The sequence below is a fragment of the Arthrobacter sp. DMZ02-1R genome (genome assembly GCF_057747935.1).
Window position 1 is genome coordinate 1,130,163 of the sequence record NZ_CM173230.1, and the last position, 223,319, is coordinate 1,353,481.

General features: G+C 62.5%; 240 protein-coding genes, 1 tRNA gene and 4 pseudogenes (2 of these 245 cut by a window edge). 140 read left to right on the forward strand and 105 right to left on the reverse strand.

Features of this window, described 5'->3' with window-relative positions; all coding sequences use genetic code 11:
* The 22 genes from rplC to map form a co-directional block, all read left to right on the forward strand.
* A protein-coding gene (gene rplC / locus AC3ANQ_RS05375; RefSeq protein ID WP_028265107.1) for a 50S ribosomal protein L3 crosses the window boundary here: on the forward strand, window positions 1–34 show its 3' portion. The gene continues 617 nt to the left of window position 1, outside the view; the window shows 34 of its 651 coding nt (coding positions 618–651); its start codon lies off the left edge, out of view; it ends in the stop codon at window positions 32–34.
* Between the two features lie 4 nt (window positions 35–38).
* The gene (rplD, locus tag AC3ANQ_RS05380) at window positions 39–656 is read left to right on the forward strand and encodes a 50S ribosomal protein L4 (protein WP_265979315.1); all 618 of its coding nucleotides are present in this window, start codon (window positions 39–41) and stop codon (window positions 654–656) included.
* Window positions 653–958 (forward strand): 50S ribosomal protein L23, encoded by a 306-nt coding sequence (gene rplW, locus AC3ANQ_RS05385; protein WP_059387362.1) that lies wholly within the window; start codon window positions 653–655, stop codon window positions 956–958. Before rplD ends, rplW begins: the two co-directional genes overlap by 4 nt.
* Window positions 959–987: 29 nt before the next feature.
* Window positions 988–1,827 (forward strand): 50S ribosomal protein L2, encoded by an 840-nt coding sequence (rplB, locus tag AC3ANQ_RS05390; protein ID WP_028265104.1) that lies wholly within the window; start codon window positions 988–990, stop codon window positions 1,825–1,827.
* A 12-nt stretch (window positions 1,828–1,839) separates the two neighbouring features.
* Window positions 1,840–2,121 carry a 30S ribosomal protein S19 gene (rpsS, locus tag AC3ANQ_RS05395; protein WP_018773666.1) on the forward strand — a complete coding sequence of 94 codons (282 nt, stop codon included), beginning with the start codon at window positions 1,840–1,842 and terminating at the stop codon, window positions 2,119–2,121.
* A 38-nt stretch (window positions 2,122–2,159) separates the two neighbouring features.
* Window positions 2,160–2,525, forward strand: coding sequence for a 50S ribosomal protein L22 (gene rplV / locus AC3ANQ_RS05400; protein WP_028265103.1), 366 nt, complete (start codon window positions 2,160–2,162; stop codon window positions 2,523–2,525).
* Complete coding sequence (rpsC, locus tag AC3ANQ_RS05405; protein WP_488304158.1) at window positions 2,526–3,362, forward strand: 30S ribosomal protein S3; 837 nt, start codon at window positions 2,526–2,528, stop codon at window positions 3,360–3,362. It begins immediately after the preceding gene.
* Window positions 3,363–3,779, forward strand: a complete 417-nt coding sequence (gene rplP / locus AC3ANQ_RS05410) for a 50S ribosomal protein L16 (RefSeq protein ID WP_028265101.1) — start codon at window positions 3,363–3,365, stop codon at window positions 3,777–3,779.
* Between the two features lie 2 nt (window positions 3,780–3,781).
* On the forward strand, window positions 3,782–4,105 hold the full coding sequence (rpmC, locus tag AC3ANQ_RS05415; RefSeq protein WP_059387364.1) for a 50S ribosomal protein L29: 324 nt from the start codon (window positions 3,782–3,784) through the stop codon (window positions 4,103–4,105).
* Window positions 4,102–4,401, forward strand: a complete 300-nt coding sequence (gene rpsQ, locus AC3ANQ_RS05420; protein WP_059387365.1) for a 30S ribosomal protein S17 — start codon at window positions 4,102–4,104, stop codon at window positions 4,399–4,401. Before rpmC ends, rpsQ begins: the two co-directional genes overlap by 4 nt.
* A gap of 350 nt (window positions 4,402–4,751) precedes the next feature.
* Entirely contained in the window at window positions 4,752–5,120 is a 369-nt protein-coding gene (gene rplN, locus AC3ANQ_RS05425; RefSeq protein WP_003803789.1) for a 50S ribosomal protein L14, read from the forward strand.
* Between the two features lie 3 nt (window positions 5,121–5,123).
* Window positions 5,124–5,483: a 50S ribosomal protein L24 gene (gene rplX / locus AC3ANQ_RS05430; protein ID WP_268020748.1), complete on the forward strand. Its 360-nt coding sequence runs from the start codon at window positions 5,124–5,126 to the stop codon at window positions 5,481–5,483.
* On the forward strand, window positions 5,483–6,061 hold the full coding sequence (gene rplE / locus AC3ANQ_RS05435; protein WP_488304159.1) for a 50S ribosomal protein L5: 579 nt from the start codon (window positions 5,483–5,485) through the stop codon (window positions 6,059–6,061). Before rplX ends, rplE begins: the two co-directional genes overlap by 1 nt.
* 77 nt (window positions 6,062–6,138) lie before the next feature.
* Window positions 6,139–6,537 (forward strand): 30S ribosomal protein S8, encoded by a 399-nt coding sequence (gene rpsH, locus AC3ANQ_RS05440; RefSeq protein ID WP_028265096.1) that lies wholly within the window; start codon window positions 6,139–6,141, stop codon window positions 6,535–6,537.
* 18 nt (window positions 6,538–6,555) lie between these two features.
* Window positions 6,556–7,092 (forward strand): 50S ribosomal protein L6, encoded by a 537-nt coding sequence (gene rplF, locus AC3ANQ_RS05445; protein ID WP_236812277.1) that lies wholly within the window; start codon window positions 6,556–6,558, stop codon window positions 7,090–7,092.
* Between the two features lie 3 nt (window positions 7,093–7,095).
* Window positions 7,096–7,479: a 50S ribosomal protein L18 gene (gene rplR, locus AC3ANQ_RS05450; protein ID WP_265979331.1), complete on the forward strand. Its 384-nt coding sequence runs from the start codon at window positions 7,096–7,098 to the stop codon at window positions 7,477–7,479.
* A gap of 29 nt (window positions 7,480–7,508) precedes the next feature.
* Entirely contained in the window at window positions 7,509–8,180 is a 672-nt protein-coding gene (rpsE, locus tag AC3ANQ_RS05455; RefSeq protein WP_265979332.1) for a 30S ribosomal protein S5, read from the forward strand.
* A gap of 2 nt (window positions 8,181–8,182) precedes the next feature.
* Window positions 8,183–8,389 carry a 50S ribosomal protein L30 gene (gene rpmD / locus AC3ANQ_RS05460; protein WP_059387371.1) on the forward strand — a complete coding sequence of 69 codons (207 nt, stop codon included), beginning with the start codon at window positions 8,183–8,185 and terminating at the stop codon, window positions 8,387–8,389.
* Window positions 8,389–8,871 carry a 50S ribosomal protein L15 gene (rplO, locus tag AC3ANQ_RS05465; protein ID WP_488304160.1) on the forward strand — a complete coding sequence of 161 codons (483 nt, stop codon included), beginning with the start codon at window positions 8,389–8,391 and terminating at the stop codon, window positions 8,869–8,871. Before rpmD ends, rplO begins: the two co-directional genes overlap by 1 nt.
* Before the next feature lie 185 nt (window positions 8,872–9,056).
* Window positions 9,057–10,367 (forward strand): preprotein translocase subunit SecY, encoded by a 1,311-nt coding sequence (gene secY, locus AC3ANQ_RS05470; protein ID WP_488304161.1) that lies wholly within the window; start codon window positions 9,057–9,059, stop codon window positions 10,365–10,367.
* Window positions 10,368–10,372: 5 nt separating this feature from the next.
* Window positions 10,373–10,942 carry an adenylate kinase gene (locus AC3ANQ_RS05475; RefSeq protein WP_395803121.1) on the forward strand — a complete coding sequence of 190 codons (570 nt, stop codon included), beginning with the start codon at window positions 10,373–10,375 and terminating at the stop codon, window positions 10,940–10,942.
* Window positions 10,943–11,141: 199 nt separating this feature from the next.
* The gene (gene map, locus AC3ANQ_RS05480) at window positions 11,142–11,969 is read left to right on the forward strand and encodes a type I methionyl aminopeptidase (protein WP_488305262.1); all 828 of its coding nucleotides are present in this window, start codon (window positions 11,142–11,144) and stop codon (window positions 11,967–11,969) included.
* A gap of 77 nt (window positions 11,970–12,046) precedes the next feature.
* Here map and AC3ANQ_RS05485 read toward each other — a convergent pair whose 3' ends face one another.
* The 3 genes from AC3ANQ_RS05485 to AC3ANQ_RS05495 all read right to left on the reverse strand — a co-directional run bounded on the left by AC3ANQ_RS05485 (window position 12,047) and on the right by AC3ANQ_RS05495 (window position 15,388).
* A complete protein-coding gene (locus AC3ANQ_RS05485; RefSeq protein ID WP_488304162.1) occupies window positions 12,047–13,393 on the reverse strand; it encodes an ABC transporter substrate-binding protein in 1,347 nt (448 codons plus the stop codon).
* Between the two features lie 109 nt (window positions 13,394–13,502).
* Window positions 13,503–14,441, reverse strand: coding sequence for a carbohydrate ABC transporter permease (locus tag AC3ANQ_RS05490; protein WP_265979339.1), 939 nt, complete (start codon window positions 14,439–14,441; stop codon window positions 13,503–13,505).
* A complete protein-coding gene (locus AC3ANQ_RS05495; protein WP_488304163.1) occupies window positions 14,438–15,388 on the reverse strand; it encodes a carbohydrate ABC transporter permease in 951 nt (316 codons plus the stop codon). Before AC3ANQ_RS05495 ends, AC3ANQ_RS05490 begins: the two co-directional genes overlap by 4 nt.
* 236 nt (window positions 15,389–15,624) lie before the next feature.
* Here AC3ANQ_RS05495 and AC3ANQ_RS05500 point away from each other — a divergent pair, with 236 nt between their 5' ends.
* From AC3ANQ_RS05500 to AC3ANQ_RS05535, 8 genes are all read left to right on the forward strand, one after another.
* Window positions 15,625–16,575: a P1 family peptidase gene (locus tag AC3ANQ_RS05500; protein WP_488304164.1), complete on the forward strand. Its 951-nt coding sequence runs from the start codon at window positions 15,625–15,627 to the stop codon at window positions 16,573–16,575.
* A 255-nt stretch (window positions 16,576–16,830) separates the two neighbouring features.
* Entirely contained in the window at window positions 16,831–17,052 is a 222-nt protein-coding gene (gene infA / locus AC3ANQ_RS05505) for a translation initiation factor IF-1 (RefSeq protein WP_009358723.1), read from the forward strand.
* Between the two features lie 74 nt (window positions 17,053–17,126).
* Window positions 17,127–17,240 (forward strand): 50S ribosomal protein L36, encoded by a 114-nt coding sequence (gene rpmJ / locus AC3ANQ_RS05510; protein ID WP_011775570.1) that lies wholly within the window; start codon window positions 17,127–17,129, stop codon window positions 17,238–17,240.
* Between the two features lie 191 nt (window positions 17,241–17,431).
* Window positions 17,432–17,809, forward strand: a complete 378-nt coding sequence (rpsM, locus tag AC3ANQ_RS05515) for a 30S ribosomal protein S13 (RefSeq protein WP_011775569.1) — start codon at window positions 17,432–17,434, stop codon at window positions 17,807–17,809.
* 45 nt (window positions 17,810–17,854) lie between these two features.
* On the forward strand, window positions 17,855–18,256 hold the full coding sequence (rpsK, locus tag AC3ANQ_RS05520; protein WP_028265083.1) for a 30S ribosomal protein S11: 402 nt from the start codon (window positions 17,855–17,857) through the stop codon (window positions 18,254–18,256).
* A gap of 141 nt (window positions 18,257–18,397) precedes the next feature.
* Window positions 18,398–19,408 (forward strand): DNA-directed RNA polymerase subunit alpha, encoded by a 1,011-nt coding sequence (locus tag AC3ANQ_RS05525; RefSeq protein WP_136321891.1) that lies wholly within the window; start codon window positions 18,398–18,400, stop codon window positions 19,406–19,408.
* A 66-nt stretch (window positions 19,409–19,474) separates the two neighbouring features.
* Window positions 19,475–20,080, forward strand: a complete 606-nt coding sequence (rplQ, locus tag AC3ANQ_RS05530; protein WP_488304165.1) for a 50S ribosomal protein L17 — start codon at window positions 19,475–19,477, stop codon at window positions 20,078–20,080.
* Window positions 20,081–20,112: 32 nt separating this feature from the next.
* A complete protein-coding gene (locus AC3ANQ_RS05535; protein ID WP_488304166.1) occupies window positions 20,113–21,003 on the forward strand; it encodes a tRNA pseudouridine synthase A in 891 nt (296 codons plus the stop codon).
* 179 nt (window positions 21,004–21,182) lie between these two features.
* On the opposite strand, the gene AC3ANQ_RS05540 is transcribed toward AC3ANQ_RS05535, so the two are convergent.
* The 15 genes from AC3ANQ_RS05540 to AC3ANQ_RS05610 form a co-directional block, all read right to left on the reverse strand.
* The gene (locus AC3ANQ_RS05540) at window positions 21,183–22,058 is read right to left on the reverse strand and encodes a type II secretion system F family protein (protein WP_488304167.1); all 876 of its coding nucleotides are present in this window, start codon (window positions 22,056–22,058) and stop codon (window positions 21,183–21,185) included.
* A 12-nt stretch (window positions 22,059–22,070) separates the two neighbouring features.
* Window positions 22,071–23,024 (reverse strand): type II secretion system F family protein, encoded by a 954-nt coding sequence (locus AC3ANQ_RS05545; RefSeq protein WP_488304168.1) that lies wholly within the window; start codon window positions 23,022–23,024, stop codon window positions 22,071–22,073.
* Window positions 23,021–24,349 carry a TadA family conjugal transfer-associated ATPase gene (locus AC3ANQ_RS05550; RefSeq protein WP_488305263.1) on the reverse strand — a complete coding sequence of 443 codons (1,329 nt, stop codon included), beginning with the start codon at window positions 24,347–24,349 and terminating at the stop codon, window positions 23,021–23,023. Before AC3ANQ_RS05550 ends, AC3ANQ_RS05545 begins: the two co-directional genes overlap by 4 nt.
* A gap of 149 nt (window positions 24,350–24,498) precedes the next feature.
* Window positions 24,499–25,704, reverse strand: a complete 1,206-nt coding sequence (locus tag AC3ANQ_RS05555; protein WP_488304169.1) for a CpaE/TadZ family protein — start codon at window positions 25,702–25,704, stop codon at window positions 24,499–24,501.
* Window positions 25,701–26,468, reverse strand: coding sequence for a Flp pilus assembly protein CpaB (gene cpaB, locus AC3ANQ_RS05560; protein WP_488304170.1), 768 nt, complete (start codon window positions 26,466–26,468; stop codon window positions 25,701–25,703). Before cpaB (AC3ANQ_RS05560) ends, AC3ANQ_RS05555 begins: the two co-directional genes overlap by 4 nt.
* 21 nt (window positions 26,469–26,489) lie before the next feature.
* Entirely contained in the window at window positions 26,490–27,590 is a 1,101-nt protein-coding gene (locus tag AC3ANQ_RS05565; RefSeq protein WP_488304171.1) for a TadE/TadG family type IV pilus assembly protein, read from the reverse strand.
* Window positions 27,473–27,856 carry a TadE/TadG family type IV pilus assembly protein gene (locus tag AC3ANQ_RS05570; protein WP_488304172.1) on the reverse strand — a complete coding sequence of 128 codons (384 nt, stop codon included), beginning with the start codon at window positions 27,854–27,856 and terminating at the stop codon, window positions 27,473–27,475. The genes AC3ANQ_RS05565 and AC3ANQ_RS05570 overlap by 118 nt, the downstream gene beginning before the upstream one ends.
* A gap of 131 nt (window positions 27,857–27,987) precedes the next feature.
* A complete protein-coding gene (locus AC3ANQ_RS05575; protein ID WP_488304173.1) occupies window positions 27,988–28,194 on the reverse strand; it encodes a Flp family type IVb pilin in 207 nt (68 codons plus the stop codon).
* A 29-nt stretch (window positions 28,195–28,223) separates the two neighbouring features.
* Window positions 28,224–28,430: a Flp family type IVb pilin gene (locus AC3ANQ_RS05580; RefSeq protein WP_488304174.1), complete on the reverse strand. Its 207-nt coding sequence runs from the start codon at window positions 28,428–28,430 to the stop codon at window positions 28,224–28,226.
* Window positions 28,431–28,699: 269 nt separating this feature from the next.
* A complete protein-coding gene (locus tag AC3ANQ_RS05585; protein WP_488304175.1) occupies window positions 28,700–29,353 on the reverse strand; it encodes a prepilin peptidase in 654 nt (217 codons plus the stop codon).
* Between the two features lie 73 nt (window positions 29,354–29,426).
* Window positions 29,427–29,822 (reverse strand): hypothetical protein, encoded by a 396-nt coding sequence (locus tag AC3ANQ_RS05590; RefSeq protein ID WP_488304176.1) that lies wholly within the window; start codon window positions 29,820–29,822, stop codon window positions 29,427–29,429.
* A gap of 249 nt (window positions 29,823–30,071) precedes the next feature.
* Window positions 30,072–31,112, reverse strand: a complete 1,041-nt coding sequence (locus tag AC3ANQ_RS05595) for a tyrosine-type recombinase/integrase (RefSeq protein WP_488302185.1) — start codon at window positions 31,110–31,112, stop codon at window positions 30,072–30,074.
* Complete coding sequence (locus AC3ANQ_RS05600) at window positions 31,109–32,068, reverse strand: tyrosine-type recombinase/integrase (RefSeq protein ID WP_488302186.1); 960 nt, start codon at window positions 32,066–32,068, stop codon at window positions 31,109–31,111. Before AC3ANQ_RS05600 ends, AC3ANQ_RS05595 begins: the two co-directional genes overlap by 4 nt.
* The gene (locus tag AC3ANQ_RS05605; RefSeq protein ID WP_488302187.1) at window positions 32,065–33,282 is read right to left on the reverse strand and encodes a site-specific integrase; all 1,218 of its coding nucleotides are present in this window, start codon (window positions 33,280–33,282) and stop codon (window positions 32,065–32,067) included. The genes AC3ANQ_RS05600 and AC3ANQ_RS05605 overlap by 4 nt, the downstream gene beginning before the upstream one ends.
* A gap of 140 nt (window positions 33,283–33,422) precedes the next feature.
* Window positions 33,423–34,136, reverse strand: coding sequence for a hypothetical protein (locus tag AC3ANQ_RS05610; protein ID WP_488304177.1), 714 nt, complete (start codon window positions 34,134–34,136; stop codon window positions 33,423–33,425).
* 358 nt (window positions 34,137–34,494) lie between these two features.
* Between AC3ANQ_RS05610 and rplM the strand changes: the two genes are divergently transcribed.
* The 3 genes from rplM (at window position 34,495) to glmM (ending at window position 37,077) form a co-directional block, all read left to right on the forward strand.
* The gene (gene rplM / locus AC3ANQ_RS05615; protein ID WP_024817563.1) at window positions 34,495–34,938 is read left to right on the forward strand and encodes a 50S ribosomal protein L13; all 444 of its coding nucleotides are present in this window, start codon (window positions 34,495–34,497) and stop codon (window positions 34,936–34,938) included.
* A gap of 36 nt (window positions 34,939–34,974) precedes the next feature.
* Window positions 34,975–35,484: a 30S ribosomal protein S9 gene (gene rpsI / locus AC3ANQ_RS05620; protein ID WP_488304178.1), complete on the forward strand. Its 510-nt coding sequence runs from the start codon at window positions 34,975–34,977 to the stop codon at window positions 35,482–35,484.
* Between the two features lie 228 nt (window positions 35,485–35,712).
* Window positions 35,713–37,077 carry a phosphoglucosamine mutase gene (gene glmM, locus AC3ANQ_RS05625; RefSeq protein ID WP_488304179.1) on the forward strand — a complete coding sequence of 455 codons (1,365 nt, stop codon included), beginning with the start codon at window positions 35,713–35,715 and terminating at the stop codon, window positions 37,075–37,077.
* Window positions 37,078–37,188: 111 nt separating this feature from the next.
* On the opposite strand, the gene AC3ANQ_RS05630 is transcribed toward glmM, so the two are convergent.
* Window positions 37,189–38,052, reverse strand: coding sequence for a M15 family metallopeptidase (locus AC3ANQ_RS05630; protein WP_488304180.1), 864 nt, complete (start codon window positions 38,050–38,052; stop codon window positions 37,189–37,191).
* A 5-nt stretch (window positions 38,053–38,057) separates the two neighbouring features.
* Window positions 38,058–39,068 (reverse strand): type I pantothenate kinase, encoded by a 1,011-nt coding sequence (coaA, locus tag AC3ANQ_RS05635; RefSeq protein ID WP_268020774.1) that lies wholly within the window; start codon window positions 39,066–39,068, stop codon window positions 38,058–38,060.
* Window positions 39,069–39,201: 133 nt separating this feature from the next.
* On the opposite strand from coaA, the gene glmS reads away from it, so the two are divergent.
* The 8 genes from glmS (at window position 39,202) to AC3ANQ_RS05675 (ending at window position 51,908) form a co-directional block, all read left to right on the forward strand.
* Window positions 39,202–41,094: a glutamine--fructose-6-phosphate transaminase (isomerizing) gene (gene glmS, locus AC3ANQ_RS05640; RefSeq protein WP_488304181.1), complete on the forward strand. Its 1,893-nt coding sequence runs from the start codon at window positions 39,202–39,204 to the stop codon at window positions 41,092–41,094.
* A gap of 4 nt (window positions 41,095–41,098) precedes the next feature.
* On the forward strand, window positions 41,099–41,446 hold the full coding sequence (locus tag AC3ANQ_RS05645) for a holo-ACP synthase (RefSeq protein ID WP_265976849.1): 348 nt from the start codon (window positions 41,099–41,101) through the stop codon (window positions 41,444–41,446).
* A gap of 13 nt (window positions 41,447–41,459) precedes the next feature.
* A complete protein-coding gene (locus AC3ANQ_RS05650) occupies window positions 41,460–43,004 on the forward strand; it encodes an NAD(P)H-hydrate epimerase (RefSeq protein WP_488304182.1) in 1,545 nt (514 codons plus the stop codon).
* Window positions 43,005–43,079: 75 nt separating this feature from the next.
* Window positions 43,080–45,419 (forward strand): glycogen debranching protein GlgX, encoded by a 2,340-nt coding sequence (glgX, locus tag AC3ANQ_RS05655; RefSeq protein ID WP_488304183.1) that lies wholly within the window; start codon window positions 43,080–43,082, stop codon window positions 45,417–45,419.
* A complete protein-coding gene (treY, locus tag AC3ANQ_RS05660; protein ID WP_488304184.1) occupies window positions 45,416–47,746 on the forward strand; it encodes a malto-oligosyltrehalose synthase in 2,331 nt (776 codons plus the stop codon). Before glgX ends, treY begins: the two co-directional genes overlap by 4 nt.
* A gap of 56 nt (window positions 47,747–47,802) precedes the next feature.
* Entirely contained in the window at window positions 47,803–49,560 is a 1,758-nt protein-coding gene (gene treZ, locus AC3ANQ_RS05665) for a malto-oligosyltrehalose trehalohydrolase (protein WP_488304185.1), read from the forward strand.
* A 60-nt stretch (window positions 49,561–49,620) separates the two neighbouring features.
* Window positions 49,621–50,658: an L-glyceraldehyde 3-phosphate reductase gene (mgrA, locus tag AC3ANQ_RS05670; protein ID WP_488304186.1), complete on the forward strand. Its 1,038-nt coding sequence runs from the start codon at window positions 49,621–49,623 to the stop codon at window positions 50,656–50,658.
* A gap of 164 nt (window positions 50,659–50,822) precedes the next feature.
* The gene (locus AC3ANQ_RS05675; RefSeq protein ID WP_488304187.1) at window positions 50,823–51,908 is read left to right on the forward strand and encodes an inositol-3-phosphate synthase; all 1,086 of its coding nucleotides are present in this window, start codon (window positions 50,823–50,825) and stop codon (window positions 51,906–51,908) included.
* A 204-nt stretch (window positions 51,909–52,112) separates the two neighbouring features.
* On the opposite strand, the gene AC3ANQ_RS05680 is transcribed toward AC3ANQ_RS05675, so the two are convergent.
* The 3 genes from AC3ANQ_RS05680 to mshA form a co-directional block, all read right to left on the reverse strand.
* Window positions 52,113–53,072 carry a DUF559 domain-containing protein gene (locus AC3ANQ_RS05680; RefSeq protein ID WP_488304188.1) on the reverse strand — a complete coding sequence of 320 codons (960 nt, stop codon included), beginning with the start codon at window positions 53,070–53,072 and terminating at the stop codon, window positions 52,113–52,115.
* A gap of 167 nt (window positions 53,073–53,239) precedes the next feature.
* Window positions 53,240–54,934: a formate--tetrahydrofolate ligase gene (locus tag AC3ANQ_RS05685; protein ID WP_488304189.1), complete on the reverse strand. Its 1,695-nt coding sequence runs from the start codon at window positions 54,932–54,934 to the stop codon at window positions 53,240–53,242.
* Between the two features lie 138 nt (window positions 54,935–55,072).
* The gene (gene mshA / locus AC3ANQ_RS05690; protein ID WP_488304190.1) at window positions 55,073–56,317 is read right to left on the reverse strand and encodes a D-inositol-3-phosphate glycosyltransferase; all 1,245 of its coding nucleotides are present in this window, start codon (window positions 56,315–56,317) and stop codon (window positions 55,073–55,075) included.
* Between the two features lie 190 nt (window positions 56,318–56,507).
* Between mshA and AC3ANQ_RS05695 the strand changes: the two genes are divergently transcribed.
* The 7 genes from AC3ANQ_RS05695 (at window position 56,508) to tsaD (ending at window position 62,375) form a co-directional block, all read left to right on the forward strand.
* On the forward strand, window positions 56,508–57,038 hold the full coding sequence (locus AC3ANQ_RS05695; protein WP_488304191.1) for a GNAT family N-acetyltransferase: 531 nt from the start codon (window positions 56,508–56,510) through the stop codon (window positions 57,036–57,038).
* Window positions 57,039–57,115: 77 nt separating this feature from the next.
* Window positions 57,116–58,222, forward strand: a complete 1,107-nt coding sequence (locus tag AC3ANQ_RS05700; protein ID WP_488304192.1) for a PfkB family carbohydrate kinase — start codon at window positions 57,116–57,118, stop codon at window positions 58,220–58,222.
* A 53-nt stretch (window positions 58,223–58,275) separates the two neighbouring features.
* Window positions 58,276–59,481 carry an alanine racemase gene (gene alr / locus AC3ANQ_RS05705; protein WP_488304193.1) on the forward strand — a complete coding sequence of 402 codons (1,206 nt, stop codon included), beginning with the start codon at window positions 58,276–58,278 and terminating at the stop codon, window positions 59,479–59,481.
* A gap of 11 nt (window positions 59,482–59,492) precedes the next feature.
* Window positions 59,493–60,068, forward strand: a complete 576-nt coding sequence (tsaE, locus tag AC3ANQ_RS05710) for a tRNA (adenosine(37)-N6)-threonylcarbamoyltransferase complex ATPase subunit type 1 TsaE (RefSeq protein WP_488304194.1) — start codon at window positions 59,493–59,495, stop codon at window positions 60,066–60,068.
* Window positions 60,068–60,739: a tRNA (adenosine(37)-N6)-threonylcarbamoyltransferase complex dimerization subunit type 1 TsaB gene (gene tsaB, locus AC3ANQ_RS05715; RefSeq protein WP_488304195.1), complete on the forward strand. Its 672-nt coding sequence runs from the start codon at window positions 60,068–60,070 to the stop codon at window positions 60,737–60,739. Before tsaE ends, tsaB begins: the two co-directional genes overlap by 1 nt.
* 44 nt (window positions 60,740–60,783) lie before the next feature.
* Window positions 60,784–61,224, forward strand: a complete 441-nt coding sequence (gene rimI / locus AC3ANQ_RS05720) for a ribosomal protein S18-alanine N-acetyltransferase (RefSeq protein WP_488305264.1) — start codon at window positions 60,784–60,786, stop codon at window positions 61,222–61,224.
* Window positions 61,221–62,375, forward strand: coding sequence for a tRNA (adenosine(37)-N6)-threonylcarbamoyltransferase complex transferase subunit TsaD (gene tsaD, locus AC3ANQ_RS05725; RefSeq protein WP_488304196.1), 1,155 nt, complete (start codon window positions 61,221–61,223; stop codon window positions 62,373–62,375). Before rimI ends, tsaD begins: the two co-directional genes overlap by 4 nt.
* A 22-nt stretch (window positions 62,376–62,397) precedes the next feature.
* On the opposite strand, the gene AC3ANQ_RS05730 is transcribed toward tsaD, so the two are convergent.
* Entirely contained in the window at window positions 62,398–63,549 is a 1,152-nt protein-coding gene (locus AC3ANQ_RS05730; protein ID WP_488304197.1) for a glutamate--cysteine ligase, read from the reverse strand.
* Between the two features lie 229 nt (window positions 63,550–63,778).
* Here AC3ANQ_RS05730 and AC3ANQ_RS05735 point away from each other — a divergent pair, with 229 nt between their 5' ends.
* Window positions 63,779–64,597: a shikimate 5-dehydrogenase gene (locus AC3ANQ_RS05735; RefSeq protein ID WP_488304198.1), complete on the forward strand. Its 819-nt coding sequence runs from the start codon at window positions 63,779–63,781 to the stop codon at window positions 64,595–64,597.
* Window positions 64,598–64,603: 6 nt separating this feature from the next.
* Here the strand turns inward: AC3ANQ_RS05735 and AC3ANQ_RS05740 are convergent, their stop codons facing one another.
* Complete coding sequence (locus AC3ANQ_RS05740) at window positions 64,604–65,839, reverse strand: THUMP-like domain-containing protein (protein ID WP_488304199.1); 1,236 nt, start codon at window positions 65,837–65,839, stop codon at window positions 64,604–64,606.
* 77 nt (window positions 65,840–65,916) lie between these two features.
* Between AC3ANQ_RS05740 and AC3ANQ_RS05745 the strand changes: the two genes are divergently transcribed.
* The 13 genes from AC3ANQ_RS05745 to AC3ANQ_RS05805 all read left to right on the forward strand — a co-directional run bounded on the left by AC3ANQ_RS05745 (window position 65,917) and on the right by AC3ANQ_RS05805 (window position 83,714).
* The gene (locus tag AC3ANQ_RS05745) at window positions 65,917–66,327 is read left to right on the forward strand and encodes a hypothetical protein (protein WP_488304200.1); all 411 of its coding nucleotides are present in this window, start codon (window positions 65,917–65,919) and stop codon (window positions 66,325–66,327) included.
* A 223-nt stretch (window positions 66,328–66,550) separates the two neighbouring features.
* Window positions 66,551–66,847, forward strand: a complete 297-nt coding sequence (gene groES / locus AC3ANQ_RS05750; RefSeq protein ID WP_488304201.1) for a co-chaperone GroES — start codon at window positions 66,551–66,553, stop codon at window positions 66,845–66,847.
* An 85-nt stretch (window positions 66,848–66,932) separates the two neighbouring features.
* Complete coding sequence (gene groL / locus AC3ANQ_RS05755) at window positions 66,933–68,543, forward strand: chaperonin GroEL (RefSeq protein WP_395798067.1); 1,611 nt, start codon at window positions 66,933–66,935, stop codon at window positions 68,541–68,543.
* 260 nt (window positions 68,544–68,803) lie between these two features.
* Complete coding sequence (locus AC3ANQ_RS05760) at window positions 68,804–70,858, forward strand: acyltransferase family protein (RefSeq protein WP_488304202.1); 2,055 nt, start codon at window positions 68,804–68,806, stop codon at window positions 70,856–70,858.
* Between the two features lie 193 nt (window positions 70,859–71,051).
* Entirely contained in the window at window positions 71,052–72,563 is a 1,512-nt protein-coding gene (gene guaB, locus AC3ANQ_RS05765) for an IMP dehydrogenase (protein ID WP_395798065.1), read from the forward strand.
* 130 nt (window positions 72,564–72,693) lie between these two features.
* Entirely contained in the window at window positions 72,694–73,830 is a 1,137-nt protein-coding gene (locus AC3ANQ_RS05770; protein ID WP_488304203.1) for a GuaB3 family IMP dehydrogenase-related protein, read from the forward strand.
* 104 nt (window positions 73,831–73,934) lie between these two features.
* A complete protein-coding gene (locus tag AC3ANQ_RS05775; RefSeq protein WP_488304204.1) occupies window positions 73,935–75,695 on the forward strand; it encodes a glycerol-3-phosphate dehydrogenase/oxidase in 1,761 nt (586 codons plus the stop codon).
* A 38-nt stretch (window positions 75,696–75,733) separates the two neighbouring features.
* Window positions 75,734–76,222 carry a PTS sugar transporter subunit IIA gene (locus tag AC3ANQ_RS05780; protein WP_488304205.1) on the forward strand — a complete coding sequence of 163 codons (489 nt, stop codon included), beginning with the start codon at window positions 75,734–75,736 and terminating at the stop codon, window positions 76,220–76,222.
* A 125-nt stretch (window positions 76,223–76,347) separates the two neighbouring features.
* Window positions 76,348–77,181 (forward strand): SURF1 family protein, encoded by an 834-nt coding sequence (locus tag AC3ANQ_RS05785; protein WP_488304206.1) that lies wholly within the window; start codon window positions 76,348–76,350, stop codon window positions 77,179–77,181.
* Window positions 77,178–77,696 (forward strand): DUF3817 domain-containing protein, encoded by a 519-nt coding sequence (locus AC3ANQ_RS05790; RefSeq protein ID WP_488304207.1) that lies wholly within the window; start codon window positions 77,178–77,180, stop codon window positions 77,694–77,696. The genes AC3ANQ_RS05785 and AC3ANQ_RS05790 overlap by 4 nt, the downstream gene beginning before the upstream one ends.
* Before the next feature lie 110 nt (window positions 77,697–77,806).
* Window positions 77,807–79,411, forward strand: a complete 1,605-nt coding sequence (guaA, locus tag AC3ANQ_RS05795; RefSeq protein ID WP_488304208.1) for a glutamine-hydrolyzing GMP synthase — start codon at window positions 77,807–77,809, stop codon at window positions 79,409–79,411.
* Between the two features lie 178 nt (window positions 79,412–79,589).
* Window positions 79,590–83,465 carry an AAA family ATPase gene (locus tag AC3ANQ_RS05800; protein ID WP_488304209.1) on the forward strand — a complete coding sequence of 1,292 codons (3,876 nt, stop codon included), beginning with the start codon at window positions 79,590–79,592 and terminating at the stop codon, window positions 83,463–83,465.
* Window positions 83,466–83,474: 9 nt separating this feature from the next.
* Window positions 83,475–83,714: a hypothetical protein gene (locus AC3ANQ_RS05805; RefSeq protein WP_488305412.1), complete on the forward strand. Its 240-nt coding sequence runs from the start codon at window positions 83,475–83,477 to the stop codon at window positions 83,712–83,714.
* A gap of 20 nt (window positions 83,715–83,734) precedes the next feature.
* On the opposite strand, the gene cpaB (AC3ANQ_RS05810) is transcribed toward AC3ANQ_RS05805, so the two are convergent.
* The 3 genes from cpaB (AC3ANQ_RS05810) to AC3ANQ_RS05820 all read right to left on the reverse strand — a co-directional run bounded on the left by cpaB (AC3ANQ_RS05810) (window position 83,735) and on the right by AC3ANQ_RS05820 (window position 85,680).
* On the reverse strand, window positions 83,735–84,397 hold the full coding sequence (cpaB, locus tag AC3ANQ_RS05810) for a Flp pilus assembly protein CpaB (protein WP_488304210.1): 663 nt from the start codon (window positions 84,395–84,397) through the stop codon (window positions 83,735–83,737).
* Window positions 84,398–84,653: 256 nt separating this feature from the next.
* On the reverse strand, window positions 84,654–84,917 hold the full coding sequence (locus AC3ANQ_RS05815; RefSeq protein ID WP_488304211.1) for an FmdB family zinc ribbon protein: 264 nt from the start codon (window positions 84,915–84,917) through the stop codon (window positions 84,654–84,656).
* A 157-nt stretch (window positions 84,918–85,074) separates the two neighbouring features.
* Entirely contained in the window at window positions 85,075–85,680 is a 606-nt protein-coding gene (locus tag AC3ANQ_RS05820) for a 5-formyltetrahydrofolate cyclo-ligase (protein ID WP_488304212.1), read from the reverse strand.
* 116 nt (window positions 85,681–85,796) lie between these two features.
* On the opposite strand from AC3ANQ_RS05820, the gene galU reads away from it, so the two are divergent.
* Together galU and AC3ANQ_RS05830 are read left to right on the forward strand one after the other, a co-directional pair.
* Entirely contained in the window at window positions 85,797–86,708 is a 912-nt protein-coding gene (galU, locus tag AC3ANQ_RS05825) for a UTP--glucose-1-phosphate uridylyltransferase GalU (protein ID WP_488304213.1), read from the forward strand.
* Between the two features lie 6 nt (window positions 86,709–86,714).
* Complete coding sequence (locus AC3ANQ_RS05830; protein ID WP_488304214.1) at window positions 86,715–87,335, forward strand: GNAT family N-acetyltransferase; 621 nt, start codon at window positions 86,715–86,717, stop codon at window positions 87,333–87,335.
* A gap of 128 nt (window positions 87,336–87,463) precedes the next feature.
* Here the strand turns inward: AC3ANQ_RS05830 and AC3ANQ_RS05835 are convergent, their stop codons facing one another.
* Entirely contained in the window at window positions 87,464–87,592 is a 129-nt protein-coding gene (locus tag AC3ANQ_RS05835; protein WP_488304215.1) for a hypothetical protein, read from the reverse strand.
* Between the two features lie 51 nt (window positions 87,593–87,643).
* Between AC3ANQ_RS05835 and AC3ANQ_RS05840 the strand changes: the two genes are divergently transcribed.
* The 4 genes from AC3ANQ_RS05840 to AC3ANQ_RS05855 all read left to right on the forward strand — a co-directional run bounded on the left by AC3ANQ_RS05840 (window position 87,644) and on the right by AC3ANQ_RS05855 (window position 90,380).
* Window positions 87,644–88,363 (forward strand): hypothetical protein, encoded by a 720-nt coding sequence (locus AC3ANQ_RS05840; RefSeq protein WP_488304216.1) that lies wholly within the window; start codon window positions 87,644–87,646, stop codon window positions 88,361–88,363.
* Between the two features lie 6 nt (window positions 88,364–88,369).
* Window positions 88,370–89,170, forward strand: a complete 801-nt coding sequence (locus AC3ANQ_RS05845; protein WP_488304217.1) for an SDR family oxidoreductase — start codon at window positions 88,370–88,372, stop codon at window positions 89,168–89,170.
* Between the two features lie 31 nt (window positions 89,171–89,201).
* Window positions 89,202–89,274, forward strand: a tRNA-Ala gene (locus tag AC3ANQ_RS05850).
* A 464-nt stretch (window positions 89,275–89,738) separates the two neighbouring features.
* Window positions 89,739–90,380: a hypothetical protein gene (locus AC3ANQ_RS05855; protein ID WP_488304218.1), complete on the forward strand. Its 642-nt coding sequence runs from the start codon at window positions 89,739–89,741 to the stop codon at window positions 90,378–90,380.
* A gap of 150 nt (window positions 90,381–90,530) precedes the next feature.
* Here AC3ANQ_RS05855 and AC3ANQ_RS05860 read toward each other — a convergent pair whose 3' ends face one another.
* From AC3ANQ_RS05860 to AC3ANQ_RS05870, 3 genes are all read right to left on the reverse strand, one after another.
* A complete protein-coding gene (locus tag AC3ANQ_RS05860; RefSeq protein ID WP_488304219.1) occupies window positions 90,531–91,748 on the reverse strand; it encodes a hypothetical protein in 1,218 nt (405 codons plus the stop codon).
* 438 nt (window positions 91,749–92,186) lie between these two features.
* The gene (locus tag AC3ANQ_RS05865; protein ID WP_488304220.1) at window positions 92,187–92,876 is read right to left on the reverse strand and encodes a hypothetical protein; all 690 of its coding nucleotides are present in this window, start codon (window positions 92,874–92,876) and stop codon (window positions 92,187–92,189) included.
* Between the two features lie 120 nt (window positions 92,877–92,996).
* Window positions 92,997–93,479 (reverse strand): hypothetical protein, encoded by a 483-nt coding sequence (locus tag AC3ANQ_RS05870; RefSeq protein ID WP_488304221.1) that lies wholly within the window; start codon window positions 93,477–93,479, stop codon window positions 92,997–92,999.
* Between the two features lie 285 nt (window positions 93,480–93,764).
* Between AC3ANQ_RS05870 and AC3ANQ_RS05875 the strand changes: the two genes are divergently transcribed.
* Window positions 93,765–93,887: a hypothetical protein gene (locus AC3ANQ_RS05875; protein ID WP_488304222.1), complete on the forward strand. Its 123-nt coding sequence runs from the start codon at window positions 93,765–93,767 to the stop codon at window positions 93,885–93,887.
* 49 nt (window positions 93,888–93,936) lie between these two features.
* On the opposite strand, the gene AC3ANQ_RS05880 is transcribed toward AC3ANQ_RS05875, so the two are convergent.
* From AC3ANQ_RS05880 to AC3ANQ_RS05900, 5 genes are all read right to left on the reverse strand, one after another.
* On the reverse strand, window positions 93,937–94,962 hold the full coding sequence (locus AC3ANQ_RS05880) for a LacI family DNA-binding transcriptional regulator (RefSeq protein WP_488304223.1): 1,026 nt from the start codon (window positions 94,960–94,962) through the stop codon (window positions 93,937–93,939).
* Between the two features lie 32 nt (window positions 94,963–94,994).
* Window positions 94,995–95,888 carry a carbohydrate ABC transporter permease gene (locus tag AC3ANQ_RS05885; RefSeq protein WP_488304224.1) on the reverse strand — a complete coding sequence of 298 codons (894 nt, stop codon included), beginning with the start codon at window positions 95,886–95,888 and terminating at the stop codon, window positions 94,995–94,997.
* Complete coding sequence (locus AC3ANQ_RS05890) at window positions 95,885–96,826, reverse strand: carbohydrate ABC transporter permease (protein WP_488304225.1); 942 nt, start codon at window positions 96,824–96,826, stop codon at window positions 95,885–95,887. Before AC3ANQ_RS05890 ends, AC3ANQ_RS05885 begins: the two co-directional genes overlap by 4 nt.
* 89 nt (window positions 96,827–96,915) lie before the next feature.
* Window positions 96,916–98,232, reverse strand: coding sequence for an ABC transporter substrate-binding protein (locus tag AC3ANQ_RS05895; protein ID WP_488304226.1), 1,317 nt, complete (start codon window positions 98,230–98,232; stop codon window positions 96,916–96,918).
* A gap of 48 nt (window positions 98,233–98,280) precedes the next feature.
* On the reverse strand, window positions 98,281–100,452 hold the full coding sequence (locus tag AC3ANQ_RS05900) for a glycoside hydrolase family 36 protein (RefSeq protein ID WP_488304227.1): 2,172 nt from the start codon (window positions 100,450–100,452) through the stop codon (window positions 98,281–98,283).
* A 239-nt stretch (window positions 100,453–100,691) separates the two neighbouring features.
* Between AC3ANQ_RS05900 and AC3ANQ_RS05905 the strand changes: the two genes are divergently transcribed.
* Together AC3ANQ_RS05905 and AC3ANQ_RS05910 are read left to right on the forward strand one after the other, a co-directional pair.
* Window positions 100,692–100,946 (forward strand): hypothetical protein, encoded by a 255-nt coding sequence (locus AC3ANQ_RS05905; RefSeq protein ID WP_488304228.1) that lies wholly within the window; start codon window positions 100,692–100,694, stop codon window positions 100,944–100,946.
* A 660-nt stretch (window positions 100,947–101,606) separates the two neighbouring features.
* Window positions 101,607–101,936 carry a histone-like nucleoid-structuring protein Lsr2 gene (locus tag AC3ANQ_RS05910; RefSeq protein ID WP_488304229.1) on the forward strand — a complete coding sequence of 110 codons (330 nt, stop codon included), beginning with the start codon at window positions 101,607–101,609 and terminating at the stop codon, window positions 101,934–101,936.
* A gap of 160 nt (window positions 101,937–102,096) precedes the next feature.
* On the opposite strand, the gene AC3ANQ_RS05915 is transcribed toward AC3ANQ_RS05910, so the two are convergent.
* The 6 genes from AC3ANQ_RS05915 to AC3ANQ_RS05940 form a co-directional block, all read right to left on the reverse strand.
* Complete coding sequence (locus tag AC3ANQ_RS05915) at window positions 102,097–102,381, reverse strand: hypothetical protein (protein WP_488304230.1); 285 nt, start codon at window positions 102,379–102,381, stop codon at window positions 102,097–102,099.
* A gap of 117 nt (window positions 102,382–102,498) precedes the next feature.
* A complete protein-coding gene (locus AC3ANQ_RS05920; RefSeq protein ID WP_488304231.1) occupies window positions 102,499–102,813 on the reverse strand; it encodes a hypothetical protein in 315 nt (104 codons plus the stop codon).
* Window positions 102,814–103,560: 747 nt separating this feature from the next.
* Window positions 103,561–104,592, reverse strand: coding sequence for an RNA polymerase sigma factor (locus tag AC3ANQ_RS05925; protein ID WP_488304232.1), 1,032 nt, complete (start codon window positions 104,590–104,592; stop codon window positions 103,561–103,563).
* Between the two features lie 199 nt (window positions 104,593–104,791).
* Complete coding sequence (locus tag AC3ANQ_RS05930) at window positions 104,792–105,046, reverse strand: hypothetical protein (protein ID WP_488304233.1); 255 nt, start codon at window positions 105,044–105,046, stop codon at window positions 104,792–104,794.
* A 162-nt stretch (window positions 105,047–105,208) separates the two neighbouring features.
* Window positions 105,209–106,600, reverse strand: a complete 1,392-nt coding sequence (locus AC3ANQ_RS05935; protein WP_488304234.1) for an RNA polymerase sigma factor — start codon at window positions 106,598–106,600, stop codon at window positions 105,209–105,211.
* A 183-nt stretch (window positions 106,601–106,783) separates the two neighbouring features.
* A complete protein-coding gene (locus AC3ANQ_RS05940) occupies window positions 106,784–107,209 on the reverse strand; it encodes a hypothetical protein (protein WP_488304235.1) in 426 nt (141 codons plus the stop codon).
* 454 nt (window positions 107,210–107,663) lie between these two features.
* Between AC3ANQ_RS05940 and AC3ANQ_RS05945 the strand changes: the two genes are divergently transcribed.
* The gene (locus AC3ANQ_RS05945; RefSeq protein ID WP_488304236.1) at window positions 107,664–107,984 is read left to right on the forward strand and encodes a hypothetical protein; all 321 of its coding nucleotides are present in this window, start codon (window positions 107,664–107,666) and stop codon (window positions 107,982–107,984) included.
* Between the two features lie 374 nt (window positions 107,985–108,358).
* Here the strand turns inward: AC3ANQ_RS05945 and AC3ANQ_RS05950 are convergent, their stop codons facing one another.
* The 4 genes from AC3ANQ_RS05950 to AC3ANQ_RS05965 all read right to left on the reverse strand — a co-directional run bounded on the left by AC3ANQ_RS05950 (window position 108,359) and on the right by AC3ANQ_RS05965 (window position 110,679).
* A complete protein-coding gene (locus AC3ANQ_RS05950) occupies window positions 108,359–108,565 on the reverse strand; it encodes a YegP family protein (RefSeq protein WP_488304237.1) in 207 nt (68 codons plus the stop codon).
* A gap of 199 nt (window positions 108,566–108,764) precedes the next feature.
* The gene (locus tag AC3ANQ_RS05955; RefSeq protein ID WP_488304238.1) at window positions 108,765–109,103 is read right to left on the reverse strand and encodes a hypothetical protein; all 339 of its coding nucleotides are present in this window, start codon (window positions 109,101–109,103) and stop codon (window positions 108,765–108,767) included.
* A gap of 230 nt (window positions 109,104–109,333) precedes the next feature.
* On the reverse strand, window positions 109,334–109,627 hold the full coding sequence (locus AC3ANQ_RS05960) for a putative quinol monooxygenase (RefSeq protein ID WP_488304239.1): 294 nt from the start codon (window positions 109,625–109,627) through the stop codon (window positions 109,334–109,336).
* A 53-nt stretch (window positions 109,628–109,680) separates the two neighbouring features.
* A complete protein-coding gene (locus tag AC3ANQ_RS05965) occupies window positions 109,681–110,679 on the reverse strand; it encodes a LacI family DNA-binding transcriptional regulator (RefSeq protein WP_488305265.1) in 999 nt (332 codons plus the stop codon).
* Window positions 110,680–110,848: 169 nt separating this feature from the next.
* On the opposite strand from AC3ANQ_RS05965, the gene AC3ANQ_RS05970 reads away from it, so the two are divergent.
* From AC3ANQ_RS05970 to AC3ANQ_RS05985, 4 genes are all read left to right on the forward strand, one after another.
* A complete protein-coding gene (locus AC3ANQ_RS05970; protein ID WP_488304240.1) occupies window positions 110,849–111,967 on the forward strand; it encodes a substrate-binding domain-containing protein in 1,119 nt (372 codons plus the stop codon).
* Between the two features lie 81 nt (window positions 111,968–112,048).
* Window positions 112,049–113,092: an ABC transporter permease gene (locus AC3ANQ_RS05975; RefSeq protein WP_488302467.1), complete on the forward strand. Its 1,044-nt coding sequence runs from the start codon at window positions 112,049–112,051 to the stop codon at window positions 113,090–113,092.
* The gene (locus AC3ANQ_RS05980; protein WP_488304241.1) at window positions 113,089–113,895 is read left to right on the forward strand and encodes an ATP-binding cassette domain-containing protein; all 807 of its coding nucleotides are present in this window, start codon (window positions 113,089–113,091) and stop codon (window positions 113,893–113,895) included. Before AC3ANQ_RS05975 ends, AC3ANQ_RS05980 begins: the two co-directional genes overlap by 4 nt.
* Window positions 113,896–114,049: 154 nt before the next feature.
* Window positions 114,050–115,051 carry a carbohydrate kinase family protein gene (locus AC3ANQ_RS05985; RefSeq protein WP_488304242.1) on the forward strand — a complete coding sequence of 334 codons (1,002 nt, stop codon included), beginning with the start codon at window positions 114,050–114,052 and terminating at the stop codon, window positions 115,049–115,051.
* A 289-nt stretch (window positions 115,052–115,340) separates the two neighbouring features.
* Here the strand turns inward: AC3ANQ_RS05985 and AC3ANQ_RS05990 are convergent, their stop codons facing one another.
* Both AC3ANQ_RS05990 and AC3ANQ_RS05995 read right to left on the reverse strand, forming a co-directional pair.
* The gene (locus AC3ANQ_RS05990; protein ID WP_488304243.1) at window positions 115,341–115,988 is read right to left on the reverse strand and encodes an AfsA-related hotdog domain-containing protein; all 648 of its coding nucleotides are present in this window, start codon (window positions 115,986–115,988) and stop codon (window positions 115,341–115,343) included.
* 537 nt (window positions 115,989–116,525) lie between these two features.
* Entirely contained in the window at window positions 116,526–116,684 is a 159-nt protein-coding gene (locus AC3ANQ_RS05995) for a hypothetical protein (RefSeq protein ID WP_488304244.1), read from the reverse strand.
* Window positions 116,685–117,417: 733 nt separating this feature from the next.
* On the opposite strand from AC3ANQ_RS05995, the gene AC3ANQ_RS06000 reads away from it, so the two are divergent.
* Genes AC3ANQ_RS06000 through AC3ANQ_RS06010 form a run of 3 tightly spaced genes read left to right on the forward strand, consistent with a single transcriptional unit; the run spans window position 117,418 to window position 118,561 of the window.
* Window positions 117,418–117,978: an RNA polymerase sigma factor gene (locus AC3ANQ_RS06000; protein WP_488304245.1), complete on the forward strand. Its 561-nt coding sequence runs from the start codon at window positions 117,418–117,420 to the stop codon at window positions 117,976–117,978.
* Complete coding sequence (locus AC3ANQ_RS06005) at window positions 117,978–118,217, forward strand: hypothetical protein (protein ID WP_488304246.1); 240 nt, start codon at window positions 117,978–117,980, stop codon at window positions 118,215–118,217. Before AC3ANQ_RS06000 ends, AC3ANQ_RS06005 begins: the two co-directional genes overlap by 1 nt.
* Window positions 118,214–118,561, forward strand: a complete 348-nt coding sequence (locus AC3ANQ_RS06010; RefSeq protein ID WP_488304247.1) for a hypothetical protein — start codon at window positions 118,214–118,216, stop codon at window positions 118,559–118,561. The genes AC3ANQ_RS06005 and AC3ANQ_RS06010 overlap by 4 nt, the downstream gene beginning before the upstream one ends.
* Before the next feature lie 141 nt (window positions 118,562–118,702).
* Here the strand turns inward: AC3ANQ_RS06010 and AC3ANQ_RS06015 are convergent, their stop codons facing one another.
* The 4 genes from AC3ANQ_RS06015 to AC3ANQ_RS06030 form a co-directional block, all read right to left on the reverse strand.
* Window positions 118,703–119,128 carry a hypothetical protein gene (locus tag AC3ANQ_RS06015; protein ID WP_488304248.1) on the reverse strand — a complete coding sequence of 142 codons (426 nt, stop codon included), beginning with the start codon at window positions 119,126–119,128 and terminating at the stop codon, window positions 118,703–118,705.
* 55 nt (window positions 119,129–119,183) lie between these two features.
* Window positions 119,184–119,648 (reverse strand): hypothetical protein, encoded by a 465-nt coding sequence (locus AC3ANQ_RS06020; RefSeq protein ID WP_488304249.1) that lies wholly within the window; start codon window positions 119,646–119,648, stop codon window positions 119,184–119,186.
* A 723-nt stretch (window positions 119,649–120,371) separates the two neighbouring features.
* On the reverse strand, window positions 120,372–120,950 hold the full coding sequence (locus tag AC3ANQ_RS06025) for a GNAT family N-acetyltransferase (RefSeq protein WP_488304250.1): 579 nt from the start codon (window positions 120,948–120,950) through the stop codon (window positions 120,372–120,374).
* Between the two features lie 210 nt (window positions 120,951–121,160).
* Window positions 121,161–121,724 carry a dihydrofolate reductase family protein gene (locus AC3ANQ_RS06030; RefSeq protein ID WP_488304251.1) on the reverse strand — a complete coding sequence of 188 codons (564 nt, stop codon included), beginning with the start codon at window positions 121,722–121,724 and terminating at the stop codon, window positions 121,161–121,163.
* Between the two features lie 457 nt (window positions 121,725–122,181).
* Here AC3ANQ_RS06030 and AC3ANQ_RS06035 point away from each other — a divergent pair, with 457 nt between their 5' ends.
* On the forward strand, window positions 122,182–122,592 hold the full coding sequence (locus AC3ANQ_RS06035) for a class IV adenylate cyclase (protein WP_488304252.1): 411 nt from the start codon (window positions 122,182–122,184) through the stop codon (window positions 122,590–122,592).
* Here AC3ANQ_RS06035 and AC3ANQ_RS06040 read toward each other — a convergent pair.
* Together AC3ANQ_RS06040 and AC3ANQ_RS06045 are read right to left on the reverse strand one after the other, a co-directional pair.
* Complete coding sequence (locus tag AC3ANQ_RS06040; RefSeq protein ID WP_488304253.1) at window positions 122,579–123,121, reverse strand: putative immunity protein; 543 nt, start codon at window positions 123,119–123,121, stop codon at window positions 122,579–122,581. The genes AC3ANQ_RS06035 and AC3ANQ_RS06040 overlap by 14 nt on opposite strands.
* Window positions 123,122–123,982: 861 nt before the next feature.
* Window positions 123,983–124,834 (reverse strand): helix-turn-helix transcriptional regulator, encoded by an 852-nt coding sequence (locus AC3ANQ_RS06045; RefSeq protein WP_488304254.1) that lies wholly within the window; start codon window positions 124,832–124,834, stop codon window positions 123,983–123,985.
* Between the two features lie 73 nt (window positions 124,835–124,907).
* On the opposite strand from AC3ANQ_RS06045, the gene AC3ANQ_RS06050 reads away from it, so the two are divergent.
* Window positions 124,908–125,420, forward strand: coding sequence for a VOC family protein (locus tag AC3ANQ_RS06050; RefSeq protein WP_488304255.1), 513 nt, complete (start codon window positions 124,908–124,910; stop codon window positions 125,418–125,420).
* A gap of 120 nt (window positions 125,421–125,540) precedes the next feature.
* On the opposite strand, the pseudogene AC3ANQ_RS06055 reads toward AC3ANQ_RS06050, so the two are convergent.
* Window positions 125,541–125,911 (reverse strand): annotated as a pseudogene (locus AC3ANQ_RS06055) (transposase); the annotation flags it as partial.
* Window positions 125,912–126,201: 290 nt separating this feature from the next.
* Window positions 126,202–126,579 carry a DUF4190 domain-containing protein gene (locus tag AC3ANQ_RS06060; protein WP_488304256.1) on the reverse strand — a complete coding sequence of 126 codons (378 nt, stop codon included), beginning with the start codon at window positions 126,577–126,579 and terminating at the stop codon, window positions 126,202–126,204.
* Between the two features lie 544 nt (window positions 126,580–127,123).
* Between AC3ANQ_RS06060 and AC3ANQ_RS06065 the strand changes: the two genes are divergently transcribed.
* Window positions 127,124–127,660, forward strand: a complete 537-nt coding sequence (locus AC3ANQ_RS06065; protein WP_488304257.1) for a DUF1003 domain-containing protein — start codon at window positions 127,124–127,126, stop codon at window positions 127,658–127,660.
* A gap of 222 nt (window positions 127,661–127,882) precedes the next feature.
* Here the strand turns inward: AC3ANQ_RS06065 and AC3ANQ_RS06070 are convergent, their stop codons facing one another.
* The 5 genes from AC3ANQ_RS06070 to AC3ANQ_RS06090 form a co-directional block, all read right to left on the reverse strand.
* Window positions 127,883–128,914, reverse strand: a complete 1,032-nt coding sequence (locus AC3ANQ_RS06070; RefSeq protein WP_488304258.1) for a LacI family DNA-binding transcriptional regulator — start codon at window positions 128,912–128,914, stop codon at window positions 127,883–127,885.
* Window positions 128,915–129,032: 118 nt separating this feature from the next.
* A complete protein-coding gene (locus AC3ANQ_RS06075) occupies window positions 129,033–129,173 on the reverse strand; it encodes a hypothetical protein (RefSeq protein ID WP_488304259.1) in 141 nt (46 codons plus the stop codon).
* A 115-nt stretch (window positions 129,174–129,288) separates the two neighbouring features.
* Window positions 129,289–130,107: an ATP-binding cassette domain-containing protein gene (locus AC3ANQ_RS06080; RefSeq protein WP_488304260.1), complete on the reverse strand. Its 819-nt coding sequence runs from the start codon at window positions 130,105–130,107 to the stop codon at window positions 129,289–129,291.
* Entirely contained in the window at window positions 130,104–131,210 is a 1,107-nt protein-coding gene (locus AC3ANQ_RS06085) for an ABC transporter permease (protein ID WP_488304261.1), read from the reverse strand. The genes AC3ANQ_RS06080 and AC3ANQ_RS06085 overlap by 4 nt, the downstream gene beginning before the upstream one ends.
* 126 nt (window positions 131,211–131,336) lie before the next feature.
* Window positions 131,337–132,374, reverse strand: a complete 1,038-nt coding sequence (locus tag AC3ANQ_RS06090) for a substrate-binding domain-containing protein (protein ID WP_488305266.1) — start codon at window positions 132,372–132,374, stop codon at window positions 131,337–131,339.
* Window positions 132,375–132,848: 474 nt separating this feature from the next.
* Here AC3ANQ_RS06090 and AC3ANQ_RS06095 point away from each other — a divergent pair, with 474 nt between their 5' ends.
* A complete protein-coding gene (locus AC3ANQ_RS06095) occupies window positions 132,849–133,196 on the forward strand; it encodes a GntR family transcriptional regulator (RefSeq protein ID WP_488304262.1) in 348 nt (115 codons plus the stop codon).
* A gap of 97 nt (window positions 133,197–133,293) precedes the next feature.
* Here AC3ANQ_RS06095 and AC3ANQ_RS06100 read toward each other — a convergent pair whose 3' ends face one another.
* A complete protein-coding gene (locus tag AC3ANQ_RS06100; protein WP_488304263.1) occupies window positions 133,294–134,148 on the reverse strand; it encodes an ATP-binding protein in 855 nt (284 codons plus the stop codon).
* A gap of 695 nt (window positions 134,149–134,843) precedes the next feature.
* Here AC3ANQ_RS06100 and AC3ANQ_RS06105 point away from each other — a divergent pair.
* From AC3ANQ_RS06105 to AC3ANQ_RS06150, 10 genes are all read left to right on the forward strand, one after another.
* Window positions 134,844–135,227 carry a RidA family protein gene (locus AC3ANQ_RS06105; RefSeq protein WP_488304264.1) on the forward strand — a complete coding sequence of 128 codons (384 nt, stop codon included), beginning with the start codon at window positions 134,844–134,846 and terminating at the stop codon, window positions 135,225–135,227.
* A gap of 298 nt (window positions 135,228–135,525) precedes the next feature.
* Window positions 135,526–135,954, forward strand: a complete 429-nt coding sequence (locus AC3ANQ_RS06110) for a hypothetical protein (RefSeq protein ID WP_488304265.1) — start codon at window positions 135,526–135,528, stop codon at window positions 135,952–135,954.
* A gap of 328 nt (window positions 135,955–136,282) precedes the next feature.
* The gene (locus AC3ANQ_RS06115) at window positions 136,283–136,756 is read left to right on the forward strand and encodes a DUF805 domain-containing protein (protein ID WP_488304266.1); all 474 of its coding nucleotides are present in this window, start codon (window positions 136,283–136,285) and stop codon (window positions 136,754–136,756) included.
* A gap of 285 nt (window positions 136,757–137,041) precedes the next feature.
* A complete protein-coding gene (locus AC3ANQ_RS06120; RefSeq protein ID WP_488304267.1) occupies window positions 137,042–137,194 on the forward strand; it encodes a hypothetical protein in 153 nt (50 codons plus the stop codon).
* Window positions 137,195–137,237: 43 nt separating this feature from the next.
* Window positions 137,238–138,245, forward strand: a complete 1,008-nt coding sequence (locus tag AC3ANQ_RS06125) for a Gfo/Idh/MocA family protein (RefSeq protein WP_488304268.1) — start codon at window positions 137,238–137,240, stop codon at window positions 138,243–138,245.
* Window positions 138,246–138,483: 238 nt separating this feature from the next.
* A complete protein-coding gene (locus AC3ANQ_RS06130) occupies window positions 138,484–139,530 on the forward strand; it encodes a LacI family DNA-binding transcriptional regulator (RefSeq protein ID WP_488304269.1) in 1,047 nt (348 codons plus the stop codon).
* 89 nt (window positions 139,531–139,619) lie between these two features.
* Window positions 139,620–141,026, forward strand: coding sequence for a glucuronate isomerase (gene uxaC / locus AC3ANQ_RS06135; protein WP_488304270.1), 1,407 nt, complete (start codon window positions 139,620–139,622; stop codon window positions 141,024–141,026).
* 86 nt (window positions 141,027–141,112) lie between these two features.
* A complete protein-coding gene (locus AC3ANQ_RS06140) occupies window positions 141,113–142,459 on the forward strand; it encodes a mannitol dehydrogenase family protein (protein ID WP_488305267.1) in 1,347 nt (448 codons plus the stop codon).
* Window positions 142,456–143,685, forward strand: coding sequence for a D-mannonate dehydratase ManD (gene manD, locus AC3ANQ_RS06145; protein WP_059387443.1), 1,230 nt, complete (start codon window positions 142,456–142,458; stop codon window positions 143,683–143,685). Before AC3ANQ_RS06140 ends, manD begins: the two co-directional genes overlap by 4 nt.
* Complete coding sequence (locus AC3ANQ_RS06150) at window positions 143,675–146,020, forward strand: gluconokinase, GntK/IdnK-type (RefSeq protein ID WP_488304271.1); 2,346 nt, start codon at window positions 143,675–143,677, stop codon at window positions 146,018–146,020. Before manD ends, AC3ANQ_RS06150 begins: the two co-directional genes overlap by 11 nt.
* Window positions 146,021–146,399: 379 nt before the next feature.
* On the opposite strand, the gene AC3ANQ_RS06155 is transcribed toward AC3ANQ_RS06150, so the two are convergent.
* The 9 genes from AC3ANQ_RS06155 to AC3ANQ_RS06195 form a co-directional block, all read right to left on the reverse strand.
* Window positions 146,400–147,485, reverse strand: a complete 1,086-nt coding sequence (locus tag AC3ANQ_RS06155; RefSeq protein ID WP_488304272.1) for an inositol-3-phosphate synthase — start codon at window positions 147,483–147,485, stop codon at window positions 146,400–146,402.
* A gap of 138 nt (window positions 147,486–147,623) precedes the next feature.
* The gene (locus tag AC3ANQ_RS06160; RefSeq protein ID WP_488304273.1) at window positions 147,624–148,397 is read right to left on the reverse strand and encodes a hypothetical protein; all 774 of its coding nucleotides are present in this window, start codon (window positions 148,395–148,397) and stop codon (window positions 147,624–147,626) included.
* Window positions 148,369–149,655, reverse strand: coding sequence for an MFS transporter (locus AC3ANQ_RS06165; protein WP_488304274.1), 1,287 nt, complete (start codon window positions 149,653–149,655; stop codon window positions 148,369–148,371). Before AC3ANQ_RS06165 ends, AC3ANQ_RS06160 begins: the two co-directional genes overlap by 29 nt.
* Window positions 149,652–150,665 (reverse strand): glycosyltransferase family 2 protein, encoded by a 1,014-nt coding sequence (locus AC3ANQ_RS06170; RefSeq protein ID WP_488304275.1) that lies wholly within the window; start codon window positions 150,663–150,665, stop codon window positions 149,652–149,654. Before AC3ANQ_RS06170 ends, AC3ANQ_RS06165 begins: the two co-directional genes overlap by 4 nt.
* Entirely contained in the window at window positions 150,662–151,675 is a 1,014-nt protein-coding gene (locus AC3ANQ_RS06175) for a glycosyltransferase (RefSeq protein ID WP_488304276.1), read from the reverse strand. The genes AC3ANQ_RS06170 and AC3ANQ_RS06175 overlap by 4 nt, the downstream gene beginning before the upstream one ends.
* Window positions 151,676–151,728: 53 nt before the next feature.
* On the reverse strand, window positions 151,729–152,478 hold the full coding sequence (locus tag AC3ANQ_RS06180; RefSeq protein ID WP_488304277.1) for an inositol monophosphatase family protein: 750 nt from the start codon (window positions 152,476–152,478) through the stop codon (window positions 151,729–151,731).
* A complete protein-coding gene (locus AC3ANQ_RS06185; RefSeq protein WP_488305268.1) occupies window positions 152,475–153,644 on the reverse strand; it encodes an aminotransferase class III-fold pyridoxal phosphate-dependent enzyme in 1,170 nt (389 codons plus the stop codon). Before AC3ANQ_RS06185 ends, AC3ANQ_RS06180 begins: the two co-directional genes overlap by 4 nt.
* A 27-nt stretch (window positions 153,645–153,671) precedes the next feature.
* On the reverse strand, window positions 153,672–154,739 hold the full coding sequence (locus tag AC3ANQ_RS06190) for a Gfo/Idh/MocA family oxidoreductase (RefSeq protein WP_488304278.1): 1,068 nt from the start codon (window positions 154,737–154,739) through the stop codon (window positions 153,672–153,674).
* Complete coding sequence (locus AC3ANQ_RS06195) at window positions 154,706–155,368, reverse strand: 2OG-Fe(II) oxygenase (protein ID WP_488304279.1); 663 nt, start codon at window positions 155,366–155,368, stop codon at window positions 154,706–154,708. Before AC3ANQ_RS06195 ends, AC3ANQ_RS06190 begins: the two co-directional genes overlap by 34 nt.
* A gap of 290 nt (window positions 155,369–155,658) precedes the next feature.
* On the opposite strand from AC3ANQ_RS06195, the gene AC3ANQ_RS06200 reads away from it, so the two are divergent.
* Complete coding sequence (locus AC3ANQ_RS06200; RefSeq protein ID WP_488304280.1) at window positions 155,659–155,814, forward strand: hypothetical protein; 156 nt, start codon at window positions 155,659–155,661, stop codon at window positions 155,812–155,814.
* A gap of 9 nt (window positions 155,815–155,823) precedes the next feature.
* On the forward strand, window positions 155,824–156,093 hold the full coding sequence (locus AC3ANQ_RS06205) for a hypothetical protein (RefSeq protein WP_488304281.1): 270 nt from the start codon (window positions 155,824–155,826) through the stop codon (window positions 156,091–156,093).
* Between the two features lie 17 nt (window positions 156,094–156,110).
* Here AC3ANQ_RS06205 and AC3ANQ_RS06210 read toward each other — a convergent pair whose 3' ends face one another.
* Window positions 156,111–157,052, reverse strand: a complete 942-nt coding sequence (locus AC3ANQ_RS06210) for an SOS response-associated peptidase (RefSeq protein ID WP_488304282.1) — start codon at window positions 157,050–157,052, stop codon at window positions 156,111–156,113.
* On the opposite strand from AC3ANQ_RS06210, the gene AC3ANQ_RS06215 reads away from it, so the two are divergent.
* The 3 genes from AC3ANQ_RS06215 to crcB are packed head-to-tail and all read left to right on the forward strand — an operon-like array spanning window position 156,952 to window position 158,350.
* On the forward strand, window positions 156,952–157,488 hold the full coding sequence (locus AC3ANQ_RS06215) for a universal stress protein (RefSeq protein ID WP_488304283.1): 537 nt from the start codon (window positions 156,952–156,954) through the stop codon (window positions 157,486–157,488). The two genes, AC3ANQ_RS06210 and AC3ANQ_RS06215, sit on opposite strands and share 101 nt — an antisense overlap.
* Complete coding sequence (locus tag AC3ANQ_RS06220; RefSeq protein WP_488304284.1) at window positions 157,485–157,985, forward strand: fluoride efflux transporter FluC; 501 nt, start codon at window positions 157,485–157,487, stop codon at window positions 157,983–157,985. The genes AC3ANQ_RS06215 and AC3ANQ_RS06220 overlap by 4 nt, the downstream gene beginning before the upstream one ends.
* Window positions 157,982–158,350, forward strand: a complete 369-nt coding sequence (gene crcB / locus AC3ANQ_RS06225) for a fluoride efflux transporter CrcB (protein ID WP_488304285.1) — start codon at window positions 157,982–157,984, stop codon at window positions 158,348–158,350. Before AC3ANQ_RS06220 ends, crcB begins: the two co-directional genes overlap by 4 nt.
* An 8-nt stretch (window positions 158,351–158,358) precedes the next feature.
* Here the strand turns inward: crcB and AC3ANQ_RS06230 are convergent, their stop codons facing one another.
* Entirely contained in the window at window positions 158,359–159,231 is an 873-nt protein-coding gene (locus tag AC3ANQ_RS06230) for a LysR family transcriptional regulator (protein ID WP_488304286.1), read from the reverse strand.
* A 65-nt stretch (window positions 159,232–159,296) separates the two neighbouring features.
* Between AC3ANQ_RS06230 and AC3ANQ_RS06235 the strand changes: the two genes are divergently transcribed.
* The 5 genes from AC3ANQ_RS06235 to AC3ANQ_RS06255 all read left to right on the forward strand — a co-directional run bounded on the left by AC3ANQ_RS06235 (window position 159,297) and on the right by AC3ANQ_RS06255 (window position 162,697).
* Window positions 159,297–160,178, forward strand: a complete 882-nt coding sequence (locus AC3ANQ_RS06235) for an EamA family transporter (protein ID WP_488304287.1) — start codon at window positions 159,297–159,299, stop codon at window positions 160,176–160,178.
* 60 nt (window positions 160,179–160,238) lie between these two features.
* Window positions 160,239–160,769 carry a ferritin gene (locus tag AC3ANQ_RS06240; RefSeq protein ID WP_488304288.1) on the forward strand — a complete coding sequence of 177 codons (531 nt, stop codon included), beginning with the start codon at window positions 160,239–160,241 and terminating at the stop codon, window positions 160,767–160,769.
* Between the two features lie 471 nt (window positions 160,770–161,240).
* On the forward strand, window positions 161,241–161,618 hold the full coding sequence (locus AC3ANQ_RS06245; RefSeq protein ID WP_488304289.1) for a DUF6188 family protein: 378 nt from the start codon (window positions 161,241–161,243) through the stop codon (window positions 161,616–161,618).
* A gap of 130 nt (window positions 161,619–161,748) precedes the next feature.
* Window positions 161,749–162,045, forward strand: coding sequence for a hypothetical protein (locus AC3ANQ_RS06250; RefSeq protein WP_488304290.1), 297 nt, complete (start codon window positions 161,749–161,751; stop codon window positions 162,043–162,045).
* 127 nt (window positions 162,046–162,172) lie between these two features.
* Complete coding sequence (locus AC3ANQ_RS06255; RefSeq protein WP_488304291.1) at window positions 162,173–162,697, forward strand: AAA family ATPase; 525 nt, start codon at window positions 162,173–162,175, stop codon at window positions 162,695–162,697.
* Between the two features lie 238 nt (window positions 162,698–162,935).
* Here AC3ANQ_RS06255 and AC3ANQ_RS06260 read toward each other — a convergent pair.
* Window positions 162,936–163,993 (reverse strand): annotated as a pseudogene (locus AC3ANQ_RS06260) (IS701 family transposase); the annotation flags it as partial.
* Window positions 163,994–164,144: 151 nt separating this feature from the next.
* Between AC3ANQ_RS06260 and AC3ANQ_RS06265 the strand changes: the two are divergent.
* From AC3ANQ_RS06265 to AC3ANQ_RS06275, 3 genes are all read left to right on the forward strand, one after another.
* Window positions 164,145–164,312, forward strand: a complete 168-nt coding sequence (locus tag AC3ANQ_RS06265) for a hypothetical protein (RefSeq protein WP_488304292.1) — start codon at window positions 164,145–164,147, stop codon at window positions 164,310–164,312.
* Window positions 164,313–164,471: 159 nt separating this feature from the next.
* The gene (locus tag AC3ANQ_RS06270) at window positions 164,472–164,963 is read left to right on the forward strand and encodes a hypothetical protein (protein ID WP_488304293.1); all 492 of its coding nucleotides are present in this window, start codon (window positions 164,472–164,474) and stop codon (window positions 164,961–164,963) included.
* Window positions 164,964–165,157: 194 nt separating this feature from the next.
* On the forward strand, window positions 165,158–165,535 hold the full coding sequence (locus tag AC3ANQ_RS06275; RefSeq protein WP_488304294.1) for a DUF6984 family protein: 378 nt from the start codon (window positions 165,158–165,160) through the stop codon (window positions 165,533–165,535).
* Between the two features lie 82 nt (window positions 165,536–165,617).
* Here AC3ANQ_RS06275 and AC3ANQ_RS06280 read toward each other — a convergent pair whose 3' ends face one another.
* The 3 genes from AC3ANQ_RS06280 to AC3ANQ_RS06290 all read right to left on the reverse strand — a co-directional run bounded on the left by AC3ANQ_RS06280 (window position 165,618) and on the right by AC3ANQ_RS06290 (window position 168,168).
* Window positions 165,618–165,914 carry a hypothetical protein gene (locus tag AC3ANQ_RS06280; protein WP_488304295.1) on the reverse strand — a complete coding sequence of 99 codons (297 nt, stop codon included), beginning with the start codon at window positions 165,912–165,914 and terminating at the stop codon, window positions 165,618–165,620.
* Between the two features lie 320 nt (window positions 165,915–166,234).
* Complete coding sequence (locus AC3ANQ_RS06285) at window positions 166,235–167,428, reverse strand: IS30 family transposase (RefSeq protein WP_488304296.1); 1,194 nt, start codon at window positions 167,426–167,428, stop codon at window positions 166,235–166,237.
* Window positions 167,429–167,715: 287 nt separating this feature from the next.
* Window positions 167,716–168,168: a hypothetical protein gene (locus AC3ANQ_RS06290; RefSeq protein WP_488304297.1), complete on the reverse strand. Its 453-nt coding sequence runs from the start codon at window positions 168,166–168,168 to the stop codon at window positions 167,716–167,718.
* Between the two features lie 180 nt (window positions 168,169–168,348).
* Here AC3ANQ_RS06290 and AC3ANQ_RS06295 point away from each other — a divergent pair, with 180 nt between their 5' ends.
* Window positions 168,349–168,828, forward strand: a complete 480-nt coding sequence (locus AC3ANQ_RS06295) for a hypothetical protein (protein WP_488304298.1) — start codon at window positions 168,349–168,351, stop codon at window positions 168,826–168,828.
* Between the two features lie 302 nt (window positions 168,829–169,130).
* On the opposite strand, the gene AC3ANQ_RS06300 is transcribed toward AC3ANQ_RS06295, so the two are convergent.
* Window positions 169,131–169,487 (reverse strand): hypothetical protein, encoded by a 357-nt coding sequence (locus AC3ANQ_RS06300; protein ID WP_488304299.1) that lies wholly within the window; start codon window positions 169,485–169,487, stop codon window positions 169,131–169,133.
* A 177-nt stretch (window positions 169,488–169,664) separates the two neighbouring features.
* Between AC3ANQ_RS06300 and AC3ANQ_RS06305 the strand changes: the two genes are divergently transcribed.
* Window positions 169,665–170,090: a DUF2199 domain-containing protein gene (locus tag AC3ANQ_RS06305; RefSeq protein WP_488305269.1), complete on the forward strand. Its 426-nt coding sequence runs from the start codon at window positions 169,665–169,667 to the stop codon at window positions 170,088–170,090.
* Window positions 170,091–170,258: 168 nt separating this feature from the next.
* Here the strand turns inward: AC3ANQ_RS06305 and AC3ANQ_RS06310 are convergent, their stop codons facing one another.
* Complete coding sequence (locus tag AC3ANQ_RS06310; RefSeq protein ID WP_488304300.1) at window positions 170,259–170,750, reverse strand: hypothetical protein; 492 nt, start codon at window positions 170,748–170,750, stop codon at window positions 170,259–170,261.
* A gap of 374 nt (window positions 170,751–171,124) precedes the next feature.
* On the opposite strand from AC3ANQ_RS06310, the gene AC3ANQ_RS06315 reads away from it, so the two are divergent.
* Window positions 171,125–172,294 carry an IS30 family transposase gene (locus AC3ANQ_RS06315; RefSeq protein ID WP_488302931.1) on the forward strand — a complete coding sequence of 390 codons (1,170 nt, stop codon included), beginning with the start codon at window positions 171,125–171,127 and terminating at the stop codon, window positions 172,292–172,294.
* Window positions 172,295–172,632: 338 nt separating this feature from the next.
* On the opposite strand, the gene AC3ANQ_RS06320 is transcribed toward AC3ANQ_RS06315, so the two are convergent.
* Window positions 172,633–174,027, reverse strand: a complete 1,395-nt coding sequence (locus AC3ANQ_RS06320; RefSeq protein ID WP_488303123.1) for an IS1380 family transposase — start codon at window positions 174,025–174,027, stop codon at window positions 172,633–172,635.
* Between the two features lie 397 nt (window positions 174,028–174,424).
* Here AC3ANQ_RS06320 and AC3ANQ_RS06325 point away from each other — a divergent pair, with 397 nt between their 5' ends.
* Together AC3ANQ_RS06325 and AC3ANQ_RS06330 are read left to right on the forward strand one after the other, a co-directional pair.
* Window positions 174,425–174,646 (forward strand): hypothetical protein, encoded by a 222-nt coding sequence (locus AC3ANQ_RS06325; protein ID WP_488304301.1) that lies wholly within the window; start codon window positions 174,425–174,427, stop codon window positions 174,644–174,646.
* A 270-nt stretch (window positions 174,647–174,916) separates the two neighbouring features.
* The gene (locus AC3ANQ_RS06330) at window positions 174,917–175,063 is read left to right on the forward strand and encodes a lmo0937 family membrane protein (protein WP_268021018.1); all 147 of its coding nucleotides are present in this window, start codon (window positions 174,917–174,919) and stop codon (window positions 175,061–175,063) included.
* A gap of 121 nt (window positions 175,064–175,184) precedes the next feature.
* On the opposite strand, the gene zapE is transcribed toward AC3ANQ_RS06330, so the two are convergent.
* From zapE to AC3ANQ_RS06350, 4 genes are read right to left on the reverse strand one after another with little or no spacing between them, the layout of a single operon-like run.
* Complete coding sequence (gene zapE / locus AC3ANQ_RS06335) at window positions 175,185–175,703, reverse strand: AFG1/ZapE family ATPase (RefSeq protein WP_488304302.1); 519 nt, start codon at window positions 175,701–175,703, stop codon at window positions 175,185–175,187.
* Window positions 175,703–176,698 carry a magnesium/cobalt transporter CorA gene (gene corA / locus AC3ANQ_RS06340; RefSeq protein ID WP_488304303.1) on the reverse strand — a complete coding sequence of 332 codons (996 nt, stop codon included), beginning with the start codon at window positions 176,696–176,698 and terminating at the stop codon, window positions 175,703–175,705. Before corA ends, zapE begins: the two co-directional genes overlap by 1 nt.
* Window positions 176,699–176,716: 18 nt before the next feature.
* Window positions 176,717–177,142, reverse strand: a complete 426-nt coding sequence (locus AC3ANQ_RS06345; protein ID WP_488304304.1) for a DUF1761 domain-containing protein — start codon at window positions 177,140–177,142, stop codon at window positions 176,717–176,719.
* A gap of 9 nt (window positions 177,143–177,151) precedes the next feature.
* On the reverse strand, window positions 177,152–177,727 hold the full coding sequence (locus tag AC3ANQ_RS06350; RefSeq protein WP_488304305.1) for an Lrp/AsnC family transcriptional regulator: 576 nt from the start codon (window positions 177,725–177,727) through the stop codon (window positions 177,152–177,154).
* A 168-nt stretch (window positions 177,728–177,895) separates the two neighbouring features.
* On the opposite strand from AC3ANQ_RS06350, the gene AC3ANQ_RS06355 reads away from it, so the two are divergent.
* Window positions 177,896–179,134, forward strand: coding sequence for an MFS transporter (locus tag AC3ANQ_RS06355; protein ID WP_488304306.1), 1,239 nt, complete (start codon window positions 177,896–177,898; stop codon window positions 179,132–179,134).
* 43 nt (window positions 179,135–179,177) lie between these two features.
* Here AC3ANQ_RS06355 and AC3ANQ_RS06360 read toward each other — a convergent pair whose 3' ends face one another.
* Window positions 179,178–179,681 carry an Lrp/AsnC family transcriptional regulator gene (locus AC3ANQ_RS06360; protein ID WP_395797851.1) on the reverse strand — a complete coding sequence of 168 codons (504 nt, stop codon included), beginning with the start codon at window positions 179,679–179,681 and terminating at the stop codon, window positions 179,178–179,180.
* A 131-nt stretch (window positions 179,682–179,812) separates the two neighbouring features.
* On the opposite strand from AC3ANQ_RS06360, the gene AC3ANQ_RS06365 reads away from it, so the two are divergent.
* Both AC3ANQ_RS06365 and AC3ANQ_RS06370 read left to right on the forward strand, forming a co-directional pair.
* Entirely contained in the window at window positions 179,813–180,904 is a 1,092-nt protein-coding gene (locus AC3ANQ_RS06365) for a trans-sulfuration enzyme family protein (RefSeq protein WP_488304307.1), read from the forward strand.
* Between the two features lie 139 nt (window positions 180,905–181,043).
* Entirely contained in the window at window positions 181,044–181,166 is a 123-nt protein-coding gene (locus AC3ANQ_RS06370; RefSeq protein WP_488304308.1) for a hypothetical protein, read from the forward strand.
* Window positions 181,167–181,762: 596 nt separating this feature from the next.
* On the opposite strand, the gene AC3ANQ_RS06375 is transcribed toward AC3ANQ_RS06370, so the two are convergent.
* Window positions 181,763–183,157 carry an IS1380 family transposase gene (locus AC3ANQ_RS06375; RefSeq protein ID WP_488303123.1) on the reverse strand — a complete coding sequence of 465 codons (1,395 nt, stop codon included), beginning with the start codon at window positions 183,155–183,157 and terminating at the stop codon, window positions 181,763–181,765.
* Window positions 183,158–183,413: 256 nt separating this feature from the next.
* Between AC3ANQ_RS06375 and AC3ANQ_RS06380 the strand changes: the two genes are divergently transcribed.
* From AC3ANQ_RS06380 to AC3ANQ_RS06400, 5 genes and pseudogenes are all read left to right on the forward strand, one after another.
* On the forward strand, window positions 183,414–183,797 hold the full coding sequence (locus AC3ANQ_RS06380) for a LysE family translocator (RefSeq protein WP_488304309.1): 384 nt from the start codon (window positions 183,414–183,416) through the stop codon (window positions 183,795–183,797).
* Between the two features lie 55 nt (window positions 183,798–183,852).
* Window positions 183,853–184,431 (forward strand): serine O-acetyltransferase EpsC, encoded by a 579-nt coding sequence (epsC, locus tag AC3ANQ_RS06385; RefSeq protein WP_488304310.1) that lies wholly within the window; start codon window positions 183,853–183,855, stop codon window positions 184,429–184,431.
* A gap of 542 nt (window positions 184,432–184,973) precedes the next feature.
* A complete protein-coding gene (locus AC3ANQ_RS06390) occupies window positions 184,974–185,723 on the forward strand; it encodes a hypothetical protein (RefSeq protein ID WP_488304311.1) in 750 nt (249 codons plus the stop codon).
* A 16-nt stretch (window positions 185,724–185,739) separates the two neighbouring features.
* Window positions 185,740–186,867 carry a hypothetical protein gene (locus AC3ANQ_RS06395; protein WP_488304312.1) on the forward strand — a complete coding sequence of 376 codons (1,128 nt, stop codon included), beginning with the start codon at window positions 185,740–185,742 and terminating at the stop codon, window positions 186,865–186,867.
* Between the two features lie 161 nt (window positions 186,868–187,028).
* Window positions 187,029–187,503: pseudogene (locus tag AC3ANQ_RS06400) on the forward strand (DUF805 domain-containing protein).
* 384 nt (window positions 187,504–187,887) lie between these two features.
* Here the strand turns inward: AC3ANQ_RS06400 and AC3ANQ_RS06405 are convergent.
* The 6 genes from AC3ANQ_RS06405 to AC3ANQ_RS06430 form a co-directional block, all read right to left on the reverse strand.
* A complete protein-coding gene (locus tag AC3ANQ_RS06405; protein WP_488304313.1) occupies window positions 187,888–188,844 on the reverse strand; it encodes an NAD-dependent epimerase/dehydratase family protein in 957 nt (318 codons plus the stop codon).
* A complete protein-coding gene (locus tag AC3ANQ_RS06410) occupies window positions 188,841–190,505 on the reverse strand; it encodes a class I adenylate-forming enzyme family protein (protein ID WP_488304314.1) in 1,665 nt (554 codons plus the stop codon). The genes AC3ANQ_RS06405 and AC3ANQ_RS06410 overlap by 4 nt, the downstream gene beginning before the upstream one ends.
* Complete coding sequence (locus AC3ANQ_RS06415; protein ID WP_488304315.1) at window positions 190,495–191,697, reverse strand: cytochrome P450; 1,203 nt, start codon at window positions 191,695–191,697, stop codon at window positions 190,495–190,497. Before AC3ANQ_RS06415 ends, AC3ANQ_RS06410 begins: the two co-directional genes overlap by 11 nt.
* Window positions 191,694–192,425, reverse strand: a complete 732-nt coding sequence (locus AC3ANQ_RS06420; RefSeq protein ID WP_488304316.1) for a glycosyltransferase family A protein — start codon at window positions 192,423–192,425, stop codon at window positions 191,694–191,696. Before AC3ANQ_RS06420 ends, AC3ANQ_RS06415 begins: the two co-directional genes overlap by 4 nt.
* A 50-nt stretch (window positions 192,426–192,475) precedes the next feature.
* Window positions 192,476–193,507 carry a 3-oxoacyl-ACP synthase III family protein gene (locus tag AC3ANQ_RS06425; RefSeq protein WP_488304317.1) on the reverse strand — a complete coding sequence of 344 codons (1,032 nt, stop codon included), beginning with the start codon at window positions 193,505–193,507 and terminating at the stop codon, window positions 192,476–192,478.
* A gap of 713 nt (window positions 193,508–194,220) precedes the next feature.
* Entirely contained in the window at window positions 194,221–194,856 is a 636-nt protein-coding gene (locus AC3ANQ_RS06430) for a hypothetical protein (protein WP_488304318.1), read from the reverse strand.
* Window positions 194,857–195,711: 855 nt separating this feature from the next.
* Between AC3ANQ_RS06430 and AC3ANQ_RS06435 the strand changes: the two genes are divergently transcribed.
* From AC3ANQ_RS06435 to AC3ANQ_RS06445, 3 genes are all read left to right on the forward strand, one after another.
* Complete coding sequence (locus AC3ANQ_RS06435) at window positions 195,712–196,047, forward strand: hypothetical protein (RefSeq protein ID WP_488304319.1); 336 nt, start codon at window positions 195,712–195,714, stop codon at window positions 196,045–196,047.
* Window positions 196,044–197,060: a hypothetical protein gene (locus tag AC3ANQ_RS06440; RefSeq protein ID WP_488304320.1), complete on the forward strand. Its 1,017-nt coding sequence runs from the start codon at window positions 196,044–196,046 to the stop codon at window positions 197,058–197,060. The genes AC3ANQ_RS06435 and AC3ANQ_RS06440 overlap by 4 nt, the downstream gene beginning before the upstream one ends.
* A 79-nt stretch (window positions 197,061–197,139) precedes the next feature.
* Window positions 197,140–197,373 (forward strand): hypothetical protein, encoded by a 234-nt coding sequence (locus AC3ANQ_RS06445; protein WP_488304321.1) that lies wholly within the window; start codon window positions 197,140–197,142, stop codon window positions 197,371–197,373.
* 36 nt (window positions 197,374–197,409) lie between these two features.
* Here the strand turns inward: AC3ANQ_RS06445 and AC3ANQ_RS06450 are convergent, their stop codons facing one another.
* From AC3ANQ_RS06450 to AC3ANQ_RS06465, 4 genes are all read right to left on the reverse strand, one after another.
* Complete coding sequence (locus AC3ANQ_RS06450) at window positions 197,410–198,072, reverse strand: hypothetical protein (RefSeq protein ID WP_488304322.1); 663 nt, start codon at window positions 198,070–198,072, stop codon at window positions 197,410–197,412.
* Window positions 198,069–198,821, reverse strand: coding sequence for a dienelactone hydrolase family protein (locus AC3ANQ_RS06455; protein ID WP_488304323.1), 753 nt, complete (start codon window positions 198,819–198,821; stop codon window positions 198,069–198,071). Before AC3ANQ_RS06455 ends, AC3ANQ_RS06450 begins: the two co-directional genes overlap by 4 nt.
* Window positions 198,818–199,729, reverse strand: a complete 912-nt coding sequence (locus tag AC3ANQ_RS06460) for a DUF3592 domain-containing protein (RefSeq protein ID WP_488304324.1) — start codon at window positions 199,727–199,729, stop codon at window positions 198,818–198,820. The genes AC3ANQ_RS06455 and AC3ANQ_RS06460 overlap by 4 nt, the downstream gene beginning before the upstream one ends.
* 286 nt (window positions 199,730–200,015) lie before the next feature.
* Window positions 200,016–200,750: a hypothetical protein gene (locus AC3ANQ_RS06465; protein ID WP_488304325.1), complete on the reverse strand. Its 735-nt coding sequence runs from the start codon at window positions 200,748–200,750 to the stop codon at window positions 200,016–200,018.
* 282 nt (window positions 200,751–201,032) lie between these two features.
* Between AC3ANQ_RS06465 and AC3ANQ_RS06470 the strand changes: the two genes are divergently transcribed.
* The 5 genes and pseudogenes from AC3ANQ_RS06470 to AC3ANQ_RS06490 all read left to right on the forward strand — a co-directional run.
* A complete protein-coding gene (locus AC3ANQ_RS06470) occupies window positions 201,033–201,428 on the forward strand; it encodes a tautomerase family protein (protein WP_488304326.1) in 396 nt (131 codons plus the stop codon).
* Between the two features lie 295 nt (window positions 201,429–201,723).
* Window positions 201,724–201,945 (forward strand): ribbon-helix-helix domain-containing protein, encoded by a 222-nt coding sequence (locus AC3ANQ_RS06475; RefSeq protein ID WP_488304327.1) that lies wholly within the window; start codon window positions 201,724–201,726, stop codon window positions 201,943–201,945.
* A 57-nt stretch (window positions 201,946–202,002) separates the two neighbouring features.
* Entirely contained in the window at window positions 202,003–202,671 is a 669-nt protein-coding gene (locus AC3ANQ_RS06480) for a type IV toxin-antitoxin system AbiEi family antitoxin domain-containing protein (RefSeq protein WP_488304328.1), read from the forward strand.
* Window positions 202,664–203,737: a nucleotidyl transferase AbiEii/AbiGii toxin family protein gene (locus AC3ANQ_RS06485; protein WP_488304329.1), complete on the forward strand. Its 1,074-nt coding sequence runs from the start codon at window positions 202,664–202,666 to the stop codon at window positions 203,735–203,737. The genes AC3ANQ_RS06480 and AC3ANQ_RS06485 overlap by 8 nt, the downstream gene beginning before the upstream one ends.
* A gap of 204 nt (window positions 203,738–203,941) precedes the next feature.
* Window positions 203,942–204,133 (forward strand): annotated as a pseudogene (locus AC3ANQ_RS06490) (PLP-dependent transferase); the annotation flags it as partial.
* A 6-nt stretch (window positions 204,134–204,139) separates the two neighbouring features.
* Here the strand turns inward: AC3ANQ_RS06490 and AC3ANQ_RS06495 are convergent.
* On the reverse strand, window positions 204,140–205,459 hold the full coding sequence (locus AC3ANQ_RS06495; RefSeq protein ID WP_488304330.1) for an MFS transporter: 1,320 nt from the start codon (window positions 205,457–205,459) through the stop codon (window positions 204,140–204,142).
* Window positions 205,460–205,524: 65 nt separating this feature from the next.
* On the opposite strand from AC3ANQ_RS06495, the gene AC3ANQ_RS06500 reads away from it, so the two are divergent.
* Both AC3ANQ_RS06500 and AC3ANQ_RS06505 read left to right on the forward strand, forming a co-directional pair.
* The gene (locus AC3ANQ_RS06500) at window positions 205,525–206,499 is read left to right on the forward strand and encodes a LysR substrate-binding domain-containing protein (RefSeq protein ID WP_488304331.1); all 975 of its coding nucleotides are present in this window, start codon (window positions 205,525–205,527) and stop codon (window positions 206,497–206,499) included.
* Window positions 206,500–206,533: 34 nt separating this feature from the next.
* Window positions 206,534–207,463: an N-acetylglucosamine kinase gene (locus AC3ANQ_RS06505; RefSeq protein ID WP_488304332.1), complete on the forward strand. Its 930-nt coding sequence runs from the start codon at window positions 206,534–206,536 to the stop codon at window positions 207,461–207,463.
* 2 nt (window positions 207,464–207,465) lie between these two features.
* Here AC3ANQ_RS06505 and AC3ANQ_RS06510 read toward each other — a convergent pair whose 3' ends face one another.
* A complete protein-coding gene (locus AC3ANQ_RS06510) occupies window positions 207,466–208,509 on the reverse strand; it encodes a pirin family protein (RefSeq protein ID WP_488304333.1) in 1,044 nt (347 codons plus the stop codon).
* 50 nt (window positions 208,510–208,559) lie between these two features.
* Between AC3ANQ_RS06510 and AC3ANQ_RS06515 the strand changes: the two genes are divergently transcribed.
* The 8 genes from AC3ANQ_RS06515 to AC3ANQ_RS06550 all read left to right on the forward strand — a co-directional run bounded on the left by AC3ANQ_RS06515 (window position 208,560) and on the right by AC3ANQ_RS06550 (window position 215,309).
* Complete coding sequence (locus AC3ANQ_RS06515) at window positions 208,560–208,910, forward strand: beta-galactosidase (protein ID WP_488304334.1); 351 nt, start codon at window positions 208,560–208,562, stop codon at window positions 208,908–208,910.
* A gap of 83 nt (window positions 208,911–208,993) precedes the next feature.
* A complete protein-coding gene (locus AC3ANQ_RS06520; RefSeq protein WP_488304335.1) occupies window positions 208,994–209,452 on the forward strand; it encodes an NUDIX hydrolase in 459 nt (152 codons plus the stop codon).
* 136 nt (window positions 209,453–209,588) lie between these two features.
* Window positions 209,589–210,674 carry an ABC transporter ATP-binding protein gene (locus AC3ANQ_RS06525; RefSeq protein WP_488304336.1) on the forward strand — a complete coding sequence of 362 codons (1,086 nt, stop codon included), beginning with the start codon at window positions 209,589–209,591 and terminating at the stop codon, window positions 210,672–210,674.
* On the forward strand, window positions 210,674–211,384 hold the full coding sequence (locus AC3ANQ_RS06530; protein ID WP_488304337.1) for an ABC transporter permease: 711 nt from the start codon (window positions 210,674–210,676) through the stop codon (window positions 211,382–211,384). Before AC3ANQ_RS06525 ends, AC3ANQ_RS06530 begins: the two co-directional genes overlap by 1 nt.
* A complete protein-coding gene (locus tag AC3ANQ_RS06535) occupies window positions 211,381–212,127 on the forward strand; it encodes an ABC transporter permease (RefSeq protein WP_488304338.1) in 747 nt (248 codons plus the stop codon). Before AC3ANQ_RS06530 ends, AC3ANQ_RS06535 begins: the two co-directional genes overlap by 4 nt.
* Window positions 212,124–213,068, forward strand: coding sequence for an ABC transporter substrate-binding protein (locus AC3ANQ_RS06540; RefSeq protein WP_488304339.1), 945 nt, complete (start codon window positions 212,124–212,126; stop codon window positions 213,066–213,068). The genes AC3ANQ_RS06535 and AC3ANQ_RS06540 overlap by 4 nt, the downstream gene beginning before the upstream one ends.
* Window positions 213,069–213,183: 115 nt before the next feature.
* A complete protein-coding gene (locus AC3ANQ_RS06545; protein WP_488304340.1) occupies window positions 213,184–214,404 on the forward strand; it encodes a pyridoxal phosphate-dependent aminotransferase in 1,221 nt (406 codons plus the stop codon).
* A gap of 50 nt (window positions 214,405–214,454) precedes the next feature.
* Complete coding sequence (locus AC3ANQ_RS06550; protein WP_488304341.1) at window positions 214,455–215,309, forward strand: polyphosphate kinase 2 family protein; 855 nt, start codon at window positions 214,455–214,457, stop codon at window positions 215,307–215,309.
* A 76-nt stretch (window positions 215,310–215,385) separates the two neighbouring features.
* Here AC3ANQ_RS06550 and AC3ANQ_RS06555 read toward each other — a convergent pair whose 3' ends face one another.
* Complete coding sequence (locus tag AC3ANQ_RS06555) at window positions 215,386–215,628, reverse strand: exodeoxyribonuclease VII small subunit (RefSeq protein WP_488304342.1); 243 nt, start codon at window positions 215,626–215,628, stop codon at window positions 215,386–215,388.
* A gap of 3 nt (window positions 215,629–215,631) precedes the next feature.
* Entirely contained in the window at window positions 215,632–216,933 is a 1,302-nt protein-coding gene (xseA, locus tag AC3ANQ_RS06560; RefSeq protein ID WP_488305270.1) for an exodeoxyribonuclease VII large subunit, read from the reverse strand.
* A 276-nt stretch (window positions 216,934–217,209) separates the two neighbouring features.
* Here xseA and AC3ANQ_RS06565 point away from each other — a divergent pair, with 276 nt between their 5' ends.
* Together AC3ANQ_RS06565 and AC3ANQ_RS06570 are read left to right on the forward strand one after the other, a co-directional pair.
* Window positions 217,210–218,088 (forward strand): hypothetical protein, encoded by an 879-nt coding sequence (locus tag AC3ANQ_RS06565; RefSeq protein WP_488304343.1) that lies wholly within the window; start codon window positions 217,210–217,212, stop codon window positions 218,086–218,088.
* Window positions 218,085–219,170, forward strand: coding sequence for a 4-hydroxy-3-methylbut-2-enyl diphosphate reductase (locus AC3ANQ_RS06570; RefSeq protein ID WP_488304344.1), 1,086 nt, complete (start codon window positions 218,085–218,087; stop codon window positions 219,168–219,170). The genes AC3ANQ_RS06565 and AC3ANQ_RS06570 overlap by 4 nt, the downstream gene beginning before the upstream one ends.
* A gap of 55 nt (window positions 219,171–219,225) precedes the next feature.
* Here AC3ANQ_RS06570 and AC3ANQ_RS06575 read toward each other — a convergent pair whose 3' ends face one another.
* Window positions 219,226–220,464, reverse strand: coding sequence for a DNA recombination protein RmuC (locus tag AC3ANQ_RS06575; RefSeq protein ID WP_488304345.1), 1,239 nt, complete (start codon window positions 220,462–220,464; stop codon window positions 219,226–219,228).
* A 122-nt stretch (window positions 220,465–220,586) separates the two neighbouring features.
* Between AC3ANQ_RS06575 and ychF the strand changes: the two genes are divergently transcribed.
* Complete coding sequence (ychF, locus tag AC3ANQ_RS06580; protein WP_234748400.1) at window positions 220,587–221,672, forward strand: redox-regulated ATPase YchF; 1,086 nt, start codon at window positions 220,587–220,589, stop codon at window positions 221,670–221,672.
* Between the two features lie 214 nt (window positions 221,673–221,886).
* Here ychF and AC3ANQ_RS06585 read toward each other — a convergent pair whose 3' ends face one another.
* The 3 genes in view from AC3ANQ_RS06585 to AC3ANQ_RS06595 are tightly spaced (at most 24 nt apart) and all read right to left on the reverse strand, a layout consistent with a single transcriptional unit that may run on beyond the window.
* A complete protein-coding gene (locus tag AC3ANQ_RS06585; RefSeq protein ID WP_488304346.1) occupies window positions 221,887–222,654 on the reverse strand; it encodes an SCO1664 family protein in 768 nt (255 codons plus the stop codon).
* Window positions 222,654–223,208, reverse strand: coding sequence for a DUF3090 domain-containing protein (locus AC3ANQ_RS06590; protein WP_488304347.1), 555 nt, complete (start codon window positions 223,206–223,208; stop codon window positions 222,654–222,656). Before AC3ANQ_RS06590 ends, AC3ANQ_RS06585 begins: the two co-directional genes overlap by 1 nt.
* Before the next feature lie 24 nt (window positions 223,209–223,232).
* Window positions 223,233–223,319, reverse strand: the 3' portion of a protein-coding gene (locus AC3ANQ_RS06595) for a histidine phosphatase family protein (RefSeq protein WP_488304348.1). Its footprint extends 606 nt past the window's final position; 87 of the gene's 693 nt are visible here — the last part of the coding sequence; the start codon falls outside the window, past its right edge — the gene reads right to left on this strand; the stop codon is at window positions 223,233–223,235.

Genomic DNA, 223,319 nt, shown 5'->3' on the forward strand with positions numbered 1-223,319 from the left:
CGTCCTCGTACGCACCGCCGTGAAGGGAGCCTAGTTCAATGACTAGCACTGTCAAGGTAGACCTGCCCGCAGAGATCTTCGACGTCCAGACCAACGTGCCGCTGCTGCACCAGGTCGTCGTCGCACAGCTCGCTGCTGCTCGCCAGGGTACCCACAAGACCAAGACCCGCGCCGAAGTTTCCGGTGCTGGCCGCAAGCCGTTCAAGCAGAAGGGCACCGGCCGCGCCCGTCAGGGTTCCATCCGTGCTCCTCACATGACCGGTGGTGGCATTGTCCACGGCCCGACGCCGCGTGACTACAGCCAGCGCACCCCCAAGAAGATGAAGGCTGCCGCACTGCGTGGCGCCCTGTCTGACCGCGCCCGTAACGGTCGCATCCACGTTATTGCCGATCTGGTCGCGGGCACCAAGCCCTCCTCCAAGGAAGCACTGGCCGCGCTGAAGTCAGTCTCCGAGCGCAAGAACCTGCTCGTTGTTATCGAGCGCGCCAACGATGTTGCCGCACTGTCGGTGCGCAACCTCACAGATGTTCACGTTCTGTACGCAGACCAGCTGAACACCTACGACGTGCTGGTTGCCGACGACGTGGTCTTCACCAAGGCTGCTTTTGAGGCTTTCATCGCTGACAAGGCAAAGAACGAGGAGGACGCCAAGTGAGTGCAGCCACCATCAAAGACCCGCGCGACGTCGTCATTGCACCCGTCGTTTCGGAAAAGAGCTACGGCCTGATCGACGAGGGCAAGTACACCTTCCTGGTGGACCCCCGCTCGAACAAGACCGAGATCAAGCTGGCCGTGGAGAAGATTTTCTCCGTCAAGGTCGAATCGATCAACACCATCAACCGTGCCGGTAAGCGCAAGCGCACCAAATTCGGATGGGGTCAGCGCAAGAGCACCAAGCGTGCGATTGTCACCCTTAAAGAAGGCACTATCGACATCTTCGGCGGTCCGCTCGCGTAGCGGAGACCACTTTAACGAGGAAATGAATTATGGGAATCCGTAAATACAAGCCGACTACCCCGGGCCGTCGCGGCTCGAGCGTAGCCGACTTCTCCGAAATCACGCGATCGACTCCGGAAAAGTCGTTGCTGCGTCCGCTGCACAAGACTGGCGGCCGTAACAACACCGGTAAGATCACTACCCGTCACAAGGGTGGTGGCCACAAGCGCCAGTACCGTCTGATCGACTTCCGTCGCCACGACAAAGACGGCGTCAACGCCCGCGTTGCCGAAATCGAGTACGATCCGAACCGCACGGCTCGCATCGCCCTCCTGCACTACGTTGATGGCACCAAGCGTTACATCATCGCCCCGAACAAGCTGTCCCAGGGTGACTTCGTCGAGGCTGGCCCCGACGCTGACATCAAGCCGGGCAACAACCTGCCGCTGCGCAACATCCCGGTTGGTACCACCATCCACGCAGTTGAACTGCGTCCTGGTGGCGGCGCCAAGATGGCCCGTTCCGCAGGTGCTTCGGTTCAGCTCGTCGCCAAGGAAGGCCGTTTCGCCCAGCTGCGTCTGCCCTCCGGTGAAATCCGCAACGTTGACGTGCGCTGCCGCGCAACCGTCGGCGAGGTCGGCAACGCCGAGCAGTCGAACATCAACTGGGGTAAGGCCGGCCGTATGCGCTGGAAGGGCGTTCGCCCGACCGTCCGTGGTGTCGCCATGAACCCGGTCGATCACCCGCACGGTGGTGGTGAAGGTAAGACTTCCGGTGGACGTCACCCGGTCAACCCGAACGGTAAGCGTGAGGGCCGCACCCGCCGCCCCAACAAAGAGAGCGACAAGCTTATTGTTCGTCGCCGCCGTACTGGCAAGAACAAGCGATAGGAGCCTGGACACATGCCACGCAGCCTGAAAAAAGGTCCTTTCGTAGACCAGCACCTCTTTGTAAAGGTCGCCAGGGAAAACGAAAAGGGCACCAAGAACGTCATCAAGACCTGGTCCCGCCGTTCGATGATCGTCCCGGACATGCTGGGTCACACGATTGCCGTTCACGACGGACGCAAGCACATTCCGGTGTTTGTCACTGAGTCGATGGTCGGGCACAAGCTCGGCGAATTCGCTCCCACGCGGACATTCCGCGGCCATGTCAAGGACGACCGTAAGGGCAAGCGCCGCTAAGGCGCTGGCTCTACGGCTTAGACGAGAGAAGGAAAGCAATGGAAGCCAAGGCTATTGCGCGTCACATCCGCGTAACGCCTATGAAGGCCCGGCGCGTCGTCAACCTTGTTCGTGGTAAGCAAGCGAATGAGGCTCTGGCAATTCTGAAGTTCGCCGAACAGGCAGCTTCGGAGCCGGTATTCAAGGTAGTTCAGTCGGCAATGGCAAACGCACGGGTCCTCGCGGACCGCGACGGCGTTGCCTTTGACGAAGGAGACCTCTACATCAGCGAAGCGTTTGTTGATGAAGGCCCGACCATGAAGCGGTTCCAGCCGCGTGCTCAGGGTCGCGCATTTCAGATCAAGAAGCGCACGAGCCACATCACCGTGGTAGTCGCTACCCCGGAGAAAGAGGAGGCTCGCTAAGTGGGACAGAAAGTAAACCCGCACGGGTTCCGACTCGGCATCACCACCGATCACGTATCGCACTGGTTTGCTGACAGCACCAAGGCTGGCCAGCGGTACAAGGACTTCGTTCGCGAAGACATCCGCATCCGCCAGCTCATGTCCACGGGCATGGAGCGCGCTGGTATCGCCAAGGTCGAAATCGAGCGCACCCGTGACCGTGTCCGCGTGGACATCCACACGGCTCGCCCGGGCATCGTCATTGGCCGCCGCGGTGCAGAAGCGGACCGCATTCGCGGCGAGCTCGAAAAGCTCACCGGCAAGCAGGTCCAGCTGAACATCCTCGAGGTTAAGAACCCCGAGATGGAAGCCCAGCTTGTTGCCCAGGGCGTTGCTGAGCAGCTGACTTCCCGCGTGGCTTTCCGCCGTGCGATGAAGAAGGCCATGCAGTCCGCACAGCGCGCGGGTGCCAAGGGTATCCGTATCGCTTGCTCCGGTCGACTGGGTGGCGCAGAAATGTCCCGCTCGGAGTTCTACCGCGAAGGCCGTGTGCCCCTCCACACCCTGCGTGCGAACATCGACTACGGCTTCTACGAGGCCAAGACCACCTTCGGCCGCATCGGCGTGAAGGTCTGGATCTACAAGGGCGACGTCACCGCCAAGGAACTGGCTCAGCAGGCAGCTGCTGCTCCGTCCCGCGGCCGCGGTCCCAGCGACCGCCCGGGCCGCCCGGGTGGCGCAGACCGTGGTGACCGCCGTCGTCGTACCGACCGTCCGGCAGCCGACGCAGCACCTGTTGCTGCAGAGGCTCCGGCAGCTGAAGCTGCTGCTCCCGCAGCAGAAGGAGGACCGGCTTAAATGCTTATCCCACGTCGAGTCAAGCACCGTAAGCAGCACCACCCGGGTCGTTCCGGCGCTGCAACGGGCGGCACCAAGGTCACTTTCGGTGAGTACGGCATCCAGGCCCTGAGCCCGGCCTACGTCACGAACCGTCAGATCGAGTCTGCCCGTATCGCGATGACCCGCCACATCAAGCGTGGCGGCAAGGTCTGGATCAACATTTATCCGGACCGTCCGCTGACGAAGAAGCCGGCCGAAACCCGCATGGGTTCCGGTAAGGGTTCTCCGGAATGGTGGGTCGCAAACGTCAAGCCGGGCCGCGTTCTCTTCGAGCTCGCCGGTGTCAATGAAGAGGTAGCTCGCGAGGCACTGCGCCTGGCAATCCACAAGCTGCCGTTGAAGGCACGCATTGTGCGTCGCGAAGGTGGTGAATAGAAATGGCAGTAGGGTCGAAGGATCTCGCACCCGCACAGCTGGACGGTTTCGACAACGAGCGTCTCGTTGAAGAACTCCGCAAGTCCAAGGAAGAGCTGTTCAACCTGCGTTTCCAATCCGCCACCGGACAGCTGGAGAACCACGGTCGTCTGCGCGCGGTAAAGAAGGACATCGCACGTATCTACACCGTTCTCCGTGAGCGCGAGCTGGGCATTCGTGCCGAGGTTGCCGCACCGGTTGTGGAAGCCAAGGAAGAAAAGAAGTCCAAGAAGGCAGAAGCCAAGGCTGAAAAGGCCGAAGCTGAGGCTGGAGAGGACGCCAAGTGAGCGAACAGAAGGAAACTGTGACGGAAGCAGCAGCCAGCGCTGAACAGCGCGGTTACCGTAAGACGCGTCGCGGCTACGTTGTCTCTGACAAGATGGAAAAGACCATCGTTGTTCAGGTTGAAGACCGCGTGAAGCACGCTCTGTACGGCAAGGTCATTCGCCGCACCTCGAAGATCAAGGCTCACGACGAGCAGAACACTGCCGGCATCGGCGACCTCGTTCTGATCTCTGAGACCCGCCCGCTCTCCGCTACCAAGCGGTGGCGCCTGGTCGAGATCCTCGAAAAGGCTAAGTAATCCCGCGCCGGGCTGTGTGCCCGGCAGCGATATGGATTGGCAGGAAGGCCCGTGTTCCGGAAGGAATGCGGGCCTTTCCGCGTTTCGGTACCTAGCACAAAACGTGCTAGGATATTGAGTTTGTATGGCGCCAGTTGTGCGTCGACAACTACCTCGTAAACAATCGTGCCGCGGCATACTGCCCCGCGCAGCTATTTCCGCAAGGGAAGCTGATGTTGGCGGCACGGGAGTTTAGGCTTGCTCTGGCAAAATCCAGGCAGGTCAAGAGACACCCCGATCATCCGTTCCGCAAGGCTCATTCCGTATGCTCCATTTCGGTCTGAGAACCGGCGCGACGCAAGGAGTAAAAATTGATTCAGCAGGAGTCGCGACTGAAGGTCGCCGACAACACGGGTGCTAAGGAAATCCTTACCATTCGCGTTCTCGGCGGATCCGGCCGTCGCTACGCAGGCATTGGCGACGTCATCGTCGCAACCGTCAAGGACGCTATCCCTGGCGGCAACGTAAAGAAGGGTGACGTCGTTAAGGCTGTCATCGTTCGTACCAAGAAGGAACGCCGCCGTGCGGATGGTTCCTACATCAAGTTTGACGAGAACGCAGCTGTGATTCTGAAGAACGACGGCGACCCCCGCGGTACCCGTATCTTCGGCCCGGTTGGTCGTGAGCTCCGTGACAAGAAGTTCATGAAGATCGTCTCCCTGGCCCCGGAGGTGCTTTAGTCCATGGCTAAAATCAAGAAGGGTGACCTCGTTCAGGTCATCACCGGTGCCAAGCAGGAGCGTGGCGGCGACCGCGGCAAGCAGGGCAAGGTTTTGCGCGTTTACCCGGAGGCGAACCGCGTTCTGGTAGAAGGCATCAACCGCGTCACCAAGCACACCAAGGTCGGTCAGTCGCAGCGCGGCACCAAGACTGGTGGCATCGAGGTCGTTGAGGCCCCGATTCACGTCTCCAACGTTGCTCTTGTTGACCCCTCGACCAAGAAGCCGACCCGCGTTGGTTTCCGCCTCGAGACCGTTGAGAAGGACGGCAACTCCAAGACCGTTCGTATCCGCGTGTCCAAGGCATCCGGGAAGGACATCTAATGACTGAGACTCTCGAGACTCCAGTGAAGATCGTTCCGCGTCTGAAGACGAAGTACGCCGATTCCATCAAGCAGACCTTGGTTGAGGAATTCAAGTACAAGAACGTGAACCAGGTTCCCCGCCTGGTGAAGGTTGTTGTGAACATGGGTGTTGGAGATGCCGCCAAGGACTCCAAACTGATCGACGGCGCTGTCCGCGACCTCACCCTGATCACCGGCCAGAAGCCGCAGGTAACCAAGGCCCGCAAGTCCATCGCTCAGTTCAAGCTGCGCGAAGGCATGCCCATCGGTGCACACGCAACTCTGCGTGGAGACCGCATGTGGGAATTCGTGGACCGCCTCGTGACCCTCGCACTGCCCCGTATCCGCGACTTCCGCGGCCTCAGCGGCAAGCAGTTTGACGGCAACGGCAACTACACCTTCGGTCTGACCGAGCAGGTTATGTTCCACGAGATCAACCAAGACTCCATCGACCGCGTACGCGGCATGGACATCACGGTTGTCACCACGGCAAAGACCGATGACGAAGGCCGCGCGCTGCTCAAGGCGCTTGGCTTCCCGTTCAAATCCGAAGACTAACAACTACGTAGTAGGTCCGGCCGCGGCTGCTTGATCAGTCAACGCGGAAACCATTACGAGGAAGGGCAAGAGCCCAAATGACTATGACAGATCCTGTCGCAGACATGCTTACGCGTCTGCGCAACGCCAACTCGGCATACCACGACACCGTGAGCATGCCGTACAGCAAGCTCAAGGCACGCGTTGCCGACATCCTGAAGGCAGAAGGCTACATCGCTGCCTGGAAGGAAGAGGAAGCCGAAGTCGGCAAGAAGCTGACCATCGACCTCAAGTTCGGTCCGAACCGCGAGCGTTCGATTGCTGGTGTCCGCCGCATTTCCAAGCCTGGTCTCCGCGTTTACGCGAAGTCCACCAACCTGCCTCACGTGCTGGGTGGCCTGGGTATCGCAATCCTGTCCACCTCTTCCGGCCTCCTGACTGACAAGCAGGCCGGCAAGAAGGGCGTGGGCGGCGAAGTCCTCGCGTACGTCTGGTAACGGGAAAGGAAGAGAATAATGTCACGTATTGGACGTCTCCCCATCACCGTTCCTGCCGGCGTTGAAGTCAAGGTTGATGGCTCTGTCATCAACGTCAAGGGCACCAAAGGCGAGCTGAGCCACACTGTAGCCAGCCCGATCGAGGTCACCTTGGACGAGAGCACCTTGACTGTCACCCGCCCGAACGACGAGCGCACTTCGCGTTCCCTGCACGGCCTGACCCGCACCCTGATCGCCAACATGATCGAGGGCGTTACCAAGGGCTACGAGAAGAAGCTTGAAATCGTAGGCACTGGTTACCGCGTTCAGGCCAAGGGTTCTGACCTTGAGTTCGCTCTCGGCTTCAGCCACCCGGTCAATGTCTCCGCTCCGGAAGGCATCACCTTCACGGTGGAGGGGCCGACCAAGCTCTCCGTCGCTGGTATCTCCAAGCAGCAGGTCGGCGAGGTTGCTGCCAACATTCGCAAGCTGCGCAAGCCCGACCCCTACAAGGGCAAGGGTGTCCGTTACGCCGGCGAAGTTATCCGCCGCAAGGTCGGAAAGGCTGGTAAGTAAACCATGGCCATCGCAATTAACAAGAAGCGTACGAACAAGAGCAAGTCTGCTGCACGCAGCCGTCGCCAGCTTCGTATCCGCAAGCGCATCACCGGCACGGCTGTTCGTCCTCGTCTGGTCGTCAACCGCTCCGCACGCCACATCTTCGTCCAGGTTGTCGATGACAGCAAGGGTGTAACCGTGGCTTCAGCTTCCACGCTGGAAGCTGACCTTCGTGCACTCGATGGCGACAAGACTGCCAAGGCCAAGCGCGTCGGCGAGCTCGTTGCAGAGCGCGCCAAGGCTGCAGGCATTGAAGCTGTTGTCTTCGACCGCGGTGGTAACAAGTACCACGGCCGCATCGCCGCCGTCGCTGACGGCGCACGCGAAGGTGGGCTGGCACTGTGACCGTTGAGAATAACGAAAAGGACATTCAGGTGACTGAAGCTGCAGCTGCTGAGGCAACTGAGACCGCTGCTGCCACCGACGACCGCCGCGGCGGCCGTCGTGGCGAGCGTGGTGACCGTGGCCAGGGCCGCGGCGACCGTGGTGGCCGTGGTGGCCGCGACGGCGGTCGCGAGGCCGAGAAGAGCCAGTTCGTAGAGCGCGTTGTAACCATCAACCGTGTTGCCAAGGTCGTCAAGGGTGGTCGTCGCTTCAGCTTCACCGCCCTGGTGGTCGTCGGTGACGGTAACGGCATGGTTGGCGTTGGCTACGGCAAGGCCAAGGAAGTTCCGGCAGCTATCGCAAAGGGCGTTGAAGAGGCTAAGAAGTCCTTCTTCCGCGTTCCCCGCGTTGGCAGCAGCATCCCGCACCGCGTGCAGGGTGAGGCCGCAGCAGGCGTTGTCATGTTGCGTCCAGCTTCACCGGGTACCGGTGTAATTGCCGGTGGTCCGGTCCGCGCGGTACTGGAATGCGTCGGTATCCACGACGTTCTCTCCAAGTCGCTCGGTTCCTCGAACGCCATCAACATCGTTCACGCGACTGTTGACGCCCTGAAGCGACTGGAAGAGCCCGCTTCCGTGGCAGCCCGCCGTGGCCTGCCGCTGGACGAGGTTGCTCCTCCTGCTCTGGTGCGCGCACTCCAGAACCAGAAGGCAGGTGTTTAGTCATGGCTAAGAACCTGACTCCCTCCGACGCCCAGTTGGAGATCACCCAGATCAAGGGCGTCATCGGCGCCAAGCAGAACCAGCGTGAAACCCTGCGGTCCCTCGGCCTCAAGCGCATCGGACACACTGTTGTCCGTACCGCTGATGCCGTGACTGTGGGAATGCTCAACACGGTTCCGCACCTCGTGAATGTAGAGGAGGCGAAGTAATGGCTGAGAACAAAACCGCCGCAGAGGCTGCCGAAAAGCAGAACACTCTGAAGGTCCACCACCTGCGTCCCGCCCCGGGTGCCAAGACTGCCAAGACCCGTGTTGGTCGTGGTGAAGGCTCCAAGGGTAAGACCGCCGGTCGCGGTACCAAGGGTACGAAGGCGCGCTACCAGGTCAAGGCTGGCTTTGCCGGCGGCCAGTTGCCGCTGCACATGCGCCTGCCGAAGCTTCGCGGCTTCAAGAACCCGTTCCGGGTTGAGTTCCAGGTTGTAAACCTGGACAAGCTCAACGAGCTTTTCCCGGAAGGTGGCGTTGTCACCGTCGAGTCCTTGGTTGAGAAGGGTGCCGTTCGCAAGAACCAGCCCGTCAAGGTGCTGGGCACCGGCGACATCACCGTCAAGGTTGACGTCACCGCCCACGCCTTCTCTTCCAGCGCAGCTGAAAAGATTGCAGCAGCAGGCGGAACCACCACAGCCCTCTAAGGGCTCTGGGGCACAGCCCGTTGTGAATCGACTCCCGGTGTGGGGGGCTTTGGCCCCTCGCGCCGGGAGTTTTTCGTGTGGTGCGACCCCCTCGATTGTTCGCATGGCGTATGAAGCCGTTAGACTCGGGTGTTGGGTTTCAATGACCCCTTCGACACCCTTGGACTTTTAACTCAGGAGGACGCTTGCTAAGCGCATTCGGCCGGGCATTTCGGACGCCTGATCTGCGACGCAAGTTGTTGTTCACGCTGGGAATCATCACAATCTTCCGCTTGGGCGCTTTTATCCCCTCGCCTGGTGTGAGCTACCAAAATGTTCAACAATGTTTGTCAAGCAATCAGGACCAGGGCGGCCTCTACCAGCTCGTCAACCTTTTCAGCGGTGGTGCACTGCTGCAGGTTTCGATCTTTGCCCTGGGGATCATGCCGTACATCACGGCCAGCATCATCGTGCAGTTGCTCCGCGTGGTCATTCCGCGGTTCCAGCAACTGTACGAAGAAGGTGCCTCGGGCCAGTCGAAGCTGACGCAGTACACGCGCTATCTGACCATCGCGCTGGGTCTGTTGAACGCCACCACCCTGGTGTCCCTGGCGCGCTCCGGGCAGCTGCTGCCCAACTGCACGCTGCCGATCATCCCGGACACCAGCATCATCGCCACGATTCTTGTGGTCATCACGCTGACGGCCGGTACAGGCCTCATCATGTGGATGGGCGAACTGGTCACCGAGAAGGGCGTGGGCAACGGTATGTCCCTGCTCATCTTCACGTCCATCGCTGCCGGCTTCCCGACTTCCCTGGGTGCCATCTGGCGTTCCAAGGGCCCGGGTACCTTCTTCACGGTGTTGGCCATCGGCCTGGTGACCGTCGCCCTCGTAGTGTTCGTGGAGCAGTCCCAGCGGCGCATTCCGGTCCAGTACGCCAAGCGTATGATCGGCCGGCGCACCGTGGGCGGCACCAGCACCTACATCCCCATCAAGGTCAACATGGCCGGCGTCGTGCCCGTCATCTTTGCTTCCTCCATGCTCTATTTGCCCGGATTGATTGCACAGTTCAACCGGCCCAAGGCAGGAGAGTCACTGGCCCCATGGGTTGAGTGGGTCAACAACAACCTCACCCGTGGCGACCATCCCATTTACATGGCGCTGTATTTCGTCATGATTGTTTTCTTCACGTACTTCTATGTCGCGATCACCTTCAACCCTGAAGAGGTCTCGGACAACATGAAGAAGTATGGCGGGTTCATTCCGGGCATCCGGGCGGGTAAACCGACCGCGGACTACCTGCAGTACGTGCTTTCCAGAATCACGCTCCCTGGCGCCCTTTACCTGGGCTTCGTGGCGTTGATTCCGCTGGTTGCACTCGTCCTGATCAACGCCAACCAGAACTTCCCGTTCGGTGGCACGTCCATTCTGATCATGGTGGGTGTGGGCCTCGAAACCGTCAAGCAGATTGATGCGCAGCTACAACAACGTCACTACGAAGGGCTTTTGCGATGACGAGAATGCTGATCATTGGACCTCCGGGTTCGGGTAAGGGAACGCAGGCTGAGCGGATTTCCGAGCGCCTGGGCGTGGTCGCCATTTCCACGGGCGATATCTTCCGTGCAAACGTCAAGGGCGAAACCCCCCTGGGTATCGAAGCCAAGAAGTACATGGACGCCGGCGATTTCGTTCCGGACAGCGTGACCAACAAGATGGTCCGTGACCGCTTGAGCGAAGGCGACGTCGAAAACGGCTTCCTGCTTGACGGTTACCCACGCACCACCGCCCAGGTGGAATACCTGGACCAGATCCTTGCCGACACCGAAGAGAAGCTCGACGTCGTGCTTCAGCTGACGGCCGACGACGAGGAACTTGTTTCGCGCTTGCTGGGACGCGCCAAGGAGACCGGGCGCTCGGACGACAACGAAGCTGTCATCCGCCACCGCCTGGACCTCTACCACGAGCAGACGGAAGCCGTGGTGGCCAAGTACGCCGAACGTGGCATCCTGACCAAGGTTGATGGCATCGGAGGCATCGACGAGGTCACTGACCGCGTGTTGCTGGCCATCGAGGCGGCCAAGGCGGTTTAGTCCCGCTATATCTGATTAAAGGGTGTGTCCCGGCGCCGTTTGCGCGGGACACACCCTTTCTGTTCCCCCTGTGCAGGGACCAAAGCAGCGGTTCTTCCTGGATCGATCTCAGGGCCGGTTTCGAACTGAGTCGCTGATGCGGGAAAATAGGGAAGACTTGGGACCGATCGAATCCCGCAGCACACCACAAGAGGAGACCATGGCGTTCGGCCAGCCCCGCATCGAATACAAGACCAACGAGCAAATGCGCAAGATGCACGAGGCCGGATTGGTCCTCAGCCGCGCCCTCGACGCGGCCGTTGAGGCTGCGAAACCCGGTGTCACCACGCGGGAGATCGACGCCGCCTTTGCGGCGGTTCTGATCGACGCTGGAGCCAAGTCGAACTTCCTTGGGTACCACGGCTTTCCTGCCACCATCTGCACCTCCGTCAACGAGGAAGTCGTCCACGGCATCCCCGGTGACCGTGTCCTGCAAGACGGGGACATCATTTCGATTGATGGCGGCGCGATTGTTGATGGTTGGCACTCCGACTCCGCAAGGACGGTGATAGTTGGCACTGCCGACCCCGAGGACCAGCGGCTCTCGGACGTCACCCAGGCCGCCATGTGGCGTGGAATCGCCGCGTTGGCCAAGGGCAGGTTCGTCGGCGACATCGGAAACGCCGTGGACGACTACGTCTCTTCCGTGCCGGGGAAACCGCTGGGCATCTTGGAAGACTACGTGGGACACGGTATCGGTTCCGAGATGCACATGGCCCCTGACGTCTTGAACTTTCGCACCACGCATCGGGGCCCCAAGATCCGGCCGGGATTGTGCCTCGCCATCGAGCCCATGCTCGTCCGTGGTGGCATCGAAACCGCCACCCTCGACGACGAATGGACCGTGGTGACCACCGACGGCAAGCGTTCGTGCCAATGGGAGCACTCGGTCGCCGTTCACGAAAAGGGCATCTGGGTGCTTTCCGCCCCCGACGGCGGCGCAGAGCAGCTGGTGCCGCTCGGCGTCGTGCCCGTTCCGATTCCCTGACGTCCGATGCGCAAAATCCCTGGCGAGACCGGTATTCCGGTGTCGCCAGGGATTTTGTGTGTCGGAGGAGTTTTGCCTTAGCTCTTGAGCTTGGGCTTTACGTCCTTGGTGTAGATTCCGTCGAGGGTTGCCTTGAGGTCCGTCATGGTCGCCTTCACGTCGCCCTGCTGGGTGAGGATCTTCGCGGCGGCCTTGGCCATCTCCTGATCGGCACCCGGCAGGAACACGCGGGCGTTGTCCTGCACCTTGGTGACAGCGAGCTGATCCATGGCCGTCTTGATCTGGGGAGTCTTGGCGAGGACTGCGGTCATGTCCGCGGAGACACGGGTGGGCATGTAGCCCGTTGCGGCGGAGAAGGCCGCGGTGTTCTCCGGTTCGGTCATGAATTTCAGGAAGGTGGCAGCGGCGAGCTGGACCTCCTTGCTGACGCCGCTGGGAATGCCGAGGCCGGCGCCGCCCGTGGGGCAGACGTTGGTCTCAGCCTTGGGGCCGCCCGGCATGAAGCCGACGCCGACGTTGAACTTAGCGGACTTCAGCACGCCCAGCAGGTCACCGGTGGAGGAGATCGTGGTGGACGTAATGCCTGCGGCGAAGTCGTCCGCGGCGTTCTTTGAGGAGACTCCAGCCCACTTGTCCTTGTAGATCGAGTCCTGGGCCCACTGCAGGGCCGCGACGGACTCAGCGGAATCGCAGTTGAAGGTCCACCCATTGGACCAGCTACCGCCCCAGCCCCACAGGTTGTTCTGCAGTGTCCAGCCGGCGTATCCGGCGAGGGCCGGGTAGATGTAGGCGTACTTCGCGCCCGAGCTGGCCTGGAGCTTGGGGGCCCACTCGGCAAATTCCTGCCAGGTCTTCGGCGCCCGGTCCGGAAGGCCGGCGGCTTTGAAGTGGTCCTTGTTGTAGTAGAAGAGCGGGGTGGACCGGCCGTAGGGGAGCGCCCACTGCTTGTTGGCGTACTGGTAGTCCGCCACGAGGGACTTCTGGAAGTCATCAATTTTGAAGTCCAACTGCTTGATGAGCCCGTCCAACGGAATGATGTTGCCGTTGGTGTAGTACCGGAACCACCAGACGTCGGAGAGCACCACGAGGCCGGGGAGGGCTGACTTAGCAGCCTGCGACGTCTGGAACTTCTGGGCGATTTCCTCGTAGTTGGCGCCTGCCGTCACGAGGTTCACCTTGATGTCCGGGAACTTCGCCTGGAATTTGTCGATGATGGATTGCTCGACGGTCTGGGACTGTCCGGGGTGGCTGGTCCAAAAGTCGAACGAGCCGGCTGCCTTGACGCCGGTGAAGTCGATGTCTGAGGGTGCGCTGCTTGCAACGCTGCCGCCGGTCGACGGGCCGCCGCAGGCCGCCAGAGCTGCGGCGCCGACTCCAAGTCCGGCGAGCCCCAGGAAGTTTCTACGGTCAAGATTCATTGCCATGGATTGTCCTCTCAAGGATGCAAAGGTGGTGAGGGTTTGGTTTGGATGCTGCGCCCAGGCCGCAGCACGGCCAGGGTGGGGGAAGGCCGCGGGTGACGGTTCGGTGTTGCTAGCCGGTGACGCTGCCCTGGGTGAGCCCGGCAACGATGTAGCGTTGCAACGCTGCGAACACCAGGAGGATCGGGATGATCACCAGGACTGCGCCGGCCATCAAGATCCCCCAACCGGCGCCGTTTCCTTCTGAGTTCTGAAGCAGGGTCAGGCCAACCGGAAGGGTCATGGTTTCCGGCCGGTCCGTGATGATCAGCGGCCAGATGTAGTCGTTCCATTCGCTCACCACGGTGACGAGGGCCACGGTGGCGATGGAGGGGAGCGACACGGGGACGACGACTTGCCACAGCCTGCGCCAATGACCCGCGCCGTCGATTTCTGCGGCTTCGAGGATTGACCCCGGAAGCGTCTTGAAATGCTGCCGAAGGAGGAAGGTTCCGAAGGCCGTGCCGAGACCCGGGAGGATGATTCCCCACAAGGTGTTCTTGCCGCCCATTCCGGCAATCAGGATGTAGTTAGGGAGGATCGACACCTGCGGCGGCACCATCAGGGCCACGAGGATCACGACAAAGATGACGTTCTTGAACGGGAACCGGACAAACACCAGGGCGTAAGCCGTCAGGATCGCCAGGATCACCTTCACCGTGGAGCCCACGGCGGTGACGATCAGGCTGTTCAGGAAGAACCGCGCGAACGGCACCGTGGTCATGGCAGTGTGGTAGTTCTCCAGGTTCAAGCCCTGCGGCAGGATTTTGAGATCCGTGGTGACGATCTCGCCGGGCTGCTTGAAGGAACTCAGCAACATCCACAACAGCGGCAGGACCACCACCAGGGTGGCCACGATCAACGGGATGTAGCCGCCGGCCAGCGTCTGGACAAGGTTTGCGCGGGAGAACGGCCGGTCGCGCCGCACGGGGAGCTCCGGACCGCCGTCGGGAGCTTTCAGGGTCCCGACGCCGGTGGCGGGGTTGGGACTGACGGGAGAGAGCGTGCTCATGAGTAGTGCACCTTCCGTTCGACGAACCGCAGCTGGAGCACGGTGATGATGAGCAGGATGGCGAAGAGCACCACTGAGATGGCGGCGGAGTACCCGGCGCGGTTGTAGGCGCCGAAGGCCTGAAGATAGGCCTCGTAGATCAGCGTGCTGGTGCCGTTGCCCAGCGGTGTCATGATGCGTATCAGGTCGAAGGCCTGCAGCGAGCTGATCATCGTGGTGATCAGCAGGAAGAACGTGGTGGGCGAGAGCAGCGGAACGGAAATGCTCATGAATCTGCGGAAGCCGTTGGCGCCATCCAGGGATGCTGCCTCCATGACGTCCTTCGGGAGCGACTGGAGCCCTGCGAGGTACACGACGGCGCAGTAGCCCAGGTTCTTCCAGACGTAGACGATGATGACCATCACGAGGGAGAGCTGCGGATCGTTGATCCACTGGGGGCTTTGCTGGCCAATGCCCCGGAGCAACCAGGACAGCACGCCGTAACCAGGGTCGAAGATGAACAGCCACACGAGGCCAACACCCACGCCGCTGAGGACATAGGGGGCAAAGACGGCAGAGCGCGCAAAGGTGGTGCCGCGTACGTTCGCGTTCAAGGCCAAGGCCACCAAGAGACCCAGCACCATGGAACCGCCGACAGTGACCACGGTGAAGATGAGGGTGGTGCCGAGTACTTGCGGGGCGTCGGAGCTAGTGAAGAAGTTGACATAGTTGTCGAGGCCCACAACGGTGGCCGACGTTGAGCCCAAGGTCCAGTCAAGGGTTGAGTAATACATGTTGTTGATCAAGGGCAGATACGTGAACACCGCGATCAGCGCCAAGTTCGGCAACGCCAGTGCCAGGAACACAAAGAAGTCGCGGCGGGTTCGGCCGGACCAACGTCCCCGGCGCTGAGGGGCCGGGACAGTCTGCGTGGGGGCCGCGGGGCTGCCAGTCAGTTGTCTTGTCATTGGAAGTCTCTAACGGTTTGCAGATATTGGGGCACGCCAGACTCCGTGTGTTGGGTCAAGGGGGCGGCTAGTCTTACCTCACCACAGGGGAGGACCTGTCAAGTCAAAAAGAGAGCCAACTCCGGGATTGTTGGACAAGCCTTCCGCGGTCGTTTACTCGATGTTTCGTGGAAGGTGGGGCCCTGTTTACATTCGAGGCACGACTACCGTTTGTGCAGAAGGAGCAGAATAGGCACATGACTACCAAGATCACTGATGTGCCAGGAATCCGGGTGGGACATGTCCAGCGGATCGGTGATGGCTGGCTGAGCGGGGTGACCGTGGTCCTTCCGCCGCCGGGGACGGTTGGATCGGTGGATGTGCGCGGCGGCGGTCCGGGCACGCACGAGACGGATGCGCTTGACCCCACCACCCTGGTGTCCACAGTCGATGCAGTAGTGCTCACGGGTGGGAGCGCTTTCGGGTTGATCACGGCCCACGGTGTCCAGCGACGGTGCGAAGAACAGGGGCGCGGTTTCGCCGTGCCCGGGGGAGTGGTGCCGATCGTTCCCGCCGCGGCGATCTTCGACTTGGGTCGCGGCGGCGACTTCGGCGCCCGACCGGACGAAACCATGGGTTATGCAGCGGCCGCCGCGGCTGCGGCCTCAAGCGAGCACGCCGACGTCGGACGCGGAAACGTCGGCGCCGGCACGGGAGCAGTGATTGGCCGCGGCGCGTTCAAAGGAGGAGTGGGCACGTCCTCCATCACCCTTGACAACGGAGTGGTAGTGGGTGCGCTCGCAGTGGTGAACGCGCTGGGGATGCCTTTTGGCGCGTCGCCCCAGCGCGCGACGCCCGCTAACACAAATTCGGCGGCGCCCCCGGCGTTGAACACCACGCTTGTTGTCGTCGCTACCAATGCGGTCCTTGACCCCGCCGAATGCAAGCGCACCGCCAGTGCGGCCCATGCCGGACTCGCCCGGGCGCTTAGTCCTTCCCATACCCTCGCCGACGGCGACACTGTGTTCGCGTTGGCGACGGGCGCCGTCGCGCTTGACCGCAGTTCGGAGCAAGCGAGGCAGGTTTCGCTCATTACCCTGCAAAGCGCCGCGGCAGACGCCGTGCGCCTGGCTGTTCTTGACGGCGTCGCGTCCGCGGAAACCACGACGACGGCGGCTGGGACCTTCCCGTCCTACGGCGCGGCTTAGCGTTTCTAAGGGGATTCCGCGACCCGGGGAAGAGTGACACGGTGCCGGTGTCTGCGCTAGCATGGGCGGATTTAACATTCGCGCCGTATTGGCGTAGAGTTGTTTGTTGGTTGTCTGCGCAGCCACGCCCATTTAACAGGTCGCGAGTCCTGCTTCGTGGAGTGGCAGAAGCCGGACGGCCAAACAAACAAAAACGTCCGCAGATTTTCCGGTGCCTAACCGGAGGACTGCGGCAAACAACAGTTAGCGGAGGATATGGCCAAGAAGGACGGGGTCATTGAGATCGAGGGCGTTGTGACTGAGGCGCTGCCCAATGCGATGTTTCGCGTTGAGCTCACCAACAAGCACATCGTTCTTGCACACATCTCGGGGAAGATGCGACAGCACTACATCAGGATTCTTCCTGAGGACCGCGTAGTGGTGGAGCTGAGCCCTTACGACCTCACACGTGGTCGCATCGTCTACCGCTACAAGTAATTGCTGGGCGGCAGCCTTGGGAAACCCGGGTATTGCCGCAACAGCTGACCAACTGCAACACGCAAAGGAACGCCATGAAGGTCAAGCCGAGCGTTAAGCAGATCTGCGACAAGTGCAAAGTGATCCGCCGTAATGGCCGGGTCATGGTGATCTGCGAGAACCCGCGCCACAAGCAGCGCCAGGGCTAATTCCCCGCAAGGGAACTAGCGCCCGCGAGGGCAACCTGGGTTGCTAACCCACGCAAGTAAATAAAGGCAGCACAAGCTGAATTGGGACGTATAGAGCCCGGACAGCTAACCCCCGGTCGGAGGCTGGGGCCGCACTGAAAGTGCGGGTGTACTGCCTACGACCTCCGGTTTATTCAAGGAGTACTGCCACTATGGCTCGTCTCGCTGGCGTAGACATTCCCCGCGAAAAGCGGTTGGAAATTGCGCTTACTTACATCTACGGCGTGGGCAAGACCCGTGCACACGAAACCCTGGCTGCCACCGGCATCAGCGCTGACGTTCGCGTCAAGGACCTGACTGACGCCGAGCTGGTCCAGCTGCGTGACTACATTGAAGGCAACTACAAGGTTGAGGGTGACCTTCGCCGCGAAGTAGCAGCAGATATCCGCCGCAAGGTTGAGATCGGCAGCTACGAAGGCCTGCGTCACCGCAAGGGCCTGCCCGTACGCGGTCAGCGTACGAAGACCAACGCTCGTACCCGCAAGGGCCCGAAGCGTACCGTCGCCGGCAAGAAGAAAGCCGGCCGCTAGAAATAGCTGCTGACTTTCCCCCGATAACTTTCTGTAGGAGAAATAATGCCCCCGAAGACTCGTGGCGCGGTTCGCAAGCCGCGTAAGAAGGACAAGAAGAATATCGCGCTTGGCCAGGCGCACATCAAGAGCACCTTTAACAACACCATCGTGTCCATCACGGACCCGAACGGTGCTGTAATCTCCTGGGCTTCCGCCGGTGAGGTTGGATTCAAGGGCTCCCGTAAGTCCACCCCGTTCGCCGCCCAGATGGCTGCCGAGGCTGCTGCAAAGCGCGCCCAGGAGCACGGTCTGCGCAAGGTCGACGTTTTCGTCAAGGGACCGGGATCCGGACGCGAGACCGCAATCCGTTCGCTGCAGGCCGCTGGCCTCGAGGTTGGCTCCATCCAGGACGTCACCCCCAGCGCCCACAACGGTTGCCGCCCGCCGAAGCGCCGCCGCGTCTAATTGGCTTCTTGGCCTTTGCCGGCCGGGTGCTGCTGAACAGCCTGACTGTTCCGCAGCACCCGGCCGGCACAGCCGGAACCAAGCCGATTTCCACCACCTGTGTTGCGTCATATAGCGGATGCTCGCCGAAAGGAAACCTAAGTGCTCATTGCACAGCGCCCCACTCTGTCTGAAGAAGTAGTCTCCGAGAACCGTTCGCGTTTCATCATTGAACCGTTGGAACCGGGCTTCGGCTACACCCTCGGAAACTCCCTCCGCCGTACCCTGCTCTCTTCCATCCCCGGTGCCGCTGTAACCAGCATCCGGATCGATGGCGTGCTGCACGAGTTCACGACGGTTCCGGGTGTCAAGGAAGATGTCACTGAGATCATCCTGAACATCAAGAGCCTCTCCGTGTCCTCCGAGCACGATGAGCCGGTTGTTGCATACCTGCGCAAGCAGGGCCCCGGAGTCGTCACCGCCGCGGACATCGCTCCGCCGGCCGGCGTCGAATTCCACAACCCGGATCTGCACATTGCCACGCTGAACTCGAAGGGCAAGTTCGAACTCGAACTGACCATCGAACGCGGCCGCGGCTACGTTTCGGCAGCTCAGAACAAGTCCGGCGACTCCGAGATCGGCCGCATTCCGGTCGACTCGATCTACTCGCCGGTGCTGAAGGTGACTTTCCGCGTGGAAGCCACCCGTGTTGAGCAGCGCACTGACTTCGACAAGCTGATTGTCGACGTCGAGACCAAGCAGGCTATCGCCCCGCGCGACGCCGTTGCCTCGGCAGGCACCACCCTGGTGGAGCTGTTCGGTCTGGCTCGCGAGCTGAACACCGCAGCCGAAGGTATCGAGATTGGCCCGTCGCCGACGGATGCTGCTTTGGCAGCTGACATGGCACTGCCGATCGAGGATCTGGACCTCACCGTCCGTTCCTACAACTGCCTCAAGCGTGAGGGCATCCACACCGTGGGTGAACTCGTTGCCCGCTCCGAGGCTGACCTGATGGACATCCGTAACTTCGGTGCGAAGTCCATTGATGAGGTCAAGGCAAAGCTGGTTGAACTGGGCCTGTCCCTCAAGGACTCGCCTCCCGGTTTCGACCTGGCAGCCCGCGCCGCAGCCATCGAAGAGGACGACGCCGCGTTCAGCGACGACGAGCTCTAACAAGCAGATCTTGGCCACCGAGTCCACGTTCGGACCCGGACGGCCTTCATTACAGGAGAAATTACTATGCCTACCCCCACTAAGGGTCCGCGCCTCGGAGGCGGTCCGGCTCACGAGCGCCTGATGCTCGCGAACCTGGCAGCAGCGCTGTTCGAGCACAAGCGCATCACCACGACGGTCACCAAGGCCAAGCGCCTGAAGCCGTACGCAGAGCGCCTTGTGACCTTCGCCAAGCGCGGCGACCTGTCCTCCCGCCGTCGCGTGCTCGGCCTGATCAGCGACAAGGGCATCGTCCACGAGCTGTTCACCGACATCGCCGGCGCCGTTGCCAACCGCGATGGTGGCTACACCCGCATCACCAAGATCGGCAACCGCAAGGGCGACAACGCTCCCATGGCTGTCATCGAACTGGTTCTTGAGCCGGTTTCCCCGAAGCAGGCTGTAGTTGCCGAGGCAACTGCCGCTGCCAAGCGCGACGCTGAGAAGGCCGCTCCGGTTGCCGAAGAAGCTGCTCCGGTTGCCGAAGAAGCTGCTCCGGTTGCCGAGGAAGAGGTCGTCGAGACTGAAGCCGTCGAGACTGAAGCCGTCGAGACTGAAGCCGTCGAGACTGAGGCTCCTGAAGCTGAAGCTGCTGAAACCGAAGAGGCTCCGGCCGCTGAGGAAAAGAAGTAATTCACTGAATTCTTCACAGTAGACTTAAGTCTATGAACGATCGAAAACCCGCTGCCCCCGTCTTGGGGGGCGGCGGGTTTTTGCGCGTCCGGATGGATCTTTCGTACGACGGCGGCCCATTCAATGGTTGGGCCCTGCAGCCGGGTCTGCGGACCGTGCAGGGTTCACTCGAAGAGGGGCTGGCGTTGATCGTACGGCGTCCCGTGCGGGTCACCGTGGCGGGCCGCACCGACGCCGGTGTGCATGCGCGGGGACAAGTGGTGCACATCGATCTGTCCGAGGCCGAGTGGACCGGGCTACCCAGGGGCCACGAGATTGACCCCGCCGCTGCGCTGCTCCGGAGGCTCCGTGGAGCCTTGAGCCGCGTCCTGCGGGATGAAACCGGCGCCATTGAAGTGCACGACGTCGGACTCGCGCCTGAGGGCTTCGACGCCCGGTTCTCGGCATTGTGGCGGCGTTATAGCTACCGGATTGCCGATGGCCCGGAACTTTGGGACCCTGTCCTGCGCAGGTTGACCTTGTGGCACAAGTCCTCGTTGGACGAGGGCGCCATGAATGTGGGCGCCGCGGCGCTGTTGGGGCTCCAGGACTTCCGCGCATACTGCAAGCCCCGCGAGGGAGCCACCACTATCCGCGAATTGCAGCGGCTTGAGTTCGTGCGCAGCAGCGACGGCGTGCTTGTTGCCAACGTCCAGGCCGACGCTTTTTGCCACAACATGGTGCGTGCCTTGGTGGGATCGGCGTTGCGTGTGGGGGAGGGCCTGGAACAGCCGGAGTGGCTGCACGAACGCCTGCTTGCGGGGGTCAGGGACGCCAAGTCGGTCCTGGCCGCGCCACACCCCTTGGTGCTTGAGGAAGTGGCCTACCCGTCCGACGACGAACTGTTTGCGCGGGCTGAGCTGACCCGGGCCCGGCGGGAGTAGCGGGGGTCGGTTGTCCAGACGTTCTGTCCCAGATGAGGCCCCGCCGTTGGACGACCCCCTCCCGGCTCTGGGTACCGGAGAGGGGGCCTGCGAGACCACCCGCGGTTCTGGGTATCGCGGGTGGTCGGCTTGAGGCGCCCCAGATGCGCCTGGTTCGGAGGAACGGTGGGGTTTCGTGCTTAGGAAAATGCGGCGATGATCTTCACGACTGCTGGCCCCAAAAGGATGATGAACAGCGTGGGGAAGATGCAGAAGATCAGTGGAAAGAGGATCTTGACCGGGATCTTCATGGCGTGTTCTTCAGCTGCTTGCCGCCGTTTGGTTCTCATTTCCTGCGCCTGCGCCTTGAGCACTTTGGCAATCGCGATGCCGTAAGCATCGGCCTGAACGACCGCCCGGATGAAGCTCCGGACGTCTTGAACATCCACGCGCTGAGCCATGTCCAGATAGGCGTCCTTGCGGCTGCGCCCCACCTGGATGTCCTGGAGCGTTCGGATGAATTCATCAGCCAGGGGTCCCTTTCCGTTTTCCGCAGCACGGGCCATGGCTGCTTCAAAGCCAAGGCCGGCTTGGACGGCGATCAACATTTGGTCGAGGGTGTTGGGAAGTTCCAGCCGGATGGCATCCCGACGCTTTTTGGCTCTCGATCGAATGAGGAGATCCGGTACGAAGTACGCCAGTACAACAACGGCGAGGCCAAGGAGAACGCGACCTGCTGACCGGTCCCCAAGGAATAGCAACAGTCCCAAAACTGCGCCGCCAAGTGCCAACAGCGGCTTGATCATCAGGACCCTGCCAAGCGGCCAGTCCTTGGGCCGTCCGGCGCCGGCAAGCTGTTTGTCCAGCCAAGCCACGTAACCGCCCGGTGCCAGTTGGCGTGAAAACGCCGTCAAGCGCTCGTTGGCCGGGGCCTGCTGTGAGGTGGCTGGGGCCTGGACACCCATATTGGCACGGATGTTGCGCAACCCTGCCCTGTCCGCCGTGAAGGTCAGCCATACCATCCACGAGACGGGCGCCACGATGGCCAGCATTCCTGCGTACGCAATAATTTGCATGACAGACCCTTCCTAGTATTTCGGCTTGATGAGCCGGCTCAACCAAAATCCGCCAAGGCTGAGCATGATGACTGCCACGACGAGCATGATGTAGCCGGGAACAGTGGAGGTGAGTACTTGTCCGTAACTCGGGTTGACGATCTGCAGCAGGATAAACATCATCACCGGCAGCCCGAGCAACACGTACGCGGACATTTTCCCTTCCGCGCTCAGTGCACTTACCTGCCGACGAATCTGGTTTCGGTCACGGATGGTTTCACCCACATGGTCCAGTACCTCAGCCAGGTCGCCACCAACCTCCCTGTGGATTTCGATCGCCTGGGCTATCCAAGAGAAGTCCTCGCTCCTCGTCCTCCGAGCGACGTCATTGAGCGACTCGCCGAGGTCCCGGCCGATCCGGGTCTCATTGACAATCCGGCTCATTTCCTCAGCCATCGGTGCCTCGCTTTCCTGTGCGGTGGCGTCGACGGCCCGCAAGAGGCTGTGCCCGGCCCGCATGCCACCGCTCATCATTTGAAGAGCGTCGGGTATCTGTTCATTGAACTTGGCCGAACGGCGGGACACCAGCAGACTGAGAAGCCCGACAAGGGCGGCCACGGCGGCGAGTGCCATAAGGATTGCGAAGAAGAACCCTCCCAGCGTGAAGCCGACCACGGTGGCCAAGACTGTCACGACACCCCCGATCAACAGATAGTCGGCGGGTTGCTTTTTCAGTCCGGCGGCATCGAGCTTCGCTTGCGAAAGGAGTCCACCCGATCGCGGCTGAATGCGGGTTTGGACGGCTTCCTTGGCTCCGTCTGTGAGCCGGGTCAACATAGATGTATGGATAGGCGCATCGAGACGTCGCCTTTCGATGTCAAGGATCCTCCGTGACTTGAAGACCACGAGCACCACAAGGAGTAGAGCGAGGTAGACCAAGCCAAGTCCCAACGCAAACCAGATGGTTTGCGTTCCGCCGCCATTCATCGTGGGCCGCCTGCAAAGCTTGCCCCGAAGACTGCCGGCGAAACCGAAATTCCGAGTTCCGCGAAGCGGTCGGTAAAGCGGGGACGGACCCCGGTAGGGACGGGTTTACCAAGGAAGCGGCCGTTTGCATCGATTCCGGCCGAGTAATCGAACACGAAGGCGTCCTGAAGCGTGACGATATCGCCCTCCATGCCTTGGACCTCCGTGATGTGGGTGACCCTGCGCGTCCCGTCCCGGAGACGGCTAATGTGCACGATCAGGTTCACGGCGGAGGCAACCTGTTCCCGGATGGCGCGGAGGGGCAGATCCATGCCCGCCATGAGGACCAGGGTTTCCAGTCGGGCTATGGCGTCGCGGGGCGAGTTGGCGTGCACGGTGGAGATTGATCCGTCGTGACCGGTGTTCATTGCCTGGAGCATGTCGAGGGATTCGCCGCCGCGAACCTCGCCAACCACGATGCGGTCTGGCCGCATGCGGAGGGAGTTCCGGACGAGGTCGCGGATGGTCACTTCACCACGACCTTCAATGTTTGCCGGCCGGCTCTCAAGGCGTACCACGTGCTCCTGCTGGAGTTGCAGTTCGACGGCATCCTCGATGGTGACGATCCTGTCGGTTGTGGGGATGAAGGAAGACAAGACGTTCAACAGCGTGGTCTTGCCTGTGCCAGTGCCCCCTGACACGATGATGTTCATCCGTGCCAGGACGCAAGCGCTGAGTAGTTCGGCCATTTCCGGGGAGAGGCTCCCAAACTCAATCAGTTTGTTGACGGTGAGGGCCTCGCGGCCGAACTTTCGGATGGTCAGTGAAGGACCGTTGACGGCGAGCGGTGGAATGATGGCGTTAACGCGAGAACCGTCAGCCAAGCGCGCATCCACCAACGGGGATGATTCATCAATCCTGCGCCCGACCTTGGAGACAATGCGTTCAATGACGCGGCGAAGGGCCTCATCGGACGTGAATTTTGCTTCCGTTTTGTACAGCTGCCCGTAGCGCTCCACGTAGATGCTGTCGTAGCGGTTGACCATGACTTCCGTGATCTCCGGATCGTCCAAGAAGCGCTGGATTGCGCCATGGCCGAGAACGTCATCGATGATCTCCGAGGTGAGGCGTTGCCGTTCGGCGGAAGTCAGGGGAACCTGTTCCTCGTCGACCACAACTTTGAGCTCGTCCCTGACATACTGGTGCAATTCCGCCTCGTCCATGGAGGAATCAGAAAGCCTGGAACCGAGGCGTTCGAACAGGGCCTTGCTGGCCCGGTCTTTCAGTTCGCCTAGGGCTTCACTCGCGAGGATCGTCGACGGTGTGTTTTCATCTGCGTGAGCCATCGTGCTTGAGGACTCTGCGGCTTTGGCTTCTTGAATTCGGCCGAGCGTGATTGCTGTTGGCACGGTCACTTCATTTGGAGCTGCTACCGGTTCCGGTGCCGCGCCTGAGCCGGCATCGTGCCGTCGGCTTTCGAGTCTGCGTGAGAGGTTCACCGGACAACCGCCCTTCTGTGCATCTGCTTGTGTTCTCGCTCGTCCCAATTGGGCTTAAACCGGTTCACCAGCAGGCGTAGGCCCTTGGTGGCGGCATCTCGCGTCCCGTCCTGCAGCAGCGGGACGCCTTTGTTCGTGGAGAAAGGAAGGGTCCGTGATCGAGGAATGGCAACATCCACCGGAACCCCAATGCTCGCTTCCACGTCCTTGAGGACCAGTCCGCTTTTGGGATCGGCCATGTTCAGGACGACGTGCCGGTACTGAGGGAGCAATTGCAATTCGTCGAGGATGTTCAAGCCGGTTCGCAAACCACGGATGCTGGGGATATCCATGCCGCACACCCAAACGGCGTCCGTGGCAGTTTCCAGCGCGGCAAGGACGTGTTCACCCAGCCCCGGTGCGGTGTCAATCACGACGTACTGGAATTCGAGCCGCAACTGTTCCAACAGTCTGGTGACGTGTTGGGCCGTGATCCGGTCCATCTCAACAGGATTGCGCGGTGCACAGAGGGCATAGATGCTTGCCGGGTGGACGCTCAAGTACGTCTTGAGCACCATGGAGTCCTGGCTTGCCGGACCGAGTACAGCGTCGGTGATGGTGCGCTCGGGATTCAAGAGCAAACCGCTGGCTACGTCGCCGAACTGGAGGTCCAAATCGACGATCACCACTCCCATTGGCGCCAATGTTCCCAAGCCGACAGCGAGATTTGTTGCCACGGTGGTCTTGCCTACACCTCCCTTGGGTGACATGACGGCGATGATTCGTCCGCCGGAAACTTGCGACGGAGTCTCAATCGCGTTGGGGGCCAACCCCCTCCGACGACCGGCAGCCGCGAGGCTGGCCCATTCCACCATGACGCGGATGGAATCGGAGTCTGCAGCAGGGGAGAGGAGATCCCGGACCCCGGAGCGCATTGCCGCCAGGACCAGCGACTCGCTTTGCTCTGCGGCCAGAACCACACTGATTTCCGGGAACTGGAGGTCCAAAAGAGAAGCGTGCTTTAGCGAATCGTCGATTTCCAGCCCCGGTCCCAAGATTATGACTTCAGGCGGTTCGCCGAGGAGCTGGTCCAGGATTTCGCGGGGGCCTGCCGGAAGGTAGTCGGCCTGGAACCATTGCAGGCTTCCGCTCATCCCCGCTGTTGCCGCACGAACCCGTCGTTCGAAGTCAGAGTCCGGGGTGATGAGAACGAAGCGGCTCATTTGAATACACTTCCCCGGTCCATGACGCTGGTTGCGCCTGCCGCGGCATCTGAAGATTCCTTGCTCAGGTAGATGGTGCCGAATTCCACCGCATAGACAATCTTCTGAACGTCGACGGCGGAACGCGCCACGGTGACAAGGTAGCCGCCGTTCTGGCCAGACGCCTTATTGGAATTCAGGCCTCCGCTGCTTCCCTGGGAGCCCGAGCTGGAATTGTCCGTAATCGTTCCGCTGGCGTCCTGAACTGCTGTGACGAGGACTTTGTGGAAAGTGAAGCTTGTTTGGTCAGGGGCGCTGGCCTTCTCATCGGCTTTGAACGACAGCATCACGCCGACAGTGTCTCCGGCCTTCACCGTCCCGCCGACGACGCGCTCGATCGGTAGCTTGAGGGTGACTTCCTGAAGACCGGTGGGAACCTGTACCCGGCCTTGCCCAGCAAGGCTGCCTGGATCCACCATGCGGGAGGTGAGGAGTTGTTCACCAGGCATGAATTCGATCGAAGAAACTTTGGAGCCCAAATCTCCAAGGCTGCTGACACTCTCGGCGGCGATCGCCGATTTGGGGATGGCCTTCTTGATGACTGAATCCCCGAAACTGGCGGTGGGAGTCCCGGCAGGAATTTCCTTTTGGACGACGTAGACGTCCTCGGTCTCCGTATTTGCCAGAGCGCGCTTGTCGGCGCCTTGGACGTAGAACACAAGCATCACTGTTCCAATGATTGCTACGACAAGCGCAGCGATGCCTCCCAGTAGGCGTGTTTTCATGGTATTCCCCTTAGAAATGCACTATTTGATGAGCTTTACGACGGAAGTTTGGAAGTACGGCCCGCCCGCTAAGGCCGCCGCCGCCAACGGAATAGTCCTCAGGAACTTCCCGCAGATGCCTCGGTTGTTTGCGCCAAGGCCCGCGCAAGCGGGGTCGGCCTTCCCTGGGGGCAACCCGTCGGAGTTCTGCACGAAATCCCACCCGTGCAGTTCGAACATCGCGTAACCGATGACGTGAAATGTCCCATTTCCGTTTCCGGAACCATCGTCGAAAATCGGAAAATATGCGAAGGCGAACCTATTTTGGGAGTAGTCGATTGCCGCGCGCCATGAATCAGTCGTTGACGTGCAGTCGCTGGGAAATTTGGCATTACCTGGTGCGGAGCCGACCCAGCCGTTGGCGTCGGGAAGGGCCTGGCAGGTTCCGGTTTCGGTCAGCCAGCCGAAGCCTCCCGGTATGTGGTGCCCTGAAGGACTGCCGACGCATGGACTCTTGCCGTGTTCTTTGATGATGACTGTGGTTCCTGGAGGTGCATAGGCCGGCCCGACTTGGCATTGGTCAAAGACCAGGGGAAGTGCCCCTGGTGCGGGAACCGTTGTCCAACTCGCGGTGGCGATGGCTCCGACGGTGACCGGCGGAACGTTCAAGGCGTTCGAGAACATCTTGCTTAAGAACCCCGCCCCGGAGCTGCCATCCTTGGTGGATGTTGAGACGGTCACCTGGCCTTGGACGCTCAAATCTACAGAATTCACGGTGCTGGCACCGTCATTCGCGTTGGCATTGGCTAGGGGGCCGGCCAGCGAGGTGTTGCAGGCGCCCTTGACGCAACTATTCGCGACCGCGAGGGCCCCGGCATCTGCACCGTTTTGCAGCTGGGCGCGTTCTTCGTAAATTTGGCCCATATCCACAGCCATTGCGCCAACTCCGATCAGTACCAGGATCATGAGTGCCACAATGATGCCGGCTGCACCTCGCTCGCCCCCCTGTTTCAGGGGTCGAAGTGTTAGCCGCCGCATTGCATGGCCCCCTTTCCGGTGACCGTGATCGACGGAGTAAAGAAGCCGGTCAAGGAAGGTGCGTTGAAGGTCACCGTGGCCTGCACATTTGCCCCAGGCGTGCATGCTCCTGACAGGCCGACGTTTGCCGGAGACAGGCTGATGCTTGGTGCTCCGGCTACAGCTGCGGCCTGCGATTTGCTGACGTCGTTAGTGACGGCCATGGTCCGAGCGGCTTCGCGGGCCGCTTGCGTCACGGATATTTGGAGATTGTAAAAATAAGAGAATTCGATGATCGCAACAATCAACAGAAGGAGAATCGGCGCAACCAGCGCGAATTCCACTGCGACAGCACCGTGTTCATCTTTCTTTCTTGCTTTGCTGCGGATCATGTTATCCCCCAGAGGACTAAGCAGCTTTTGGAATTGAACGAAGGCCGGTTATTGATTTCCCGGAAACGGTTGGGCCGCGCCCGCGTTGAGCGGGCGCGGCACCGTTGGCATTGCCTTTGGACCTTACGGGGTTAGTGGTTCCATCCACCGACGGTCGCTGCAATGTTGTTGTACCAGGTGTTCAGTGCGCCACCGAAAGCGGTGACGCCTACGATGATGACGAGTGCGATGAAAGCGACCAGCAGCGAGTATTCCGTTGCCGTGGCCCCCTTTTCCGAAGTAAGCCGATCCTTGACGCTTGCGACGAATGCTATGACGGAAACTATGAGAGATGACATTGGAAAACCCTTCGATAGAACGAACGGGACTAGTGGTGCCATCCGCCGACGGTTGCCGCAATGTTGTTGTACCAAGTGTTGAGTGCGCCACCGAAAGCGGTGACGCCAACGATGATGACCAAAGCAATGAAGGCCACCAGCAGCGAATATTCAGTCGCTGTTGCTCCCTTTTCGGAGGTGAGGCGATCTTTGACGCCGGCGACGAAAGCAATGACGGAAACCACGAGAGTTGACATTGGAAAAACCTTCCCAGATAAGTGAATTTGTCTACGAATTCCAGTTGCCTGCATATCCCGTTTGGCGTTCGGATTTCGATAGGACAAGAATTGCCCTTGAGAGGGTTAACAAACAATGCGTAGTGGTACTCGTCTTTTCGGGGGACGGTGGCGTGGACTACTCGAAAGGACCGTCGCAGGTACTCGGTTTTTCTGGTTAGTGACTACCTAGGTAGCCGTAAAGATGGGACGCGCGGGCTTGGAGGGGAACCTGTGACATGGCCCGAGCCTCAAGGAACGAGCAGTACCACTCCAATTGCCGCGGCGAACATGGCCGGTCCGTGAGCGACTTCGGCGGGCTTGATTCCGCGCTTCAGGCGCAACACCAGCACCGTCATTACCCCGCCCACCACGAACCCCAGCAGCCCCCCGTAGAACACGTGGCTCCAGCCCAAGTAGCCCAAGTACATTCCGAGTGGCGCGGCGAGCTTCACATCGCCCATTCCGAGGCCGCCCGGAGAAATTAATCCAAGAATCAAGTACCCGAGGAACAAAATGAGCCCGCCGGCAGCCCCGCGCAGCAGTCCCGGCCAGTCTGGAAGCAGCGCAGCGGACGTAGTCAACAGGACAAAACCGGCTGCAAGTAGCAACAGCACCAACGGGTTCGGCAGCAAATGGTGCGCCACATCCAAGCGCGACAGCTGCACAGCCAGCACCATCAAGAGGAGATACGCAGGGAGCGTAGGAGACCAGCCGAACCGGAGCTCCAGGAGGGCAAACAACACTCCGGTGGCCACCGCCGTCGTCATTCGGATGGTCGGGTAGGGGAGTCCGCCGAGGCGGGGCAGGGATCTGGCTATCAGGAGTTCTGCCAGGGGGCTCGTGAGTAGCCCTAGGAGCCCGAGGGCAGCCACAAGCAAGGGCTGGGCGGCAGTTGCTGTCATGGCGTCTCCTAGGAGCTCAGGACGGAGTCTCAGTTGTTCACACTGGTTACCAGCCTATTCGTAATGCCTCAGGTCAAGATGCTCGCGAAATGAGTTCCCGTGCCTCATCTATTTGTGCTGGCGTGGATGATGTTTCAAGGGCCTGTGTTTTTGCTGCGGCGAGGGCGATGAGCTGGGTCTGGATGGTGGTGATGCCCCGGGTGAGGTCTGCCGGGTTCGTGGTCTCCATCAGTGCTGCGAGTTCGGCGGCTTTGGCTTCGGTGAGGATTCCGGAGTCGATGACGCGCTGGTACGGGGTCCGTGGCTCGTCGTAGACGCGGGTTTTCTTCCCGTGTTTGTTCGAGCGCCATCCGGTTGCTTTGGTGGTGGCGGTGAAGAGGTTCAGCCGGACCAGGGCGTAGAGGGCGTTGAGGAGGTGCAGCTCGGCGGCGGTGTCGTAGCGGTAGTGGAAGGCGTGCCGGCGGACCACGTCGCCGTTCTTCTGCTCGACGTGGGCGTTGTCGTTGGACTTGTAGGGCCGGGAGCGGGTGAAGTAGATGTCCCTCTCGCCGGCCCATCTGATCAGGGCGTGGTTGATGAATTCCCCGCCGTTGTCGGTACTAAACCGAATTCGGTTTAGTTCGGATTAAGCCGAGGAAAACGCTAAGCCGAGAGATGCCGGTTTTGTCCCGGGTTTCCGGGGATTCCGGACCATTTCTTCGGCTTAGCATTTTCGTGGTTATCGGAGGGTGTAGAGCTTCTGCAGGTTTTCTTCGCTGAGCCATTCCACGGTGGCCTGGCTGATGCCGGGAGCTGCCGTGTTCAGGGCTGCTTTCATCATGTCCAAGGTCGCGAAGGCGTAGAACGCCGAGGTGGTGCTCTCGCTAACGTGTCCAAGCAGTTGCATGATGATCGGCAGCGGGATTCCTTGCTTGTAGAGGTCCATCGCCTTTGTCTTACGGAACAGGTGGCAGTGCAGCTTGACGGGGATCGACGGACAAGTTGCCCGGGCGATGTCCCCGGCCTTCTTGAGTATCGTGGCGACGCTGTCTTCCGAAAGCCGGGTCGGTTCGCCATGGTGGAGGCTGTTGAACAGCGGACGTGTGGCCGGCAGGGCCGCACGCTGGGGATGGAACTCCTGGAGATAGACCTGCAGGTGCTCGACGGTTTTGTCGCCAAGGGGCACCACGCGGCTTTTGTTCCCTTTCCCGGTAAGTGTCAGGTGCGCCGGTTTCGCCAGCGTCAGGTCACCGAGGGCAAGTCCGGTGAGTTCGCTGATGCGTGCCGCGGACTCGTAGAGGAGTATCAGCAGCATGCGGTTGCGCCGCGACTTCGGGGTGGAGCCGGTGCAGGCTGCAAGGATCGCGGCGGTCTCGTTCTCCTGCAGGTATTCGATGGGCTTCATTGCCGCGGCGGGGGCCTTGAGCGCCTTGGCTGCTTCGTGCAAGGCCACCAGCCGGAGGTCCTCCTGGGAGGCGTAGCGCAGGAACGCCTTGATGGCGGTCAGGCGCAGGCCCACCGTCTTCGGCTGGTAGTGCTTGGTTTCGCGCATCCAGATCAGCCATGCCTTGAGGAACTTCCGTTCGAAATGCTCGAAGCCGATGTCCTTACGCTGGACGGATTGCTCGTCCACGAGGTAGCCCACGAAGCATTCCAGGGAAATCCGGTAGGCCCCGATGGTCTTCGGGGACAGGCCCCTGACTTGGGGCATGTATTCGTGCAGGTAGTTCCTTGCGTAGCCCCAAAAGTTGGGGGTGTCGTTCCTGGTGTCGCGTTTCATCCGAATCCCACCTCGGGAAGAATCCCCTGGCCTTCACGGACGATGTCGGCGTAGCCGTTCATGAAATCCGGGGATGTATGGATGTAGTAGTACGTGCTCTGAAGCGAGGCGTGGCCCATATACCTGGCCAGGTAGGGCAGCATCGCGTTGACGTCGGTGCCTTCGGCCATCCAGCGTTCGATGTTGGCGTAGGCAAAATGATGCCGAAAATCGTAGGGCCGCGGTTGCTTCCCTCCCGGGGGCTGCGGCAGCCCGGCCTGGTCCCAGATCTTGTGGAACATGGACGCAGCCATTGATCCCGTCACCGGGTCGCCGGTGGAGGAAACGAAGAAGGCTGCCCGTTCGTTGCCGAAGACGCCTCGCGAAGAACGATCGCAATCAGCCAGAACGTCAACGATCTGATCGGTGAGGAGAAGTTGCCGGCTGCGGTTACCCTTGGACCAGAGCACGTCGATGATGCCCGCGGCCAGGTTCACGTCCCCCGGCGCCAACCCTCGCGCCTCGCAGGTGCGCAACCCGCACGAATGCATGAGGGCGAAGAACGCGGACCCCTGCCACCTCCACGGGGACCTGGTCTCCAACCGTGTCGCGGCATCGAAGAACCTGGTGATCTCCTTGTTCGTCAGCAGGTATGGCTGCGGGCGGACGAGGTCGGACCTCCACTGGTCAGACAGAACGTAGGCGTCCTCATCGCCACTGAGTCGTTCCCAACGGCCGAAGTCCCTGATATATGACATCCACGACCGGCGGCCGTTCGGGAGGCATGCGATCAGGGAAGAAACCCAGCCTTCAACGGTGGCCCGGTCAAGGTTCTCCACGGCTCGTTGCGTGCAGTAGCGGTCGAAACTCCTCAAATACCAGACCCGGGTGTCGCAGTAGATGCCCATGCTTTTCTTGAAGGCAAGGTAACGCTCCAGCTCGGGGCCGAGCGCGCTGGTGAATCTGGGCCCGTTCACCGTCCCGCTCCTTGTTGCAAAGCCGGTGGCAGCGGGAGGACGCACGCTCGCATGTGCTCGGTGTCGGTGGAGAGATACGCGTTGGTGGAATCCGGGCCGGAGTGGCCAAGGACCGCCGAGATCGTCGGCAGCGGGGTCCCCGCGCGCAGGAGCCTGGTGGCGGCGTTGTGGCGCAGCAACCTCGTCCCGACCTTCGGGCGGTCCGTTCCTGCCGCGCTGAAGGTTCGTCTGGTCACATCATAGATGGACGAATGATCCGAGAACTCGGTGTGGGGCGCCACTGACCGCAAGAATACGTGGTCGTTACCGACATCGGGACGCTCGGTGAGGACATACTCCGCAAGCCTGTCTGCGATCGCCGGCAGCAAGGGAAGCGTCAGCGGGTTGCCCGTTTTTTGCTGCACGATCCCGATCGTCGATTCCCGCCAGTTGATGTCACCCAACCGCAGGGCGATCAGGTCGCACGCGCGCAGGCCCGTCACCAACGCCAGCAAGGTGATGGCAGCATCCCGGGCCGCGACCAAGCCCCCGGTGCAGGCCCGGAGAACCGTCTGTTCATCCTCGTCGCCCAGGGTTGGAAAGATCCCGTGATGACGTTTGGCGTTGGCCAAGTCCAGGGCGTCCTGCAGGTCGTCGCGGTCCAGGAATTTCAGGAAGGCCCGCAGATTGAGGACCGCCGACCACATCGATGATTCCGCCCAGGGTCCCCGCAACGATCCAAGGAACCCCAGCACGCTGGCACCCCCGGCCTCCCGAAGCGACGTCACCCCTTGGTCTTCAAGATAGAGAAGGTACCCGCGAGCCTCGCGGTCATAAGAGTTCCGGGTGTTCACCGCCAGGTGGCGTTGCCCCATCTCAACTGACCACCCGGCCAGCAGCCGGCAAAGCTCCTCGGACCGCGGAGCGGCCTTGCCACCACCTCGCGGCATCATGGAAAGATCCACCGAACCGGTCAGAAAGTACGAATCCAGCAACCTCACCAACCGGCCGTACGACTTTCGACGCTGGTCACTGAACTTGCCGGTCCGCGGGCTCGTGGTCATCGAGGCGAATTCCGCACCTAACCCTACGGTATAAAGGCCATCCTGTTTCCGGGCGAGCAACTCCAGGCGGCGAAGCCATTTCCTGTATTCAAGCATCGTCGACTGCTTGTAGCCCGCCGCTTCCAAGGCGGCCACCACCAGCTCACCAAGCCCGATAACTGTCGTCTCCATGATGCCTTCCCTTCGTTGGGTTTATGGACACGACGAAGGTAACGCCAAAATCGAGGCAAAGCGCTAAACCGAGGAATGGTCCGGAATCCCCGGAAACCCGGGACAAAACCGGCATCTCTCGGCTTAGCGTTTTCCTCGGCTTAATCGGTGTCCAGACCGACCATGGGGAACGGCAGGCGGACGAGGATCTCATCCATGGCTTCCAGCACCCATTTGTGCGCGCCGTTTCGGACCGCGACGTTCTCGGTCCAGCCGGTGAACACGTCTGTGGCGGTCAGGGTCCTGGCGAATTCACCGGCCAGGGTGGGCCCGCAGTGGACGACCATGTCCGCCTCGATAAACCCCGGGGCCTGTTCGTGTTCATCGCCGGCCTTGCGGACCGTGATCGAGTTCCGCAGCAACGGCCCGGCCTTCGTCGCGGACAGCCCCTTGGGCCTGTCCGCGTCCTTCGTGGGCTTAAGCAGCCGGTCGATCGTCGCTCCGGAGATCGTCAGCAACTGCGCCCTCACCGCCGGGGTGAGCCGCTTCGCATCGAGTTCCCCGAAGGTCTCGAGCCTGGGCAGCCACAGACCCATGGTCACGGCCAGGTATTTGCCCGACGGCATCCCGGCCAGCCGCCACACACTGATCAGGACCTTCAGCACGTCATAGCCGTAGGACCGCCCCCGCGGCTTCCGCGCCACCGTCTTCGCAGGGCCCTTCCGCTTGCGCGCCGTGGACAGCGCCCGGCGGGCGTTGGCCCGGGACCACCCCGTAACAGCCACGAGCTCGTCCAAAATCAGACCCTTGGCCGTCTTCGATGACTTCGCATAACCGGTGGCGTACTTCTTCGTGATATCCCTACGCGTTCCCAACGACAGGTCCATCCCTCATCGTCACCGCCGCGCCCGTGGCGGCCCGGTGATTTCGCGAGCGTTTCCCAAATGAGGCACGCACCCCATTTCGCGAGCACTATAGGTGAGTCTCGTCGCTATTTTGACCCTGAAGCTCCTTGCCGCTATTGTTGATAGTCGTTGTGCGTGTCCTTTCTCGATGACACATGCCCGCTTGGGGATCCCGTTGCAGGATCGTTAACCCGACAGGCATATCGGGACTTCGGGATAACTGGTACATAGAGCCCTCACCTCTGCTCCGGTAACGCATACCTAGTAGGCACACGCTCCAAGCGTGCCGCCTAAAACATGAACGCCAGAACAAGAACGAGGCAAAACCGTGCGTACGTACACCCCGAAGCCCGGCGATATCAACCGCCAGTGGCACGTCATTGACGCCACCGATGTTGTCCTTGGTCGTCTTGCCAGCCAGACCGCAACACTGCTGCGCGGAAAGCACAAGCCGACCTTTGCGTCCCACATGGACATGGGCGACTTCGTCATCATCATCAACGCTGAAAAGGTTGCCCTGACCGGCGCCAAGCTGGAGCAGAAGCGCGCATACCGCCACTCCGGCTACCCGGGCGGCCTGACCTCCGTCAACTACGCGGAGCTGCTGGAATCCAACCCGGTCCGCGCCGTGGAGAAGGCCATCAAGGGCATGCTCCCGAAGAACTCCCTTGCTGCACAGCAGCTGGGCAAGTTGAAGGTCTACCGCGGTGCAGAGCACCCGCACGCCGCCCAGCAGCCCAAGACTTTCGAAATCACCCAGGTCGCCCAGTAGTCCTGGCCACCAACCAACTTTTAATCAAGGAGAATCGTGGCTCAGAACGAAGAACTGACCACCGAGGCCGTTGTGGCTGAGGAAAACCTGACCAGCTACACCTCGGAGAGCGGTCCTGCGGAAGCAGAAGTGCCGAAGAAGGAGCGCCCGGCACTGACTGTTGCCGGCGCCGCAGTTGGCCGTCGTAAAGAAGCTGTTGCACGTGTTCGCATCGTGCCCGGCACCGGCAAGTGGATCATCAACGGCCGCGAGCTGGCCAACTACTTCCCGAACAAGCTGCACCAGCAGGACGTCAACGAGCCCTTCAAGATCCTTGATCTTGACGGCGCCTACGACGTCTTCGCACGCATCCACGGTGGCGGCATTTCCGGTCAGGCCGGCGCACTGCGTCTCGGTATCGCCCGTTCACTGAACGAGATCGACACCGAGAACAACCGCGCCACGCTGAAGAAGGCCGGTTTCCTGCGTCGTGACGCCCGCGTCATCGAGCGTAAGAAGGCTGGTCTCAAGAAGGCACGCAAGGCTCAGCAGTACTCCAAGCGCTAAAAATGCGCCTACCCGAGATGTTGCCGCTGACGCGACATCATCACGGGGCCCTCGGCGCTTTTTAGCGCTCGGATCCACAAGCGCTAAGTCCGCTTCTACGAAAGCCCGTTCCGCCGTGTGGCGGGGCGGGCTTTCGTCGTTAAACAACCGCGTTCGGTTGGTCTCTGAGACTGCCAAACCGGAGCGGCTCGGCGGAAGGGCGACTGCCGTCGTCTAGACTGGGACGCGATGGCTAGATTATTTGGAACAGATGGCGTGCGTGGTCTCGCCAATGGATTGCTCACCGCGGAGCTTGCTCTCCAGTTGGCACAAGCCGCTGCGGTGGTCTTGGGCCACGAGCGCTCGGCCAACGGAAAGCGGCCTCGCGCCGTCGTCGCCCGGGACCCGCGCGCCAGCGGGGAGTTTATCGCTGCAGCTGTGGAAGCCGGGCTTTCGAGCTCCGGGATCGACGTGTACGACGCCGGTGTGCTGCCCACCCCCGCAGCGGCCTACCTCGTCGCTGACCTCGATGCCGACTTCGGCGTCATGATCTCCGCGTCGCACAACCCGGCGCCGGACAACGGGATTAAGTTCTTTGCCCGCGGCGGCCAGAAGCTCCCGGACGAGGTAGAGGACGCAATTGAGGCTCAGCTCGGCAAGGAACCTTCACGTCCAGTAGGCGGCGACGTCGGCCGCATCCAACGCTTCTCGGACGCCGAGGACCGCTACATCGTCCACTTGCTCGGCACGCTCACGCGCCGCCTTGAGGGCCTTAAAGTCGTCTTGGACTGCGCCCACGGTGCGGCCAGCGGCTGTTCCCCGCAGGTCTTCGCTAGTGCCGGCGCCGAAGTTGTGGTGATTGGTGCGGAACCCGATGGCTTGAACATCAACGACGGCGTCGGATCCACGCACCTTGGCCAGCTCAAGGAAGCGGTCGTCAAGCACGGTGCGGACTTCGGCATAGCCCACGATGGCGACGCCGACCGCTGCCTGGCCGTGGACCACGAAGGCACGGAGGTAGACGGCGACCAGATCATGGCGATCTTGGCCGTCGCTCTGAAAGAGTCCGGAAAGCTGAAGGACGACGTCCTGGTGGCCACAGTGATGAGCAACCTCGGGCTTAAGATCGCATTGCGTGATGCTGGAATCACCATCCGCGAGACGGCGGTAGGGGACCGCTACGTCCTGGAGGAAATGCGCGACGGCGGCTTCAGCCTTGGTGGGGAGCAGTCGGGCCATGTGATCTTCTCCGACTACGCGACCACTGGCGACGGCGTCCTGACCGGTCTGCAGATTGCCGCCCGGGTTGCCGGCACCGGCCGTACCCTCCAAGACCTCGCCCGCGTTATGACCAAGCTGCCGCAGCTCATGATCAACGTGAAGGGCGTGGACAAGTCCCGGGCCGCCACGGACGAGGGTGTGGTGGCTGCGGTGGCTGCCGCCGAGCTCGAACTTGGCGATACCGGCCGGGTGCTCCTGCGCCCATCGGGCACCGAAGCGCTGGTCCGTGTGATGGTCGAGGCCGCAGACATGGAAACCGCCACTCGCATATGCACTGAACTCGCCGGCGTCGTCGAAGACCGCCTCACGATTCCGAGTGAACTGGCGCTCTAGTCCCGGGCGCAACAAAAAGACCGAAAACAACTGTGGCCCGTCTCCGCGAGGAGATGGGCCACAGTTGGTTCAAGTACTTGCCGATGGACTCTGTTGATGGTTGGTCAACCGCTACAGGTAGCCCGGTGCCGCTTCCAGGCCGAAATATTCCTCGAGGGTGCCGATCCCACGATTGGCCATATCCGTTGCGGCCTCAACCCCGACGAAGCGCAAGTGCCAGGGCTCGTAGTAATAGCCGGTGATTTCATGGAGCATCCACGGGTACCTGACAACAAATCCATATTTGAATGCGTTGGCCTTGGCCCAAACAGCGGCTGGCTGCACCGCGAAGCAAGGCTGGAAGCTGCACGCCCCGCCGCCGTCGCCGATATCGAACGCCCAACCGGTCTGGTGTTCCGAGAACCCTGGACGGGCGGAGGCCGTGTCCGCTGAAGCCTGGCCGCGCGAGTCCACATAGCCGTTGTACGTGGCGGTTTGGGTTTGGAAAGAGCGGTAGCCGGAGGCCAAAGTCATGGTCACCCCTGCCGAGGCCGCTCCGGCGAAGAGCTTTTCTGCCGCCGCGGCAGTTGTGGTGTTGAGCAACGCGGCTTCTCCGCTGACCGCGAGTTGGACATGAGGCTGTACCAGATCCGGGGGGACGAACTGCAAGGGAGTCAACGGACGGTGCTTGTTGACGATGACCCATTGGCTCGCAGGGTCGCTCAGGGAATACTTTTGGGACAGCGCTCCCGACGGCGGCGCTTGGGAGGGCGGCGCGCTCGACGACGGTGCTTCGCTCGTCGCAGGGGCCGGGACCGCCGTCGTGGTCGCCACCGCCGGCGTCGGCGTCGCTGTTTGGGAACCTGAGGGGGGCGGGGCCGCAGCGGGTGAAGCGGCCGGGCTACCCGGGGTACAGGCAGCCAAAGCCGTCATTCCCGCGCCTGCCGCCAAAAGGGTTGTGAAGGACCTTCGGCTAGGGCCGCAGTTGTGGCACATCCGTGCTAGACCTTCCGGAGCAGCATGCGGCGGATGGAATGATCGGCATCCTTGGTGAGGACAAGTTGCGCCCGGCCGCGGGTGGGGAGCACGTTTTCCTCAAGGTTGGGCTCGTTGATGCGTTTCCAAATGCCGCGGGCAGTGGCTTCCGCCTCGGCATCGGAGAGCGTCGCATAACGGTGGAAATAGGATTCGGGCTGGGCGAAGGCCGTGCTCCGAAGCTTCCGGAAACGGTCCACGTACCAGTCTTCGATGTACGATGTCTTGGCGTCAACGTAAATGGAGAAATCAAAGAAGTCGCTCAGCGCCAGTCCCTGCCGGCCGTCCTGACGGGGACGGGCAGGCGCCAACACGTTGAGGCCCTCGACGATGAGGACGTCAGGCCGCCGGACCACTACTTCCTTGTCCGGGACGATGTCGTAGGTGACGTGCGAATACCAGGGAGCCCGGACCTCTTCGGCGCCGCCCTTGATCGCACTCACGAAACGAAGCAGTGCCCGGCGGTCGTAGGACTCTGGAAAGCCCTTGCGCTCAAGCAAATGCCGTCGCTTCAATTCGGCCAGTGGGTACAGGAATCCGTCAGTGGTGATCAACTCGACGTTCGGAGTGCCCGGCCAACGGCGGAGCATTTCTCGCAGCACGCGGGCGATCGTGGACTTGCCGACCGCCACGGAACCCGCGACGCCGATCACGAAGGGTGTGCGCTGGGTTTGCTCACCAAGGAACGTCGTTGTGGCTGCATGGAGCTGCTGGGATGCTTGGACGTAAAGATGCAGCAAACGGGAGAGCGGAAGGTAGACCTCGCGGATTTCCTTCATGTCCAAGGGATCACCGAGGCCGCGAAGCCGGATGATGTCCTCTTCGTTAAGCGGCTGCTCCATCTGTGCACCCAGCCGGGACCACGTCTGCCTGTCCAGCTCCACGAACGGGGAGGAGCTGTCGCCGTTCGCTTCGTTGCGTTGCAAAGTCACTATAGAGATTCTGCCCCTCTGTTGGCTGATCCGGAAATACAGCATGAACGGCGGGAAGAATTTGTGTGAGCATGCTCTCTGGAAAAGGCGCTCGATCCGGCGAATTCCGGGACCTGGCTTGCTTGCGGGGCCGGATATCCTACGTCCATTTCACGGGGCACCCGCTACTCTTGTAGGCATGTGTGGAATCGTAGGATACGTTGGCAATTCATCCCGCCGGGCAGATGCCGGGCACTCGGCTCTCGACGTCGTACTCGAAGGACTTCGTCGTCTTGAGTACCGGGGCTATGACTCAGCCGGCGTCGCCGTGGTCGCCGATGGAACCATCGCATCCCGGAAGAAGTCCGGAAAACTCAGCAATCTGTTAAGCGAACTCGAGACCAATCCGCTCCCTGACTCGCTGACCGGCATCGGCCACACCCGCTGGGCCACTCACGGCGGACCCACTGACCAGAACGCCCACCCGCATCTGGCTGATAGTGGACGCTTGGCCCTGATCCACAACGGAATCATCGAAAACTTCGCCGAGCTCAAGCAGGAGCTCATTGCCAAGGGTGTCACCTTCGCCTCGGAAACTGACACCGAGGTCGCGGCCGCCCTGCTGGGCGATATCTTCCGCAACCAACTCAACGGCGACACCTCCAACGGCAAGCTCACGAAAGCGATGCAGCTTGCCTGCCAGCAGCTCGAAGGAGCGTTCACGCTCCTCGCCGTGCACGCTGAGCGGCCCGACGTCGTCGTGGCCGCTCGGCGCAACTCCCCCCTTGTCGTAGGACTCGGCGAAGGCGAGAACTTCCTCGGCTCGGACGTTTCCGGCTTCATCGACCACACGCGCCGCGCCGTCGAGCTTGGCCAGGACCAGATCGTCACCATCACGGCGGACACCGTCGAGATCACCGACTTTTTCGGCGCCCCCGCCCAGGGCAAGGAATACCACGTGGACTGGGATCCGGCCTCCGCAGAAAAGGGCGGGTTCAGCTCCTTCATGGAGAAGGAAATCCACGACCAACCGGACGCCGTCACCCAGACCCTCCTCGGCCGCTCGGACATCAACGGCAAGCTGACCTTGAGCGAAGTCCGGATCGACCCCGAGTTGCTGAAGCAGGTCAACAAGATCATCGTCCTGGCTTGTGGCACGGCCGCATATGCCGGGATGGTCGCCAAATACGCCATTGAGAACTGGTGCCGTATCCCCACCGAAGTAGAGCTCGCGCATGAGTTCCGCTACCGCGACCCGATCGTTGACGCGAACACCCTCGTGGTGTCCATCAGCCAGTCCGGTGAAACCATGGACACGCTGATGGCCGTCCGTTACGCCCGCGAGCAGGGCGCCAAGACGATCTCGATCTGCAACACCAACGGATCAACGATCCCGCGCGAATCGGATGCGGTGCTTTACACGCACGCCGGGCCGGAGATCGCCGTCGCTTCGACCAAGGCTTTCCTCGCCCAGATCACAGCCGCCTACCTGCTGGGCCTCTACCTGGCCCAGTTGCGCGGAAACATCTTCTCAGGCCAGATCAAGGACGTCTTGGCGGACCTTGGCAAGATCCCGGCGAAGATCCAGAAGATCCTCGACAATGCGGGCCCCATCCGCGAACTCGCCCGCAGCATGAAGGACGAGAAATCGGTGCTGTTCTTGGGCCGCCACGTGGGCTTCCCCGTGGCGCTTGAGGGCGCTTTGAAGCTCAAAGAAATCGCCTACATCCACGCCGAAGGGTTTGCTGCCGGCGAGCTCAAGCACGGGCCGATTGCCCTCATCGACGAAGGACAGCCCGTCTTCGTGGTGGTCCCGTCCCCGCGTGGCCGCGACTCCCTCCACGCAAAGGTAGTCAGCAACATCCAGGAAATCCGTGCCCGCGGCGCGCGCACCCTGGTGATAGCCGAAGAAGGCGACGAAGACGTGCGGGCCTACGCTGAGCACGTCTTCTATGTCCCGCAGACGCCACCTCTCCTGATGCCGCTGCTCACCACCGTTCCGCTGCAGATTTTCGCGGCAGAGCTGGCTAAGGCCAAGGGGTACGACGTGGACCAGCCTCGTAACCTTGCCAAGAGCGTGACCGTAGAATAACCCCATGATTGTTGGCATAGGCGTAGACGTCGTAGACATTGAGCGCTTTGGGCGCCAGCTCGAGCGAACTCCCGGGCTCCGGGACCGTTTGTTCGTTCCCGCGGAACGCGAGCTCAACACGCGCTCTTTGGCGGCGCGCTTCGCGGCCAAGGAGGCTGTGGCCAAGGTATTGGGGGCTCCGGCGGGCATGAACTGGCAAGACTGCTGGATCGGCCTTGACCAGAACGGCCCCACAATCAAGGTCAAGGGCACCGTGCTGGCAGTCGCGGACTCAAAAGGCGTGAAACGCTGGCACGTATCCATGAGCCACGATGGCGGCATTGCTACCGCCATGGTCATCGCCGAAGCTTAACAACCCAAGCAACATGATCAGCGCCTTCACCGGAACACAGATCAGGGCAGCGGAACAACCGCTTCTTGATATCGGTGAAGGCGCTGTTCTCATGCAGCGGGCGGCCCATGGCCTGGCAAACGCGGTCGTCCGTGAATTCCGTTCGGAGGGCCGCCGCGTCTACGGCTCCAGCGTTACGGTACTGGCGGGCAAGGGCAACAACGGCGGGGACGGTCTCTTCGCCGCAGCAATGCTTGCTCGCCGTGGCATGCGCACGACGGCGGTGCTCACCGCCGGTTCTGCCCATCCGGACGCTTTGGCGGCCTTTAGGGCGTCCGGTGGACGCGTGCACGTCCTGAACGAGGACAATGCCGAAGAGCTAGCAGTGCTAAGTGCCAGCGACGACGTGGTCATAGATGCCATCCTGGGCACGGGCGCCCGGGGAGGCCTCAGCGGTCCGGCCGCGGAATTGATTGCTGCCTTGCAGGAGCTAAGACCGGACTTGGTCGTGGCTTGCGATAGTCCCAGCGGCGTGGACGCGGACACAGGCGAAGTCCACTGGCCTGTGCTGACGGCGCGGATGACGGTTGTATTCGGGGGAGTCAAGGCTGGACTGATGGCCGACCCCGGCGAGGGCTGTGCCGGCCGAGTACTCCTGGTACCCATCGGCATTGAGGGTCATCTTCCGGCACCCCTCCTGCGCCGCTTGTCTGTCCGTGACTTGGCTGCTGTCCTGCCAGGCCCCGCGCGCCGGGCTCAGAAATACACCCGGGGAGTCCTGGGCGTCGTCGCCGGTTCAGAGCGCTACACGGGGGCTGCAGCCCTCTCTGTCCAGGCCGCTGCGGCGTCCGGCGCGGGAATGGTGCGGTACCTCGGACCGGAAGTTGTGGCGCGGCATGTCCTGGGTCGCACTCCCGAGGCTATCTGGGAGCCGGCCGAACCAGGTCGGGTCCAAGCATGGCTGCTCGGTCCCGGCCTGGACGGAGCCGAACAACTCAAGCGGGCCCGTGACGTACTGGCCGCAGCGTCCGGAGCCGGCCAGCCCGCCGTCGTCGACGCCGGAGCGCTGGGGCTCCTTCCGGAACGCTGCCCGCCCAACTGGATCCTGACTCCGCACGCGGGGGAGCTGGCCGACCTCCTTGGCCGCGGCGAAGTACGCTTCACGCGCGAGGATGTGGAGTCCCGGCCACTGCACTTCGTCCGCATGGCCGCGGAACACACGGGGGCGGTTGTACTCCTCAAAGGTGCCACAACACTGATTGCGTCCCCCTCCGGAGGGGTGTTCAGTCAATCCGAGGGATGCCCATGGATGTCGACGGCGGGAAGCGGGGACGTCCTCGGCGGGATCCTTGGTGCCCTGGCTGCCTCTTTTGCAGAGTCCGGGTTGGACGACGACGGCCCCTTTGCTGCCTTGGGAATCGCCGCGGACGAGAGATGGGCGGCGGTTGCGGCCGCAGGTGCAAGCATCCACGGAATGGCAGGCAGTGCCGCCTCCGCTGGAGGACCCCTGACTGCCTCGGACATCGTTCGGGCGGTCCCTGATGTCTTCCGAATCCTCCAGGAATGTCGCGCCGGATAATTCCGGATGTTCGTTGAATGTCACCCAACATAGCTAGGCTGGCAACAAAGTTATCCGGCACGTGAAGGAGAACACATGGACGTTTGGCCAGGATCCGCATACCCGTTGGGGGCCACCTTTGATGGCACGGGAACCAACTTCGCGCTGTTTAGCGAGAAGGCGGAAAAGGTGGAATTGTGTCTCTTTGACGAGGACTGGAACGAGGTTAGCTACACCGTCAACGAGGTGGACGGTTATGTATGGCATTGCTACCTTCCGCACGTTCAGCCAGGGCAAAAGTACGGATACCGGGTGCACGGCCTGTATGACCCTGCCGCCGGCCAGCGCTTCAACCCCAACAAGCTCCTCCTGGACCCTTACGCCAAGGCCATCCACCGGCAGATCGACTGGGACCCGGCGCTTTTCTCATACAACATGGGAGATCCGGACTCCCGAAACGACAAGGACTCCGCGGCCCACATGATGATGGGCGTCGTCATCAATCCCTTCTTCGACTGGGCCGGTGACCAGCAGCTTCGCATCCCGTACCACCGCTCGGTGATTTACGAGGCGCACGTCAAAGGACTGACCCAGCTCCACCCTGAGGTTCCGGAGGAACAACGCGGTACCTATGCCGGCGTCGCACACCCCGCAGTGATTTCCCACCTGCAAAAACTAGGCGTCACGGCCATTGAGCTCATGCCCGTCCACCAGTTCACCAACGACGGCATCCTGCAGGACAGAGGCCTGAACAACTACTGGGGCTACAACACCATTGGGTTCTTCGCGCCCCACAACAGCTACAGCTCCAAGGGTGATACCGGCCAGCAAGTCCAGGACTTCAAAGCGATGGTCAGGACGTTGCACACGGCGGGCATCGAGGTCATTCTCGACGTCGTGTACAACCACACCGCCGAGGGCAACCACCTCGGCCCCACCCTGTCCTTCAAGGGGATCGACAACTCCGCTTACTACCGCCTGATGGAGGGCGACCTTAAGCACTACATGGACTACACGGGCACCGGTAACTCGTTGAACGTACGCAGCCCCCATTCCCTTCAGCTGCTCATGGATTCCTTGCGCTACTGGGTCACCGAAATGCACGTTGACGGTTTCCGCTTCGACCTCGCCTCAACGCTGGCGCGCGAGTTCTACGATGTGGACAAGCTGTCGACATTCTTCGAACTCATCCAGCAGGACCCGGTCGTCTCCCAGGTCAAGCTGATCGCCGAACCGTGGGACGTGGGCCCGGGCGGTTACCAAGTAGGCAACTTCCCTCCGCAGTGGACGGAATGGAACGGTCAATACCGTGACACGGTCCGTGATTTTTGGCGGGGCGAGCCCTCCACACTGGGAGAGTTTGCCTCACGGCTGACCGGATCGGCGGACCTCTACGAGCACTCCGGCCGCCGCCCGGTGGCTTCCATCAACTTCGTCACGGCCCACGACGGTTTCACCCTGGCCGACCTGGTCTCCTATAACGAGAAGCACAACGAGGCCAACGGTGAGGGCAACAACGACGGCGAATCCCACAACCGTTCCTGGAATTGCGGTGTCGAAGGCCCCACGGAGGATCCCGTCGTCCTCGGTCTCCGCGCCCGCCAGCAGCGAAACTTCATCGCCTCCATGCTCCTTTCCCAAGGTGTCCCCATGCTGTTGCACGGTGACGAGCTCGGCAGGACACAGAGGGGCAACAACAACGGCTACTGCCAGGACTCGGAACTGACCTGGATCAATTGGGATAGCGTGGACCAGCCCTTGGTCGAGTTCACGGCAGCCGTCAGCGCACTGCGCGCCAAGCACCCCACGTTCAGGCGCAGCCGCTTCTTCGACGGGCGGCCTGTGCTTCGAGGCGAGGGCGAGCGGCTCCCGGACATCGTTTGGCTCGACGTCGACGGAACCACCATGACGCCGTCGGACTGGGACAGCGGCTTCGGCCGCTCGGTGGGCGTGTTCCTGAACGGGGATGGTATCCGCGGCAGGGACAACCAGGGACGGCGGATCACCGACGTCAACTTCCTGCTCTACTTCAACGCCCACGACGACGAAGTGGGCTTCAAGTTGCCCTCTGACGAATACGCTCCAGCCTGGGACATCATCCTCGACACCGCCGGTGGCGGAGCGCACACCGAACCCATGCCCGCGGAATCGGTCCTCACTGTGGGGGCCAAGTCGCTCGTCGTCCTGCGAGCCCACAGCATCCCTGACACCGATCCGGACCACTCGGTCGCGGCCTCGCTAGCCGCGTTGTCCCAGACAACAACCTCGGAGACGGCATCCCTGACTGCGCCGGCCACGCTGACGCCAGTCCCGTCTGCACCGAACAGGGCGCCGCTTCGGTCAGTCCCGGACCCGAAGCCTGACGCTGAAACCAAGGCTGCCGCTGCGCCGAAGAAGCCCAGAAAGCCACGCGCCCCCAAGAATGGGGGATCATGAGGACGCCTGTCTCCACGTACAGGCTCCAGATCCGGCCCTCGTTCACGCTCCATGATGCGGTGGCCCTCACGGGTTATTTGCGCGACCTCGGGGTTGACTGGGTGTACTTGTCGCCGATTTTGACTGCGGAGGAGGGCTCGGACCACGGTTACGACGTCACGGACCCCTCCACGGTCGATGCGTCGCGCGGCGGTGCCGAAGGGCTCGCAGCGCTATTCAAGGCTGCGCGGGAGGCCGGTCTCGGGGTCTTGGTGGACATCGTTCCCAACCACATGGGCGTCGCGTCGCCTCCGCAAAACGCCTGGTGGTGGTCGCTTCTCAAAGAGGGCAGGGCCTCCCGCTATGCGGAGGCGTTCGACGTCGATTGGGACTTCGGGGGCGGCAAGCTGCGGCTGCCGGTGCTCGGCAGCGACGACGACCTCGACAAGCTGGAACTAGTCGACGGCGAATTGCGCTACTTCGATCACCGCTTCCCGCTGGCCGAAGGCAGCTACGTCGCGGGTGACAACGTCCGCGATGTCCATGCACGGCAACACTACGAACTGGTCGATTGGCGCCGGGCCGACGCCGAACTGAATTACCGTCGATTCTTCGCGGTCAACACCTTGGCAGGGATCCGCGTCGAAATCCCATGGGTCTTCGAGGAAGCCCATGCAGAGGTCTCCCGCTGGTTCCGGGACGGGCTCGTGGATGGGCTGAGGATCGATCATCCGGATGGGCTCGCGGACCCTTCGGGTTATTTGGCGCGCCTGAAGGAAACGACCCGCGGCTCGTACGTGCTTGTCGAGAAAATCCTGGAGCCGGGGGAGGAGCTTCCGGAGAATTTCGACTGCGAGGGGACTACAGGCTACGACGCGCTCGCCGACGTCGACCGTCTTTTCGTGGATCCCGACGCCGAAGTGCGGCTGGATGCCCTGGACGCCAGGCTCCGTGGCACCGATACGCCGGCCGACTACCAAGCCATGATCCACGGCACCAAGCGGCGTATCACGGACGGCATCCTGCGCTCGGAAATCCTGCGGTTGGCGCGGCTCGTCCCGGAATCTCCGGAACTGTCCAATCCAAGGGTGGCGGATCCAGCGGTGGCGGACGCGTTGGCTGAAACCATTGCCTCCTTTCCCGTCTACAGAAGTTATCTCCCCTACGGCAAAGACATTCTGGTGGGGGCCGTTGAGCGGGCCGCCCGGACCAGGCCGGAGCTGGAACAGGTGTTGCAGCGGCTGCTTCCCCTGCTGCTCGACGCCACCAGTGAATTGGGCCGCCGCTTTCAGCAGACCTCAGGCATGGTCATGGCCAAGGGCGTGGAAGACACCGCGTTCTTCCGCTACACCCGTCTTGGCACGCTGACCGAAGTGGGAGCGGACCCGACGGAATTCGCCCTGTCCCCGGCTGGATTCCACGAGCGCATGATGCACCGACAGGCGCACATGCCGCTGTCCATGACCACCCTGACCACGCACGACACCAAGCGCAGTGAAGACACCCGGGCGAGGATCTCCGCCATCTCGGAGGCCGTCCCCGACTGGGAAGCATTCGTGGACCGGATGCAGGAACTGGCTCCGATTCCCGATGGGCCACTCGCGGCTCTGGTGTGGCAGTCCATTGCGGGTGCCTGGCCGGCAAGCCGTGAACGCCTCCAGGGTTACGTCGTCAAGGCGGCACGCGAGGCCGGCAATTCCACCAGTTGGACGGATCCGGACGAAGGATTCGAAGCGAAGCTGGCCTCCGCCGTCGACTCCGTCTTCGATGTTCCGGACGTAACGGCTGCGCTGGAGAGATTTGTCGCGCTTTTGGACCCCTTCGGAGCGTCCAACTCGCTGTCAGCAAAAATTGTTCAGTTGACCATGCCGGGCGTACCGGACGTCTACCAAGGAACCGAGTTTTGGGATCGTTCACTCACCGATCCGGACAACCGGCGCCCGGTGGACTTCGAACGGCGGAGGGCCGCGCTCGCAGCCCTCGACGCCGGTGCCCAGACGGAAGCGCGGGACGAGTTGGCCAAGTTGTTGCTGACGTCGCGCGCGCTGCGCCTGCGTCGCGACAGGCCAGAGTTGTTCAGCGGATACAGCCCCGTCTACGCCGAGGGACCCGCGGCCGAACACTTGCTCGCCTTTGACCGCGGAGTGGTCGGCGCAGGTGGTGCCATGACGTTAGCTGCTCGGCTCCCGCGGAAGCTTGAACGAAACGGCGGGTGGCAAGACACCCTCATCCGCCTCGGGAACGCGGTCCAGGACGAGCTCACGGGCAACAGCTACCCAGCGGGCGAAGTACCGCTCGTAAGGCTTCTACGGAGATACCCGGTGGCGCTGCTCGTGCCGATTACCTAGCCAGAGCACCAACGACCGCGGGCAACAGAAGCCCGGACGAGATGATTGAGGGAGCCATGGCGGCGACGACCAGCGCGAGGAAACGATTCGATGTATGGGCCCCGTTTGCGGGGTCCGTCACTCTGCTTGCGGCAGGCCTGCACTACGAGATGCGGCGGCACGACGGCGGAGCCACCGGCTGGTGGACGGCGGACGCCCCGCAAGGGGTCGGGACGGATTACGGCTACCTCGTGGACGGCGAAGGACCCTTTCCTGACCCGAGGTCGAAGCGGCAACCGGAGGGCGTCCATGGCCTGTCCCGCACCTTCGACGCAGCCTCTTATGCCTGGAACGACGCCGAATGGCCGGGGGGCGGGATCGGCGGCGCCGTCATCTATGAGCTCCACCTTGGGACCTTTACCCCGGAGGGCACACTGGATGCGGCGGTGGGAAAACTCGATTACCTCGTTGAATTGGGAGTCGACTTTGTAGAGCTTCTGCCCGTCAACGCTTTCAACGGTACCCACAACTGGGGGTACGACGGCGTGCTGTGGTTTGCGGTCCACGAAGCCTACGGGGGACCGGAGGCCTACCAGCGATTTGTTGACGCCGCGCATGCTGCGGGACTCGGCGTGATTCAGGATGTGGTCTACAACCATCTGGGGCCCAGCGGGAACTATCTGCCGAAGTTTGGCCCGTACTTGAAGTCCGGGGAGGGCAACACGTGGGGCGATTCAGTGAATCTGGATGGACCCGGCTCCGACGAAGTCCGCCAATACATCCTTGATAATGCCGAAATGTGGTTGAACGATTTCCACGTTGACGGACTGCGCCTCGATGCTGTGCACGCCCTCCGTGACGATCGCGCCGTGCACATCCTGGAGGACCTGGCCAGCCTTGCGGATGGGATCGAAGCTGAAACCGGTGTCCCCAAGACACTGATTGCCGAATCGGATCTGAACAACCCGCGCTTGATCTACCGCAGGGACGCCAACGGCTACGGGCTGGAAGGGCAGTGGAGCGACGACTTCCACCACGCGGTTCATGTGAACCTCACCGGTGAGACCGCCGGGTACTACGCGGATTTCGATTCCTTGGCCGCCTTGGCCAAAGTCCTTGAGCACGGTTTCTTCCACGACGGGAGCTACTCTAGCTTCCGCGGGAGGCATCACGGCAGGCCCATCCGCCCGGGTCTGGTCCATCCTGCCGCGTTGGTGGTGTGCAACCAGAACCACGACCAAATCGGCAACCGAGCCGCGGGCGACCGCCTGAGTGCGAGCCTGTCTTACGGCAGGTTGGCGCTGGCCGCCGTCCTGACCATGACGTCCCCGTTCACGCCGATGCTGTTCATGGGCGAAGAGTTCGGCGCGTCCACGCCTTGGCAGTTCTTCACGTCGCATCCCGAGGAATGGCTGGCCAAGGCCACGGCAGAGGGACGGCTCAAGGAATTCGAACGGATGGGCTGGGACCCTGCACTGGTCCCCAACCCGCAGGACCCGGAGACATTCAACCGTTCCAAGCTCAAATGGGAGGAAATCAACGACGGCGATCACGCCCGGCTGCTCGACCTTTATCGAACCTTGGCGAACGTCCGGCGCTCGACGCCGGAGCTTGCCGCCGGCGGATTCACCGACACGCATGTTGACTTCAGCGAACAGGACCGGTGGCTAGTTCTCAGCCGTGGCGTCGTGAGGGTCGCCTGCAACTTTGGGACGCAGCCTTTGACGAGGAACATGGACGGCGACCTCTTGTTCGCCACTCACCCCTCGGCCGCCCTCGGGAACGGGAAGCTGACAATCCCGGGGGAGAGCGCCGCCGTCGTACGCTTGAGGTGACCTCGACCACATGACGGACGCCGCGGTTGCGGCCCGGGAACGGGTGGCAGGATGGTGGGTATGACTTATTCGGCAGCGGAAAATCGCTATGAAACCATGCCCTACCGCCGCGTCGGACGCAGCGGCCTCAAACTTCCTGCTATCTCATTGGGACTTTGGCACAACTTCGGCGATGACAAGCGTTTCGAGGAACAGCGTGCCATCCTGCGCCGTGCCTTCGATCTCGGGGTGAACCACTTTGACCTGGCCAACAACTACGGCCCGCCGGACGGTTCCGCAGAAACCAACTTTGGCCGCCACCTCCAGGATGACTTCAAGCCCTACCGCGATGAACTCGTCATTTCCACCAAGGCCGGCTACTACATGTGGCCCGGTCCCTATGGGGAATGGGGCTCTCGCAAGTACCTTCTCTCCAGCCTGGACCAGTCCCTGCAGCGCATGGGCCTGGAATACGTGGACATCTTCTATAGCCACCGCCCGGACCCCGAAACCCCGCTGGAAGAAACCATGGGCGCCTTGGACCACGCCGTCCGTTCCGGCAAGGCCCTCTATGCCGGTATCTCTTCCTACACTCCGGAGCAGACTCTTGAAGCGGCCAGGATCCTCAAGGAAATGGGCACGCCGCTGCTCATCCACCAGCCCAGCTACTCCATGCTCAATCGGTGGACCGAGAACGGCAGTCCCAACCTGTATGAGGCACTCGACCAGGTAGGCGCTGGCTCCATCGCTTTCTCCCCATTGGCGCAGGGGATGCTCACCAACCGGTACCTGAACGGAGTCCCGGCGGACTCACGCGCGGCCAAGGAACGGTTCCTGTCAGAAGCCGCACTGACGGAGGAAAAGCTGAGCCGGGTGCGTGGTTTGAACGCCATCGCGGAAGGACGCGGCCAGACCCTCGCCCAGATGGCTATCGCCTGGATCCTGCGCGAGCAGCCCAAGGGTTCACCTGTGACCTCGGCTTTGGTGGGCGCGTCAAGTGTCGCACAGTTGGAGGACACGCTGTCCGCGATCAACAACCTCGACTTCACGTCAGAGGAACTAACTGCGATTGACGAGTTCGCCGTCGAATCCGACATCAACCTGTGGGCACAGAAGTAGATTCGGAACTTAACAGAAGAACGGGGCCGGCCGGGAACAAAGCCGGCCCCGTTCAGGTTGGCTACAATGCAAAGAGCGCCGAACGGCGCTGTGCCTTTAAGACGCCGTCGTACATTCAGGTACAGACGCGCAAGGCACCTGAGGTTAGTGCTCAAAGGAGTTCCGTGTCTTCACATCCGATTCGTGTCGCCATTGTCGGTGTAGGTAACTGCGCCGCTTCGCTGGTCCAAGGTGTCCACTACTATCGCGATGCCGACCCCCAGGCCACGATTCCGGGTCTGATGCATGTTGAGTTCGGCAAGTACCACGTCAACGATGTCCAGTTCGTCGCTGCTTTCGATGTCGACAGCAAGAAGGTCGGCCTCGACCTTGCCGACGCAATCGGCGCCAGCGAGAACAACACCATTAAGATCGCCGATGTCCCTTCTACTGGCGTTACCGTGCAGCGGGGCCACACCCTGGACGGCCTGGGCAAGTACTACCGCGAGACCATCGTCGAGGCTCCGGAAGGGGCAGTGGACATCGTCGCCGCACTGCGCGAAGCCAAGGCCGACGTCATGGTCTGCTACCTGCCGGTTGGTTCCGAGGAAGCGGCGCACTTCTACGCGCAGTGCGCCATCGATGCTGGCGTCGCCTTCGTCAACGCGTTGCCCGTGTTCATCGCAGGCACCAAGGAGTGGGCAGACAAGTTCACCACGGCTGGTGTGCCGATCGTGGGCGATGACATCAAGAGCCAGATCGGCGCCACCATCACGCACCGCGTCATGGCCAAGCTCTTCGAAGACCGCGGCGTCACCCTGGACCGCACGTACCAGCTGAACGTCGGCGGCAACATGGACTTCAAGAACATGCTCGAGCGCGACCGCCTGGAATCCAAGAAGATCTCCAAGACCCAGGCCGTGACCTCAAATGTCGAGGCCAAGCTCCACGCAGACGACGTCCACATCGGCCCGTCCGACTACGTCGCCTGGCTCGATGACCGCAAGTGGGCGTTCGTCCGCCTCGAAGGCCGCAACTTCGGCGATGCTCCGGTATCGCTGGAGTACAAGCTTGAGGTCTGGGACTCCCCGAACTCCGCCGGCGTGATCATCGACGCCATCCGCGCCGCCAAGATCGGCCTGGACCGTGGCATCGGCGGCCCGCTGCTCTCCGCTTCCAGCTACTTCATGAAGTCCCCGCCGGAGCAGTTCAACGACGACCTCGCCCGCGAAAAGGTCGAAGCCTTCATCCGGGGCGACGTCGAGCGCTAGCCGCTCTCCCGCCTACCCTCCGCCCGGACGCTCGCTCACTTTTGTCGGGTTTTTGACGGACGCTCGCTCATTTCTGTCGGGTTTTTGACGGACGCTCCCTCACTTCTGTCGGGTTTTTGACGGACGCTCGCTCACTTCTAAATTGAGCGAGCGCTGTCGCTTAACGCTCACTCACCTTGGGCGCGTCGTGCCGATGCTCGCTCACTACACGGCGTTTGCAAAACCGGATGCGACGGCGGGATCCGCCCAGGCCGATCGCAGCGCCTTCTTGATCTTCTTGGTTGCCAATTCGAAACCAGTTGCCAAATCGTCCTTGCGGAACACGAGCACAGTCCATCCGGCTGCTTCGAAGGCTTTGTCCCGGCGTCGATCGCTCAGCGACTGTGCCTCCACGAGGTGATGGCCGCCGTCGTACTGAATGGCGACCCGCCTTTGGCGGAAGCCCAAATCCGCCGACGGCGAGAACGGATCGGCATCCCGCAGCCTGAGCTGAAGTTCTGGTTCGGGGATTCCCGCGTCCAGCATCGCCAAGCGAAGCAAGGACTCTGGCGCAGAATCCGCCCCAACGCGCATCAGCTCCAGCTCCTGCCGGGCACGCACCACGCCTTGCAAATTTGGATGCCGCTCCACCAGGGCACGCAGCTCTTCAAGGGTCGCGAACGGAGTGTCTCGCCCTTCGAAAGACTGCCGGGGGACGCGAATCAGCTCGTCGCCCATGCAGACGAGGTCGTTCAACGGCAGCAGCCTTGCCATGTCCAACCAGGTACGAGATCGTGTGCTGATCCGTATTCCATCAACGGATTCGACCTCGTCTTCGGCTGCGATCACGGTGTGGCCGATCACACCTTTGCGGCGAACTCCGGGCAATGACCGGGGCTTGCTGAGATGCAGCTCGGTTGAGTCCGAGAGCCAAGGTGGTAGGTAGGAACGGCGAAGGCGTGCCGCAGTCACGTGAGAAATCCAGGCACCGGGCGTAGCGGTAGACAGCGCCCGGGCGGCCGACTCAAGATCGAAGTCCCAGCCGGCCGGGCGATAAAGGCCGCGGCTGACGCTTTCGATGTCGACACGCCGGAGGCGGCCGCGCGGGACTCCTTGGGCTCGAGCCTCGGCGAGCGTGAACGGTCGTGAAAGCAGTTCGACGGGTAGGGCAAACTCATTTCGCATACCCGCATTGTTACGCAAACGGGCTGATGCTTGCAGAAGTTATCCACAGGCTCAGGATTCGGTCGATAGACGGGGCATCGGGACGAGGAAACGTGAGCGAGCGTTTCTCGAATCGGCGCCATAGGTGAGCGAGCGTCACAGGAAAAGGCGCCATAAGTGAACGGGCGTCAGAAGAGGCCCACCGGATTGCCGTGCTCATCGACGTCCATGCGCATCGCGGCCGGCTCCTTTGGTAATCCCGGCATCGTCATGACCGCACCGGTCAGTGCGACAATGAAGCCCGCCCCGGTCTTGGGGATCAGCTCGCGCACGTGCACCGTGAAACCCTTGGGGGCGCCCAACTGCGAGGCATCGTCGGTGAATGAATACTGCGTCTTGGCCATGCAAACCGGCATTCCGCTCCACCCATTTTTCCGGATGTCCGCCAAGCGCCTGAGCGCGGGGACCGAGAACTCTACGCCGTCGGCGCCGTAGATTTCTTGCACGATCGTGCGGATCTTGTCCTCCACAGACAGACTCAGAGGGTACAAATGCCGGAAGTCCGACGGCGCTGCTGCCGCCACCGCCGCGGCGACCTTCGCCGCGAGCTCGTCACCGCCGTCGCCCCCTCCACCTCGACCCCAGACATCGGCTACCGCAGCCTGCACCCCCTCCTGGGCGCACCAAGCGAGCAGCCATTCGAGCTCTTCCGACGTATCCGTGGCGAACTTGTTGATCGCGATAACTGGTGTGACGCCGAACTTCTCGACATTGTGCACGTGCCGCTTCAGGTTCTCGACGCCGGCGGCGAGGGCCTCGACGTTCGGCTCCTTGAGCAACTCCTTCGGGACGCCCCCTTGCATCTTGAGCGCCCTGATAGTCGCAACGACGACGACGGCGGAGGGCGCCACGTCTGCGATGCGAGCCTTGATGTCCATGTACTTTTCGGCGCCAAGATCGGCACCGAATCCAGCTTCCGTGACCACGATGTCTGCGAGCTGTTGGGCCGTTCGGGTCGCAATGAGCGAGTTGCAGCCATGAGCGATGTTGGCGAACGGGCCACCGTGGACCAAAGCCGGGGTTCCCGCGATGGTCTGCACGAGGTTCGGTTTGATGGCGTCCTTGAGCAGCATGGTCAGCGCGCCCTGGACCCCAAGATCGGCCACGGTGACTGGCATCCGATCGTAGCTGTATCCGAAAGTGATCCGGCCTAGGCGCTTGCGGAGATCGTCCAGATCCGTGGCGAGGCAAAAGACGGCCATGATCTCGGAAGCCACGGTGATGTCGAAACCGTCCTGCCGCGGTACACCTTGAGCAGGGCCGCCCAAGCCGATGATGACCTCCCGGAGGGACCGGTCATTCATATCGAGGACCCGCTTGAAGGTCATGCGGCGGGGATCGATTTTGAGCTCGTTGCCTTGGAAGATGTGGTTGTCCACGAGCGCCATGAGGGCGTTGTTGGCCGAGGTGATCGCGTGGAAGTCGCCTGTGAAATGCAAGTTGATCTCGTCCATGGGCAGAACCTGGGAGTAGCCGCCACCGGTCGCTCCTCCCTTCATGCCCAAGATGGGCCCAAGGGAAGGTTCGCGCAGTGCGATCATTACCCGGTGACCGGCCCGTGCCAAGGAATCGGCGAGGCCCACCGTCGTGGTGGACTTTCCCTCACCTGCGGGGGTCGGAGACATGGCCGAAACGAGGACTATCTTGCCGGCATGCTTGGCTTCAGGGAGGCGGAGCTTGGCGGGATCGATTTTCGCTTTGAACCGACCGTACAGATCCAGGGCATCCACATTGATCCCGGCCCGCTCCGCGATCTCCTCGATGGGACGTATGGCTGCGTTCTGGGCAATTTCAAGGTCGCTCAAGATCCTGTTTTCAGACATCCCTTGTCCTCAGCTCTGTACGGAACACTGTGCGCGACAATCTATCAGGCGAGTCCCCGTAGGTGAGCGGGCGTCGTCGGGATGGGCCTCATAGGTGAGCGGGCGTCGTCGGGACGGGGCTTATAAGTGAGCGGGCGTTTAGCTTGGGCGGACCAGGACGGCGCCGATGGCCGCTTGGTAGCTCTCAAGAGCGATGGTCGCCGTCCTCTGCCAGCCGAAGGCTTCCGCATGTACGGCAGCCGCGCGGCCCATGTCTTCCCGGGTGCGGGAGTCGTCGTACAAGGCTTCGATGACGTCGGCCCAGCGAGAGGGATCGTGGCCGTCCACCAAAATACCTGTCCGCCCATCCGCAATGGCTCTGGACAGCCCGCCCACGTTGGCGGCCACCACCGGGGTGCCGCATGCCTGGGCCTCAAGGGCAACAAGCCCAAACGATTCGCTGAAGGAGGGCATCACCACGACGTCGGCTGAACGGAACCAGGCCGCCAGCTTCGGGGCCTTGACCGGCGCCCGGTGGGTCACGACGTCGTCGAGCCCCGCGGCCGCAATAAAGGACTGCAGGTTGAAGTCCTTGGCACCGCTCAGGGCGCCCAAGATGGTCAGCTCGAGGTCGATATCGGGCCGCCGCTTGCGGAGGACCCCGACGGCTTCGATGAAGACCTGCGGACCCTTGAGCCGTTGGATGCGTCCGGCGAACAGGAGGTGGAAACTGCCGGGCCGCACGCCGAGCTCGGCACGGGACCGGGCCCGGAATGCGGGGGTGAACACAGTGAGGTCAACGCCTGGGGGCGCGACGTCGATGTGGTCGAAATCGGCGTCGTAATGCGATACCAGTTCCTGGGCCTCGGCTGGAGTGTTGGCTACGAGGCGCGTTGCCCCCTCCACGATCCTGTGCTCACCGTCTTCCCGCAGTCGCGGTTCGGGGCGTTCGCCGGATTGCAGCACGAGGTTCTTGACCTTGGCCATGGTGTGCATCGTATGGATCAGTGGCACGTTCCACAGCGCCGAGAGTTCCAAGCCGGCCACACCGGACACCCAGTAGTGCGAATGGATGGCGTCGTAGCGGCCGTGCGGCTGCCGCTGCCGGATCCTCTCGATTTCGGCGACCATGGTGTGGAGGAGCTCGGGAAGTTCCTCTTTGGGGAGCTTCCGGGGCGGCCCCGCCAAGACGTTGTGGACGCAGACGCCGGGACCGGGGTGTTCGACGGCGGGTTGCTCGGCGGACGTTGAACGCGTGAAAATCTCTACTTCCACGCCGAGATCGGCCAGCGCCATAGCCAGGGCCCGGACGTAGACATTCATGCCGCCGGCATCGCCAGAACCGGGCTGTTCCATAGGGGAGGTGTGGAGCGACAGGAAAGCCACGCGACGGATCATCGACACGGCCTACCTCCTGTACCCAACGCAATTCAACAAGTTCCGCGAGGCGCAACCTTCCTGTGCCTCAGCGAAAACACTACTCCTGACATCCGCGGCGTCGCAGTCCGGCAACAGCGCAGCCCGGCCAACAGCGCAGCCCGGCCAACACGATGGCCAGCGCACCAACGCAAGATTGGCTGCTACCGTAGCGGGCGTGAGCCAATCAAACACTGAAGCAGCAACGGCACCAGCCGCGAAATACGAGATCCGGCCGGCGCAGGCTAGCGACTGGCCGGGGATCTGGGCTGTTCTTGAACCCGTGATCCGTGCGGGGGAGACCTTCACCTGGGATCGGGACACGTCCGAAGACACGGCGAGGAGCAAATGGTTCAAGGATGCTCCCGGCCAGACTTTTGTGGCGGTGCGCGGCGGCGAGGTACTGGGTACCGGTGAACTGCACGCCAACCAGGGCGGCGGGGGAAGCCACGTGGCCAACGCCGGCTACATGGTCCACGCCAATTATGGAGGGCAAGGCATCGCACGGGCGCTTTGTGCCTATTCCTTGGCTGCCGCCCGGGACTCCGGGTTCAAGGCTATGCAGTTCAACGCCGTCGTCGAAAGCAACGTCCGCGCGGTGGGCTTGTGGCAGTCCATGGGCTTCCGCATTCTGGCGACTATTCCCGAGGCCTTCCAGCACCCAACCCTTGGCTATGTAGGCCTGCACGTCATGTACCAGGAGCTCTAGGGCCCAAGCCGTGACCAGGGGCGGACCTCCCGTCCGAAGGCTATGCACACACGTGACCGCAGCGTAGTCTGCGGTGCATGGACGCAACGCCCAGGCCTGGATTCGATCCCCTCGCCGCCATCCGCGGAGACGCGAACGGCGCAGGGGGCGATTCGGGCTGCGACCTCCTGTTGACGGGTACCGTCTTCCAGGACATCATCTTCACCGGACTGGACCATAGTCCGGAGCCGGGGACAGAGGTGTGGAGCCAAGGCATGGGCACATGCCCCGGCGGCGTGGCCAACCAAGCGATCGCGGCCGCACGGCTTGGGCTGAGGACGAGCCTGGCGGCGGCCTTCGGAGATGACGGGTATGGGGACTTCAACTGGCGGATCCTCGAGAGCCAGGAGCACGTGGATCTCTCCCTCTCGAGGAGGTTTGAGGGCTGGCATTCCCCGGTCACCGTTTCCTTGTGCCTCGATCACGATCGTTCCATGGTCACTCACGGACACCCTGCGCCCATGAGCGCATCCGAACTGATCGGCGAGCCCCCCAAGGCGCTAGCCGCCGTCGCGGATCTAGGCGAGGAACCAGAGCCCTGGATGCTTGCGGCAGGCAAAGCCGGCGTCAAACTCTTCGGCGACGCCGGGTGGGACCCGACTGGGCAGTGGTCGTCGAAGCGACTTGACCAGCTCAGCAATTTCCACGCATTCATGCCCAACCAGCGGGAAGCGATGGCCTTCACCGGCAAGGACAATCCGTGGTCTGCGCTTTACGCGCTCGCCGACCGCGTTCCGGTGGCCGTAGTGACGCTCGGAGCCCAAGGGGCCATGGCCGTGGATTCCGAAACCGGTGAGGAGGAATGGGTGCCGTCCCTTCCGGTGACGGCATACGACCCCACGGGTGCAGGCGACTGCTTCGGCGCGGCGTTCGTTGTGGGCTGCCTGGCGGGGTGGCCCTTGGGGGACAGGCTCCGCTTCGCCAACCTTTGCGCCGCGTTGGCGGTACAGGAGGTGGGAGGCTCGCTGGCTGCTCCCGGCTGGGGCGACATCGCCGATTGGTGGCAGCGGGCCAACGCCCGGCGGGAGCGGCAGTCCAGCCAATGGCTCAAACGGTTCGCGTTCCTGGAAGACATTGTCCGTGACGTGCCGCCCGGAGCGCAGCGGCGTGCATCGGCGACTATCGCCCACAACTCCGACGCCTGAGCTGCGCCGACCCACAGGCAATCCCTGTGCCGCGGCGGCACTAGAATCGTGAGGTGACTTACGAAGCAGCTGCCAGTTTCGAGCCCAAGACGAAATCGGGTTCGGCAATGGTCCTCGAACGATCAGCCGTCATCGACTTGGACGCTGTCCGGCACAACGTGCGCCAATTCGTGGCTATCGCCTCGCCCGCCAACGTCATGGCCGTGGTCAAGGCGGATGCCTACGGACACGGAGCCATCCAGGTGGCACGGGCAGCTCTCGACGCCGGTGCCCGCTGGCTCGGCGTCGCCCATATTTCGGAGGCTCTGGCGCTCCGCGCTGCCGGAATCGACGCACCCCTGCTGGCGTGGTTGCACACCACCGAAAGCAACTTCCAGGCGGCCGTAGCCGCCGGCGTCGACGTCGGGATTTCCGGTTGGGAACTGGACGCCGTGGTCGCTGCGGCACGCGAACAGGAACGTCCGGCCCGCATTCACCTGAAGGTGGACACAGGCTTGGGGCGCAATGGTTCCACGATCGACGAGTGGGACAAACTGGTGGGCCAGGCCATGGAATACCAGGACGAAGGCCTCCTCCGCGTAGTGGGCATCTTCTCCCACTTGGCCGTCGCCGATGAACCCCACCGCCCGGAGACCGATGAGCAATTGGCGGCCTTCCGGGAAGCGATCGCCGTGGCCGAGGACGCCGGGGTGGACGCGGAAGTGCGGCATTTAGCCAACACGCCGGCCACGCTTTCCCGCCCGGACGCCCACTTCGACCTCGTCCGCGTGGGGCTCGGACTCTACGGGCTGTCCCCTTTCGAGGGACAAAGCGCCGCGGAGCTGGGTCTCCGGCCCGCCATGACGCTCCGCACCCTGGTCTCCAACTGCAAACGAGTTCCCGAGGGCCAAGGTGTGTCTTACGGACTCAACTACCGGACTTCCAGCGAGAGCACCTTGGGCCTCATCCCGCTCGGCTACGCCGACGGCGTGCCGCGCATCGCCACCGGAGGGCCGGTGCGCGTTAACGGAGTCACCTACCCCGTTGTGGGGCGGATTGCCATGGACCAGATGGTCGTTGACTTCGGGAATGTGGGTGCTGAGGCAGCGAGTTTGCTGGGTGCTGAAGCCGTCATGTTTGGCGATGGCGCCGACGGTGGCCCGACGGCGGACGACTGGGCGGCCGCGGCGGGCACCAACAACTACGAGATCGTCACCCGCATCAGCCCCCGGGTCCCGCGGATCTACATTAATGAGACTCCGGGAGCGGATGCCCGGTGAGCGGGACACCCGTGAGTGAGGTACTGTGGGAGCGCACCGTCACGGTCGCGACGGCGGAGCAGACACACGCTTTGGGCTCGGCACTCGGTGGGGTGCTTGAGCGCGGGGACCTGCTGGTCCTGACAGGCGAACTCGGCGCAGGCAAGACAACCTTCACCCAGGGACTCGGCGAAGGCCTGGGCGTCCGCGCCGGGGTCATCTCGCCCACGTTCGTCCTGGTGCGCATCCACCCCAACCTGCCCAACGGTCCGCGACCCGGCGGCCCTGATCTGGTCCACGTTGATGCCTACCGGCTTGCCTCCGCAGCGGAGATCGACGACATCGACCTCGAAAACACCATGGACAGCTCGGTGACGGTGGTCGAGTGGGGGCGCGAGCGCGTGGAACACCTTTCGGACAGCCGCCTGGACATCGAGATGCATCGGACCGTCGGTGGCTCGGATACGGCGGTCGCCACCCCGGAAGCGGGCCAGCATGCGGTCCTGGACTTCGACCCCGAGGACGACGACGAACCACGCACCATCGTTTTCCGCGGCTTTGGCCCACGGTGGAGCACCGTCCCCGAAATACTGGAAGAGAACGCCTGATGTTGATCCTGGCCATTGATACTTCGGCCGTGGCGAGCGCCGCGCTCATCTCGGACGATGCCCTGGAAGGCGTGGTTGAATCCTTCGCTACTGAAGACACCCGCAGCCACGCCGAGGTCCTGGCGCCTGGCATTGAGAACCTCCTGAGCGACGCCGGTGTCACCGGAGCAGACATCGACCTCATCGTCACCGGCGTCGGCCCGGGGCCGTTCACGGGGCTCCGTTCGGGGATCGCGACCGCCCGCACGTTGGCATTTGCCTGGAACAAACCGCTATTCGGTCTCATGAGCCTCCACGCGATCGCTTTGGAAGTGGCAGAGTCCACAGAAGCTCAGGCCGAGTTCCTCGTTGCGACGGATGCCCGCCGCAAGGAGGTCTACTGGGCGCGCTACACGCTCAATGAAGGCCAGCTCCCGCACCTCGTGGATGGTCCACATGTGGGCTCCGCCTCGGAGTTGCCCGATCTTCCCGTCTTCGGGGCTGGGGGCGGCATCTACGCGGACGTCGTCAAAGCGAACGGGGAATTCAGCACCACCCAACCCGACGCCGCCTCACTGGGCCAGTTCGCCATGGCCCTGATCGCGGCCGGCGAAAGGCTGCCGGACTCCACGCCCTTGTACCTGCGGGAATCGGATGCTCAAGTGCCTGGTCCCAGGAAGCGTGCCCTGTGAGTACCTCACACGAGTTCAAACTCGATGGCGTGACCTTGCGTGACATGACCGCTGACGACGTCATCGCCGTCGAGGTCCTGGAACGCCGGCTATTCCCGGTGGATGCCTGGCCGATGCAGATGTTCTTCGATGAACTTGCCCAGGTGGATACCCGCCGCTACGTAGTTGCCGAAGCCGGCGGGCAGATTGTGGCCTACGCCGGCCTCATGTGCATCGAGCCAATCGCGGATGTGCAGACGATCGCCGTCGTGCCCGAATTCGAAGGCAGGGGGATCGGCTCCGCTATCCTCACCGAACTCATTGAGGAGGCCCGAGGGCGCGGGGCGATCGAGGTCCTTCTCGAGGTCCGCGCCGACAATCCCCGTGCCCAGGCTTTGTACGTGCGGTTCGGCTTCGAGCAGATCCACGTGCGGCGGCGCTATTACCGCGACGGCGCGGACGCCCTCATCATGAGGCTGACATTGACTGAAGGAATCCCGGCGTGAACCAGCCCAGCCACGTGAACCACTCCAACACCGTCCAGCCGCTCGTGCTTGGGATCGAGTCCTCCTGCGACGAAACCGGCGTAGGGATTGTCCGGGGCACGAGCTTGCTCACCAACACAGTGTCCTCCTCGATGGATGAGCATGTCCGTTTTGGCGGCGTCATTCCGGAGATCGCTTCCCGCGCGCATTTGGACGCCTTCGTCCCCACACTGCAGGAGGCCCTGCACGAGGCCGGCGTGACGCTGGACGACATCGATGCGATCGCCGTGACCTCCGGGCCTGGTTTGGCCGGCGCGCTCATGGTGGGTGTCTGCGCTGCGAAGGCACTTTCTGTTGCCACGGGCAAGCCGCTCTATGCCATCAACCACTTGGTGGCACACGTCGGCGTCGGGCTCCTTGACGGAAACGTGGGCGGCGCGGCGGGCGGCAAAGCTGGACTCGGCGCTGCTGGACTCGCCGCCGGCGGTCGGCTGCCGGAGAACCTCGGTGCGTTGCTGGTGTCCGGTGGACATACGGAAATCCTGCGTATCCGCAGCATCACCGACGACGTCGAGATGCTGGGTTCCACCATCGACGACGCCGCAGGCGAGGCCTATGACAAAGTGGCGAGGCTGCTGGGCCTTGGCTACCCCGGCGGGCCGGCCATCGACAAACTTGCCAAGCAGGGCAACGCCAAGGCCATCCGCTTCCCGCGCGGCTTGACCCAACCCAAGTACATGGGAACCGTCGAGGAGCCGGGACCGCATCGTTACGATTGGTCCTTCAGCGGTCTCAAGACCGCCGTCGCGCGCTGTGTAGAGCAGTTCGAAGCGCGCGGCGAGGACGTCCCCGTAGCCGATATCGCCGCCGCATTCCAGGAAGCAGTAGTGGACGTCATCACCTTCAAGGCTGTGCTGGCCTGCAAGGAGAACGGCATCACGGATCTGTTGCTGGGCGGTGGCGTTGCAGCCAACTCCCGGCTCCGCGAATTGACAGGGCAGTGCTGCAGCTCTGCCGGCATCACGTTGCACGTTCCACCGTTGTCACTGTGCACAGACAACGGTGCCATGGTTGCTGCCTTGGGCTCGCAGCTCATCATGGCGGGAATCGGTCCAAGCGGCGTCGCTTTTGCTCCGGATTCTTCCCTGCCGGTCACTACGGTTTCGGTGTAGGCGCCGGAATCGCGTCCGTAGGCTAGGCGGTCGGAACGGACCGCATTTGCTGTACGAGGTCCTGGACAACGGCATGAAGATCACCGTCGTGCTGGGCAGCGACGCGGCGTTGGCGCTGGTAGCCCGCTCCGCGGGTGATGATCTTTTCGACGTCGGCCAGTTCCTCCGAGCAACCGAGCTTTTCCGCGACGGGCGCCAACCGGAGGAGGGTTTCCTTCAGGTGATCGGTGACAAGCTGCTCATTGCCTTCGGCATCGAGGATGATGATCGCCTCCATGCCGTAGCGGGCCGCCCGCCATTTGTTTTCCTGGATATGCCATGGCGGCATGGTGGGAATGCTGCCGCCGTTGTCCAGGATGGTGGAGAACTCGTCCACCAAGCACTGGGTCAGGGCTGCAACAGCGCCGACTTCCTCGAGGGTTGCCAAGCCATCGCAAATGCGCATCTCTATGGTGCCCAAATTCGGTACGGGACGGATATCCCAGCGAATTTCGGACAGGGTATCGATCACTCCTGTGGTGAACATGTCCTGGACGTAGGACTCATATTCAGCCCAGCTGGGGAACTGGAAAGGCAAGCCTGCCGTGGGCAGCTGTTGGAACATGAGGGCACGTTGTGACGCGTAGCCGGTGTCTTCGCCACCCCAGAACGGGCTTGAGGCGGACAAGGCCTGGAAATGGGGGAAGTAGTTGACCAGACCGTCGAGGATGGGGAGCGCCTTATCCCTCCGGTCCAGGCCGACGTGGACGTGGACCCCGTAGATGACCATTTGCCGTCCCCACCATTGGGTGCGATCGATCAGTTTGGCATAGCGCTCTTTGTCCGAGACCGGTTGAAGCTGCGGCGGGCTGAAAGGATGGCTGCCGGCGCAGAAAAGTTCCACACCCATGGGGTCCGTAACCTCCCTGACGGCATGCAGGGACCGGGCCAGGTCTTCCTTGGCTTCCTTGACGGTGTTGCACACGCCCGTGACAAGTTCCACGGTGTTCAGGAGCAATTCCCGCTTGATGTGCGGATGCTCGTCGTCTTCGTTCAGGTCCGGATGCCGGGATGCCACGCCGCGGAGGACCTCATTCGCGACCGAGACCAATTCGCCCGTGCGTGCGTTGACGAGCGCCAGCTCCCATTCCACCCCAAGTGTCGACTGCCTGGATGGAGCGAAATCAATCTGCACGTAGGTCCCCTCGGTGTTATGCCAAAAACGCCTGAGCAACGCCCGCCGTGGGGCCGTCAGCGGTTGGCTCAAGTCTAATGCAGGGGCGGTACGGTACCGCATGGGAGGAAACCTAAGGAAAACGATCTTGTTCGTCATCAACAAGTAGGGTCCGCGCCTCAAGGCGCGCAAAGGCTAGCTCCCCGTCTAGGCTGGGCACAGAACCCCGCTACGCGAAGGAAGCCCCGTTATGCCGATCCTCAACAAAGACATGACGCTCTGTATCTCCCTCTCGGCCCGGCCCAGCAATAACGGAACGCGCTTCCACAATTTCCTTTACGAGGCGCTGGGCCTGAACTGGATCTACAAGGCCTTCGCCCCCACGGACTTGGCCAACGCGATCGCAGGCGTGCGCGGCTTGGGGATCCGCGGCTGCGCCGTTTCGATGCCCTACAAGGAAGACGTCATCGCCCTCGTGGACCGCATGGACGTATCGGCCGCCGCTATCGATTCGGTCAACACGATTGTCAACGACGCCGGTGTTCTGACGGCCTACAACACGGACTACACGGCGATTGCCCAGCTGATCGAGCGCAATGCGATCGACCCGGCGTCGTCCGTGCTGCTCCGTGGCTCCGGCGGCATGGCCAAGGCCACCGCAGCGGCCTTCCGCGACGCTGGATTCTCGCGAGTCACCGTCGTTGCCCGGAACGAAAAGCTTGGGCAGTCCCTTGCGGGGCTCTATGGCTTCGGCTGGCAGGCCGAAGTAGGGGAATCAACGGCGGACGTGCTCGTCAACGTGACCCCGATCGGAATGGCCGGCGGACCTGAGTCCGGCTCCCTGTCCTTCCCCGAAGAGGCGGTGGCGGCAGCGCACGTGGTGTTCGACGTCGTCGCTCTCCCTGCAGAGACGCCGCTCATCAAGGCCGGCCGCGCGGCAGGCAAGACCGTGATCAGCGGCGCTGAGGTAGCCACTATCCAGGCCCTTGAACAGTTCGTGCTTTACACGGGCATCACGCCAACCCCGGAGCAAGTGGCTGCCGCGGAGGAGTTCACGCGCTCCCAGTAGGCCTGCTCAGGAGGCTACCGGCTCCACTACAACAGCCACCCGCTCCTCGCCGATCCTGGTGAGGACCAAGGTGGCTGTTTTGTTCCCGCGGGCTTTCGCTGAGCCCTTTCCTGCCGGCAACAATTGTTTCCGCAATTCCTCAGGGGTAACGGACGTGCCGCGCTTCTTGATGTCCAGGACGCTGACGCCGTTGGCCTTCACCCACGCCTTCAGGGCCTTGACGTTGTACGGCATGACCTCCAGGACTTCATAGGCGCGGGCGAACGGGGTCTCCACCAGTTCGGGCGCGCAGATGTAGGCGATGTGTTCGTCCACCAAGTGGCCCCCAAGCCGGAGCGCGACGTCGGCCACCAGTCCCGCGCGGATGACCGCACCGTCCGGTTCGTACAGGTATCCCTCTACGGGCCCGACGTCGGGCACCGGGCCGCCATCGAAATCCTCGCCGCTGGTGATCTCGGCCGCGCCTTGCGGCCCGAGGACCAGGGCCGCCCGGCGGATGCCGGGCCTCGCGACGTCGTTGAACCACAGCGTCACCTCGGTCACATCCCCTCCCACCGAAACCCACTGCGCCTCGCAGCCGGCCGGAACCGATTCATGCGGCATCCCGGGTCCCATCTTGACCCCGACGGACTTGCCGGTAGCTGCCAGCGATTCGACGAAGGAGAATGGCGGCGAGAAAGCCTCCGGATCCCAGATCCGTTTGGTGCCAGACGACGACGTCGTGCGGCGCGCCGGATCGAGCCACACGCCGTCGACCCCGTCAAGGGGTACCGACGTCGCGTCGGAATGCACCACCGTTGCGTGCGGGAAAGACATGAGGTTGATGGTGGCGCAGGCGGCGGTGGTCTCGTCGAGTTCCACCGCGGTGACCTTGATGTCCATGGAGGCCATGGCCATGGAGTCGGCCCCTAGCCCGCAGCCCAGGTCCGCTACGTGCTGCGTGCCTGCTTTGGCGAAGCGCTCAGCGTGCCTGGCTGCCACATTGAGCCGGGTGGCCTGTTCCAGGCCGGCTTGGGTGAAGAGCATCTGCCGGGCGAATTCGCCGAACTTGGCCTCGGCCCGGGTGCGGAGCCTGGATTGGGTGAGGACAGCGGCCACAAGCGCGGGGGAGTGGCCGTCTTTGCGCAGCCGCGCATTCAGGGCAAATGCTTCGCCATCGCGGTATGGTCCCAAGGACGCCAGCAGTTCCCAACCCTCAGTTGTCAGCAGTGGGGCAATTTGGTCTTGGGGTGTGTCAGCCATGGGAACCAGCCTACTGGCCGCCCGTCATACGGGGCGGAGGGGGCTCCGGGACCATCCAGGCCGATATGGTTGATGCCATGGAAGACAACCCAGTACGCCAGCCTGACGACGCCAATGGTTCTCCCTCTGCCTCCGATAAACGTCCCTTCGCCGGAAATCTCTCCAAGTATGCCCGTCCTGCGCTCATTGCGGGTGCTGCGATTGCCATCGTCTGCATCGCGCTCTTGATCATTATTTTCTTCCTCGACTCCTTCGACGCGGCCACCTACTCCATGACCGGAAAGAGCGTCCAGGACGCCACGGACGAGGCCCGCGACATCCGGGACACCTACACAGGTGCCCGGATCGGCGCGATCGTCGGACTGGTGGTGTCCGGCGTCGTCGCGCTCGCCAGCGGTGTACTGCTCTACCTGAACCGCGAAACGGCGCCGGAAGAAGAGTACGACGACGGCGAGGACGTGGACTTCGACGACCTCGCCGGGCAATGAGCCAATTGACTCCGTGGCGGCCTGCCGCCGTTCACCCGCGACGGAATTCTGGCACTCGCCTTGACCGAGTGCTAATGCTTACATAGAGTCTTGATTAGCACTCTCCCTAGGTGGGTGCTAATCATGCCGCCAGGCACTTACCGGCACCGCGACGACGGTAAGCACGCCACGGCACCCCTGGTTTGATAGTCCATGTACTACCTCACGTAAAGGAGAGATCCGAGTGTCGGTCTCCATTAAGCCTCTCGAGGATCGCATTGTTGTCCGCCCGCTCGAAGCAGAGCAGACCACGGCTTCCGGCCTGGTTATCCCGGACACGGCACAGGAAAAGCCGCAGGAAGGCGAAGTTGTTGCAGTTGGCCCAGGCCGCTTCGACGACAACGGCAACCGCGTACCTGTCGATGTAACCGTTGGTGACATCGTTATCTACTCCAAGTACGGCGGAACTGAAGTCAAGACCGGCGGCAACGAGTACCTCGTTCTGTCCGCCCGCGACGTTCTGGCGATCGTCGTTAAGTAATTTCCTGGATCCCGCATCGCAGATCGAGTCGAACTTCTTCTGACTGATCGGCGGTGCGGGTTTTCCGTCTTGAAAGGACACAACCATGGCAAAGCAGCTAGCGTTCAACGACGCTGCCCGCCGCTCGCTCGAAGCAGGCATTGACAAGCTCGCCAACACCGTCAAAGTGACCCTCGGCCCGCGCGGCCGCAACGTCGTTCTGGACAAGAAGTGGGGCGCACCCACCATCACCAACGACGGCGTGACCATCGCCCGTGAAGTCGAACTCGACGACCCGTACGAGAACCTTGGCGCACAGCTGGCCAAGGAAGTCGCCACCAAGACCAACGACGTCGCAGGCGACGGCACCACCACAGCCACCGTGCTGGCACAGGCACTCGTCAAGGAAGGCCTGCGCAACGTTGCCGCAGGCGCCGCCCCTGGTGAAATCAAGCGCGGCATCGAGGTCTCAGTCCAGGCCGTTGCTGCCCGCCTCCTGGAGAACGCCCGCGAAGTGGAAGGCACCCAGGTTGCCAGCGTTGCAGCGATCTCCGCCCAGAGCGACGAGGTTGGCGAACTGCTGGCCGAGGCCTTCGGCAAGGTCGGCAAGGATGGCGTCATTACCATCGAAGAGTCCTCCACCACCCAGACCGAACTGGTCCTCACCGAGGGCATGCAGTTCGACAAGGGCTACCTGTCCCCGTACTTCGTCACTGACGCGGAACGCCAGGAAGCTGTCCTCGAAGACGCGCTCATCCTGATCAACCAGGGCAAGATCTCCTCGCTGCAGGAATTCCTGCCGCTCCTTGAGAAGGCCCTGCAGGCAGCAAAGCCGCTCTTCATCATTGCCGAGGACATCGACGGCGAGGCACTGTCCACGCTGATCGTGAACCGCATCCGTGGAACCCTGAACGTCGTTGCCGTCAAGGCTCCGGGCTTCGGTGACCGCCGCAAGGCCATGCTGCAGGACATCGCCACCCTGACCGGCGCGCAGGTTGTCTCCCCGGAGCTCGGCCTGTCCCTGGACCAGGTTGGCCTCGAGGTCCTGGGCACTGCACGCCGAATCACTGTCACCAAGGACAACACCACGATCGTTGACGGCGCTGGCACGGCGGAGGACGTCGCAGCGCGCGTCGCCCAGATCCGTGCCGAGCTGACCCGCACCGACTCCGACTGGGACCGGGAAAAGCTGCAGGAACGGCTTGCCAAGCTGGCGGGTGGCATCGGCGTCATCAAGGTCGGCGCAGCCACCGAGGTTGAGCTCAAGGAAAAGAAGCACCGCATCGAGGACGCAGTGTCCTCCACGCGTGCTGCCCTTGAAGAAGGCATCGTCTCCGGCGGTGGCTCTGCCCTCATCCACGCCCTCAAGGCACTGGACGAGGACGCTGCAGTCAAGGCCCTGGAGGGTGACGCGGCTGCCGCCGTCGGCATCGTCCGGCGCGCCCTGACCCAGCCGCTTCGCTGGATTGCCCAGAACGCCGGCTTCGACGGCTACGTCGTCGTCGCCAAGGTTGCCGAGCTGGAAGACAACCACGGCTTCAACGCCAAGTCCGGCGTGTACGAGGACCTGATCGCCGCCGGCGTGATCGACCCCGTCAAGGTCACCCGCTCCGCACTCCAGAACGCCGCGTCCATCGCAGCCCTGGTTCTCACCACCGAGACCCTGGTTGTCGAGAAGCCGGCCGAGGAAGACGAGCACGCAGGCCACAGCCACTAACTCTGGTTGTTTGATGCGCGAGGCCCGGTCCCCTTGGGGGCCGGGCCTCTTGCTTTCCCCTGGGGGCATTTCGCCGGTATCGCGTAGCTTTTCGTGCCGAGATGCTGTTTCGAGCTTGGGTCCAGACAACCTTCCGGAAGCTCCCAGACAGTCGTGTCCTAATGGACGATGAGTCGTTGGCTGGCAGCGTTCCAAATTGACGATGAACATTACGAATCAGTAACATCGGCGGTTCGTGCAGCACCCTTGGAGGCAAGACTTTGACAACCACGCGCGCTTTGGTGCCACCCCGGCACCAAGGCGAGACGGTAAAACCGGCGGCCAAGTCGACCTTCAGGCCCGAAATTCAGGGGCTTCGATCTGTTGCCGTGCTCATGGTTGTCACCTATCACATTTGGTTCGATCGGGTCTCCGGCGGCGTCGATGTCTTCCTCCTTATCTCTGCATTCCTCATGACGCTGCAGTTCACAAGGCGGTACTCGGATGGGCGCCAAACGGCGCTGATCAGGCACTGGCTGCACCACTTCCGCCGGCTCTTGCCTGCAGCAGTGACGGTCATCGTTGGAACGCTGGCCGCAACTTACATCTTCATGCCGGCCACGCGCTGGTTGGACACCATCCAGCAGGGTTGGGCTTCACTCTTCTACGCCGAAAACTTCCTCCTGCAGTCCCAGGCAGTCAACTACTATGCGGCGGACCACAGCCTGGCCAGCCCGCTCCAGCATTTCTGGTCGCTGTCCATCCAAGGACAGGTCTTTATCGTCTGGCCGATCATCCTCGTTGGAGCAGGCTGGGTGGCAAGGCGGTACCGGCTCACCTACGTTCCCCTTCTCCGCTACATCTTCGGCTTGGTCTTCCTCGTTTCGCTGGTGTATTCCGTGGTTTTCACCGCAACGGACCAATCGGCAGCGTATTTCTCGACGGGGGCCAGGCTTTGGGAGTTTGCACTCGGAACGCTTCTGGCCCTCTTCCTTCCCATGGTGAAAATCCCGAGGTCAGCGAGGATCGTCCTTGGGTGGATCGGCATCCTGGCGATGCTCAGTTGCGGGTTCATTCTCGATGTCGAGGCAGCGTTCCCAGGGTTGGCCGCATTGTGGCCCACACTGGCCGCGGCATGCTTGCTCGCGGCGGGACAGACGGAGAGCCGGTTCGGAGTCGACCGAATCCTCAGTTCCAAGCCGCTGGTCCGCATGGGCAACAATTCATACGCCCTCTACCTGTGGCACTGGCCCATGTTGGTCATCTATTTGGCATGGTCTGGAAAGACCCACGCCGGTTGGTTGTCCGGCACTGTGATCATCATTGGCGCTTTCCTCTTGGCTGTTTTGACCACAAAGTTCGTCGAGAAGCCGTGGCGGGAGTGGACGTGGCCCGAGGCGAACCGGCGCAGGAGCGTGATTTCGCTGGTTGCCGCGGCTACCGTGGCCATCTTGCCGCTCACGGGCTGGCCCCTGCAGATCGAGCAGACAAACCGTGCGTTGCTTGCGAATATGGACGCTCGCAACCCGGGTGCAGCAGCAGTTGGCGGGGATATCATCTACACTCCCGATCCGAGCGTGCCCTTGGTTCCAAGCATGACCTTTGTTGATGCCGACTGGCCGGTTTTCCCGACTCCCTGCAAAGGGACTGCGGACGCACAGGACTTCGTTAATCGCTGCACCAACGGGATCACGAACGGGACTAAAAACGTTGTTGTCATAGGCAGTTCGCACGCCCACGTGCTGAACACGCCGCTACTGACCATGGCCGCAAAGAATAACTGGAGCCTTACGTCCATCACGAAGGGATTTTGCCCGCTTGGCGAGGACACCGCGGCAGACATCACCCAGAGCTGCGTTGACTTCAACAAGGCCACGCTCGCTGAAGTCCTGAAGATGAAGCCGGATGTTGTGGTTACCACCAGCACCCGCACCAATGCGCAGAGCGACATACCCGAGCGGCTCGATCCTTCATGGGTCACGGAGGTGAAGACGCTCAACGACGCAGGGATCCAAGTGGTTGCCCTCCGAGACACTCCACGCGAAGCACAACCCGTTCCGGCCTGCCTTGAGAAGAATCCCGGAGCATATATTGCCTGTGGTTCCCAGCGCGCCGAAATCTACTCCGAAGACTCTCCGACAGCCGCAGTGGCCGGGGAGCTCCCCAACACGAAGTTCTTGGATCTCTCCAAATATTTCTGCCCCGATTCAAACTGTCCGGCCGTGATCGGGAACGTCATTGTCTATAAGGACGACAACCATGTGACCGCTACCTACATGAAGACGTTGACCCCGTACTTCGAGAAGGCGTTCATGGCTGCCACGGGGTGGAGCTGAGCGGAAGGAACCTCGACGCCGTGTGCCCCAGGTGCCGTTGCTCACATTGCCCGTGCGGAATATGGGGATCGGCGGCGAGGTTCTACTATTTATTCAGAACCTTTCTGCACAGGCCAGTCCCGTAATGACGGGCTGGTCATCAGCTGCAACCCCTACCAGAGCAACCCCAAGAACCAAGGTAAGAGGCGCACTCATGACCCAGCCCGAACACGATCCCTTTGGCTTTATTGGCCTGACCTATGACGACGTCCTGTTGCTGCCAGGGCACACCAACGTCATCCCGTCCGAGGCCGACACTTCCTCCCGGATCTCCAAGCGCATCTCGGTCCAGACGCCCCTGCTGTCCGCCGCCATGGACACCGTCACTGAATCACGCATGGCCATCGCCATGGCCCGCCAAGGCGGTCTTGGCGTGATCCACCGCAACTTGTCGATCGAAGACCAGGCCGATCACGTCGACCGCGTCAAGCGCTCCGAGTCCGGGATGATCACCAACCCCCTGACTATCCACCCGGAAGCCACCCTGCAGGAACTGGACGAGCTGTGCTCCCGTTACCGGGTTTCCGGCCTCCCGGTGATTGACCCGGATGGCCGCCTGCTGGGTATTGTCACCAACCGCGACACCCGCTTTGTGCCGGAGTCCGACTTCCCGCTGCGGCTTGTTAGCGACGTCATGACCAAGATGCCCCTCATCACGGGCCACGTTGGCATCAGCCGCGAAGAGGCCTCGCACAAGCTGGCCACCAACAAGATCGAGAAGCTGCCCCTCGTTGACGAGCAGGGACGCCTCAAGGGCCTCATCACCACCAAGGACTTCACCAAGGCCGAGCAGTACCCGCTCGCAACGAAGGACGAGGAAGGCCGCCTCCGCGTCGGTGCCGCCATCGGGTTCTTCGGCGATGGTTGGGAACGGGCCATGACGCTGATCGACGCCGGCGTGGACGCATTGTTCGTGGATACCGCCAACGGCCACTCGCAGGGCGTCCTGGACATGATCACTCGCCTGAAGTCCGATCCTGTTGCCGCGCACGTGGACATCATCGGCGGTCAGGCTGCCACCCGCGAAGGCGCCCAGGCGCTAATCGACGCCGGTGCCGATGGCATCAAGGTGGGCGTTGGTCCCGGCTCCATCTGCACCACTCGCGTTGTTGCCGGTGTTGGCGTCCCCCAGATCACGGCTATCTATGAGTCCTCCAAGGCAGCCATCCCCGCCGGTGTTCCGCTCATCGCCGACGGCGGGCTGCAGTACTCGGGCGATATCGGCAAGGCCCTCGTGGCCGGCGCCGACACCGTCATGCTCGGTTCTTTGTTGGCTGGCTGTGACGAATCGCCCGGCGAGCTGATCTTCGTCAATGGCAAGCAGTTCAAGAGCTACCGCGGCATGGGTTCCCTTGGAGCCATGCAGTCCCGTGGCAAGAACACGTCCTACTCGAAGGACCGGTATTTCCAGGCGGACGTTTCCGGAGATGACAAGCTCATCCCCGAAGGCATCGAGGGCCGCGTCGCGTACCGCGGTCCACTTTCCTCGGTGGCATACCAGTTGGTGGGCGGCCTGCGCCAGACCATGTTCTACACGGGTGCGCCAACCATCGCCGAGCTCAAGGCGCGCGGCAAGTTTGTGCGCATCACCGCGGCAGGGCTGAAGGAGTCCCACCCGCATGACATCCAGATGACCGTCGAGGCTCCGAACTACGGTTCACGCTAGACAGTCAGTTTCAAGCGAGCCCGCCGCCGTCATCACGAGGTGGCGGGCTTGCTTATTTCCGCAGCACTGCGCTCGTCACCATGACGCTTCCCTGCCAGTACATCTCGTTGCACTGGGATAACCTAGAGCAGTGACTTATGAGATTGAGATTGGCCGTGGCAAGCGTGGGCGTCGTGCCTACTCCCTGGATGACATCGCGATCGTCCCCAACCGCCGGACGCGCGACCCCAAGGACGTCTCCGTCTCATGGCAGATTGATGCCTACAAGTTTGAGATGCCGGTGATCGCCGCGCCGATGGACTCCGCCATGTCGCCTGAAACTGCCATTGCCCTTGGCCGGCTTGGCGGTCTGGGCGTGCTGGACCTTGAAGGCCTGTGGACCCGCTACGAGGACCCGCAATCCGTTTTGGACGAGATCTCCGCCCTCGAGGATGAAACTGCCAGCCCTGCTGTCACGCGGCGCATGCAGGAGCTCTACAAGGCCCCCATCCAGCCCGAACTGATCACCAGCAGGCTCGCGGAAATCCGTGCTTCCGGCGTGACCGTGGCCGGCTCGCTCACGCCGCAGCGCACCCAGGAGCACTACAAGACGGTCGTTGCTGCCGGCGTTGACATCTTCGTCATCCGGGGCACCACCGTCTCGGCTGAGCATGTTTCCAAGAACCACGAACCGTTGAACCTCAAGCAGTTCATCTACGAACTCGACGTTCCGGTGATCGTCGGCGGGGCCGCCGGATACACCCCGGCCCTGCATCTCATGCGTACCGGCGCGGCCGGCGTTCTGGTGGGCTTCGGCGGAGGCGCAACCACCACCACGCGCCGGGCACTCGGCATCCATTCGCCCATGGCCTCGGCCATTTCCGACGTCGCAGCCGCCCGCCGCGACTACATGGACGAGTCCGGTGGAAGGTACGTGCATGTGATCGCCGACGGCGGCATGGGTTCTTCGGGTGACATCGTCAAAGCCATCGCGATGGGCGCCGACGCAGTCATGCTCGGCAGCGCCTTGGCCCGTGCGGACGAAGCGCCGGGCAAGGGCTGGCACTGGGGCCAGGAAGCCCACCACCTCGAACTTCCCCGCGGCGACAGGGTCAACGTGGGCACGGTTGGACCGCTTGAGGAAGTGCTATTCGGGCCGGGCCACCACACCAACGGCACCTCCAACCTGATCGGCGCGCTACGCCGTTCGATGGCGACTACAGGCTATTCGGACCTGAAGGAATTCCAGCGGGTCGACGTCGTCGTCTCGCCTTACTCGGGTCAGTAGGCTGCCGTCCGGGTCATCCTGGCCGCCGGGTGAAAACCCTGCCCAAGCCCGCGCACAAGAAGTAGTGTGGGGAACTACGGGCTTTGTGCGATTGGAGGCGTCCGATGAGCAGTGTTGCAGATGGTTCGCAGAGGGATGATGCATCAGCCGGTGCATTGAGCCCGCAGGCGCGCGCCAGATCCATCGAAGTCCTGAGGGGCACCACCGAGCCCGGCCAGGAACTCGACATCCTGATCGTCGGCGGAGGCGTAGTCGGGGCCGGGGCAGCCCTTGACGCAGTGACCCGCGGGTTGTCCGTGGGCATTGTCGAGGCCCGGGACTGGGCTTCGGGCACGTCGTCGAGGTCCTCGAAGCTGATTCACGGCGGGCTCCGCTACCTCGAAATGCTTGACTTTGCGCTGGTCCAGGAGGCGCTCAAGGAACGCGGGTTGCTGATCCAACAAATCGCGCCGCACCTTGTCCGGCCGGTCCCGTTCCTGTATCCGTTGACCCGGCGTTTTTGGGAACGGCCGTACGTGGGCGCCGGCATCTTCCTCTACGACACGCTTGGCCTCACCTCAGGCCACAGCCGCGGTGTTCCCATGCACAAACACCTCTTCCGGCGTGGAACACTTCGGGCGGCCCCTAGCCTCAAGAGCGATGCATTCGTCGGCTCCATTCGGTACTACGACGCGCAGGTTGACGATGCGAGGCTGGTGGTCAACGTCGTCCGCACCGCGGCACACTACGGAGCCCACGCCGTGAACAGGATGCGCGTGGTGTCATTCGTGCGCGAAGGCGAACGCGTGGTGGGCGCGAAAGTGGAAAACCAGGAGGACGGCAGCATCGTCGAAGTCCGCGCCAAGCAAGTGGTCAACGCCACGGGGGTCTGGACGGACGAGACCCAGGCCATGGTGACGGATCGCGGCCAACTCAAGGTCCGCGCTTCCAAGGGCATCCACCTCGTGGTTCCGCGCGACCGCTTCCAGTCCACCGTCGGATTGATCCTGAGGACCGAGAAGTCCGTGCTGTTCGTCATCCCCTGGGGCAGGCATTGGATCATCGGCACAACGGACACCGATTGGAAGCTGGATAAGGCGCACCCTGCCGCGTCCACCAAGGACATCGACTATGTTCTGGAGCACGTCAACCGCGTCTTGAAACGGCCCCTGACGAGGGAGGACGTCGAGGGCGTGTACGCAGGCCTTCGTCCACTGTTGGCTGGGGAGAGTGACTCCACCGCCAAACTTTCCCGCGAACACGTGGTGGCCCACCCCGTTCCAGGGCTTGTGGTGGTTGCCGGCGGCAAATTCACAACGTACCGGGTCATGGCCAAGGATGCGGTCGACGAAGCAACCCGGGCGATGGACGAGCGTGTTCCTGCGAGTTGCACGGATACCATCCCGCTGCTGGGCGCCGAGGGATTCAAGGCCGCATGGAACCGCCGGGGGAGAACCGCGGATGAGGTCGGAATCCACGTCGCCAGGGTGGAACATTTGCTCAACCGCTACGGTTCGATGACGCCGGAAGTCCTGGCTGTCATCAAGGACAACCCGGCTATGGCCGAGCCGCTGCCCGGCGCCGACGACTATCTGGCGGCAGAAGTCGTCTACGCCACGACCCACGAAGGCGCCCGGCACGTCCACGATGTCCTGACCCGGCGCACCCGCATCTCGATAGAGTCCTGGGACAGAGGTGTTTCCGCGGTCCCTGTTGTCGCTAAGCTGATGGGAGAAATTCTTGGCTGGAGCGACGCTCAGCGGGAAAGCGAAATCAAGCACTACCTGGCCCGGGTGGAAGCTGAACGGCTCAGCCAACAGCAGCCCGACGACGAATCAGCCGATGCCGCGCGAATGGGCGTCGATGACATCGTTCCCCTGCGCTGAGCGCCCGGGGGTAGCTGGGCACACTGGAGGGAAACGACTTGGCGGAACCACTGGACCCGTATGATGCCGAACTGACGACGCCGGAGACCATCATCCTGGAGATGGAAGCGGTCGACAAGACAGATGCCGCGGGCCAGCTCGCGGAACGGCTCTATGCCGCCGGGCGTATCACGGACCTTGAGGGCTTCCTCGAACACGTCAACTCCCGGGAACACCAACTCGCCACCGGGCTTCCAGGCGGCATTGGTTTGCCGCACGCCCGCAGCGAGTTTGTTTCCCGAGTGTCCATCGCCGTCGGAGTCACCAAGTTCGGACACTCCCTCGACTTCGGTGCCAGCGACGGTCCGGCCACCCTGGTCCTGCTCATCGCCACACCGGCCAGTTCATTCTCGGACCACTTGGAAGTCCTGGCCACCTTGGCGCGGTCACTTTCCAAGGAATCGTTTAGGGAATCCCTCCGGCGAGCCCACGATCCGGAGGTCATCGCCGAACTGATCAACTCAAGCCTGGTGTTCTTCGACCACTAAAGATTGGGGCAGGCCCTTTCGTGTCGCGTTCCGCGCCACGTAGGGACCCTGCTGCCCCACTCTAGGGACCCTGCTGCCCCACTCTCGTTTAGCTGTTCTACAGCTTGACGAAGTACGGTTAAGGGGTGTTGAAAACCGCTCTGAAGCCCCGCTGGATCGCAGGACTTGTCTTCGCGCTCCTGCTCTCCGGGGTGTTCGTGCTGCTCAGCCAGTGGCAGTTCGGCAGATCCACCCAGAGTGACGTGCCAGTTGATCCCTCCGCGGAGCAAGTCAGGCCCCTCACCGGAGTCCTGCAGCCCGGCACCTTCTTTCCTGGGTCCGTCTCGGATCAAATGGTTAGCGCGAAAGGCAGCTACGACCCTGCCAAGCAGGTCCTTGTGGAGGGCCGTCTGCTGGCTGGTCAAAAAGGATACTGGGTAGTAACCGCATTTGCTGTCGACGGTGCTCCCGTTCTCCACGGCGTTGGCGCTTCGCCGAAGACCTGGATCCCCGTGGCGCGCGGTTGGGTCGCCGATCCCGCACAGGCCAGCCCGCCGCCGTCGGGCACTATTGAACTGACCGGACGGCTCCTGCCGTCCGAGGCCCCAGTGCCAAACGTCGACGCCGGAGCGGGCCGCGCGTCCGCGGTTTCGGTCGCGGAACTCATCAACACGTGGGAGATTTCAAGCTATCCGGGCTTCGTCGCCGCAACGTCGGAGATATCGGCAGGCAAGACCCTCGCGCTTCCGGAGCAGCTGAAGCCCCTCAATATCCCGGCCCAGCCTCCCAACCAACAGATCAACTGGCTCAACCTTTTCTACTCCGTGGAATGGGTGGTCTTCGCAGGATTCGCCCTCTACATCTGGTGGCGAATGGTCGCCGACGACTACCGGCGCACCCTCGAAGAGGAAGAGCCCGACGACGAATTCCCATCAGACGATTTCCCAGCCGTTACCAAGCCAGAACAGGTAAAGCCATGATTGAGCCCAAACCGGCCATCCAGCCCGAACAGTGGGGAGACTCCGGCGCGAAGCCAGCCACGGCCAAGAAGCGCCGCTTCGGTGGGACCACGGCCCAGATCCGCTCGGCCCTGAAGTTCTACAAGGTCATGGCCTACCTCACCGGCACCATGCTCTTGCTCCTGTGCGCCGAGCTCGTGGCGCGTTACGTGTTCGGCGTGTACCTCTTTGCCGGGGGTACGAACGCCATCACCGGGCAGCCCTTCGGCTTCGGGTTCGCTGACGCGGAGTCGAAGGCAGTCCCCGGCGGCGTCAACGTCTCCGTGACGGTACTGATCGTCCACGGCTGGATGTACGTGGTTTACCTCATCTCGGACTTCCGTTTGTGGTCCCTCATGCGCTGGCCGTTCACGAAGCTCATCCTGCTTGCCCTGGGTGGGGTTGTACCGCTCATGTCCTTCATTGTGGAGAAGAAGTTCCACTCGGAGGTGGAAGCGGAACTGGCCGCCAATCCGCAGGCGTCCAAGCGGTACTGATCAGCGGGGCGCGGCGGGCATTGTGAGATCGCTAACGTCGGGGCCGGTTTGCCGGCTTCACGACCGGCTTCAAGGTGCACCGGGGCATCCCGGCAAAGTAGGCTGTTACGGTGACTACTCCCACCGCACCCTTCAGTTCTGAAGCTCAGACTTCCCAGAAGCCGGTGCTGGTTGTTGACTACGGTGCCCAGTACGCGCAGCTGATTGCACGCCGCGTCCGTGAGGCGAATGTGTACTCGGAAATTGTTCCGCACACTTTCACCACCGAGCAGCTTCTGGCCAAGAACCCGGCAGCCATCATCCTTTCCGGCGGTCCTTCAAGCGTTTACGCCGAGGGTGCCCCGAGGGTTGGCGCAGACCTTTTCGAGGCCGGCGTACCTGTCTTCGGTATTTGCTACGGCTTCCAGGCCATGGCCAACGCGCTGGGCGGCAAGGTCGCACAGACCGGGTTGCGCGAGTACGGCGCCACCGAGGCCACCACGGTTGGCGAGGCACGCTCCATCTTGGCGGGCATCCCGGACTCCCAGAACACCTGGATGAGCCACGGAGATTCCGTGCATGAAGCCCCGGCAGGCTTCGAGGTCCTGGCGACCACCGCCGGCGCACCTGTAGCCGCTTTCGCGAACGAGGAGAAGCACCTCTACGGCGTGCAGTGGCACCCGGAGGTCAAGCACTCGGCCCACGGCCAGCAGGTTCTGGAGAACTTCTTGTTCAACGGAGCGGGCCTGAAGCCGAACTGGACCACCGGCAACATCCTCGAAGAGCAGGTGGATCGGATCGGCCAGCAGGTCGGTGATTCCAAGGTCATCTGCGGCCTCTCCGGCGGCGTCGACTCGGCCGTTGCCGCAGCGCTCGTGCAGCGCGCCGTGGGAGACCAGCTCACCTGTGTGTTCGTGGACCACGGTCTGCTGCGTGAAGGCGAAGCCGAACAGGTCGAACGCGACTTCGTTGCCGCGACCGGCGTCAAGCTTTACGTGGCAAACGAGCAGGAGCGTTTCCTGTCCGCCCTGGCCGGGGTCAGCGATCCCGAGACGAAGCGCAAGATCATTGGCCGCGAGTTCATTCGTGCGTTCGAAGAAGCAGAGCGGGCCATCATCGCCCAGGCGGCGTCCGAAGGCGAGAGCATCAAGTTCCTCGTCCAAGGCACCCTTTACCCGGACGTCGTCGAATCCGGCGGAGGCGAAGGTGCTGCGAACATCAAGAGCCACCATAACGTGGGCGGCTTGCCTGAGGATCTGCAGTTCGAACTCGTTGAGCCGCTCCGCGCACTGTTCAAGGACGAGGTTCGCGCCGTAGGCGCACAGCTTGGCCTTCCGCAGGAAATCGTTGGACGCCAACCGTTCCCTGGTCCGGGCCTCGGTATCCGCATTGTCGGAGAAGTGAACAAAGAACGCCTGGACCTGCTGCGCAAAGCAGACGCAATCGCGCGCGCCGAGCTCACTGCGGCCGGACTCGACAACGATGTCTGGCAGATGCCGGTGGTGCTGCTGGCCGATGTCCGCAGCGTCGGCGTTCAAGGCGACGGACGCACTTATGGACACCCGATCGTGCTTCGTCCCGTTTCTTCCGAGGACGCCATGACTGCTGACTGGTCGAGGCTCCCTTATGATCTCCTCGCGAGGATCTCCAACAGGATCACCAACGAGGTAGCCGGAGTCAACCGAGTGGTACTGGACGTCACCAGCAAGCCCCCGGGAACCATCGAGTGGGAATAGCGTTCTGAGTGACCGGTCTCTTCCCAGAGACCGGTCACTTTGTATTTCCCCTGAAATCACGGGTAATTTGCCTTTCCAGCAGTGTTGCAGTGCGGACTGCCGGTCGATTCCAGCTACTCTCGAAAGTATGCCGATTTGGTCCAAGTCGTCTCGAGCTAGAACAGAAAAGAAGGCAGCGGTGTCAGTAGGTCAAAGCCATGAAGAGAGCTCTGCAGAGCTCCGGAAATGGCTATCGGGGCTCAAACCTGTGACTGGCGCGGACACCATGCTGCGCTTCGTCAAGACGCCGGAAGGGTCGATCGACCTTAGCAACGGCCACCCTTCAGGGCTCGCACAGCTCCTCGCTGGACGTCGAACCCGTCTTTCCACCCTGATCCGGGATCGCCAGCAATATCTTGTTGCCGCCCGTGCTGCCAGGAACCTTCGCTCGAAGATCTTCGAGCTGGGCAACGACCGGGGGATCGACGCCGGCTACTTGTCCTGCGGAACGGTCGTCTGGACATCGGCCGTCGGAGGAAAGCCCCAGCGTGTCTCTGCTCCCGTCATGTTGGCCGCCATTTCGCTCACGGCCCGGCCCGGCGAAGATGACTACGAGCTGCAACTCACGGAGCAAGCGGGCATCAATCCTGCGTTGGTCCGGCATTTGAAGACCGTCCATGGAATTGTCTTCGACGTCAATGCCGTGAGCCGCATGGCCTACAACACCGCGCGCCTCGATCCCCAGCCGGTCCTTGACCGCCTTGCTACGCTGGTGCAGCCGATCCCTGGTGCCGAGGTAACCCCCAATCTCCTCATAACGACCTTGGCGGATTTGTCCGGGAACCTGGACGACCCTTGGATCAACGAAAACAGCAGCGTCGTTGCATCCTTGTTCGGAGCCGCCAACGGCGGGGACGTCGAACCTGAGCCAATTAAGTCAGGGCGGTTCCCAAACCTTGACGAGCGCGATCCTGCCGAGGAGTCGCTGCTCCTGGATGCCGACGCTGACCAGCAGTACGTCGTGGATGCCGTCCGGGCAGGCGATTCGCTGGTGGTCAGCACCCCACCAGGCAGCGGCCAGACCCAAACGGCCATCAATGCCATTGGCGCGCTTGTCAACGAGGGCAAATCGGTACTGGTGGTGGGCGACCGGCGAGCGAGCCTCAACGGCCTCGCCAGCAATTTTGAAGCCCTTGGCCTTGAGTCGATGCTGTTCAGGCCGGGCAATGGTGCCACGGCCCAGCAGCTCAAGGGCCAGCTGGTCAGCGCGATCATCCGCAACGAGAAGTCGCTGGAACCCCAACTTGCGAATCTTCACAAGACCCTGACCGAGCACCGCCATGCACTCATGGACCATGTTGCGTCTTTGCACAACGTTCGCCAGCGCTGGGGATGCTCGCCCTATCAGGCAATGCAGTCGCTCGCGGAGCTGACCTCCATCCAGCCTGCCCCCGCCACCACAGTGCGCCTGAAGCGCAGTGTCCTGGACAACATCAAAGACCGCGCTGAATTGGCTGCAAGGCTTCGCCGCGCCGCCGAACTTGGCAGCTTCAGCAAGGCGTCGACGTCGAGCCCCTGGTACGGTGCGCGCCTGGTCACTCGCAAAGAGACTGAGGAAGCCCAGCAACTGGCCAGCACCGCCGCCGAGCACCTTCCCAAGCTGCGGGAACGGATGAACCGAATTGCGGAGCACTCTGAAATCCGGCTTGGGACGAACTTCGCCGAATGGGGCTCGCAGCTTGAGCTGTTGATGGCGGTTCGCGAGAGCCTGGATAAATTCACCCCGGATATCTTTGACCGGCCGGTCCACGATCTGATTTCGGCTACTGCCACCTCCGCATGGCGTCGTGAGCAGGGCCTCGAGATGCCGTCGATGCAGCGCTCCCGCTTGCGTCGCGTGGCCAAAGAATACGTCCGGCCCGGTGTTCACATCGCGGATCTGCACAGTTCCTTGGCGCTTGTTCAGGAGCAGCGGGCACTTTGGGCTGGGTATGCCACCACCCAGCGCCATCCCGCTGTGCCATCCGGGCTGGCGGACTTGGGCGCCACGTACCGCGAACTGGACCGGGATCTTCGCCGTCTGGGGGACTGCCTCAAACACACGGCCGACGGCGGCGACCTCCACGCGACCCGCTACGAAGCCCTCATGGAGCGTCTTGAACGTCTTGTAGCGGATACGGGAACCCTCGAGACTCTGCCGGAACGTACGCTTTTGGTCGAGAACATGCGCGAACACGGACTCGGCGAGCTTATTGCGGATTTGGCGGAGCGCGAAGTCCCCGTCGAATCCGTTGGTGCGGAACTGGACCTTGCCTGGTGGCAGTCCGCCCTGGAAGCCATGATCAGTGGTGACGACTACCTTGCCATGTCCGACGGCGATTCCCTGCGCCGTCTCGAAGCCGAGTACCGCCTGGCGGATCAGGCGCACATTGCCAGCGGTGGAGCCCGGCTGCGGTGGAAGCTCGCCGAAATGTGGCGCGCTGGAATTGCGGAACATCCCCGTCAGGCAGAGCTCCTGCGGAATCTGATCAAGGATGGCCGCGTTACTCTCTCGGCGCTCAGCGCCCAGGCGCCGGCTTTGGTTTCCAGGCTGGTGCCGGTGTGGTCCATCAGCCCGTACCTGCTGACCGGGCTTTTGCCTGCCGAACAGAAGTTCGACGCGGTGGTAATTCTTGATGCCGAGAGCACATCTTTGCAGGCTGTGCTGCCGGCAATCGCCCGGGCCGAACAAGTCATCGCCTTCGGTGATGCGAAGACCGCCAATGCCCGCACCTTTAGCGTGGCCGTGGAGCCTCCCATGGCAGGCGTCACGAGCCAGGACGCGGTGGACAGTGCCTTCAGTGCATTGGCCCGCGTCTTGCCGACTTGGCAACTGAACTGGGTGTACCGGGCTGTCGATGAAGATCTGGTGCTGCAGCTGAGCAAGAATTACTACGACGGCGGCCTGCGTCGGCTGCCGGACGGCCAATCCGTAACGGGGCTGGACCGTTCGGTTGTGGTTGAGTACATCCCGGACGGTACCGGCCTGCCCGGTTCGGATCACGAAGGTGTGGAATCGGTCGCGGCTGAAGTGAACCGTGCGGTGGATCTGGTTTTTGAACACGCCAGGCTTCGGCCCCGAACCTCCCTCGCGGTGGTGACCGCAAGCCTGCGCCATGCTGCAAGGATCGGCGAAACCATTAGGCTCCAGCTGCCCAACTATCCTCTGCTGTCCGGCTTCTTCAACGCGGGCGCCGAGTCCTTCCGCGTGGTGGATTTGGAGCGCGCTCAAGGATTGGTCCGCGATCACATCATCTTCTCCTTGGGCTTCGGGCGCACTCCGCACGGCCGGGCGCTTCACAGTTTCGGTCCCCTGTCCGTCGAAGGTGGCCGGAACAAGTTTGCTTTGGCAATGACCCGCTCGCGCAGATCTTTGCACGTCCTGAGCTGCTTCCGTCCGGAGGACCTGGACTTGGATAGATTGGCTCATGGGGCGGTTGATTTCCATGAACTCCTTGACCGTGAACTCTCGGGCAATTCGGATCTGGGGACGCCGGCAACCAGGGCAGCCGCCAGCGAGCGGGCGCTCGGTGAGGATCCGTTGGTGGCGGATCTGGGCGAGCGGCTCCGTGCTCGTGGAGCCCGGGTGTGGCACCACTATGACGGAGCACTGGACATCGCCGCGGCGGCCGATCCGGTACACACCATCGGCCGTGATGACACCGAAATGCCGACGCCGGTGGCCATTGAATCCGATGGCACGGAACGATACCGCCGCATGAGCGTCCGGGAGCGCAGCAGGCTTCGGCCCCAGCTCCTGGAGCGCCTCGGCTGGCGTTACATGTCTTTGTGGACCATCGAAGTGTTCACGGACCCTTCGTCGTGTGCGGACCGCATCGGCTCCTACCTTGGACTCGAAACGCCGGTTGCGCCCTCCTATGGCGCCGTCCAGCATGGATTCCTGGACATGGATGTTGAACAATTGGAACTGGACGCTCAGGCGGACAGCCAGGCGGGACTGCGCAGCCAAGCGGAGTCGGCCTCGGTCAAACTTGGCGGTACGCAAGGGCCCGGCCTGGGGCCAGCCATCCCCTAAGGAAGCGCAATGCCGGAAAGAAAGAGCACAAAGGCCAAATACCCTGCGGACACTCATGCAGCGGAGGCCGGCACAGAGCTGGACAAGCAGGAGAAGACAGAATTGAAGCCCGGACCGGAGTCGAAGCCGGCAGGAGAAGGCATTCTGCCCAAGAAAGCCGCCGAGGATGATCCACGCCGCTGGGGTGACGAGCCCGGTTACGATCACGACGCTTGGCTGAAGGAGCAAAGGCCTCCACACTGGGGCTGAACATTCCACGATGAGCCTGACTATCCACGAGGGGTTTCGGTTTGCCGGGTGCCAGCGGGATTGACCAAGACAAAGAACAATTTCCCCCGAGTGGAAGCTCCGGCCAGGATTTCTGCCTGTTGCGGATTCGCGGCGACAACCACGAGGCCGTCAGACTCGTTCGTACCTAGCCACTGGCTGGCCTTGCCTCCATGTGCAGACGTCCACAAAACCGGGACGGCCGCAGCCAGGAGTTCGGATTTCTTGCCAGGCCCTTCAAATCCATCAGCTGCCGTGAGCACAACGTTGACCAACTGGCCCGGGGAAACAAGCTGGATTGAAGCGGGATCGGCCATACGCAGCGGAACGGCTGCTGTTGCGGGCGCGGCGCCGGTCAGCAGACCCGGGCCCAGGAATTGGGCGTCCGTGGGGACCTGCCCTTTCTGGAGAGGTGAGGCAAGCTGCTTCCCGCTGTATCCAATGCGAGAGGTGAGTGCTCCGGCAGGAGCTCCGCCGGGAAGAACTTCAAGAGGTTTGAGGTCGGAATCTGCCAAGGTGGACCCGGCCGGAAGATCCCTGGCCGCGGCGAGAACCGTCACCCGTTGTTCTGAAGCAGGAGTTAGCTGGTGGACCACAATCCCGGCGGCGACACACAGCAGGAGTGCCACCACGAGGCGGCGGTTGCGGTTCAGCCAGCTGCCCAACCTGTGGTGCTTGGAATGCGCCGGGGGAGCGCCAGGGGCGCGGGCGCCTTGTGGAAGAGCCAGAATAGTGCGAGTGCTGGCATTGGTGACCGGCGCGAGGCGGCTATTGCCTGGAGTCGAAGAAGACCCCCCTGAATGCGGGCTTTGGGATGAAAACGAGGTAGCTGGCATGCTGCCACGCTAACCGTGCCAATAGTCCGGTGACAGGGCCTTAATGAGCTATGTGGAAAAGCGGAATCAAGTGGAAAACCGCAAATCAGCTGGCGGCAGCCGCCGGAACCGACGCAGGAGCCGGGGATGCCGCTGGCGCAGCGGGAGCAGCCGAAACGGCGCTTCCCTTGGAGTCCCGGGAGTCCGTACGGTAGAAGCCCGATCCCTTGAAGACGACGCCCACGCTGTTGAATTTCTTGCGCAAGGATCCTTGGCATTCGGGGCAGTCAGACAGGGAGCTGTCTGTGAAGGCCTGAACAATGTCAAAGGCATGGCCGCAGTCTTTGCAGGCGTAGGCATATGTGGGCACTGGCAATCCTCCTCCGGGACGAACTACAGGTCCCTGCGCTGCATTTGCGGATTGTTCCATCCATTAGCAGTCCAAGGGCCTGAGTGCCAATTCTATCATCCGACATCGGAGTCTCCACCAAGGAATGTGGTGGGGGAACAAACTGCCGGAAGCGGGTTCAGCTGGCTCGGCTTAGTTCGACGACGCGGCGGGGGGTAAGTGCCTCTGGCACGGGCTTGTCGAACGGTTCGGCCGGGATGCTGCCTGCCGGCAGGACTTCATCGTCATATACGACGGCGATAGTCGGGGGACGCTGTCCGTTTGCGTCCAACTTGTCGAGGAGTCGGTCGTAATATCCGCCGCCCTGGCCAATGCGGTTGCCGCCCTCGTCGACTGCAGTCGCTGGAAGGAAGATTCCGGCCGCATCCCTGACGACGTCACTGCCGAATCGTTCGCCTACTGGCTCATCAATGGGGGCATACCTTGAGCGGGCAAAGGTCGTCTCCGGGGTCCAATACGCCCAACTCAGGCGCCGCTCCGGTTCGCATACCGGTAGAAGAATCCTGTGCCCAAAAGCATGGAGCGCTTCAAGCAAGGGCATTGTTGGCGGTTCGGCTGCCACCCCCACATAGGCGGCAAAAGTCGCCTGTTTCCCGTGGGCAACAGCATCGGCCCATGAGAGGCCGCGGCGGGCTATACCTATTCCGGCGTCGGCGCGCTGTTGTACTGTCAGGGCGAGCCGCCGGTTGCGGTTCTCCCGGCGGATATCGTCTTTCAAAGTCACTTTTGCTCCAGTTCTTCCGTCTGCCCGGCGCCGGGAATGTTAGGGAACGTCGGCCCCTCTTTCCTCCATCGGCGTACTTTTGCCTAATGTCCAGTTCCTTCCGTTAGATTAGTCCGGTGACTTCCAATAGCTGCGCTAGCGCTGTCCGCAAAGCCGTTATCCCCGTTGCGGGGCTCGGTACCAGATTCCTGCCTGTCACCAAGGCGATGCCCAAGGAGATGCTCCCGGTAGTCGACAAGCCGGCCATCCAGTATGTTGTCGAAGAAGCCGTGGGTGTGGGCCTCAATGACATCCTCATGATCACGGGCCGCAACAAGCGCGCATTGGAGGACCACTTCGACCGTGTGCCCGCCTTGGAAGCAACCCTGGAGGCCAAGGGAGACACCGTCAAGCTGGACTCGGTTCAGGCTACTAGCAACCTCGGCGACATTCACTATGTTCGCCAGGGTGATCCCAAAGGTCTGGGCCATGCGGTGCTGCGTGCCAAGCAACACGTTGGCTACGAACCATTCGCAGTCCTCCTCGGCGACGACCTCATCGATGCGCGGGACACGCTCCTCAGCGACATGATCGAAGTCCAGCACAAGACCGGTGGATCCGTCGTAGCCCTCATTGAGGTGGAGCCGTCCCAGATCAGCGCCTATGGCTGCGCCGACATCGAGGACATCGGTGAAGATGGCTACGTCCGCATCAAGCAACTTGTGGAAAAGCCTTCTGTTGACGAAGCTCCGTCCAACTTGGCCGTGATTGGTCGCTACGTTCTTCACCCCTCGGTATTCGACGTCCTCGAGCAAACCGAGCCTGGCCGTGGAGGCGAGATCCAGCTGACGGATGCCCTCCAGGTACTGGCTGCCGGCGAGGGCGAAGGTAGCGGTGTCTACGGAGTGGTCTTCCGCGGTCGCCGGTACGATACCGGAGACAAGCTCAGCTACCTTAAAGCCTGTGTCCAGCTGGCATGCGACAGTGAAGACCTCGGACCCGGCTTGCGCGAGTGGCTGCCGGGCTTTGCCGACAGTCTCAGCAAGTAGTTCCTCATGTGGGGATCGGCCATTTGGCCGGTGACGCTTGAATGTGGCGACCTCATTTTGCGTCCCATTCGCTACCGGGACAAGAAGGAATGGACCGAAGTCCGCTCGCGCAATAGTGACTGGCTCGCCCCGTGGGAAGCCTCTAACCCGGCCCCTGGTGGCCGTCTGCCAAACTACCGGCAGATGGTGGCTTCCCTCAACCTCCAGGCGCGGCAGGCGAGTGCCCTTCCTTTTGTCATCACGGAACGCATTCCGGGGTATCACGAGCCCAGGATTGTGGGGCAGTTGACGGTCTCTTCCATTGTTTGGGGATCGGCGATGACCGCGACCCTTGGCTACTGGGTAGATCAAGCGCGGGCAGGGCGCGGGATTGCTCCCACCGCGGTTGCCTTGGCGACCGACCATTGCTTCGCGACCCTCGGCTTACACCGGATGGAGATCAACATCAGACCCGAAAATGGGCCGAGCCTGCGCGTTGTTGAGAAGCTTGGATTCCGTGACGAGGGGCGCCGTGAACGTTTCCTTCACATCAACGGAGAATGGGCTGACCATAGAAGCTTTGCCTTGACCTCGGAAGAGGTCCCGCGAGGCTTGCTGGCTGCTTGGCTTGGGCGCGAAGCCAATTAGTCCGTTTGGGTGAATGACTGTCATAAATCCATTGATTTGCCGACTCTCCGACGACACACCGCGGGGAATGCGGTGGCCCCTGCGTATTTGCTTCTACGGTTTTGATTGTGGACTTCCCTCTCAGCAGCTCAGTGGTATTGGTGATTGCCGTGGCGCTGTGGATCGTTTGGGTTGCGCCATACATGTTGCGGAACCGCCGCCTGCACGTCCAGGTAGCCGGTGACGTGCCAGTGGATGACAGTGAAGATGACGCTCACGAACTGCAATCCGGGGTGGTTCTGTCAATTGCCCCTCGGCAGGAGAAAGCAATGGAAACCATGCAGAGCACCGCAACCGCATTGCCCAAGGAATCCACCGGCGAACGGCGTGATGCTGCAACGGGTCCCGCGGTTTTCAAAGTCAGATATGGTCGCTGTGCCCTTGCCCTTGCCGGCCTTCTCCTGCTGCTCACGGCTGCCGTTTCCGGCGTCCTGCGTATTTTCGATCTTGTTTCGGCCTGGCTGCCGCTGGTCTCCATAGTTGGTGTCGTTGGAACTGTCTTCCTTCTCCGCCGCCTGGCCATCAGGGACCGCAGGGCGAAGATGAACGCGGCCTTCCGCAACGCCATGGGTCCCACCGTTGAGAATCCCGGCACAACCACGAAGGCAACGGACCGCCCGGCGACCAAGATTTTCGATGCGGAAGCCCATTCCCGCGAAACGAACCGCCTGACCGCCGTCGAACTTCGTCAAGCCGCGCTCAATGTTGCCGTCGCTGCCGGCGACAACACGGTCCGTTTTGCAGACGGGGCCAAGGACGCTGAGTGGCAGCCTGTAGACGTGCCCAAACCAACCTACGTTGACGCTGCAAAGGCGCCGCGGCCGGCACCGGAACCCCTCGATTTGCCTGAGGCCCCCAAACCCCTCGGCAGGCCCACGTTGAAGCAAGCCAGCGCCCCGTCCGCTAGCCCCGCGATCCAGGCGCAGCATGTCAAGCCTCAGAGCGCCCTCAGCAACCTTGACGACGTCCTACAGCGCCGCCGGGCATAGCCGAACATGACTTCTGTCTGCGTAGCAGGTGGCACAGGGCAGGTGGGCCGTGAAGTCGTCCGTTTGGCGCTGGACGCCGGGCTCGACGTGACGGTACTGAGCCGGCGCCCGCCGTCGGGCGCGTCAATGGCCCATCACGACGGCGCCCGCTACTTTCAGGCGGACGTCACCACTGGCGCTGGCTTGGCACAGGCGCTGCAAGGGGCCGACGTCGTGATCGACTGCCTGGAAGGCCAGTTCGGCAAAGCCCGCAAGAATTTCGCCGACGGCGGTGCGCGCCTGCTCGCCGCGGCCACCGGTGCGGGCGTCCGCAAAGCGGTCCTCCTCTCGATCATCAACTGCGACAAGAGCAATGCCGCCTTTTATGTCTCCAAAGCCGAGAAAGAACGGGTATACGCGCGGTCGGCGCTTGAGACTGTCGTAGTGCGGGCCACCCAATTTCACAGCCTCGTGACGGTGGTTTTCGAGGCCGGAGCGAAACTCCGCCTTATTCCGGTCTTCAAGGGCGTGCGCTTTCAAACGATTTCCCCGTCCGATGTGGCTTCCGTGTTGCTTGCCGAAGCCTTGGGGGAGCCTTCGACAGTCCGGCATCGGACTCGGACGATCGGTGGGCCGGACATCCGGACCATGCGTGAACTCGCTGGGATCTGGCGAACGGCTGCGGGCCGCGCTGGGCGGATTGTGCAGGTTCCGTTGCCCGGGGCGATGGACAAATTCCTTCGGAGCGGGCTGAATTTGGTCCCAAACGAACGGACCGGGACCGACACGTTCGAGTCCTGGTTGGCAAAGCGCCAAGATAGTTTGTAGCCTAGGGGCACTGGCACCACGCGGTTGACCAGGGGCTATAGCTCAGTTGGTAGAGCGCTTCGTTCGCATCGAAGAGGTCAGGGGTTCGAATCCCCTTAGCTCCACAGTGAAAGCCCTTTGACCTGTGGAAACGCTGGGTTGGAGGGCCTTTTGCCTGTCTGATTTGGGCCCGACCACACGGAAACCACAGGCTTTGGGATGAAAACCTGCGGCAGGCGATGGGATCCCAGCCCTAACTGGGGAGACCCGCCGCACGTATGAAAAGAAGACCGTGAGCGCCGCGTCTGTTCGACCCCCAAGGGAGCGAACAGGGTATGCGGCGTGGCTGTCATCGAGGAGCTTGAGAGCGCTGTCATAGTCGGGTCAGCTAGGACGAGGAAATCAGAACGGAGAACCAGCCCTTGAAGGCCTGGGCACGGCGGTTTCCGGCGGCTCCTCGAAACCTTTTGTGGCTGGTAGGAAGATGACTCTCCGAGCGATTCTGAAATTCGGAGGTGGGGAGCAGAATGATTCGCTTCGCATTAAGAACGTCCGCGTCGATTTTCGTCCGTGCTGAAGGATGGGTCTAGTGCCAGAGTTCGGCCCGTTTTCCGTTGCTCCCGAGCAGATCAGTGCCCTTGGGGGCGCCAACTTCGGTCAGTTCGTGAGTCGGCTGATCGCGACCGAAGCCGCAGCCCATGGGATGCGGGGCACCGCGCTGGAGACTACGTATCTGGAAAACGTTGGCGATGGTGGCGTCGACGCGGGCTTGAGGCATGCGACTGAGACTTCTTGGATTCCCGCCGGAGACAGCGCATGGCAGTTCAAGGCGGGCGATCTGGCACCCGGCCGTTGTAAGACTGAACTACGCGGAGCGGCGAGGGCGCTCGAGATCCTTCAAAGTGGGGGCCAATACCGTCTGGTCTTAGGAGTAAGTCTCACCTCCACCAAGATCGACAAGCGCCGAAATGCCTTGATTGAAACCGCTGTCGAGCTTGGAATCGCGCGGCCCGACCAGGTTATTGACGTCGTCACTGCAGACGGTCTGGCCCGATGGGTTGCGCAGTACCCTGCCCTGGCAGTTAGTCCTGTGCTGCGGGGCATCGGCCATATTGGACAGACCCTGGACGAATGGAGCCGTTCAACGCTGCACGCCATATCGGCTTCAGTTGTTAAGGGGTGGGACCGATGGAAGGTTCCTGGCTGCCAAACTGTTCAAGCGCAGCGGTGAGGTCCGGGGACTCTGTGGCTTTGGCGATGTAGGACGGTTGAGCTTGGGCAACAGGGTGGCGAAGACGACCGGGTCTTGATCAGTCGCAGGCATTGATCGATCGTCCAACACGGGTGGGGGCCGTCAAGTGCGCGCTGCAACGCGATGCATTTATCCGCGTGGCCAACTCGATATGCTGATGCGTGCCACGCATATGAGGCCGGTGTCGGGCCTCTGGATGAGCGCCCGCCGTTTGCCGTCAGCGATCAGCTTAAGGCTGACTTTGTCGCCTCTACTTGCGGGGCCGATCGGGCTTACGAATCGGTAGAAGATATAGAACGAGCGCCGGTTTCCTGCGGGGTCCTTCGCTTCGAGGCGGACCGTGACGCCATTCCGGCCGGCGGTCTTCCGTGTGACGGTGACCTCGACCTGGCGCCACTGGACTCCAGAGGCGCGCAGTTTCCGGATTCCGCCGTAGTCTCCCAGCTCGTTCATGAGTACGAGGGCGATTGCGGTCGGGAGGATTAGCAGAAATAGGCCTATGGCCAGGGGATCGGGATGGTTCGCGTCGTCGGCGCCATCGATCCGGATGTCGGTGGGATCGGATGTGTCGACGTCGATAGTTGCCCGGAACCCCGGCCTGGGCAGAGTATCGCAGTTCGCGTTGACTTTGGCGACGCTGTGCAGTTGGCGGCCGTTGACGGTGTAGTCCACGTCCAGCTGGCACGAGGAAACGCGGCGTGCCGAGGTATCAGTTTGTGCCGTGACCGTCCCGTCGGTCTTGGTGTGGCTGGCGAGTGCGTGGTTGATCCCCACGATGACGGCCCATCCGAGCCAGCCTGAGACCGATGCGATGGCGATGACCGCAGCGGCGCGTTTGAGCCAGAGCCTCCTGCGAAGCCAGCTGCCTTTCCACGTCGGAGGTGCGGAGTCTGGCGGTATGGTGGCCGCTATGCGGGTTTCCCTGGTGAGCTGGACCCATGGTCCCGTCCCCTCGCTGCCCGTGACCGCCGACGGAGCTTCGATGGCTTCGCGAGCAGAGTGGCGAGGGGTTCTCCGTGGAAGATTGCCGAGCTCGGACGAGGTCAGGTTGGCCTTTGCCGTGAACCATGTGCGGGACATGGCGCTCGTGTTCCACTCACTCCCGACCTTGCGCGCCGCATCCGTGCCTGTCAGCGTCCAGGGCATATACCGACCGGTTCCGAATGCTCCCGGAACCAATAATCCTTCGGAAACCAGCTCTTTGATCGCTTCGAGGGTGAGTTCCCTAGCCCGTCGATGATCCGAAAGAACACCAGTGCTCCTTGCGACGGCGACTAAGTCGGAGGCGCCGAGCCAGCGGTTAGCGGCCGCTTCCATCATCGACTCCCGGAGAGTGCCCGCCTTCATGCGGGCACTTCCGCAGGGATATCGCCTGGGGCCTGAGCTGAGGTGTCTCCACAGATGTAGGTCATTTGGTTTCCCCCCGCTGCGGATGATGCATCCCCGCTCTTACGGCAAACTATCGCATAATCGCGACCTCGAACACCCTCGATGCGGAACCCCGCACACCCCTCAGGCCGATACACAGACCTCAACTAACAGCACTACCCCGCGAGGTGCCGACTAACACCATTGCTGACAGCAGATACTCGAACTGAGGCGTCAGGCCGTTGATTCTTGGTCCATCCTTAAAACTGTCGGTGGCGACACGTGGTGTCGAACGCATATTCTATTAATAGATTTTCTCTTAGAAGGTGTGTATTAGGTATCTGCTTAGCTGAAGTGCCCCATGGGTGAGATGGATAGATGGCTGGCGAATTGCTACCGCTGGGCATTTCGCGCGTGCTAAGCATCTTCGGGCCTGCGCGTCCTGATCTCACGGATTAGGTCGGGGTGACCATGACTGTTCAGGTAGTCGGCAAGGTATGCGGCGTGCGACTGCAGGACGGGGTCGAGGACGTATTCTGCCAGCACCCGTCGTTCCTGCTCCGCGTTGCCGCGTGCGCGGTACAGATCGGCGATGTCGAGTGGTCCAGCAGGAGTGAGGCCGAGGGCGAGGGCGCCGAGTCTGTCGAAGCCATCTAGCACGCTCTCTGCGCCGGGGAACGCGTCGAGCCAGGGCAGACCGTATTCCTGCAGAGTGATCCCAGCCTTTGCAGACGCCTCCGGGTCATCCAGTCTCCACCAGAAGCCGCCTGAAATACCCGCGACAAGGTCTCCTATGGTTCTTCTGAGATGGCAGTCGTAATCATTGATCCACGAACTTCGCGGGGTGTGCGTGCGATTCATCTCAGGTACGTAGACCCCGAAGTCGAGTCGGAACGAACCGTAGAGCCGCTCGCGCAGTCCAGGCACTTCGGTCCAGGCCGGCGGCTCTTTCGGCGCCATCCAGAAATAGACGACGTGAACCAGACCGTCGTCGCCATGACGGTTGAAACAGTGTCGGCGCTTCTTGAACCCCGCTGCCTTCAGGGACGGCGCGTGTTCATCTACGATCTGACGCATTCGAAGCGATTCAGGAGTCGGATCGGTCACGCACTGAATCTATACCGTCCACGGCGGATCCCAGCGAAGAGGTGCTCAGTACCGCCGAATTTCGTGACCTCCTTCGGGGCCCGTCCATCGGACCTCTCAATCTTGAGATAGTCCCGGCCGTTACTCTGCCGGGGCCGGCTTCGGCATGTTCCGGGAACGATCTGGCCATGCTGTCCGGTCACCCGGATCTGTGGACGACTCCGGTGTAGTCGATTCCTCGCCAAAGGAACCGGTTGGCCGCCCGTTGGCTGCTTCTTCTTGCCAAGCCGGGGTGATGGCCACAGGCTGTGCCGCAGCCGAGGTCGGCGTGATCTCGACCTGGTAATCGGAGTAGCGGTCCCGGTTCGGGATGGTGATCGAGATTGTCCCGTTGGTCACGGTTGCCTGGGTAGACAGGATGACGGGCGGCTGGAGGGAGGCGCCCTCGGTGCCGTTGAGTCGGTCTTGCCGGACCTGGACGTTGACGGTGGTGCCGAAGGTGGCGCTGCTGATGCCTGAGACCCCGAGCGCGACGTCTTTTGACCCACCGCCGAGGAGGACGGTGGCCTTCTTCTTGGCGGTGTCGACCGCGCCGATGCCCTGGAGGGTGTCGGCGACGTTCAACTGGGGCGGGGGTGACTTTTGCGGTCTGCGAGCCGGCGAGATCGCCGTACCACTTGAGCATCCACCATCCGCCGTTGGCTCCGTTGTTGCGGGAGGTGTTGTCGTTCAGGTTTCCGGCGTAGTTCCAATACGCGGTCTGGGCGTCGACCTTCTCGTCCTCGAACATCGACAGCCACTGGACCTTCTGGCCGGGGACGCCCATGACGCGCAGCATGCCGTACTCGGTGATGTTCACCGGGATGTCGGCGATGCCGAGGTTCTGCGGGATCTGGCGGTACTGGGGCCATGGCCGCGGAAGCTTCCGAGGTTGCTGACGCCGAACTCGTGCCAGATGAACACGTCCGGCAGCTGGTTGTAGGCCTTGGCGTAGTCGAGCAGGTCAGTGCTGCGGTCTGCGTGCCAGCCTGAGGACTGTCTGAATCAGTGAGAGATGGCCGGACGGCCGGATGCTGGTGGGTCAGCGCCGGGGCGACGCCGGTTGCGCGGTGCTTTCCCGGAAGACCAGAGGGGGTTCCACGGTTTCGAGCGCGAGCGGGGATTCGCCTTTGAGGAGGGCGAGAAGTTGGGCTGTTCCGTGGCGGCCGAGTTCGGCGAAGTCCTGGCGTGCGGTGGTGAGGGCGGGGATGAACATCGGGGCCAGCGGGTGGTCGTCGAAGCCGACCACGCTGATGTCGTCCGGGACCTTCATGCCGGTGTCGTGGATGCCGCGGATGACGCCCATCGCTGTTTCGTCGTTTCCGCAGAAGACCGCGGTGACGGCGGGGTCCTTGGCGAGGCGGGCTCCGATTTCGTGGGCGGTGGAGACGTCCCAGGAGACGTCTTCGATGGGGGGCGTCGGGATGCCGTGGCGTTGGAGGGCCAGCCGCCATCCCGTGGTCCGGCCGTCTTCCTTGCCCGAGGGCGGGATCCTGACGTGGTGGACGGTGGGGTGGCCGAGGCTGAGGAGGTGTTCGGTGAGCGCGGCGGCGGCTTCGGATTCGTCGAGGACTGCTTGGGGGACGCCCGCCTCGGGGACGCCGGAGAGTGCCACGGCCGGGATGGCCGACTGGAGGGCTTTGAGGGCCGCGACTCCTGGCGGGTCGAATTTGAGCACGACGACGCCGGCGACCGATTGCCGCAGGACCGCGTCCGCGGCGGCGCGCACCTCCTCGTCCCGTTCGCTTTCGACGACCACGATGATGACGGCGAAGCCGGCCGCGCGGGCGGATTCCTCGACGCCGCGGATCGCTTCCGCGTAGCCGTAGCGGGAGGTGTTGGCGGCAAGGATCGCGATGGTGGTGGAACGCCCGGAGGCGAGGACTTGGGCGGCGGCGCTGGGCCGGTAGCCCAGGGCGGCGATCGCCTTGTCAACGCGCAGCCTGCGGTCCTCGCTGACCCGTGCCGCGCCGGTCAGAACCCTGGAAACGGTGGGCACCGACACTCCGGCCAGGCGCGCGACGTCGGAGATCGTGGCAGTCCGGTCGAGGGGTGCGGGGTGGGCCATGGGCTCATCATAGGGGGAAGGCGTGGTCTGGCTCATTTGACGGCGCCGCTCGTGATCCCGGAAATGATTTTGCGCTGCATGAAGACGAACGTCAGGAGCAGTGGAAGGCTCATGAGGATGATGTAGGCGAAGATCAGGTGCCAGTTCTGCAGGTACAGGCCGCTGCTGGCGACCTGGTACAGGTTCAGGGGAAGCGTGTCGAGCCGGCCGCCGATGACGAAGAGCGCGTAGAAGACGTCGTTCCAGACGTAAAGGCAGATCAGGATGGTTGCTGTCGCGATGGTCGGGCCGAGCAGCGGCAGGATGATGCGGACGAAGATGTGGATGGGCTTCGCGCCGTCGACCCGGGCGGCTTCCTCGAGTTCGGCGGGGATCGTCCGGACGAAACCGGTGACGAAGAAGATGACCGTCGACATGTACATGCCCACGTAGACCCCAATCATCCCGGCCGCTGTACCGGCAAGTCCGAGCTGGCGCAGGAGCATGACGATGGTGACGACGGCCGGAGGAAGGACGATGCCGCTGATGGCCAGGGCGTAGACGATCGCGATGCCCTTGCAGCGCCGGCGTGCGAGGATCCAGGCGGCCATGGATCCAAGGACGAGGACTGCGGCGACGGAGGCGACCATGATCAGGACGCTGCCGAAGAAGGCCGGTATCATCCGGCCTTGCTGGAAGACAGAGGCGAAGTTCTCGAAGAGCTGCCACTGGCTGGGGGGAGCGAGGTTGGGGTTGAGGGCTTCTGCCTGGTTTTTCCCGGCCGTGGCGATCACGAGCCAGAACGGGATGCCCAGGAGCAGTGCGACCATGGCGATTGTCAGGGCGGGCTGGAGGAGCCTGCGGCGCTTCGAGGTGTTTCCTCGCAGGGAAGACCGGCCCGGGCGGCTGTTTTTGGCGGTGGGCAGCGGTACGCCGGTGACGGTCATGAGAGAACGTCCTCTCTCTTCCTGAGGAAGGTGATGACGGGGAAGGCCAGGATCGTGACCATGAGGAACAGGGCCAGGCTCATGGTGGTCGCCTGGGCGAAGAGTCCTTGGCCGAAGGTGCGGAAGATGAAGATGTTCAACAATTCGGTGCTTCCGCCGGGGCCTCCGCCGGTGGTGGCCTGCACGATGTCGAAGCCATTCATCGAGCCGAGGAGGGCCGTGGCCACGTTGAAGGTGATGGCGGGGGCGAGGAGCGGGAAGCGGATGGCCCGGAGGGTCCTCCACCAGGAGGCGCCGTCGATGCGGGCGGCTTCGATGACGTCCGTGGAGATGGTTTTGAGTCCGGCGAGGTAGATGAGCATGGACAGGCCCATCCATTTCCAGGCGTGGATGAGGGAGACGACGACGATGGTCCAGGTGGTGCTGCCGAGCCAGGCGATGTCGACGTGCTGGCCGGTGATGGTCCCGAGGATCGCGTTGAGGACCCCGTCGGGTTTGAGCACTGCCCGGAAAATGTAGCCGACGGCCAGGGCGGACATGACCACCGGGACGAAGAAGGCCACGCGGGCGGCGCGGTTGATGCGGGTGTCGGCCTCGAGGATCAGGGCGAGGATGAGGCCGAACAGGTTCTGGAAGACGGCCACCAGGACGGCGTAGATGAGCGTGGTGCGCAGGTCTGCGAGCAGGCTGCCGTTCTGGAGCAGGGAAGCGACATTGTCCAGGCCGGCGAAGTTGATCTTCGTCTTGAAGCTTGACCAGTCGGTGAAGGCGTAGAAGAAGTTGAACAGGGTCGGGACGAAGAAGAACACGATCAGGACCGCCACGGCCGGGATCAGGAACCACGCGGGGTGGTCCTGCCGGCGGCGGCCGGTTTTGGGTCGGGGAGCGCTGGACCGGGCGGCGGTGCCCGCGTGCGGTCGGGAGAGTTGTGCGGTCATGAGACTTTCCTGGGTGGTTACGCCGGCGGGGCGATGTGGGGGCCTGCCGGCTGGTGCCGGGCCGGTAGTCCGGCCCGGCACCGGCTTTGTCAGAAGCCCTTGGCGCCTTGGGCCTTGGCCAGGCTGGCGAACTGCTGCTGGGTCGCCTCCGTCACCTGCTGCGGGGTCTTGGTTCCCTGGATCATATCGCCCAGGTTCAGGTACAGGTCAGCGTTGGCGGTGGCCAGCGCCTGCATCGATCCGACCGAGGTGGGAATCGAGGCCGCGGCGGCCTTGAGGGCGTCCGGGACGGTGGACGGGGTGTCGACGCCCTTCATGATCGAGACGGTCGACTGGGCCTTGACGAAGCCGGCGTAGCCGTCGCCGAGCCAGTAGGTGAGGAACTGGCGGGCGGCCGCTTCGCGCGTGGCATCGCCGGTCTTGAAGGCCACGAGTGCGTTGCTCTGGTCTGGGATGAACGTGCCCACGTTCCCGCTCGGGGAGATCGGGAAGAAGCCGATCTTCTGGTTAAGCGTATTCGTGTCCGACATTGCCTGGAGCTGGCCGAAGAAGGAGTTCACCTGGACCGTCATGGCAGCGTCGCCGGCGAGGAGGGCCTTGCCCTGGTCCTCGAAGGTCGCGGTCTTGATGTTGCTGTTGAACAGGCCTTCCTTGATCAGGCCGTTGTAGTTGTCGACCGCCTTCTGGATGGTGGTATCGGTGAACTTTTCCTTGGCGCTGTTGACCCGGTCCCAGAGACCGCCCTTGGCGGCGTCGGCGAGCTGGACCTGGACCCACCACTGCGTAGCCCACGGGACCCCACCGCCGAAGTCGTAGAACGGGGTGGTGCCCTTGCCCTTGATGAGCCGGGCGTCGGCGAGGAACTCGTCCCAGTTCTTCGGGACGGACGTGATGCCGGCCTTGGCGAAGACTTCCTTGTTGTAGTAGACGCCCTCGACGGCGGGGCTGCTGATGAGTGCGGCGTACCGGGTTCCGTTCAGCTGGCCGGTGATGTCACCGAGGTTCGCGTCATATTTGGACACCCACGGTGCACCGTTAAGGGACTGGAGGTTCTGGGTCGCGTTGAGGGAGGTCAGTTCCGAGGCGGTCGGCTGCCAGAACGCCAGGTCGGGCTTGTCGCCCGTGGCGACCTTGGTCTGGACCCCTTGCTCGTACGGGTCAGGGATGGTGACGACGTTGACCTTGGCGCCGGTGGCTTTCTGGAAGCCGTCGATGACGGACTGCGGGGTCTTGTTCGAGTTCTGGGCGGCCCAGATGGTGAGGGTGACGCCGTCGAGCTTTGTCGACTGGGCCGGCCACGCCGCCGGCCCGGAGTCCGCGCCGGGCGCGGCCGGACTGCTGCAGCCGGTGAGCAGCGCACCGGTCACGACGGCGGCAGCGATGGCGCCTTTCCATGCATGCTTCATGATTTCTATTTTCCTTCGGAAGGGGGATACGGAGGGTGGTGCTGGTGCCTACGCCGTCGGGGCTGACGGTGTAAGTATGAATACCCGGGCTGTCGGAGTCTCGAGAGTGGACCGGACAGTCAGGGTGCCGGTATCGGCATTCCACCGGGTCTCCCAAGCCGGGAGCGATCGGGGGAAGATTGTGGCGACGTCGACGCCGCGGCCCGCCAGTGCGGGCAGCTGCAGGACAGCCTCATCGGCGCCTTCGCCGCGGTCCCATACGGACAGGACCACCCGCTCGGGCGTGTGAAGGGCGGAGGCGACCCAACGGTTGTCCCAGCCGGGCAGGCCCAACGGCCAGGACGGGGTTGCCTGCACGAGGTTCGGCCTCAGGGAGCGTGCCGCATGGACGGCCTCCCTGACCAAAGTGAGTTGGGCGGCGTCCATGCGGTGGAGGTTGCCGGAGAGGTAGAAGCGGCCCGCAAGGCCGGTGACGAGGGTGAACGCGCTCTCCTCCGGGGTCATGTCCGGTTGGGGATATGCCCAGCTCGCGGCTGTTTCGGGGAGCATCGAGAGGGCGGCCGAGGCCGCGATGGGCGGATACAGCATGGGGTCCTGCTGGTCGGAGGTGGACTGCAGCTGCATCCGCGACAGCAGTGCCGCGTCCGTGCGCATGCCGCCTGAGGAGCAGTTCTCGAGCACCAAGGTGGGGTGCCGGTCCAGGACGCCGTCGATCCACGCCAGATGTGCCCGGTTGTGGCCCAGCAGCCCGGCGCCGACGCTGGGGGACTCGTGGTCGGTGCCGGGGCCTCCGTCGATGTTGTAGTCGAACTTGAAGTATCCAATGCCGAACTCGGCCACGAGCCGGTCGATGACGCCGTCCAGGTGTGTCCGTGCCGCGGGGTGCCGCAGGTCCAGGTGGTATCGCCCCTGCTCCTCCACCCGGAAGCCTCCGCGCTGGAGGAAAGCCTCCTTGGGCAGGGACTGTGCCATCGGACTGTTGACGCCGACCACTTCCGGCTCAAGCCAGAGCCCGGGGACCATGCCACGGGAACGGATCGCAGTGATGACCTCGCCCAACCCCTGGGGGAAGCGGGTGCTGGACGGCTTCCATTCGCCCACACTGTCCCACCAGTCGGCGGAGTTCGAGTACCAGCCGGCGTCGATGCAGAAAGTCTCCGCACCGACCGACGCGGCCGCGTCCACAAGGGGCAGCAGCTTAGCCGTCGAGGGGTCGCCGTTGAGCGTGTTCATATAGTCGTTGAAGACGATGGTTGGTTTGAGGTTGTCCGGGTGGGGCCGGCGCGCACGGCGGCGCGCGAAGGTGAGGGCGGCCGTTGCCTCCGCGAGGTCTTTGCCGACGGCGATAACTGCGGGGACGGCGGTGAACGATTCCCCGGGAGCGAGCGGCTGGGACCACTGGTGGTCCCGGTCCGTCGGTCCGGAAACCGCGAAATAGCAGTCACCGGCATGCTCGCCGATCTCCCAGCGCCAGGGCCCGTTGTGGGCGATCTCCCACAGCCACGCCAGACCCTGCCTTTCCGAAACAGTCCCTGCGACCGGAAGGTGTCCACCGGTGGACCACGTTCCGTCTGCGCTGCGTGTGGCGGCGGAACGGGGGGTGTGGCCGGTCAGCTCGTGGCGAAGGGCCGGAAGTACCGCTCCGCGAAGCCTCTTCCGGGACCACCGGCCCTCGCCGAGCCAGTCGCTGGATCCTTCGACGAGGTTCCAATCGCCTGCCGGATCTTCCGTCAGCGTGCCGGCGGTCGCCCCAAGCGCCGAGACCCAGCTGGTCACCGACGTCAGGAGAAGCCCCTGACGGCTGCCGTTGACCACTTTGACCGACGAGCGGATCGCCCCGTCACACCCGGTGGTGGTCACCTCGGCGCGTACGCCCTCGGGAGTTCCGAGCTGGAATCGGATCCAGTCGCCGTCGTCGTCGATCTCGTGGGAGACGTATCGGAGGGCCGCGCCGATGGAGGTTTGAACGAGCCGATTGTTCGCCAAGGTGTGCCCGCTCCCCGCGGCCAGTACCTCGACGAGTGGAAGGGGCGAAGGGAACTCGGCCCTGGCTGTCGACGACGCGAAGTAGTCCAAGTGCAGTGGAACCTCCGGGCTATGCCCGAAAACCAGGCTTAGCCCCTGGGTGGACCACTCGATGTGCCTCACAGCGGTCTCATCCCCGGCTTCCTGGCTGGGGGATGCCGGGATGCCAGTCAATTTGATAGCGGTTTCAGACACAAGTGGAATCCTTCTTGGTGGAGGAGAAAATGGAAGTAGTTGGGAAGTTTCTCGGCGGAGGGTGTGACCTCAAGCACTTTTGAAACCGCTATCATTATTAGCCTGAGACGATCGTCCTGGCAAGCCCTAGGATCGTTATCCGAGGGGGCTTGGCAATCTTCTTGTTAGCGCGCACAATTTAGCCAATGGCCTAAACATCAAGTTCATGAGCCGACGTTCCCCGCTCGGGAGGATTGCCATTGCCTTTGTCTGAACACCAGAAGGTGCTCGCGGCCATGTGCTCCTTGCCCGAACAGTGGCGGATCATTCTCTGGTACACGGAGGTCCAGAACCAGCAGCACACAAGCATCGCGAGGCTCATAGGACTCGGGGAGGAGGCGGCCTGGGAATTTCTCATCCAAGCGAGGGCTGGTTTGCGGACAGCATATGAGAAGCAACGCACTCCCGGCGTGGAACCCGCCTCCAGTTCCGCGCCAGGGTGGGGCGATATATGACTAACTGCCAGTAGCGTCTTGAATATAGGTCAAGACAAGCTCTTGGCTGTTTGTGGGGTTGTTGATCGTCGTGCTTGTCGCGTTGGCCTGGAGCGTGATGTTCTGGGCGTTCCCTTGGGCGACATCGGAAGTCGAATGTTTCGCCGCCAGTGCCTAGAGTGAGCGACTGAGTAACGAAGGATCCGTCCGCGAGGGTCTTTGCTGAGCCGCCCGTGACGCCGGTGAAGGATGTAGACGTGGTTCCGGTATAGCTGATAGTGCCCACCGGCCGTGAAGAGGCTGCCGCTAGTCGGGAACCCTGCCGTTGAAACCACGTTCAGAGTGACACCAGCCAGCAAGGTCATCTCGCAGTCCTAACTTGTGGTGGGGATATTTTGCTTCTCGGCCTGTGATCTGATTCCGTATCGGCCGTAACTCGGCCCGGCCAGGAGCTCAGGTTCCTGACTGCCAAATTGTTCGTGAGGTCAGGGAATCCCGTTGGCTTGGCGATGTAGTGCTTTCCTAGATGGTCGTTTCCGAACAGCCGAGCGACGCAGCGGCATTGGAGCTGTATGAGCGGCAGATGCTGATCGTCTCCGGCAAAGTTGCGGCGACTTCGGGCCGTAGCGTCAGAACCTGACCGGTCACCGGTTGAGGGATGAACGAGTGAAAGGAGCCAACATGGCAACTCGCATTGAAACCCTGCTGATCGACGATCTGGACGGCAGCGAAGCAGCCGAGACCCTCAGGTTTAGCCTGGACGGCGCCGACTACGAAATCGACCTGTCTCAGGAGAACGCTCAAGGCTTGCGCCAAACCTTGGCGGAATTCACCCAAGCTGCCAGGAAAATCACCAACCGCAAACTGGCCGGGCGTGCCACGCGGGCACTAGTCCGCGGACCAGCCACGGCCGAAATCCGTGCCTGGGCCCTGGATAGCGGCCTCAACGTCCGTTCGCGCGGTCGTCTGGACCCCGGGATCGTGGAAGCCTACGCAAAGGCACACAGCTAGGCGCCCCCTGTTACGCATCGATGCCCCGTCCGATTGAACCAGCTACCGGTCCGGGGATTCCCCTGCGGCGGATGATGTAGGAAAGGCGAGGCCAATGGTTGGATGATTGTGCAGCGCTTTCAGCCTTGTTGGAACTGCCCACGCATCACCCGCCCCATCCCTATGTCGCCTTCCGCGGGCGCCCGGTTGCCGGGTCAGAATCCGTTCCATTGACGGCGTGCAACGGGCGGGCTGAACCTTCGTGGAGGGATTCTCCGCAATGGTCGCGGGCTGCCCGGCGGAATGGCAGGCCGGCGAGCAAGAAGCTGATGAACCAGGCCAGGGCAATAACGGCGGCGCTGCCTCCGATGACGACGGCGACGCTGTGGGCGCGGGCACCGGGGTCGCTCAGGAGTGACCAGACCAGCAGAGCCGCGATCCAGCCGGTGTTGATGAGATAGACCAAAACACGTCTTTTTGCCAGAACAGTCGCGGTCGTTTCGAGGCATTGTTGCGGCAGGTCATTCGATCCTCCGCAGCCCGGGTTTCGAACCCATTCGAACGGACCGGGCATGGCCTTCCGTCACAGGCCACCCCGGGGAGACTCCCCGGTGGCATCCGCCTTCTCCGCCCAATGCGCGAGGAAGGCGTCCACGTGCCTGGCCCGGTGCGCGGCGTACGCTTCCTCGGCCGCATTGTTCCGACCGGCCTCGATCTCCATGTATTCACTGCACGCCCAGGCATTACACCGGATCTCGGTCGAATACGTGTAGCCGTAGCCTGGGTGGTCTTCCTCGACACGGCGGTGTGCTTCGGCGACGGTTTCCCCGGCGGACTGCAGATCAGTGATAAACGCCTCTCCAGCCAGGGTCGTGAAGTCTGGTGTTTCGATGCTCAAAGGTGCCTGCCTCCATCGCCGTGGTTCAACGTCTTGTTGACAGACCTTCAACCTCGATGCCCGGCATTCCTGACACCGGAGTCCATTCGTTCGCCCTCCACGTCCTCCACCACCCCCGTGTTGCCGCCATTTTGGCCACTGCCCGGGCAGTGGCCTGGAAATGGGGACCAGCGCGTCGATGCCGGAGCCGTGAAGGACCTCACCGAGCGTTACGTGGAGTACCGGCAGGCCCTCGTCGATCCGGGGGACCCGGTTAGGGTGCTGACAGCAGTTCGGAGTCGCGGAAACTGGCAATTCAACCAGGTGCCGGCGCAGCCGTGGCTCCGGCGTCACGAACAACCGCCTGGCAGGTTGAAGCAGAGTGCGGGGCCTGCCCATGTGTCCGGAAGGAACAAACCCCCGTTGCTTGCGGATGATGACCTGCACACCGGGCGCTGGCATGACGATGCCGCGGACGCCCCGGGCGGGCGGTACTACGAAAGATTGAGACCTGGACGTGTGCCGCCCGTCCGACACCGCAGGACGAAGGGCGTCCTGCGCAGACGAAGACAACCCGCCAGCCACTAACCCCCCGGGTTGATACCGGGCCTGCAAGCTTCCTGTCACCACGACCGGCGCCGATCCCGTTAGACTTCTGCGGGCGGTGAGTCTTTCGCCGTCGTGATGGCGTTGTCACGCATCGGGAAAGCCGGTGCGTCGGCGTCGCCGGGGATCGCGCACTTCTCGCTAAGAAGCCGGTGGCTTGCCCTATTCGTGGCCTGCGGGAGGTCTTCCCTCTGCCGGGCTTCCTATTGTGGTGCCGTAGGGGCCGCGACCGGGAATGGAGGCCGTCAAGCGGACCGAATCGGGAGTGTCGATCGGGGTCGCGGGGGCCAGCAGGACCGCAGCCGCCACCGCGGCTGTTCCGGCGACTGCCCGCGTCGCCCGGAGGAATTGGCGCAAGGGGCTGGTGTCCTGGTTAAGTGCGGCCAATTGCTGGACAGGGCCATGACCGTGAAGGGCAAAAATTTCCAGGATCCGCATGGCAGCGGCGGGTGAAATGAGTGCCGTTGCCAAGACGGGGGACAGGATGCCTCGCAATTCCGTGCGTATTCCACCTACTCTTCTCAAGGCAGCGCTGCAGTCCTGGCAACTGCGGGCATGCCGGTCCACGGATACTTGGTCGCTTGGCGTGGCTCGGCCGAGGATCGAGCGGGACAGAATCCCAAGCATTACTTCGCACCCCGTGTTGGGCGTCTCTCGGATGTAGACCGTGAGGTAGGCCGAACGCAGGGCTTTGCGGGCACGGTTGAGGAGGGCTGAAAGGGCGTTGGGCTCCAGGCCCAGCAGAGGTGCGGCCTCGCGTGGTTTCAAGCCTTCGACTTCGACGTACCAGAGCACACGTTGCCATCGTTGGGGAAGTGCCCCGAATGCTTCGGCAACAAACTCGTGATCCTGGGATCGGAAGTCGTAGGCCTTTTCTTCGGCGTCCGGGATCCTTGAGGAAGGTATTTCTTTCCTTGAGTGGTGGTCAGCGGCTGCGGTGCGGACGGCTTTGAAGAGGTAGGGCCGGACAGGCCCCTCCGGACCCCTTCCCCTGTGGATGGCTGTCAATGACCTCAGGAAAGCCGTTGCGGCGATATCTTCGGCGTCGTGGGCCGATGAACTGAGCCGTCCGGCAAAACTCAAGGCGGGTTCCCAGTGGTGGCGGTAGAGAGTGATGATCGCTCCGGGGACGCCTTCACGACAATCCTTGACGAGCTGCGTTTCCGCCTCGGGCGTCGCCGGGTACTCGATCATGCCCGAGTCACCTGCTCCGGGGCGCGTCCGCGGCTTATTCGAGGCGCACCACGGGTCCCCGATTGCAAGAGAAGAAGGTTTGGGCGCATCGATGCTCCAGGGAAAGGGGTCCGAGTCGGACCAACGGATCCCTTTAGGAAAACATTTCTAGGGGCTCGCAGTGCGTTTTGGTCATAAAGTTCACAAAGACGTCGGCGTATTACGGGTGCTGGCAAGGCGGCCCGCCGGCTGACGCTTCGCGCGGGCCGTTCGGCTTCTCTTCGAAGATTACCGAGGCAAGGACCCGGTCCACAGAGCGCAGAATGGCACCGGTCTTCCGGAGGGACAAGATAGGATCAACCGCTCCAGGGCCGGCGCTTGTGATGGACGTGTACTCGGCCCAGGCACGGAACAGCTCTGTGATCTCGTCGCGGCCGACTAAGACCATGGGCCGGTCCGGCGTGTCCTGTGACATACGTTTCCCCCGTTTCCTGCCGCTGGTGGTGCCTCCGGATGATTTGCGTTCGGAAGCAAAGTTGCTGGTCAGATGATACGTCCAAAGTGCTTCGCGCGCGTCGGCATCCTGAATCGTGTTCCCAGTTTGGGGCGGAAGTGGCAGCATTTCGGTTTCCTTCAGCTAGGGGAGGCACCAGAAGAACAACGGGATGCAGATCGGCCCCGACGACGGCGGCGCTGAGGGCGTTGCGGTGGTTGTTCCCGAGGTCCCGGTGGGCGCTGGAGATGGTGTTGCCGTCGGGACTGGCCCGGTGGGCAGCGGAGATGGGGTTGCTGAGGGTGCTGTTGGTGTGGCTGTCGGTTTGGCGGATGCTGTGGTGGTGTTTGAAGGTCGCGCGGTTGGTGTCCTTGTCGGTGCGGTGGCGGACGTTGGCGGGGGCGGTACCGGCACCGACGTGTTGACTCTGGGGAGAGGCTGAAGAAACGACCGGACCGAAGGTTGTCGGAAGAGGGGGGCAGCGGCGGAAGGTGCCGGCCCGGTTGTTTGGGCCGGGGTTGTCGGCCCGAACGTCGGAGTTGGGGTGGGGTTCGGTGGTTCCGGGTTCGGAACCGCGATGGGGAGCTGAGGTGGGGCCATAGTTGGAGATTGTCCAGACAGGGATACGGGCGCATCCGCCTGATGCGGAACGAGCACCAAGGCGAGGGCAACCGCCGTCGTACTCGCAATGATGGCCACCGTCAGGGCGCCTGCGCGCCACCAGGAACTTCGGCCCAAGTGAGCGAAGTTGGGCGCGGTCGCAGACGGAAGGGCAGGCACCAAGAGGAGGGCCGGTGCAATGAGCCCGCGCATGGTTTTTCTGATGTCGGTCAGCTCGGCGATGAGATTGTTGCAGTTCTCACAGAGGTCGGCATGCTCCTGCGCGGCTTTGCGGTCGCGCGACGATGCGGTCCCGAGAACGGTGCCGGCGAGGTAGGGCAGAGTCGGCTGGCAATCGGAACCCGCAGATACAGTGGCAGTGTATTCGTGCAGATATGCCTCGCGAAGGCCACGGCGGGCACGCACGAGCAGGGCCGAAACGGCGTTCGGTTCGATTCCCAGCAGCGGCGCGATTTTGCGGGGCGGTTCGTTCTCCACCTCGGCGTGCCAGAGGACTGTGCGCCAGCGAAGCGGCAGCGAGCGGAACGCCCGGTAGGCAGGGCTCGTGCTGTCGTAGGCCTGGACAGTTTCCAGCCCGGGATCCTGGATAGGTGTATCTAGCGTGTCTTCGTGGGGAATCTCCCTGGATTGCTGTTCCCAATGATCTGCGGCGACAGTGCGAACGGCGCGGAACAAGTATGGACGGAAGAGGGCATCGGGGCCGTTGCCCCGGCCGATGGCTGCCACTACCTTGAGGAAGGCTTCCTGGGCTACGTCATGGGCATCCGCGTCGTTACCGAGTAAGCGCCGGGCGAACCTGAACGCGGCTTCGTGGTGCCTACGGTAGAGAACGTCAACGGCGTGAGCGTCTCCCGCACGACTGTTGCCGATCAGGTCCTCGTCCGAGGTTTCGGTTGCACTATGAAGGCTGATCACGCCACCCCCTCTGTCACTGCCGGTCAGCGATTGCCGGCAGGAATCGATCCGGCTCCTTCAACCAGCGAGGGTCGGAATCCTGACGCGACCCGAATGGGGAACTTTCGGATTGGCGCCAGTGAGGGGATGAATTCACGGGCCAGCGGTCTGTGCACCGGACAACGAATAACCTGGGGGGCGCGTTCACATGTGTGCGGCGCCGTCCTGGCTCAGTCGGTATGCGCGTAGCTCTGCAGCCTGGTTTCCCTTTGCCGTGTTGGCCAGCCAACAGATATCGCGCAATCCGGTGAACGTTGAGTCCGCCTCCACCGGCCAGGCTGCTTCGATGTGCCCCAGCGCTGCTGTGTAGGAGATGTTCCAAGGTCTGTGCAAAGTGCCGATCATGTCACCGACGGAAAGCAGGCCAGCCGCCAAAGCAGTTTCGAGATATCGCAGAACGGTTGGACGAAGCAGACACTCCTTGCTGAGCGGGTGTCGTGAAACGTAGTAGGCAAACATGCCCAGGCTCATAACATCGTTGCGGTTCTCGGCCAAGACAAAGGCGAGCAGACCTCCATCCGGACACGGATCAGCGATCTCCGCTTGGTCAGCAAATGCAGAGCTTTTCATCGGATGGACGGTCTGGTTACCGCTTGTCCGGCCGTCGCGATAACGTCCCCGACGGCGTCGAGGACCGCACCCGTGCATCGCAATGACGCGACTGGGTCGAATTTTTCCTTGTTTCGATCCGACACGGATTGGAACGCGACCCAGCGAGCCCTGAGCTCGTCAAGTTCGACCGCGCCAACACTGACGGTTGCGGTGGGCAATGGGAGCGATTCCCCAGTCCTGAGCGGAGCAATCTTCATGACCGTTCAACCCGTGCACGCCTGGATTGTGACGCTGATCGACAGCCCTGACCGGCGGCGCCGCGTTGAACCGATAGACACGAAGCCTGCCGATCGTCGCGTCAGGAACTTGGCACCGCGCGGTTAGTGGGGTACGGGCCGCGGTGGAGACTCTGGCCCGCAGTGAAGGCATGGAACGGCGATCCGTGACTTCCCGGGGCAGACGGAGGAATGAAGTGGATCAGCCCGACCGTCTGCCCTGGACCAAGGCAAGATGCGCGACCATGGGCCTTGCCACGGCTGCCGTCGCGAAAGGAACGAAGATGAATCCCCAAGCCACAACCCAGACGCTGAGCATCGCTGACGATGCTGCTAGCCAATCAGATGCCACAAAAGATCGATTGCAGCGTATCCTCACGCTTCAGCGTCAGGCGACCTACCCCCTGGATCAGGTCTCCGGAGTGTGGGCTCAATCCCAGCTGGCGCACGTGGAGGTGCCTTGGCTGGCAGACAGGCTTCAAGAAGCACTGATCAAGATCGGGTCGTTGGAAAGCTAACCGAGGCGCCCTGAAGTTGGCCGCTGCGGGTGTTCCGGACGTTTCGGAAGATCCAGGTTCAGCATCGAGCCGAACATCACGTGGACGTCATGATCCGCCCGAAGCGGAGTTAGAAGACTGATCTTCACCGCGTGGACAAACGGTCTACGCCGGTCCGGATGATCGCGGAGGCTCGCCGGTGGCCATAATTGCCGGTCTTGACGTGGCGTCCTACGTCAGCCGGCTGGCGCACGACAGCGACATGGAAACTTGGATCACGTCGATCCTGCTCGAAATCGGCGGGGAATCCGAAGCCAGGCTTTTCCCCGCCGATCCCTTCACTGACAACATCCGGCGCCTGATTCCTGGACCGCCGCCGTCGAGTCGTGGCTTCGTTAGTCAGTTGCGCGTTCGGACACCCGACCCGTGAGATCCACGATGCGACCGTTGGTGGCGGCTTCGCGCACAGACCAGATTCCTGCGATGGCAGCATCTTCGTTCTCAAACGCATCCGAAGTGAGCAGCACCTCTCCGCTTCCAGTGACGAGCTGGAACCTCAAGCAATCGTCCTCGTCAACGTAGAGATTGAATTGTGTGGTCATTGTGTTGCTCCCTTGGTCGCAGGTCTTTGGTCTTCCCCCTCGCTTGATGTCCCCGCACGTCATGCTTGGCGGGTTAACCGAGGTCGGGGTTGAAGATGACGCCGAACCGGCAGGGGGACTTGGGCGGGGTGTTGGGAGAGATGCATGACGGAACCCCGAACGCGTCGGTCAGCAGAAGGTGTTGGTGGCCGCCGGTGGGTCAGCGGGGGCCTTGCCTTAGTTGAGCGCTGCGGTGATCGAGTAGGCGATCTGGATGGTCGGACGTCCGCACGATTTTGCCCGGAGCGGGCACAGGCAACTCGACGACGGGTTGCAGCCAGGCCTTGTGGTTGCGGACGTGACGGTCTGAGGGACGGACGTATCGGTAGCTTCCGTTGTCGGGAGCGAGACGCAGGCCTTCATTGCTGAGAGCGTCCTCGATGGCCAGGATGCTGCCGGCTCCGATGCCGGCGATGTCTTCCCGTAGGTTTTTGGCGGATAGGGCGATGAGTTGTCCGACGGTCTGCACACCCGACCTCAGCAGGGCGTTCTCCGTCATCCGGGGGAGATTGATTCCCCTCAGGGGTAGTTCTCGTTCCATGCATCCACCGGTCCTTTCCCCGGCAAAGCCTGCGTGTCCTCGGGGGTGCCATGGGCCGGGTGTCTTTGCTTCTGGGGCAACGACATATCAACCGCAGAACGCGGATGTTATGACGCTCCCCGCGGTGGGTCGATCCCGCGGGGAGCGCGATGTGAGCAAGACGCAGGCTCCGAGGACAGTGCCGACGGCTAATGAATCGCTTGGAGCCATGTCAGTTCCGATCCGTCGCCCTCAATGAGGCTCGCGAGTTCTTCGTTGAACTTCCGTCCGTAGTGGGCGCCGATGTGCTCCTCGAAGGCGGCCTGATCGCGGTAGACCTCGAAGACGAAGTACTCGTTGGGCCGGGATTCCCTCGTGTAGGGCCAGAAGACAACGTTTCCCGGCTCGGCGCGGACGTGTTCGGTTAGCTCTCGCATCATTTCCGCGACCCTGGCTTCGCAGCCGGGCTTGACCGTGAATTCTGCATACAACGTTTTGGTCATGGTGGGTTCCTTGCTTTCAGACGAAATTGTTTGAGTGGTCGGTTGGGTTTGGGTCAGCTCGCCGGTCGGAGTTCGCCCGAGCCGCGCACGATGAGCTCCGAGGGGACGACCCAAGTACCGGGCCGGCTTTGGTCGCCGTCGATCCGGGCCAGGATCCTTTCGGCGGCGAGTTTTCCGATGCGTTCGGGGTGCTGGGCGATGAGGGTGATGCCCGGTTCCATCATGTCCGCGAGGGCAAAGTCGTCGAACCCGACCAGGGCCACTTTGTGGTTCGCGCCTGCTTCCTTCAGTGCCCTCATGGCGCCGAAGGTAACCAGGTTCTGGCTGGAAAATATGGCGGTGGGGGGATTCCCGGAGGCCAGCAGTTCGAGTGTGGCGAGGCGGGCTGCCTCTTCATCGTGAAGGCCCTCGATGGCGGGGACCTCGGACGCGGGAATCCCGGAGCGGCCGAGTTCTTCCAGGAACCCCCGGCGTCGTTCCCGCGCGGTCTGGATGTCTGTCCGGTCTCCCAGGTATGCCAGCCGGGTATGGCCGTGGCTGATCAGATGGGCAGCTGCCCGCGCTCCGCCGGCGGCGTTGTCGCTCACCACGGCATCGGCTTCGATCCCGGTTGGTTCGCGGTCAATGAAAACTATCGGCAGGCCGTGGGAATGTTCAGGAATGACGTGCGCTTGGCTCTTGGCAATCGGGGTAAGGATGAGCCCGTCTACGCGCCGCCGGAGAAACGCGGCGACGAGGGCTTTCTCACGTTCCGGATCATCGTCCAGGCTTGCGGCAAACACGGCTATGCCGCGGGCGGCCAGGGCATCTTCAATTGCCCGGTGGATTTCCCCGCTGAACGGGTTGGCGACGCTCGGCAGAAGCAAGCCGATGGTCAAGGTCCGGCGGCCGGTGCGGCGAAGACTGCCCGCAGCCAGGTCCACCTGGTAGTTCAGCTGTTCCACGGCCCGGAGAACCCGCACCCTTTTGGCCTCCGAAACCCCGGGTTCATCATTGACGACCCGGGAGACTGTCTTGATCCCCACACCAGCCAATGCCGCGACGTCGCGCATGGTCGGGCGTTGTTTCGAGGCTTCGGCTTGGTAACGATTAGACAACGTTGTCAACGACCTGCTCCTTCTTATTCGGAGAACTATTGACTCTCCTCTGTGATCCGGGTTACATCTTACATGACATCGTTGTCAGGCACGGGTAAGTGCCTCATACAAAACAGGAGATTCAATGTTGAGTTCCAAAGCCTTCGGGCCGGCCGTCAACCGCTTCCTCGCCGTCGGTGCTGTTCTGACGCTTGGCGCCATCAGCCTGACGGCCTGTGGCGGCGGTTCTTCGGCCCCTGCGTCCAGCGGTGCTTCCGCCGGCGCCAAAGTCGGTGTTTCGTTGATCGTCAAGACGACCACCAACCCGTATTTCGTTGCGATGGAAGACGGTGCGAAGAAGGCGGCTGAGGGCGGAAACATTGACCTGAAGCTTGCCGCGGGCAAGTCCGACGGCGACGAGGACACCCAGATCCAGGCCATCGAGAACGCCATCTCCAAGGGCGACAAAGGCATCCTGATCACCCCGAACGGCCCGGCCGTCGTCGATGCGATCAAGAAGGCCCGCGACGCCGGGCTGTTCGTGATCGCCCTGGACACCCCGCCGGACCCGGCCAGTGCCGTGGACATCACTTTCGCGACCGACAACTTCGCCGCCGGCAAGCAGATCGGGCAGTGGACTGCGGCGCAGCTGGATGGCAAGAAGGCCACCATCGCCCTCATCGACCTTTTCAGCGACAAGGTCGTGTCGGTTGACTACAACCGCGACCAGGGATTCCTCGAAGGGATGGGCATCCCCACCGCCGACAAGACCAAGAACGGCGATGAGGCCAAGACCGGTAAGTACACCGGCGGCAAGGGCGGGGACTACGAGATCGTCGGCAACCAGGCATCGCAAGGCGCCGAGGACGGCGGCCGCACGGCGATGGAAACGCTGTTGTCAAAGAACCCGAACGTCAACGTCGTCTACACGATCAATGAGCCGGCCGCGGCGGGCGCCTACGAGGCGCTGAAGGCCGCCGGTAAGGAAAAGGGCGTGCTGGTGGTCTCGATCGACGGCGGCTGCACCGGCGTGAACAACGTCAAGTCCGGCATCATCGGTGCCACCGCGCAGCAGTACCCGGTGAAGATGGCCCAGCTCGGCGTCCAGGCGATCCAGGACCTGGCCACGTCAGGCAAGAAGCCCACGGTCTCCGCGGGCCTGGACTTCTTCAACACCGGCTCCGCGCTCGTCACCGACAAGGCCGTTTCCGGCCTGACGAGCATCGACACCACCGCCGCAGCCCAGATCTGCTGGGGCAAGTAAGCAAACCCGTGCCGGTTCCGGGGCTCCTGGTCCCGGGACCGGCCGCCGATACACCCCTCAATGCTTAATGCAGGAGCTAATGTGACCCAGCAACAAACCGCGGGACCGCCGCCGGCCCACGCGGACCTTGCCGAAGAATTCCTTGACCGAAGCACACCGTTGAGCCGGATCCGGAATGTTCTCCACCGCTACCCGGCCCTGAGCCCGGCCATCGTGCTGCTCGTGGCCGTCATCATCTTCGGGATCCTCAACGACCGGTTCCTCCGCCCAGAGAACCTGTCCCTGATCACGCAGCAGGTCGCCGTCATCGGTACCCTGGCGATCGCCCAGACCCTCATCATTCTGACCGCAGGCATCGACCTGTCGGTGGGTGCCGTCATGGTCCTGGCCTCCATGGTGGTTGCCCAGACCGCCGTCAACAACGGTATCCCGGCCATCCTTGCCCTCCTTGCCGGGCTCGCCACGAGCCTGGTCGCCGGCGCCCTGAACGGCCTCCTGGTCACCCGGCTCAAGCTCCCACCGTTCATCGTCACCCTGGGAACCTTGAACATCTTCATCGCGCTGACCCTGCTCTATTCCAACGGAGCCACCGTGCGCGGATCCAAAATGCCGGACCTGCTCACCTGGACCGGTACGACCTTCCCTATCGGCGGGGTCCGCATCTCCACGGGTGTGGTGATGATGCTCCTGCTCTACGGCGTCGTGGCCTTCATCCTGGGCAAGACGGCCTGGGGGCGCCACGTCTACGCCGTGGGCGATGACAAGGAAGCCGCCCGGCTGGCCGGCATTCCCGTCAGCCGTGTGCTGATGAGCGTCTACCTGGCAGCCGGCGCTGTGCTGGCGGTAGGTGCCTGGATCCAGATCGGCCGGACGAACGCGGCCAGCCCGAATGCCGGGGTGGACCTCAACCTCGACTCCATCACCGCCGTCGTGATCGGTGGTACCAGCCTCTTCGGCGGGCGAGGCTCCATCTGGGGATCACTGCTCGGTGCCCTCATCGTCGGCGTCTTCCGCAACGGCCTGTCCCTGGCCGGCCTCGACGTCCTGTACCAGACCCTAGCCGTGGGCATCCTCGTCATCGTCGCCGTGTCCGTGGACCAGTGGATCCGAAAGGTGAAGTCATGACCGTCACAGAAGCCTCAGTCCCGTCAGTCCCGCCCCAGGATCCGAACAGGACGCCGATCCTTCAAGCCAGGAACCTCGTGAAGACCTTCGGCCGGGTCGTGGGCCTGGACGGGGTCAGCCTGGACCTCTACCCCGGGGAAGTGCTGGCAATCATCGGCGATAACGGTGCGGGAAAATCGACCCTGATCAAGTGCCTTACAGGAGCGGAAATCCCGGACGAAGGCGAAATCTTTCTCTCCGGTGAGCGAGTCCATTTCAAACGCCCGCAGGACGCACGCGCCCACGGCATCGAAACCGTCTACCAGAACCTGGCAGTGTCCCCCGCCTTGGACGTGGCCTCCAACCTCTACCTTGGCCGGGAAGAACGCCTCCCGAACATCTTCGGGAAACTCTTCCGCGTCCTGGATACCAACGGCATGCGCAAACGGGCGAAGGAAGAGCTGACACGCCTCGGGATCTCCACCCTGCAGGACGTCACCGTGGCCGTCGAAAACCTCTCCGGCGGACAACGGCAAGCAGTCGCGGTTGCCCGGGCTGCTGCCTTCGGCTCCAAGGTCGTCGTCCTGGACGAACCGACCGCGGCCCTCGGTGTCCGCGAATCAAACCAGGTGCTGCAGCTCGTCAGGGACCTGCGCGACCGTGGCCTGCCGGTCATCCTGATCAGCCACAACATGCCGCACGTTTTCGATGTGGCAGACCGGATCCACATCCAACGCCTCGGGAAATGCGCCGCCACAATCACCCCTGAGTCCCACAACATGACCGACGCGGTCGCCATCATGACGGGCGCTGCCACCGCATAAGAACCGGATTCTTGCCGTAGTTGCTTGGGCAGGTTCTGGCCGTGAACCCTCCTTCCGGGCTTCTGGCCGGAACCTGCCCCGCAACCTCCGGGCAGAAACCACCCCCCAACCAGACACGGAAATATCCTGCCTGCACACGTGAAGAAAGAAGATCATGAAGACCCTTGAACTGGCCCCGGAGCACTCGCGGGTCCTGGACGTCGTCGTCGTGGGCGAGGCCCTCATCGACATCGTCAAGTCCGGCACCGGCACGGTCGAACATCCGGGCGGATCACCGGCGAATGTCGCCTACGGGCTCGGCCGCCTCGGCGTCAGCACAGGCCTGAGGACCGCGATCGGCGAGGACCCGCACGGCCAGATGATCAGGAAACACCTAGACAGCGCCGGGGTGCAACTGTTGCCCGGATCCACCTCGCTGGACAGGACAGCTACCGCGACGGCGACCCTCGCCGTCGACGGCTCTGCCAGCTATGAATTCGACATCCGCTGGGACCTGACCCCGGCCGTTCCGAGCTTCCTTCCCAAGGTCTTCCACACGGGTTCCATCGCGACATTCCTCGCTCCCGGAGCAGCTGCCGTCCGGTCCCTGATGCTGCAATGCCACGCCTCGTGCCTCGTCACCTATGACCCCAACATCAGACCCGCACTGCTGGGAAGCCACCACGAAGCGAAAACAATCTTCGAAGAACTCGTGCCGTTGACCGACGTCGTCAAACTCAGCGATGACGATGCACTCTGGCTATACCCCGGAACACCGCTCGAAGACATTTCGGCCCGGCTCCTCGGCCTGGGCACCGAACTGGCGGTCATCACCACAGGCTCCTCAGGCTCCCTGCTGTCCACCGCCGCCACTCAACTCAGCATCCCCGCGGTGGCAACACAGGTAGCCGACACCATCGGCGCCGGCGACTCCTACATGTCCGCACTGATCCATGGGCTCCTGAACCGCACCGGAGAAGGCCTCGCCCCGTCCGTTCTCGAAAGGATAGGCCGCAGCGCCTCCATGGCAGCCGCGATCACCGTGAGCCGTCCTGGCGCCAATCCGCCGACCTGGATGGAGCTCGACGCAGAGCTGACCAGACATCAATCCATGGATCCGCACGTCCCGACGCGGCAAGCCGTTGAGCTCCCCACTGCCGTTGTCCAAACTGCCTGAGCACTTCTGTGCGATCGCTCGCGAGCCCGGGGCGAGAGACCAGGGGCGCTGGGCGCGGGTTGTACGGGTTGCACAGCGAGGAGCTCCTCGCTGCGTTGCTCTCGCTGCCGGAGAGCTGGCATACTGTGCTTTGGCATGCGGAGGCGCTTGGCGAACCGTCCATCGCCATTGCTCAGGTACTGGGAATTGAGCCGCAAGAGGTCCCGGTGTTACTCGACAAGGCCCGCGCTGGTCTCCGTGCCGCCTACGGAACGCGGCGCCTTCCGATAAACCAGACCGATCGAGCCGATTAGTTGCCAGTGTTCTGGACCTGCGGCGATCTGAGCTCCACGATAGCGCGCATCATGACTTCGCCGTAGCTTTGAATACTCGCAACCACCGTTGCCGGACCCGGGCCGCCGGACGGGGTTTCCAGGACGACCTCGGTTTCAGCTCCGAGCTCGACGATGGACATGAACTGGGCATCAAAGAACGCAAAATCGAGCGATGGATCCATCAGCTGCAGCCGCAAGGCCTGCCGTACTGCTTCGATCAGCACCACGCCTGGAACATGGTCCAGAGGATGATCGACAAGAACAGGGTTTGAGACATCCACGCGCAGAGGCCACCGTCGTTTGCCCGTGTTTCTGCCAAGGACAACGTTCCAGGCCGAATCATGACCGACCATCGCCGCCGAAACCGGAGCCACCCGTCCGGATTCTGGACTGGTCTTGTTCCCCTCGGTGGTTTCGCTGCCGGATCTGAGTCGGTCGTAGACCACGGGATCAACGGTCCTTGCACCGGCCCTTCCGCCCGCGATCCTGATCCCGTCCACAAGAAACGTGGCGGTCGTCTGGAAGTAGCCGACTCCCGTCTTTGATTCCCGGACGTCCGAAACCTGGACGTCGATCCTCACCTCGGCTGGTCTGGCGGGATCCCGGACGGCGTTAGGGGCCATCGAAACGAACATCTCCGGCATAAGGAACCGCAGCAGGGGCCGGCGTCGCAGTCAGCGCCGCCATCGAGGCAGCCGCCAGCAGCCCGGCCACGAGCGACGCGGCGGCCGCTGTCAGTCCACCGGCCTTTGTGCTCCGGGCGGCGAGGCGCGGTCGCCCGATGCCGATGCTCCGCCACTTCCGTCCGCAGTGGTCCCCCCGGCCAAATGTGGTGTGTGGTGGATCATCCCTCTGCCCCCTCGAATCCGGCCTGAAGCCGGGCATACGACATCTGTGTGCGACGGCTTTGACCGAAGAGCCGCACGAAGATGACGCATCTGCGCCGGTGAAGGACTGGCGCTGGGGTTTTCAATATCAGGAGGCACCTCGCGATATGGGTTAGTGACCCTGGTTCGCTAGGACGGGCATGAAGGACGGTTGGTCTTGAGGGGTACGTCGTCACAACTCGATCCCAAGGCCAACCGTCTCGCCTTTAACTCCCGCCCTGCAGGGACGTGACGAACCATCCGCCGTCGACGCTGAGGATTGCGTGTCTGACTTCAGGCAACGGTAGCGATCACGACCATCAGCGCCCAGAACGTGGTCCGGTTCACGCGGTGTTTGGAGCCGACAAGGTACAGTGCCACGGCGCCGGCCGCGACGCCGAAGGAGACTGGCTTCAGAGGCGTTGAATCCTGGCCAATAATGCTGCGGCACAACGCAAATCCATATATGCCGGGTCGTCGGGAGCGCCCGGGCAAAGGACATGGCGCCAGAATGACGTTCTTAGATGAACGAGTTCGTCAGGAATCAGCGGCTGGCTGGTTAGGTCTAGGTGCAGGCGCAGTGGTTGCCCATGCTGTCCGGCGGCCAACGACCCCCAGCCGACGGACCGTGGACTGCACAAAGTGAACGGACGTGAGACCTCCGTGAACTACCCCGGACGGGCGGTACCCAGCGAAAGGCGATGTCGGCTGGGCACCGCCCTTCTGTGGTTGAACGTTTTCGTGATGGGTGGTCAGGTGCAACGGAGTCTTATCCGTGACGGGCGCCGCGGACATGTCACGGAGCAGATCAGCCTGAACGCCCCGGCCCTTGCCGAGAAAGCAGCCTACGAAGGGCGGCCAACTGTCTATGGTTCCGTCATTGCCTACGAACTCGCCCACTTCGTCGGTGAAGCCTACGTTGGTGCCTCAAGGCCGGGAATACAGTCGGGTCGGCCCTGTTTTCGGCCTCATATTTTAAGATTCCACTAATTTTTCGTTTTCCGCGTCATGAAACGTGCCCGTTTCCGGTGAAAAGGGTAAGGGAAGCGGTGGGGCGTTCCCGGTTCCTTTTGGTCTCAGGGAAGTAGAACGGGCAACGGCAATGCACATAGTTGAATACGTTTCATCAGGGGAGGGGCACCAGATCACTGGGCCTACAGCTGGGCCGAGGGCACCGGAGGGGCCTTTGGGTCCTGAGTCGGATCTGCTGGACGGTGTCCGTTCCGGGGATCCGCAGGCGATGGCGGTTTTGTATGCCCGGTACCGGGAACCGGGCATACGGTTCATCGGCGGCCTCATGGATGGGTCCCAGGACGCCGAGGACGTGTTCCATGACGCGTTCGCCAAGGCTGTGGGCGCGATCCGGAATGGCTACGGGCCGACGGATATTTTCGGGCCGTACCTGAATACGGCGATCCGGTCAGTGGCGAACACCTTCTGGAAGAAGCAATGCCGTGAGCAGCCTGCCCCGGACGAGGACCTGGACCCGGGACCCTACGAGGATCCGGGCCTGGAAACCGCGCTTGCTTTGTTCGAACACGAACAGATCGCGGCCGCGATGCGTTCCCTGCCGGTGCGTTGGCGGACGGTGCTCTGGCACGTCGAGGTTTTGGGGGAGGCGCCCCGGGACATCGCCCCTCTGATGGGGATTGGCGCTAACGCCGTCTCGGCCCTGCTGATCCGTGCCAGGGCAGGCCTGCGGGCCGCGTATGAGAGACAAACCGTCCTGGATCAGGCCGCCGGCTAATGAGCGAAAACTTCGAGGAGACCATGAACACCCAAAGCAAGCCGGGCGAGGAGGGAAATGAGCCCGCCGTGGTCGACGTCGACGCCGCCAAGATGCGCGAACTCTCCGACACCTATGTGCTGTACCGGCAGGCCCTGGTCGAACCGGGGGACCCCGTGAACCTGCTGGCCAAGACCAGGGACGTCCTGGCCGCCGTACGTGAGGTCATTACCGACCCCGAACGGGGCATCCGAAGATGATCGACATCAATCTCCTGGTCTATGCGGGAACGCTCGCGGTGTTCCTCATCGCAGCCTTGGCCGTGGGCGTCCTCTGCGTCGTGGTCTTCACCGTCGTGGTCTTCACCGTCCTGGCCGCCCTGTCAGGAGTCGCCGGTGCCCGGAGGCACAACCGCACCCAGTCCGACAAGACGGAAGCATTGGACTTGGAGGATCTTCTTCCGGACGGATCCCTTTCCGAGATGACCGAACGGATCCGCACACCCTCCAGCGAGCAGCCGCCAGCTCCGGGAGATGACTTGCCGGGGCACCCGGCCGCTGTTTTGCGGCGCCTGGGCCAGCCACGGCTGTTCCAGCACACCTAAGCACCGCGTTTCAATCGCCAGGGGGTTACATGGCCGCGGAGGCGACGCCACCGATCACGAAACCCGCGACGGCGGTCTTGCGGAACCGTTGACACGCGTGGCTTTGCACGACGGGGAAGAAGATCGGCCCGTGCGGCTGATTTACCTCGACGGAGGGGTGCGGAACCTCGGACACAGCGTCATGGCTATTTGACGCAGGGGATGGCGCCGCCTTGGAGGGCCCCGGTGGAATCCGCGTAGACGTTGCTCGCAGGTGCTGGCGGGGTGGCTTCTGGTTGGGTTGCAGCCTCCGAGACGGGTGGGGCTACGGGTGCGGACGTCCCGGGCGCGGCGGCTGCGGGAGCGGCTGTCGCCGGCGTCGCGCGCTGCCTGGTAGGTCGCGTCGTCGTCGGGCTTGCCTGCATTGATCAAGGAGGTCTTCGCCGCCGCGAAACCGTAACCGTACGCCTCTTTGATTTTGGCGTTGAACGGGCCGCTTCCGGGGATGCCACTGACCTGGACGTAGTCGTCGCGGGGAATCGAGATACCCGTCGCCTTGGAACCGTCCGCTGGGATGTGGATGAGCATCAGGACGTTGGAGTTGTAGAGGCTGCCTCACCGCCGGAATTGGCGTGGTAGTTGCTCACAGCTGAAGGGCACCTGGAGCTGATGCTGTTTTCTGGAATGTTGAGGCTTTGCTGGCCAAGGAGCCGACCTTCCACAATGGTCCAGCTGACTCAACAGTCAGGACAACATCAGGGCGGAGCAACCGAAAGACGATACCAGGACGTCGGTCATCGAAGACCTCTGCGGCCGGGTGAACGCTCAGATGCCCTCCGTTTACCAACGCGCGGAGAACGTCCTCGACGCCCAGCGGTATTCCAGCGCGTCGTGCGAGCTCTGCCAGGTACGTGACGCCGGCACAGCGGCCGTCCGTGAACTCAACCCTGTCTACCATCCCCAAAAGGACAATCAAGACGGCGCGCTGAACCTCAGGTATTTTCAGTCCGTTGATCCACCGAATGTACACAGCGTGTTGCTGTTCATAGCGAACTTGCGTCGCGGCGCCAGCAGACCGCTTCAGGCCGAAGGGCACCAACGTAGCCATTTCAATCCTTTCATTCATATCCGGACACAATCTCAGCCGCTTACGGGTGTGGGTGAGTTCTGCGCGGGTCTTTACTCGACGCCTCCCTGGAGTTCACCCAGGATGTAGAGACAGCCGGCCCGGTCCGTGTCCGTCATTTGGGGGCCGATCGTCCAGGTTGTCCGACCGGCAAAGCAGGTGCCGGAGAGACTGAGGGAACCACTAAAACCCTCACCTGCGCAGGGATATTGACCTGCTGCCTACTGAATCCTGACGGCAACGGCAATCATGCCCAAACCAACCCGCAGCTGAGGCCGACACGACAAGAATTGCGGTCTGACCGCTCACCGGGCGGACAGTGCGATACCGCGGGCCAGCAGACCCGGGGGCACTGAGGAGGCCCGTTCGGTGTGGCGGCCTGGGGCGGTGCCGGTTCCAGGTAGGGATCATCACGCCATCAGGCTGCGGGGACTCCCTATCTGCCCAAGGCTGACCGGTCAGGACGCTCTCGCTTGGCATGGTCGGCCAGGCCTGCGTGTCCTCCGGCCTGGCCGCTGACATTGCCCATCCCCGTTCCGCTCCACCCATCTGCTGATCCGATGACAACGGTGCACCGAGTGACCGTTGCATTCCGGCTACCGGCCTCGGGGCCAGTTATGCGCTTTGCTCGACGGGCTTCTGTTTCAATGAGTCCCTTCAGCCGATAGCCATGATTTCCGGGAAATGAGGGGAAAACATTGATGCCTACGGTGACAAGCGCGTCTTCAGCCTGTCCTGCACGTCAGGCCAGTCCAGGTCGGTGATTGAATAGAGGACACTGTCCCGCACGTGGCCGGTCCAGGTGATGCGATCGCGACGCAGAACGCCCTCGCGCACGGCCCCCAGTTTGGCGATCGCCGCTTGGCTTCGGGTGTTGCGCAGGTCAGTCAGCAACTCCACCCGGCGCGCCCCACACTCGAAGGCGTACTGAAACATGAGGAGCTTGGATTCCGCGTTGACATAGCCGGAACGCGCGTCCGGATGCAGGAACGTCCCGCCGATCTCCACGCACTGGCGCTCGGGCCTGATGTTTAGAAAACTGGTGGTGCCGACGATGCGCTGGTTCGAGCGGTTGCGGATCGCGTAAGCGATCCACTGGCCTGTGCTGATCTGGCGGTTGAGGTTGCTCCACCAGCCGGCAGAATGCGCCCCCTGCCCACTCATGGCAAATAGGTCCCAGGCCGCGGAGTCGCAATCAAGCGCCCGGGCCACCGGCCGCTTCAAGGCATCCTCATATGGCTCCACACGGACCCTGCTCCCGTGCAGCGCAACGTTCTCCAACATGAATCCATTTCCCGACACGTGATTCCCTTTCATAAGCCACCCCAGTCCCACCGGAGGCGAGTCTGTCCCATTGGACCTTCCCGCGACCGAAAGCGGCCGCTGTGCCGCCCGACTTACAGCGAGGCAACCAAGACACAGTATTCCCTGATTTCGGGCCCCACCCTGGCCGGTGGCGGTGGAGACTTCCCCGACCGCGCGGAGGAATCACGCTCAGCGCCTCGTCTCGTACCTGGTCAGGACCACGCCCCCGGGAAACGTCCGCGTCTCCACCAAGTTCAGGTTCACCCAGCTGTCCAGCGAGGTGAAGAACGGAGTGCCGCCGCCCACCAGAACCGGACATGTGGCTAGCGCGTATTCATCGATCAGCCCGGCCCGCATAGCCGCCCCGGCGAGCGTTGCGCCGCCGACGCTCATCGGGCCGCCGTCCCCGGCCTTGAGCCGGGTGATCTCGGCGATCGCGTCGCCGGTGACCAGCCGGGTGTTCCAGCCGACCTTGTCGATCGTCGAGGAGAACACCACCTTAGGCGTGTCCCGCCAGTTCCGCGCGAACTCGATCTCCGCCGGGGTGGCATTGGGCTGCCGGTCGCCGGTCGGCCAGTAGGAGCTCATGGTCTCCCAGAGCTTGCGGCCGTACAGCGACAGGCTGCTAGCCCGCTCCTGGTCGAGCCACCACTGGAACAGTTCGTCGCTCGGCCCGCTCCATCCGATGTCGTCGCCGGCCGCGGCGATGTAGCCGTCCAGGGTCAGATTCATGCCGTAGATCAGTTTCCGCACGGCACTAGCCTTCCGTCTCGTAGTGGTCGAGGGCGTCATTGAACTCTGCCATCCCGCATATGATCGGCAGCATCCTGTCCCTCATGGAGCCACCGTAACTGCCCATGATCTGAATGCCATAGCCTTCGGTCAGCGTTTCAACTGAGCTGCCCGGTGAAGGTCGGTTAGTGAGACACCATCCCTGCCTGGGGTCCTCAAGACGTCCCGATGTACGCTTTCCCCATGAGCAATGGCTCGGAGGGCAGTATGTGGCGCCGGATCCTGCAGATGCTTAGGAACTTATTTGCAGATGGCGGCCCACTAGCGCTTGGATGGGGCTTCGGCAGACGGAAGAATCAATAAGCCATGCACAACACCTCTGGTGCGCCAACCCGTCATGGCGGCAGCCGGACCGCCCATTCGAAGGGCCTACTTGTTAATGGGTCTATTCAAAGCGAGGCTCATGGTCTGGCCTGGCATGAGCTCCCCGGACGGCGTGTCCGCGAATTCGTACCAGACGGGGGTAGCCCCCGCGAGTGGGCGATTCGCCGATCGCAACTGGGTCACGAACATCGAAATCAAAGCGGGTGTGGCCAGTATCGAAAAGCTGCTGCCGGTGGTCGCGTCTTTGGCGGACGCGGGACCTGAGCATGTTGTGCAGGACGACACCTTTTTCTCCTGCCCGAACGGCAGGCTCAAGCTTCGGGTTCTCCGCGATGGCTGCGGCGTGCTGATCTATTACCGCAGGGCAGACGAACTCGGCCCGAAGCCTTCGTTCTATGTCCATTCGGAAACTTCGGACCCGGACGGGCTCCGATCAGTCTTGGCTGTTGCCTACGGCGAGTTGGGCGAGTTCGGAAGCACCGCATGGTGTTTCAAGTCGAGATAATGACTATAGCCGCCTGAATCTTCCGAATGATTGACCCAAGAAGGCCCGACGCGAGAAGTCCGGAACCTAGCGGGCCCGCGGAGTCCTCACCAAGTGGCGGCAACTGCTGAAGCGCCGCCCTCACTTGAGCATTCATGTGCTCGAGTTGCCAGGAGATCTCGTCGGAGATGGCCGTGGGCTGATCCGGAGCGGCCAACCCGGCCGCTTTCGCGGCGTAGGCGGCTGCGCCGAGAGCGTGCGCGCCCATGTGAGCGACGCCGGCGGCTTGTCCAGCAGCCCGGGCGGCCGCCACGGCCGCAGGAGAGCTCACTGCGTGCGCGGCCCGACCAGCAACGAACCGCCGGCTAATCTCACCGGCGGCGCCAAGTTCACCGTGAGCAAACGCCCGAGTACGAGCGATGGCATCACGTGGTCGGCCGTCTGTCGGGGCCTCCGTCTCGAACAGGACCAAGACTCGCTCAGCACAGTCAGCCGCCCACGCTGCGACGATGCGGCGATCGGCTTCGCTCAGTGACTGCGGGGAAGACATGGCAAAATTTTCACACATCTGCCCGCAGGACGATCCGCCAACGGGACGGCTGGGATTGGCGAGCACGCCAAATAGCGCTGCGAAAAGAGAGCCATATAGCTCTGCGACTCACAGACAGGGAGTTGGGAGCTTGCAGGAACCGGCTGCGTCCGTGCACGAAAACGAACTTTTTCTCCGCTGCCGTTCCCAGCAGCAGACGACGGCGCCTACCGCAGCCCTCGTCTCGCGTATCGCTTCGGTACTATCAGGCATGGGCAGAAAGAACTACCTCGTCGAAGGCGGTTCCGGCACCGGCAAGACCTCGGTCTGCGACGAATTGCGGCGGCGCGGTTATCACGCGATGGGTGCTCACCTGCTGGCCTGCATGGCTGCTGCGAGCGTGCGGTACATCAGCCCGGAATTCTGGCTGGCACGGTCAAACCCGAGGCGGTGCAATGCCTGTACCTGTACGTCCGTGGTCGTGAACACTATGGCCGCCCAACCGGGGCTGAGATCCGGTACTAGGGTCCGCAACGCGACTTCGAGTTCGTCGGCGGTGGTTTCCGGGTCGTGGACCAGGGCGCCAACGATCCACAGCTGCCTGACTCCATGGCTCCTTTTCCACCTCCGCGCATTCAGCCTGAGGCCACGAGCGGTGGAACCTTATGGACGGCAAGATGGCCGCTATCCAGCCGAAGATCATCAAGACGAATGCCATCACCACCCCGAAGCTGTAGGAGGCGGGAACAGTCGTGGACGCGAGGGTTCCGAGTGCAATGCCGCCGGCTACCCCGAGCAGAACCCTGAACACGGACAACCCGCGATACTCACGCTCCGTCCCTGCTACGGCCGCGGCGTAGAGGACGACGCCGGCACGGTAAGTCAGTGCGCGTTTGTCGTAGCGGGTGGCAATGGTGCGCCATTGACCTCGTTATGATTCCCGGCTAGGCCCTCAAGGACTGATCGCCGGTACGTGCTTGGTGCGAATCCCAGGGTCTTTTGAAAGTCGTTCGTCAGATGGGCATGATCGGTGTAGCCGAGCTCGGCAGCGATCGCCGCGAGGTCTGCCGCCGGGTCGGTCCGTGACCGGTCGGCGGCCTCCTGCAGGCGGCGCCTTCGGATCAGCGCGGACGGACTCAGGCCGATGTACTTCCTCGCCATCCGTTGCAGGGTTCGCGGCGATACAAACAGGCGCGCCGCAACGTCCTCAAGGCGGGTCACCTCGGTACATTTTCCGATCAGGTCCATCATCGCGTTGGCAAGAATGCCCTCCTCGGAGACCTCCGTGTCCTGCGCCACCAGCCAGCCGGTGAACGCCTCCACCGCGCGTTGCCGGCGTTCCCGCGGATCGGTTCTGCTCATCGCCACCGCCACCGAGGCCTGGAGGTCCCCGAGCGGAAGTGTCAGCTGGGCATCCCGCAGGCTTCCCGGATTATCCGTAAAATGCGGCACCAGAGCGGGGCGCAGGAGGGCCCCGACCGCCCAGCCCCGGCCCTTGAGGTCGCGATGTGACCGACGGGTTGTTGGGCCGGCGAACTCAACAAGATCCGGCCCGACCACAAGGTTGGACGTCGGGAACGCGATCAGGTGCTGGCGTGACGCATGCCCCGGTTCAATGTCCCATTCGGGGATCCAAAACCACTGCACCAGGTCCGTCACGGACGCGGGCGCAGGCACGCGGTGAAACGTGGGAAGCCGGGCCGGGTAGAGGATTCCCCTGAACGAACCCACCATGGGCGGACACTCCAATCCGGGCTGTCGCAATTCTCCAAGGCGCCGGGGCAGGCCCGCGCGTACCGTGAGATCCATGGATGATACTACAAGCCCCGAACTGACCGCCGCTGCCGATGGCAAGCACACAAAATCCGGCATCCCGCACGGCTTCACCAGCCTCACCCCGTTCCTTGCGGTTACGCCTGCCAAGGAGGCGATCACCTTTTACCAGGACGTTTTCGGCGCGCGGACCATCAATGCCACCGAGATCGGCGGAATCGTGGTCCACGCCGAACTCGACTTCGGCCAGGGCCGGCTCCAGATCGGTGAGCCCAACCCCGACTACCACCTCGTCCCGGCACCGAACGGCGACGATGACTGCTACTCCGTCGGCTTCTACTGCGCTGATGCGGACGCCATCGTTGCGCGGGCCGAGCGGTCCGGGGCCACCGTCCGGGAGCCGCTGTCCACCTTTGTCTCAGGAGACCGGTTCGCCAGCATCCGGGACCCCTACGGGGTGCGTTGGTCTATCATGACCCGCGTAGAGGACCTCTCCGAAGAGGAAAGCGCGCAGCGCGTCACTGACTGGGCCGCCAAGCAAGGCTGAACCGAGGCATCTCACCAACGCGAACAGCCCGTTCCCTGCCTCCACACGCCAGCTGCCGCCGTTGTCCGCGGTGGCCCGGCCGAGGCGCAGCCCGGACTGGGGCGTGTCTCCTAATGCTGTCAGCCAGATGCTGATGGCGCGAAGGACGGCGCCGCCTCGGTAGGTGAGGGCGAGCTTGTCGTAGCGGGTGGCCAGCCCGCGCCACTGCTTGAAGCTATTGAAGATCCGTTCGACGACGTTCCTGCCTTTGTAGTCTTCCTTGTCAAAGGCCGGAGGTCGTCCGCCGGTGGTGCGCCCCGGGAATCCGCCAACGTCAGCAGCTCGGCCAGGATCTTGTCCCATGTACCGTCGCCGCTGTAGCGGCGGTGCCGCTTCCAGATCGTCTGCCAAGGGCCGAATCCGCTAGGAACATCACGCCATGCGATCCCGCACCGATACCGGTAGATGATGCCCTCGACCACACGCCGGTCATCCCGGAACGGACGACCCCGGCTTCAACTATTACATCGACTTCACCAGGACGCCCCCGGGGCACGGGGCCGGCGAGCCGGTGATCGAACGGACGTCACGATGGTGGAACTGCTAATGCGGCGAGTGCTGCCATGAACGACCACACATCACCAGCGTTCAGGTCTTCCCTGGGCAAGTTTTCGGACATTCAGTTCACTCCGCATCGGGCCGGTCGGACTCATGGTCCCGGGAAGCCCAGCGGCATTCACGTCGGTGGCCCTTGTTCAGGGTTTCTCGCCTTGACCACCGGTGGTCGCGGGTCGCGCCGTTGTCAGCTCCGGTACGCAGTCCCTGTGCTGGGAATGTGCGCCATTATCGAGGAGAACACGGCGATATAGATGATGAAGAACACGATTATGAACGCGACGCCGACATAGCCAATGATCAGTCCGGCCAACGCCATACCGCGCCCGTTCTCGCCCGTGCGCTTGATCTCGGACAGGGCGATGTGGCCTGTGACCACGGCGGCCGCGCTGAACATGAAGGCGCTGATCAGCGAGATGATGGCCAGCACGTTCGTCCTCGGCTGGGCCGCATAAAGATGCGTCGGCCCCGCCTCGCCGTAGGGGCCGGGATGGGCCGGCGTCGGCCACTGTGGCTGTCCGAGGGCGCCGGCATTGGGGACAGAACGGTTCATTGGGCTAGACATTCTTGTTGTTCCTTACTCTTGGAAACGGATTCCGACACGCACGGCCAGCAAACAGGGAGGTCACTCACCGGGAATCAGAGCACGCCACGACGGCGGGACGCCATACAGTGAAACCCAGCGCACCGCTGTTCATGACGCCGCCGGGCTTATTGGGGCACACAGGCAGCGGCCCCCGCACCTGCCGACCCGGGCGCGAACGGACACGATGATCGCCGGTGCCCACGGTGGCACTTGGCTGTAGGCGGTACTCGCGCTCGTTGGTCTCATCTGGGGTTCTGTCTACGCGTCGGTGACGGAAAACCAGCCCATCGCTGTCGGACAACTTCCCTAGTCGATGTCGTTAGGTCGACGAGTCAATGATCTCTATCTCCGATTCCGGCTCGACTGTCGGAACAGCAGGACGCGTGTAAACCGCGGCCCAACACCAGCGCAATAGGCGGACCGTCATGTTTGGCGGAGACGTTTGTTAGACATCCGTGCCGCGTCCTGCAGACGCGCAGCGCCCACTCCAAATGGATTCGCCGCGAACAAAGGGATTGAACCCATGACACAACAGACCGGAACCCGATCGACGTCCATGACGGGCGATCTTCCGCATTCACGCTCCTATCTGAGGCCTACGCGGTTGCTCTCTCAAAATGAGCGGTCGAAGCTCCATCCATCGGTCCTGGCGGAGGCCGAGCGCCGGGCTGCAAGCATTCAGCTTCGAGTCGCGGATGCGATCACGGCCTTCGCTGGATCGATGAACTTCGTCTACCTGCACATTTTGCTTTTCGCTGTGTGGATGCTCGTGTTCGAGCAGAGTCCGTGGCCGACGTTGACGCTGATCGTCTCGTTGGAAGCGATCTTCCTCTCGACGTTCGTCATGATCGGACAGAACCGTCAAGCGGCTTTCCAGCAGGTGAAGGCAGACCGTGACTACCACGCCCAGGAGCAACTGCTCGAAGAGAACACCGACCTGACGCGTGCGGTTCACGAGCTCACCGCCCAGATCCACGCGCGGATCCTGGCGGACGTCACAGCATCCGCAACCAGGGAAGCCACGTCCGCAGCGAAGCAGGACGCACTGACATATCCGTAGCGGGGTTAGTTCCGGAATCTTCGCTACTTGAGGCTCATCGACGCCTGAGACGTTCGCGGTTTGGTCTCGATCAGACCTCGGCATTCACGAAAGTGGAAAGATCTCCTCACGCTCAGGGCGTCCCTTATCCAGATAACGAATCCGTCGCTGGTCCTGGACTCGACCGTTCCAACCTAGTCCCGACCCGGCGCATCTGAACGACTACCAAGGCGCGTCAACCACTTAGGGGGCCGCAGCTGTTGAGCTGCGCACGATCAGACGCGGCTCGAGCATGCGCTCGATGACAGGATGGGCGGGGTTGGCAAGCCTTTCGAGGGCTGTGATTCCGGCAGTCCGTCCAAGCTCCAGCGCGTGGAGATCTACAGAGGTCAGATCGATTCCGTGGAGTCTGGCGATTCTCGAGTTGTCGTAGCCGACGAGGGAGAGGTCCCGTGGGACCTCAAGGCCGTGTACGTAGGCGCTCTCGCGGACGCCGAGCGCCATCTCGTCGTTGTGCGCGAAGACGGCGGTCGGCCGGTCCAATGCTCCGAAGAGTTGATCGGAGGCTTGCCTCGCCGCTTCCTGGGTGTAGTCGTGGACAAACACCACCTGCGGTACGAGGCCGGCTTCGCGCATGACCTTTTCGTAGGTCTGCCGACGCTCCTCATAGCCTTGGTGCGTTGGTCCGGTCACATGGGCAACGCGGGTGTGTCCGAGCCTGAGCAGATGCTCTGTAGCGGCCCGCGCGCCCGCAATGTCGTTTGAATACACGCTGTCAACGCCTTCCACGCGCCGCGTGACGTTCACGAGGGGCACGTTCCTCGCGAGTTCCTGCACGTCCGCGTCAGGCTCGAGGAGCGTCGCCGCGACGACGACCCCTACCCGCGCTTCGATGAGCGAACCGATCGATCCTTCGTCGACGCTGCCTCTGGAGTGGGAAACGCTGAGGATGAGGCGTTTCTTCATAGGGGAGAGGGCCTCGCGCACTCCGCTGAAAATATCAACGTAAACCTCATTGCTGAGGTCTAGAAGGAAAAGACCGACGGTAGACGGGCGTTTTCTTGCCAGGTCCGCGGCAGCTGCATTGTGCCGATAGCCCAGAAGTTTTGCCGCGTCGAAGATTGCCTGCTTGGTCTCATCGCTTACGCCAGGTGCCCCGCGGAAGGCAAACGATACGAGTGTCCGAGACACACCCACCTCGCGCGCAACATCTTCCTGAGTAATTGAGTGAAGCCGCCCTGAAGGCTTAGTGCGAGTCACGCGCACAACCTGCACTGCCAAATGGTGCCGACAACATGTCTTTTCTACCTTACATTTTGCTGACTATTATACGGGAAGTGTCTAACTCACCTCGGGCCGTCACGAGAAATTGCCAGGATTCAACGAACAAGGGCTAATGCATTACCTGACCGTCGCTGACGTTCAGGGCCTCGGCCCCTGCCTGGGTGAAGGATGAAGCGGTGGCGAGGCCGGTTGCATCTGCCGTGCCGGTGACCAGGACGCGCTTGTGCCTGAAGGCCCAGTTGCTTTGCACCGTGGCTTGTTCTCCGTTCAGCTGCCTGAGGTGCGCCTTCCCTGCGGCGGCTTGACTTTGCTGCGCATCATCAACCGCCGCAGGGAGACGGATAGCTCTGACCGGTGGGGCCAGCTCAGGCGAGTGCCCGGCCCTCGCGGAATCGTTTGATGCCTTCGGCGCCTTCAACGACGGCGGCGGTAAGCTCTTCGACGGAAGTGTCTTCGCGGCGGATGTCGAGGATTTTACGGCCGTGGTTCATGACGATGTGGCGGTCGCAAACCTTGAAGGCGTGGTGGAGGTTGTGGGTCACGAGAACCGAGCTGACTCCTTCGCTCTTGAGCTGGAGGAGATAGTTCAGCAGGGCTTCGGTGGCCCTGACGGCGAGTGCCGAGGTTGGCTCATCGAGGATGAGGAGTGATCTCTTGAAGTGGACGGCTCGAGCGATCGCCACGGCCTGGGCCTGCCCGCCGGAGAGGGATCCGACGAGCTGCTTCGCGCTCTTGATGCCCTCGATGTGGACCACCGAGTCGAGGATCTCGGTAGTGATGTCGTCCATCTCCTTGATCTTCATGAAGCCGAACCGGTTGGTGATCTCCCGGCCGGCGAAGATATTGCGGGTGATGGACATCGTTGGTATGAGGGCCGAGTCCTGGAAGATGGTCTCCACACCGCGGCGTTCCGTTTCGGGCCGGGTAACCTTGGCGACTTCCTCGCCGTCCCAGAAGTACTGTCCGCTGGTCATCGGTACGACGCCGGACATGATCTTCACCAGGGTCGATTTGCCTGCACCGTTATCACCAAGGAGGCCGACTACTTCTCCCTTTCCGATCTCGAAGGAAACGTCTTTGAGGACTGTGTTGGGGCCGTAGCTCTTGACGATTTTGTCGATCCGGAGGAGCGGTCCGCCGTTCGTCGTCATGCTTGATGCCATCTCTGGGGCTTGGGAAGTCATGATGCTTTGCCTTCCATGAACTTGTTGAACACCGCGGCGATGACGATCGCGACGCCGAGGAAGAGCTGGACGTAGAAACCTGGCGCCTTGGCCAGGATGAGGCCGTTCTGGATCGTCTGGATCAATGCGGCGCCCACGATCATGCCGGTGATCGAGCCTCGGCCTCCGGTGAGTGAGCATCCGCCGACAACTGCTGCTGCCACCGCGAGAAGGGTGTAGTCAGCGGTCGTTCCCGGCTGCATGCCTGAGGTGCGGCCCACGATAAGGACTGCGGCCAGGCCGACCATGAGCCCGAGGAATGCGAAGGCCTGGAGCCTGACCGCGCGGGGCTTGATCGATACGGCGGCCGCGGCGGCGGCATTGCCGCCGACCGCGTAGATTTTGTTGCCGGCCTTGTGGCGGTGCAGGTAGAACCAAGCGACAATACCGATGACGACCATCCATACGACCTGTGAGCGGAAGTAGCCGTAATCACCTGCGAGGATGTTCACCGCTTCCGGCGTGCGGACGCCCGGGAGGAACGTTGCCGGGGTGAGGCCGTTGATGAAGATCGACGCACCGGTCCAGAAGAAGCTCATGCCGAGCGTCGCGATGAAGGAAGGGATCCTCGTGTAGACAACTATCAGGCCGTTGATGATACCGATCACGATCGTGCTGGCCACGGCTGCAAGCAGGCCGACAAACCAGTCGGTCTGGTTGGAAACGCGGATGAACACGACGCCGGCGAAGCCGATCATCGCCCCGACCGAGAGGTCGAACTCGCCGCAGATCATCAGGACCCCGACGCCGATGCCGAGGATCGCCAGCGCAGGGATGCTCTGGGACAGGACGCCGGACAGGTTGTCCTTGGACAGGAACGGGAACGAGCCCGGGCTCACGGCGCTGTAAACCGAGAATGCGACAAGGATGACGACGAAAACAACGCCGATCTCAAGGGCGCCGCGGCCCCGCAGGTAGTACAGGTTTTCCTTCAGCTTGCCCGACAAAGTGGTGGGCCTGCTGTCGGCGAGGCGCCGCCTTGTCGGCGTCTCGTCCATGGCGAGCGCCGGAGTAGGGAGCTGTCCGCTCCCGACGGGTGCCGTCGGATTCTTGATGTTGGCCATTTCGGCTCTCTCAATTCTCTGTGTTCGGGCCATCTAGCAGGCCCTGGTGTTGCTGTTCATGTGACGCGGGTTTGGTGTTGGTATGCGGGGCCCGGAGTCGAGCCCCGCATACCTCGCGGCGTTTCGTTACCAGCGGACGCCTTGCAGGTCCTTGGCCTTGAGGTTGTCCACGTTGGTCTTGTCGATGAGGCCGTTACCGCCGGAGTTGAGGTCTGCCGGTGAGAGTCCGAAGTCCAGTTGGAGGCTGGCCTGGAGGACGGTCTGGAACCCTTGGACATAGCCTTGTTGGTCGGCGGTGGCGATGATGCGGCCTGAGGTGATGCCGTCGATAACCTGCGGGGAAGTGTCGAAGCCGATGATCGGGGTTTTGACCCCTGCGGCGTCCTCGGCCGCAACCGCGTTGCGGTGCGGGGTGCCGCCCAGCGGGACAACCGCCTTGACGTCTTTGTTGGCCGTCAGCCATGAAGTCATCGAGTCGAGGGCAGCCGCGTCTTCACCCGAGGTGCGCAGGTAGGTGCACTTGGCGCCTACGGCCTTGAGCGCGTCTTCGACGCCGCCGCCGCGTTGGATGGCGTACTGCTGCGTGGGCTCTTCGGCGGCGCACAGGACCTTGTCCCCTGCGCCGATCTTGACTTCCTTCAGCAGGCGCTGGCCGACAAGCTGGCCGACCTGCCTGAAGTCCTGACCGACAAACGCCTTGATGCAGGACTTAGCGTTGGCGGAGGGGGGAACGTTGAAGGCATACACGGAGATCCCTGCCTTGGAGGCCTCGCAGGCCGCCCCTTCCCAGGACGGGTCGTTGAAGGGCACGAAGATCGCGGCGGGCTTGTTGGCGATGGCGGAGTTGATGAGGTCGCCCATCTTGGCCGCGTCCCCGCCGGCGGTCTGCTCAGTCATCTTCAGGTTGCCCAGCTGGGCTGCGTCCTTGGCTCCGGTGGCCATCTGGTTCCAGAAGGCGTCGCCGGCAGGGTCGTAGTAAGTCAAGAAATACACTGACCGGTTCTGAGCGTGGCTACCGAAGCCATCTTTCAGTGACGCTGTCCCGGAGGTGCTGCCGGCGCTGCCGGAGCTGTTGTTGCTGCATGCGCTGGCGAACAGAAGAATGGCAGCTCCAGCGGCGGCCAGGCCGACACGGGTCGCCTTCTGTCGAGTGGTGGTCTTCATTGACACGTCCAAGTCCTTTCATGGCCCCGCAAATCCGCCTGCCGAGGCCGGTGACGGGTTTCTTGCATGGACACCCTGTGGCGTCCATCACAACCAGTAGACATTTCGCGCGTTAGATATGTCAAGAGTTTGTTCTGACATTTGGAAAAGTTCCCTGTCGACCAGTCGGGTCAGCACTCCCAAACATTCGGCATTCTCATGGGCGTTTAGGTGGTCAGACCAATTGTCAGATTGACCGAACATACTACTTTCGCGTGTTAGTATTAGTGACGCAGGTCACGAGAGGTCCGCGCCATACGACAAAGATGTCCCATGGAAACCACGCCCTCGAACTGAATCCCGAGACCAACTGTCCCTCCAGTCGGGGTCAGAAGGCCCCGGCAGCGCTGGAGCGGATCTCGTGGACCGGCATGCCCGCTGCAGACATGCGCATTCGTCCAAGAGGGCCGCTTCTACAAACGGGAAGGAGGAATTGTGGTTTCAATCGTGGACGGGAACGCGCCGGACCCGCGTGGCTGCGTCCACGACCGGCCGAAGCGGTTCCCCGCTCAAGAAGGGGATCCTGCAGAGCCAGGTGTTCCCTTCGCGCAGGTACTGCGGTTCAGGCGGTACGGACCCGAGCCCCTGTACTACCAGCTCGCCCAGAGCATCGAGGAGTCGGTCGCTTCCGGTGAAATCCCTCACGGAGCCAGGCTCCTTCCCGAGTTGGAAATGGCACACGAACTCAGGCTCGCCGTTTCGACGGTGCGCCGTGCCTGGTCATACCTTGAGGACAAAGGCATGCTGGTCCGAACCCAAAAGAGTGGAACCTTCATCCGGTGAGCGGCGGTCACCTTCGCAGGCAACGCCAAGCCACGCATCCCCGACGCATTGCCGCTCCCGGGCTAAGGACCAGGACTCAAACTCCGGCCAGCCTGAATCAGGAGTCCGTCGCCGGACGGGCGGGGTCAGGTTGGCTGATTCTTGCGCAGGTACTCTCGCAGTCCGGGAATGGCGAAGTTGGTCTTTCCGTTGGATCAGGAACGGGTAGCCTCCGGTGGTTGCAGCTGCCGTGTGCACCAGATTGGGAGCGATGGTGATCCCGGCGGTGGCGAACGTTTCCGTGAAAGATGTCTCGACATCGCGCACCGCGGCGGCATGGAGATCGATCTTGTCGGCTCTGCGAAGGAATGTTGCCACGCCCTCGTTCAAGGTCCGATACGGCTGAGGGCAGGTCTGCGAAGATCAGTGCGATGGGCAGACGGTCCTGGATGAAGTGCTGGACGTTGGCCGCCAGCTGGGCCAGCTGGGCCAGCTCGGCGCGCTCGGCCGCATGGATCTCATCGACGGTGATGAGGAGCCCGGTCCCGCGTTCGTCCAGAAGCCTCAGGAGCGTTTCCCCCAGTTCCCACCAGTCCACCTGGCGTTCGGGCGAAAGCTGCGACGTGACACTGAACCCGGCAACCGAAATCCCCGTGATACGACGACGGGATTCGGGTTGGCCGTCAAGCTCCTGGATTAGTCGCCGCATTTTTTCGCCGATCCGGCCCATGAAGGTTCCGGTCGCGGTCTCCGCCACCACGGCCCATCCGTGCTCCAGAGCCACGTCATGGGCCGCTCCAAGCATGACTGTCTTGCCGATGCCGCGAGCACCAGTGAAGGTTGACAAGAGCCCAGGGGCTCCGCAGCCGAGCCGCAGACCATATTCGAATTCATCCAGAAGCCCGGTCCGGCCGATGACTTCCGGTGGGGTAGCTCGGGCCGTGGGCCGGAACGGGTTCTCTATGTCGAGCACGCCACGTTCCTCAGGTGAATCTGGGTGAATTTGGTGAATTTGGTGAATTTGGGAATCCGGGTGAATTTGGTGAACTTAGGACGATAGTTACTCGCGCTTGCCGGACCGCGCCACTGACGAGTCTCCTAGAGGCCGCGGCAGCGGAAGGCCGGCTGAAGCCGCACGTCACCCATGGCTCACTATGCGGACTTTTGTAAGCGGCAACCGTGTCTGTAACCGGCCCCCGGGGAGGTCAACCGGCTAGCGCCGGCCTGGGGTGGCGTAGAGATTAGTAGCCGGATCAACAATTGCGCCGAGCCGGTCACCGACGCTCAGAGATCCATCCCGGGCGCACGTGTAGACCGCTTGGAACGGCGTGATCCCTGGGCCGGAGAATTGAATCGTGAGGGCGATGATCCCAGGATCCTACAGTTCCTGCAAACACATAGGAGCCGAGCGTGTACGTAGGGCAGGTCTGCAACAATTTCAAAATCATTCCTTCGGATTGTTTTACGAGCCAGCGATCGTCACATCCGAGCGCAAGGCCTTTGCGCCGCTTTTGTGGTTTGCCGGTTCACTCCGCATTATCGATGCAGTTGAGGAGCGGTCCCGGTCCCAGCAGCACCCATGGGTGGAGAGGTTCCCATGGTCCAGACACCCCTTGCCGGGTCTGCCCGCAGCTGTGGGCAGGTTCTTTTCAGCCGAGGTGCTTTCATATGGGCCGTCTCGAGGTCCCTGCGGGGCAGCGGCTGTTATTCATCAGCGGGCAGATTCCGGAGACAGCTGAGGGATTCGTGCCGGACGACACTGAGAGCCAGTGTCGTCTGATCTGGCGCCATATTGCGTCCTGTCTTGACTCGGCTGGGATGAGCGTGACCGATCTGGTCAAGGTGACCACTTTCCTTGGCAGCAGAGACTTTGCCGAAGTCAATACGGCGGTTCGGCAGGACGTACTTGGTGAGCATCGTCCGGCTTTGACAGTGATCGTTACGGACATCTTCGACACCAAGTGGAAGTTGGAGATTGAGGCTTGCCGCCACGTCGACATAGTCGTCGACACGAAGCGAGCTGCCACCCGTACTTGGGCTGCGCTGGGGTGAGGTGGGTGCCCCCAGATGATCAATCTGGCCGCGTCGGCACGCGACCGACGTCTTCTCGCTAATACAGAACTTCAAGACCTTCTTCGGGACGGCGGGTGTTCGGGGCAGAGCGGAAAAATTTCGAAGAAACCTTCCCCGGCCCGTGACTTTTCCGGGTGGTGCATCGATTACCGGGGTGTGGGCCGCAGGGGCGGCCGTGTCCGGAACGTCGACAGACCGAATCCATGGAGGGTCTCATGTCCTTTTTCACAGCGCTCACGGGCAGCAAAACAGCTGCCGGAGTTTTGGACGCACAACCATGAACGCCGTCGGGATAGGGCCCGTCACCACCAAGGACACAGGCGAGGTAATCCCCGCCGTCGTGGTCCTAGGCGATTATCGCATTCACGATGGATACGGCTGGATGGATCTGATCAGGGAACACGGATGGGCCGCCATCCCAAACTGGGGGGCCGATGGGTGGAACCTGGGCCAGTGGCCCTTTGTCATCGTCGCAGCCACCCGCACCGCAGACGGCGCCGGCAATCTGTTTGGGGTCGCCAGCTACAGCGACGGTGACGTGACCTGTACGTACTACAGGACGGAAGCCAGACAATGGGATGAGATCACCAAGCACGCTCACTACTGGTGGAGGAACGGTCAGGCACACGCCCCCGCTGACCTCCCCGAGGACGCCGCCGAGCTCCTGGGTCGGTACCGCCAGCCCTGCACCGGCCTTTTCAGCTAACCCACCTCGATGCCGTTGCACTCCCCACTCACCAGGGCCACGGGCAGTGAATCGGCGATTCTCGGAACTATGTGTCGAAACGGGGTTTTGTGGCTTGGCCACTCTCCACATACATCGCGCACAGAGTTTCCGCTTTCCAAAACAATCACCGGGCCAAGTGGCGGTGAAGGGAAAAAGAGCGCGGACAAAGGACCTGCGACCGGCGCGTCTTATCAAAAAACGAACGCAATATTCCGACACGCCGTTGGAATTTCACCTGCAGGACAACTCTGCGGGCGGTTTAGAGCCCTACGATAAATCGTAATCACTCGTCTATAGAGGAGATCCATTGTCGTACCAGCAGCAACAGACCGTCCCTGCCGGCAGCGCCGTCCCGCTTTGGGCCCCGTACTATGGTGCGCCCATCGGAGAGGCCGCACGCCGGTTCTTCAAGAAATACGCCACCTTCACTGGCCGCGCCAGCCGCAGCGAATACTGGTGGTGGACCCTCATCGCCGCCGTCGTGAGCATCGTGCTGAACATCATCACGTCCGTGGCCGGCTCCGCTGGCGCCACCGTCAGTGACTCCGGAACCATGGTTCCGGGTCCCGGCGCGATCATCGGCGTCATCCTCTTGGTCATCTGGGGCCTGGCCGTCATCGTCCCGTCCCTGGCCCTCGTCGTTCGCCGCCTGCACGATGCGAACTTCAGCGGCTGGATGATTCTTATCGGCCTTGTTCCGTTCCTCGGTGGACTGGCCTTGCTTATCTTCATGTTCCTTCCGCCTAAGCCGGAAGGCCAGCGGTTCGACGTCCCCGCCTAGCCTCACGGCAGCGGTAACACTGAAGGCCACCGGTGTCATGCCGGTGGCCTTTGGTGTCGGTTCGAGACTCACCCTTTCCGCAGTGGACAGCAGCGGCATAGTTGCCAACTTGTGGCAATCGGTTGTCAAGTCGGTCCGGTCTGGCTAGACTCGGGGAAGCGCATGCCCGTGAACAACGAATCAGCGCCGGCTGCCGCCTTGCGGGCGGGCGGATCCAAAGGAGATTTCCGTGAATGACGTAGGGAACCTGTCCGGTTCGGCGACGAAATAGACCGCGATCCCAACGTGCAGGCAGCCGTCCTGTTGGCCCTTGGAGCCAGCCACATCGAGGTGCGTAGCACCCACGAACTGGGCGGATTCTCCGGGCCCCTCGCCTTCGGTTCTGCAGCTCGTGCCTTTGCGGCACTCGCGGCTAAGAACGGTGTTGCCTTGGCCTAAGGGCCGGTACGTTCAAAGGAACACATCTTTCGAGGGAGCAAGAATGCCTACAGCAGCAGTCATCGGTTGCGGTGATGTATCGAGCGTGCACTTCGGGGCGATCGCCAAGATGGACGACGTCGAACTCGCGGCAGTCTGCGACACCGCTCCCGTGCGTCTGGAGGCGGCGGAAGCCGCGTATGGCGTTGAGGGGTACGCGAACTATCTGGAGATGCTCGAGGCGGTGAGGCCCGACGTCGTGCATATCTGCACTCCTCACCACCAGCATGCCTCGCTAGCGGTGGAATGCCTTGAGCGCGGCGTCAGCGTGATTGTCGAGAAGCCGCTGGCCCACACTCTCGAAGAGGGGCGCCGTGTGGTGGAGGCGGCCGAACGGAGCACGACGAAGATCGCCGTATGTTTCCAGAACCGCTACAACGCGACGTCGCAAGCGATGCGGAGAATGCTCGACGACGGCGGGCTGGGTCAGGTTCTGGGCGCCTCGGCAACCGTGATGTGGCACCGGACGCCCGAGTACTACCGGGACCGGCCGTGGCGCGGCACCTGGGCTGAAGGAGGCGGTGGCCTCATGATGAACCAAGCCATCCACACCGTGGACCTGCTCCAATGGCTGGTAGGTGACGTGACAAAGGTGGAAGGCCATGCCTCCACACGTTCCCTGGGCGGTGTGATCGAGGTGGAGGACACCGCGGAATTCGTCGCCGGGCACGCCAACGGTGCAACCAGCGTCTTCTACGCCACCCTGGCGAACGCCACCAATGCACCCGTGACGCTGGACGTCGTGACCGAAAAGGCCATCCTCAGCCTTCGCGGCGACCTCAACATCATTTACGCTGACGGCACCGTGGAAACCATCCCCGAACGGGCCTTGGAATCAGGTGGGCGTGCGTACTGGGGCGTATCCCACGAACTCCTGGTCAAGGACTTCTACGCCAAGCTCGAGGATCCTGCTCCGTTCTGGATCAGCCCTGCTGAAGCCCAAAAATCACTGAGGATCGTGAAAGACATCTACGCGCAGAGCTACCCGGAGATTTCCGGGCAGGTGAGCTAACTACTTGGCCACGTGGGCCCGCAACACGACGGAGGACTCAGGGAGGTCTCCCTCGATTTTGACGAAGAGGAGTACATGCGCGAGCTCAACAAGCGCATCAGGGAAGAAGGTAAGTTCCCTAAGCGCTACTAATGAGAAGTGCGCTCGCAGTTAGGCGCGCATTTGGGCTGGACGGTCGCCAGCCGATTGATTGGCAACCGTCCTGCTTATTGTTGCCATGCACGGCTACGATGGAGCCGTGACCCAAGCGACGAACTCCGGAGCAGCAACTGTCCCAGCCAGGCGTGCACGCGGGGAGAAATCTTCACCGACCATCTACGACATCGCGAAGCTCGCGGGGGTCAACCCCTCCACGGTCTCGCGCGCGCTGAGCAAGCCGGGGCGGGTCAGTGCCAAGACCCAGAAGATCATCGAGGATGCCGCCGAGCAGCTGAACTACCGGGTGAACCCGTTCGCCCGGGCGCTTCCCACTGGCCGCACCCAAACGATCGGGCTGATCGTCGCGGATATTACCAACCCGACGTTCTTCGACATTATCCGCGGCGCGGAGACCACGGGATCCGCACGGGACTACACCCTGGTGTTGGCTGAATCCGCGGAGTCGTCGGAAACCGAGCTCACCGCGGCCCGCCGGATGTTGAGCACCGTGGACGGCCTCATTCTGGCGAGCCCGCGTATGGATGATGAACAGATCCGTGCTTTGGCCTCGGAGAAGCCGGTGGCCGTTATCAACCGCGAAGTGGACGGCGTGCCCTGCGTGGTTCCGGACGTGAACAAAGGCATCAGCCAGGCTGTGCGGAGCCTTGCCGCGAATGGGCATCAGAAGCTCGCCTACGTTGCCGGCCCGCCGCAGTCTTGGATGTCCCGCCGCCGTTGGGAGGGAGTCCAGGATGCCTGCGGGTGGTACAAATTGGGGGCGGTCCGTTTGGAATCGTCGAAGCCAACTGTCGACGGCGGTCGCCAAGTAGCGCGCGACGTCCTGGAGAGCGGCGCGACGGCGGTCATCACTTATAACGATCTTCTCGCCATAGGCCTCATGCAGGAATTACAGGCCGCCGGTATGCGCGTTCCCGACCAGATCAGCATTGTGGGCTTCGACGACATCTTCGGGGCGGACTTCACGACCCCCGCACTCACTACCGTCAGGTCACCCTTGGGGGAGTGCGGGTCCCGCGCCGCAGCCCTGCTGCTGGATATGCTGCTCGGCCATGAGGGGCCCGGGGGAGTGGTTCACGTGGATACAGAGCTCGTGGTGCGCGGCTCCAGCGGACGGCTGCTCGCCTAGTTTCAAGCGATCCTCGAGGATAGTTGCAACGAGATGGCAAAAGATGGCAACCGGTTGACATACTGCCTCCCCGGATCGAAAATTGACCTATGTCACAGTCGATCGCAGCCAACCCTGACCGCCTCCTGCCTGCGGATCCCGGGACGCGCAGCATTGCGCGCTCCTTGCTGGAGCGCGTCCAGGACCTGCCCATCATCTCTCCGCACGGCCACGTTGACGCCGCCGTCATCGAGCACAACACGCCGTTCCCTGATCCGGCCGCGCTCCTGGTCAGCCCGGACCACTACGTCACCCGCTTGATCCACGCCAGCGGAGTCTCCATGGACAAGCTGCGCGCGGGGGGCGTCAGCGGGTCCGAATCGCGGGAGATCTGGCGAACCTTCGTCCAGGCCTGGCCCGTCTTCGAGGGCACGGCCTCGGGCTACTGGCTGCGCACGCAGTTCGAAAGCGTGTTCAAGCTCGGCGGGGATCTCGGCGACATGTCCGCCGACGCCAGCTACGACGCCATTGCCGCCAAGCTCGTGGAGCCCGACTTCCGTCCCCGCCAGCTCTTCAAGGACTTCAACATCGAGGTCCTGGCCACCACGGACGATCCCTTGGACAGCCTGGCGAGCCACAAGGCTATCGCCGACGACCCTTCTTTCAATGGCCGCGTCCTGCCCACGTTCCGCCCGGATGCCTATCTGAACATCGCGCACCCCACGTGGAGCGCCAACGTCGACCGGCTTGTCGATTCCGCCGGAGACGGCGCCGCGGGCTACACCGGCTACATCAAGGCCCTGGAAAACCGTCGTCGCTACTTCGTGGACCATGGCGCGGTCTCCGCGGACCACGGCGTCCTCACCCCGGCAACGCTCAAGCTGGACCGTACAGACGCCGAGCGGATCTTCCAACTCGCGCGTGCCGGCAAGGCCACGCCCGCGGACCGCAACACCTTCGAAGCCCACATGATGTACCAGATGGCAAGGATGTCCGTCGAAGACGGCTTGGTCATGACGATCCACCCGGGTTCCTTCCGTAACCACCACCAGCCCACCTTTGATGCCTACGGTGCGGACACCGGCCACGACATCCCGTTCGCCACTAACTACACCGAGGCGATCCGGCCCCTGCTTCAGGACTTCGGCACGGCCAAGGACTTCCACCTGGTGCTGTTCACGCTGGACGAGACCGTATTCTCCCGCGAACTGGCACCCCTGGCAGGGTTCTATCCGGCCGTGTACCTCGGAGCACCCTGGTGGTTCCTTGATGCGCCGGATGCCATGCTCCGCTTCCGATCCGCCGTCACCGAAACCACCGGCTTCTCGCGGTCCTCGGGCTTCATCGACGACACACGCGCATTCTGCTCCATCCCGGCCCGGCACGACGCGTCCCGCCGGATCGAAGCCTCGTTCCTCGCCCGCCTCGTTGCCGAGCACCGGGTCAGTGAAGCCCGCGCCCACGAACTCATCGTCGACGTCGTCGACTCCTCACCCCGAAGGGTATTCAAGCTGTGACCACCGAACTCAAGCAGCCCACAGAACTGCCCCGCTTGAGCCGTGCCGTCAGGCCCACAGACAAAGCTCCTGTGCGCATTGTGCACATGGGACTGGGCGCATTCCACCGCTCGCACCAAGCGTGGTACACACAGCATGCCGGCGACGCAGCAGAATGGGGCATCGCCTCCTTCACGGGCCGCCACCCGGACGCCGCAGAGGTCCTGGCTGCCCAGGATGGCCTCTATACCTTGGTGGAGCGTTCGGACGCGGGTGATTCTTTCGAAGTCATCGGCAGCATTGTCGAGGCTGTTGACGGTGCCGACGTCGAGCGTTTTGTCGAGCTTGTCGCTGCCCCACTGACGTCGGTCATCACGCTCACCATCACTGAGGCCGCCTACCGGCTTGGAGCCGACGGCAAGCTGGACAGCCAGGCACCGGACGTCGCGGCGGACCTCGCCGTGCTCGCTGGCGGTTCTTCTTCCGGCGAGCCGTCGACGCCGTTGGGCCGCCTCGTGCTGGGACTGGCCGCGCGCCGCGATGCCGACGCCGGCCCCCTCGCCGTCGTCTGCTGCGACAACCTTTCCAACAACGGGTCCGTGGCCAGAAACGCCGTGGTGGGGATGGCGCTGGCGTTCGACGCCGGGCTCGCCGCCTGGATCGACGCCAACGTTAGTTTTGTCAGCACTTCCGTTGACCGCATTACGCCGCGTACCACCGAAGCCGATATCGACGCCGTCGCTGCCGCCTGCGGATACCGCGACGAATCGCCCGTGGTCGCCGAGCCCTTCCGCGACTGGGTCCTCAGCGGGGACTTCCCCGCCGGGCGCCCGCACTGGGAAGACGCCGGCGCGATTTTCGTGGACGAAATCGAGCCGTACGAGAACCGCAAGCTGTGGCTCCTCAACGGCGCCCACTCGCTCCTTGCCTATGCCGGACAGCTGCGAGGCCACAAGACCGTGGCGGAAGCCCTCGCTGACGAGTCCTGCCGCCGGGCGGTGGAAGACTTCTGGGGCGAGGCCGCTGCCAACCTCGACGGCGACGCGTTGCGCATCCCCGAGTACCGGGCTGCCCTCCTGGAGCGCTTTGGGAACTCCCGGATCGCCCACCATCTGGCCCAGATAGCCATGGACGGCAGCACCAAACTGCGCATGCGGGCCGTACCGGTCCTCCGCGCCGAACGTGCCGCCGGCCGAAGCGGCGAAGCGGCTGCGCGCATGATCGCCGCCTGGTCTGCCTACACCGCCTCCGCAACCGGACTTCAGGACCCGCGGGCGGCAGACATCGCCGCGGCCAACGCGCTTGGGGGCCGTGCCCGGCTCGAGGCGCTGCTCGGCCTCGTGGATCCGGAACTGGCCGCCGACCCCGGGATCGTGGAACTTGTCGCGGAGATGTCCGGGAGCTTCGGCACCGAGGCAGGGATTCTCATTTCAAACGAAAAGGAAAAGCTGTGAAAATCATTGCCGCTGAAGTCTTCGTGACCAGCCCCACCAGGAATTTCGTGACCTTGCGGATCACCACCGAGGACGGCGTGACCGGCATCGGCGACGCGACCCTGAACGGCCGTGAACTCGCGGTGGCCGCGTACCTGAAGGAACACGTCGCGCAGCTGCTGATCGGCAAGGACCCGCACCGCATCGAGGACACCTGGCAGTTCCTCTACCGGTCCTCGTACTGGCGCCGCGGCCCGGTCACCATGGCAGCGATCGCCGCCGTCGACATGGCCCTGTGGGACATCAAGGGCAAGGTGGCCGGACTGCCGGTCTACCAGCTTCTGGGCGGCGCCTCCCGCAACGGGCTCCGCGCGTACGGCCACGCCTCGGGCGCGGACATCCCCTCCCTGTTCGACTCGGTCCGGGAGCACCTGGAGCTGGGCTACAAGTCGATCCGGATCCAGACCGCGATCCCGGGCATCAAGGCCGTCTATGGCGTGGCCGCCCAGGCGCAGGCCTCCGGGGAGCGCTACGACTACGAACCCGCCGGCCGGGGTGCGTTCCCGCAGGAGGAGGACTGGGACACCCGTGCCTACCTGCGCCACCTGCCTACCGTCTTCGAGGCCGTGCGCAACGAATTCGGTCCGGAAATCCCGCTGCTCCATGATGGCCACCACCGCATGACCCCGATCCAGGCAGCCAAGCTCGGCAAGGCCCTGGAACCGTACGATCTGTTCTGGCTCGAGGACTGCACCCCGGCCGAAAACCAGGAAGGGCTGCGCCTGGTCCGCCAGCACACCACCACGCCGCTGGCCATCGGTGAAATCTTCAACACGGTCTATGACTTCCAGACCCTCATCAAGGAACAGCTGATCGACTACGTCCGGGCCGCGTCCACGCACTTCGGCGGAATCTCGCCGCTGAAGAAGGTCATGGACTTCGCCGCCCAGTACCAGATCAAGTCCGGTTTCCACGGCCCCACCGACATTTCCCCGGTCGGTTTCGCCGCCCAGCTGCACGTGGGCCTGGCCATCCACAACTACGGTATCCAGGAGTACATGCAGCACTCGGACAAGACCAACACGGTCTTCGAGCAGTCCATGACCTTCACCGACGGCTACCTGCACCCGGGCGACAAGCCGGGCCTCGGCGTCGAATTCAACGAGGAAGCCGCCAACTCCTTCCCGTACCAGCAGGCCTACCTGCCCTACAACCGCCTCGTCGACGGCACCGTTCATGACTGGTAGGAACGCCGCCACGGCCGGTGATCCGGAGGCGGCCCCGGAAGCACCGCGCCGCATTGTGGTAATGGGTGTTTCCGGTTGCGGCAAGACGACCATCGGGGACCTTGTCGCCCGGGAGCTGGGGGTTCCGTTCCTCGACGGCGATTCGCTCCACCCCGTGGAGAACGTTGCCAAGATGGCTGCCGGAACTCCGCTGACTGATGAGGATCGCTGGCCGTGGCTAGCGACGGTTGGAACAGAACTTGCGAACGCAGGAAATGGCGGGCTGGTGCTTGCCTGCTCGGCCCTGCGTCGCAGCTACCGGGACGCCATCCGTGAGAAAGCCCCGGACACCATCTTCCTGCACCTGCACGGCAGCAAAGAGGTGCTTAGGGAACGGACAGAAGGGCGCACTGGCCACTTCATGCCGCCCGCCCTGCTGGATTCGCAGCTCGCCACCTTGGAACCGCTCGACGCCGACGAGGCCGGGGTCGTCGTGGATATCGCAGCCCCCGTCAGCGAAGTGGTGGCTGAGGCGCTCGCAGGAATTGCCGCCGTCGGCCGTTCCACGGCTCCGGCAACCAAGGGCGCCGGGGCCGAGGGCACCCAAGCGCGCCAGTTCGACGTCGAACTTCAGGCGGCGCCATTCAACCTCGATGACGACGCCGTTGCATGGGTGGAATCCACGATCGGCGGCATGAGCCTCGAGGAGAAAATCGGGCAGCTCTTCATCAACCACAACAACGATTACTCCCCGCAGTACCTCGACGGCGTGCTGGAGAACTACCATGTGGGCGGCATGCGGTACAAGCCGGGTCCCTCCGCCGCCGTGCAGCAGCACATCCGCTACGCCCAGTCCAAAACGCGCGTCCCGCTCCTGGTTGCGTCCAATCCGGAAATGGGGGGAGCCGGAAGCTGCGACGATGGAACTTTTGTGTCGACGCACCTGCAGGCCGGCTCGCACCCGGATAAGTCCATCGCCCGGAAAATGGGTCAGGTTGCTGGAGTGGAAACCGCGGCTCTGGGCTGCAACTGGGCCTTCGCACCGATCGTGGATATTCATTACAACTGGCGGAACACGGTCATCTCCACCAGGGCCTTCGGGAACACGCCGGAAATCGTGGTGGAGCGCGCCAAGGAGTACTTCGACGGAATCAGCGAATCGCCCACCGCTTGTGCCATCAAGCATTTCCCGGGCGACGGCGTGGACGAACGGGACCAGCACGTGGTTACGTCCTACAACACGCTCGGGTACGCGGATTGGAATTCCAGCTACGGGCACGTTTACCGGGAGATGATCGGCCACGGAGTCCAATCGATCATGGTTGGACACATCGGAGCGCCCGAGCTCACCCGGCACTTCCGTCCAGGGACGGAGGACAAGGACATCCTGCCCGCCACCCTCGCTCCGGAGCTACTCCAGGATCTGCTCCGTGGTGAACTCGGCTTCAACGGCTTGATCCTCACGGATGCCTCACAGATGATCGGCCTCACCCAGGCGATGAAGCGCAAAGACCTGGTTCCGGCCACTATCGCCGCCGGCTGCGACATGTTCCTGTTCTTCCGCAACCCCGCGGAGGATTTCCAGTACATGACGGACGGCTACAAAACAGGAATCATCACAGAGCGGCGCCTCCACGATGCGCTGCGCCGGATCCTGGCGTTGAAGGCCAGCCTGGGCTTGCATAAGAAGCTCCCGGAAGAATTGACGCCGCCGCCCGCGGCGCTCCGGGTGATTGGCAGCGACGCCCATCTTGCCGTCGCCGCCGAGATCGCAGACAAGACCGTCACCCTGATCAAGGACACCGCCAGCAACCTGCCTATCACGCCGGAAACGCACAAGCGCATCCGCCTGTACGGCATCTCCGGCGGTTCCGATTTCACCCGGGCGGATCCGCTGGCCTACTTGGACACGGTCAAGGAAGAGTTGGAAAGCGCAGGCTTTGAAGTCCACGTCTTCAAGACGGCCGAGCAGCGTGAAGCCGCGGGGGAGTCCGGAGTGAACTTCATGCGCGTCATCTCCGACGAAGCGACCGGCGACTACGCGGACAAATACGACGCTGCCTTCGTCTTCGCCAATGTCAAGGGCTTCGCCCAGGAAGCTGCCATCCGCATCAAGTGGTCCAGCCCCATGGCGGCGGAAATCCCCTGGTACGTCACTGAGGTCCCCACGGTGTTCGTCTCCCTGAACCAGCCGAACCACCTGATCGATGTGCCGATGGTCAAGACTGCCATCAACGCCCACGCGGGGACTCGCGAGGCCATTCGGGCCACCATCCAGAAAATCCAGGGCAAGTCCGAGTTCCAGGGAACGTTCAACGAGAACGTGTTCTGCGATTCGTTCGATACCCGGCTCTAGCGGCGGCCGTCTTTAGCCTGGACGGCCATTCCCAGCAGCATCGGGGTGTGACAGTCCAGGCCGGGCGCCTCCGGAAGAGGGTGGGTAAGGGGTTCGAATCTCCTGAGCTCCACCGTAGATGTCTTATTCGAACCTCTGGCCGAGCAGATGTCGATTAGTCATGACAAGCAAAATTCTGGGCTGCCTCTCGCATTTGACGCCTCCGCATCGCTGGGGCATCTTTGTGTCCCATTTCATCGCGTGCTCAGGCGCCTGAGTGCGACAGGGCGCCGCCCACGAGGCGGACATTTCCGACGGTGATGCGGACGACGGTCTCGGCCGCGGTTACGGGGTGAGGACGTCCTCGCTGCTGGCGGCGGGAGTCACTCTCATTTCTCTTTCAGGCAGTTTCGTCGCCCCGGATGAAGGCTTCGACCTTTTCGCGGGCGAGGTCGTCGTTGAACTGCTCCGGCGGGGACTTCATGAAGTAGCTGGAAGCGGAGAGCAGCGGGCCGCCGATGCCACGGTCCAGGCCGATCTTGGCGGCGCGGATGGCGTCGATGATCACGCCGGCGGAGTTCGGGGAGTCCCAGACCTCAAGCTTGTACTCCAGCGATACCGGAGCATCGCCGAAGTTGCGGCCTTCGAGGCGGACGAACGCCCACTTGCGGTCATCGAGCCAGGCGACGTAGTCGGACGGGCCGATGTGGACGTCGTCTGCGTGGAGCTTGGCCTCGACATTTGAGGTCACGGCCTGGGTCTTGGAGATCTTCTTGGATTCCAGGCGGTCGCGCTCGAGCATGTTCTTGAAGTCCATGTTGCCGCCGACGTTCAGCTGGTACGTGCGGTCCAGGGTGACGCCGCGGTCTTCGAAGAGCTTGGCCATGACGCGGTGCGTGATGGTGGCGCCGATCTGGCTCTTGATGTCATCGCCCACGATCGGCACACCAGCCGTGGTGAACTTGTCTGCCCACTCCTTGGTGCCTGCGATGAACACGGGCAACGCGTTGACGAAGGCGACGCCAGCATCGATGGCGCACTGCGCGTAGAAGTGCGCCGCTTCCTCGGAACCAACCGGCAGGTAGCAGACCATGACGTCGGCCTTGGCTTCGCGCAGTGCGGCGACGATGTCCACTGCCCCTTCCGGAGCCTCGACGATGGTCTCGCGGTAGTACTTGCCCAGGCCGTCCAGGGTGTGGCCCCGCTGCACGGTAACGCCAGTAGAAGGGACATCGGCGATCTTAATGGTGTTGTTCTCGCTGGCGCCGATTGCGTCGGCAAGGTCGAGGCCGACCTTCTTGCTGTCGACATCGAAAGCAGCGACGAACTGGACATCGTTGACGTGGTACTTGCCGAACTCAACATGCATCAGACCCGGAATCGTGGCCTGGGGGTCGGCATCGCGATAGTAGTGGACACCTTGGACCAGCGAAGCGGCGCAGTTACCTACACCGACAATGGCGACACGAATCGGATGTGAAGACACGGAACTCCTTTGAGAGCGGTTTGGGTGGTTTTGAGGTGCTGGCGGGGTAGGTATTTGGATCTGCTTGTGCTTCGCGGTGATGCCGGATCGCTGCAGCGGCCCGGTCGGAAGCCTTCTTTATGGCTGCAGCGCAGCCGATCAGCGCCGGGCTAAGAAGGCCGGCAGCGGCAGTTCCTGTCGTTGCTCGCTGACGAATTGGCCATAGAGAGGATGCACGAAATCATGCAGGGCATAGATCTGGTCGTGCCACTCGCGGCTGAAGAGTCTGCTTCTGAGATACCTCACTTTGGACAGCTTTTTCGTGTCGTTCTTTTCGTTAAATTGCCGGATCGCCGCAAGCTCTCCGGTGTACTCGTTGTACAGCTCGATGGGTCCGCCAATGACGTCATCGAAGTAACAGAATATACGGGGAATCCTGAACTCCGAGGACGCTTCGGAGAATCGCAGCGCGTCTACTGTGGAGGAGTAGAAGTCAACATCGATCATCACCGCACCTATGGGTGAAGGTTGATATTTATTGAAGAATTCGGGCATGGTTTCTTTAACGTCGCCCAGTACGAGCTTCGTTCCGATGAGCGTTCTTTTGAGTTTTTCCACGTCCATCTTGTAGAAACCTGTTTTCCAGTGGTAAGGCAGGTCGCGGTAGCCCTTGGGGTCGGGCAGACCCTCGCCTGTGTCGAAACCATAGACCTCTATGTTCAGGTGGTGGCGTTGGGACACAATGTCGGCAATACGCTCGAGGGCCTTTAGGCCGGCTCCGCCGGCCACCCCGACTTCGAGGACTGATATGGAAGGCAGGCCCAGGGCTTTGGCTTGTTTCGCCGCCTGTTCCACGCAGTGAAAGTAATGTGGCCGGGTCACGCGGGAGAGGTAGTTGAGGGCATTATTTTGGGTGATTACTTGAGACATCATTCTCTTCCTGGCTTTCGCCAACTCTCGTTCTGATACTGCGATATCCAATCGCGGCCGTGAGGACCGTTCCCAAAATTGCGAAGAACGCACTTGTGATGAACGGCAAGGGGAAAACGAGATTGTCAGCTGCGATGCCGCCCGCCCAGGAACCTATGGAGACGAAGAACATTATTCCTGTCGTTACTACCGACATCCCCTGGACAAGCTGGTTATCTCTTACGATCATTTGGCACCAGGTCATGCCCGCCGACAGGCCGGGGGCCACGAAACATCCGGCGGTGAAGGCGAGGACCCCTTGGGCAGCGGTGAAGCCCGAAAATGTTGCCAGAACCAATGAAACCGATAGCCCCGCCATGCAAATAAGCATCTGGTGGGACGGATGCCGCGTTGTCCTAATGGCACCGGCAACGAGACCGCCGCACAGCGAGCCGGCGGCGAATATTCCTATCAGCACACCTCCGAGCCCCCGCTGGTCCAGGGAATCTCCGTAGGCGATGGCTACGATGTCGTAGGATCCGAAGATGCCTCCGAGGGATCCTGCGGCAAAGGCAAGAGGGATGAGTTCCTTCCACGGCACCGGGTTGCTTACGGTGCCGTGACGAGCGCGGCAGGCGTTGTTGGCTGCGCTTTGGGGGTTCTTGCCGGTGGAAACAAGTGCCGCAACGCCGACTGCTCCTATGAGGAAAAGGAGTGCTGCTAGTAGCGTTCCTGCTTCGGGAAACACCAGGGCACTCAACAGACCGGCCAGAGCAGGTCCGGCGAGATAGCAGGACTCTTCCACGATCTGTTCGTAAGCATTCGCGGTCCGGACTGCGGAATGATCATCGGAGAGCAGCCTCACCCATTGCGCGCGTACTATTCCCCCGACCTGGGGCTGTACCCCGAAGCCGATGTAGACGAGCATCATGGCCCACATGGGTGCCCCGGCGTATGTCAGTGCTGTGAGAGCAATCAGGCAGGCAGCGGCAAAGATACTTGCGGTCAGGATGACGGTCCGTGGGTTGCCTTTGTCGATTTGGCGCCCGATGATCGGTCCATATATCGCAAGGGACATCAGGCCTGCGAAGGTCACGGCGCCACTGACTTCGAAGCCCCGTCCGCGGAAGGCGATCATGGCAATGACGGACACGCCGATCATCGCTGCGCCCAACCGCGCCAATGCGCTGAAGACCATCAGTTTCTTGGCACCTTCGGCCGTGAAGAGGATGCTGTACTGTGCCAGCACTCTCCCGGTTCCTCGTTTGAGTGTGTCGATCACGGTCGCACCTCACTGTTTCTGCGCATCATGAGGACTCTCCACCAGGCGCGTATGGAATCCGTCGCCTTTATGCCGGCTTCGCCCTGGCACAGGTGTTCCCAGACTTGGTCGGAGAAGCGACGCGGCCTGACACGGTCCAAGAGGGTCAGGCCGGCCGCCGCGGCGATGCTGGCGACAGCGGTTGCCCGGATGGAGAGATTCAGCACTGCGTATTCCGGCGTGCTTTTGTGTATTGAGTAATAGCGGAGCATCGCCTGGTTCAGGAGGGCAAGGCGGTGGAGCCTGGTGGATTTGTAGCCGAAGCTGCCCCCAAGGTGATGGATCACCACGGGTGAGGCCAAGAATCGCACCCGGTACCCGGCCTTCCAGACCCGGTGGCACAGGTCCAGTTCTTCGGCGAAGAGGAAGAACCTGTCGTCAAAACCGCCCACGTCCTTGAAGGTCGCGGCGCGCATCATGAAACACGCACCGTTGACCCACCCGACGTCGGCGTCCTCGTCATGTGCTGACCAGCGCCGGTATTTTCTGGCTGACTGCCTGAAGCCGGGGAGGAGATGTAGGGGGGATAGATGCACGACATCGTTGGCAAGAGAGGGGAGGTCGTCGGTGCTCCATTGCAGTGAACCGTCCGGGAATTCGTGCCTGACCCCGATGCAACCGATCTCGGGATCCGAAGCCAACTGGCCGAGCATCCCGTCGATCAGGCCGCCGGTGGGTAGGACGTCTGGGTTCACGAAGAGTAGGAAATCGCCGGAGGAATGCTGGGCACCGACATTGCATGCCCGACCATAGCCTAGGTTTGTCTTCTGGGGAAACACATTGACGTTTAGGCCGTCGTTCGCGAGTGCCTCAATCCCGTCCAGCGGGAGCTCTGAGGCGTTGTCTACGACAATGAATTCAAGGTCCCGCGCCCGGGTCTCTTCCCGGGAGATCGCCACTATGCATTCTCTGCAGTCTTGGGCGCTGTTCCAGTTCACCAGGACGACCGAGACGGTAGCTCCATCTGTCATTCTCGGCCTCTTTTCTCGATGATCTTTCGATAAAGCGAAAGGTGGTTCTTGGCGCATACTGCACTGTCGAACCGCAACTTAGCGGTCTCCCATACTCGGCGGCGGTCAAGTTTACTGGCCTTGGAAATCAGTTCGTGGGGGTCCTTGTGCGGATCTGCGATGTATCCAGTCCGCCCATCGGATACCAGCTCAGGTACTGATCCGAGCCCAGTCCCGACCACGGGAGTACCCGTGGCCATCGCTTCGATCATGACGAGCCCGAAGGGTTCTGGCCATTTGATGAGGTTCACCATGCAGGATGCATTTTTCAGGAGTCTGGTCCGTTCGCTGGGTCCGACAGCCCCGATGAACTCCACGGTTCCTTTTTCCAACAGGGGTTCGACTCTTTCGCGGAAGTATGCACGTTCTCCGGGTTCTTCCATGCGCGCAGCCACTTTGACCCGGTTACCGCTTCTGACGGCCGCCATGATGGACTCGGCTATGCCTTTTTCTTCAGCCATCCTCCCGAGAACTGCGACGTATTTGCCGTCTTCGTCTCCTCCTCCACCGCCGAGGTAGGAGGTACCGAAGTCAGTCCCGTGCGCGATGACGGAGGTCACGGGGAAGGTCGCGCCCTTTGCATGATCGTTCGTCAGGGCTATGACAGGAACAGTCCTAGCGATGTGGCGGTAGATCTCGGACATATCAGGATGCGTGGCGCCGGGAATCGGGGCACCGAACGGTAGGGAATTGGTGACAACGACAGGTATCTGCGGAACGGAGTCTGAGAGCAAGGGTCCGACATAGGTGTGGTCGTGGATGATGTCGACGCCGCGCTCGCGAAGCCAGGTATACCCTCGGATCACGTGGTCCACTTCCTCGGGCGCGGAGTGCCACGGTGCATCTCCGTGTTCTGCCGCTAGTGTTCCTCCGACATGTACAGGGCACGTTGAATCCTTTGAGGACCAAAGATAGACCTCATGTCCGGCGACTTTGAACGCTCTTGCCAATACGTCGATGGCGTTTTCCAAACCGCCGTAGTCCTTCGGGGGGATGTCCCAGGGCGGGGCCAGGATGCCGATTTTCAAAGTGAGTCCTTCGTTTTTTCAGCGAGCCAAAGGGAATTTCTCAGGCCGGGTCCGATGGCCAGGAGTTGACGTGTGAACTTTTCACCGGGTTCGGGGACCAGCGGCCGCCCATACCTGTCTTCGCAGTGTCCGCCGGCTTCCTCAAGGATCAGCAGGCCGCCAAGGTAGTCCCACGGATAGACGGTGTTTGTGAGGTCCATGTACACGTCCATCCGCTGCAAAGCCAGGTCGCACAGATCGTGGGCGGTAGCCCCGGAACAGGCAGGGGGCTGGTGGTTGTCGCGCAGATAATCGCCGCCAAGGATGTTGGACCTACTGGCTCCTGGATCTTTCGTTGGGTTCCGGACCACACGATATCCGGCGTTTCGCACCGCAGTGACCAGTCTGCCGCTTCGGATTTCTAGCACAGCGGCAACCAAGGGTCCTTGACGGTCCAGGATGCAGATACTTGGACCGTATGGGCCCCTCCCTGATTCCCAATTCTTACTCCCGTCGATGGGGTCGATGTATGCGACAAGGTTCCCCTCCACCGCGGGTGGGAACTGGTCTTCCTCGGACACAGCGCATACCCCGCCGCGCTCCAGTACCTGCGAGATCACGTGATGGGACTCTAGGTCCAGGTTGTTGACCGAGTCCCCTTGGGCATTGACGGGTTTGTCGGTCGAGGCCTCCGAGGGCTGCGGCGCGATTTCCGCCACGGCAAGGATCGCTTCCGTCACAAGGGCCAGCAATTCCTCATCGCTCATAGCCGGGCTACTCTCCGGCCCGCCAGTTCCATGACAGAGAGTGTGTGCTCTATATCGTCAACGGTGTGAGCCGCACTGATAAACCACTGGTGGCCCGGATGTATCAGGACCCCTTCCTTCGCGCATTCTTCACTGAACCGTGCCGCGAGCATCCCGTGACCTTCATTGAATTTCAGAAATGGAACCGGCGGGTAGCCCACGACGTCGGCAGGCAGCCCTTCGGAGGCGACGATCTCCTTCAAGCCCTTGATGAACCGGGTTCCGAGGTCCCAGATCTTGGGGACGACGTCTTCGCGTACGATCTTGCGGATCGTGGTCATGGCGGCGATCATTTCCAGGGGGCTGGCAAAGAACGTCGACGAGACCTTGGTCCGGGAGAGGCTCCCGAGAATATCTCTTCGTCCTACAAGGGCGGATATGGAGTATCCGTTGGCAATCGCCTTGCTGTAGGTCGCCAGGTCCGGGCGTATGCCAAAGAACGACTGGGCCCCTCCGACATCCATGCGGAACCCGCTTCTCATCTCATCGAGGACAAGGAGCGCATCATGTTCTCTGACAATCACGGCCAGCTTCTGAAGGTGGCCCGCCGGCAGAACCTCCTCATCGAATGGTGTCGTCACAACACAGGCGACGTTGCCTCGGTGCGCCTGAAGCAAAGACTCCAACTGACCGAGATCTGCGCTGTCGAATTCGAGGGTGAGCGCCCGAACGGCGTCGGGTACCCCGGCTGCCTGCTCAACGGACCAGTCGTGCCATCCGTTGTACCCGGAGCGCAGAACGATGTCTCTGCCGGTCCAGATCCGAGAGACTCTGACGGCGGCAGAAGTGGCGTCTGATCCTGTCTTGAGGAGCATGGCGCTTTCTGCATTGGGTATCACCTGGGTGAGGAGCTCCGTCAGTTCCACCTGTTCGGCCGGCCACAATGGTGCCATGCAGTGGGCAGCGTCGCGATCCAGGGCGTCCCGGACTGCCTGTTTTACCTCCGGGTCGTTGTGGCCGAGGATGACGGGTCCGTAGCCAAGGACGTAGTCGAGGTACTTGTTGCCATCCCTGTCCCAAAGGAACTGGCCACTGGCCCGTGCCGCGTACTGGGGATAGAACGGAACCCTGTTGCCGTCGTTTGGCAGGACTGTTCCCCTGGTGAAGGCGCGGGCATCGTACTTCAGCGCTCTCCGGAAAGACCCGCTTCGCTCCTAATTGCCAATGGTCAGACTCGGTTGTTCGCAGGCGCCAAGAGCGCGCCAGACTCCGCCTTCACTTGCCGAGATTTGTGCTGAAAGCAAAGTCTGCCGGATACGCCAAGCTTCCTCGAGTCGGGTGTAGCGCACGCCGTCTCCGTCCATTGCGGCTGCGAACTCACGGTAGAGTCCTGCAAACCACTGCGAGTGGCTCGCGTCATTGAAATCCGAGGTGACTGTCTGCGAATGGACTTGGTCTCCTGATCTAAATTCCAGTTCGTCTCCGACAACGGATGCATGGCCGTTCTCGTACGTCACGTTGTACTGCGTCTCACGAAGCCCTGCACCCCATGTGAGAACAACCGAAAATTCGGCGGAATTACGGAACTTGAGTCTGATCAGCGCGGAGTCATCCGTTGTTGGGAAATCGTCGGTGTAGTAGAGCGAGCACGAAACGGCCTCTATGAAGGATTCTGCCAGTAACTCGGCGACATAGAACGTGTGGGGGCCGTGATCGATGAGGATACCGCCCAGGGACAGTCCTTCATCCCGTCTCCAGTCAGGATTCCAGTCGGCGATGCCGCGGGCGTGCCCTACCCGCCTGGTTTCCATATGGCCAAACAAGGAGTTTCCGACAGCGGATCTCCGAAGTTCGGCGATCCTCTTCAAGACGGGAGCATGACGGTAGTTGTGTGCAGGGAAAATAACAGTGTGACCGGAAACTGCAGCGGTGTAGATATCCTCCTCCCGGATGTCCCCGGCAGCGAACATGGGCTTCTCACACAACGCGTGGACGTCCTGATCGAGTGCCACCTCCATATAGTCACGGTGGCTACTCGGAGGGGTACAGATATCAATGAAATCCGGCGCCGTTTTCCGAAGGCATTCGTAAATATCAGCAAAGGCAGGCAGACCTTGGGCCTCAGCCGCCCTCCGCCTGGACGGCGATGTATCGCAAACCCCTACTATCTGGACTTCGAGGCCGCTTTGATATCCTCGCAAATGTCCTTGGCCAATGAAACCGAATCCGACGATGACGCCTCTGCGTATCACGCGACCACACGCTTTCCCATCGGATGCCACACCGTGCTGTGGTCGCCGTTGTACCCGGCGGGCGCAGCTTTGGAGAAGAAATATGCGGCGAAACTGCGCCGAAAGTTTTGACCTCTCAAAGGCGCGGGGTGTCCGTGGAATGAATGGTCGCTGGTCTCGAAAAGCAATGTGCGGTTGAACCTCGGAACGACTTGCGCGACAGGCCCTGAGCCACCCCACAGTTCCAATTCGCCGCCATCGAGTTTTTCCTCGTCGGTATTCAGGTAAATGATTACATTTACGCGGCGGTACAAGCCGCTCTCGCTTCGGTTGAAATCTGCATGGACAGCCAACCCGCCTCCGGGCTGGGTGATGTGGTAGCCGCCACCCTCTGTGGAAAGAAGGAGCTCAGGCAAACCCAGGGACTCGCTCACGTCGCTGGAAAGACCCGCAATGTGCCTCACCAACTCACGTGTCGCGTCGCCGAACATCTCCTCCGGGCCCTCGAGCTTCTCTTCATGCTCCGGGTCTCCATACCGTATCCAACGAGAATCTTCGAAGCTCGGATACTCTCGAATCACACGCTCCAGGAGCTCACCGTCCCACAGGTCATCAATGACAGCGTGTGGAAATGGGGTCGGATCAAAGGCAATCTCATTGGTCCTTGCGGTATTGGTCATAGTTTTATCCACTCATTGGATGACTGAAATTGTCAAGCGAATATACAGATTGTTGGTGTTGTGACTGTGCCTGTCACGTTGCCCAGCTCAGGACCAAGACGACAGCGAGACTCGCAGGGACGCCCGTGAGTGCTCTTTGCCGCCCCCCCCGGATGTTGATGCGCATGTCCTGCCAAGATCCCGAACCGTCTGCATTCCCAGTAACATCTACCCGGCCCCACCAGGCAAGTAGCGAATGTCTGATTCGCGACAGTCTCAGACGCTTGTTGTGAGGGCGGGACAGTTGACGAGTGGCTTCTCTCTTCTGCGGCGGAAAGCCGGCCTTCGTGCACATGGTGATTGGTTTTCTTGGCGGCCTCCAAGAACTTGTCGAAGTGGGTTCCGCAGAGGCGGCCGCTCTGGAGTACGCCGCGGAATCCCTCCATATTGTCGATGCCTCGCAGTAGTATGCGGGCATGTCTGACCAGCCCGAGTATCCCGCGCCCCTGAACTCAGTTGGCGCCCCGCCTCCGCGTCAAACGGAGCCGCTGTCCACCGTTTCAAGGGTTCCCGTCATCGCCAAGCTTGTATGGCCGAAATACCTTCAATACGTTCCGGCCATGGTCACCCGGACGGCGGAGGGCAAAGTGTTGGTGCAATGGTGGCCGAACCCCTTCGGATCGGCCACGAGGTTGACCTGGCTGAAAGACACGGACGTGCGGGCCGAACTGCGCTACGAGCGTTGAACGCTGCGAGCGATGATTCAGGCGGCCGGGTTCGCGACGTCCACCAACTTGGTGTTGTCGTCCACCAGCTCTACGGGCCTCATCGTCCATGACGACGCCAAGCCATACGCATCCCCAAGAACGGCATCCAACAGGGCCTGGCCCCGGGTTTCCTTGGGGTCGACCCAATCGTCGATCATGTCCGCAGAAATTGGCACCGGAATCCGATCATGCAAATTGTGCAGTCTCTCGTGAACGCCTTCCGGAGGGGAATCCATGGTCAGGATCGAGCAGGACAGACGCCACGCTCCGGGCGCTGACTTGTCCGCGATGCTCTCGTCACGCCACGGCGCAAACAAACCGGCGAAGGTAATCAGCTCATCCTGCGGTTCGACGATGTAGCGCTGCTTGGGATCCTTGCGGCCAGGCCCCGACTTCTTCCACTCGTAGTAGGCAGAAGCCGGGACTACGGCCCGCCACTTCGGCAGGGAAGCTTTGAACACCGGGATTGCCCCAGCGGTTTCCGAACGCGCATTCCAGGTGGGTACCTTCGAATCGAAGGACTTTGAAAATGATGGAACCAAGCCCCACCGCCCGGCCGCGAGCTCCCGTCCGACTGAGCCTTCCCCCGCCCGCCCTCTCAGGAAGACCACAGGGTCAGTCGGATTGATCTGGAGCGTTGGCGAAGGGTAGTCGGTATCACCCCGCAGCACAGCACCCAGCTTCCTTGAGAGATAGTCTGCTTCGAAACCGACACTGAACCGACCGCACATATCGACATTCTCGCCTAGCGCTTGGGACAACGCCAGTCTTCGGCGACCATACTGGAGCAAGATCGAAGAACCCATATCCTGACAACCCGGACCTTTGGAGAGCCCCATGAGCAACCCCCGTGGCGAGGACACGCCGCTGGCCAAGGGCAGCCCCGCCCGATTGACCGGACCGGTACTGGCCGGTGTGCTCCCGAAGCAGCCTGCCATGGTGGTTGAGAGGGCCGTGGCAGTAGCTCTTGCCGCCGGATTGGAGCTGGTTCTGGCCTTCGTTGACGTCACGAGCTTTCCGGCGGCAGGGGACCGGGATGGGCATCTGGTGGCCCAGCCGATCGATCCTGACGGAATCGACGACGACGCCGCGGCCATATCGGAGTCGCTGCAGTCCCGCATCGCGGATCAACTCGACGGAACGGGTGTGCGGTGGTCATTTGTCACACTCGCAGGCGAGCCTGCGAGGTCATTGGGCCGCTATGCCGCGAGTATCAACGCTTCCATGATCGTCGTTGGCACCAAGGAACATGGACTCGGTCCGAAGTTTGAAGGACTGGTCACTGGATCGGTAGCGTTGCACCTGGCCCATCGCCAAAACTGCCCCGTGCTCATGGTTCCCTTGGGCCGTCACGACGCAAGCAGGGATCAATGAAGGAAAGCAGCACCGCGCCGCCGGGAGCCAAAACCCAGACTGCACCACCGGACCGGCACACGCACCGCCCGCTCCATCTGCACGGGCGGTTCGTCCTCCTCGTGGCGGCCGGAGGAATCCTCGGCGCTTTGAGCCGCTACGGGTTTGGCATGGCCGTTCCGGCGCCGGACGCGTGGCCGCTGCCCACTTTGCTTATCAATCTGTCCGGTGCGCTCGCGCTGGGCTGGCTCCTCGAGGCCCTCGCTCGGAGCGGGCCCGACGCCGGACTCCGCCGGGTTGCCCGGCTCGGCATCGGGAGTGGTTTCCTGGGGGCCTACACCACCTACAGCACCCTGGCACTGGACTCGGTCCATCTCTGCGGCGCCGGCCGGGGAATGGACGCGCTGTGGTACCTGGCTGCCAGCCTGTTCGGTGGTGCCGCGGCCACAACCCTGGGTATCTGGCTTGGAGCGTTCCGGCACAAGTCCGCCCAACAAAGGCGGGAGGCCCAGCCATGACCGTCCTTCTGATTGCGCTCGCGGGCGGCGCAGGGGCGGCTGCCCGCTTTGTGGTGGATGGCGTGGTCCGCTCCCGGGCCAGGACCGCCCTGCCGCTGGGCACCATCTTCATCAACGTCTCCGGCTCACTACTCATGGGAATCTTGGCCGGTCTGGTCATGGCACATCAGGCTCCCGAATCCCTTCAGTTGATTCTCGGCACCGGATTCCTTGGCGGATACACGACCTTCAGTACGGCAAGCCTGGAGACTGTCAGGCTTATCCAGAGCGGCCGGACTGGTCTGGCCCTCCTCAACGGAGTGGGCACTATGGCCGCATGTGTCGGTGCCGCAGCAGCCGGCGTCGGGCTTGTTCTCTGGCTCTGAAGCGTGTGTCAGCCATATAACCCTGCCAGCAACTCAACAATGCGTTCGCGCTCCCGCGGCGGGTCCTTCTTCGACCAGGCCGCATAGACGGGGACGGGCGGGGCATCGCGCACCGGACGGTAGACGAGGCCCCGCCGTCGATACTGGTGCACCGTCGACTCGGCGGTGATGCCGCGCGCCGCACCGCTGCCGATCAGCGTCAGCCAGTCGTCGACGTCGTGAATCGCGATCACCTCCTGCGGGCGACCGTGCTCGGGCCAGAGCTCAAGGGTGGTGCTGCCTGTACGGAGATCCATCGCCACCGGCCGCTGGGCAATTTGCGCGAGCGTCACCGTCCGCCTGGGCGCCAGAGGATCCTCCGAGGACATGACACAGTAGCGCTTTTCCGCACCAATGCGGACGTGCCCGACGGCGGCCGCTTCCGGCAGGCGCCGAAGGATGGCGAGGTCGGTGGTCCCGTCGGTGAGCCCCGCCGTCGGGCTGTTTGAGTGGATCAACTGAAGTTCCGTGTCGGCGAACGTGGCGGCCCACCGCCGCTGGAACTCGGTGGTGTGCTCTCCCAAGGCGGACCACGCGTAGCCGATCCGTATTTTCCCCGTTCCTGCCCGTGCCTCCTGCTCCAGCTCCGCGAGGAGCGAGAGCAGGCGCCGCGCCTTGGACAGCACCCGCTCGCCGCTGGGGGTCAGGGCCACGCTCCGAGTGGTGCGTTCAACGAGCCTCGCGCCGACCGTGTGCTCGAGTGCTGCGATGTTGCGGGACACTGCCGCCTGGGACATCAGGAGTTCGATGGCAGCGTCGGTGAAGCTGCCCTCCTCGACTACTGCCACCAGGCAGCGCAACTGCCTTAACTCCACGCCCATGGCACCATCATATTCATGCACTCACCGTATAAATAGGACTATCCATGCATTTTTTGGGGATGTGGGCCGGGGCGCAGAATTCCCTCATGATCGAGACCAATGCAGCAGCCATCGGGTCCGCAGGGTCGCCGTCGCGAAAGGCGGGCGGCGTGGCAACGCTTGTGGCCAGTTCGCTGTCCAACCAGTTGGGTGCCGCGACCGGCTCCCTCGCATTCCCCGTCATGGGACCCCTGGGGGTTGTTGCGGTCCGCCAACTCGTGGCCGCAGCGGTGCTCCTGCCCATCGTTCGTCCGCGGCTGCGCGAGCTCAGTTGGCGGCAATGGTGGCCTGTGCTCCTCCTTGCCGTGGTGTTCGGGACGATGAACCTCTGCCTGTACGCATCCATCCAGCGGATCGGGCTGGGACTGGCCGTGACGCTGGAATTCCTGGGACCCTTGGCCGTCGCCCTGCTCAGTTCGCGCCGGAAGGGCAGCGCCGTGTGTGCTGTTGCCGCGGGTGCCGGCGTGGTCGCGATTACCCAGCCGGACGCGTCCATGGACTATGCCGGCATCGGTCTCGGACTCGTCGCCGCCTGCAGCTGGGCTTTCTACATCCTGCTGAACCGAACCGTCGGACAACGCATCCAGGGTATTCAAGGGACAGCAGCCGCAACCGGAGTATCGGCAACGCTGTACCTACCGGTCGCCGTCGTGATCTTTGTGAGCCAGCCGCTGGACGGCTTTGCCATCATCTGCGCCGTCAGTGCGGGCATCCTGGCCTCCGTGCTGCCCTACGTGGCAGATCTGATAGCGCTGCGCCGGGTCCCTGCCCAGCTGTTTGGGGTGCTCATGAGCATCAATCCGGTGTTCGCAGCGATCATTGGAGCGCTAGGCCTGCATCAGGATCTCAATGTTGGGCAGTGGGCCGGGATTGCGCTGATCGTCGCGGCCAACGCTGGTGCGCTGCTGTTGCGGGGTGGGAATCAATAGGGCTCGCTCCCGTTCGGGCCGCACATACCGGGGTCGAGCGCCAAGGGTAGGATCGGGCGCATGGCAAAGAAGACATTCAATGAGCTCCTGTCCGCCCAGGTTGGAAACGAGTTTGCTGCGTCCCAGCAGTACCTCGCGGTGGCGGTGTACTTTGATGGCCAGGACCTGCCGCAGCTGGCGGCACACTTCTATCGGCAATCACTTGAAGAGCGCAACCACGCCATGATGATGGTCCAGTACATGTTGGACCGCAACCAGCCGGTCGAGATTCCGGGAGTTCCGGCCGTCCGCAACGAGTTTGCCAATGTGCGCGAGCCGCTTGCTTTGGCGTTGGCCCAGGAAAAGGAAGTTACCCGCAATATCGAGGAACTCTTCCGTGCCGCGAGGGAACAGAATGATCCCCTCGGCGAGCAATTCATGCTTTGGTTCCTGAAGGAGCAGGTGGAGGAAGTGGCCTCGATGACTACTTTGTTGAATATCGCGGAGCGCGCGGACAATCTTTTCGACATCGAGAACTATGTCGCCCGCGAGCAGGTCGGCGTCGGCGGGAACGACACCGGCGCGCCGCCCACCGCCGGCGGGGCGATCTAGATGTCCGGTGTGGACACAGTTGTCCGTGGCGACCAGGCTTATTCCGTGTCGCGTTGAGGCACCTTCACCGAGCATTTTTGCGGGCCGGTCCTACGGGAATCGGCCGGCCGCGGAAACGCGGCGATCGTGATCTGGAAATTTTGGGAGGCGCTTGGGCCGGTGGGGGACCGGCTTATGGGCGGACCTAAGTGGACCTCCGGGTAATGGTCCAGGAGTGCCCGGACCATATCCGTAGCCCAGCCTTGACGGTGGTACTCCTCCGGAACGCCGATGCCCTGAACTTGCCGGCCAGGTTCCTGATGAATACGAAGTCAAGGTAGGCGCTGCTTGGGCCGTCGCCGAAACGGTCGGCCGGTCCCGTGCAGCTGGGGACGCGGGACCGTCCGGGTGGTTTGTGGAAAAGTGACATGTATCCCGCGCTAGGGTTTTCGAAGCCAGACGGGACCTACGACATACCGAAGAGAGGACTCAATGAACCTTGGCATCGCAGGACAGAAAGTCTCCCGAATCGGATTCGACTTTGCAATAACCCTCCTGACTGACGACGGTGCCGAGATCCGCATTGAGTCGGAATTGTCGATCCGCAGCCCGAGCGGAGATATTCAAATCCTTGATCCTGAGCATTCTGGTGGAAACGCATCTCAAGTACTGAGGCTTCTCCACGAAGTCATCAGAAGGGCGACTGTCGATGAGGTAGCCGGAGAGCCTTCCTTGGAGTTTGGTGATGGGAGCCAATTGAGAGTGGATCCCGACGACGACTACGAGGCGTGGACTTTTGCCGGAAGGAAGAGGGAAAAGTGCGTCTCACTACCCGGAGGCGGTTTAGGGCTTTGGTCGTTTGATCGCTAATTTCGAATCCGTGCGTCACGGCCCACCAACATTGAATGAATCCACCGTCCATACCGAGAGCCGTTCATCTGGAGTCAGCTGCGCCTGCTTTGGTCAGGACCCGTTGCACCAGGTTTGATTGGAAAAACGATTGTCAGAAGACGACTTCATCTCAGCACTGGCATCCGAGTTCCCAGAACAAGTGAGCATCCGAGAATCAATAGTTCTAATTTGTATCGAGATAGTTTTTGATGCCCTGGACAGGGCGCAGCAACTCGGATTGAGGCTTGCTGGCCTGGATGGTTTTAGATCGGATCGGGACGGCTTGTATCCAATGCTGGATTTCATCATCGATCCCTCCCCCTTATTGAGCAGGGAGCTCCGCTGGCAGAGCAGTACGACAGTGCCCGGAAAATACTCAGGAACTGGGGTAAAGGACCAGACCTAGTCGAGCTCGTCTTACTCGAACCTAGACCGCTGAAAACGACAAACTTGGCGGTGGGCTTGCGCGGCACGGTAATCGACTGGCTATCGGGCGCCGTATGCGGGCCACTTCATGGCACTAGAGTCGGTCCATGATCGTTTGGCTCAACGGCACCCACGGAGCGGGAAAGACGACGACGAGCGCCCTCTTGCAGCCGATGCTGCCCGACGCGCGTGTCCTCGACGCTGAGAAGGTCGGTGAGGTGCTCATGGACATCCATCCGGGACTTCCTGCGACGGGTAACTTCCAACACTGGGATCCATGGCGGCCGCTCGTTGTCGAAACCGCGCGGCGCGTGCTTGAGTTCACCGGAGGCACGCTGGTAATGCCAATGACTGTTTTGGTCGAGAGCTACTGGCGGGAAATCAGCACTGGTCTTACCGCTCACGGGATACCAATCCAACACTTTGTACTCCACGCTGACCAAGCCACGCTCCGCGACCGCATACAGAACGACAAAGACCTCGGCCCCTCGACCTTCCGCTTCGCGTATCTGGAGCCATACGCCGAGGCGGCCCATAGCTGGCTGCACCATGAAGCCGAAGTCGTCGACACCACACACATCACGGCGGCCGAAGCCGCACGGCAGATCGCGGATTCGGTGCTTGGCCGCTGACGGATCTCGCTAACCGCACCAGCGCTGCTGTTGACTATCTCTCTTCCCGATGTGAGAGGACCCCTTGCGTGAACTCGCGGCTCGGTAGGATCTGAACATGCTGCACCCAATCTCGGAGCCCTACGACACCGGAATGCTGGACACGGGCGATGGCCACCGGGTCTACGCGGTGGAGCATCCCGACCGGGTATCGGAGCTCGTGCTCTGGGCGGTGGTCACCACAAGGGCCAGCGACGTTGTGCCGGTACCAGCCGGTGTACTGGCGGACCTGGTAGTGGTCGAGCCCGGCCTCGCCCTTGGCGGTCTGGAAGGTCTCTTCGATCGACCAGCGAATCCCGGCGATCCGGGCCATCTCGGCCAGTGCAACGCGTTTGGGGGTGTGGCAGATGAAGTACCCGAGCTCGGAGGGTTGGCCAGGTTGCGGCGGGCCAGCAGCCAGTGCTCGGCCTGGCCGTCTTCGGCGCCGTTGATCCTTACCCTGGCCCAGGCGTAATGGCGGTTTCCCTTGGACCCGTCGCCGGCCGAGCGGGTCCGCCACGAGGACGGGGCCACGTCAGCGACCGCCGCGTCGGCGCGCTTCTCGACGCCCAGGAAGGAACCGTCCTTGACCACGACGCGTTGGGAAACCGGGACCGCGAGGACGTAATAGATTCCGCGTTCCTCCAAGGCGCGGCGCAGTCCGGAGTGCTGGCCGTAGACAGCGTCTCCGGCTGCCCATTTCGCCCGAACCCCGGCATCCAGGGCTCGTTCGATCATGTCGATGGCCAGGGCCGGTTTGGTCTTGAACCCGCGGCCCTGCGCGATGCCGGCTCCCGCGCACCGGCCCGGATCGTCGGTCCATTCCTTGGGCAGGTAGAGTTCCCGGTCCAGGAACGTTCTGCCGTGCCTGGTGGCATAGGTGAGGAACACGCCGATCTGGCAGTTCTCCACCCGTCCCGCGGTCCCCGAATACTGGCGGGCGACACCGGCCGACCGCCGGCCCTTCTTCAGAAAACCGGTCTCATCCACGACCAGCACCCCGTCCAGGTCCCCGATCTTCTCCACGACGTAAGAGCACAGATCGTCCCGTAGCCCATCCGGGTCCCAGTCCGTGCTCGAGAGCAGCCGCTGCATCCGGTCCGGCACCCGGTGACCGGCGCGCTCCGAGAGGGTCCAGGAGTTCTTCCGCTCCTCCTCAGAGAGCAGCCCCCGCACATACTCGACCGCGTTCGCCCGCGGCTCGGACCGGGCGAACCTCGCCCCGATCAGCTCCCCGACCTCGACCAAACCATCGGCCCATTCCCGCACATCCGCCACGCAAATATCATCACCACCGGAAAGAATTAACACGGAAGGGCGAATCCCGGTTAAAACGCCGACGCGCAGGAAAAACGCGACTGTAGTACTAGAGCGGCTGCGCCGCGTACCGGCGTACTTCCTGCGGGGTCGGCTGGACATAGCATCACCTTTGAGAAGCGCCTACGACGTCGCCAGTCAACTGCCGCTGGCAATTCTTGAGGTCGTCGAGGCAGACGCACACGGCGCCGGCGACGACACCCTGGACAGGCTCGTCAAAGTTCTGGACCAGTTCGCCGCCGCGGACCAAACTACGACGACCTTGACCGTCGGACGCTAGACCCACCAGAAAGGGTGTCCGGTGAGGGATCGGCTTGAAACCAGATCCGAATCTCGCGACGCGGGCGCAAAACGGCAATAGTCCTAGTGAAGGTCACGTACGTGTCCTCCAAAACGTATGGACCAGGCAATTGGGCGGTGACTCTGTGAAACTAGTCCCATGGACGCGCTGAGGGATCTTCGAATGCTCGCCACGCGGGAAGCGCTCGGCGAGACCGTAGGCTCAAACGTGCTCATTGACACTGCGCTACGCGCCATGCTGGACGGCGTCGATTCGCCGTCACTCCCGCTCCTCGCTGGCCTGTCGCGGCGGGAGGAGGGCGATGCACACGACCTATTCCGCGTCGTCGCGGCCGAGTTGAATCTGGCCCCGCCCGCCCCGATCGACCAAGCACGTGAGCGATGGCAACTGGTCCGCTGGCTGTGCGAGGCCATCGTGGATGGGAGCGCGAAACCAGAAGTTGCGGGGAGGCTGATCTGGTTCCGGGGATGGATCGAGCTCGGCCAGCCCGCTGCCCTTACGCCACTTATGGGTAGGGTGAGCGAGTGGGAGGACTGGAGTCCGTCCTGGCGAATGGGTCGCGATCACTATGGGAAGCAAATCGTCGAGGAAGCCAGACGCCTAATCAACGAACCATGGCCGCCAGTGTGATCCAACAAATGGTGTCGCGGCGTCAGTTCGGCACGATCAGGCTCGGCGCAGGGCCAGATAGGTCTGGGCTCGGAGGTTTACACGAAAGTATGTTTGGCCAGTGTCCTTAGGTCGGGTGCCCGGTGAGCGACCGGCTTACGGGCTGCCGTTCAACGGACATATCCATGACTTGATCCGAGCATTAAGATCATCAAATGAAAGAACGGCCACTAGAAGATGGTGAGGTCTTGATCCTGTCAGTGCTTCTGAGTCGAGCAACGGAATGGGACCGCGGGCCCGTTGATCTGAGGGCGCTGAGAGCATCCGACATGGATGATGGGGGAATGGGTAGCCTCCGCTTCACTTCGGGCAAAAGCCGTTCTCGGTATGGACGAACGATTGCCGAAGGTTGGTTCAAGGACATAGACGGTGTGCCCGTCGCGCTGGCCTTGTACGTGGACCGGGAAGATGGCCTCTTTGAGCTCGACAGTTGGAAAGTCGACTTCTCACCGCGGCTGAGGCTGCCCCATGATGAGGCAGAAGTCCTAGAAGGTCCCCCAGCTGCAACTAGCAGTCGAACAAACATGCCATGAGCGAGGTCCCATTGCCTTCGGTGAGCTATATCAGGATCGAGTAGCCGCACTTCGAGCTAGTGCTCCTGTTACCCGATTTAGCTCACCAACTTGTGTCCAGTGGCCCGCAGAATATCCCCCAACCACACGAGAGCGTAGGAATCGCGTGCTCTGGATCTGCGGCAACGCTTCGAATGTTGTCCAGTGATTCAGTGAGTTGACCTATGGTGAGCTCACTCGGCTTGTCGTAGTCGTCGTAGAGCTCGGCGGCCGGTATCGACCAGAAATTGTCCAAGTCCAACTCACTCGTTGGGCCGTATCGTTCTTCGACGTGGCGTACCAGCACATCAAACACCTCGGACAGTTCCTGGAGGGTAAATCTAGTTGGGTGGTCGGTCATTTGATGTCCTTATTTGATCAGTTGGAAACTCCCACCGAAACGCGACGAGCTAAGCCGACCGACACGTCGGTGGCCGAGTTCGCCCAGTCTCGTAATGCTCGGTGTCTGGCCGTGGAGGCGGCGCAAACCATACGGTCTCCGTTGCCTCTAATGCTTCAGGAAGAGGCTGAAGCGAACCAGCGAACCGGCGAGCCAATGGGCGACGACGCTGGGGTGTTGCCGATAATCAGGCACACACCGAGACTAGCGAGCACGGATAACCATTGAAGCCTCCGGCGCGCTGACTCGCCTCGACGGTGCCCGGTAAAGGATCGGCGAATTCAGGCGGTCGTTGCAACGGCGGGTTTTTCTGGTTCAAATAGTAGCCGTTCCATGGCCTGGGCGGGGGTGATGCCGCCCAGGGTCTTGCGGGGCCTGGCGTTTAGTTCGGCGGCGACTTCGAGCAGCCGCTCGGGTGAGTGCGCGGACAGGTCGGTGCCCTTTGGGAAGTACTGGCGCAAGAGCCCATTGGTGTTCTCGTTGGTTCCGCGCTGCCAGGGTGAGTGCGGGTCGCAGAAGTAGATGTCCATCCTGGTCGCCACGGTGATCTGGCGGTGCTGGGCCAGCTCGGTGCCCTGATCCCAGGTCAGCGACTTACGCAGGTGCTGCGGCAGGGTCTTGATCGCCGCCAGCAGGCCGTCACGGACAGCGATGGCGCCGTGGTCATCGGGCAGGTGGACCAGCATCGTAAACCGGGTCTGGCGCTCCACCAAGGTGGCGATGGCCGAGCGGCAGTTCGACCCCAGCACCAAATCCCCTTCCCAATGCCCGGGCACGGCGCGGTCGGCGACCTCGGCGGGTCGTTCGCTGATCAAAATCATGTCCGGGATCTTCCCCGCCCGCTTGCCGGTGGAGCGTCTTGGCCGCCTCACGGCGCGGCCCGTGCGCAAGTGTCGGTGCAGGTCCGCGCGCAGGTGACCGCGGCCCTGCACATACAACGCCTGGTAGATCGTCTCGGGACACACCCGCATCTCCGACCGGTCCGGGAACGTCATGGCGAGGTCGTCACTGATCTGCTCAGGGCTCCACTTCACGCACAACCTGGCCTGTACCAAGGATGCCAGTTCCGGGTCATCGAACTTGCTGGCCTTGGGCCGGCGTCCGCGCAGCTCGGCTCGTTTCTGCGCCGCATACGGCGCATACTTCCCCCGTCCCCGCGCGCCCGTCCCGGGGCCGTTACGGCGCAGCTCACGACTGACTGTCGAGGCCGACCGCTCAATCTGTTCCGCGATCGCCCGCACACTGGTCCCGGACATGTGCAGATCCGCGATCTGCAGCCGGTCCTCCAGGCACAGGTATCGGCCCGAAGGTTCGGGTTTCTTCCGCGGGATCCGCCCGCCGGTCGCCTGGCGCCAACGCCGCCCAGTTCGTCGATCCACTCCTACAGCCTCGCACGCCGCGATCAGCGTCGAGCCCTGGGCCATCAGCACCCAGAACCGGGCCTCCTTATCGATCCGTTCCTTCTTCGACAACATGCACAACACCTCACAACAAAAGGGGTGTTGCAACGACCGATTGAACTCGCCATCCCTTTGCGGACAGCCAAAAACCTTCTCCTATTCCGATCGATGTGCGTCATGACTCGTGTGTCCAGAATTCTTGGTTTCCAGGCCTAGAGGAGACAGCTGAGCCAATTTGATAGGGAGCCGTATTGTGTCTGACCTGGTGATAGGTTCGGCTCATGACCGACGAGGATGCTGCGCTTCCGCCCAACTGGGCCGCCGACTCGCTCTGAATGAAATTCAAAGTCCTCAGCCCACGCCTACCGGTCGTCGAAGGATATGCGGAATACGAGCTTTCCGAAGTCCGGGGTTGATCCAAAGTCTGTGCACCTGTACCGGCGCGCGTTGTCGGCAAGGTGCTCCAGGATCATTCCTGAGGTGTGGCTTTGCGATCGGCGTCCCCGGCCAGAATCCCAGATGTTGTAGAGAACCAGGGAACCGTCCGTCTCAAGAACGTCGATAAGGACTTCGGGCGGGGCCGAGTCTGTCCAGAGATTCAGCTGAGGCGAGGTGGCGCCGGCAACGGACAACAAGCCGGCCGTTCCTAGGAACAGGCCTTGCCGCCACGCAGGATCGGCGCTCTCGAACGTCAGGCAAATCTTCTGGCCCGGGCGGACCTCCAAGGACTCAATAAGGATGGCAGGGTCCCCGCCGGGTCCTTGAACTGTTGAGCTGTAGCTCCTTGAGGGAAGCGGCCTTCGTCGTCGGGTCATATCTGCATGCTCCCATGCCCAAACACACTCCAGGCCATCGGGTATGTGGCCGCCGGGCCGGGGCCAGAGGACCACGAGGTTGGGTTCTGCCCAGTCGGCCTCATTCTCCAAATCTAGCCCCGAGAGGTATCCGCTGTAACCCGCGCGAACCGTCCGGTGGGGGATGGGACAATGGATGAGATGAGTGAGCTTACAGCTGAAGATTACGAATCCTTGGAACACGCTTCGAAGGTCCTCCATGAACGCGGAGAACTAGAAGTCAGCTTCGACCAAATGATGAACATCTGGGAGTGGCTGGTAACTAACATCGAGTCGGAATACGACGAGATGGTGGACGAGTACACGAACGACCTAGGATCCCGTGACTGGCTTGCTGCGGCATGGCCACTCCTGACCGACCACGTGCGAGCGGCTTTCCAAAAGAAACTTGACGCACTGGATGGCCGGTTCCTGGCAGCCACGGAAGAAGACACACGCGGCACCCTTCGCTACTACTACCATGTGGAGCGGCAGGAGGGTTGGTGGTGGCGGCGCATTCCAATTCACAGGTCCGGATATCTCGCTGACCAATTGAATTTGAAAGGGATGAAACCTTTGGAGAGGGAACGCATAGACGACCCTCCAAGGTGGCCGGATGGATCACCTTATCTCCAAAAGTAGAAGCAACCCTTCCCACATTGGCGCTAGCGGCCGGGGTAACTCACTAACTGTGTTCGATGGTGGGGAGTGGGCGGTGATGGAGCCCAGGGTGACTGTGGTGCCGGTGCCGTCGGTGATCCCGACGAGGTTCCCTGCGGCGTCGTAGTACCGGGTCCCGGTGCTCCCGGCCGTCCCGGTCACGGGTGCCGGCGGGGTGCCGGCCGTAGTTCACCTCCTCAGTTGGACGTTGCCCCAATTCAACCCGGTCTTTCCTGTCGTTGGTTCATTCCGATCCGGGCTGGTTCACCAACGCGCTCGTTCGGTCAGTTGACGCTCGCAGTCAAGGGAACGCCCGGTCGGGGCTGCGCCACAAGTGCTTGGAACTGGAAGAAGGCGACTCCGGCGGACTCCCCGAGGTGGTAATGAACTTCTTCTGTCGTCATCCCGGCGGCGTCGAAGTCCACAATCTGCGGGAATTCCTTGGCAAGGATCATGGTCACGGCGGACTTGCCGGAAACGGGCGACTCGGCGCTGACGTGTTCGATCATGCTCATATCGTCTCGCTGCCGCAGAGCAGGCAGGCGTGAGTGCGGGTAGAGGTCCAGGGGAAGGTAGAGGTCGTCTCCATCTTCATGCAACCGCGGCTGGGGCAGAACATGACGCGTGTCCTCAGGGATCATCCAACGGACACATGAGGAAGGACATCCTTCACAGGTAGGCTTCGGGAAGCCAAAGTGATCGCGAAAATGGGGGAATCAATGGTTGGCCGGAGCGGATTCGGATGGAAATGCGGCACCTGCGGACAGCGGCATCGAGGGCTCGCGAGGGTTTTCGGAGCCCAGGCTCCCGATGTTTGACTGCATGCCACTGCAACCGAACGCGAAGCCGGCGAACTGACCGACGACATGTGCGTGCTTGAAGTCCAAGGGGAATGGCATTACTTCCTTAGAGGGCACATTGAGATCCCTCTTATTGATGTCCCTGGTGAGGTGTTTAGCTGGTCTGCCTGGGTCTCGCTCAGTCAAGAAAGTATCCAAAAGATTGCGGACCATTGGGATGACCCGGCACGGGCCGCGATGCCCCCGGTGTTCGGTTGGCTATGCAACGAGCTGCCCTACGACCAGTCAACGACCTCCATTGCGGCGCATGTGCACAATAGGGAGCCAGGAGTGGTTCCCTACATTCAGCTCGATCCGTCCACTGACCACCCTTTGGTTAGAGAACAAGCGACCGGAATCTCGCTGCATCGGCTGGCCGAAATCAATAACGCGGTAATGGGCTAGGTTCCACGCCAGTAAAGTTCTGGTGTTGTCCGGTGAGCGGTCCTCAAACGGGACAGCCGGACCGCCATTTCCAACTGTGAAAAAACCGCCATTCCGAATCGACAGTCACAGCCATGTGGGCAAAAACAATGGCCTGTCCATATTCCGGATCTCGAATTCCCGACGTCGCTATTGTCTTCTCGGAGGCAACCCGGCCATGACATGTTGAACACATTCCGTCCAGTCTTCCCAGGTCGAAGAGACGCCTGAGCCTTCATTGGTTTCAAAAGTGACGGCGTCGAGCAACGAATGGAGTTTGTCGCCAAACCGAAAGGCATGCTTCCAGAGGAACTCGACCGCGGCGAAAAAAGCTGCGCTATCGGTAAGGGTTTTTTCCATGGACAACCCAGTCGGGGTGGAACGGGTTTCGCCTTCGGTCAGCGTGTTTCCTGCAGGTGGCCCTGGAAGGGCGTCTCGAATGCAATCCAGCCAGTCGAGCCATGCCGCCGGATCAGCAGTGCCCCCGTCCTCTAGGATGTCGGTGTCGCCGAGCAGCGTTATGAGATCATCTTCGCCGCCTGTGCTTTTCGCATATCTGGTCAGGAATTCGGTCATTACGAGAAAAGCTTCCCGATCCGTCAGCGATTTTTCTCCTGTGAAAGCCATGTCCGGGATTAACATCTAGTCCTCCATCGGTGGCAGCGCACGATTGACCGCAGGCGATATGTCTGCATGCTGGGTTGGAGTGTTTCCTGCCCGCGATCATTCTGCCATCTGGTAGTCGTGCTGCATGGATTGGGAGAAAGAGCAGGTGCGGGCATGAGAGTCAACCTCATAGTTTTCGATGACCACCCTATCCGCCTGCAGTCCGTCTCCGTTCCAGGGCGCCGAGCCAACTTGAGATCACCATCACGGAGACCCCCAAGGTGAACTGGGGCATCAGAGGATCTAATGCCGCTGACCTCACTCTTGGTTCCAAGGTTGAAGTCTGACCGGCAGCATTGTGTCTCGGTGAAGGATCCTTGGGTTCTTGCGGTGATTGCAACACTTAGCGGATGGGTGTTGTCATGTCGAGGTATTCAATTTATGTGAGACCGGATCTTCTGCAGCTGTTTTGGGCCGGGATGCAGGCCGGTGATTTCATTACTGATGCCGTTGTGCCGATCAATACGAGCAGGCGGACCGGGCGCCGGGTCCTGGCCGAGGCCGGGGGTGTCAGGCCACGCCGCGGCCGGGATCTGAAGGGCAGGTGCCTGACCTTCGACCAGCGCGAAGAGATCGCGGTGATGCGCGCCCAGGGACACTCGCTGCGCCGGATCGGGGCCCTGATCGACCGGTCTGCCTCGACTGTGTCCAGGGAGCTTCGGCGGAATTCGGTGGCCGGGTTGCCCTACCGGGCGACGTCGGCCCACGCGCTGGCGTATGAGCGGGCTTCGCGGCCGAAGCCGGCGAAACTGCACACCAACACGGTGCTGCGTGCGAAGGTGGAAGAGGACCTGAAAAAGAAGTACTCGCCTGAGCAGATCACAGGACGCCTCCAGGTTGAGTTTCCCGATGAGCCGGAGATGCGGGTGTCACCTGAGACCATTTACCAGTCCCTCTACGTTCAGTCCCGCGGAGCACTGAACCGCGATCTGGCCGCGTGTTTACGCACCGGACGTGCACTCAGGCAGCCCTGCAGGAAGGCCGGCCAGCGGAAGAACCGGATCCCCGGGATGATCAATATCTCCGAGCGTCCCCCCGAGGTTCAGGACCGTGCGGTGCCAGGGCACTGGGAAGGCGACCTCATCATCGGCAAAGGCAACCAGTCCGCGATCGGGACCCTCGTGGAGAGAACCACCAACTACACGATGCTCGTTCATCTGCCGGATGGATACAAGGCAGAACAAATGCGCGACGCCTTGGCCACTAAGATCAAGACGCTCCCCGAGGCGCTGAGGCATTCCCTCACCTGGGACCAGGGCATCGAAATGCAGGACTGGAAGAGCGTGAAAGTAGACGCCGGCATCGACATCTACTTCTGCGACCCGCACTCACCCTGGCAGCGCGGCATCAACGAAAACACGAATGGCCTGCTGCGCCAGTACTTCCCGAAAGGCACGGACCTGAGCATCCACAGCGCCGAAGACCTCGACTGGGTTGCACAGGAACTCAACGACCGGCCACGCAAAAGACTAGAGTTCAGAAAGCCGATCGAATTGATCGAAGGACTCCTGTTGCAATGACCGCCTGAATCCGCCGATCCCCAAACGGACAAGCTCAACGGGCTTCGGGACGGCCTACTCTTGCACCGAATTCCGGCGAGCCAATATTTGACCCCACCTGTTGACACCGGTCTTCTCAGGCCGTTCTGTGTGAGGACGGGAAGTATTAGCCTCGATCTTTCATGAGGCAGGATTTCGGCGGGGTCAGGGCTTACCGGCGGCCTGACGTGGTCGATTTTTGCATGAGGGTGTGACGGAAGGGCCGCTGACCGATGGCGGCTGGGCGCGGGCGGTTCCACTACCACCCGGGGTGCGGCTTTTGCTTCCCGTGGTTCCCTGTTGTCCGGTCCGGTTGCCGGCTATGGCGGGGTGATAGCCCTCAGCCTCGCGAGAGCGTTTATCAGCAGAGACGTTTCGGGTGCCTTGGATGCCAGGTGAAGGGTGATCTGTCGGGCGTGCCGGCTGATCTTGCCGGCGATCTCGAAAATCCGGGCCCGGAGTTTCTTGGGTTCCCACCGCCGCGCCTTGGTTCCGGGGAAAGCGAGCATCTGCGCCCATGCGGTGATCTCGGCCGCGAGCATGACCAGGTGGCACCAGAGCGTGTTCGCGGCGAAGGAGTGCAAGGGCAGGTTCCTCAGGCCGGTGTCCTTGACGCCCCGGATCCTATCCTCGCACCGGGCCCGCAACCGGTGCCGTGCTTCAAGATCGGCGAGCTGCCCGCGGGCCTGGTTTGTCGCGAACGCTGTGTAGCGCATCCCGTCGATGTCGGTGATCCGCAGCTGCGCGCCCGGGTGCGGGATTTCCTTGCGGACGATGACCCGCAAACCTTTGGGCCATGCGGAGAGCTCGAGCATGCCTGTGACATCCGCGACCCAGGCGCCGTCACGTTCTTCCCCGTCGCTGTTGTAGGCCCGCGTCCACGCCTTTTGAGGGATCAGCGGCAGGACGTTTTCGAGGGCACCATGGATCGGGAATCCGACCGAGTACCCCAGGTTCCGGTGGCGGGCGGCGAGCCAGTGCAGGAACTCGTGGGTGCCGCCGGCGGAGTCGGTGCGGATCATGAGCTTCCGCCCGGACCGGTGTCCGGCCGGGAGTTGTTTCAGCGCGTCTTTGACGATCTGGATGTGGTCGGCGGCGGTGTTGGAGCCGGCGTTGCCCGGGCGCAGGATCACTGCCAGGGGTTCACCGGTTCCCTCGGCGCCGTGGTCGATGAACGCGGCCAGCGGGTGGAACCCGAAGCCTTTCTTCCACGTCGGGCGGGCGTGTTCCTTGTCCGAATGGGCGCTCAGGAGCGTGGCATCAACGTCGATCACGACCGGGTTCCAGACGCTGGCGTTGTGCAACGGGGAGGCGTCCCCGGCAGCGTTCCAGGCACGGGCGCGGGCTTCGGCACGCGCCTTGTTGACCGCGGCCAGCGCCTTGGCCGGGTCGACCGTGGCGAGCACCTTGACCAGCCTGCTGACCGTGGGATCCGAGGCCACCAGCCCGTAAACCTCCGGCTGGGTCCGGAGCCGGTCCACGTCCGCCAGGCAGTCCCCGCCGGTCGCCAGGGACAGGGCCTGGTCGGTGAGGATCTTGCCGGGGTCATGCCGGGCGAAGGGCTTACGCCACGGCCCAAGTCCGGCCGACAAGCCAGCCATCAACCCCGTTGCCCGGACGGCTTCCGTCAGCACCAGCCCACCGGCCTGGGACACCACCCCGTCCCCGGCGGAATCAACACGGACAGACGGGTACGACGGGGTAAAGTGGTTCACCAGAAAGGTGCTCCTTCGAGCGGGTCAAAACAGTGCGTCAACAACACTATTTTCCCAGCTCAGGGGCACCTTTCCCTGCTTAAACACGCACTGGCCGCACCACCCCCTGAAATACCGAGGTTAGCGCCTTGAGTCCTCGTCGCTAGTACGCCGGCATTGGACAAAGGACCGCCACAAATGACATATGAAGCGGCTGTATGGATCGGCAGAATCCTTCCGATAGTGTGCCTTCGTTTTCCACTGGATAGACCGTTCGACGCCCGGTAAAGGATGGCGGACGCTTACAAGTTCAGCGCTGCGCTTCAAGGCCCGCGTCATAAGCGCTTTTTCTCCATCGCCTCCGGATAACCCGGGGGCTTCTGGCCATCGTCCGATTTCGCGCACCCACACGCCCCTAATGGCCAATACGGCTGATATCCACTTCGACCAAGTCCTTGAAGAAGCCACCATCAACACCTACGACCTGTCCGACTCGACACCGACGCGCACCTCGCAGTGGACGCCGAAGCGGGACCATCGCCCACGCCTTCAACTGCGCCAAATGCGGCGGAGCCCGCGTACTGTCCACCACCGCGGGCTTCGTCGCCGCAGTCCTGGCCCGGTCGACTACCAACGATGACGTCCTCCATCTGGGCGCCGACATCCAATACAGGGAACCCATGTCTCCGACCGATCCGGACCTGAGAAGCTCACACACACCGCTCTGCGCACAGCCGCAGCCGACAGACCTACTCGGCGCCTACCTGCGCACCCGGGTCCTGCGGTGCCACCATGGCCCACAGAGGAAAAACCGCATTGACCCACCCACTTACCTTCATTGGTAAGTATACTTACTAGTGAATGCCCGAGGCCGCCGGTCAGGGCACGCAAACAAACAAGGGAGACTCGCATGTTGCTTTGGATAGCTATCGTTATCGCCGTTCTCTGGCTTCTCGGCTTTATCGGCAACATCGGCGGCGGGCTCATTCACCTGCTTCTGGTTATTGCCGTGGTCGTTTTGATTTTCCACTTCATCCGCGGCAGGTCACGCGTCTAGGAGTCTATGCGGTTTCGATGATGGCGCCCGTTGGCCGGCGGAGGGCCGGCTAACGGGCGGGGCTGGCGCCGGAGCTTTCCGACCGGACATAGGGGTACCGCCTCCCCCATGGAACCAGCCCTCAGCTGCCCCCGGCCTCTGCTTCTTCAAAGGGCGCCGAGGACTCCACCCTGTCCAGGAGCGACAGCCGGCTCGCGATTCTGGCCAGGTCGACGGGCTGGGCGCTTGTTCGGTGGGCCGGATCCTGGGCGAGATCCCAGTTCAGGGGGCCGTGGCCTACTAGGAATAGCGTGATGTCCTGGTCGTACAGGACGTCCACCACGTTGCTGAACCGTTGCCAGGCTGGGGCGGATCCGCCGGCCGACTCCACAGTTGGCGAGGGTACGCCGTCGATCACCCAGGTCCTGTAGTCCGCAGCCAAAGCCAAGTAGTCGGCAGTCGACGTCAGCCCGCCGCATAACTCGGAGAAACTGATCCAGAGCATATCGTCTGCCGCTTTGGCGGTGCCCCGTTGCGACGTGGGGGAGAGGACCCGTTCTTGTGACTTCGACGGCGGGAACAAACCGAAGGCGCCCAGCTGCGCCGTCGTTCCGGGTGTGATGATCCTGCCCCTGCTGAAGGCCTCCTGCCCGGGAATCATTAGAGCCAGTTTTTCCGCTTGAAGATGACGTACATGAGCAAGCCCGCCGCAATCATGAGTCCGATCGCCATGGGGTAGCCGAACGGCCAATGGAGCTCGGGCATGATGTCGAAGTTCATGCCGTAGAGCCCGGTAACAAAGGCCGGTGCAAAGAAGATTGCCGCCCACGCGGAGATCTTCTTGGTTTGTTCGTTTTGCGCCGCGCTCGCCTCGTTTTGCCGGTTCGCGGTCAGGGTGCCATCGAGGGTCAGCGCGTTCTGCAGCAGGTCGCGGAACCCGTTGGCGCGGGAAATGACTTGTTCGACGTGGTCCTCCACATCGCGGAGTTTGCGCTGCAGCTCTATGTCGACCCCGTATTTCTCGAACCCGCGCTTGAGGGAAGCCATCATATCCGGGAGCGGGTTGATTGCGCGCTGGAACTGGATGACCTCGCGGGCAAGTTCATAGATGCGCCGGGAAACGGAGGGATCGCCGCCGAAGAGTTGGTCCTCGATCTCGTCGATGTCGTTTTCCAGTCCGGAAATCACCGGACCATAATCGTCCACTACTTGGTCCAGCAAGGCGTACAGAATGGCTTCGGGCCCGTGACGCATCAGCTCCGGTTGCTGTTCCAGGTTGCGCCGGACCTGGGCCACCCCGGGCGTTTCGGCGTGACGGACCGTGACCACGAAGTTCTTCCCGGTGAAGATGTGAAGCTCGCCGAACTCCACGGTCTCAGTAGCGTCCAGGTACCGAGCGGGGCGCAGGACCGTGAAGAGGTTGTTGTCGTAGCGTTCCAGCTTGGGCCGCTGGTGCGCGTTCACGGCGTCTTCGACGGCGAGCAGATGGAGTCCGAACTCAGCAGCCACAGCCGCCATTTCCGTCTCGTCCGGCCGGTACAGTCCAATCCACACCATTCCGCCGTGGGCGGCCAGCGTTTCGACACTTTGCTCGAGGCTCCCCGGAGTCGCGGTCCGGATGCCGTTGACGTAGACGGCATTGTCAATGATGGTCACGAGGCTATTCTCCTCCCGCTACTGCCATGCCCCGATGATTGACCCGGCCACAGTCATGGCCACGATGTCATGGCCGGAATCGATGAGCGTCAGCGCGGACGGCCTGCCCGCGAAACCGTTATGGATGACGTGGCCTCCGGCGCGGAAAACCACGGCAACTACCAACGCGAAGAAACCGCCTGAAACGCTTCCGTGCACCCCCAACTTGCCGATGAGCACTGCCAGCAAGATGCTCGTCAGAGCCGCGGCCACCATCATGGGGATCCAGATCCCGGCGCCGCCGTCGATCTTCTTGAGGTCTTCCTCGGTCTTGCCGATGGCCTGCATCCATCGTCGGCCGAGGACTGCCGGCATGTACCAGATAAATCCAATGACCATGCTTGAAATGAAAGCCACGAGTATGGCCAGCCAGTTGAGCTGCGGAAGAGAAGAGAGCCAATCCATTCTGGAATCCTAGTCGGCTTCGCTGAGGGGCGATTCGGCCGCAAGCTGCCCTTTGCCCCGTTTCGCGGTGCTGCCCTTTGCGGTGCTGGCCGTCTCGGCGGCGTCCACGAGCCTGCCGATGAGCGGTTCGGTCCGGTAGGGGATGTGGGTGTGCAGGGCGAGGACTGTTTCCGTGCGGATGACACCCTTGATTCTGAGGATGGAGCGAAGCGCGGTTTGCAGGTTGTGCGTGTCGGCGGCCACCACCCTGCACAAGAGATCCCCCCTCCCGGAGATTTCATGCACCTCGAGTACCTGGGGGATGCGGCGCAAGGCTCCAATCACGCCGTCGAGTTCCCGGTGTGTCACCTCCAGGGTGACGAAGCCGACGACGTCGTACCCCACCTTTTCGAGGTCGACTTCGCGGCCGCCGTCGTTCAGCACGCCCGAGCGAACCAGGCGGCGCATCCTCGATTGGGCGGTGTTGCGCGCAATCCCCAAGGACTCGCCGAGTTCGCCGATCTGAACCCTGGGATCACGGATCAGCTCCAGGAGGATCTTCAGGTCCGTCGGGTCGAGGGTGCTCACGTCATCGCTCCAGATCATTCGTGGTCATCAGTGGAGGTCACTTTTGACTGTTTTGATCAATTGTTCCATGCCCAGCTGCCCTATGTAGCAGGTCTGCGGAATCCTATTGCCATCAATGTTTGGGCCATGACCGTCCCGGCCCACGAGGCCAGGTTTCGGGATGGCCGCTGAGGCGAAGGCACGGAAATGACTGTCTTTAGCGAACTGCGCATGCGCCCGGCCACCGCCGAGCGCTGGGGCTGGGATGCTTCCACTACGGCACGGCTGGTCTTGGCCGGCGTCGTCATGTTCACATTGCTGGTCGGCGCCAACCTGGCGAGTCCGCTGTATTCGCTGCTTCAAGCGGAACTGGGGATAACCTCGCTGGGTGTGACCATTGCCTTTGCGAGCTACGTCCTGGCGCTCGTGGCCGTGCTGATGCTCGCCGGCCACTGGTCGGACCATATCGGCAGGCGTGCGGCACTGGTCCTGGCTGTTCTCGTCGGTCTGGCGGGCGGACTGGTCTTCGCCAACGCTGGCAACCTCTTGATGCTCTCGGCCGGCCGCATGCTCCAAGGTGTAGCCGTCGGTCTTGCCACCGGAGCGAGCTCGGCAGCGCTGCGGGAACTGCTCCCGTACCGGCCGGAATGGGCCTCGCGCTTCACCTTGCTTTCCTCTTCCGGTGGGGTGGCCGCCGGTCCTGCCATCGGCGGACTGCTTTCGCTGCTCCCGGGTGCGACCTCTACGCCGTTCATCATCCACGCGGCAGTGCTGCTCCTTTTGCTGGTGCCGCTGTGGCTTCTCAAAGCGCGGCCTGCCATTCGGCCCGCCGAAGGTCCGTGGCCCTACACGGTCCTGGCCCCCCGACGGCCCTCGGTGTCGAGGGAGGCAAGGGGCGCATTTTGGCTCGCCTCGAGCGTGGGATTCCTGAGCTTTGCCGTATTCGGATTCTGCCTTTCGCTCGCGCCCGGCTATTTCGCCGTCGTCGTGCACGCCGATTCCCGCCCTATGACCGGGCTGCTCGCCGGGCTGACGCTGGGTGCGTCCGCGCTCAGCCAATTGCTGACCGTCCGCGGCCGGTTTGCAGTGCCCACAGGACTGGCTGTTCTGGGCGTTTCCATCGTGCTTGTGGGTGCCGCGGCGTCCATGTCCAGCCCGGTGCTGCTGGTGGCAGCGAGCTTGTCTGCCGGTGTTGGGCAGGGCATCGCGTTCCGGCTGGTGTTCAATGACGTTGCCGGAAAAGTGGAGGCATCTCGGCATGCCCAGATCATCAGCACGGTTTACGTCATCACCTACCTCGGCAGCGCTGTGCCCGTCATCGGGCTGGGCCTGGCGGCTTCGGTACTTGGACTAGGCGTGGCGGCCAACTACTTCACCGTGGTGTGCGGATTGGCAGCGATGGCGCTCGCCGCCGTGTCCTTCCGCAGGGTGCTCCGGAAGGGCTGACGAAAGGCTCATCGGGCGAGAACGACGGCGAAGCCGGCAACCGCTATTCCGGCAACGGTCCGTGGTTGCCCTGGATGTGCGCAAAGACCAAGGTGGTCTCGGTGTGGCCCACCACGGGGTCCGTAGCGAGGTTGTCCAGGACCCAGTCACGCAAGTCGTCAGTGTTGGCTACCGCGATGTGCAGCAGGTAGTCCACAGAACCCGAAGTGTGGAACGTGGAGATCACTGCGGGGAGCGCTGGCACGCGGGCCGTGAAGCGGTCAATCTGGTCGCGGTCGTGGGCGCGCAGGCGCACGGCGATCAGCGCCTGGACCGAACGCCCGATGGCAGGCAGGCTGAGAACCGCTTCGAAGCCCTCGATGATGCCGCGCTCTGAGAGTGACCGCGTGCGCATGAGAGCGGTGGACGGGGCAATTCCAACCAGTTCGGCCAACTGCTTGTTGGAGATCCGGGCATCGTCAACCAAAGCCGCGAGGATGCGTTCGTCGATTGCGTCCAAGGGCTCGCTCATGCCGACGGGCCGAACGTTCTTCGGGGTGGTGCTCACGGATCCTCCTGAAAGTGCTGTCTGTTCATCATAGGTGCCAGTTTCCACTCAATCCATTCATTTGCACTGTCAATGTCCGAATTATTGCCAGATACTTACCGAATTCAACGGTGAATAATTCAAGGAGAGCATTGACAGCCATCGACACACTTGCAGTCCACGCAGGCCGGGGCGGACTCACGGAACAGGGCGTACACGCCGTTCCGATCGACCTCTCAACTACTGCGCCCCTGCCATCTGTTCATGACGGCGGACTGGCCTACGAGCAGATGGCCACAGGAGGCGTCCACCTCGAAGGTCAAAGCACCGTTTACCAGCGTCTCTGGAATCCTACGGTAGCGAGGTTCGAAGATGGTGTTGCGGCGCTCGAAGGCGCCTCGCAAGCGGTCGGTTTTGCCTCAGGCATGGCCGCTTTCAGTGCCGTGCTGCTGGCAGCCCAATCGGAAGGCAAGACGCATGTAGTCGCGGTGCGGCCCCTGTATGGCGGCACGGACCATGTTCTGGCCAGCGGACTCCTTGGCAACCAAGTCACCTTCGTCAAGGCCGACGGCGTGCGGGACGCCCTTCGCCCGGACACCGGCCTGGTGGTAGTGGAAACCCCCGCGAACCCGAGCCTGGACCTCGTGGACCTTAACCGCCTGGTGGCCGACGCCGGGGACGTTCCGGTGCTCGTGGACAACACCTTCGCCACTCCGATTCTCCAGCAGCCGCTCAAGCATGGTGTCGCGATGGTGCTCCACAGTGCAACAAAGTTCCTGGGTGGCCACGGTGACGCCATGGGCGGCGTGGTGGCAACGAGTGCGGAATGGGCCACTCGGCTGCGCCGGGTCCGTGCGGTGACCGGAGGCATCCTGACTCCCTGGCCTGCCTACATGCTGCACCGGGGCCTTGCGACCCTGCCCATCCGTGTCCGGGCCCAGCAGGACCACGCCCATAAGGTCGCAGCCGCGCTCGCCAGCCACGAACTCGTCGCCAAGGTGTACTACCCCGGGCTTCCCGAATGCGATCCTCTGCATTTGGTGGGCACACAGATGAGCGGTCCGGGATCGTTGATATCCTTCGACCTTGAATCCGCTGGCAACTACGAGGTCATCCTGGGCCAGTACTCACCACTGGAAAAAGTTCCATCGGGCCTGGACCGGATACTCTCAGCCCAGAAGGCCAACCACCCAACGACATACTCGGTGGCCAACCTCATGGCGCTGGCACGCACGACGACGTGACGCTCAAGCCCGTGGGTCGCCGCGTCACACACGGCCCGCTTGAGCAAACCCATCCCGGGAGGCGGTGCTCCACGAGCACCACGGCCAGCCCTAAGTGTCGAGTAGGGTATAGCTAAGGCAGCGAACGTTACTTCGTTAAATGTACGTAGCCATCCTGTGGCCCCTCCAGCGCACGATTCAATCCGGCCTCTCCAGCGGCTGGTACAACCTCCGCCGCATCAAAGAAAGCCTCTTCGCCCACCTGGGCCCGATGGCGGCGTAATCAGCAGCGCATTGCGCAGACATAATTTCTTTATGGGCTACTCAGAGGTCGTTTCCACTGCAGCGGAGTCCATGGTCATTTTCGAACGGCTCGAACACGAGCCGTTCCTGCTCCGTGAAATCCCCGGGGGAAGATTGGATCTCCGGTGAATTCCAAATGAAAGTCGGCACGGACACATTCAACCTTGTGGCCGGCGACGGGTTAGTCATTCCCAGCGACGTGCTGCATTCCGGCATCGCAACAACCGAAGTCAGGTGTATCGATGTGTTCACGCCGGTACGCGAAGACTACAAAATCTAGCCACCTATTCTGAAGCCCGGGAGATCCATTGACGATTGCCTCTCTGGGAGCCTTTCTGACGTTCGCATTCGCGGTGTCAATGTCTCCCGGGCCCAACAATGTCTTAGCCTCGATCTTTCATGAGGCAGGATTTCGGCGGGGTCAGGGCTTACCGGCGGCCTGACGTGGTCGATTTTTGCATGAGGGTGTGACGGAAGGGCCGCTGACCGATGGCGGCTGGGCGCGGGCGGTTCCACTACCACCCGGGGTGCGGCTTTTGCTTCCCGTGGTTCCCTGTTGTCCGGTCCGGTTGCCGGCTATGGCGGGGTGATAGCCCTCAGCCTCGCGAGAGCGTTTATCAGCAGAGACGTTTCGGGTGCCTTGGATGCCAGGTGAAGGGTGATCTGTCGGGCGTGCCGGCTGATCTTGCCGGCGATCTCGAAAATCCGGGCCCGGAGTTTCTTGGGTTCCCACCGCCGCGCCTTGGTTCCGGGGAAAGCGAGCATCTGCGCCCATGCGGTGATCTCGGCCGCGAGCATGACCAGGTGGCACCAGAGCGTGTTCGCGGCGAAGGAGTGCAAGGGCAGGTTCCTCAGGCCGGTGTCCTTGACGCCCCGGATCCTATCCTCGCACCGGGCCCGCAACCGGTGCCGTGCTTCAAGATCGGCGAGCTGCCCGCGGGCCTGGTTTGTCGCGAACGCTGTGTAGCGCATCCCGTCGATGTCGGTGATCCGCAGCTGCGCGCCCGGGTGCGGGATTTCCTTGCGGACGATGACCCGCAAACCTTTGGGCCATGCGGAGAGCTCGAGCATGCCTGTGACATCCGCGACCCAGGCGCCGTCACGTTCTTCCCCGTCGCTGTTGTAGGCCCGCGTCCACGCCTTTTGAGGGATCAGCGGCAGGACGTTTTCGAGGGCACCATGGATCGGGAATCCGACCGAGTACCCCAGGTTCCGGTGGCGGGCGGCGAGCCAGTGCAGGAACTCGTGGGTGCCGCCGGCGGAGTCGGTGCGGATCATGAGCTTCCGCCCGGACCGGTGTCCGGCCGGGAGTTGTTTCAGCGCGTCTTTGACGATCTGGATGTGGTCGGCGGCGGTGTTGGAGCCGGCGTTGCCCGGGCGCAGGATCACTGCCAGGGGTTCACCGGTTCCCTCGGCGCCGTGGTCGATGAACGCGGCCAGCGGGTGGAACCCGAAGCCTTTCTTCCACGTCGGGCGGGCGTGTTCCTTGTCCGAATGGGCGCTCAGGAGCGTGGCATCAACGTCGATCACGACCGGGTTCCAGACGCTGGCGTTGTGCAACGGGGAGGCGTCCCCGGCAGCGTTCCAGGCACGGGCGCGGGCTTCGGCACGCGCCTTGTTGACCGCGGCCAGCGCCTTGGCCGGGTCGACCGTGGCGAGCACCTTGACCAGCCTGCTGACCGTGGGATCCGAGGCCACCAGCCCGTAAACCTCCGGCTGGGTCCGGAGCCGGTCCACGTCCGCCAGGCAGTCCCCGCCGGTCGCCAGGGACAGGGCCTGGTCGGTGAGGATCTTGCCGGGGTCATGCCGGGCGAAGGGCTTACGCCACGGCCCAAGTCCGGCCGACAAGCCAGCCATCAACCCCGTTGCCCGGACGGCTTCCGTCAGCACCAGCCCACCGGCCTGGGACACCACCCCGTCCCCGGCGGAATCAACACGGACAGACGGGTACGACGGGGTAAAGTGGTTCACCAGAAAGGTGCTCCTTCGAGCGGGTCAAAACAGTGCGTCAACAACACTATTTTCCCAGCTCAGGGGCACCTTTCCCTGCTTAAACACGCACTGGCCGCACCACCCCCTGAAATACCGAGGCTAGTTGCCTCGTTGGCGGTCGGCAGGCCATTCCGCGCGGCGCTACCTGCGATCTTTGGCATATCCATTGGGTTCCTGGCGCTATTGGCACTGACAAACACCGGGGTCGGATCGCGTGATTCAAAGCGTGCCAGCTGTGGCCTTCTCGCTCAAGGTGGTGGGAGCCGTATACCTGGTCTATCTTGCCTGGAAGATTTTCAGCAGTGACCCTTTAACGCCGTCGGCCGTCCCATCTGCCGCCGGATTCTGGAAACTCGGTGCTCTCCAAGTCGTGAATCCCAAAGCATGGCTTATGGCGCTGACGGCATCCGCCACCTACCCGGCGACCCTCGGTGGTGGAATCCACGGCCTAGTGCTCACGGGAATGCTTTTCACTGCCGTCAACCTCATATCGAACAGCGCTTGGGCGCTCCTGGGCCAAGGCGGATCCCGACTAATCCGAACCGCGGAAGGGCTAAGAAATCTCAACCGGATTCTTGGCGTCCTTTTGTTACTGTCCGTAGTCATGTTGTTCCTGTAAGCACCGGCATGAACCAGTATAGAAATGCGTGGGTGCTGGCTACCAAAGGAACAAAATGTCGATTCTGAAGCTCCTCAAGGAAGACCTGCAGGCCGCCAAAACCCAAGACCCCGCGGCATCCAATCTCTTCGAGGTTGCCCTGGTCTACTCCGGGGTTCACGCGATTTGGAGCCACCGTCTGGCGCACGCAATCTGGCAAAGACCACATCTGAGTGGTCTGGCCCGGGTAATCTCCCAAGCGACAATGACTCTCACCGGAATCGAAATTCACCCCGGAGCAACCATCAGACGACGACTTTTCATCGACCATGGAACAGGCGTTGTCGTGCGCGAAACCGCTGAAGTAGGTGACGACGTTCTCATGTACCAAGGTGTCACACTGGGCGGACGGGCATTGAGCAAGACGAAACGGCACCCCACCATCGGGAACCACGTCATGATCGGCGCAGGCGCCAAGATCCTGGGCCCCATCACGATCGGCGACGACTCTGCCGTGGGCGCGAATGCCGTCGTCGTCCGTGACGTTCCGCCCGGTTCCGTAGCGATCGGCATTCCCGCAACCTCCCGCCGGAAGGACCCAGAAGCGACTGCGGATCCGAGAACGGATTTCCTCGACCCGGCGCTCCTGATATAGGGAACCTGCATCACGAGCCCAGACAGCGTTCGCCTCGCAGCGGAAGTAACTGACCTCTAAGACAAGCAACCGCCAAGCTACGGCTTGGGAACGGCCGAGCAGAACAAAACCTCGTTCAGCGTCGAAATCTCCAACACCGGCAACCACGCCACACAAATTCACTCTGCCTTCTGGCAAATCGAACGCAGGATCTGCCCTTCCAGACAATCCCGGCCTCTCACGGCGGAGGCGGCATCGAGACTCTGTTCCAGGTTGCCACGTCGTTTACGGAACCTGGCAAAAACCCAAGCTCCTCCTCTAGCAGGTCGTTAGGCGTCTACCGACGAATTAGCTTTTCTCTAGAACCCAATAGAACTTCCTATAAGCAACTCCATCGGCGAGATCCAGACACTCATCCGGCTGACCCCGGGGAGCCCTCCGGTAGGGACGTACCACTGGCAGGCAATGAAGAATCGACACGACGTCGGGCCGGGACTGGGTTAGGGTGTGAACCACCCGGGACGAGTCATCTCCCGGCTGTTGAACAACGCTTGGGGGCCGATATGCCAATTACCAACAACATTGCCTGGGATGAACGCCTGGAGGCCTTCAAGGGACGGGGCACCACGCTGTACGTGACCGCTGCCGCTGCGGCTGTGAAGAAATGCGCGGACTGCCAGGAGCCCCTGGAACCCGGTGGCGCCCTGTCCCTGATCGTGGATGTGAAACAGGCACCCGATTTCACATCCTCCGGCAACCGCCACTATGACGCCTATATCTGCCACCGGGAATGCCAGGACCCCGATCTTGCATTCCACGAAGTTCCAGGTCTTGGGCTTCCAGACGAACTGGATAACTTTGGCACACGGTTTGTCCTTGGCTACCAGGATGCCTTCGGCATCAGGAACGTGCCCTGCCTGGCGTTTACGATCCTCACCACCGTAACGGTGCGGGAGGAAGGCGGCGAACGCGTTTCAACGACTCTGTCCGCCCTGTCCCGGCAGGGCTTCCAACCATCCATGACTGCCGCCTATGAGGACATGGTCAAGCACGCCAAGGACGTGCATGCCGGCTTCAGCTGCACCGCATCCCCGCAAGGAACGGTCTCTCTGCACAGCGACGGCCTGACGATCTACACATTGCAGCTGGACCCGGCCGACGCGGACGACGCGCTGTGGCTGGAATCAGCCAGGACAGGCAAGGTCCTGGTGATCAGCGGCGACAACCTTCATATAACGGAAACGGACCTCGACGTCGAGGCGGCCGCACGGCTGGGCACACTCCTGATCGGCTACGTCGCCGTCGGAAGCTGAGCCGCGGACCATGGACATGGACACCGAAGACCGCCAATACCGGACCCTCTCTGTGCACCGGCCCTGGGCCTGGGTGATGTGGCCCGCGGAAACACCGCTCATCACCGAAGATCCTGACCACACTGACCACTGTGCGCCGGCTGCAATCGCCTCCGCGGGCGTTGACTGGTCGCGGATCTACCGGGCCGTCCACTACGCCGTGCACAGCATCCCCGCCGAGGTCAGTACGCTCTACACCCCGGTCATCGACGTGAAAGTCCCGGTGGCACTCACCGAAACCGAATTCGAGCTGGCCTCAATCTGGGTCAGCGATGAAGATCCTGTGTCGTACCTTTTCGAAGATGACCACATCTACGGTGGCCGGCACCGTCTCTGGCTCAGCAGGGAACACCATGGTGACCGGGGTGTCCCGGTACGGTCGGAGACTTTCATAGACCTTGAGGACACCCTGAACGGTAGGGCGGTCAAGGAGATCACCATGGAATCAATCGCCATGGCCGTCAGCTGGTGGGAAGACAACCCTGACAGGTCCAACCGGGGCGTCACCCTCCCTCATCAGCGCATGCTTGCCCTGGCCCACCTTGAACTCACCGCCCCGCACCCCGTCTCTTCCGAATGGTTCGACCGGCTCTGCGAATGGGACAACAGGATCGAGGTTCTCGCCCAGCTGCACGCCGATGGACGCACCGACGCCGCCCTCCTTGAGGCCGAACTTCACTGGGCCTGGCGCTACCAGCAGGACCGCACGAGGATTGCTCCCGAACTGGTCACCAGCATGTTCCGCTGCCTCGGCTTCCGGAACAACGGCAAGCCCGCCAGACCTCCACGAGGCACCCTGACCCTGTACCGCGGCGCCACCGAAGAAAACCGGGCCGGGCCCTCCTGGACCCTGGACCCGGCCATCGCCCACCACTTCGCCGGATACCGGCAGGGAAACAAACAACGAGGTCAGGTCTGGGAAGTCACCGTGCCGGCCTCATGTGCCTTGGCCTACCTTTCAGAGGAGCAGGAATTCATCCTGGACCTTACCGGTTGTGAAGACCTTGTCAGGAACGCAGATCCTGGCTCCGCACCGGACCGGATGACCCGCTGGAGGACCAGGCACCTGCGCCGGATCCCACGGTCCGGCGACCACGACTTCTGAAGCGGAATCCGGACTGGCTTTGCAAACTACATCTTGGCCCGAGCCACCTAAACAAGCTTCCGGCGAGTCGCGCAGCAGTCGGTCCTCTTGTCAACGCCGACAACAGCGCTCTGCTTCGTGAAGCCGCAGAATGAACCAATCCCTCTGTTCCCGGTCAGTGGCTGCGAACTCAGCAGCAGCAGACCATCCCGGCCGGCAGCGCCGTCCCGCTTTGGGCCCCGTACTACGGTGCGCCCATCGGCGGGGCCGCACGCCGGTTCTTCAAGAAATACGCCACCTTTACCGGCCGCGCCAGCCGCAGCGAGTGACTGGTGGTGGGCCCTCATCGCCGCCGTCGTCGGCATCGTGCTGAACATCATCACGTACGTGGCCGGCTCCGCGGGTGCGACCGTCAGCGCCTCCGGGACCATGGTTCCGGGACCTGGCGCGATCGTCGGCGTTGTCCTCTTGGTCATCTGGGGTCTGGCCGTCATCGTCCCGTCCCTGGCCCTCGTTGTGCGCCGTCTGCACGATGTGAACTTCAGTGGCTGGTTGATCCTTATCGGCCTCATTCCGTTCCTCGGTGGGCTGGCCTTGAACATTTTCATGTTCCTTCCGCCCAAGCCGGAAGGCCAGCGGTTCGACGTCCCTGCCTAGCTGTCTGGCTAAAGGCCACCGACCCCAAAGTCGGTGAAGGGTAAATTCTTGACATAGATGGAACTGGCGAATGGGCCGGGTGCCAGGCCGCCCCGGCAACCCAAGGGCTTATCGGGGATGTCAGGTCAGACGACCACGCCAACCTCCCGGTTTAATCACCAGACCCAGGCGCGAATGTCTGCTAGGTGGTGTCGAGCCTCGTCTCCCGGGGCCGAATAACTTTGAAAAACCGGGGCCACCTACCATTGACAGAATCATGCATACGGGGCGTTTGCTTGAAGAGACAGCGGTGCACACCCGATCCTCCAGAGGAACACACGGCCCCGCCGGACACTGACCGGGCCAGGACCGGACAAATCTGCAGTTTTCGCCGACGCCGGCGGCCTATTCTTGGCGCATGAGCCCGGCCCCTCGGCGGCGGAGGGTGACCGGTTCCAGGTCTTGGATCCATTCTCCCGCGCCTGTGAAGCTGCTAGGGGCAGGCCTAATTCCCAGTTCCTCGCGCAACCGTCGTGTGCAGTAGGTTCGCTGGAATCCGAGCTGGCTGACGGCGTAACAGGTGAGCCGAGGCGGCTTGCCGGTTGCGCCGGCGATTGTCTCAAGGGACCTGGCTAGCACCATCGCCACGTGAAGGGGGACATAGCCGAGTTTGACGTGAGACCGTCCGGTAGCGTCCAGCAGCTCGCGCAGGACTCCTCCCAGTGAAACCGGTCGGTGGTCGGCGACGTTCACCGGGCCTGTGACGTTCGACGTGCACGCTGCGAGGGCTGCGTCGACAAGATTCTTTATGGACGTCAGCTGATGTTGGACATCCGGTCCGCCAACGCTAAGCAACCGGCCGCGGTTGATGTTGTTGATGAGTCGTGGCAGGAGGGTCCGGTCGCCGGGGCCGTAGATGGCGTGCGGTCGTAGGATGATGGCGTTGCTGTGTTTCGAAGCGATAGCCTCTGCATGCGCCTTGGAGCTGGTATAGGCGTTAAGGTATCGGCCGGCCACGGCTTCCTCCGGTCTATTTATGCAGGGTTGCCACCATGGATAGACGCTGGAGGTGGAAATGTGGACCAGACGGGCGCGGGGAAAGGTTGCCGTGACGGCCTCGGTCCCAAGCACGTTGATGCGGTGGAACAGTTCGGAGGCGCCCGCGTCTGCTACGTGCGCTGCGGCGTGCACGACGGCGTCCACTTCCGGGCGCACCGGCAGCACCCCCGTACAAAGATCCCACGTGCGTAGTCCAGGGAGCGGGCGCCGGCCGTACCGGATCACTTCCCAGCCGCGTTCTTCGGCAGCCGAAGCCACGGCGTTGCCGACGAATCCACTCGCCCCGGTCACAGCGATCTTCATTGCTTCCCGCCCGGCTCCTGGTCCATAAAAAATGACCTTAGAGTAGTGCGGTCCGGCTTCCGGTGTCGTCCTGACGTCGGGAGTGTGTGCATGATCTCGATGCGGTCCGGCAGCGCGGATTCATCGATCAGTCTGGGCAGCTCTCGGTGGAGTGTCCGCAGGAGGGAATCCCGACCTTGGCCTGGCCGTGGCTCGACGGCGAGCCATACTTTTTCGTCTCCGATGCTGTCTGGGACGCCGACCATTATTGCCTGGTTCACTCCCTCGATCCCGGAGATTGCGGGCTCGTACAGGCCCGGGTAGATATTGGTCTTGCCGCGGATGATCATGTCTTTCTTGCGCCCAAGCAGAACGAGCCTGCCAACGCATTCGCCGGCCGCACCTCCAGGACCGCGGTCGATCCGTACGAGATCACCTGTGGCGTGTTCGTGCACGGTGTCCTGGCCGAGGTAGCCCAGGCACATGTTTGGTCCAGAGACGATCAATTCGTGGTCATCCGCCACCCGCGTGCTCAGGCCGGGCAAAGGCTCGCCGAGGTAGTCACCCTCCCCGGAACCATCCAGCGTCCGGAATTCTGCGGTGCGGCCGGAGGCAAAGTCCAGTTTTTCCCTGCCGTCGGCAACCGCTATGGGAAGCACTTCCGTCATGCCGTAGATACAGAGGAAATGGACTCCGGGCAGGAGCCGGGCCGCTCTCTCCAGGAAGGATGCCAGCACAGGAGCGGCACCCAGCATGACCGTCTTCAGCGTGTCGGGCCAGGCAAGCCTGCCCGTTTCCACGGCGTCGAGGATCGGCGCCAGCTGTGACGGCACGAGGAAAACGTGGCTCGCCGCGGAGCGTCCGGGCGAAGCACCTAGCTCGGCGGCGAACCGGAGCGGATCTATGGTGGCGGAGAGCCCGTAAGAGGGCATGCTCCAGTGCGCTCCGGCGATAAGGGCGGGCAGTCCCATCATGAGCTGCTCAGAATGGATCCGGTCACCGGCCGCGAAGGTGCAGCGCGTGCTGAGCTGGCGGAATCCGGCGGCGAGGGTCCCACGGCTGTGCACCACGCCTTTGGGATTCCCCGTGGTGCCCGAGGTGAAGATGATGACCGCTTCCTGCCCTGGCGCGGCCTGCGGCATCTGAACCCCACGCTCGGGATTGCGGGACAGGGTCTGAATGTTCGTGGACTTCAGTGGAACTCCGGGCAGCCAAGGCCCGGTGTGGTAGTGGCGGACCTTCATCCCCCCGTAGTCCGGAAGCAGTAGGCCCCGCCGCCTGGCGAGGGGTCGCAGCGGACCCCGGGCGCTGAGAGCGTAGAGAAGAGATTCAGATGCCGCCCAGCGCGGAGACGCCAGTGCCACCCTGCTAAGAAACAGTTCCGGCCCTACTCCTGGATCGATGAAGACGATGGCCCCGCCTGCGCGCACGGCAGCCAACGCGAGAATGACCGCGGCAGGGCCTGGTCGTACAGAGAACAACAGCCGCTCCCCGGGGCCGAAACCGTCCCGCCGCAGCCCTGCAGCTGTCGATTCGATTCCTGCGGCAAGGTCCCGGTAGTTGATGGTCTTTCCCGGGCTGCCCTTGCGTTTGCCCGGCGCCGTGATGGCCGGATGGTCCGGGTATTTCGAGGCGGCATCGTAGACGGCCGCGATGAGGTCTCGATCACTGTCAGGTCGCACGAGTCAACTCCAGAGCATTGTAATGGGGGATGAGAACGTTCCGGCTCACGGTCCGCGAGCGAATGGTCCAAGGTCCACGGCTGTACTCGTCCAACAGCAGGGTCAGCGCGTGGTTGATCTCGGCCATGGCGAGCGGCATTCCGATGCAGAAATGCGCACCCGCTCCGAACCACAACTGGCGGGCTGCCGCGGGGATCGGCCTCGCCGGATCAAAGCCCCCCAGGCTCTTGGCTGCGTGCACTGTGGAAAGGAGCATCCGATCTCCTTGCTTGATTCTGACCCCGCCGAGCCGGGCCGCAGCTGTTGCCTCGCGCAGCATCATAGGTGAGGGCACCGTGTACCTCAGGCCTTCGTTCACGGCATCCGCGAGGCCGCTGCGGTCAGCCGCCAGGCACGGCAGCCTGCCGTCATCGAACAGCATCGCCGCGAGCCGAGGAACATAGGAGACCAGTGTTTCGGTTCCGACAATCACGAAAGCGCTGACAATCCCCACGGTTTCGTCCTCGCTCAGGCCCAGGACCCGCAGACGGCCCGGGAACGTGGAAGGGTCATCGGAACGATATGCGTTGCGAATTGGTCCGGCGAGCACTTCGGCGGCGATCCTTGCTTTTTCCACCTGCGGCGGCGTCAGCCGGGGCCGCCCCAACCGCACGAGAGAGGTGATCGACGTGCCGCGGTTGAAGAGTTCCGTGTCCGGGAGGCGTCCAGGCGCGTTGTCCATGACCCCAAGCAACCTACTGATCACTCCTCCGGAGAGTTCCTTGACCAGTTCGACGAGGTCGACAGAGCCCCTGCCGTCCAGCCCTCTCGCCAGCCGGTTGCCCAGTCGTTCGCCGGCCGGGGCAACGATGGATTCAACTGCCCGCGGGGTGAACAGCCCGTTGAGGCGGCGCCGCAGTTCCAGATGATCTTCACCGTGCATGTTAAGCAGGGCCCGAGGACCCACCACAGGACTCCACAGCGCACCGGAGGCTTTATCCCCGGATTTCGTATAACTGGGATTCATGAGGACTTCGCGGACCAGCGAAGCGTCGCTGACCAGCACGCCAAGGCCCGGCAGCCGGACCACGGACCGGAACTTTCCCAGCCCTCGGATCAGCGGATACGCCACAGGGTGCGCCCCGGTGTGAAGGCGCCTCTCCCACCTGGCCAGATCCCCTGCAGACCGGGCCCTTGAGGCAAAGATGCTCACCGGATGTCCACCCGATCCGGGCGGAAGCGATGGTCCGCGTACCAGGCGAGAGTATTAGGCAAACCCCATGCCTGCACCCGGCGGGAGGGACCGAACACCACCACGTTGCGCCGAAGGGCATAGGCCCGTGTGAGCTTACGGACACGGTTGGAAAGCGCCCGGTCCTCGTGCAGGTCTTCTATGCTGGTACGAGGAAACCCGCCCGCTCGCAGATACAGATCCGCCGTGATGGCCATGTTGCAACCAGGCAACATCTGATACGGGCCAAGGTAGCCTTCCCCCCTGTTGCCTGGGCGTATGCGGCCAAAAAAAGATGCAACCTCCACCGCCAGAAGCATCAGCCAGCGGCGGCCTAGGCCCAAACCTTCGTCCAAGCGAGGGTTCAGTTGGCCCGCGATCATTTCCAGTCCGTCCTCGAATGCTTCCATGATGCGAAGCGTCCAATCCGGGGCAGGCAGGCAGTCCGCATCCGTGCGTGCCAGCCAACGGGCACCGTTCAACGCGCCGAAGCGCATTCCAGTGTCCGCGGCGGCACCGGTCCCCTTTAGAGTCTCAATGATCAGACGAACATCCATGGCTGGATGGAGCCGCGCAAAGTCGGCCACGATCGCTCGAGTCGCGTCCGTCGATCCGTTGTCGACCACAACCAAGGTGAAGTCTGTGTGCACCTGAGCTGCAAAAGCCTCCAGGGATTGCTGGATCAGCTTCTCTTCGTTCAGCGCCGGCATCGCCACGCACAAGTCACATACCGGCGGCTCGCTGCTTCTAGTCTGAGCGCTCACAGGCGCACCACGGCGATGCCCAAGCTCACGCCACCAGCCAATCCCACCAGTGCCACCAAGTCGCCTGGCCCGCACCGGCCCAGATCTTGTGCCTGCTTGAGTTGCAACGGCAGGCTTACCGAGGCCATGTTGCCGAAGTCCTCCACGGTGCGAACGAGCTTGTCCTGAGGGACACCGGCGCTCCCGGCAAAGATGTCCCTGTACGGGCCGCTCACCTGATGGACGCAGACAACGGCGAAATCGGACCACGTGAGACCGAGGGTGTCCAGTGTTTCGTCCAGAATGCCCCGGCCCAGGTCCAGAAAGGCGTCTTTGAGCTTTTCACCGTCCATATTGAAGAACGTCGCCTCAATATCCCTCGGAGCCACGGACCCGCCTCCAGCCAGGGTACCCACCGCCCAGTGGCTGCTCTTGGCAGTAAAGCCAAGACCCAACACGCGGCCACCGGCTTCGTCGGAATCCGAGGGCTCCATAAGCAGGGCACAGCCAGCGTCGCTCATCGTGTACCCCGGGAACGCGGAAGTAAATGTCGCCTGGTCCGGAACAGACCACCGGACGGCACGGGACGGCGATTCGCCGCTGACCAGTAGCACACGTCGGTAACTCCCGGTTCTGATCAAGGCGTCGGCTACCTCCAGACCGTTAAGCAGGCTATTGCAGGCGTTCTTGACATCCATCACCGGGCACTCCAGGCCCAGTTTTGCGGCAACCATGTGGCCTGTTGCCGGCTCCACCATGTCCTGACTGGCCGAAGCGAAAATGAGGAGATCAAGCTCGGCAGGTTGGACTCCCCGGTCGCCCAGCAGTTTGGCCGCGGCAACAGCCGCAAGATCGGAAGCCTGCTCTCTTGCATCCATCACGGAGCGGGTCCGGATCCCGGTCAGCCTTCGGATAAGGCCCGACGGAACGCGGAAGCCCGGGCTGGATGCTGCAAGCTGCCGTTCCAGTTGATCGGTGCCAAGGCGGCCTGGTGGCACATAGACTTCGAGACCGACGATTCTCGCCGCTCCGGGATTTGTTTGGTCCATACAGCAATCTCCCCACAGTTAACGCGTTCGATGATCCCTCAGCTCAACGGCGTCTGACCCGGAAGGGCTCGGGTGAGCCCCGAGCTTCAAGCATTTTCGTCCAGGATTCTCGTTGGATTCTCTCCGCCTGGAGCATTTTCCAAACCGTCTGGATAATATATCGTGACGAAGCGTCGACTCTTCCCATCTGGAGGCATCCACAGGCGACCAGCTCTGAGGGTCGCTACGCCGGTTGTGTTGAAGATAGTCGCCCTGGGAGCGGTCATACACAAAGCCCGCCAGAAGTCCTTCGGGGATTGCCGCCTTCGTCAAGACGGCGCGGCCCATGGTGTTGTCCGGTCGTGCTTTGATCCTCATCGGTTACGGCGATCACGCCGTCAGTGGCGGGCGCCGTTGCGTTATCTCCGAACAGGCCGACGGCGCCAACCATGAAGAGCACCATCGCCGCGCAGGTGGACATCGTCGCAGCGCCCGGTAGGTAGAAGGCGATGGATCGGAGCGGGTGACGCCTAGCTTGCACCGCTGGCAGCGCCCGGCTTTGGACCCACGATCCTTGATGCGTTTTTGCGTGACTCATGCTGCCCTCTCCCTGTGGTCGTCTACCCGCCGGCCACTTTGACGACTTCGCGGCGGCAAAACAACGGCAGCGCTTCTGGCCCGGAGGTATGAGTCGATCCGGACCGTGGCCTTGACCCGGAGGTGTCGCCTGCATATTAGAACCAGGCCAACGCGACAACCCTTGCGACCGCGACGATCGCGATCCCCGCGAGCCCGAGGAATATCTGATGGCGAACCGGCCACCGCAGCGCATACCATGCCTGAGCGTCCAGCTTCTGTTTCTTCGGGCGGCCGACGAACCTCGGCGGGTCGATCTTCAACGCGTCCAGGACTGCGGCTGTTACTTCCGCGTTCATCGTCGCTGTCGCCCGTGCATCGCCCTGACGAAGGAACAGAGTCACTGTAGGTCTGGTCAGCACTCGTCCGATGGACGCGGCAGACGCAAGGCCAGCCTTCGCGATGGATGCGGCGGCCGCAAGGTCTGGCCCCGGGGTGAACCGGCGATAGCAAAACGCTTGATGGACCCGCACATAGCCGGGTCCAACGACCACCCAGCGCGTGAACCGGAGCCACACGATGGTGCCGACACCCAGCATCAAGCCGACCACGACCGTGCAGATGCCCCAAAGTGGCCCAAGCCACCGGTCCGCCTTGGCAACGACGAGCAGGAGCATCACCGGGATCAGAAGCAGCCCGGGGGCGGTGACCCTGATCCTTGTCTTGTTCTTGCTGCGGCCGGTGAACGCGCTGTAGAGCGTCTCGTCCGGACCAACCTCAAACTGTCGAAGCATTTCCCGATTCCCTTCATCCAGTGATCGGCAGACCCGGAACGGGGCATGTCGCTTGCTTAGTAACGAGACCTAGGGGCTCGTGACGCAAATTTTTTCGCCGATTTGCGGGCCCCGCCAGCCCGGGTCGACGATTCCGGTACGGCTGCATCTTCCGTCCGGGCCTGGAGGCCACATGTAGGCGCATATAGCCCGGCAAGACGTTGCAGCCTAACGGCTTCATGGAATGCCGCGGCCTACATCCGTAGAGCGTACGGGGGTTGCTCGGGAAGTTTTCTTGGTTCAGGCGGTTCCTTTCGCGGCACGTTCCATGCCTGACTGCCACTGTGTGATTGTCGGGGATGCGTTTTGAGCCGGGGGCGCGCAAGGACATCGGGCTGGTGGGGAAGGAGCGATCTGGTGATAAAACTGCCGGGCACGGAACCGCGGAAACGGACCCGGACCGGGATATCGCCGGCCGCTGGTGGCGGCTTCCTGCTTTCTGGGTCGTGGGACTGTCCGGGTACGAGGTTCTTGCTGTGTGGTCGCGCATCATGTTGCACCCGTTCACGGGGACGGTGGTCTCGGATCCGCTGGATTGGGAGATCCTTGTGATCGCCGGGACCACGGGCGGCATCCAGGGCCTGCTGACGCTGCCGAATCTGCTCACGAAGACCCGTTTCCTGCCGCGTCACGGGTGGCTGATGATCGCCGGAATCCATCTCGCCGCGTCGGCGGCAGTCATCATCCTCGCCGGCCCTCGGCAGCTCACGCTGAGCGTTGGCCTGATGGCGGTTGTTGCGCCGCTGGCGTGGTTTCTTGGCGGCATGGCTTTCATGATGCCTGCGGCGTTCGCAGTCCCTTTGTACGTGGCCGTCCGTGGGGTGTTGGATCGCTCCCGGGTCCGCCCGGTTCTTCTTCGGCCGTCGGCTGGGGATCGTCGCAGTGCTCGTCACCGACTTCGCGGCGGCACGCAACCAAACCGTTCTCTCGGTGGCGGCCGCGGGCCTGATCGCGGTCGCGGTCATGAACTACCGGGGCGGACGCCACGGCGCTTTTGCATCCCTGTTCCCGTCCCTGCTTTGCGTCGTCTTCGGGGCGGCCATTCTCGGGGCGGCCGGCACCACGCTGCCGGGTCTCCTGAACGGTGCAGCAGCCGCCATCAGCGTCCCGCTGCTCGTCATAAACCTCACCTCGAATAAGGCCAAAGGATGACTTCTCCCATACCGCAACCGCAAGACAACACCATCACAACCGGTCCGGCTGTCATGCTCACGCCGAGCCCGAACGCAGGATCCCTCAAGACGGTGACGGCAGTTCGCTGGCGCCGACGGACCGTCAGCCGGTTCTTCGGTGGCGTTGTGCGTCATCGTCCCTGGCAGGGTCGCGCCGCCATCGCGGCCCTGCTGATGGTCCCCGTCCTTTTCCTGTCCGCGTGCGAAGTGGCCGATGCCGAACGCAAGGGCGGCGGCGAGGTCACGCAGGTCCTCGCGGATGCGGGGCTGAAAGACTCCGTCACGGGGAAGCTGAACTGCACGGGATCACTTCCGGGGGTCAGCGAGTACTGCCGGGTCCCATTGGTGGCCACCTCGGAGGACCTCGGCGTCATGGACCCTGTGGCGAAGCTCAAAGAACCGTTGCAGAACATCGCGGACAAGTACGCCAAGTACCAGGCCGGCGACCGCGTGACCTTCACCTTGCACCACGGCGACACCTCGTTCGAGGTGGACCCTGCAGACCGGGCCGCCGTGGAGAAGTTCCTGGCCGTCGCCTCCGCACAGGACCGCGCCGGCGCATACGTCAGGCTGTACGACAACACTGCGATCGTGGACTATTCGCGTGCCGTGGGCGCCGTGAAGCTCTGCAGCCTCGCAGAGATATGGACAGGGTCGTTCGCCAACGTGAACGTATCCTCGTACCCGAAAACGGCGCCATGGGTGGAGGTGACCGGGCCGCTGGGGACGGCTGTTCCACCGGATTTCGGCAAGGTGTGCGCAGCGATCCAAAGATTCCTCTCCGACGGGCCCGATCCCCGGACGCAGGTCAATTATCTAGTCAGCGGGGGACCCCTGGCGACACCCGGCACGCCCCGTCTTCTGATCACGGTGCCGGGGGACAAAGTCCAGGAAACGCAGGACCGCTTCACCGACCTGGAGCCCGCCGTGACCGTGGATGTCTATCCGCTGCACGATTTGGGCCCGGTAGATCATGGCGGGAACTCGATGTGAGGGAAGCCTGGGAGTTTGAAAGACACTCACCGAAACCGAATTCGAGCTGGCCTCGCTCTGGGTCAGCAATGAAGAACCCGTGGCGTACCTTTACGAAGGTGACCTCATCTACGATGGCCGGCACCGGCTCTGGCTCAGCAGGGAACACCATGATGACAGGGGTGTCCCGGTACGGTCGGAGACTTTCATAGACCTTGAGGACACCCTGAACGGCAGGGCGGTCAAGGAGATCACCATGGAATCAATCGCCGTGGCCGCCAGCTCCCATTTCGTACGTCGTCGCCCACCGAAGTGGACATCTGATCGCCGCTGACGACCTCAGCCGGTTGGGTTGACGACAGGCCGCTCATTACTTGCGCCTGTTGGTTGATTGCTTCCTCCCGCCGGGACGGTTGCTCCGGGACGACCGCCAGTCGAGCATGAGAAGACCTGAGCCGATGAGAAATCCACCCATCTGCAGGCCGAATGAGGCTTCGTGGACCTGATTGGCTGTCCGCGGCTGCACAGCGCCAAACGTGGGCCGGTACACCTGAAGGGTCGTCCCGGCCGGCCAACTGTCGGCCGCGTCCAGCTGCTGTGTCGTCCCGTCGGGGTAGCGCAGGATCGCCGAGTACAACGGCTCGCCGCCACGCGAATGGCCGCTGACCCAGTCCTCGATGACCTCCGCGGAGGTCTCGTGTCCAAAATACGTCATCCAAACGTCTCCCGCGGACGCCATCAAGACAATGCCACCCAGGCAGAGCCCGAGGAACGCGAAAATTGCTCGGACGACGCGCAAGCGGCGTCCGACACCCATGCCCCGTGCGGCACCGAAGACCCCGACCAGGCCGCAGATACCGACGACCAGCCCGCAGATCATGCTGCCGGTAAAAGCCTCGACGAGAACCGAGCCTGCCGTGGTCAGTAAAAGGAAGAGGATCAGCCAGAACCGGGCACCGAGTCGTGCGAGGCCTACCGCCATGCGGGTCAGCGCCGCCCGCCCGGCGTCGGCGGGTTGAGCGCTCCTCGTCAATGTACCGGTTCAATCGGGGTGAGGAGTCGGTTGATGCGGTTCCAGACGTCTTGGGCGGATTGGTGGTGGTAGCTGTTGCGGCGGTCGCACAGGAAGGCGTGCCCGGTTCCGGGGTACTCGATGAGTTCAAAGGTCACGCCGGCCGTGTGGAGTGCGGCGGCGATGGCGCGGCGGTGTTCGGGGGGAACGATGGCGTCGTCCTCGCCTACGAGAACGAGTACCTGTCCGGTGATGGCGTGTGTGTCGTCGATGGTTGGGGTTGGCTGACTGATCGGGATGTCGGTGGTAGGGATCCATCCGCCGTAGAGGACGATGGTCGCCGGGATATCGAATCTTGTTGCTGCGAGGTAGGCGATGTGTCCTCCGACGCTGAGACCGACCATGCCGGCCAGTGGGATGTTTTGGCTACGGATGTAGTCGACGGTGGCGCCGATGTCTTCCAGAGCCTGTGCGCGGGTGAGTTGGTGGAGCAATGCGAAGCCCCGGGTGCGGCCGGTGTCGTCGGCGGGAAGTTCGGTGTTTGGGGCAGTGCGGTGGTAGAGGTCGGGTGCCAGTGCGCTGTAGCCGAGGGCGGCGAGGCGGTCGCAGACGTCACGGACGTGGGCACTGACACCGAATAGTTCCATCCCTACGATGACCGCGCCACCGGGTCCAGGGACGGCGGGCCGGGCAAGGTAGCCGCTCATCGGCTGGCCATCGAGTGTCGAGATCTGCACGGACTCCGTGAGAACGCGGACAGGGTCCGTCATGATAGTCCCCTCGTAGTGTCGGGCTTTGCGGGTGAACCGGTGGATGGCCTTGGCGCTCGTTGTGTCCTTTCCTTGGGCCGCGGTTTGAAAACAATTGACGAGAGGAACCAGGTTTCGCCGATGGTGACTCCGGTTGTGACCACCGCCATCAATGTGGTGAAGATCGTCCCCGTCACGATGTCTGTGGTGGTGTCGATGGACGCCATTGACGGGTCGGCGCTGTCATAGCGAACCTGGATCGGGTCACCGACACTGCCACTGCAGTGCCACGACGAGGTCACCGTGTACACCTTGCCTCCGACCTGGTAGGAGGCCGTGTCCTTGCAGCCCCTCCCGCCGTAGTGGTGTGTGATGGTTCCTGTTGTCGATGCGTTTGACGACAGCGACGCGTGGAGACTGCTGAAAATCTGCAACCAGAACACCACAGCCATCACCGGAATCAAGACGGCGAAACCGATGGACAGGATCCACGAAAACCCTGAGCTAACCCAGCTTCTAACAGGAGAGGGTTGAGGGTGATTTGCCTGCTGCGACCGCTTCTTCGTTGTCCTGGCGCGCGTGAGTTCAGCCATCTTGGCGCGGAGTGCAGCGATCTGCTCATCAGTGGCCTGCCCCGACCCGTCTCCCAGCGCCTCGACTTGTTTCTGGAATTCGGACGTCTCACTGGGTGGTTGAGCCAAGCTGGATGCCGCAGATGCAGATTGCGATTGCAGCTCGCCTGCCGTCGGCACGGGGTCTAGAAGCTTGGTCTTGTGGTGGGTGATTAGGGACGCACTGACACCTGACAAGATGGGGATGCCGAACAGTATGAACATCCCAACCAGCACTGCCCCCGGGTCATTGTTGCGGCCGACGATCACCGCCATCGGGACAGCACCGAAGAGGAACAGGGCGACGGTCAGGACCACGAACCAGATGATCCAGAGCCCGATCTTCTTCCCATGCATGGCTTTGCCTCATTGCTCTCTACGACTCGATGGACAGTCCTGATCACTACCGAAGATCGGCAAGTACGTTCGCAGCTAGGCCAAGGTAGGCACTCGCGCTCGCCCACAACTTCGCCAAAAACACCTATCAGCGCCTAGGGTGCCGATCTAGTCTTCATGGTCGGCCCTGGTTGAGTTGACACAATCAGACGAGGTCTTATCGACCCTCCCGGGCAGGGATCCTCTTCCAGAGTGCTCGGTTCAGGAGTCAGGAAATGGTGGCGTGGGCCTGGGCTTTGATGGTCTTGTCAGTGAGGAGTTTCCCGGCGGCATCTGCCGGAGTGAGCCTGACGTCGAAGGTAATCGGGGAACCCTTCTGGTACTTGAAGTTCGTCCCGTAGCTGAAGGTCTGTCCCTGGGCGAAGGCGAAGAACGGGTCCATGCCGGAGGCCGTCTTGACCGCGTCAGAGTTGACTTGCGCTGCCTCGAAGAGGCTGCTGCCCGTGATGGTATCCATGCCCTGGACGTATTTCCAGTCGTCGTACCTCGGTTCGATCTTGACAAGAAGGTTGGACAGGTTCACCGTTGCGCCGCCGTTCGTGATGACGTAGTTCACGAACACGATCGGGTCGCCCTTGGCGATGATCGGCTTGTTTGTGTCGGGGTCCACGAACAAGCCCTGCTTCGGGGCCGTGGTGGTGCCGGCCTGGTATATATCCACGGTGATCTCCCCGACCTTGGTTGTTGCTATTTTCGACCCGGGGGTGGTGGCGGGCTTGGCCCACGCCGGCGCAGCCCCTGAGGCCGCGGGGCCCGCGCTGCTGGATGCGGCGGCAGCCGAAGCTGTCGTGGTGGCTGAGGGCGAGGTGTTTGACGGGGAGGCGGCACTGCTGTTGGTTGGGGCCGTGGTGGTGCCGGGTGCCCCGGCGAGGGGGGCTGAGCACCCTGATGCTAGCGGCACAAGGGCGAGAGCTGCGGCGATGGCGAACGGACGGACCTTCATGGAGAACTCCTCGTCGAATCGGCGGGCCGGCAATCGGCCCGCACTGCGGGGCATCAGGTTCAGAACACAGACCTTGCGCTCCCGCGCGGATAGCGGGGACTTTCCACCCCCACCTAAGAGGAGTCAGTACCAACCAAAACATGACGCGAAAATTCGCAATTCCAAAACCGGACGGAGAACCACTAAAAACGGGAGACGCCGTTTGGACGCGGGTTCCGGAACCGGCTGAGAATGGCCGCCGGCCGCTGCGCCAGCCTCAAGTGGCGACTGGTATTTTGGAGCATGCCTAGTTCACTCGTTGAAGTTCGCTGGTCCTATACCCCGGATGAAGAAGTGGCCATCATGGATGCTGTGCATGCGAGCCTGGTCTCAGCGTTCAGGATCCCGGAAGAAGACCGCTATGTCCGGCTCGTCTCCTACGAACCCCACCGCATGGTCAACGGCCCGGACGCGGGCCGGCAGGATCACTACACCCGCGTCACCATCGATTGTTTCTCCGGCCGCTCCCTCGAGGCGAAACGCACTCTGTATCGCGAGATCGTCGAACGACTCGAAGCACTCGGTATCCCACGAAACGACGTGTCCATCCTCCTGCGGGAGAGCCCGCCCGAGAACTGGGGACTCAACGGCGGGCAAGCAGCCAGTGACTACGACCTCGGCTTCGACATCAACGTGTGATCAAACGAGGTCTGAATAGGCCTTGTCCGGATTGCACGAAATCCCGGGCACTGCCTCCCTGTCCGGTGCCGGATTCCGGCAATGCGTTGTGAACGTCTCTCTTAGGTCATGTACACCTCAACGGGGCCGCTAGGTGTGTATGTAGCGACATCGCTGATGTGGTGCACTGAAGGAGAACGAGCAATGAGCACGAACTACGACGAGCTCGCCGACCGCGCCGAGCGTGGCGAGCTGGCAATCAAGCCGGGCACCGTGCGTCGGTGCTAGCGCTGCGGCCGAGGCGCAGCACCTCCTCATGGAGGCGACCGGCACCACGAGCATCCAGAACCTGACCCGGGTCGTCCTGGGCAGGCCGAACCTGAGCGCCCCGGGCGGAGCCTCGCCCGTGATCCGCGCCCGTGTCCCGGCGTCCCTGAAGAAAGCCGTGGCCGCGATCGCAGCACAGGACCACCGCAAGGAATCCGACGTCGTGCGCGACGCTCTCACCGCCTACGTGGTGAAGCGGAATTCGGACTGACTTTGCACCACTGATTTGAGCTACAACATTTGTATTGATTTTAGTTACAATTGTTGTATGAGTGCGGAGGGGATTGCAGTACTGGGCAGGATCGCGGAACAACGGTGGGGACTGGTCACGACCGTCCAGGCCGGGGATGCCGGGATCTCACGCATGCGGCTTTCACGGCTCGCAGCCGCCGGCGCGGTCATCAGGGTGATGCAGGGCGTCTACCGGATGGCCGGCGCACCAGAGCTTGAGCACGAAGCCATCATCGCCACCTGGCTGGCCCTGGGCGGGGACAAGGCCCCGAAGACACCCGCGGGGGCGCCGGGCCTCGTCGTCGCGGGAATCGACGCGACCCTCCTGCACGGCCTTGGAGACTTCTTTCCCGCAGGACACGACCTCATCTCCCCGGCACGCAAGGGAACCCGGCTGCCCGGCGTCAGAATCAGGATCAGGTCACTCTCTCCTGAGGAAGTGACCTTCGTCGACGCCCTCCCTACACTCACCATCGAACGCACCATCGCCGACCTGGTCGAATCCTGGATGGACAGATCCCTCATCGCCGACGTCGTCCGCGACGCCATCACCCAGGGCCGGCTGGTACGTCCCCGCCGCCTGGTCGATCATCTGTCGCCGCTCGCGGCCGCCAACGGCCATGAGACCGGCGATGGTATGTCCCTTGCTCAGGAACTGTTCGACCTGGCCGGCGTGGAGCCGGCCGGATGGGAGCAGCGTGTCTGAACCAGGCTACAGTTCCTGGACAGCACTGGTCGCGGCGTTCAAGTCGACCGCCGCGAAGTCCCTCAAGGACGGCGGAAGCACCCACGATGTCAATGCCCAGCTGGTCCAGGTGAGGTTCGACAGGTTCCTGTCCCGGGTCTTCGCCGACGGCGCCGACTCCGAATGGATGCTCAAGGGCGGCGGTGCCATGCTGGCCCGGGTGCCCCGGACCAGGGGAACCAAAGACCTTGACCTGGCAGCCAGCGCCACCGACCTCGACGAAGCGCTCCGCGATCTGGAGGAGCGCGCCGCCATTGACCTGGGCGACCATATCCGGTTCGAACTCGCCCGCACCACCGACACTGGGCAGGGAGACAACCAACCCGGGACCCGGACCCGCAGGGCACAGTTCATCGCCTACGACGCAGACACCGGCAAGAAGATCGGGGACATACCAGTGGACGTCGTTGTCGGGCCGGCCCCGGTCGGCCGCCCCGAGGTCGTGGATCCCGTCAACCGCCTCCAACTGCCCCGGCCCCTGATCACCCACCCGTACCGCCTCTACCCCCTGGCCGACCAGATCGCCGAGAAAGTCTGCGCCACCCTCTCCAGTTACGGCGGTGTACCCAGCGGCAGGGCGAAGGACCTGGTTGACCTCGTCGTGATCGCCCGGACGCAACACGTCGACGCGCGCGAGCTCCAGCTCGCAATCGACGCCAAACGGACCTTGTCCCGGATCGGCGACGCCTCCGAGTTCACGATCCCGGAAGGATGGGCCCGGCCCTACCAGGCCCTGGCAAAATCGACGCCTTCAACCGGCGGGATCACCGATGTGACCGAAGCACACGAACTCGTGGCCACGCTCATCAACCCCGCACTGGCAGCCGAACCGGCACCCTCCGGCGTGACCTGGATACCTGGGACAGGATGGCTGCCCGGACCACCGGCAGATCCAGCCGCTCCATCCCGTACAACAGCCGGCAGCAGCGCTGGTGACGTGTGGGTACGTCGGCACGTCCGCAGCGGTTGGCCCGTCAGGGAGCACACCCGATCCTCCAGAGGAACGCCAGGTCCTGCCGGACACTGACCGGGGCAGGACCGGTCAAATCTGCAGTTCGACGCCGGCGGCCTATTCTTGGCCCATGAGCCCATGAGCCCATGAGCCCATGAGCCCATGAGCCCATGAGCCCATGAGCCCATGAGCCCATTCCCCCTTCATCCCGATCCAAGCGGATCCCCTGATCTGCTCTCACCGGATACTGCCGAGCACGCGGAGCGTATTCCAGGCGCGGTCCGGCTCATCACTCACGCGGTGTCGCTGGGTGGAATCGACACGCTCATACAGCACCCCGCCGGTCTGACCCACCGCCCCGTGGCCCCGGAGGCCAAGCCTCAAGCGCGCATGCTCAGGCTTTCGAGCGGCTCGGAAGATCCGTCCGATATCGTCGACGACCTGGTCCAGGCGATCGAGTCCACCCGGTAGGGTCCGCTATCTTCCCTGCCCGGCCGGTTTCATTGAGGGGACGACGACGGCGTCCTCCCGCGCCGGGGAGCGGTGCACGACGGCGGTGATCGCCGCCGTCGTGCACCCCAGGGCGATGACTGCCCAGGCGAGTGCGCTCCACCCGAACGCCTGGAAGGCGAGCCCTCCGGCCCAGCCAATGATGCTGGAACCCAGGTAGTAAGAGAGGTTGTACAAGGAGGCGGCCTGGGCGCGGCCGCTCGTTGCGATGGTGCCGGTCCAGCCCGCTCCGATGCTGTGGGCCGCGAAGAAGCCGCCAGTGAAGACCACCAGGCCTGCCAGGATCGCGGCAACGTTGTCCCACAGGGTGAGTCCGAGGCCCGCCGTCATGGTCGCGATACCGGCGAGCAAGACCGTGCGGCGGCCAAAACGCATGGACAATCCCGCTCCCCAACGGGAGCTCACAGTTCCGGACAAATAGGCCAGGAAGATCAGGCTTACCACGGTGGCTGGCAGCCCGAACGGCTCTGCGTGCAGGCGGAATCCCAGGTAGTTGTAGACAGCCACGAAGCCACCCATCAGCAGGAACGCCTGAACATAGAGGGCGAGCAGCCGTGGATTCGAGGAATGGGCTGCCAAGGTCTTCATCGCACCGCGGAAACCTCCGGCCGAACTAGGGGTGAAGCGCCGCGGCTTCGGGACCAGCAGGAGGAACAGGACGGCTGAGACCGTGGCAAGGATGGAGACCGCAAGGGCAGCAGCCCGCCATCCCCACAACTCGCCGATTGGCCCCGCGAGCAAGCGGCCCGCAAGCCCGCCGAGGGTGGTGCCGGCTACATAGCTTCCAGCAGCCAGCGCGGCGTGCACCTTGTTGACCTCTTCGTTGAGGTACGCGATGGCGATGGCAGGAATGCCGCCCAACGCCATGCCCTCCAGTGCCCTCAGGCCGAGGACAAGTGGAAAGGTGGGGGCCATGGGGACGAGCAGGCCCAGGACAGTGGCCGCCGCAATTCCAATGGCCATGGCACGCACTCGGCCGATCCTGTCGGCCACGAATGACCACGGCAACACCGTCGCCGCGAGTCCAACCGTGGCCAGGGAAATGGTGAGCGCTGCCTCGGCTGCCGTGATGTGGAGCTCATTCGCCAAGAGTGGCAAGACTGCCTGGGTGGAGTAGAGCTGGGCGAACGTAGCGACGGCGGCCAGGGCCAGCCCGGCGAGGATCCGCCGGTACGCAGTGGAGCCCTTCAGGTGGCCTTCCCAGGGGGATTCAGTGATGCTCTTGAATGCTGCGCTTGTGCTCACGTTTTCACAGTACGGCGGCCCGAAGTGATGATTCCAATGCATGATTCAGTTAAGATTGATAGCAGAATTGGATGATTTGCTCGGCTGGCGGCCTGAAGGTGGCAAGTATGCACATTGAACACAAACAATTGGTCCAGCTGCTCCCCATGTTGCCCCTGCTTGCCGAGCTGGGCAGGACGGAACACGTCACCGAGACGGCCGAACTGCTCGGAGTACCCCAATCGACGGTGAGCCGGGCGCTGGCCCGGGCTAGCGCCGTCGTCGGGACCGAACTGCTCATCCGCGAAGGCCGCGGCGTCCGGCTCACCCCCGCCGCAAAGACGCTGCTTCCGTATATCGAATCGGCGCTTGCGGAATTCCAAGCGGGGCTGGACGCGGTCCGCCACGAATCCGACGTTGTCCGCGGCCGAATCGCGGTGACCTTCCAGCACACTTTCGGCGAAGCAACGTTGCCGCTGCTCATGAGCGCGTTCCGCAGCCGGCACCCCTCCACGGCATTCGAACTAAGCCAAGGAGCGCGGGCCGCTTGCCTCGAGTCGCTCATCGCGGGAGACGCCGACTTCGCCTTGACGGCGCCAGTGGCAGCCTCGGGAAGGAGTCTCGGCTCGGCGTCGCTCTACCGGGAGCCCTTGCGGCTGGTGGTCCATCACCGCCATCCGTTGGCCCAGCGGCCCAGTGCGCGGCTTGCCGAGCTCAAGCATGAGCCCTTCGTTTCCATGGGTCCCGGTTTCGGCCTGCGCTCGCTGACCGACGCGATCTTCCGGGATGAGGGTTTTCGCCCGAGGGTTGCTTTCGAGAGCCAGGACTCCCACACCATCCGCGGGCTGGTGTCCGCTGGATTGGGCTACAGCATTCTGCCACCCGGAGGACTGGGGCCAGGACCTCAAGGCGTTCTGGATTCCACGGACCTGGGCTGGGTGGAGGTGTCGCTTGAGTCGGAGCTGGCGTACCGGGAGATTGGGATTGCGTGGCGCGAACGACGCAAGGAACCCGACCCCGTACGTCTTTTCCGTGAGCTGGTGCTCTCGGAAGGCCCCGGGCTCCTCGCGGGACTTGTGAAGGCGCGCTCCGGAAGCCAATAGGATCACGCAGTGCGCCCGCGCTACGCTTTTGGACGTGGAAACTGCAGATAGCGCGACCCCCCGACCCGACGACGCATCGGTCCCGGCTGCGGTCATCGGCCTGGACATTGGTGGCACGAAGACCCGCGGGGTGCGGTTTGAGGACGGTAGACCGGTCCGCGACGAAAGTACGGGCAGCTCCAACGTCCAAAACGTGAGCCGGGAGGTGGCGGCCGCAAACCTCGCGGAGCTCTTCGCCATGATCGGGGGCGGCCATGTGGACCGTGTCCTTGCCGGTGCTGGCGGAATCGACACCGACGCCGATGCCCGCGCCCTCGCCGACTTGATTGAGCCGCATGTTCCGGGCGCACAGGTCACGGTGGTCCACGATTCCCGCCTGCTGCTGGCGGCAGGCGGGGCAAACACTGGAGTGGCCGTCATTGCGGGGACTGGTTCCGCCGCCTGGGGAAAGAACGCCGACGGGGAAGAAGCCCGTGCCGGCGGCTGGGGCTTTCTCCTGGGCGATGAGGGCAGTGGTTATTGGCTGGGCCGGGAGGCGGTGCGGCACAGCCTTCGGCGGATGAACAAAGGGTTGGAGCCCGATGGCCTCACAGTGGCCCTCCTGGAATCCTGCGGGGTGGACGACCCCAATAAGCTCATTGCCTTGTTCCATTCGGAGGACACGGATAGGCGGTACTGGGCCCAGCGGGCGGCTGCCGTGGTGGAGACCGCCCGCGAAGGGCTTGAGATCAGCCGCCTCCTGCTGGACCAAGCAGGACGGGATCTCGCGGAACTTGCGGCGCAGGCCGTTCGGCAACTTGGCCTCCATGGACCGGTGATCCTAGGCGGCGGGCTCGGCATGAATGTAGAGCCCTTGCAGTCCGCTTTCCGGGCAGGCTTGGCTGCGCACGGAATCACGGATGTTCGGGTTCTGGACCAAGAACCGGTGTTCGGCGTGCTGCAGATCCTGGCCGAACAGGCCTAGGCCTACTCCACGGGCCTGTTCCGTGTCCTCGGCTTGAGCTGGACTCCCGGCATGGGCGGTGCGGGAATTCGCCCGGCCTCTGCACCGGCGTCGGGCCCATGGCCATTGATCAAGCCGAACCGCGCTGCGCTGGCATCGTCGTCGCCCAGGAGCGCCTGGGCTTCCCAGTCCTCGCGCGCTTGCTCCACTTCTTCATGCGTCCTGCCCACGAAGTTCCACCACATGAGGATGTCTTCTTCGAAGGGTTCGCCACCCAGGAGCATGAAGCGGGTTCCGGGGGTTGCCTCGAGGCGGAGCGATTCCCGGCCGGTCCCGAGGAAGGCCAGGGGGCCGGAGTCAACTGTTTGGCCTTCGATCACCGCGGAGCCGTCCAAAACCAGGATCGCGTGTTCGAAGACCGGGTTCAGCGGTAGTTCCGCGGCGCCCGAGGCCGAGACTTCGGCGCCGACAATCGGGCTGTACATGATGGCGGGGGAGCGCTGCCCGGCGAATTCGCCGACGAGCACGGTGGCCCTGAAACTGTCGGTCGCGACCACAGGCAGATCGACGATCTGCTGGAACGACGGCGCCCGGTGCCTTACGGCGTCCGGCAAGGCAACCCACAACTGCAGGCCGCGGGACAGCGGCAGGAGGGCGCCGCCGTCGGGCGCGTTCAGGTGAAGTCCCGCCGGCAGGACGGCGAACTCGGAATGCGAAATGCCGCGGCCGGCGGTCATGATGTTCAACTGCCCGGGACGGACTACGACGTCGCTTCCCACACTGTCGCGGTGCCGCACCTCGCCCAGGAGCGGCCACGTGACTGTTTGCAATCCCATGTGCGGGTGGGGGAGGACGCTCATCGCCACGCGATCCGGGCCGAAGCTATCAAGGAAGCACCACGCGCCCACGGTCGGGAGGCCACGCTGGGGAAGCGTGCGGGAGACCGTCATATTTCGGACGCCGCCCAAGGGAACGTTGCGGGATGGCCAAAGCTGCACACAAGGTCCTTGGCCGGGGTGACCGGCAGGGCAGACTTCCTGGGACGGGGCCGTTTCCAAGTTGGTCACGATACAACTCCATGTGCTGAAATGTTACAAAATGTACTATTCTGTTTCGCGTGAACAACGCCGTTTTGAGCTACCACGACGCCGTCCTTTTCCGTTCCGGGGAACGCTACCGCATCCTTGCCGGAGCCATCCATTACTTCCGTGCACACCCGGACCACTGGCAGGACCGGTTGCGCAAGCTCAAAGCCATGGGTGCCAACACCGTGGACACCTATGTGGCCTGGAACTTCCACCAGCCTAGTCCCGATATTGCACCGGATTTCTTTGTCTGGATCAACGGGTTCCTCCTTGGTCGGTACTGGTGCACTGGACCCCAGCAGACGCTTTACGTTCCGGCGCCGCTCATCCGTGCAGGCAGCAACACCATCAAAGTGGTTGAACTTGAAAGCCCGGTACCGTGATGGAACTTCGTGAAAGGGCCGATCTTGGCGCAACCGACAACTCGGAGATCGCGGCGGCGTTGTTGCCCGCTTAGGCTGGCTCCATGAGCATCCAGTTCGACACCCGCCCGGCCGCATATGGAGTTGTCATCCGTGACGGAGCAATCCTTCTCGCCTATTGGAAGCAAGACGGCAAAGAAGGCTGGACCCTTCCCGGCGGAGGCCTGGACTTGGGGGAGCATCCGGTGGATGGTTGCCGCCGCGAGATCCAGGAGGAAACCGGGTACGACGCCGAGATCGGAGCGATGCTCGGCATCGACGTCGGGCACTGGCCGGGCGAGGAGCGCCTGGACGGATCGGACCGTGATTTCCAAGCGATCCGCCTGGTCTACGAGGCCAACATCGCCGGTGGCGAACTGACCCACGAGATAGACGGCAGCACAACGCATGCTGCATGGGTTCCGTTGGACAAAGTGCCCGGACTAAACCGTGTTTCCCTGGTGGATATCGGCCTCCGTTTGCACAGTGAACGGCCCCTCAACGGAAAACTCCCGACGTCCTGAGCATTGCCGATTCATTACGGTCTTCGCGCCTGCGCTGACATCGTCGGTGGTGCTGGCTAGGCTGTAGAAACATCACGTCACTGTTGATTCATTTCCATCGTTGATATTGCAGCCCAACAGTTAGGTAAGCGCGGGAATGGCTGAAGCCATGATTGAGTTCCAGAGCGTCACCAAGCAGTATCAGGGCGGGCAACCCGCTGTTGACGGATTGAGCATGTCCATCGACAAAGGTGCCATCACCGTGTTCGTCGGGCCGTCGGGCTGCGGGAAGACCACTTCCCTCCGGATGATCAACCGCATGGTGGAGCCTACGTCGGGCACCATCACCGTGGCTGGCAAGGATGTTTCGAACGAACCCGCCGCCCAGTTGCGTCGCTCCATGGGCTACGTCATGCAGTCCTCAGGGCTCATGCCACACCGTTCGGTGCTGGACAATATCGGCACTGTTCCAAGGCTCAATGGTGTTTCCAAGGCGGCGGCCCGCAAACGCGCGGAAGAATTGCTCGACGTCGTCGGGCTGGCCTCCGCACTCGGCAAGCGGTATCCGTCCCAACTGTCCGGCGGCCAGCAGCAGCGCGTCGGGGTGGCACGCGCGCTCGCGGCGGACCCGCCGGTATTGCTGATGGATGAGCCGTTCAGCGCGGTGGACCCCGTAGTTCGTGACGAACTCCAACAGGAACTCCTCCGGCTTCAGCGCGAACTGGCCAAGACCATCGTCTTCGTCACCCACGACATTGACGAGGCCACCGTCCTGGGCGACAAGGTTGCCGTCTTCGCCGTCGGGGGCAAACTGGCGCAATATGCGGCGCCGGAAGAGATCCTCCGCGCCCCTGCCAACGATTTCGTGGCCTCTTTCGTTGGCCGCGACAGGGGATTCAGGCATTTGGCCTTCAATGCCGCCGATGCCGTGCCGGTGCATCCGGTCAAGACCGTGGAAGCGCCGCAGCTCGCCGCGGGCAGCAGCGAATGGGCATTAGTGCTCGACGGCGACTCCCGGCCCATGGGATGGGCCTCGCCCCGTGACGGTGCCGGGCTGATACCCGGAGGTTCCTTGTTCCGGCGCGGCGACACGCTCCGCCGAGCGCTGGATGCCGCCTTGTCCTCGCCGTCGGGCTTGGGCGTGGTTGTCGACGACGACGGCAGGCTCGCCGGTGTCCTCAAAGCCGAGGAAGTCCTGGCGCTGATCGAAGAAACCCGGCACAACCGGGAGGACGCCCCCTGATGGAATGGTTCCTGGCGAACAGCGGGATGGTCTTCGAGCGGGCCGGCGAGCACCTTGTCCTGGCTTTGATTCCCATGGTTCTCGGCCTGCTCATTGCCGTGCCACTGGGTCAGTTGGCTCGGAGGAACCGAACGCTCAGGACTGTGGTCACCACCGGAAGTTCCCTGCTGTACACCATTCCTTCGCTGGCGCTTTTCATCATTCTGCCGCCGATCCTGAACACCCGGATCCTTGATCCGCTCAACGTGGTGGTTGCCCTCACCATCTATGCCGTTGCCTTGTTGGTAAGGGCGGCCATGGACGCCTTCGATTCCGTGGACGATGACCTCCGGATGGCGGCAGTTTCCATGGGTTTCAAGCCGACCGCACGGTTCCTGCAGATCGACCTGCCCCTCTCCTTGCCGGTGCTCTTCGCGGGCCTGCGCGTGGTCTCCGTCAGCAATATCTCCCTGGTCAGCGTGGCCGCGCTCCTGGGGGTCGGAAATCTGGGAATGTTGTTTACCGACGGCCTGCAGCGCACGTTCGTGACTGAGGTAGTGGTCGGCATCATCGCCATTCTCATGCTGGCCCTCGTCATGGACACGTTCCTTGTCCTGCTGGAGAAGGTGCTGACCCCCTGGACGCGGGCCAGTGCCGTAACCGCCAAGCAAGAAACCAAGGCAGGGCTTGCCATCGCGGAAACCCGGATCCACGCGGAGGCGGCCCGATGAGCAACATCTTCCTGGACACGCTCGCGTGGCTCACGGATCCGGTTCACTGGTCGGGAAGCAGCGGAATCGCCACCAGGCTCCTGGAACACCTGCAGTATTCCGCGTTGGTCCTGGCGATTGCCGCGGCCATCGCCGTACCGGTTGGCCTCTTCATCGGCCACACCGGACATGGGCGCGTCGTCGCCGTGGCCTTCGCCGGTGCCTTGCGGGCCCTCCCCACCCTCGGCCTGCTCGTCTTGTTTGCACTGTTGGCCGGAAGCGGACTCATGCCGCCCGTCTGGGCGCTCGTCATCCTGACGGTGCCGCCTCTCCTGGCCGGGACCTACGCCGGGATTTCCAGCGTTGATCCAACGGTGGTTGACGGGGCCCGGGCCATGGGCATGACAGAACTGCAGATCTTGTTCCGTGTAGAGCTGCCCAACGGACTTCAGGTCATGTTCGGTGGCATCCGCACGGCGGTCCTACAGGTCATCGCAACGGTTTCTGTGGTGGCGTACCTTCCGCTGGGAGGCCTGGGGCGTTATCTTTTTGACGGATTGGTCCTCCAGGACTTCCCCCGCATGCTCGGCGGGTCACTGCTCATCGCGGCGTTGGCAATCGCCGTCGACCTCATTCTGGCCATGGCGCAGAGGATTCTCCGCCCGCCCGGACTTTCCATCGATTCCAACGGCGGCCACAAGGCCGCCGGAGATCTCGCAGCCGCCGCACCAGCAGGGGCTGCCGTTCAAGGAGGTACCGCATGAAGCAACCTGTCACCCTGACCCGCCGCGGGCTCGGCGGCCTGGCGGCCGGAGTCGGCATTGCGCTTGCACTGAGCGCATGTGGCGGCAGCCCGCTGTCCAGCCCGTCCACCAACGCTCCCTCCGGTGCCGGCGGCTCGCTCACTGTGGGCTCGGCAGATTTCCCCGAGAGCCAGGTCATCGCCGAAATCTACGCCGGTGCACTGAACGCCGCGGGCGTCACCGCCACCACCAAACCCAATATCGGATCGCGCGAGATCTACTTCAAGGCAGTCCAGGACGGTTCGATCGATCTCGCCCCGGACTATTCCGGCAACCTGCTGTCCTACTTGGACGCGAACGCTACCCAGGTCTCGGCAGATGACGTCTTCAAGGCGCTGCCCGGAAAGCTTCCGCAGGGATTGGGAGTGCTGGACGCTGCCAAGGCCGAGGACAAGGACGCCATGGTGGTAACCAAGGCCACGGCAGAGAAGTACCAGCTCAAGTCCATCGATGACCTCGCCAAGGTCTGCAAAGATCTCACGATGGCGGCGCCGGCAACTTTTGAGACGCGTGCCTACGGTTTCCCGGGTCTCAAAACCAACTACAACTGCGTGCTCAAGGCCCTGAAGCCGTTCAGCGATGGCGGCGGCAACCTGACATTGCAGGCGCTGCTGTCCAACGACGTTCAGGTTGCGGACATCTACACCACCACTCCGTCCATCCAGGACAACGCACTGGTGGTGTTGGATGATCCCAAGAACAACTTCAAGGCCCAGCAGGTCCTCCCGCTGTACAACAAGGCCAAGATGACGGACAAGGCGAAGGACGCCCTCAACGCCGTGTCCAAGATCCTGACCACGGACGACCTCATCAATCTCAACCGCGCAGTCAGCGGCAACCAGAAGCAGAACCCCAAGGACGCCGCAGCCGCATGGCTCAAGGACAAGGGGATCGTGAAGTAACCTTCACGAGAAATGCTCGACGGCGGCGAGGAACCCTGGGGGGCCTCGCCGCCGTCGTCGCTGATGTGAGTGATGTCTCAACTGAAGTACATCCCCGGTATGGCATATTTGATGAATGGCAGAATTCAAGCAGTCCACCAAGCTTCATAATGTCCTTTACGACATCCGTGGACCGATTCTTCAGGCCGCCCAGCAGATGGAGGCAGAGGGTCACCGCATCCTCAAACTGAATATCGGAAACCCGGCACCGTTCGGATTTGAAGCGCCGGACGCGATTTTGGTGGACATGATCCGCCACCTGCCCCATGCCCAGGGATACAGCGATTCGCGCGGTATTTTCTCGGCCCGCACCGCCGTCTCGCAGTACTACCAGACCCGCGGCATCCAAAACATCCATGTTGACGACATCTACCTTGGCAACGGCGTCAGCGAGCTCATCACCATGTCGCTCATGGCTTTGCTGGAAGTGGGTGACGAGATCCTCATCCCCACTCCGGACTACCCGCTCTGGACCGCCTCGGTGGCATTGGCCGGTGGCCGCCCTGTCCACTATCTGTGCGACGAAGAATCGGGCTGGCAGCCCGACCTTGAGGACATGGAATCCAAGATCACGCCTCAAACCAAGGGCATCGTGGTCATCAACCCCAACAACCCCACGGGTGCGGTGTACCCGGAGGAGACCCTCAAGAAGATCGTGGCCTTGGCTGAAAAGCATGGCCTGGTGGTGTTCGCGGATGAGATCTACGAGAAAATCCTCTACGAAGACGCTGTCCACGTGAATCTTGCCGGGCTCGCCGGCGACGACGTCTTGTGCCTGACGTTCAGCGGACTGTCCAAGGCATACCGGGTGTGTGGCTACCGTGCCGGTTGGATGGCCATCTCCGGTCCCAAGAAGGACGCCGCAGACTACCTCGAGGGCATCAACCTGCTGGCCAACATGCGTTTGTGCGCCAACGTGCCGGCACAGCATGCCATCCAGACCGCGCTGGGGGGCCACCAGAGCATCAATGACTTGATCCTGCCCGGCGGTAGACTCCTCGAGCAGCGGAACAAAGCCTACGATCTGCTCAACGCGATCCCCGGTGTCAGCACGCAGCAGGCCAGGGGTGCCCTTTACCTGTTCCCGAAGCTTGATCCCGAGGTCTATCACATCCGTGACGACGAGAAATTCGTCCTTGACCTGCTCAAGGAACAAAAGATCCTCGTCTCACACGGCCGGGCCTTCAACTGGGTGCGTCCGGACCATTTCCGCATGGTGACCCTGCCAAACCTCAAGGACATTGAAGAAGCGATTGGGCGCATGGCGGACTTCCTCGGGCGGTACCAAGGCAACTAGCCTGTTGTGCAAGCCGCGACGAAATGCGGCCGGACCAGAGGGGACGTCGCATGGCCGGGACCAAGGAGTTCACGAAGCAGGTGTCTACCGTCTTGAAGGCCGGGCCGGGATTTTCGCTGGATGCAGTAGACCCCGAATCGACACCCGGCTACAAGGGGAAGAAGGCTGACGGCGTCGCTTTGCTGGCAGCCCAGGATGGTCGTTTGGATGTCCTGCAGGAGATGCTCTTTGCCGAGGGAAAATTTGGCAGCCCCAAACGGGTGCTGTTGATCCTCCAAGCCATGGATACTGCCGGCAAGGGCGGGATTGTTGAGCATGTCGTGGGATCGATGGATCCGCAGGGAGTAAAGGTTGCCCCGTTTAAGGCGCCGACTGATGAAGAGAAGGCCCACGATTTCCTCTGGCGGATCGAGAAGGCCTTGCCCCCCGCCGGATTCGTCGGGGTTTTTGACCGATCCCACTACGAGGACGTGCTGATACACCGAGTGCACGGTTGGGCCAATGAAGCTGAACTGGAACGGCGCTATGCGGCGATCAACGAGTTCGAGGCACGCCTCGCCGAGCAGGGCACTGCGATCGTCAAGGTCATGCTCAACATCAGCCGCGATGAACAAAAAGCGCGCCTGCTGGCACGATTGGATGACCCGTCCAAGCACTGGAAGTACAACACGAGCGATCTCAAGGAACGTGCGTTTTGGGATTCCTATATGGACGCCTATCAGCTGGTCTTCGAGAAGACATCAACCGAGGTGGCGCCCTGGTATGTGGTTCCGGCGAACAAGAAGTGGTTTGCGAGGATCGCTGTCCAGGAGCTTCTACTCGAGGCCCTCGGGAAGCTGGACCTGAGCTGGCCGAAAGCCGACTTTGACGTGCCGGCCGAGCGGGCTCTGGCCGTCCAATCCTAGGATGCCGGTGTCATGTGCGTCTTAGCCACTTTGCATCAGCGCGTGATGCTCAGCGCCCGGCCGTCGCAAATCTTCGCTATTCCTCGCTCTTGCTTCGGGCGGCGGCTAGCCTCCTGCGGGCACCTTCCAACCACTCTTCACAGCGCTTGGCCAGCGCCTCGCCGCGTTCCCACAGAGCGAGTGATTCCTCAAGGCTTGCTCCGCCAGCTTCAAGGCGGCCAACCACGCCCATGAGTTGCTCGCGGGCTTCCTCGTAACTTAGGGCGTCCAGGTTCTCATCCGAGGCTTTGGCCTCAGGGGAGGAGTTCTCTGCTGTCATCTCTTAATCCTCGTTCTGCTGTTGGCTGCTTGGGTGTCCGGAAGCTCCGGAAGACACGGCTGAGAGGCGGCCTTCCGCCAACCGCAGGGTCAGCTCGGTTCCGTCCGGGGCTTGGTCAGGGCTCCGGACAACATCGTGGCCGATGCCGTCCGCTCCTGTCACTTGGACCACCGCATAGCCGCGGTCCAGTGTTTTTTGCGGGGACAATGCCCTTACCTGAGCGCGGAGGTGGTGCATCTGGTCGAGTGCGCGGACGACGGCGGAGCTAACGGCCGTGTGCGCGTGTTTCCGGAGTCGATCGACGTCCTCTGCCCTTGCTGTGACCATTGCCTCAGGGGAAGCGAGCACGGGGCGTGACCTCAACGCGTGGAGGCGGTCCGTTTCGCGGTCCACCAATCGCCCCACGCTACGGTGCAGTTGCTCTCGCGCCTGCCGGACCCTCGCCAATTCCTCGGCGACGTCCGGCACGATCCTCTTCGCGGCGTCTGTGGGCGTGGACGCCCGCAGATCCGCGACGTCGTCCAATATAGGGTGGTCGGCCTCATGGCCAATTGCGCTGACCACAGGGGTATCCGCGGCAGATACAGCCCGTACCAGTTCCTCGTTGCTGAAGGGAAGCAGATCCTCCAACGCTCCGCCGCCGCGGGCGATCACGATCACATCGACGTGGGGATCGGCGTCGAGTTCCCTAAGGGCAGCCAGGATCTGAGTGACCGCGGTGACCCCTTGGACAGCGACCTCGCGGATGGCGAATTCCACGGCTGGCCAGCGAAGGGCCGCGTTGCGCAGCACGTCTTTCTTGGCATCCGAATCGCGGCCTGTGATCAGTCCGATCCGGTGGGGAAGCAGAGGCAGCCGTTTCTTCCGCGACTCTGAAAACAAACCTTCGGCGCCGAGGGCCTGGCGCAGGCGCTCGATCCTCGCGAGGAGATCGCCGAGGCCAACAGGGCGGATGTCCTTGATCGACATGTTGAGCCGGCCGGTCTTAAGCCAGAATTCGGGTTTCACCAAGGCGACGACGCGTGAGCCACGCTCCAATGGCACCTTCTGGCGGTCCAGAACGTTGGACCACAGCGATGCGGGCAAAGAGATTTCAGCGTCGGTGTCCCGCAACGTCACAAAAGCGCTGCCACCACGGCGGTTGAGTTCGATGACTTGGCCTTCGATCCACGCCGCCGGGGCCCGCTCTATGTGCGTTTTGAGCTTGCGGGACAGCAGTTGCAATGGCCAAGGATTGTCCGGCGTGGTCTCCGACGCCGTGGCCGGCAGTGTCGACTCTGCGTCGGGAGACTCGGCAGTTGGCAACGGCTGCGGGGTGCCGCCGGGTACGGCATCATAGGACACGCGGGTAGCCTCCTCCTGGTGGCTGGTGCATGGTTCCGTCCTCGCTGGTACTTTGCTAAAGGGGTGCCGGAAGCACTGCTGCTATCAGTGCTACTGAAATTTGCTACCGAAAAGATTTTGCTACCGAAAAGACGGTGGCAGGCTTCCAACTCTATCCATACCTTGTAGCACGCATGACCGACATTTACTGGTCGTCGCCCCGACTGGGCATGCTGTACTCCAAACCTGAGGAATCCATTGCGCACGTTCGTCTCTGCAATCGCAGTGATCTTTGCCCTCCTGCTCACAGGAATCGCCGTCCCCATGGCCTGGACGGACGCCAACATCGTCCGGGAAGAAGGGTTCGTGGGGCTCACTGCTTCGCTCGGCAAGGACCAGGCGTTCCAGGCCCGCCTGGCGGCTACCGCCGTCGGAAGCCTTGAATCCAAAGTCAACCTACCGCCGTCGGTGGAACAACTCGGTGCCTCGCTCCTAAAAAACGCTGCCTCGTCCATGTCCACCTGGCCGGAATACCCCCAAGCCTGGAATGAAACCGTCCGCCGGAGCCACCAGCTGAATTTTGCCGGCAGTGCCGGTTCGGCGAACTCAGGTGCGCTGACGTCCCTGGTGCTCGACGTCGGACCCCTCGCCAAGCTCGCGGCAGACCGCCTGCGAGCAACAACCGGCCTCCCCATAACGCCCCCGGATTCGATCCAGATCAGCATCGGAGGTCCGGGCCAACGCCAGCAGGTAGACACAATCTCCGCGTACGCGCCGATGTGGTGGATCCCCGCCTTGGGCGCCATCCTGTTGTTGGCCTTGGCTCTGTTGGCTGCCAGGCGCAGGGGAGCGGTTGTCTTGTTCGCCGGACTTGGTTTGGCCGCACTCGCAGGACTGTGGCAAGTGGCCGCCACAGTCTTGAAAGGCGCAGGTGATGCAGGATTGGGCGGCACGGCCACCGGGGGACAGTTCGCTCGCGAGTTGGTGACCGCATCAGTCGACAACTTCAGTGGCTGGATCGTCGTCGCCGGGATTGCCGGGGGAGTCCTTGCGCTTCTCGGTCTGCTCGTAGTGATCCTTGCGCCCAAAGCCAGGCCGAGCGTGCGGGCGAACGCTGCCGGTAGCATGGAGGCATGACCAGCTCAGCAGTTTCCATTCCGATGCCCTCTGTCCCGCGTAGGCGTCGGACGCCGGAAGAGGTGCTGGCCGCCGCCCCGGTATCCGGCCCCAAACGTGTCCTGCTCGCGGCTCCGCGCGGCTACTGCGCAGGAGTCGACCGCGCAGTCATTGCGGTGGAGAAGGCACTGGAACACTATGGTCCGCCCGTGTACGTACGCAAGCAGATTGTCCATAATGTACACGTCGTCACATCGCTGGAGGACAAGGGTGCCATCTTCGTCGACGAGACGGATGAAGTACCCGAAGGCGCCCTGGTGATCTTCTCCGCCCATGGAGTGTCCCCGGCAGTAGTGCAGTCGGCCGAAGACCGTGGCCTGCGCACCATCGATGCCACCTGCCCCCTTGTCACGAAGGTGCACCGCGAAGCCGTCCGCTTCGCCAAGGAAGACTACGACATTCTCCTCATTGGCCATGACGGTCACGAGGAAGTGGAAGGCACGGCCGGCGAAGCTCCGGACCACATCCAGATCATCAACGGACCGCACGAAGTGGACAAGGTGACCGTGCGCAATCCGGAGAAGACCATCTGGCTTTCACAGACCACCCTGAGCGTGGACGAGACCATGGAGACGGTCCGGATGCTCAAGGAACGGTTCCCCACGTTGCAGGATCCGCCCAGCGATGACATTTGCTATGCCACTACCAACCGCCAAGTGGCCATCAAGAAGATTGCCCCGCAGGCGGACCTGGTGATCGTGGTGGGATCTGCAAATTCTTCCAACTCCGTGCGGCTTGTCGAAGTGGCGCTTGAGTATGGCGCCAAGGCCTCCTACCGGGTCGATTTCGCGAACGAGGTTGACGAAAGCTGGTTCGAGGGCGTTGCCACAATTGGCTTGACCTCGGGCGCTTCCGTTCCCGAAGTCCTGGTCCAGGACGTCCTCCGCTTGCTGGCCGACTATGGCTATGGTGCTGTTGAAGAAGTGGTGACAGCGGAAGAAGACTTGCTGTTCTCCCTGCCGAAGGAACTGCGCGCCACCCTCAAAGAGGCCGGAGACGTTACGCGCGCCCTGGGCGGACGCGGGAACCGCCCAACGTCGTAGTCCGGTCCGGCACTGGGTGCCGGCCCGGATGGCTACCAGGCCGATCTAGGCCGTCCTAGGCCGCGGATTCTCCTTCGATCAGTTCGGGTGCTGCAAGGGTCCGCGGCACTGCTTCCACGGCGGGCGGTGACACCAGTCCGTCGGTGTCCATGGAATTGAGTTTCCGTGCCGTCGGCAAGACGCGTGCTTCGAGAGTTCCGACGAGCGCGTTGTAGCGATCCACCGAGGTCTTCAACGAAGAACCTAGCTTGCCCACGTTGTCGCCGAGAGTCCCCATGCGTTCGTACAGCTGCCGGGCGAGCTCGAAGAGTTCCCGGGCGTTGTCCGTCAAAACGTCTTGGCGCCAGGTGAAGGCTACGGATTTAAGAACCGCCAACAATGTGCCGGGGGACGCGAGCACTACGTTCCGGGACAAGGCGTGATCCAAGAGTGCAGGGTCCGCTTCGAGTGCGGCGGCCAGGATGGATTCCGCGGGAAGGAAGCAGATCACCAGCTCGGGCGAATTGCCGGGGATGTCCCAATACTTTTTGGACCCCAGGGCATCCACATGGGACTTGAGTGCCTTCGCATGAGCCAGCAGCAAGGCCTCTGTGCTAGTTCCTCCCGACTGCATGCCATGGCCGTCCGTCTGCGTCCAATTGCCTGCCGAGAGTCCTGTGCTGCCCTGCTCTTGGGCGGCGAGGTAGGACGCCAGCGGAACTTTGGCATCAACCACCAACTGCTTTCCCCCGGGCAGCTGGACAACCAGGTCAGGCCGGACGGCGTTGTCCACGGAAGCGGAATGCACCTGTTCGTGGAAATCGACGTGCCGTAGCATGCCCGCGGCTTCCACCACCCGGCGCAGTTGGACTTCGCCCCACTGCCCCCTCGCACTGTTGGACCGCAGCGCGGAGGCCAGGGCGTGGGTGGAGCGCAGGAGCTGCTCATCGGACAAGCGGGCTTCCTGGAGCTGCTGGGCAAGCTGGCCGTACTGCTCCAAACGATCCCTTTCCAGAAGCGAGACCTGTTGCTGGACGGCCGTCAGTTTCTCGGCAACGGGGGCAAGGGCACGCAACACACTGCCGTCCTGGTTCCTGGACTCGTTCAGTTCGCGGTTCTGCGACGACAGAAGGCGCCGTTCGGCGTCGGCGGCTGCAAACTGGGCGTTCACCGTGGCAAGCCGCTCCGAGACGGCGTCGAAATCTTCTTCAAGGGCGACGTTCCGGCGCCGAAACAGGACGAACCCTGCGACTATGCCGGCGGCGGCACCGAGAAGAAGCATCAACAACGCGAGTATCACTGCAAAACCATCCATGTCACCAACCTTGGCACAGGGGTACGACAAAATAGGGAAGGGGGCTCACGGCACCCGGGACTGCGGTCCTCGGTTCTTCTCGGCAAACGGACAACGGGCCTCAGCGGGTAGAATCAATGCTCGTGGCTCTTACTATTGGCATCGTCGGACTGCCCAACGTCGGCAAATCAACCCTTTTCAACGCACTGACCCGCAACCAGGTGCTGGCCGCGAACTACCCGTTCGCCACCATCGAGCCAAACGTCGGCGTCGTCAACCTCCCGGACCCGCGTCTGCAGAAGCTGGCGGAGGTCTTCGGATCGCAGCGCCTCCTGCCCGCCGTCGTCTCGTTCGTTGACATCGCAGGAATCGTCAAGGGCGCCTCCGAAGGCGAAGGGCTGGGCAACAAGTTCCTTGCGAACATCCGCGAAGCAGAAGCCATCGCCCAGGTCATCCGTGTCTTCGACGACCCCGACGTTGTCCACGTCGACGGCAAAGTTGATCCTCGCTCGGACATCGAGACGATCAACACCGAACTGATCCTGGCCGATCTCCAGACGATCGAAAAGGCCATTCCCCGGATCGAAAAAGAAGTCAAGATCAAGAAGCGGGAAGCCGCGGAACTCGCTGCAATCCTGGCTGCCCAGGCCGTGTTGGAACGTGGCGACACGATCTTCTCGTCGGTCAAGAGCGACAAGCTTGAGATGGAGCACCTCAAGGAGCTCAGCCTCCTCACGGCCAAGCCCTTCATCTACGTCTTCAACTCGGATGAAGGAATCCTGGGCAACCCGGAAAAGCAAGAGGAGCTGCGCGCCATGGTGGCGCCGGCGGACTGCATTTTCCTTGACGCCAAACTGGAATCCGATCTCGTCGAACTCGACGAGGAAGAAGCCCGCGAGATGCTCGAGATGAATGGCCAGGACGAATCCGGCCTCGACCAGTTGGCACGGGTCGGTTTCCACACGCTCGGGCTGCAGACCTACCTCACTGCCGGTCCCAAGGAAGCCCGCGCCTGGACCATCCACCGAGGCGACACCGCCCCCCAGGCCGCAGGAGTCATCCACACGGATTTCCAGCGCGGATTCATCAAGGCCGAAGTTGTCTCCTTCGATGACCTCATCGCCGCCGGTTCCATGGCAGAGGCCAAATCCCGCGGCAAAGTCCGCATTGAAGGCAAGGAATACGTCATGGCCGACGGCGACGTGGTGGAGTTTAGATTTAACGTCTAACCTCACTTCGCGCCGCGGCCAGAGTCGCGCGGAAGGGGCTCGGCGCAGCGGTAGGTTCGGGACAGTCAGCGACCGGTAGGCCGCTGACCGTCCCGAGGAGTGCAGTAGTGAATGAACCGTGGCTTTCTGCCGATGCGATCGCTGCACATCCCGGCGTGACCAAAGAGACCGTCTACACCTGGATCGCCGGACGCTCCACACCGGCCCAATTCCCTCAGAACAGCGGCCAGGGCACCGCCGACATCTCACCGCTCGGAGCCGGAAACCGCCCTGCCAACCGCAACCGGGCGCAGCGCGCGGCGAGCGAAGCGATTTCTTCGGCGCTGAGCAAATTCGCAAGGTTTCGGCCCAGCCCACCGTGCAGTCCTTCGCTGACACGATCGATGCCCTCGCGTTCCTCGGCGGACAGAGGGTCTCCCAGCCATCCCCACAGCACCGTGCGCAGCTTGTGGTCACGGTGAAAGGTGAGGCCATGGTCCACACCGTGCCGGTGTCCGTCCGTCATGGCAAGAATGTGGTCGCCTTTGCGGTCGGCGTTGTTGACGACCGTGTCGAACACCGCCATGCGTCTGAGCGCTGGCGAGTCTTCGTGAACGAGGGTGACCATCCGTCCGTTCTCATCTCGTCCCTCGAGAACGTGTTTCCAGCCCGTCTCGGGCACGTGGTCTGTCGCGACCAGGTTCACGGCATTTTGGGCGGGGTCTTGCTCCTGCCAGAGCTGCACCATTCCTTCGCCCATCGGACCATCGCGCAGCCAGGTGTGCGGCACGATGTCCCAGCCGAAGGCCTGCGAGACCAGGTATGCGGCCACCTCCCGCTGAGCCAGGGTGCCGTGGGGAAAATCCCACAGCGGAGTTTCGCCTGCTATCGGCTTATAGACGACCACCACGTCGCCGATGCGGCCCAGAAATGTAGCGTTTGAAGCCGTCGTGATGCGGCCGGTGAGCGTCAGCTCGGCGGTCACTAGGTCCGGCGTTGGCATCAGACCTCGGGAAGGGTGCAGATGTGCCCGTCGGCGTCTATGGGGTAACCGCAGAGCGGGCACGTCGGACGCCCGGCGCCCACGATCTCACGGGTGCGCTTGGCGAATGCGCGGGCAGTGCCGACCGGCATTCGCACCAGCAGCATTTCGGGCGCGCTAGCGCCGTCCTCATCAAGCGATGCGTCGTTTTCATCAGCATCGACATCAGTGATGGGGTAGGCCTCAATTACGACCTGGGCGGTGGTTGGGTCCCAACCTAAGCTCATGGCACCAGTGCGAAACTGCTCCTGAACGGCCTCGAGCTGGTCATTGTCGACAAGTTCAATGGGAGTACTCTTGGGAACACTGAAGGGGTTGCCCTCGACGGTGATGAGCTGGTCGAGAATTTCGTCGATCTTCTCCGCGAGCAGAGCCGACTGCTGCTTCTCCAGGGCAATACTCACGATCTGCGTCCCTGCACGCACCTGCAGGTAGAACGTGCGCGCCCCCGGAAGGCCAATGGTGCCGACGACGACCCGATCAGGCCAGGAAAACTCGTGAACACGTGTAGGCATGTCAGTAGTCTAGGCACATGAGGTTCATGGCGCCTCTTGCCCTGCACCGCCGCCCACCGGCGCATCGCCAGAGTGGATGCCTTTCGACAGCCACGACAGATCACCCGCGTC

Coding starts and splice junctions, on each gene's coding strand:
- rplD (WP_265979315.1), top strand. CDS start 39: ATGACTAGCACTGTCAAGGTAGACCTGCCCGCAGAGATCTTCGACGTC.
- rplB (WP_028265104.1), top strand. CDS start 988: ATGGGAATCCGTAAATACAAGCCGACTACCCCGGGCCGTCGCGGCTCG.
- rpsS (WP_018773666.1), top strand. CDS start 1,840: ATGCCACGCAGCCTGAAAAAAGGTCCTTTCGTAGACCAGCACCTCTTT.
- rplV (WP_028265103.1), top strand. CDS start 2,160: ATGGAAGCCAAGGCTATTGCGCGTCACATCCGCGTAACGCCTATGAAG.
- rplP (WP_028265101.1), top strand. CDS start 3,363: ATGCTTATCCCACGTCGAGTCAAGCACCGTAAGCAGCACCACCCGGGT.
- rpmC (WP_059387364.1), top strand. CDS start 3,782: ATGGCAGTAGGGTCGAAGGATCTCGCACCCGCACAGCTGGACGGTTTC.
- rplX (WP_268020748.1), top strand. CDS start 5,124: ATGGCTAAAATCAAGAAGGGTGACCTCGTTCAGGTCATCACCGGTGCC.
- rplE (WP_488304159.1), top strand. CDS start 5,483: ATGACTGAGACTCTCGAGACTCCAGTGAAGATCGTTCCGCGTCTGAAG.
- rpsH (WP_028265096.1), top strand. CDS start 6,139: ATGACTATGACAGATCCTGTCGCAGACATGCTTACGCGTCTGCGCAAC.
- rplF (WP_236812277.1), top strand. CDS start 6,556: ATGTCACGTATTGGACGTCTCCCCATCACCGTTCCTGCCGGCGTTGAA.
- rplR (WP_265979331.1), top strand. CDS start 7,096: ATGGCCATCGCAATTAACAAGAAGCGTACGAACAAGAGCAAGTCTGCT.
- rpmD (WP_059387371.1), top strand. CDS start 8,183: ATGGCTAAGAACCTGACTCCCTCCGACGCCCAGTTGGAGATCACCCAG.
- rplO (WP_488304160.1), top strand. CDS start 8,389: ATGGCTGAGAACAAAACCGCCGCAGAGGCTGCCGAAAAGCAGAACACT.
- AC3ANQ_RS05475 (WP_395803121.1), top strand. CDS start 10,373: ATGCTGATCATTGGACCTCCGGGTTCGGGTAAGGGAACGCAGGCTGAG.
- map (WP_488305262.1), top strand. CDS start 11,142: ATGGCGTTCGGCCAGCCCCGCATCGAATACAAGACCAACGAGCAAATG.
- AC3ANQ_RS05485 (WP_488304162.1), bottom strand. CDS start 13,393: ATGGCAATGAATCTTGACCGTAGAAACTTCCTGGGGCTCGCCGGACTT.
- AC3ANQ_RS05490 (WP_265979339.1), bottom strand. CDS start 14,441: ATGAGCACGCTCTCTCCCGTCAGTCCCAACCCCGCCACCGGCGTCGGG.
- AC3ANQ_RS05495 (WP_488304163.1), bottom strand. CDS start 15,388: ATGACAAGACAACTGACTGGCAGCCCCGCGGCCCCCACGCAGACTGTC.
- AC3ANQ_RS05500 (WP_488304164.1), top strand. CDS start 15,625: ATGACTACCAAGATCACTGATGTGCCAGGAATCCGGGTGGGACATGTC.
- infA (WP_009358723.1), top strand. CDS start 16,831: ATGGCCAAGAAGGACGGGGTCATTGAGATCGAGGGCGTTGTGACTGAG.
- rpmJ (WP_011775570.1), top strand. CDS start 17,127: ATGAAGGTCAAGCCGAGCGTTAAGCAGATCTGCGACAAGTGCAAAGTG.
- rpsM (WP_011775569.1), top strand. CDS start 17,432: ATGGCTCGTCTCGCTGGCGTAGACATTCCCCGCGAAAAGCGGTTGGAA.
- rpsK (WP_028265083.1), top strand. CDS start 17,855: ATGCCCCCGAAGACTCGTGGCGCGGTTCGCAAGCCGCGTAAGAAGGAC.
- rplQ (WP_488304165.1), top strand. CDS start 19,475: ATGCCTACCCCCACTAAGGGTCCGCGCCTCGGAGGCGGTCCGGCTCAC.
- AC3ANQ_RS05535 (WP_488304166.1), top strand. CDS start 20,113: ATGAACGATCGAAAACCCGCTGCCCCCGTCTTGGGGGGCGGCGGGTTT.
- AC3ANQ_RS05540 (WP_488304167.1), bottom strand. CDS start 22,058: ATGCAAATTATTGCGTACGCAGGAATGCTGGCCATCGTGGCGCCCGTC.
- AC3ANQ_RS05545 (WP_488304168.1), bottom strand. CDS start 23,024: ATGAATGGCGGCGGAACGCAAACCATCTGGTTTGCGTTGGGACTTGGC.
- AC3ANQ_RS05550 (WP_488305263.1), bottom strand. CDS start 24,349: ATGGCTCACGCAGATGAAAACACACCGTCGACGATCCTCGCGAGTGAA.
- AC3ANQ_RS05555 (WP_488304169.1), bottom strand. CDS start 25,704: ATGAGCCGCTTCGTTCTCATCACCCCGGACTCTGACTTCGAACGACGG.
- cpaB (WP_488304170.1), bottom strand. CDS start 26,468: ATGAAAACACGCCTACTGGGAGGCATCGCTGCGCTTGTCGTAGCAATC.
- AC3ANQ_RS05565 (WP_488304171.1), bottom strand. CDS start 27,590: ATGCACGCCTGGGGCAAATGTGCAGGCCACGGTGACCTTCAACGCACC.
- AC3ANQ_RS05570 (WP_488304172.1), bottom strand. CDS start 27,856: ATGATCCGCAGCAAAGCAAGAAAGAAAGATGAACACGGTGCTGTCGCA.
- AC3ANQ_RS05575 (WP_488304173.1), bottom strand. CDS start 28,194: ATGTCATCTCTCATAGTTTCCGTCATAGCATTCGTCGCAAGCGTCAAG.
- AC3ANQ_RS05580 (WP_488304174.1), bottom strand. CDS start 28,430: ATGTCAACTCTCGTGGTTTCCGTCATTGCTTTCGTCGCCGGCGTCAAA.
- AC3ANQ_RS05585 (WP_488304175.1), bottom strand. CDS start 29,353: ATGACAGCAACTGCCGCCCAGCCCTTGCTTGTGGCTGCCCTCGGGCTC.
- AC3ANQ_RS05595 (WP_488302185.1), bottom strand. CDS start 31,112: ATGAAACGCGACACCAGGAACGACACCCCCAACTTTTGGGGCTACGCA.
- AC3ANQ_RS05605 (WP_488302187.1), bottom strand. CDS start 33,282: ATGGAGACGACAGTTATCGGGCTTGGTGAGCTGGTGGTGGCCGCCTTG.
- glmM (WP_488304179.1), top strand. CDS start 35,713: ATGGCTAGATTATTTGGAACAGATGGCGTGCGTGGTCTCGCCAATGGA.
- AC3ANQ_RS05630 (WP_488304180.1), bottom strand. CDS start 38,052: ATGTGCCACAACTGCGGCCCTAGCCGAAGGTCCTTCACAACCCTTTTG.
- coaA (WP_268020774.1), bottom strand. CDS start 39,068: ATGCTGTATTTCCGGATCAGCCAACAGAGGGGCAGAATCTCTATAGTG.
- glmS (WP_488304181.1), top strand. CDS start 39,202: ATGTGTGGAATCGTAGGATACGTTGGCAATTCATCCCGCCGGGCAGAT.
- AC3ANQ_RS05645 (WP_265976849.1), top strand. CDS start 41,099: ATGATTGTTGGCATAGGCGTAGACGTCGTAGACATTGAGCGCTTTGGG.
- AC3ANQ_RS05650 (WP_488304182.1), top strand. CDS start 41,460: ATGATCAGCGCCTTCACCGGAACACAGATCAGGGCAGCGGAACAACCG.
- glgX (WP_488304183.1), top strand. CDS start 43,080: ATGGACGTTTGGCCAGGATCCGCATACCCGTTGGGGGCCACCTTTGAT.
- treY (WP_488304184.1), top strand. CDS start 45,416: ATGAGGACGCCTGTCTCCACGTACAGGCTCCAGATCCGGCCCTCGTTC.
- treZ (WP_488304185.1), top strand. CDS start 47,803: ATGGCGGCGACGACCAGCGCGAGGAAACGATTCGATGTATGGGCCCCG.
- mgrA (WP_488304186.1), top strand. CDS start 49,621: ATGACTTATTCGGCAGCGGAAAATCGCTATGAAACCATGCCCTACCGC.
- AC3ANQ_RS05680 (WP_488304188.1), bottom strand. CDS start 53,072: ATGCGAAATGAGTTTGCCCTACCCGTCGAACTGCTTTCACGACCGTTC.
- AC3ANQ_RS05685 (WP_488304189.1), bottom strand. CDS start 54,934: ATGTCTGAAAACAGGATCTTGAGCGACCTTGAAATTGCCCAGAACGCA.
- AC3ANQ_RS05700 (WP_488304192.1), top strand. CDS start 57,116: ATGGACGCAACGCCCAGGCCTGGATTCGATCCCCTCGCCGCCATCCGC.
- tsaB (WP_488304195.1), top strand. CDS start 60,068: ATGTTGATCCTGGCCATTGATACTTCGGCCGTGGCGAGCGCCGCGCTC.
- rimI (WP_488305264.1), top strand. CDS start 60,784: ATGACCGCTGACGACGTCATCGCCGTCGAGGTCCTGGAACGCCGGCTA.
- AC3ANQ_RS05735 (WP_488304198.1), top strand. CDS start 63,779: ATGCCGATCCTCAACAAAGACATGACGCTCTGTATCTCCCTCTCGGCC.
- AC3ANQ_RS05740 (WP_488304199.1), bottom strand. CDS start 65,839: ATGGCTGACACACCCCAAGACCAAATTGCCCCACTGCTGACAACTGAG.
- AC3ANQ_RS05745 (WP_488304200.1), top strand. CDS start 65,917: ATGGAAGACAACCCAGTACGCCAGCCTGACGACGCCAATGGTTCTCCC.
- groL (WP_395798067.1), top strand. CDS start 66,933: ATGGCAAAGCAGCTAGCGTTCAACGACGCTGCCCGCCGCTCGCTCGAA.
- guaB (WP_395798065.1), top strand. CDS start 71,052: ATGACCCAGCCCGAACACGATCCCTTTGGCTTTATTGGCCTGACCTAT.
- AC3ANQ_RS05775 (WP_488304204.1), top strand. CDS start 73,935: ATGAGCAGTGTTGCAGATGGTTCGCAGAGGGATGATGCATCAGCCGGT.
- AC3ANQ_RS05790 (WP_488304207.1), top strand. CDS start 77,178: ATGATTGAGCCCAAACCGGCCATCCAGCCCGAACAGTGGGGAGACTCC.
- AC3ANQ_RS05805 (WP_488305412.1), top strand. CDS start 83,475: ATGCCGGAAAGAAAGAGCACAAAGGCCAAATACCCTGCGGACACTCAT.
- AC3ANQ_RS05830 (WP_488304214.1), top strand. CDS start 86,715: ATGTGGGGATCGGCCATTTGGCCGGTGACGCTTGAATGTGGCGACCTC.
- AC3ANQ_RS05840 (WP_488304216.1), top strand. CDS start 87,644: ATGGAAACCATGCAGAGCACCGCAACCGCATTGCCCAAGGAATCCACC.
- AC3ANQ_RS05845 (WP_488304217.1), top strand. CDS start 88,370: ATGACTTCTGTCTGCGTAGCAGGTGGCACAGGGCAGGTGGGCCGTGAA.
- AC3ANQ_RS05860 (WP_488304219.1), bottom strand. CDS start 91,748: ATGAAGGCGGGCACTCTCCGGGAGTCGATGATGGAAGCGGCCGCTAAC.
- AC3ANQ_RS05875 (WP_488304222.1), top strand. CDS start 93,765: ATGGCCGCGGAAGCTTCCGAGGTTGCTGACGCCGAACTCGTGCCAGAT.
- AC3ANQ_RS05880 (WP_488304223.1), bottom strand. CDS start 94,962: ATGGCCCACCCCGCACCCCTCGACCGGACTGCCACGATCTCCGACGTC.
- AC3ANQ_RS05885 (WP_488304224.1), bottom strand. CDS start 95,888: ATGACCGTCACCGGCGTACCGCTGCCCACCGCCAAAAACAGCCGCCCG.
- AC3ANQ_RS05890 (WP_488304225.1), bottom strand. CDS start 96,826: ATGACCGCACAACTCTCCCGACCGCACGCGGGCACCGCCGCCCGGTCC.
- AC3ANQ_RS05895 (WP_488304226.1), bottom strand. CDS start 98,232: ATGAAGCATGCATGGAAAGGCGCCATCGCTGCCGCCGTCGTGACCGGT.
- AC3ANQ_RS05910 (WP_488304229.1), top strand. CDS start 101,607: ATGGCAACTCGCATTGAAACCCTGCTGATCGACGATCTGGACGGCAGC.
- AC3ANQ_RS05925 (WP_488304232.1), bottom strand. CDS start 104,592: ATGATCGAGTACCCGGCGACGCCCGAGGCGGAAACGCAGCTCGTCAAG.
- AC3ANQ_RS05930 (WP_488304233.1), bottom strand. CDS start 105,046: ATGTCACAGGACACGCCGGACCGGCCCATGGTCTTAGTCGGCCGCGAC.
- AC3ANQ_RS05940 (WP_488304235.1), bottom strand. CDS start 107,209: ATGAAAAGCTCTGCATTTGCTGACCAAGCGGAGATCGCTGATCCGTGT.
- AC3ANQ_RS05950 (WP_488304237.1), bottom strand. CDS start 108,565: ATGACCACACAATTCAATCTCTACGTTGACGAGGACGATTGCTTGAGG.
- AC3ANQ_RS05955 (WP_488304238.1), bottom strand. CDS start 109,103: ATGACGGAGAACGCCCTGCTGAGGTCGGGTGTGCAGACCGTCGGACAA.
- AC3ANQ_RS05960 (WP_488304239.1), bottom strand. CDS start 109,627: ATGACCAAAACGTTGTATGCAGAATTCACGGTCAAGCCCGGCTGCGAA.
- AC3ANQ_RS05965 (WP_488305265.1), bottom strand. CDS start 110,679: ATGCGCGACGTCGCGGCATTGGCTGGTGTGGGGATCAAGACAGTCTCC.
- AC3ANQ_RS05970 (WP_488304240.1), top strand. CDS start 110,849: ATGTTGAGTTCCAAAGCCTTCGGGCCGGCCGTCAACCGCTTCCTCGCC.
- AC3ANQ_RS05980 (WP_488304241.1), top strand. CDS start 113,089: ATGACCGTCACAGAAGCCTCAGTCCCGTCAGTCCCGCCCCAGGATCCG.
- AC3ANQ_RS05985 (WP_488304242.1), top strand. CDS start 114,050: ATGAAGACCCTTGAACTGGCCCCGGAGCACTCGCGGGTCCTGGACGTC.
- AC3ANQ_RS05990 (WP_488304243.1), bottom strand. CDS start 115,988: ATGGCCCCTAACGCCGTCCGGGATCCCGCCAGACCAGCCGAGGTGAGG.
- AC3ANQ_RS06005 (WP_488304246.1), top strand. CDS start 117,978: ATGAGCGAAAACTTCGAGGAGACCATGAACACCCAAAGCAAGCCGGGC.
- AC3ANQ_RS06010 (WP_488304247.1), top strand. CDS start 118,214: ATGATCGACATCAATCTCCTGGTCTATGCGGGAACGCTCGCGGTGTTC.
- AC3ANQ_RS06015 (WP_488304248.1), bottom strand. CDS start 119,128: ATGCTCATCCACATCCCAGCGGACGGTTCCAAGGCGACGGGTATCTCG.
- AC3ANQ_RS06020 (WP_488304249.1), bottom strand. CDS start 119,648: ATGGCTACGTTGGTGCCCTTCGGCCTGAAGCGGTCTGCTGGCGCCGCG.
- AC3ANQ_RS06025 (WP_488304250.1), bottom strand. CDS start 120,950: ATGTTGGAGAACGTTGCGCTGCACGGGAGCAGGGTCCGTGTGGAGCCA.
- AC3ANQ_RS06035 (WP_488304252.1), top strand. CDS start 122,182: ATGAGCTCCCCGGACGGCGTGTCCGCGAATTCGTACCAGACGGGGGTA.
- AC3ANQ_RS06040 (WP_488304253.1), bottom strand. CDS start 123,121: ATGTCTTCCCCGCAGTCACTGAGCGAAGCCGATCGCCGCATCGTCGCA.
- AC3ANQ_RS06045 (WP_488304254.1), bottom strand. CDS start 124,834: ATGGTGGGTTCGTTCAGGGGAATCCTCTACCCGGCCCGGCTTCCCACG.
- AC3ANQ_RS06050 (WP_488304255.1), top strand. CDS start 124,908: ATGGATGATACTACAAGCCCCGAACTGACCGCCGCTGCCGATGGCAAG.
- AC3ANQ_RS06060 (WP_488304256.1), bottom strand. CDS start 126,579: ATGTCTAGCCCAATGAACCGTTCTGTCCCCAATGCCGGCGCCCTCGGA.
- AC3ANQ_RS06065 (WP_488304257.1), top strand. CDS start 127,124: ATGACACAACAGACCGGAACCCGATCGACGTCCATGACGGGCGATCTT.
- AC3ANQ_RS06080 (WP_488304260.1), bottom strand. CDS start 130,107: ATGACTTCCCAAGCCCCAGAGATGGCATCAAGCATGACGACGAACGGC.
- AC3ANQ_RS06085 (WP_488304261.1), bottom strand. CDS start 131,210: ATGGCCAACATCAAGAATCCGACGGCACCCGTCGGGAGCGGACAGCTC.
- AC3ANQ_RS06090 (WP_488305266.1), bottom strand. CDS start 132,374: ATGAAGACCACCACTCGACAGAAGGCGACCCGTGTCGGCCTGGCCGCC.
- AC3ANQ_RS06105 (WP_488304264.1), top strand. CDS start 134,844: ATGGGCCGTCTCGAGGTCCCTGCGGGGCAGCGGCTGTTATTCATCAGC.
- AC3ANQ_RS06110 (WP_488304265.1), top strand. CDS start 135,526: ATGAACGCCGTCGGGATAGGGCCCGTCACCACCAAGGACACAGGCGAG.
- AC3ANQ_RS06125 (WP_488304268.1), top strand. CDS start 137,238: ATGCCTACAGCAGCAGTCATCGGTTGCGGTGATGTATCGAGCGTGCAC.
- uxaC (WP_488304270.1), top strand. CDS start 139,620: ATGTCACAGTCGATCGCAGCCAACCCTGACCGCCTCCTGCCTGCGGAT.
- AC3ANQ_RS06140 (WP_488305267.1), top strand. CDS start 141,113: ATGGGACTGGGCGCATTCCACCGCTCGCACCAAGCGTGGTACACACAG.
- AC3ANQ_RS06150 (WP_488304271.1), top strand. CDS start 143,675: ATGACTGGTAGGAACGCCGCCACGGCCGGTGATCCGGAGGCGGCCCCG.
- AC3ANQ_RS06160 (WP_488304273.1), bottom strand. CDS start 148,397: ATGATGTCTCAAGTAATCACCCAAAATAATGCCCTCAACTACCTCTCC.
- AC3ANQ_RS06170 (WP_488304275.1), bottom strand. CDS start 150,665: ATGACAGATGGAGCTACCGTCTCGGTCGTCCTGGTGAACTGGAACAGC.
- AC3ANQ_RS06180 (WP_488304277.1), bottom strand. CDS start 152,478: ATGAGCGATGAGGAATTGCTGGCCCTTGTGACGGAAGCGATCCTTGCC.
- AC3ANQ_RS06195 (WP_488304279.1), bottom strand. CDS start 155,368: ATGACCAATACCGCAAGGACCAATGAGATTGCCTTTGATCCGACCCCA.
- AC3ANQ_RS06205 (WP_488304281.1), top strand. CDS start 155,824: ATGTCTGACCAGCCCGAGTATCCCGCGCCCCTGAACTCAGTTGGCGCC.
- AC3ANQ_RS06215 (WP_488304283.1), top strand. CDS start 156,952: ATGAGCAACCCCCGTGGCGAGGACACGCCGCTGGCCAAGGGCAGCCCC.
- AC3ANQ_RS06210 (WP_488304282.1), bottom strand. CDS start 157,052: ATGGCAGGCTGCTTCGGGAGCACACCGGCCAGTACCGGTCCGGTCAAT.
- AC3ANQ_RS06220 (WP_488304284.1), top strand. CDS start 157,485: ATGAAGGAAAGCAGCACCGCGCCGCCGGGAGCCAAAACCCAGACTGCA.
- crcB (WP_488304285.1), top strand. CDS start 157,982: ATGACCGTCCTTCTGATTGCGCTCGCGGGCGGCGCAGGGGCGGCTGCC.
- AC3ANQ_RS06235 (WP_488304287.1), top strand. CDS start 159,297: ATGATCGAGACCAATGCAGCAGCCATCGGGTCCGCAGGGTCGCCGTCG.
- AC3ANQ_RS06240 (WP_488304288.1), top strand. CDS start 160,239: ATGGCAAAGAAGACATTCAATGAGCTCCTGTCCGCCCAGGTTGGAAAC.
- AC3ANQ_RS06245 (WP_488304289.1), top strand. CDS start 161,241: ATGAACCTTGGCATCGCAGGACAGAAAGTCTCCCGAATCGGATTCGAC.
- AC3ANQ_RS06255 (WP_488304291.1), top strand. CDS start 162,173: ATGATCGTTTGGCTCAACGGCACCCACGGAGCGGGAAAGACGACGACG.
- AC3ANQ_RS06270 (WP_488304293.1), top strand. CDS start 164,472: ATGGACGCGCTGAGGGATCTTCGAATGCTCGCCACGCGGGAAGCGCTC.
- AC3ANQ_RS06275 (WP_488304294.1), top strand. CDS start 165,158: ATGAAAGAACGGCCACTAGAAGATGGTGAGGTCTTGATCCTGTCAGTG.
- AC3ANQ_RS06280 (WP_488304295.1), bottom strand. CDS start 165,914: ATGACCGACCACCCAACTAGATTTACCCTCCAGGAACTGTCCGAGGTG.
- AC3ANQ_RS06285 (WP_488304296.1), bottom strand. CDS start 167,428: ATGTTGTCGAAGAAGGAACGGATCGATAAGGAGGCCCGGTTCTGGGTG.
- AC3ANQ_RS06290 (WP_488304297.1), bottom strand. CDS start 168,168: ATGACCCGACGACGAAGGCCGCTTCCCTCAAGGAGCTACAGCTCAACA.
- AC3ANQ_RS06295 (WP_488304298.1), top strand. CDS start 168,349: ATGAGTGAGCTTACAGCTGAAGATTACGAATCCTTGGAACACGCTTCG.
- AC3ANQ_RS06300 (WP_488304299.1), bottom strand. CDS start 169,487: ATGATCCCTGAGGACACGCGTCATGTTCTGCCCCAGCCGCGGTTGCAT.
- AC3ANQ_RS06310 (WP_488304300.1), bottom strand. CDS start 170,750: ATGTTAATCCCGGACATGGCTTTCACAGGAGAAAAATCGCTGACGGAT.
- AC3ANQ_RS06315 (WP_488302931.1), top strand. CDS start 171,125: ATGGGTGTTGTCATGTCGAGGTATTCAATTTATGTGAGACCGGATCTT.
- AC3ANQ_RS06325 (WP_488304301.1), top strand. CDS start 174,425: ATGGCCAATACGGCTGATATCCACTTCGACCAAGTCCTTGAAGAAGCC.
- AC3ANQ_RS06330 (WP_268021018.1), top strand. CDS start 174,917: ATGTTGCTTTGGATAGCTATCGTTATCGCCGTTCTCTGGCTTCTCGGC.
- zapE (WP_488304302.1), bottom strand. CDS start 175,703: ATGATTCCCGGGCAGGAGGCCTTCAGCAGGGGCAGGATCATCACACCC.
- AC3ANQ_RS06345 (WP_488304304.1), bottom strand. CDS start 177,142: ATGGATTGGCTCTCTTCTCTTCCGCAGCTCAACTGGCTGGCCATACTC.
- AC3ANQ_RS06350 (WP_488304305.1), bottom strand. CDS start 177,727: ATGATCTGGAGCGATGACGTGAGCACCCTCGACCCGACGGACCTGAAG.
- AC3ANQ_RS06355 (WP_488304306.1), top strand. CDS start 177,896: ATGACTGTCTTTAGCGAACTGCGCATGCGCCCGGCCACCGCCGAGCGC.
- AC3ANQ_RS06370 (WP_488304308.1), top strand. CDS start 181,044: ATGTACGTAGCCATCCTGTGGCCCCTCCAGCGCACGATTCAATCCGGC.
- epsC (WP_488304310.1), top strand. CDS start 183,853: ATGTCGATTCTGAAGCTCCTCAAGGAAGACCTGCAGGCCGCCAAAACC.
- AC3ANQ_RS06390 (WP_488304311.1), top strand. CDS start 184,974: ATGCCAATTACCAACAACATTGCCTGGGATGAACGCCTGGAGGCCTTC.
- AC3ANQ_RS06395 (WP_488304312.1), top strand. CDS start 185,740: ATGGACACCGAAGACCGCCAATACCGGACCCTCTCTGTGCACCGGCCC.
- AC3ANQ_RS06405 (WP_488304313.1), bottom strand. CDS start 188,844: ATGAAGATCGCTGTGACCGGGGCGAGTGGATTCGTCGGCAACGCCGTG.
- AC3ANQ_RS06420 (WP_488304316.1), bottom strand. CDS start 192,425: ATGCCGGCGCTGAACGAAGAGAAGCTGATCCAGCAATCCCTGGAGGCT.
- AC3ANQ_RS06425 (WP_488304317.1), bottom strand. CDS start 193,507: ATGGACCAAACAAATCCCGGAGCGGCGAGAATCGTCGGTCTCGAAGTC.
- AC3ANQ_RS06430 (WP_488304318.1), bottom strand. CDS start 194,856: ATGCTTCGACAGTTTGAGGTTGGTCCGGACGAGACGCTCTACAGCGCG.
- AC3ANQ_RS06440 (WP_488304320.1), top strand. CDS start 196,044: ATGACTTCTCCCATACCGCAACCGCAAGACAACACCATCACAACCGGT.
- AC3ANQ_RS06455 (WP_488304323.1), bottom strand. CDS start 198,821: ATGACGGACCCTGTCCGCGTTCTCACGGAGTCCGTGCAGATCTCGACA.
- AC3ANQ_RS06465 (WP_488304325.1), bottom strand. CDS start 200,750: ATGAAGGTCCGTCCGTTCGCCATCGCCGCAGCTCTCGCCCTTGTGCCG.
- AC3ANQ_RS06470 (WP_488304326.1), top strand. CDS start 201,033: ATGCCTAGTTCACTCGTTGAAGTTCGCTGGTCCTATACCCCGGATGAA.
- AC3ANQ_RS06475 (WP_488304327.1), top strand. CDS start 201,724: ATGGAGGCGACCGGCACCACGAGCATCCAGAACCTGACCCGGGTCGTC.
- AC3ANQ_RS06480 (WP_488304328.1), top strand. CDS start 202,003: ATGAGTGCGGAGGGGATTGCAGTACTGGGCAGGATCGCGGAACAACGG.
- AC3ANQ_RS06495 (WP_488304330.1), bottom strand. CDS start 205,459: ATGCATTGGAATCATCACTTCGGGCCGCCGTACTGTGAAAACGTGAGC.
- AC3ANQ_RS06500 (WP_488304331.1), top strand. CDS start 205,525: ATGCACATTGAACACAAACAATTGGTCCAGCTGCTCCCCATGTTGCCC.
- AC3ANQ_RS06520 (WP_488304335.1), top strand. CDS start 208,994: ATGAGCATCCAGTTCGACACCCGCCCGGCCGCATATGGAGTTGTCATC.
- AC3ANQ_RS06525 (WP_488304336.1), top strand. CDS start 209,589: ATGGCTGAAGCCATGATTGAGTTCCAGAGCGTCACCAAGCAGTATCAG.
- AC3ANQ_RS06530 (WP_488304337.1), top strand. CDS start 210,674: ATGGAATGGTTCCTGGCGAACAGCGGGATGGTCTTCGAGCGGGCCGGC.
- AC3ANQ_RS06535 (WP_488304338.1), top strand. CDS start 211,381: ATGAGCAACATCTTCCTGGACACGCTCGCGTGGCTCACGGATCCGGTT.
- AC3ANQ_RS06540 (WP_488304339.1), top strand. CDS start 212,124: ATGAAGCAACCTGTCACCCTGACCCGCCGCGGGCTCGGCGGCCTGGCG.
- AC3ANQ_RS06545 (WP_488304340.1), top strand. CDS start 213,184: ATGGCAGAATTCAAGCAGTCCACCAAGCTTCATAATGTCCTTTACGAC.
- AC3ANQ_RS06550 (WP_488304341.1), top strand. CDS start 214,455: ATGGCCGGGACCAAGGAGTTCACGAAGCAGGTGTCTACCGTCTTGAAG.
- AC3ANQ_RS06555 (WP_488304342.1), bottom strand. CDS start 215,628: ATGACAGCAGAGAACTCCTCCCCTGAGGCCAAAGCCTCGGATGAGAAC.
- AC3ANQ_RS06570 (WP_488304344.1), top strand. CDS start 218,085: ATGACCAGCTCAGCAGTTTCCATTCCGATGCCCTCTGTCCCGCGTAGG.
- AC3ANQ_RS06575 (WP_488304345.1), bottom strand. CDS start 220,464: ATGGATGGTTTTGCAGTGATACTCGCGTTGTTGATGCTTCTTCTCGGT.
- AC3ANQ_RS06585 (WP_488304346.1), bottom strand. CDS start 222,654: ATGCCAACGCCGGACCTAGTGACCGCCGAGCTGACGCTCACCGGCCGC.
- AC3ANQ_RS06590 (WP_488304347.1), bottom strand. CDS start 223,208: ATGCCTACACGTGTTCACGAGTTTTCCTGGCCTGATCGGGTCGTCGTC.